Source organism: Halomonas sp. TA22, from assembly GCF_013009075.1.
Classification (GTDB): Bacteria; Pseudomonadota; Gammaproteobacteria; order Pseudomonadales; family Halomonadaceae; genus TA22.
In genome coordinates, this window is record NZ_CP053108.1 from 853,834 (window position 1) to 1,078,312 (window position 224,479).

General features: G+C 62.3%; 220 protein-coding genes, 6 tRNA genes, 2 pseudogenes and 1 riboswitch (2 of these 229 running past the window's edge). Of the genes and pseudogenes, 152 read left to right on the forward strand and 76 right to left on the reverse strand.

Translation table 11 applies throughout. From position 1 onward, the window contains the following. On the reverse strand, window positions 1-183 hold the 5' portion of the coding sequence (rpsP, locus tag HJD22_RS03910) for a 30S ribosomal protein S16 (RefSeq protein ID WP_208654336.1). It extends 66 nt beyond the left edge of the window; 183 of the gene's 249 nt are visible here — the first part of the coding sequence; the start codon lies at window positions 181-183; its stop codon lies beyond the left edge, outside the window. Window positions 184-327: 144 nt separating this feature from the next. Continuing rightward, the gene (gene ffh, locus HJD22_RS03915) at window positions 328-1,749 is read right to left on the reverse strand and encodes a signal recognition particle protein (protein ID WP_208654337.1); all 1,422 of its coding nucleotides are present in this window, start codon (window positions 1,747-1,749) and stop codon (window positions 328-330) included. A gap of 188 nt (window positions 1,750-1,937) precedes the next feature. Between ffh and ccsA the strand changes: the two genes are divergently transcribed. Both ccsA and HJD22_RS03925 read left to right on the forward strand, forming a co-directional pair. Continuing rightward, window positions 1,938-2,738, forward strand: coding sequence for an inner membrane protein YpjD (gene ccsA / locus HJD22_RS03920; protein ID WP_208654338.1), 801 nt, complete (start codon window positions 1,938-1,940; stop codon window positions 2,736-2,738). 81 nt (window positions 2,739-2,819) lie between these two features. Further along, complete coding sequence (locus tag HJD22_RS03925) at window positions 2,820-4,103, forward strand: HlyC/CorC family transporter (protein WP_208654339.1); 1,284 nt, start codon at window positions 2,820-2,822, stop codon at window positions 4,101-4,103. A gap of 29 nt (window positions 4,104-4,132) precedes the next feature. Here the strand turns inward: HJD22_RS03925 and HJD22_RS17680 are convergent, their stop codons facing one another. Both HJD22_RS17680 and HJD22_RS03935 read right to left on the reverse strand, forming a co-directional pair. Then, window positions 4,133-6,013: a 1-acyl-sn-glycerol-3-phosphate acyltransferase gene (locus tag HJD22_RS17680; protein ID WP_217267813.1), complete on the reverse strand. Its 1,881-nt coding sequence runs from the start codon at window positions 6,011-6,013 to the stop codon at window positions 4,133-4,135. Continuing rightward, window positions 6,010-6,624, reverse strand: a complete 615-nt coding sequence (locus HJD22_RS03935) for a TetR/AcrR family transcriptional regulator (protein WP_208654340.1) — start codon at window positions 6,622-6,624, stop codon at window positions 6,010-6,012. Before HJD22_RS03935 ends, HJD22_RS17680 begins: the two co-directional genes overlap by 4 nt. Window positions 6,625-6,807: 183 nt before the next feature. Between HJD22_RS03935 and HJD22_RS03940 the strand changes: the two genes are divergently transcribed. Beyond that, entirely contained in the window at window positions 6,808-7,494 is a 687-nt protein-coding gene (locus tag HJD22_RS03940; protein WP_208654341.1) for an SOS response-associated peptidase, read from the forward strand. Continuing rightward, entirely contained in the window at window positions 7,494-10,340 is a 2,847-nt protein-coding gene (locus HJD22_RS03945) for an insulinase family protein (protein WP_248730094.1), read from the forward strand. Before HJD22_RS03940 ends, HJD22_RS03945 begins: the two co-directional genes overlap by 1 nt. A gap of 70 nt (window positions 10,341-10,410) precedes the next feature. Here the strand turns inward: HJD22_RS03945 and sbcB are convergent, their stop codons facing one another. From sbcB to minC, 4 genes are all read right to left on the reverse strand, one after another. Then, on the reverse strand, window positions 10,411-11,871 hold the full coding sequence (gene sbcB, locus HJD22_RS03950) for an exodeoxyribonuclease I (RefSeq protein ID WP_208654343.1): 1,461 nt from the start codon (window positions 11,869-11,871) through the stop codon (window positions 10,411-10,413). Window positions 11,872-11,979: 108 nt separating this feature from the next. Next, window positions 11,980-12,231: a cell division topological specificity factor MinE gene (gene minE / locus HJD22_RS03955; protein ID WP_208654344.1), complete on the reverse strand. Its 252-nt coding sequence runs from the start codon at window positions 12,229-12,231 to the stop codon at window positions 11,980-11,982. After that, window positions 12,228-13,046, reverse strand: coding sequence for a septum site-determining protein MinD (minD, locus tag HJD22_RS03960; protein WP_208654345.1), 819 nt, complete (start codon window positions 13,044-13,046; stop codon window positions 12,228-12,230). Before minD ends, minE begins: the two co-directional genes overlap by 4 nt. Window positions 13,047-13,108: 62 nt before the next feature. Next, window positions 13,109-13,858 carry a septum site-determining protein MinC gene (minC, locus tag HJD22_RS03965; RefSeq protein WP_208654346.1) on the reverse strand — a complete coding sequence of 250 codons (750 nt, stop codon included), beginning with the start codon at window positions 13,856-13,858 and terminating at the stop codon, window positions 13,109-13,111. A gap of 204 nt (window positions 13,859-14,062) precedes the next feature. Between minC and HJD22_RS03970 the strand changes: the two genes are divergently transcribed. Beyond that, complete coding sequence (locus HJD22_RS03970; RefSeq protein WP_208654347.1) at window positions 14,063-16,888, forward strand: DUF349 domain-containing protein; 2,826 nt, start codon at window positions 14,063-14,065, stop codon at window positions 16,886-16,888. Window positions 16,889-16,924: 36 nt separating this feature from the next. Here the strand turns inward: HJD22_RS03970 and phbB are convergent, their stop codons facing one another. After that, window positions 16,925-17,671: an acetoacetyl-CoA reductase gene (gene phbB, locus HJD22_RS03975; RefSeq protein WP_208654348.1), complete on the reverse strand. Its 747-nt coding sequence runs from the start codon at window positions 17,669-17,671 to the stop codon at window positions 16,925-16,927. Window positions 17,672-17,875: 204 nt separating this feature from the next. Here phbB and HJD22_RS03980 point away from each other — a divergent pair. The 45 genes from HJD22_RS03980 to rplQ all read left to right on the forward strand — a co-directional run bounded on the left by HJD22_RS03980 (window position 17,876) and on the right by rplQ (window position 50,974). Continuing rightward, window positions 17,876-17,965 (forward strand) — tRNA-Met (locus HJD22_RS03980). Next, window positions 17,920-19,359, forward strand: coding sequence for a DUF637 domain-containing protein (locus tag HJD22_RS03985; RefSeq protein WP_302051032.1), 1,440 nt, complete (start codon window positions 17,920-17,922; stop codon window positions 19,357-19,359). The genes HJD22_RS03980 and HJD22_RS03985 overlap by 46 nt, the downstream gene beginning before the upstream one ends. A gap of 9 nt (window positions 19,360-19,368) precedes the next feature. Further along, window positions 19,369-19,800: an SMI1/KNR4 family protein gene (locus HJD22_RS03990; RefSeq protein WP_208655111.1), complete on the forward strand. Its 432-nt coding sequence runs from the start codon at window positions 19,369-19,371 to the stop codon at window positions 19,798-19,800. Between the two features lie 58 nt (window positions 19,801-19,858). After that, window positions 19,859-20,170 (forward strand): hemagglutinin repeat-containing protein, encoded by a 312-nt coding sequence (locus HJD22_RS03995; RefSeq protein WP_208657039.1) that lies wholly within the window; start codon window positions 19,859-19,861, stop codon window positions 20,168-20,170. A gap of 297 nt (window positions 20,171-20,467) precedes the next feature. Then, window positions 20,468-20,543: transfer RNA gene (locus HJD22_RS04000), tRNA-Trp, on the forward strand. Between the two features lie 72 nt (window positions 20,544-20,615). Next, a complete protein-coding gene (secE, locus tag HJD22_RS04005) occupies window positions 20,616-20,984 on the forward strand; it encodes a preprotein translocase subunit SecE (RefSeq protein WP_208654087.1) in 369 nt (122 codons plus the stop codon). A gap of 8 nt (window positions 20,985-20,992) precedes the next feature. After that, a complete protein-coding gene (gene nusG / locus HJD22_RS04010) occupies window positions 20,993-21,526 on the forward strand; it encodes a transcription termination/antitermination protein NusG (RefSeq protein ID WP_208654086.1) in 534 nt (177 codons plus the stop codon). 96 nt (window positions 21,527-21,622) lie between these two features. After that, on the forward strand, window positions 21,623-22,054 hold the full coding sequence (rplK, locus tag HJD22_RS04015) for a 50S ribosomal protein L11 (protein ID WP_043514686.1): 432 nt from the start codon (window positions 21,623-21,625) through the stop codon (window positions 22,052-22,054). Window positions 22,055-22,056: 2 nt separating this feature from the next. Continuing rightward, window positions 22,057-22,749: a 50S ribosomal protein L1 gene (rplA, locus tag HJD22_RS04020; RefSeq protein WP_208654085.1), complete on the forward strand. Its 693-nt coding sequence runs from the start codon at window positions 22,057-22,059 to the stop codon at window positions 22,747-22,749. A gap of 280 nt (window positions 22,750-23,029) precedes the next feature. Then, window positions 23,030-23,533: a 50S ribosomal protein L10 gene (rplJ, locus tag HJD22_RS04025; RefSeq protein ID WP_208654084.1), complete on the forward strand. Its 504-nt coding sequence runs from the start codon at window positions 23,030-23,032 to the stop codon at window positions 23,531-23,533. A gap of 92 nt (window positions 23,534-23,625) precedes the next feature. Then, window positions 23,626-23,994, forward strand: a complete 369-nt coding sequence (rplL, locus tag HJD22_RS04030; RefSeq protein WP_208654083.1) for a 50S ribosomal protein L7/L12 — start codon at window positions 23,626-23,628, stop codon at window positions 23,992-23,994. A gap of 235 nt (window positions 23,995-24,229) precedes the next feature. Further along, on the forward strand, window positions 24,230-28,306 hold the full coding sequence (gene rpoB / locus HJD22_RS04035) for a DNA-directed RNA polymerase subunit beta (RefSeq protein ID WP_208654082.1): 4,077 nt from the start codon (window positions 24,230-24,232) through the stop codon (window positions 28,304-28,306). Between the two features lie 10 nt (window positions 28,307-28,316). Next, on the forward strand, window positions 28,317-32,534 hold the full coding sequence (gene rpoC / locus HJD22_RS04040; RefSeq protein WP_208654081.1) for a DNA-directed RNA polymerase subunit beta': 4,218 nt from the start codon (window positions 28,317-28,319) through the stop codon (window positions 32,532-32,534). A 147-nt stretch (window positions 32,535-32,681) separates the two neighbouring features. Next, window positions 32,682-33,056: a 30S ribosomal protein S12 gene (rpsL, locus tag HJD22_RS04045; protein ID WP_076749620.1), complete on the forward strand. Its 375-nt coding sequence runs from the start codon at window positions 32,682-32,684 to the stop codon at window positions 33,054-33,056. A 140-nt stretch (window positions 33,057-33,196) separates the two neighbouring features. Further along, window positions 33,197-33,667, forward strand: coding sequence for a 30S ribosomal protein S7 (gene rpsG / locus HJD22_RS04050; RefSeq protein WP_208654080.1), 471 nt, complete (start codon window positions 33,197-33,199; stop codon window positions 33,665-33,667). An 81-nt stretch (window positions 33,668-33,748) separates the two neighbouring features. Then, on the forward strand, window positions 33,749-35,869 hold the full coding sequence (fusA, locus tag HJD22_RS04055) for an elongation factor G (protein ID WP_208654079.1): 2,121 nt from the start codon (window positions 33,749-33,751) through the stop codon (window positions 35,867-35,869). 29 nt (window positions 35,870-35,898) lie between these two features. Then, complete coding sequence (tuf, locus tag HJD22_RS04060; RefSeq protein WP_208654078.1) at window positions 35,899-37,092, forward strand: elongation factor Tu; 1,194 nt, start codon at window positions 35,899-35,901, stop codon at window positions 37,090-37,092. A gap of 165 nt (window positions 37,093-37,257) precedes the next feature. Beyond that, window positions 37,258-37,569, forward strand: coding sequence for a 30S ribosomal protein S10 (rpsJ, locus tag HJD22_RS04065; protein WP_016419080.1), 312 nt, complete (start codon window positions 37,258-37,260; stop codon window positions 37,567-37,569). A gap of 151 nt (window positions 37,570-37,720) precedes the next feature. Then, complete coding sequence (rplC, locus tag HJD22_RS04070) at window positions 37,721-38,359, forward strand: 50S ribosomal protein L3 (RefSeq protein ID WP_208654077.1); 639 nt, start codon at window positions 37,721-37,723, stop codon at window positions 38,357-38,359. A 14-nt stretch (window positions 38,360-38,373) separates the two neighbouring features. Then, window positions 38,374-38,982: a 50S ribosomal protein L4 gene (gene rplD / locus HJD22_RS04075; RefSeq protein WP_208654076.1), complete on the forward strand. Its 609-nt coding sequence runs from the start codon at window positions 38,374-38,376 to the stop codon at window positions 38,980-38,982. Continuing rightward, entirely contained in the window at window positions 38,979-39,275 is a 297-nt protein-coding gene (gene rplW, locus HJD22_RS04080) for a 50S ribosomal protein L23 (protein WP_208654075.1), read from the forward strand. The genes rplD and rplW overlap by 4 nt, the downstream gene beginning before the upstream one ends. Window positions 39,276-39,292: 17 nt before the next feature. Beyond that, complete coding sequence (rplB, locus tag HJD22_RS04085; RefSeq protein ID WP_208654074.1) at window positions 39,293-40,120, forward strand: 50S ribosomal protein L2; 828 nt, start codon at window positions 39,293-39,295, stop codon at window positions 40,118-40,120. 22 nt (window positions 40,121-40,142) lie between these two features. Continuing rightward, window positions 40,143-40,418, forward strand: coding sequence for a 30S ribosomal protein S19 (gene rpsS / locus HJD22_RS04090; RefSeq protein ID WP_009098993.1), 276 nt, complete (start codon window positions 40,143-40,145; stop codon window positions 40,416-40,418). Between the two features lie 18 nt (window positions 40,419-40,436). Beyond that, the gene (rplV, locus tag HJD22_RS04095; protein ID WP_018917732.1) at window positions 40,437-40,769 is read left to right on the forward strand and encodes a 50S ribosomal protein L22; all 333 of its coding nucleotides are present in this window, start codon (window positions 40,437-40,439) and stop codon (window positions 40,767-40,769) included. An 11-nt stretch (window positions 40,770-40,780) separates the two neighbouring features. Beyond that, complete coding sequence (rpsC, locus tag HJD22_RS04100; protein WP_208654073.1) at window positions 40,781-41,482, forward strand: 30S ribosomal protein S3; 702 nt, start codon at window positions 40,781-40,783, stop codon at window positions 41,480-41,482. A gap of 15 nt (window positions 41,483-41,497) precedes the next feature. Continuing rightward, complete coding sequence (gene rplP / locus HJD22_RS04105) at window positions 41,498-41,911, forward strand: 50S ribosomal protein L16 (protein WP_208654072.1); 414 nt, start codon at window positions 41,498-41,500, stop codon at window positions 41,909-41,911. Then, window positions 41,911-42,102 carry a 50S ribosomal protein L29 gene (rpmC, locus tag HJD22_RS04110; RefSeq protein WP_208654071.1) on the forward strand — a complete coding sequence of 64 codons (192 nt, stop codon included), beginning with the start codon at window positions 41,911-41,913 and terminating at the stop codon, window positions 42,100-42,102. Before rplP ends, rpmC begins: the two co-directional genes overlap by 1 nt. A 1-nt stretch (window position 42,103) precedes the next feature. Beyond that, window positions 42,104-42,364 carry a 30S ribosomal protein S17 gene (gene rpsQ / locus HJD22_RS04115; RefSeq protein ID WP_208654070.1) on the forward strand — a complete coding sequence of 87 codons (261 nt, stop codon included), beginning with the start codon at window positions 42,104-42,106 and terminating at the stop codon, window positions 42,362-42,364. Window positions 42,365-42,416: 52 nt separating this feature from the next. After that, the gene (rplN, locus tag HJD22_RS04120; RefSeq protein ID WP_008959163.1) at window positions 42,417-42,788 is read left to right on the forward strand and encodes a 50S ribosomal protein L14; all 372 of its coding nucleotides are present in this window, start codon (window positions 42,417-42,419) and stop codon (window positions 42,786-42,788) included. A 14-nt stretch (window positions 42,789-42,802) separates the two neighbouring features. Further along, on the forward strand, window positions 42,803-43,120 hold the full coding sequence (rplX, locus tag HJD22_RS04125) for a 50S ribosomal protein L24 (protein ID WP_208654069.1): 318 nt from the start codon (window positions 42,803-42,805) through the stop codon (window positions 43,118-43,120). Window positions 43,121-43,138: 18 nt separating this feature from the next. Beyond that, window positions 43,139-43,678, forward strand: a complete 540-nt coding sequence (gene rplE, locus HJD22_RS04130) for a 50S ribosomal protein L5 (protein WP_208654068.1) — start codon at window positions 43,139-43,141, stop codon at window positions 43,676-43,678. Between the two features lie 10 nt (window positions 43,679-43,688). Next, window positions 43,689-43,994, forward strand: a complete 306-nt coding sequence (rpsN, locus tag HJD22_RS04135; RefSeq protein WP_208654067.1) for a 30S ribosomal protein S14 — start codon at window positions 43,689-43,691, stop codon at window positions 43,992-43,994. 31 nt (window positions 43,995-44,025) lie between these two features. Next, window positions 44,026-44,418, forward strand: a complete 393-nt coding sequence (rpsH, locus tag HJD22_RS04140) for a 30S ribosomal protein S8 (RefSeq protein ID WP_208654066.1) — start codon at window positions 44,026-44,028, stop codon at window positions 44,416-44,418. Between the two features lie 9 nt (window positions 44,419-44,427). Continuing rightward, the gene (rplF, locus tag HJD22_RS04145; RefSeq protein ID WP_208654065.1) at window positions 44,428-44,958 is read left to right on the forward strand and encodes a 50S ribosomal protein L6; all 531 of its coding nucleotides are present in this window, start codon (window positions 44,428-44,430) and stop codon (window positions 44,956-44,958) included. A gap of 9 nt (window positions 44,959-44,967) precedes the next feature. Next, a complete protein-coding gene (gene rplR / locus HJD22_RS04150) occupies window positions 44,968-45,318 on the forward strand; it encodes a 50S ribosomal protein L18 (protein WP_208654064.1) in 351 nt (116 codons plus the stop codon). Between the two features lie 11 nt (window positions 45,319-45,329). Further along, on the forward strand, window positions 45,330-45,830 hold the full coding sequence (rpsE, locus tag HJD22_RS04155; RefSeq protein WP_089659638.1) for a 30S ribosomal protein S5: 501 nt from the start codon (window positions 45,330-45,332) through the stop codon (window positions 45,828-45,830). Between the two features lie 5 nt (window positions 45,831-45,835). Continuing rightward, complete coding sequence (gene rpmD, locus HJD22_RS04160) at window positions 45,836-46,018, forward strand: 50S ribosomal protein L30 (protein ID WP_208654063.1); 183 nt, start codon at window positions 45,836-45,838, stop codon at window positions 46,016-46,018. Window positions 46,019-46,021: 3 nt separating this feature from the next. After that, on the forward strand, window positions 46,022-46,456 hold the full coding sequence (gene rplO / locus HJD22_RS04165; RefSeq protein ID WP_208654062.1) for a 50S ribosomal protein L15: 435 nt from the start codon (window positions 46,022-46,024) through the stop codon (window positions 46,454-46,456). Beyond that, entirely contained in the window at window positions 46,457-47,788 is a 1,332-nt protein-coding gene (gene secY / locus HJD22_RS04170; RefSeq protein ID WP_208654061.1) for a preprotein translocase subunit SecY, read from the forward strand. A 30-nt stretch (window positions 47,789-47,818) separates the two neighbouring features. Beyond that, a complete protein-coding gene (rpmJ, locus tag HJD22_RS04175; RefSeq protein WP_009099023.1) occupies window positions 47,819-47,932 on the forward strand; it encodes a 50S ribosomal protein L36 in 114 nt (37 codons plus the stop codon). A gap of 124 nt (window positions 47,933-48,056) precedes the next feature. Then, window positions 48,057-48,413, forward strand: coding sequence for a 30S ribosomal protein S13 (gene rpsM / locus HJD22_RS04180; protein WP_208654060.1), 357 nt, complete (start codon window positions 48,057-48,059; stop codon window positions 48,411-48,413). 36 nt (window positions 48,414-48,449) lie between these two features. Continuing rightward, window positions 48,450-48,836: a 30S ribosomal protein S11 gene (rpsK, locus tag HJD22_RS04185; RefSeq protein ID WP_011505752.1), complete on the forward strand. Its 387-nt coding sequence runs from the start codon at window positions 48,450-48,452 to the stop codon at window positions 48,834-48,836. A gap of 12 nt (window positions 48,837-48,848) precedes the next feature. Then, entirely contained in the window at window positions 48,849-49,469 is a 621-nt protein-coding gene (gene rpsD / locus HJD22_RS04190) for a 30S ribosomal protein S4 (protein ID WP_208654059.1), read from the forward strand. Between the two features lie 80 nt (window positions 49,470-49,549). Further along, window positions 49,550-50,548, forward strand: coding sequence for a DNA-directed RNA polymerase subunit alpha (rpoA, locus tag HJD22_RS04195; protein WP_208654058.1), 999 nt, complete (start codon window positions 49,550-49,552; stop codon window positions 50,546-50,548). A gap of 39 nt (window positions 50,549-50,587) precedes the next feature. After that, window positions 50,588-50,974, forward strand: coding sequence for a 50S ribosomal protein L17 (gene rplQ, locus HJD22_RS04200; RefSeq protein ID WP_208654057.1), 387 nt, complete (start codon window positions 50,588-50,590; stop codon window positions 50,972-50,974). A gap of 93 nt (window positions 50,975-51,067) precedes the next feature. On the opposite strand, the gene uvrA is transcribed toward rplQ, so the two are convergent. Next, window positions 51,068-53,920: an excinuclease ABC subunit UvrA gene (gene uvrA / locus HJD22_RS04205; protein ID WP_208654056.1), complete on the reverse strand. Its 2,853-nt coding sequence runs from the start codon at window positions 53,918-53,920 to the stop codon at window positions 51,068-51,070. Between the two features lie 172 nt (window positions 53,921-54,092). Here uvrA and HJD22_RS04210 point away from each other — a divergent pair, with 172 nt between their 5' ends. The 4 genes from HJD22_RS04210 to HJD22_RS04225 all read left to right on the forward strand — a co-directional run bounded on the left by HJD22_RS04210 (window position 54,093) and on the right by HJD22_RS04225 (window position 57,826). Beyond that, window positions 54,093-55,478: an MFS transporter gene (locus HJD22_RS04210; protein WP_208656735.1), complete on the forward strand. Its 1,386-nt coding sequence runs from the start codon at window positions 54,093-54,095 to the stop codon at window positions 55,476-55,478. A gap of 51 nt (window positions 55,479-55,529) precedes the next feature. After that, on the forward strand, window positions 55,530-56,126 hold the full coding sequence (locus HJD22_RS04215) for a single-stranded DNA-binding protein (protein ID WP_208654055.1): 597 nt from the start codon (window positions 55,530-55,532) through the stop codon (window positions 56,124-56,126). Between the two features lie 69 nt (window positions 56,127-56,195). After that, the gene (locus tag HJD22_RS04220) at window positions 56,196-57,065 is read left to right on the forward strand and encodes a sugar nucleotide-binding protein (RefSeq protein WP_208654054.1); all 870 of its coding nucleotides are present in this window, start codon (window positions 56,196-56,198) and stop codon (window positions 57,063-57,065) included. Next, window positions 57,062-57,826 (forward strand): 1-acyl-sn-glycerol-3-phosphate acyltransferase, encoded by a 765-nt coding sequence (locus HJD22_RS04225; protein WP_208654053.1) that lies wholly within the window; start codon window positions 57,062-57,064, stop codon window positions 57,824-57,826. The genes HJD22_RS04220 and HJD22_RS04225 overlap by 4 nt, the downstream gene beginning before the upstream one ends. Window positions 57,827-57,913: 87 nt before the next feature. Here the strand turns inward: HJD22_RS04225 and ahpF are convergent, their stop codons facing one another. The 4 genes from ahpF to HJD22_RS04245 form a co-directional block, all read right to left on the reverse strand. Continuing rightward, on the reverse strand, window positions 57,914-59,470 hold the full coding sequence (gene ahpF, locus HJD22_RS04230) for an alkyl hydroperoxide reductase subunit F (protein ID WP_208654052.1): 1,557 nt from the start codon (window positions 59,468-59,470) through the stop codon (window positions 57,914-57,916). A gap of 160 nt (window positions 59,471-59,630) precedes the next feature. After that, window positions 59,631-60,194 (reverse strand): alkyl hydroperoxide reductase subunit C, encoded by a 564-nt coding sequence (gene ahpC / locus HJD22_RS04235; protein ID WP_208654051.1) that lies wholly within the window; start codon window positions 60,192-60,194, stop codon window positions 59,631-59,633. Window positions 60,195-60,418: 224 nt separating this feature from the next. Beyond that, a complete protein-coding gene (gene eutC, locus HJD22_RS04240; protein ID WP_208654050.1) occupies window positions 60,419-61,243 on the reverse strand; it encodes an ethanolamine ammonia-lyase subunit EutC in 825 nt (274 codons plus the stop codon). A gap of 14 nt (window positions 61,244-61,257) precedes the next feature. Continuing rightward, on the reverse strand, window positions 61,258-62,667 hold the full coding sequence (locus HJD22_RS04245; RefSeq protein ID WP_208654049.1) for an ethanolamine ammonia-lyase subunit EutB: 1,410 nt from the start codon (window positions 62,665-62,667) through the stop codon (window positions 61,258-61,260). Window positions 62,668-62,832: 165 nt separating this feature from the next. Here HJD22_RS04245 and HJD22_RS04250 point away from each other — a divergent pair, with 165 nt between their 5' ends. The 3 genes from HJD22_RS04250 (at window position 62,833) to HJD22_RS04260 (ending at window position 65,287) form a co-directional block, all read left to right on the forward strand. Beyond that, complete coding sequence (locus tag HJD22_RS04250) at window positions 62,833-64,023, forward strand: M20 family metallopeptidase (RefSeq protein ID WP_208654048.1); 1,191 nt, start codon at window positions 62,833-62,835, stop codon at window positions 64,021-64,023. Window positions 64,024-64,245: 222 nt separating this feature from the next. Beyond that, on the forward strand, window positions 64,246-64,908 hold the full coding sequence (locus tag HJD22_RS04255) for an SDR family oxidoreductase (RefSeq protein WP_208654047.1): 663 nt from the start codon (window positions 64,246-64,248) through the stop codon (window positions 64,906-64,908). A gap of 166 nt (window positions 64,909-65,074) precedes the next feature. After that, on the forward strand, window positions 65,075-65,287 hold the full coding sequence (locus tag HJD22_RS04260) for a hypothetical protein (RefSeq protein ID WP_248730099.1): 213 nt from the start codon (window positions 65,075-65,077) through the stop codon (window positions 65,285-65,287). 2 nt (window positions 65,288-65,289) lie between these two features. Here HJD22_RS04260 and phnE (HJD22_RS04265) read toward each other — a convergent pair whose 3' ends face one another. From phnE (HJD22_RS04265) to thiM, 7 genes are all read right to left on the reverse strand, one after another. Further along, window positions 65,290-66,105: a phosphonate ABC transporter, permease protein PhnE gene (gene phnE, locus HJD22_RS04265; protein ID WP_208654046.1), complete on the reverse strand. Its 816-nt coding sequence runs from the start codon at window positions 66,103-66,105 to the stop codon at window positions 65,290-65,292. 28 nt (window positions 66,106-66,133) lie between these two features. Further along, window positions 66,134-66,943, reverse strand: a complete 810-nt coding sequence (phnE, locus tag HJD22_RS04270) for a phosphonate ABC transporter, permease protein PhnE (protein WP_208654045.1) — start codon at window positions 66,941-66,943, stop codon at window positions 66,134-66,136. Further along, window positions 66,940-67,785, reverse strand: coding sequence for a phosphonate ABC transporter ATP-binding protein (gene phnC / locus HJD22_RS04275; RefSeq protein ID WP_208654044.1), 846 nt, complete (start codon window positions 67,783-67,785; stop codon window positions 66,940-66,942). Before phnC ends, phnE (HJD22_RS04270) begins: the two co-directional genes overlap by 4 nt. Before the next feature lie 38 nt (window positions 67,786-67,823). Beyond that, window positions 67,824-68,792 carry a phosphate/phosphite/phosphonate ABC transporter substrate-binding protein gene (phnD, locus tag HJD22_RS04280; protein ID WP_208654043.1) on the reverse strand — a complete coding sequence of 323 codons (969 nt, stop codon included), beginning with the start codon at window positions 68,790-68,792 and terminating at the stop codon, window positions 67,824-67,826. 67 nt (window positions 68,793-68,859) lie between these two features. Then, window positions 68,860-69,000 (reverse strand): hypothetical protein, encoded by a 141-nt coding sequence (locus tag HJD22_RS04285; RefSeq protein WP_208654042.1) that lies wholly within the window; start codon window positions 68,998-69,000, stop codon window positions 68,860-68,862. Window positions 69,001-69,104: 104 nt separating this feature from the next. Continuing rightward, the gene (thiE, locus tag HJD22_RS04290) at window positions 69,105-69,719 is read right to left on the reverse strand and encodes a thiamine phosphate synthase (protein WP_208654041.1); all 615 of its coding nucleotides are present in this window, start codon (window positions 69,717-69,719) and stop codon (window positions 69,105-69,107) included. Continuing rightward, complete coding sequence (gene thiM / locus HJD22_RS04295) at window positions 69,709-70,518, reverse strand: hydroxyethylthiazole kinase (RefSeq protein WP_208654040.1); 810 nt, start codon at window positions 70,516-70,518, stop codon at window positions 69,709-69,711. The genes thiE and thiM overlap by 11 nt, the downstream gene beginning before the upstream one ends. Window positions 70,519-70,542: 24 nt before the next feature. Continuing rightward, window positions 70,543-70,636, reverse strand: a riboswitch (TPP riboswitch). Between the two features lie 121 nt (window positions 70,637-70,757). Between thiM and mntR the strand changes: the two genes are divergently transcribed. The 5 genes from mntR (at window position 70,758) to HJD22_RS04320 (ending at window position 74,992) form a co-directional block, all read left to right on the forward strand. Then, on the forward strand, window positions 70,758-71,219 hold the full coding sequence (gene mntR / locus HJD22_RS04300) for a manganese-binding transcriptional regulator MntR (protein ID WP_208654039.1): 462 nt from the start codon (window positions 70,758-70,760) through the stop codon (window positions 71,217-71,219). Between the two features lie 116 nt (window positions 71,220-71,335). Then, the gene (locus HJD22_RS04305; protein WP_208654038.1) at window positions 71,336-72,322 is read left to right on the forward strand and encodes a metal ABC transporter solute-binding protein, Zn/Mn family; all 987 of its coding nucleotides are present in this window, start codon (window positions 71,336-71,338) and stop codon (window positions 72,320-72,322) included. A 5-nt stretch (window positions 72,323-72,327) separates the two neighbouring features. Then, window positions 72,328-73,131 (forward strand): metal ABC transporter ATP-binding protein, encoded by an 804-nt coding sequence (locus HJD22_RS04310; protein ID WP_208654037.1) that lies wholly within the window; start codon window positions 72,328-72,330, stop codon window positions 73,129-73,131. After that, window positions 73,131-74,048, forward strand: coding sequence for a metal ABC transporter permease (locus HJD22_RS04315; RefSeq protein ID WP_208654036.1), 918 nt, complete (start codon window positions 73,131-73,133; stop codon window positions 74,046-74,048). Before HJD22_RS04310 ends, HJD22_RS04315 begins: the two co-directional genes overlap by 1 nt. Continuing rightward, the gene (locus HJD22_RS04320) at window positions 74,048-74,992 is read left to right on the forward strand and encodes a metal ABC transporter permease (protein ID WP_208654035.1); all 945 of its coding nucleotides are present in this window, start codon (window positions 74,048-74,050) and stop codon (window positions 74,990-74,992) included. The genes HJD22_RS04315 and HJD22_RS04320 overlap by 1 nt, the downstream gene beginning before the upstream one ends. Here the strand turns inward: HJD22_RS04320 and HJD22_RS04325 are convergent. Then, window positions 74,958-75,299 (reverse strand): rhodanese-like domain-containing protein, encoded by a 342-nt coding sequence (locus HJD22_RS04325; protein WP_208654034.1) that lies wholly within the window; start codon window positions 75,297-75,299, stop codon window positions 74,958-74,960. The two genes, HJD22_RS04320 and HJD22_RS04325, sit on opposite strands and share 35 nt — an antisense overlap. 225 nt (window positions 75,300-75,524) lie before the next feature. Here HJD22_RS04325 and HJD22_RS04330 point away from each other — a divergent pair, with 225 nt between their 5' ends. After that, the gene (locus tag HJD22_RS04330) at window positions 75,525-76,925 is read left to right on the forward strand and encodes an amidase (protein WP_208654033.1); all 1,401 of its coding nucleotides are present in this window, start codon (window positions 75,525-75,527) and stop codon (window positions 76,923-76,925) included. A 26-nt stretch (window positions 76,926-76,951) separates the two neighbouring features. Here the strand turns inward: HJD22_RS04330 and HJD22_RS04335 are convergent, their stop codons facing one another. Then, a complete protein-coding gene (locus tag HJD22_RS04335) occupies window positions 76,952-77,161 on the reverse strand; it encodes a DUF3820 family protein (protein WP_208654032.1) in 210 nt (69 codons plus the stop codon). A 126-nt stretch (window positions 77,162-77,287) separates the two neighbouring features. On the opposite strand from HJD22_RS04335, the gene HJD22_RS04340 reads away from it, so the two are divergent. The 4 genes from HJD22_RS04340 to HJD22_RS04355 all read left to right on the forward strand — a co-directional run bounded on the left by HJD22_RS04340 (window position 77,288) and on the right by HJD22_RS04355 (window position 84,931). Beyond that, window positions 77,288-79,393 (forward strand): prolyl oligopeptidase family protein, encoded by a 2,106-nt coding sequence (locus HJD22_RS04340; protein ID WP_217267814.1) that lies wholly within the window; start codon window positions 77,288-77,290, stop codon window positions 79,391-79,393. A 272-nt stretch (window positions 79,394-79,665) separates the two neighbouring features. Further along, window positions 79,666-81,210 carry a glucan biosynthesis protein G gene (locus HJD22_RS04345; protein WP_208654030.1) on the forward strand — a complete coding sequence of 515 codons (1,545 nt, stop codon included), beginning with the start codon at window positions 79,666-79,668 and terminating at the stop codon, window positions 81,208-81,210. Next, complete coding sequence (gene mdoH, locus HJD22_RS04350; protein ID WP_248730100.1) at window positions 81,167-83,698, forward strand: glucans biosynthesis glucosyltransferase MdoH; 2,532 nt, start codon at window positions 81,167-81,169, stop codon at window positions 83,696-83,698. Before HJD22_RS04345 ends, mdoH begins: the two co-directional genes overlap by 44 nt. A 15-nt stretch (window positions 83,699-83,713) precedes the next feature. Further along, on the forward strand, window positions 83,714-84,931 hold the full coding sequence (locus tag HJD22_RS04355; RefSeq protein ID WP_208654029.1) for an acyltransferase: 1,218 nt from the start codon (window positions 83,714-83,716) through the stop codon (window positions 84,929-84,931). A gap of 90 nt (window positions 84,932-85,021) precedes the next feature. Here the strand turns inward: HJD22_RS04355 and HJD22_RS04360 are convergent. After that, window positions 85,022-85,098, reverse strand: a tRNA-Pro gene (locus HJD22_RS04360). 64 nt (window positions 85,099-85,162) lie between these two features. Next, window positions 85,163-86,134, reverse strand: a complete 972-nt coding sequence (gene ispB, locus HJD22_RS04365) for an octaprenyl diphosphate synthase (RefSeq protein ID WP_208654028.1) — start codon at window positions 86,132-86,134, stop codon at window positions 85,163-85,165. Window positions 86,135-86,417: 283 nt separating this feature from the next. On the opposite strand from ispB, the gene rplU reads away from it, so the two are divergent. The 18 genes from rplU (at window position 86,418) to HJD22_RS04455 (ending at window position 105,100) form a co-directional block, all read left to right on the forward strand. Continuing rightward, window positions 86,418-86,729 (forward strand): 50S ribosomal protein L21, encoded by a 312-nt coding sequence (gene rplU / locus HJD22_RS04370; protein ID WP_208654027.1) that lies wholly within the window; start codon window positions 86,418-86,420, stop codon window positions 86,727-86,729. A 35-nt stretch (window positions 86,730-86,764) separates the two neighbouring features. Then, the gene (rpmA, locus tag HJD22_RS04375) at window positions 86,765-87,022 is read left to right on the forward strand and encodes a 50S ribosomal protein L27 (protein WP_208654026.1); all 258 of its coding nucleotides are present in this window, start codon (window positions 86,765-86,767) and stop codon (window positions 87,020-87,022) included. A gap of 85 nt (window positions 87,023-87,107) precedes the next feature. Continuing rightward, the gene (cgtA, locus tag HJD22_RS04380; RefSeq protein WP_208654025.1) at window positions 87,108-88,298 is read left to right on the forward strand and encodes an Obg family GTPase CgtA; all 1,191 of its coding nucleotides are present in this window, start codon (window positions 87,108-87,110) and stop codon (window positions 88,296-88,298) included. Between the two features lie 11 nt (window positions 88,299-88,309). After that, a complete protein-coding gene (gene proB, locus HJD22_RS04385; RefSeq protein ID WP_208654024.1) occupies window positions 88,310-89,446 on the forward strand; it encodes a glutamate 5-kinase in 1,137 nt (378 codons plus the stop codon). A 205-nt stretch (window positions 89,447-89,651) separates the two neighbouring features. Beyond that, complete coding sequence (gene rpsT / locus HJD22_RS04390) at window positions 89,652-89,918, forward strand: 30S ribosomal protein S20 (protein WP_208654023.1); 267 nt, start codon at window positions 89,652-89,654, stop codon at window positions 89,916-89,918. A 231-nt stretch (window positions 89,919-90,149) separates the two neighbouring features. Continuing rightward, complete coding sequence (murJ, locus tag HJD22_RS04395) at window positions 90,150-91,673, forward strand: murein biosynthesis integral membrane protein MurJ (protein WP_208656732.1); 1,524 nt, start codon at window positions 90,150-90,152, stop codon at window positions 91,671-91,673. A gap of 98 nt (window positions 91,674-91,771) precedes the next feature. Continuing rightward, on the forward strand, window positions 91,772-92,815 hold the full coding sequence (ribF, locus tag HJD22_RS04400; protein ID WP_208654022.1) for a bifunctional riboflavin kinase/FAD synthetase: 1,044 nt from the start codon (window positions 91,772-91,774) through the stop codon (window positions 92,813-92,815). Next, the gene (gene ileS / locus HJD22_RS04405; RefSeq protein WP_208654021.1) at window positions 92,812-95,646 is read left to right on the forward strand and encodes an isoleucine--tRNA ligase; all 2,835 of its coding nucleotides are present in this window, start codon (window positions 92,812-92,814) and stop codon (window positions 95,644-95,646) included. The genes ribF and ileS overlap by 4 nt, the downstream gene beginning before the upstream one ends. An 8-nt stretch (window positions 95,647-95,654) precedes the next feature. Then, entirely contained in the window at window positions 95,655-96,194 is a 540-nt protein-coding gene (gene lspA / locus HJD22_RS04410; RefSeq protein ID WP_248730101.1) for a signal peptidase II, read from the forward strand. A gap of 40 nt (window positions 96,195-96,234) precedes the next feature. Continuing rightward, the gene (gene fkpB / locus HJD22_RS04415; protein WP_208654020.1) at window positions 96,235-96,681 is read left to right on the forward strand and encodes an FKBP-type peptidyl-prolyl cis-trans isomerase; all 447 of its coding nucleotides are present in this window, start codon (window positions 96,235-96,237) and stop codon (window positions 96,679-96,681) included. 40 nt (window positions 96,682-96,721) lie between these two features. Then, window positions 96,722-97,675 carry a 4-hydroxy-3-methylbut-2-enyl diphosphate reductase gene (ispH, locus tag HJD22_RS04420; RefSeq protein ID WP_208654019.1) on the forward strand — a complete coding sequence of 318 codons (954 nt, stop codon included), beginning with the start codon at window positions 96,722-96,724 and terminating at the stop codon, window positions 97,673-97,675. Between the two features lie 150 nt (window positions 97,676-97,825). Then, the gene (locus HJD22_RS04425; RefSeq protein WP_208656730.1) at window positions 97,826-98,329 is read left to right on the forward strand and encodes a GspH/FimT family pseudopilin; all 504 of its coding nucleotides are present in this window, start codon (window positions 97,826-97,828) and stop codon (window positions 98,327-98,329) included. Continuing rightward, a complete protein-coding gene (pilV, locus tag HJD22_RS04430; RefSeq protein ID WP_208654018.1) occupies window positions 98,329-98,748 on the forward strand; it encodes a type IV pilus modification protein PilV in 420 nt (139 codons plus the stop codon). Before HJD22_RS04425 ends, pilV begins: the two co-directional genes overlap by 1 nt. After that, a complete protein-coding gene (locus HJD22_RS04435; protein WP_208656729.1) occupies window positions 98,745-99,728 on the forward strand; it encodes a PilW family protein in 984 nt (327 codons plus the stop codon). The genes pilV and HJD22_RS04435 overlap by 4 nt, the downstream gene beginning before the upstream one ends. A gap of 76 nt (window positions 99,729-99,804) precedes the next feature. After that, a complete protein-coding gene (locus HJD22_RS04440) occupies window positions 99,805-100,224 on the forward strand; it encodes a PilX N-terminal domain-containing pilus assembly protein (protein ID WP_208654017.1) in 420 nt (139 codons plus the stop codon). A gap of 66 nt (window positions 100,225-100,290) precedes the next feature. After that, window positions 100,291-103,317 (forward strand): pilus assembly protein, encoded by a 3,027-nt coding sequence (locus tag HJD22_RS04445; protein ID WP_208654016.1) that lies wholly within the window; start codon window positions 100,291-100,293, stop codon window positions 103,315-103,317. A 23-nt stretch (window positions 103,318-103,340) separates the two neighbouring features. After that, entirely contained in the window at window positions 103,341-103,751 is a 411-nt protein-coding gene (locus HJD22_RS04450; protein WP_208654015.1) for a type IV pilin protein, read from the forward strand. Between the two features lie 59 nt (window positions 103,752-103,810). Continuing rightward, complete coding sequence (locus HJD22_RS04455; protein WP_208654014.1) at window positions 103,811-105,100, forward strand: HD-GYP domain-containing protein; 1,290 nt, start codon at window positions 103,811-103,813, stop codon at window positions 105,098-105,100. Window positions 105,101-105,103: 3 nt separating this feature from the next. On the opposite strand, the gene HJD22_RS04460 is transcribed toward HJD22_RS04455, so the two are convergent. After that, the gene (locus HJD22_RS04460; RefSeq protein WP_208654013.1) at window positions 105,104-105,652 is read right to left on the reverse strand and encodes a GspH/FimT family pseudopilin; all 549 of its coding nucleotides are present in this window, start codon (window positions 105,650-105,652) and stop codon (window positions 105,104-105,106) included. 85 nt (window positions 105,653-105,737) lie between these two features. Here HJD22_RS04460 and thiO point away from each other — a divergent pair, with 85 nt between their 5' ends. After that, entirely contained in the window at window positions 105,738-106,844 is a 1,107-nt protein-coding gene (gene thiO, locus HJD22_RS04465) for a glycine oxidase ThiO (RefSeq protein WP_208654012.1), read from the forward strand. A 12-nt stretch (window positions 106,845-106,856) separates the two neighbouring features. Here thiO and HJD22_RS04470 read toward each other — a convergent pair whose 3' ends face one another. After that, window positions 106,857-107,123 carry a PP0621 family protein gene (locus tag HJD22_RS04470; RefSeq protein ID WP_208654011.1) on the reverse strand — a complete coding sequence of 89 codons (267 nt, stop codon included), beginning with the start codon at window positions 107,121-107,123 and terminating at the stop codon, window positions 106,857-106,859. A gap of 107 nt (window positions 107,124-107,230) precedes the next feature. On the opposite strand from HJD22_RS04470, the gene HJD22_RS04475 reads away from it, so the two are divergent. Further along, window positions 107,231-108,862 carry an NAD+ synthase gene (locus HJD22_RS04475; RefSeq protein WP_208654010.1) on the forward strand — a complete coding sequence of 544 codons (1,632 nt, stop codon included), beginning with the start codon at window positions 107,231-107,233 and terminating at the stop codon, window positions 108,860-108,862. A 108-nt stretch (window positions 108,863-108,970) separates the two neighbouring features. Here the strand turns inward: HJD22_RS04475 and HJD22_RS04480 are convergent, their stop codons facing one another. Continuing rightward, a complete protein-coding gene (locus HJD22_RS04480) occupies window positions 108,971-109,807 on the reverse strand; it encodes an outer membrane protein assembly factor BamD (RefSeq protein ID WP_208656728.1) in 837 nt (278 codons plus the stop codon). Between the two features lie 165 nt (window positions 109,808-109,972). Between HJD22_RS04480 and rluD the strand changes: the two genes are divergently transcribed. From rluD to ilvN, 5 genes are all read left to right on the forward strand, one after another. Further along, the gene (gene rluD / locus HJD22_RS04485) at window positions 109,973-110,932 is read left to right on the forward strand and encodes a 23S rRNA pseudouridine(1911/1915/1917) synthase RluD (protein WP_208654009.1); all 960 of its coding nucleotides are present in this window, start codon (window positions 109,973-109,975) and stop codon (window positions 110,930-110,932) included. 24 nt (window positions 110,933-110,956) lie between these two features. Continuing rightward, a complete protein-coding gene (pgeF, locus tag HJD22_RS04490; protein WP_208654008.1) occupies window positions 110,957-111,727 on the forward strand; it encodes a peptidoglycan editing factor PgeF in 771 nt (256 codons plus the stop codon). 137 nt (window positions 111,728-111,864) lie between these two features. Continuing rightward, complete coding sequence (gene clpB / locus HJD22_RS04495) at window positions 111,865-114,462, forward strand: ATP-dependent chaperone ClpB (protein WP_208654007.1); 2,598 nt, start codon at window positions 111,865-111,867, stop codon at window positions 114,460-114,462. A 441-nt stretch (window positions 114,463-114,903) separates the two neighbouring features. Beyond that, the gene (locus HJD22_RS04500; RefSeq protein WP_208654006.1) at window positions 114,904-116,628 is read left to right on the forward strand and encodes an acetolactate synthase 3 large subunit; all 1,725 of its coding nucleotides are present in this window, start codon (window positions 114,904-114,906) and stop codon (window positions 116,626-116,628) included. Beyond that, entirely contained in the window at window positions 116,628-117,119 is a 492-nt protein-coding gene (gene ilvN, locus HJD22_RS04505; protein ID WP_208654005.1) for an acetolactate synthase small subunit, read from the forward strand. The genes HJD22_RS04500 and ilvN overlap by 1 nt, the downstream gene beginning before the upstream one ends. Before the next feature lie 65 nt (window positions 117,120-117,184). Here the strand turns inward: ilvN and ilvY are convergent, their stop codons facing one another. After that, window positions 117,185-118,063, reverse strand: coding sequence for an HTH-type transcriptional activator IlvY (ilvY, locus tag HJD22_RS04510; RefSeq protein ID WP_208654004.1), 879 nt, complete (start codon window positions 118,061-118,063; stop codon window positions 117,185-117,187). Window positions 118,064-118,215: 152 nt separating this feature from the next. On the opposite strand from ilvY, the gene ilvC reads away from it, so the two are divergent. The 3 genes from ilvC to HJD22_RS04525 all read left to right on the forward strand — a co-directional run bounded on the left by ilvC (window position 118,216) and on the right by HJD22_RS04525 (window position 120,435). After that, window positions 118,216-119,247, forward strand: a complete 1,032-nt coding sequence (gene ilvC / locus HJD22_RS04515) for a ketol-acid reductoisomerase (RefSeq protein ID WP_302051029.1) — start codon at window positions 118,216-118,218, stop codon at window positions 119,245-119,247. Between the two features lie 156 nt (window positions 119,248-119,403). Then, window positions 119,404-120,273 (forward strand): CDP-diacylglycerol--serine O-phosphatidyltransferase, encoded by an 870-nt coding sequence (gene pssA / locus HJD22_RS04520; RefSeq protein WP_208654002.1) that lies wholly within the window; start codon window positions 119,404-119,406, stop codon window positions 120,271-120,273. 89 nt (window positions 120,274-120,362) lie between these two features. Next, window positions 120,363-120,435, forward strand: a tRNA-Met gene (locus HJD22_RS04525). Between the two features lie 72 nt (window positions 120,436-120,507). Here the strand turns inward: HJD22_RS04525 and HJD22_RS04530 are convergent. Further along, window positions 120,508-121,806 (reverse strand): M18 family aminopeptidase, encoded by a 1,299-nt coding sequence (locus HJD22_RS04530; RefSeq protein WP_208656225.1) that lies wholly within the window; start codon window positions 121,804-121,806, stop codon window positions 120,508-120,510. Window positions 121,807-121,934: 128 nt separating this feature from the next. Here HJD22_RS04530 and HJD22_RS04535 point away from each other — a divergent pair, with 128 nt between their 5' ends. Beyond that, window positions 121,935-123,974 carry a carboxy terminal-processing peptidase gene (locus tag HJD22_RS04535; RefSeq protein ID WP_208656226.1) on the forward strand — a complete coding sequence of 680 codons (2,040 nt, stop codon included), beginning with the start codon at window positions 121,935-121,937 and terminating at the stop codon, window positions 123,972-123,974. A 55-nt stretch (window positions 123,975-124,029) separates the two neighbouring features. Here the strand turns inward: HJD22_RS04535 and HJD22_RS04540 are convergent, their stop codons facing one another. From HJD22_RS04540 to HJD22_RS04555, 4 genes are all read right to left on the reverse strand, one after another. Beyond that, the gene (locus HJD22_RS04540) at window positions 124,030-124,425 is read right to left on the reverse strand and encodes a hypothetical protein (RefSeq protein ID WP_208656227.1); all 396 of its coding nucleotides are present in this window, start codon (window positions 124,423-124,425) and stop codon (window positions 124,030-124,032) included. Between the two features lie 169 nt (window positions 124,426-124,594). Then, the gene (locus tag HJD22_RS04545; RefSeq protein ID WP_208656228.1) at window positions 124,595-126,652 is read right to left on the reverse strand and encodes a CocE/NonD family hydrolase; all 2,058 of its coding nucleotides are present in this window, start codon (window positions 126,650-126,652) and stop codon (window positions 124,595-124,597) included. A 51-nt stretch (window positions 126,653-126,703) separates the two neighbouring features. Next, window positions 126,704-127,987 carry an ATP-grasp domain-containing protein gene (locus HJD22_RS04550; protein WP_208656229.1) on the reverse strand — a complete coding sequence of 428 codons (1,284 nt, stop codon included), beginning with the start codon at window positions 127,985-127,987 and terminating at the stop codon, window positions 126,704-126,706. Between the two features lie 152 nt (window positions 127,988-128,139). Beyond that, on the reverse strand, window positions 128,140-128,490 hold the full coding sequence (locus HJD22_RS04555; RefSeq protein ID WP_208656230.1) for a hypothetical protein: 351 nt from the start codon (window positions 128,488-128,490) through the stop codon (window positions 128,140-128,142). A 247-nt stretch (window positions 128,491-128,737) separates the two neighbouring features. Here HJD22_RS04555 and glgP point away from each other — a divergent pair, with 247 nt between their 5' ends. The 6 genes from glgP (at window position 128,738) to nadB (ending at window position 133,846) form a co-directional block, all read left to right on the forward strand. Next, window positions 128,738-131,290, forward strand: a complete 2,553-nt coding sequence (gene glgP, locus HJD22_RS04560) for an alpha-glucan family phosphorylase (protein ID WP_208656231.1) — start codon at window positions 128,738-128,740, stop codon at window positions 131,288-131,290. Window positions 131,291-131,395: 105 nt separating this feature from the next. Further along, window positions 131,396-131,551, forward strand: a complete 156-nt coding sequence (locus HJD22_RS04565) for a hypothetical protein (RefSeq protein WP_208656232.1) — start codon at window positions 131,396-131,398, stop codon at window positions 131,549-131,551. Window positions 131,552-131,738: 187 nt separating this feature from the next. Continuing rightward, window positions 131,739-131,812, forward strand: a tRNA-Cys gene (locus tag HJD22_RS04570). Between the two features lie 29 nt (window positions 131,813-131,841). Next, window positions 131,842-131,928: transfer RNA gene (locus tag HJD22_RS04575), tRNA-Leu, on the forward strand. A gap of 75 nt (window positions 131,929-132,003) precedes the next feature. After that, window positions 132,004-132,192 carry a hypothetical protein gene (locus HJD22_RS04580; protein WP_208654349.1) on the forward strand — a complete coding sequence of 63 codons (189 nt, stop codon included), beginning with the start codon at window positions 132,004-132,006 and terminating at the stop codon, window positions 132,190-132,192. A gap of 73 nt (window positions 132,193-132,265) precedes the next feature. Next, entirely contained in the window at window positions 132,266-133,846 is a 1,581-nt protein-coding gene (gene nadB / locus HJD22_RS04585; RefSeq protein ID WP_208654350.1) for an L-aspartate oxidase, read from the forward strand. Here nadB and HJD22_RS04590 read toward each other — a convergent pair. Together HJD22_RS04590 and HJD22_RS04595 are read right to left on the reverse strand one after the other, a co-directional pair. Beyond that, window positions 133,839-134,267 (reverse strand): hypothetical protein, encoded by a 429-nt coding sequence (locus HJD22_RS04590; RefSeq protein ID WP_208654351.1) that lies wholly within the window; start codon window positions 134,265-134,267, stop codon window positions 133,839-133,841. The two genes, nadB and HJD22_RS04590, sit on opposite strands and share 8 nt — an antisense overlap. Then, on the reverse strand, window positions 134,227-134,520 hold the full coding sequence (locus tag HJD22_RS04595; protein WP_208654352.1) for a succinate dehydrogenase assembly factor 2: 294 nt from the start codon (window positions 134,518-134,520) through the stop codon (window positions 134,227-134,229). Before HJD22_RS04595 ends, HJD22_RS04590 begins: the two co-directional genes overlap by 41 nt. Window positions 134,521-134,725: 205 nt before the next feature. Between HJD22_RS04595 and HJD22_RS04600 the strand changes: the two genes are divergently transcribed. From HJD22_RS04600 to lapB, 3 genes are all read left to right on the forward strand, one after another. Continuing rightward, window positions 134,726-135,022 carry an integration host factor subunit beta gene (locus HJD22_RS04600; RefSeq protein ID WP_208654353.1) on the forward strand — a complete coding sequence of 99 codons (297 nt, stop codon included), beginning with the start codon at window positions 134,726-134,728 and terminating at the stop codon, window positions 135,020-135,022. Window positions 135,023-135,130: 108 nt separating this feature from the next. Then, window positions 135,131-135,436, forward strand: a complete 306-nt coding sequence (locus HJD22_RS04605) for a lipopolysaccharide assembly protein LapA domain-containing protein (protein WP_208654354.1) — start codon at window positions 135,131-135,133, stop codon at window positions 135,434-135,436. Then, the gene (gene lapB, locus HJD22_RS04610) at window positions 135,437-136,621 is read left to right on the forward strand and encodes a lipopolysaccharide assembly protein LapB (protein ID WP_208654355.1); all 1,185 of its coding nucleotides are present in this window, start codon (window positions 135,437-135,439) and stop codon (window positions 136,619-136,621) included. On the opposite strand, the gene pyrF is transcribed toward lapB, so the two are convergent. Continuing rightward, entirely contained in the window at window positions 136,608-137,321 is a 714-nt protein-coding gene (gene pyrF / locus HJD22_RS04615; RefSeq protein ID WP_208654356.1) for an orotidine-5'-phosphate decarboxylase, read from the reverse strand. The two genes, lapB and pyrF, sit on opposite strands and share 14 nt — an antisense overlap. A gap of 202 nt (window positions 137,322-137,523) precedes the next feature. Here pyrF and HJD22_RS04620 point away from each other — a divergent pair, with 202 nt between their 5' ends. Further along, window positions 137,524-137,790, forward strand: coding sequence for a ComEA family DNA-binding protein (locus HJD22_RS04620; protein WP_208654357.1), 267 nt, complete (start codon window positions 137,524-137,526; stop codon window positions 137,788-137,790). Window positions 137,791-137,824: 34 nt separating this feature from the next. On the opposite strand, the gene HJD22_RS04625 is transcribed toward HJD22_RS04620, so the two are convergent. After that, a complete protein-coding gene (locus HJD22_RS04625) occupies window positions 137,825-138,586 on the reverse strand; it encodes an SDR family oxidoreductase (protein ID WP_208654358.1) in 762 nt (253 codons plus the stop codon). A gap of 178 nt (window positions 138,587-138,764) precedes the next feature. Between HJD22_RS04625 and HJD22_RS04630 the strand changes: the two genes are divergently transcribed. From HJD22_RS04630 to HJD22_RS04645, 4 genes are all read left to right on the forward strand, one after another. After that, window positions 138,765-139,298: an FxsA family protein gene (locus tag HJD22_RS04630; RefSeq protein WP_208654359.1), complete on the forward strand. Its 534-nt coding sequence runs from the start codon at window positions 138,765-138,767 to the stop codon at window positions 139,296-139,298. A 198-nt stretch (window positions 139,299-139,496) separates the two neighbouring features. Further along, window positions 139,497-139,790: a co-chaperone GroES gene (locus HJD22_RS04635; protein WP_208654360.1), complete on the forward strand. Its 294-nt coding sequence runs from the start codon at window positions 139,497-139,499 to the stop codon at window positions 139,788-139,790. 61 nt (window positions 139,791-139,851) lie between these two features. Continuing rightward, complete coding sequence (gene groL, locus HJD22_RS04640) at window positions 139,852-141,495, forward strand: chaperonin GroEL (protein WP_208654361.1); 1,644 nt, start codon at window positions 139,852-139,854, stop codon at window positions 141,493-141,495. Window positions 141,496-141,625: 130 nt separating this feature from the next. After that, window positions 141,626-142,366 carry an RNA methyltransferase gene (locus tag HJD22_RS04645; RefSeq protein ID WP_208654362.1) on the forward strand — a complete coding sequence of 247 codons (741 nt, stop codon included), beginning with the start codon at window positions 141,626-141,628 and terminating at the stop codon, window positions 142,364-142,366. A 38-nt stretch (window positions 142,367-142,404) separates the two neighbouring features. Here the strand turns inward: HJD22_RS04645 and HJD22_RS04650 are convergent, their stop codons facing one another. Next, window positions 142,405-143,757, reverse strand: a complete 1,353-nt coding sequence (locus tag HJD22_RS04650; RefSeq protein WP_208654363.1) for a Na+/H+ antiporter family protein — start codon at window positions 143,755-143,757, stop codon at window positions 142,405-142,407. 396 nt (window positions 143,758-144,153) lie between these two features. Here HJD22_RS04650 and HJD22_RS04655 point away from each other — a divergent pair, with 396 nt between their 5' ends. Continuing rightward, window positions 144,154-145,548 (forward strand): GntP family permease, encoded by a 1,395-nt coding sequence (locus tag HJD22_RS04655; protein WP_208654364.1) that lies wholly within the window; start codon window positions 144,154-144,156, stop codon window positions 145,546-145,548. An 80-nt stretch (window positions 145,549-145,628) separates the two neighbouring features. Here the strand turns inward: HJD22_RS04655 and HJD22_RS04660 are convergent, their stop codons facing one another. The 6 genes from HJD22_RS04660 to HJD22_RS04685 form a co-directional block, all read right to left on the reverse strand. After that, window positions 145,629-146,603: a branched-chain amino acid transaminase gene (locus tag HJD22_RS04660; RefSeq protein WP_208654365.1), complete on the reverse strand. Its 975-nt coding sequence runs from the start codon at window positions 146,601-146,603 to the stop codon at window positions 145,629-145,631. A gap of 35 nt (window positions 146,604-146,638) precedes the next feature. Next, entirely contained in the window at window positions 146,639-147,736 is a 1,098-nt protein-coding gene (locus HJD22_RS04665; protein WP_208654366.1) for a class II histone deacetylase, read from the reverse strand. Then, window positions 147,733-148,674 (reverse strand): ornithine cyclodeaminase family protein, encoded by a 942-nt coding sequence (locus tag HJD22_RS04670; RefSeq protein ID WP_208654367.1) that lies wholly within the window; start codon window positions 148,672-148,674, stop codon window positions 147,733-147,735. Before HJD22_RS04670 ends, HJD22_RS04665 begins: the two co-directional genes overlap by 4 nt. 1 nt (window position 148,675) lies before the next feature. Continuing rightward, the gene (locus HJD22_RS04675) at window positions 148,676-149,032 is read right to left on the reverse strand and encodes a RidA family protein (protein WP_208654368.1); all 357 of its coding nucleotides are present in this window, start codon (window positions 149,030-149,032) and stop codon (window positions 148,676-148,678) included. Window positions 149,033-149,076: 44 nt separating this feature from the next. Then, window positions 149,077-150,135 carry a histone deacetylase family protein gene (locus tag HJD22_RS04680; RefSeq protein WP_208654369.1) on the reverse strand — a complete coding sequence of 353 codons (1,059 nt, stop codon included), beginning with the start codon at window positions 150,133-150,135 and terminating at the stop codon, window positions 149,077-149,079. 448 nt (window positions 150,136-150,583) lie between these two features. Then, window positions 150,584-151,111: an ankyrin repeat domain-containing protein gene (locus tag HJD22_RS04685; protein WP_208654370.1), complete on the reverse strand. Its 528-nt coding sequence runs from the start codon at window positions 151,109-151,111 to the stop codon at window positions 150,584-150,586. Between the two features lie 192 nt (window positions 151,112-151,303). Between HJD22_RS04685 and HJD22_RS04690 the strand changes: the two genes are divergently transcribed. The 4 genes from HJD22_RS04690 (at window position 151,304) to HJD22_RS04705 (ending at window position 155,123) form a co-directional block, all read left to right on the forward strand. Continuing rightward, window positions 151,304-152,008, forward strand: a complete 705-nt coding sequence (locus tag HJD22_RS04690) for an ABC transporter permease (protein WP_208654371.1) — start codon at window positions 151,304-151,306, stop codon at window positions 152,006-152,008. Further along, window positions 152,005-152,757 (forward strand): ATP-binding cassette domain-containing protein, encoded by a 753-nt coding sequence (locus HJD22_RS04695; RefSeq protein WP_208654372.1) that lies wholly within the window; start codon window positions 152,005-152,007, stop codon window positions 152,755-152,757. Before HJD22_RS04690 ends, HJD22_RS04695 begins: the two co-directional genes overlap by 4 nt. A gap of 26 nt (window positions 152,758-152,783) precedes the next feature. Beyond that, on the forward strand, window positions 152,784-153,629 hold the full coding sequence (locus tag HJD22_RS04700) for a substrate-binding domain-containing protein (RefSeq protein WP_340163035.1): 846 nt from the start codon (window positions 152,784-152,786) through the stop codon (window positions 153,627-153,629). Window positions 153,630-153,806: 177 nt separating this feature from the next. Then, a complete protein-coding gene (locus HJD22_RS04705) occupies window positions 153,807-155,123 on the forward strand; it encodes an esterase-like activity of phytase family protein (RefSeq protein WP_208654373.1) in 1,317 nt (438 codons plus the stop codon). 111 nt (window positions 155,124-155,234) lie between these two features. Here HJD22_RS04705 and HJD22_RS04710 read toward each other — a convergent pair whose 3' ends face one another. Next, window positions 155,235-156,200 (reverse strand): LysR family transcriptional regulator, encoded by a 966-nt coding sequence (locus HJD22_RS04710; protein ID WP_208654374.1) that lies wholly within the window; start codon window positions 156,198-156,200, stop codon window positions 155,235-155,237. Window positions 156,201-156,327: 127 nt separating this feature from the next. Between HJD22_RS04710 and HJD22_RS04715 the strand changes: the two genes are divergently transcribed. From HJD22_RS04715 to HJD22_RS04755, 9 genes and pseudogenes are all read left to right on the forward strand, one after another. Continuing rightward, on the forward strand, window positions 156,328-157,263 hold the full coding sequence (locus tag HJD22_RS04715; protein WP_208654375.1) for a sodium-dependent bicarbonate transport family permease: 936 nt from the start codon (window positions 156,328-156,330) through the stop codon (window positions 157,261-157,263). Between the two features lie 187 nt (window positions 157,264-157,450). After that, window positions 157,451-158,620, forward strand: a complete 1,170-nt coding sequence (locus tag HJD22_RS04720) for an isovaleryl-CoA dehydrogenase (protein WP_208654376.1) — start codon at window positions 157,451-157,453, stop codon at window positions 158,618-158,620. Window positions 158,621-158,634: 14 nt separating this feature from the next. Next, window positions 158,635-160,242 (forward strand): carboxyl transferase domain-containing protein, encoded by a 1,608-nt coding sequence (locus HJD22_RS04725; protein ID WP_208654377.1) that lies wholly within the window; start codon window positions 158,635-158,637, stop codon window positions 160,240-160,242. Between the two features lie 11 nt (window positions 160,243-160,253). Further along, entirely contained in the window at window positions 160,254-161,081 is an 828-nt protein-coding gene (locus tag HJD22_RS04730; RefSeq protein WP_208654378.1) for an enoyl-CoA hydratase-related protein, read from the forward strand. Continuing rightward, window positions 161,078-163,147 carry an acetyl/propionyl/methylcrotonyl-CoA carboxylase subunit alpha gene (locus HJD22_RS04735; RefSeq protein WP_208654379.1) on the forward strand — a complete coding sequence of 690 codons (2,070 nt, stop codon included), beginning with the start codon at window positions 161,078-161,080 and terminating at the stop codon, window positions 163,145-163,147. Before HJD22_RS04730 ends, HJD22_RS04735 begins: the two co-directional genes overlap by 4 nt. A gap of 13 nt (window positions 163,148-163,160) precedes the next feature. Next, window positions 163,161-163,988, forward strand: coding sequence for an alpha/beta fold hydrolase (locus HJD22_RS04740; protein WP_248730105.1), 828 nt, complete (start codon window positions 163,161-163,163; stop codon window positions 163,986-163,988). 2 nt (window positions 163,989-163,990) lie between these two features. Further along, complete coding sequence (locus HJD22_RS04745; RefSeq protein ID WP_208654381.1) at window positions 163,991-164,890, forward strand: hydroxymethylglutaryl-CoA lyase; 900 nt, start codon at window positions 163,991-163,993, stop codon at window positions 164,888-164,890. 72 nt (window positions 164,891-164,962) lie between these two features. Further along, on the forward strand, window positions 164,963-165,235 hold the full coding sequence (locus HJD22_RS04750; protein ID WP_208654382.1) for a type II toxin-antitoxin system Phd/YefM family antitoxin: 273 nt from the start codon (window positions 164,963-164,965) through the stop codon (window positions 165,233-165,235). Beyond that, window positions 165,216-165,470 (forward strand): annotated as a pseudogene (locus tag HJD22_RS04755) (Txe/YoeB family addiction module toxin); the annotation flags it as partial. The gene HJD22_RS04750 and the pseudogene HJD22_RS04755, both read left to right, overlap by 20 nt. Before the next feature lie 67 nt (window positions 165,471-165,537). Here the strand turns inward: HJD22_RS04755 and HJD22_RS04760 are convergent. Beyond that, the gene (locus tag HJD22_RS04760) at window positions 165,538-166,110 is read right to left on the reverse strand and encodes a hypothetical protein (protein WP_208654383.1); all 573 of its coding nucleotides are present in this window, start codon (window positions 166,108-166,110) and stop codon (window positions 165,538-165,540) included. 72 nt (window positions 166,111-166,182) lie between these two features. Beyond that, on the reverse strand, window positions 166,183-166,431 hold the full coding sequence (locus tag HJD22_RS04765) for a DUF1272 domain-containing protein (RefSeq protein WP_208654384.1): 249 nt from the start codon (window positions 166,429-166,431) through the stop codon (window positions 166,183-166,185). Between the two features lie 571 nt (window positions 166,432-167,002). On the opposite strand from HJD22_RS04765, the gene HJD22_RS04770 reads away from it, so the two are divergent. The 7 genes from HJD22_RS04770 (at window position 167,003) to HJD22_RS04800 (ending at window position 172,374) form a co-directional block, all read left to right on the forward strand. Further along, entirely contained in the window at window positions 167,003-167,254 is a 252-nt protein-coding gene (locus tag HJD22_RS04770) for a type II toxin-antitoxin system Phd/YefM family antitoxin (protein WP_012137510.1), read from the forward strand. After that, on the forward strand, window positions 167,251-167,505 hold the full coding sequence (locus HJD22_RS04775) for a Txe/YoeB family addiction module toxin (RefSeq protein ID WP_208654385.1): 255 nt from the start codon (window positions 167,251-167,253) through the stop codon (window positions 167,503-167,505). The genes HJD22_RS04770 and HJD22_RS04775 overlap by 4 nt, the downstream gene beginning before the upstream one ends. A gap of 145 nt (window positions 167,506-167,650) precedes the next feature. Continuing rightward, complete coding sequence (locus HJD22_RS04780) at window positions 167,651-168,532, forward strand: MurR/RpiR family transcriptional regulator (RefSeq protein ID WP_254280829.1); 882 nt, start codon at window positions 167,651-167,653, stop codon at window positions 168,530-168,532. A 222-nt stretch (window positions 168,533-168,754) separates the two neighbouring features. Continuing rightward, a complete protein-coding gene (locus HJD22_RS04785; protein ID WP_208654386.1) occupies window positions 168,755-169,792 on the forward strand; it encodes a TRAP transporter substrate-binding protein in 1,038 nt (345 codons plus the stop codon). A gap of 13 nt (window positions 169,793-169,805) precedes the next feature. Then, complete coding sequence (locus HJD22_RS04790; protein WP_248730106.1) at window positions 169,806-170,378, forward strand: TRAP transporter small permease subunit; 573 nt, start codon at window positions 169,806-169,808, stop codon at window positions 170,376-170,378. Beyond that, on the forward strand, window positions 170,375-171,679 hold the full coding sequence (locus tag HJD22_RS04795; RefSeq protein ID WP_208654388.1) for a TRAP transporter large permease: 1,305 nt from the start codon (window positions 170,375-170,377) through the stop codon (window positions 171,677-171,679). The genes HJD22_RS04790 and HJD22_RS04795 overlap by 4 nt, the downstream gene beginning before the upstream one ends. Continuing rightward, a complete protein-coding gene (locus HJD22_RS04800) occupies window positions 171,649-172,374 on the forward strand; it encodes an aspartate/glutamate racemase family protein (RefSeq protein WP_248730107.1) in 726 nt (241 codons plus the stop codon). The genes HJD22_RS04795 and HJD22_RS04800 overlap by 31 nt, the downstream gene beginning before the upstream one ends. A gap of 100 nt (window positions 172,375-172,474) precedes the next feature. On the opposite strand, the gene HJD22_RS04805 is transcribed toward HJD22_RS04800, so the two are convergent. Next, window positions 172,475-173,221 (reverse strand): SDR family oxidoreductase, encoded by a 747-nt coding sequence (locus HJD22_RS04805; RefSeq protein WP_208654389.1) that lies wholly within the window; start codon window positions 173,219-173,221, stop codon window positions 172,475-172,477. Between the two features lie 76 nt (window positions 173,222-173,297). Then, a complete protein-coding gene (locus HJD22_RS04810) occupies window positions 173,298-173,900 on the reverse strand; it encodes a LysE family translocator (RefSeq protein ID WP_208654390.1) in 603 nt (200 codons plus the stop codon). A 95-nt stretch (window positions 173,901-173,995) separates the two neighbouring features. Between HJD22_RS04810 and HJD22_RS04815 the strand changes: the two genes are divergently transcribed. Beyond that, window positions 173,996-175,393: a PLP-dependent aminotransferase family protein gene (locus HJD22_RS04815; RefSeq protein ID WP_208654391.1), complete on the forward strand. Its 1,398-nt coding sequence runs from the start codon at window positions 173,996-173,998 to the stop codon at window positions 175,391-175,393. A 22-nt stretch (window positions 175,394-175,415) separates the two neighbouring features. On the opposite strand, the gene HJD22_RS04820 is transcribed toward HJD22_RS04815, so the two are convergent. Then, on the reverse strand, window positions 175,416-176,027 hold the full coding sequence (locus HJD22_RS04820; RefSeq protein ID WP_208654392.1) for a bifunctional 2-polyprenyl-6-hydroxyphenol methylase/3-demethylubiquinol 3-O-methyltransferase UbiG: 612 nt from the start codon (window positions 176,025-176,027) through the stop codon (window positions 175,416-175,418). 152 nt (window positions 176,028-176,179) lie between these two features. Here HJD22_RS04820 and HJD22_RS04825 point away from each other — a divergent pair, with 152 nt between their 5' ends. Together HJD22_RS04825 and HJD22_RS04830 are read left to right on the forward strand one after the other, a co-directional pair. Beyond that, complete coding sequence (locus HJD22_RS04825; RefSeq protein WP_208654393.1) at window positions 176,180-176,755, forward strand: hemerythrin domain-containing protein; 576 nt, start codon at window positions 176,180-176,182, stop codon at window positions 176,753-176,755. Between the two features lie 106 nt (window positions 176,756-176,861). Continuing rightward, window positions 176,862-177,002: a hypothetical protein gene (locus HJD22_RS04830; RefSeq protein WP_208654394.1), complete on the forward strand. Its 141-nt coding sequence runs from the start codon at window positions 176,862-176,864 to the stop codon at window positions 177,000-177,002. A 101-nt stretch (window positions 177,003-177,103) separates the two neighbouring features. On the opposite strand, the gene HJD22_RS04835 is transcribed toward HJD22_RS04830, so the two are convergent. Beyond that, entirely contained in the window at window positions 177,104-178,801 is a 1,698-nt protein-coding gene (locus HJD22_RS04835; RefSeq protein WP_208654395.1) for a methyl-accepting chemotaxis protein, read from the reverse strand. A gap of 267 nt (window positions 178,802-179,068) precedes the next feature. Between HJD22_RS04835 and HJD22_RS04840 the strand changes: the two are divergent. Both HJD22_RS04840 and HJD22_RS04845 read left to right on the forward strand, forming a co-directional pair. Next, window positions 179,069-179,212 (forward strand): annotated as a pseudogene (locus HJD22_RS04840) (class C beta-lactamase); the annotation flags it as partial. Between the two features lie 101 nt (window positions 179,213-179,313). Then, entirely contained in the window at window positions 179,314-180,219 is a 906-nt protein-coding gene (locus HJD22_RS04845; protein WP_208654397.1) for a cation diffusion facilitator family transporter, read from the forward strand. 20 nt (window positions 180,220-180,239) lie between these two features. On the opposite strand, the gene HJD22_RS04850 is transcribed toward HJD22_RS04845, so the two are convergent. Then, window positions 180,240-180,995 carry a Crp/Fnr family transcriptional regulator gene (locus tag HJD22_RS04850; RefSeq protein ID WP_208654398.1) on the reverse strand — a complete coding sequence of 252 codons (756 nt, stop codon included), beginning with the start codon at window positions 180,993-180,995 and terminating at the stop codon, window positions 180,240-180,242. A 611-nt stretch (window positions 180,996-181,606) separates the two neighbouring features. After that, complete coding sequence (locus HJD22_RS04855; RefSeq protein ID WP_208654399.1) at window positions 181,607-182,971, reverse strand: cytochrome P450; 1,365 nt, start codon at window positions 182,969-182,971, stop codon at window positions 181,607-181,609. A 212-nt stretch (window positions 182,972-183,183) separates the two neighbouring features. Between HJD22_RS04855 and HJD22_RS04860 the strand changes: the two genes are divergently transcribed. Beyond that, window positions 183,184-184,185 carry a M20/M25/M40 family metallo-hydrolase gene (locus HJD22_RS04860; protein WP_217267815.1) on the forward strand — a complete coding sequence of 334 codons (1,002 nt, stop codon included), beginning with the start codon at window positions 183,184-183,186 and terminating at the stop codon, window positions 184,183-184,185. Between the two features lie 3 nt (window positions 184,186-184,188). On the opposite strand, the gene HJD22_RS04865 is transcribed toward HJD22_RS04860, so the two are convergent. The 4 genes from HJD22_RS04865 to HJD22_RS04880 all read right to left on the reverse strand — a co-directional run bounded on the left by HJD22_RS04865 (window position 184,189) and on the right by HJD22_RS04880 (window position 187,294). Next, window positions 184,189-185,433 (reverse strand): PHB depolymerase family esterase, encoded by a 1,245-nt coding sequence (locus HJD22_RS04865; RefSeq protein WP_208654400.1) that lies wholly within the window; start codon window positions 185,431-185,433, stop codon window positions 184,189-184,191. A gap of 26 nt (window positions 185,434-185,459) precedes the next feature. Continuing rightward, window positions 185,460-185,876, reverse strand: coding sequence for a CopG family transcriptional regulator (locus tag HJD22_RS04870; RefSeq protein ID WP_208654401.1), 417 nt, complete (start codon window positions 185,874-185,876; stop codon window positions 185,460-185,462). 243 nt (window positions 185,877-186,119) lie between these two features. After that, window positions 186,120-186,323 (reverse strand): cold-shock protein, encoded by a 204-nt coding sequence (locus HJD22_RS04875; RefSeq protein ID WP_208654402.1) that lies wholly within the window; start codon window positions 186,321-186,323, stop codon window positions 186,120-186,122. A 488-nt stretch (window positions 186,324-186,811) separates the two neighbouring features. Further along, complete coding sequence (locus HJD22_RS04880) at window positions 186,812-187,294, reverse strand: hypothetical protein (RefSeq protein ID WP_208654403.1); 483 nt, start codon at window positions 187,292-187,294, stop codon at window positions 186,812-186,814. 288 nt (window positions 187,295-187,582) lie between these two features. On the opposite strand from HJD22_RS04880, the gene HJD22_RS04885 reads away from it, so the two are divergent. Together HJD22_RS04885 and HJD22_RS04890 are read left to right on the forward strand one after the other, a co-directional pair. After that, window positions 187,583-187,849, forward strand: coding sequence for a hypothetical protein (locus HJD22_RS04885; protein ID WP_248730108.1), 267 nt, complete (start codon window positions 187,583-187,585; stop codon window positions 187,847-187,849). 171 nt (window positions 187,850-188,020) lie between these two features. Further along, window positions 188,021-188,362 (forward strand): hypothetical protein, encoded by a 342-nt coding sequence (locus tag HJD22_RS04890; protein ID WP_208654404.1) that lies wholly within the window; start codon window positions 188,021-188,023, stop codon window positions 188,360-188,362. Window positions 188,363-188,460: 98 nt separating this feature from the next. Here the strand turns inward: HJD22_RS04890 and HJD22_RS04895 are convergent, their stop codons facing one another. The 6 genes from HJD22_RS04895 to HJD22_RS04920 all read right to left on the reverse strand — a co-directional run bounded on the left by HJD22_RS04895 (window position 188,461) and on the right by HJD22_RS04920 (window position 194,748). Beyond that, window positions 188,461-189,090, reverse strand: a complete 630-nt coding sequence (locus HJD22_RS04895; RefSeq protein WP_208654405.1) for an NTP transferase domain-containing protein — start codon at window positions 189,088-189,090, stop codon at window positions 188,461-188,463. Continuing rightward, window positions 189,080-190,060, reverse strand: a complete 981-nt coding sequence (locus HJD22_RS04900) for an XdhC family protein (RefSeq protein WP_208654406.1) — start codon at window positions 190,058-190,060, stop codon at window positions 189,080-189,082. Before HJD22_RS04900 ends, HJD22_RS04895 begins: the two co-directional genes overlap by 11 nt. 15 nt (window positions 190,061-190,075) lie before the next feature. Then, window positions 190,076-191,608, reverse strand: a complete 1,533-nt coding sequence (locus tag HJD22_RS04905; protein WP_208654407.1) for a PH domain-containing protein — start codon at window positions 191,606-191,608, stop codon at window positions 190,076-190,078. Next, window positions 191,605-192,126 carry a PH domain-containing protein gene (locus HJD22_RS04910; RefSeq protein ID WP_208654408.1) on the reverse strand — a complete coding sequence of 174 codons (522 nt, stop codon included), beginning with the start codon at window positions 192,124-192,126 and terminating at the stop codon, window positions 191,605-191,607. The genes HJD22_RS04905 and HJD22_RS04910 overlap by 4 nt, the downstream gene beginning before the upstream one ends. Then, complete coding sequence (gene trxC / locus HJD22_RS04915) at window positions 192,123-192,560, reverse strand: thioredoxin TrxC (RefSeq protein WP_208654409.1); 438 nt, start codon at window positions 192,558-192,560, stop codon at window positions 192,123-192,125. Before trxC ends, HJD22_RS04910 begins: the two co-directional genes overlap by 4 nt. Window positions 192,561-192,771: 211 nt before the next feature. Then, on the reverse strand, window positions 192,772-194,748 hold the full coding sequence (locus tag HJD22_RS04920) for a methyl-accepting chemotaxis protein (protein ID WP_208654410.1): 1,977 nt from the start codon (window positions 194,746-194,748) through the stop codon (window positions 192,772-192,774). Between the two features lie 206 nt (window positions 194,749-194,954). On the opposite strand from HJD22_RS04920, the gene HJD22_RS04925 reads away from it, so the two are divergent. The 5 genes from HJD22_RS04925 to HJD22_RS04945 all read left to right on the forward strand — a co-directional run bounded on the left by HJD22_RS04925 (window position 194,955) and on the right by HJD22_RS04945 (window position 199,516). Next, window positions 194,955-195,800, forward strand: coding sequence for a MoxR family ATPase (locus HJD22_RS04925; protein WP_208654411.1), 846 nt, complete (start codon window positions 194,955-194,957; stop codon window positions 195,798-195,800). A 1-nt stretch (window position 195,801) separates the two neighbouring features. Continuing rightward, window positions 195,802-196,977 carry a VWA domain-containing protein gene (locus HJD22_RS04930; protein ID WP_208654412.1) on the forward strand — a complete coding sequence of 392 codons (1,176 nt, stop codon included), beginning with the start codon at window positions 195,802-195,804 and terminating at the stop codon, window positions 196,975-196,977. A gap of 235 nt (window positions 196,978-197,212) precedes the next feature. Then, entirely contained in the window at window positions 197,213-197,860 is a 648-nt protein-coding gene (locus tag HJD22_RS04935; protein ID WP_208654413.1) for a hypothetical protein, read from the forward strand. Next, window positions 197,857-198,618, forward strand: coding sequence for a DUF3307 domain-containing protein (locus HJD22_RS04940; RefSeq protein WP_208654414.1), 762 nt, complete (start codon window positions 197,857-197,859; stop codon window positions 198,616-198,618). The genes HJD22_RS04935 and HJD22_RS04940 overlap by 4 nt, the downstream gene beginning before the upstream one ends. Before the next feature lie 7 nt (window positions 198,619-198,625). Then, a complete protein-coding gene (locus HJD22_RS04945; RefSeq protein ID WP_208654415.1) occupies window positions 198,626-199,516 on the forward strand; it encodes an N-acetylmuramoyl-L-alanine amidase in 891 nt (296 codons plus the stop codon). Between the two features lie 9 nt (window positions 199,517-199,525). Here HJD22_RS04945 and HJD22_RS04950 read toward each other — a convergent pair whose 3' ends face one another. Then, window positions 199,526-200,542, reverse strand: a complete 1,017-nt coding sequence (locus HJD22_RS04950) for a 1-aminocyclopropane-1-carboxylate deaminase (RefSeq protein WP_208654416.1) — start codon at window positions 200,540-200,542, stop codon at window positions 199,526-199,528. 161 nt (window positions 200,543-200,703) lie between these two features. Between HJD22_RS04950 and HJD22_RS04955 the strand changes: the two genes are divergently transcribed. Then, a complete protein-coding gene (locus tag HJD22_RS04955; RefSeq protein ID WP_208654417.1) occupies window positions 200,704-201,210 on the forward strand; it encodes an Lrp/AsnC family transcriptional regulator in 507 nt (168 codons plus the stop codon). Between the two features lie 51 nt (window positions 201,211-201,261). Here the strand turns inward: HJD22_RS04955 and HJD22_RS04960 are convergent, their stop codons facing one another. From HJD22_RS04960 to HJD22_RS04970, 3 genes are all read right to left on the reverse strand, one after another. After that, window positions 201,262-202,182, reverse strand: coding sequence for a transglutaminase family protein (locus HJD22_RS04960; protein WP_208654418.1), 921 nt, complete (start codon window positions 202,180-202,182; stop codon window positions 201,262-201,264). Continuing rightward, the gene (locus tag HJD22_RS04965; protein ID WP_208654419.1) at window positions 202,179-204,725 is read right to left on the reverse strand and encodes a circularly permuted type 2 ATP-grasp protein; all 2,547 of its coding nucleotides are present in this window, start codon (window positions 204,723-204,725) and stop codon (window positions 202,179-202,181) included. The genes HJD22_RS04960 and HJD22_RS04965 overlap by 4 nt, the downstream gene beginning before the upstream one ends. A gap of 142 nt (window positions 204,726-204,867) precedes the next feature. Continuing rightward, window positions 204,868-208,197 carry a DUF2126 domain-containing protein gene (locus tag HJD22_RS04970; RefSeq protein ID WP_208654420.1) on the reverse strand — a complete coding sequence of 1,110 codons (3,330 nt, stop codon included), beginning with the start codon at window positions 208,195-208,197 and terminating at the stop codon, window positions 204,868-204,870. A 468-nt stretch (window positions 208,198-208,665) separates the two neighbouring features. Between HJD22_RS04970 and HJD22_RS04975 the strand changes: the two genes are divergently transcribed. Next, window positions 208,666-210,120: a circularly permuted type 2 ATP-grasp protein gene (locus tag HJD22_RS04975; RefSeq protein WP_208654421.1), complete on the forward strand. Its 1,455-nt coding sequence runs from the start codon at window positions 208,666-208,668 to the stop codon at window positions 210,118-210,120. 4 nt (window positions 210,121-210,124) lie between these two features. Beyond that, complete coding sequence (locus HJD22_RS04980) at window positions 210,125-211,120, forward strand: alpha-E domain-containing protein (protein ID WP_208654422.1); 996 nt, start codon at window positions 210,125-210,127, stop codon at window positions 211,118-211,120. A 9-nt stretch (window positions 211,121-211,129) separates the two neighbouring features. On the opposite strand, the gene HJD22_RS04985 is transcribed toward HJD22_RS04980, so the two are convergent. After that, entirely contained in the window at window positions 211,130-212,188 is a 1,059-nt protein-coding gene (locus HJD22_RS04985) for a putative zinc-binding metallopeptidase (protein WP_208654423.1), read from the reverse strand. A 161-nt stretch (window positions 212,189-212,349) separates the two neighbouring features. Here HJD22_RS04985 and HJD22_RS04990 point away from each other — a divergent pair, with 161 nt between their 5' ends. Together HJD22_RS04990 and HJD22_RS04995 are read left to right on the forward strand one after the other, a co-directional pair. After that, window positions 212,350-214,071 (forward strand): proline--tRNA ligase, encoded by a 1,722-nt coding sequence (locus HJD22_RS04990; RefSeq protein WP_208654424.1) that lies wholly within the window; start codon window positions 212,350-212,352, stop codon window positions 214,069-214,071. Window positions 214,072-214,177: 106 nt separating this feature from the next. Continuing rightward, a complete protein-coding gene (locus HJD22_RS04995) occupies window positions 214,178-214,663 on the forward strand; it encodes a lytic transglycosylase domain-containing protein (RefSeq protein ID WP_248730110.1) in 486 nt (161 codons plus the stop codon). Window positions 214,664-214,675: 12 nt separating this feature from the next. On the opposite strand, the gene HJD22_RS05000 is transcribed toward HJD22_RS04995, so the two are convergent. From HJD22_RS05000 to rfaH, 5 genes are all read right to left on the reverse strand, one after another. Further along, complete coding sequence (locus HJD22_RS05000) at window positions 214,676-215,104, reverse strand: hypothetical protein (RefSeq protein ID WP_208654425.1); 429 nt, start codon at window positions 215,102-215,104, stop codon at window positions 214,676-214,678. Then, on the reverse strand, window positions 215,101-215,991 hold the full coding sequence (locus HJD22_RS05005) for an alpha/beta fold hydrolase (protein ID WP_208654426.1): 891 nt from the start codon (window positions 215,989-215,991) through the stop codon (window positions 215,101-215,103). The genes HJD22_RS05000 and HJD22_RS05005 overlap by 4 nt, the downstream gene beginning before the upstream one ends. A 163-nt stretch (window positions 215,992-216,154) precedes the next feature. Beyond that, window positions 216,155-216,277 carry a cytochrome c oxidase subunit CcoM gene (gene ccoM, locus HJD22_RS17955; RefSeq protein ID WP_283101568.1) on the reverse strand — a complete coding sequence of 41 codons (123 nt, stop codon included), beginning with the start codon at window positions 216,275-216,277 and terminating at the stop codon, window positions 216,155-216,157. A 153-nt stretch (window positions 216,278-216,430) separates the two neighbouring features. Beyond that, window positions 216,431-216,937 (reverse strand): peptidylprolyl isomerase, encoded by a 507-nt coding sequence (locus HJD22_RS05010; RefSeq protein ID WP_208654427.1) that lies wholly within the window; start codon window positions 216,935-216,937, stop codon window positions 216,431-216,433. 90 nt (window positions 216,938-217,027) lie between these two features. Continuing rightward, on the reverse strand, window positions 217,028-217,582 hold the full coding sequence (rfaH, locus tag HJD22_RS05015) for a transcription/translation regulatory transformer protein RfaH (RefSeq protein WP_208654428.1): 555 nt from the start codon (window positions 217,580-217,582) through the stop codon (window positions 217,028-217,030). A 181-nt stretch (window positions 217,583-217,763) separates the two neighbouring features. On the opposite strand from rfaH, the gene HJD22_RS05020 reads away from it, so the two are divergent. Beyond that, complete coding sequence (locus tag HJD22_RS05020; protein WP_208654429.1) at window positions 217,764-219,131, forward strand: MFS transporter; 1,368 nt, start codon at window positions 217,764-217,766, stop codon at window positions 219,129-219,131. Window positions 219,132-219,156: 25 nt separating this feature from the next. On the opposite strand, the gene HJD22_RS05025 is transcribed toward HJD22_RS05020, so the two are convergent. After that, window positions 219,157-220,965 (reverse strand): SEC-C domain-containing protein, encoded by a 1,809-nt coding sequence (locus HJD22_RS05025; protein WP_208654430.1) that lies wholly within the window; start codon window positions 220,963-220,965, stop codon window positions 219,157-219,159. A gap of 74 nt (window positions 220,966-221,039) precedes the next feature. Continuing rightward, a complete protein-coding gene (locus tag HJD22_RS05030; RefSeq protein ID WP_208654431.1) occupies window positions 221,040-222,287 on the reverse strand; it encodes an AarF/ABC1/UbiB kinase family protein in 1,248 nt (415 codons plus the stop codon). 95 nt (window positions 222,288-222,382) lie between these two features. Here HJD22_RS05030 and HJD22_RS05035 point away from each other — a divergent pair, with 95 nt between their 5' ends. Both HJD22_RS05035 and HJD22_RS05040 read left to right on the forward strand, forming a co-directional pair. Continuing rightward, window positions 222,383-224,359 carry a DNA topoisomerase III gene (locus HJD22_RS05035; RefSeq protein ID WP_208654432.1) on the forward strand — a complete coding sequence of 659 codons (1,977 nt, stop codon included), beginning with the start codon at window positions 222,383-222,385 and terminating at the stop codon, window positions 224,357-224,359. After that, on the forward strand, window positions 224,359-224,479 hold the 5' portion of the coding sequence (locus tag HJD22_RS05040) for a ketopantoate reductase family protein (RefSeq protein ID WP_208654433.1). The gene runs 803 nt beyond the window's last position; only the first 121 of its 924 coding nucleotides appear in the window; its start codon is at window positions 224,359-224,361; the stop codon falls past the right edge of the window. The genes HJD22_RS05035 and HJD22_RS05040 overlap by 1 nt, the downstream gene beginning before the upstream one ends.

Sequence of the window (224,479 nt, forward strand, 5' to 3'; positions counted from 1 at the left end):
CTGCCAGTGAGTGACGCGATCCAGGTCGACGCGCAGACGCTCTTCCTGACCACGTGCTACCGGGTTGAAGAAGCCAATGCGCTCGATGAAACGGCCGTCACGAGACTTGCGTGAATCGCTAACAGTCAGGTGATAGAAGGGACGCTTCTTGGCGCCACCACGTGCCAGACGAATGGTAACCATTGCGTTAACAGTCCTTCGGTTGGAGTTGCTGAAATCAATTGAGTCGTTCGGGACACGCTTTTTCGCGCGACCCTGCCACGAAGACGCAGCATTCTACGGAAATCGAGACGACATGGAAACCTTTTTCCATATCGCCCCTTCGAGCTAGCGCCAGGGGAAGCCGCCGGGACCGCCCATGCCACCACCACCGCCCATGGGGCCGCCGGGCCCGCCTGGACCTCCGCCGCCCATCATCCCGGACATACCGCGCATCATCTTCTGCATGCCGCCCTTCTGACCGGCCTTCTTCATCATCTTCTGCATCTGCTTGTGCTGCTTGAGCAGACGATTGAGGTCGGGCACCTGCAGGCCGGCACCGGCCGCGATACGGCGCTTGCGCGAGCCATTGATGATCTCGGGCTTGCGGCGCTCCTTGGGCGTCATCGAGTTGATCAGCGCCTCGAGCTTGCCCAGCTCCTTCTCGGGGCCCGGCCCCTGGGCGAGTTCCGCCATCTGGCCCATGCCCGGCAGCTTGCCGAGCAGACCGCCCATCCCACCCATCTTCTTGAGCTGCTGGAGCTGGTCGCGGAAGTCCTCGAGATCGAACCCCTCGCCCTTCTTGACCTTCTTGGCCAGCTTCTCGGCCTTGCCCTTGTCGACGGTGCGCTCGGCCTCCTCGATCAGCGACAGCACGTCGCCCATGCCGAGAATCCGCGACGCCACGCGGTCGGGGTGGAAGGGCTCGAGCGCATCGACCTTCTCGCCCATGCCCATGAACTTGATCGGCTTGCCGGTGACGTGGCGCACCGAGAGCGCCGCACCGCCGCGGGCATCGCCGTCGGCCTTGGTCAGGATCACCCCGGTCAGCGGCAGCGCCTCATGGAAGGCCTTGGCGGTATTGGCGGCATCCTGGCCGGTCATGGCGTCGACCACGAACAGCGTCTCCTGCGGCGCGATCGCCTTATGCAGGGCCTGGATCTCGGCCATCATCGCCTCATCCACCGCCAGACGCCCGGCGGTATCGACGATCACCACATCATGGAACTGGATCTTGGCGTGACGGATCGCCGCCTCGGCGATGGCCACCGGCCGCTGATCGGAACTCGACGGGAAGAAATCGGCACCGACCTCGCGCGCCAGCGTCTCGAGCTGGGCGATGGCCGCCGGGCGATAGATGTCCGCCGACACCACCAGCACCTTCTTTTTCTCGCGTTCGCGCAGGTAGCGCGCCAGCTTGGCCACCGAGGTGGTCTTGCCCGCCCCTTGCAGGCCTGCCATCAGCACTACCGCCGGCGCGCCCTTGAGGGCTAGCCCTTCGTTGGCCTCGCCCATGATCGCCTCGAGTTCCTGCTGGACGATCTTGACGAACTGCTGGCCCGGCGACAGGCTGCGCGACACCTCCTGCCCCACCGCACGCTCGCGCACACGATCGATGAACGCCTTGACCACCGGCAGGGCCACGTCGGCCTCAAGCAGCGCACGACGCACCTCGCGCAGGGTATCCTTGATATTGTCCTCGGTCAGTTTGGCCTGACCGCTGATGGACTTGAGCGTCCGCGATAGACGCTCCGTGAGATTCTCGAACATGGGCCTCTCCGGCGGAGCTTGCTTTGGCCAAGGATTATACGCGTTAGCGACGGCACTCTCCATGCATGCGTATGCTCCCAGCAGAGCGGGCGAGCGGCTGTGCGCCATGCCATGGATTCGGTATAGTGACACCCGATGTGTTTCCTTCAGCCACATTGCCGTCATCGACGGCGCATGGATAGCTACCGATGCAGGCCATTCCCTTTGCACTTGTCGCCATGGTTCTTTATCTGGGCGCCGCCTCCTGGCAGGCCCTGGCGCTGACGCGTCGCGTGCCGCAGCGCCCACCCCTGGTGCGTGGCGTAGGTCTGCTGGCGCTGATCTGCCATGGTTTGGTGATCGTCGCCTTCATGCAGGCCGCGCAGGGGTTATGGCTCGGGCTTTCGTCCAGCGCCGTGGTGGTCAGTGCGCTGATCGTCGCGGTCCTGCTCGGCGGCAGCCTGGTCAAGCCGATTCTCAACGCCTCGGTGGCGCTCTACCCGCTGGCCGCCGCCAGTCTGCTGCTGGCCGTCGGGCTGCCCCGTTCGGGCCAGGAGAGCGGCATGCCTCCAGGCATCGCGCTGCATGCGATTAGCTCGGCGCTGGCCTTTGCGCTACTGGCCATCGCCGCCGCTCAGGCGGTCTTGCTGGCGCTTCAAAATCATGCGCTGCGCCATCACCATATCCGCGGCCTGGTACAGTCGCTGCCGCCATTGACCACCATGGAGCGCGTGCTGTTCGAGCTGATCTGGGCCGGCATGGCACTGCTGACGCTCTCCATCGCCAGCGGCTTCATGTTTCTCGATAACCTGTTCGCCCAGCACTTGGTCCATAAGACGCTGCTCTCGCTGGCGGCCTGGGTAATCTTCTCCATCCTGCTGGCCGGGCACCACTTTCTCGGCTGGCGCGGCCTCAAGGCGGTACGCTGGACGCTGGGGGGCTGCGCTCTGCTGCTGCTGGCTTACTTCGGCAGCAAGTTTGCGCTCGAAATCGTCTTCCAGCGCGGCTGACCCCTAGACCTCGGTCGCCTTGACACACTGCTGGGGAATCCCTACAAACGAGCCTGGTACGCCATTGAGGATCCATTACACTTGAGCGACGACTTCCCCCTGGGACTGCTGTTCGGCCTGTTGTTTCTGCTCGTCTGCCTGTCTGCCTTCTTCTCCAGCTCCGAGACCGGCATGATGTCGATCAACCGCTACCGCCTCAGCCACGAGGCGAACAGCGGGGATCGCTCCGCCAAGCGTGTGCTGCGCCTGCTGGCACGCCCCGATCGGCTGATCGGCGTGATCCTGATCGGCAACAACTTCGTCAACAACCTCGCAGCCTCCATCGCCACGATCATCGCGATCCACTATTTCGGCGAAGTGACCGGGCCTGCAGTGGCCACGGCGCTGCTGACCATCACCATCCTCATCTTCGCCGAGGTCACTCCCAAGACCTACGCCGCCATCAAGCCTGAGCGCGTCGCCTACCCCACCTCGGTGGCGCTTGAGCCGCTGCTCAAGCTGCTCTACCCGCTGGTATGGCTGGTCAACGTCATCTCCAATGGCTTGCTGAGGCTTATCGGGGTCAAGAGCATCAGCGGCGGCGCGGATAACCTGACTCGCGACGAGCTGCGCACCGTAGTGCATGAGGCAGGTACGCTGATCCCACGACGCCACCAGGCGATGCTGCTATCGATCCTCGATCTGGAGAACGTCACCGTCAATGACATCATGGTGCCGCGTCACGAGGTGGTCGGTATCGACCTCGAGGACGATCTGGAGGAGATCCTGGCGCAGATCCGCACCAGCCAGCATACGCGGGTACCGGTCTACAAGGGCGACATCAACAACATCATCGGTATGCTGCATCTGCGCAATGCAGCGCGCTTCCTGTCAAAGAGCGAGATCACCAAGGCCTCGATCGTTCAGGAGGCCCGCGAGCCCTATTTCATTCCCGAGTCCACCCCGCTGCACACCCAGTTGCTCAACTTTCAGCAGCAGAAGCGACGCATCGGCATCGTGGTCGATGAGTATGGTGACGTGGAGGGGCTGGTCACACTGGAGGACATTCTCGAGGAGATCGTCGGCGAGTTCACCACCGACGTGGCGGGCATGCATCAGGAGATCCACCTGCAGGAGGATGGCAGCTACGTGATCGAGGGTACCGCCAACATCCGCGAGATCAACAAGTCACTGGGTTGGCAGCTGCCCACCGATGGTCCCAAGACACTCAATGGATTGATCCTCGAGCACCTCGAATCCTTTCCCGATGGTCCCGCCTGCCTGCAGGTCGGCACCACTCGCATGGAGATCCTGCAGGTCAAGGACAAGCTGATCACCTCGGCGCGCTGCTGGCCGCATACCCGGCGAGCCACTCGACACTCCTGACAAGAGCTCACCTTCTGCTCTAATCGGCATCAGCGATCAGGGGCGTGCCCCCAGCCAGGACGCACTCTTGCCACACACTGATCGGCCCCGGCCTTCAATTCACGCACCCGCGCCTCGAGCACCCCGCGACGCGCCTGTTCGGGCGTCAGCGGTTCGCCGAAGAATAGCGCCACCCTGGCCCGGAAGCGGCGCGGGAACTTGGTCAGCGCTCGTCCACTGCAGTGCGAGGTCCACGAGCCCCACAGCCCGGCCAGCCCGGCCGGCACCACCGGCACGGGATCGCGCGCCAGAATGATATCCAGGCCTCGCCGGAAGCGGTGTATCTCGCCATCGGTGGTCAAGCGCCCCTCGGGAAACAGCATCACCACGTCGCCCTGGCGTAAGGCACGGCTCACTTCGTCCAGTGCGCGCCGTACGCTGCCGGGATCGTGTCGTTCGGAGTCCACCGGAATCGCGCCTACGATGCGAAACCACCAGTTCAGCCAGGGGGACTCATAGATGGGGCGATCCATCAAGAAACGCAGCGGTCTGGGGCTGGCGCCGCCGATCACCAGTGCATCCATGAAGCTCACGTGGTTGCAGATGACCAGCGCCGCGCCGCGTGCCGGAATGTGCTGACGCCCGCGAAAGCGCAGGCGATAGATGAGGTGCACCAGAGCAAATATCAACAGGCGCAGCACCGGGCGCGGATTGCGAATCATCAGCCCCACGCCGACCAGCAAAGCGATGAGCCCCAGGCCACCCATGAAAGGCTGCGGCCCCATGCCGAGCCAGACGCTCATGACGACACCGACGAGTAGCGCCATCGCCATCAGCAGCGCAGCGAGAATATTGTTGATGGCTATCATGCGGGCACGGCCCTCCTCTTGTGTCATCAGTTGTATCAGGGTCTGCAGCGGTACGATGAAGAGACCTCCCCCCACGCCCGTCATGCCCAGCGCCAGCAGCATCTTCCATAAATCGTACTGCGCGATCCGCTGGGCGAGGGATTGATCGTCCCCCGCAAGTACCGGTGTCGTCGAGAGGACAAGCCCACCGGCGCCCATCAATAGCGCGCCGATCACCACCAGCCCCAACTCCAGACGACCGGCGGAGAAGCGCGCGCAGAGCAGGGCGCCCAGAGCCGCGCCGATCGTCAGTACCGCCAGCAACAAAGAGAACAGCGTCGTCGCTCCTCCGACCACCCCATGGGCCCAGCCGGGAAGCTGGAGCAGATAGCTGGTGCCGAGAAACCAGAAGATGCCGAGCCCCAGCATGGCGAGCAGCAACGGACGGCTCGGCCCTGCGACGCTCAGGCGTGGCGCTGGGGTACGCGGGGGGACGATGCGCGCCTCTCGAGAGGGCAGAAAAGGTATCGCCAGGCTCGCCACCAGCCCCAGCAGGGCAGTCGCGATGATCACGAGCACAGCCGTCAGCCTCGACCACTCCGGCAACCCGGCGACCCAAGCCCCCAGCACGAGTCCCAACGAAAGAGCCAGAAAGGTCCCCAGGCTTATCCAGGCATTGCCGCTCACCCACTCGGTGGGCAGGAGATGCTGTGGCAGAATGGCGTACCTCACCGGGCCAAACAGTGCGGCCTGCCCCCCCAGCAGCAGCGGCAGGAGATAGAGCAGCGGCCCGCTGGCCAGCCAGATCAGCAGCGCCGCCAGCAGCGCGATGCCCAGCTCGAGCAGTTTCAACCGCCGAATCAGTCGCGACTTGTCGAGGCGGTCGCCAAGCACGCCTCCCCACAGCGAAAGGAGCAGAAGCGGAGCGATGAGGAGCCCTAACAGCAGCCCGGGAGCGATCCCCTCCTCGCCAGCGGCTGGCGTCGCTAGGTAACCGAACAGAAAGGCGGTGTTGCCGACTCCCAGCGCCTGGGTCCAGAACAGCGGAGCAAAATGTCGCTGCGTGATCAGTGCTGCACTCACGCCTGTGCCGGAATATGGTCAAGGCCAGCCAGGATGGTCACCAGCAGTTGATCGATCAATTCACCTACCTCCAGCTGCTGGCCCTGCCAATAGCCGAGTCGTTCGTTGAGCCCCAACTGGACCAACCCGTGGACGCTTCCCCACAGGGTACGACCCAGGCGCTGCGCCTCGAGATCATCCAGTGCCGGCTGGTACTCCCTGAGCGTGGCTTCGACGCGCAGGAACAGCACGCCGATCATTTCGCTCTGCCGCTGATCCAGCTCGCCCTCCTGGGCCAGCGGGTAGTCGAACAGCAACTGCCAGCGATAGGGATCCTGCCTGGCGAAGTGCCAATAGGCCCGCGCCAGGGCCTTGAGGCGCTGCTTGGGACTGGCGTCGGCCTGCTCCTCGATCGCCAGGTGCAGCTGGGCCAAGGTATCGATGTTGACGTGCTGTAGCAGGTTGCCGAAACTGCCATATAGCTTGAGCAGGGTACTCGGCGCACAGCCCACCTCACGTGCCAGCGCTCGAAGCGACAGGGTGTGCACGGGGTTCTCCCGCAGCCAGGCATCGCATGCCAACATGACGTGGGCATGCAGCGCCTCGGGCGCGTGCTGTCTGGGACGGGCCATCGATTTCCTCGCATGTTGACAGATCAAGCCGAGGAGTAGCTCAGCATTTGTCGAACACTGTTTTCGACCAGCATATCGATACCGCGCACAAACGCAAGCCCGGAACGAGAGGATCTTTGCAATTCGCTTTCCCGAGTGGCGTGAGTTGCGTACCCTGACGTCTCGCCCACGCCAGGAGATTGAATGGCCGGCCGACTCTATATCAGCCCGACTGCCCCCGACGCACTCCTGCTCGGGCTTCATGTCGACATGCCGCTGCTGTCCGGGGCCAACCGCGCGCCGAGGAACCCGGTGTCGATGATTCGTCAGCGCCAGCAGGGGTTCGGACTGACAACCGCCTTCTGGGGCCTGACACCGCCCTGGCTCAAGGTGCTCGATCATGCCCCGCACTGTGCCCGGGCGGAATCACTCGCCTCACGCGACATGTTTCGCGAGGCATTCGGTGCGCGCCGCTGTTTGATCCCGGCCAGCGGCGTCTACCTCTGGAAGCCGCAGCCACGTTTCAAGCAGCCCTTTCTCGTGACCCGCGCCGATCGCGGCCCGCTGTTGCTGGCGGGGCTCTGGTGCCGTTACCACACCACGCTGACCGCTCACCATGACTCGACCGCACTGATCACCGTGGCCACCAACACGCTGCTGGCCCCGTTAAGTGATCGCTTTCCGGCCGTGATTGCGCCCGCCGACGCCCCCGCCTGGCTCGATCCAGCGACTCCGATGGGCATGGTCGAGCGCATGCTCATGCCGGCTCCTTTGGAACTGTTGGGCGCTTTTCCGGTATCAAGACGAGTCAATGATCCGCTTGACCAGGATTGGGGCTGTGCTCACCCCACCGGCCCCATGCTTCGCTGGACCACCTCACAGGAGACATGATGCCTACTCTGTCCTTATCGAAGGCTGCCCTATGCCGCCTCGTCGCCATGGCGCTCGTTCTGGCACTGGGCACCAGCCTGATGCCGGTCCAGGCGGACGACGACGGTATTGCGGCCGTCAAGACGCCTCGCGTCAGTCCACACGACACCCGCGACTACCGCCTTCTGACCCTCGACAATGGGCTCCAGGTACTGCTGGTGAGCGATGGGGAGGCCGACAAGGCCGCCGCCTCGATGAATGTCAGCGTAGGCAGTGCTCATGACCCCGAGGATCTGGCCGGCCTTGCGCACTTTCTTGAGCACATGCTGTTCCTGGGCACCGAGGAGTTTCCTGAAGCGGATGCCTATCAGAGCTATATCAACCGTCACGGCGGGACTCACAACGCCTTCACCGCCCCCCAGGACACCAACTACTTCTTTGATATCGAGCCCGAGGCGTTGCCCGGAGCGTTGGAGCGTTTCAGCCGCTTCTTCGTCTCGCCCCTCTTCAATGCCGACCAGCTCAGCAGCGAGCGCAGCATCGTGCATTCCGAGTATCAGGCGCGCCGGCGAGACGAAGGGCGTCGCGAGCTCGACGTGATGAACCAGCTGCTCAATCCCGATAACCCCACCACTCAGTTCGCCGTGGGTAGCCGCGAGACCCTAGCGGATCGTCCCGAGGGCGAGCCAAGCCTGCGTGAGCGGGTGATCGAATTCTACGAGCGCTACTACGATACCAATCTCATGCAGCTGGCGATCGTCGCACCCCAGCCGCTCGATGAACTGGAAACGCTGGTACAGGAGCGCTTCACCGATATCGCCAGCGGCGACCGCTCTCGCCCGCAGATCGAGGCACCGCTGGTGCGTGAGGGAAGCCTGCCGATGGCGGTCGAGATCCAGTCGCTACGCGACAGCCGTCGTCTACGCTTTTTGTTCCCCATGCAGGACCCGCGCGACGACTACCGTACCAAGCCGGCCGATTACATCGCGCACCTACTGGGCCATGAGGGCGATGGCAGCCTGCTGGCGGTACTCCGCGATGCCGGACTTGCCGATGGTCTCTCCGCCGGTGTGAGCCGTAGCGACGGTAACCAGGCGCTGTTCTCGATCGATATCAGCCTGACGCCCCGCGGCGCCGAGCAGCAGGCCGTCATCCAGGCCACCCTGATGCAGGCCATCGAGCAGATTCGCGACGAGGGTCTCGATGAGTGGCGCTACACGGAGCAGACCAGTCTTGCCGAGCAGCAGTTCCGCTTTCAGCAGCATGGCGCCCCCATGCAGAGCGCCATGAGTCTGGCCATGAATTTGGCCTACTACCCGAGCGAGGACGTCAACTACGCCTCCTATCGCATGGATGGCTTCGATCGCGAGCAGATCGAGCGCTACCTCTCGGCACTGACCCCCGATAACATGACCAGGATCTACAGCGCCCCTGACATCGAGGGCGACCAGACCTCTCCCTGGTTCGATGCCGACTATCGTGTCGAGCAGCCCGAGGCCTGGGAGAGCGCCGAGGCTCTCGACGGCCTCGCCCTCCCCTCGCCCAATCCTTATGTCGCCGAGGATCTGACCCTTATCGAAGAGCAGGACAGCCTACCCGTGCAACTGGTCGATACCAACGGCTTCACGCTGTGGCATCAGACCCACTCGGGCTTCAATACCCCCACCGTCGAATGGCGCTTCAGTCTGCAGCATCCTCAGGTGGCCCAAAGCGCTCGTGACGCGGCCCTGACACGACTGCTGGCCGGCTGGCTCGACGACAGTCTCAACGAAACGTTCTACCCGGCGCGTCTGGCGGGTCATCGCTTCGAGTCCTACGCCCACTCGCGCGGCATCACGCTCTCCTTCTCGGGATGGCGGGATCGTCAGGATCTGCTGATGCGCCAGGCACTCTCCCAACTGATCGAGGGCACCATCGATGACGCCAGCGTCGACCGGGTCCGCTATCGCCTGGTGCGGGAGTGGCGTAATGCGCCCCAGGGCGCCCTGCACCAGCAGGCCAACCGCACCCTGGGCGAAGCCCTGGTACGGCCACAGTGGTCCACTCCCGCCCTGCTGAAGGCCATCTCCGAGCTCGACGCGGATGACCTGCGAGAGTTTCGACAGCAGTTCCTCGATGCGCTGCGCATCGAGGCCATGGCGGTAGGCAATCTGCGCTCGGAGCTCGCCGAGCGCGAAGCCAGCCTGGTAGCCAATGCGCTGCGCCCCCGACTCGGCGGCGATGCCATTACCTCGCTGACTCCCTTGCAAGGCAAGGGGCTGCCCGACCTGCACCCACAAACCACTCGCGAAGAGTCAATCGTGCTGCGCTATCTGCAGGGCCCCAACCGCTCTCTGGAGAGTCAGGCGAGACTGGCGATACTCGGTCAACTGATCGATACGCCGTTTTATACACGCCTACGTAGCGAGGAGCAGCTGGGCTATGTGGTCCACGCGGGCTATTCGCCTCTGCTCGATGCCCCCGGCCTGGCGCTTCTGGTGCAGTCGCCCGACACTACTCGCGAGGTGATTCAGGAGCGTATCGATCTCTTTCTCGACGATTTCGAAACCTACCTGGCCGAGCTGGATGACGACGCCCTTGCCCCCTACCGCCAGTCGGTGCGTGATAGCCTGCTGCGTCGCGACACCTCGCTGGGGGCTCTGGCCAACCGCCTGTGGATAGCGCTCTCCTATGGCGATACCGACTTCGACCGCCGTGAGCGTCTGGCGGCACAGGTCATGCAGACCGGTACCGATGAGTTGTGCGATACCTGGTCGGCCCTGCGCGAACGCGAAGCGATCAATGTCACCTTCGACCCGGGCGATACGCCGAGCGATATCACCTCGCTGACCGAAGGGCTACAACCGCTTCCCGACGGCGAGGACTGATTCCTCATCTCCAAACGCATCACGCCCGGACGAACTTGTCCGGGCGTGATGCGTTCTGACCGAGAAAACGCTAGCCGAAGGCCTGCGGCGGCATGATGGCCTCGACATGCATCACCAGCTCCTCCAGCACTTGCCGCTGGTCGTCATCCAGCGCTACCTGATTGAGGCGTTCGATCTCGCGAGCGAATCCCTGCAGGGTCAACCCCCCAAGCGTGCTGTCATTCATGCGTGCCCAGCGGTAGGCATCCCAGCGGGCATTTTCACTACTCGAGAGGGTGTCGGGATAACTGCGGGCGCGCAGACGGAACAGCATCTCCTCCAGGCGCGGATCCTGAAACGCGAAGGGGGTATCGCCCAGCGACCAGGGGTCGCTCTTCAGCGCACGCTGCATCTCCTTGCGGTCCGCCGGTGAAAAGAAGCCACCTGAGTAGAGCATCATGTCCGGGTCGTGCGGCCCCTCGGCCGGCGGCTCGGCAAACGCCTGCGCCGCCTTGCGCGCCGCTTCTGGGTGGGCGCAAAGCGTCTTCCAGTGCTGCTCACAGCGCGCCCGATCGAGGCAGAGGCGGGCCGCCACCGGTTCGGTGACCGCCTTGATCGGCATTACCACCGGGCTGCGGTTGATGTGGATCACCTTGAGCGGTATCCGCGTTTCCCCCTCGGCAAGCTCATCGGCGCTGACGAAGACGCGTGCGCGTATCTCCTCGACGGAGAGTTCGAACAAGGGAGTTGGGTCCTCCGAGAGATCGTAGACGATCACCCCGTTGGGATTGAGGGGGTGTTCGGCCAGCGGCACCACCAGGGCACCGCAGCCACGACTGGCGGGATAGCGGCGCGAGATATGCAGCATCGGCTTGCGCAGTGGGATATCCAGCAGCCGGGCGACCTCGCGCTTGCTGCGCAGCCGCAGTAGGAAGTCGAATAGCTGAGGATTGCGTGCCTTCAGCAGTCGCGCCAGGGCAATAGTGGCACGCACATCGGCCAGGGCGTCATGAGCCCCGGCATGTTCGATGCCGTTGGCAGCCGTCAGATGTTCGAGCTTGAAGCTCGGCGTGCCATCATCGCGCTTCGGCCATTCGATACCCTCGGGGCGCAGTGCATGAAAGGCCCTTACCACATCGATCAGATCCCAGCGCGAATTGCCATTCTGCCACTCACGGGCATAGGGATCGATCAGGTTGCGGTAGAAGAGATGGCGACTGACCTCATCGTCGAAGCGCAGGCTGTTGTAGCCCAGCACGCAGCTACCGGCTTCGCTCATCAAGGCGTTGATGCGCTGGGCGAACTCCACTTCGGGCATGCCGCGTCGACGCACCTGCTGGGGAGTGATGCCGGTGATCAGGCAGGCCTGGGGGTGCGGTAGGTAGTCATCGGCGAGCTTGCAGTACCACATGATCGGCTCGCCGATCTCGTTTAGGTCGGCATCGGTTCGAATGGCGGCAAACTGAGAGGGGCGATCACGGCGCGGGTCGGCGCCGAAAGTCTCGTAATCGTGCCACAGAAAACACTGTGGCGCGGCGTTGGGCTGCGCCATGGGCAATCTCTCTTCAGCGGGCCGGGAGCACAGCCTATCACAGCCCACACTCCCTGGCAGCGCTCAGGCCGCATTGCAGACGAGCGGCATGCACCGGGACTATCGCCACTAGCTGCGCGGCAGTGTCACATTCAGCTCGAGCACCGAGCAGTCATCGTCACGATCGAGACTGATGTTGATGGCGTCCTGATCCACCTTGACGTAGCGGCGAATCACTTCGAGCAGCTCACGCTCCAGCATCGGCATGTAGTCCGGCTGATCGCGCTGGCTGCGCTGGTGGGCCACGATGATCTGCAGCCTCTCCTTGGCGACAGAAGCGGTCTTCTTGCGTTCGCCTCTGAGAAAATCCAGTAGTTTCAACGGCGACCTCCCCCGAATACTCGGCTCAGCAGACTCTTCTTCTGGAACTCATGGAAGCGCAGCGGGACCTCTTCACCGAGCAGGCGCGAGACCGTATCGGTATAGGCTTGGCCCGCATCGCTCTTGATGTCGTGAGTGACGGGCACCCCCTGGTTGGAGGCTCTCAGTACCGCCTCGGACTCGGGGATCAGGCCAATCAGATCGATGGCCAGGATTTCACGGATGTCGTCGAGATTGAGCATGTCGCCGTCATCGACCCGTGCAGGGTTGTAGCGGGTGATCAGCAGATGCTCCTTGATCGGATCCTCGCCACGCTCGGCACGCCGAGTCTTGGAGGCCAGCAATCCCAGGATGCGGTCCGAGTCGCGTACCGACGAGACCTCCGGGTTGGTGACCACCACCGCTTCGTCGGCATAGTACATGGCCAACTGGGCGCCACGCTCGATGCCGGCTGGCGAGTCACAGATGATGTAATCGAAATCCTTCGCCAGCGTCTCGAGTATCTTCTCGACACCCTCGGTTGTCAGGGCATCCTTGTCGCGTGTCTGGGAGGCCGGAAGAATGTGCAGGTTGTCGACGCGCTTGTCGCGGATCAATGCCTGATTGAGTCCCGCCTCGCCCTGGATCACGTTCACCAGGTCATAGACCACGCGGCGCTCGCAACCCATGATCAAATCGAGGTTACGCAGCCCCACGTCAAAGTCGATCACTACCGTCTTGTTGCCACGCAGGGCGAGGCCGGTGGCAATCGCAGCCGCGCTGGTGGTTTTTCCGACCCCGCCTTTCCCGGAGGTCACTACGATGATCTTGGCCAAGATAAACGTCCTGTCGCTAGTCGCTATAAATGGTGTGGGGTGAGCCACTGGGGCTCATGAGCCTAGCTCAGCGAGGCGATGGCCAGTTGGTCGTCGTCGCTGAGACGGACCTGCACGGGAGTCCCGAGCAACCGTGGGTCGATATCTTCCAAACGCTTGTAATGACCCGCCACCGAGAGCAGCTCGGCATGCAGTTCCCGACAGAAGATGCCCGCCTGGCGATCACCATGAATTCCCGCCAGAGCCCGGCCGCGCAAGGCGCCGTAGACATGGACACTACCGCCGGCCAACACCTCGGCACCGGCATTCACCGCGCCGATCACCACCAGGTCGCCTGTCGGTGCCGTCACCTGCTGACCGGAACGCACGGTACCGCGATGAATGCGACCACCGCTTGCCACGGTCACCGGCAATTCGATTTCGGCGGCATCATCGGAGAGTGCCATCTCTTGGACGGGCGTGACACTCTCCAGCGTGCGCGGCTTGATGTCCTGCGGCGGAAACCAGCCCAGCCCCAGCGCCCAGGCCGACTGCTTGACTGGGTCGGAACCGCCGCGCACAGCGACCGGCAACAACTTGTGCGCCCGGCATACTGCACAGATCCGCTCGAGCGCCAGGTGGGGCTCATCGAGCTTTTCCACGCTGAGCACTACCGGGGTATGCTGAAAGAAGGCCGGCGACTGGCTGACCTTGCTGGCCAGTTGCGTGCGGATCTGCTCAGGGTCGGCACTGACCAGTTCCATGACCGTCATGGGGAGCATACCGCCTTTGAAAGTGAAGGCGATGCTTTCCCTGTCCATGTTCAGGCTCATAGCCGGACTCCACGCGTCGGTTGATGTGAGTAAAGCTAAGCGAGGGGAGTTCCCCCTGCAACTGATCATAAGACCAGCCGTGGCTCTTGTCAGCGCTTCGATACCCAGCGAGGGCGGTTTCAGGCTTTTACGCCACATCGACTCATGCTTAGATAAGTTTCGCAGACCACTACAGGAATGTGCGTCGTTATGTCAGGAAGGTTCATGTCAGGATGGTTTCGCCAGCTCTTTTCTCCCAGCTGGCAGCACCCGGACCCCAAGCGCCGGCGCTTGGCCTGCGAGGGGCTGGATGCCAGCAGTACCGATGACCGGGTAATCCTCGAACGTCTTGCCATCGACAGCGATGCCGGTGTACGTCAGAGCGCCCTGGCAAGACTCAACGACCCCGACCGCCTGCTGGAACTGAAAGGAAATGAGCAGGATAGCCCCGAGCTGCTGGGGCGCCTGACAGCGCTGCTGATCGGTGCCGACGGCGGCCTTCCCCTTGACCGGCGACTTGAGTGTGTCGAGCGTCTCGCCGATGCGGCGCTACTCGCCGAGGTCGCCCTGCATGGCGACAACCAGCAACTGCGCCTGGTGGCCCTGGCAAGCATTTGCGATGACGAAGAAGAGACGCTGATCCTGCAAGCCTGTGAGAACGGCATTGCCGCCGTGCGCCATGCCGCCGCCGGCCGTATCGCCAGCGAAGAGGGGTTGGCCCGACTGGTGCGCCAGGCACGACGCGACAAGCAGGTCGTGCGCCTTGCCCGCGAGAAGCTCAACCGGCTGCGTGCCGATGCCTCGCAGAGTGCCGCTCGCCGGGCCGAGCGCGAGCGCATCCTGCAGACCCTCGAGCGGCATGCCCAGCATACCTGGGAGCCACTCTATGGTGGCCATTACCGTCACCTGAAGCGCAAGTGGGAAGGGCTTGGCGACGTTCCCAGTCCTGAACAGGAGCAGCGTTATCAAGAAGCCTGCCTACTGTGCCGCAAGACGCTGGCCGACCATGAGGCCCAGCAACATGTCCATGAGGCCGCCGATCGCCGACGTGAGGATGCCGACCAGACACGAGAATCGCTGCTCGAGGCGTTTGAGGAAGCTATCACCGGATTACGCGAAGACAAGAGGCTCGCCGCTCAGGATATCGACAGCCTGCGTTCTCAGAAACAACTACTGACCAATCGCTGGCAGACGCTTTCCGACAAGCACCCCCCCGATGAGGCGCTGAGCCTACGCTATGACACGACGCTAGAGGCGTACGACTACATCGGCCATGCCTGGGAGCGCTTCCGGGCCCAGAGCACCGCTATGGAAGAGGCCCTTGGCGAGCATGATGTGGCCCGACTGAGAGAGCGCCTCCACGCCTGCGCCTGGCCTGATGATCTCCCCTTGCCATCGCTACTGGCCAAGGCCACTGCCGCCCTCACTCTCGACGCCGCCCTCCCGGCGGAAGTACACCGCGAGCCCTTCCTGCAGGAACTTCAGCAGGTGCAGTCGCTACTCGAGCGTGGCGCATTCAAGAGCGCCAGCCGTCTGCACCAACGCCTGCGTCAGCGCAGCGAGCTCCTCGCAGAGCAGGATCGCCAAGAGCTGCTGCCTATCCTCAAGCGGCTCGGGGCCCAGCTTGCCGAGTTGCGTGATTGGCGAGGCTTCGTTGCCGGGCCGAAACGTACCCAGCTCTGTCAGGCGATTACCGAATTGGCCGACGACACGATGCTGGCGGAGCCCGAGATCGACCGACGCCATCGTCAGCTGGTCAGGGAGTGGAAAGTACTGGGAGACGCCGCCGTCAATCGTGAGCTCGCCGCTCACTTCCGCAGCGCATCCGACCGCATCCATGCTCGCCTGGCCCCTTGGCAAGCACAGCGCGACGCCCAGCGCCAGCGTAATCTGGAGGCTCGGAAAGCACTCTGCGAGCAGCTCGAAGCGCTGCTCAACCAGCCCGACCCGGCCGCCAACCCCGACGTGCTCCGCGAAATTCGCGACAAGTCGCGCGAACAGTGGCAGCGCTACTCACCCGTGCCACGCAAGCAGTCCGATAGCATCGGGCGCCGCTTTGGCCGGGTGCGCCACGGCTTGCAGGCACTGATCGACCGCCGCGCTCAGGAGATCGCCACGGCCAAGCGTGAGCTGATCGAACAGGCCGCAGCACTGCTCGAGAGCGAGGCCCCAAGCCACCAGCGCGCCGAACGGGCCAAGGCGCTTCAGCAACGCTGGCGCGACCTGGGACGGGCGCCCAAGGGAGAAGAGCAAGCCTTGTGGCGTGAGTTTCGTGCCCTTTGCGACCGCATCTTTGCCGGCCGCGAAGCTGAGCGCAACGATCGCGTCCAGCGCGCCAAGGCTCAGCTCGATGTCATGCAAGCCTTGATAGACAGGCTGGATAGCTGGCACCCCACCCGCCGAGAGGATGCCGCTCAGCTCGACCAGGCGCTGGCTGAGGCGGAGCAGCTGGAGCCGCTGCCCGCGGGACGCCGTACCGAGGGCATGCGCAAGCGCTGGCAAGGTATCGTGCGCGCACGGCGAGAGCAGCTCGCTCGCGTGGACATCAGCGAAGAAGTGGCCCGCTGGAAAGCGCTGCAGCCACTACTCGGCGCGCACTTGTCAGCCGATGCTGCGACACTTGAGGGCGCCCCTGCCGAGCCGGTCGCTGCTGGTGAAGCCTTGGATGGTGACATGGTCCGGGCCCATCAGCGACGCAACGCCATACGCCAACACCCCCCCGAGCCGCTCGAGGTGGAGGAAGCACTGGCTCGCCTGCGCGTCCATCTGGCGCTGCTCGCCGGCGCCCGAGTCAGCCAACGTGACGACCCCCTGCGCCTGGCGATACAGGTCGAACGACTCAATGAAGGACTGGGGCGCGAGCGCAGCAAGGCCGAGGAGCTTCATGAAGTACTGTACGGTATCCTGGCCACCGGTCCGGTGTCAGCATCGCTCTGGGAACGCGAGGCACCTGAACTCGATGCCGCCCTTGCCCACCTGCTGCGCTTGTCGGTCTACTCAAGCGCTCCGACAACATCGCAAACCGAGCGACAAAAAAACGCGAGATCTTAATCTCGCGTCATTTCATAAAAGGGCTAGCCTGCTCGCTCAGCCCATGAACTGGCCACCGTTGATATCCAGGTTGGCCCCGGTGATGAACCCCGATTCGCTATCGGCCAGGAACACCACCGCTCGCGCAATCTCTTCTGGCGTGCCGAAACGCTTGACGGGGATTCCCTCTCGAATCGACTCGCGGACCTTCTCGGGAATCTTCATGATCATGTCGGTGGCGATATAGCCAGGCGACAGCGTATTGACGGTGATGCCCTTGGTGGCGGTCTCTTGGGCCAGCGACATGGTCAGGCCATGCATGCCCGCCTTGGCGGCGGCATAATTGACTTGCCCGAACTGCCCCTTGCGTCCGTTGATCGAGGAGATATTGATGATCCGACCATAGCCCGCCTCGAACATGTCCTCGATCACGCTACGGCAAGTATTGAAGACACTGTTGAGGTTGGTGTCGATCACCTCATGCCACTGGTCGGGGGTCATTTTCTTCATGGTGCCATCACGGGTGATACCCGCGCAGTTGACCAGCACACTGACCGGCCCATAGGTCTCGCGAATCTCGGTGACGCCCTTCACGCACGCCTCGTGATCCGTTAGATCCACCCCGGAAAGGGCAATATTGTCGAAACCTTCGGACTTCTGCGTCTCGAGCCAGTTCTTGGCTTTTTCAGGATTGTGGTATCCCGCAACCACTTGGTAACCCTCCTTGGCCAAGGCACGACAAATGGCGGAGCCGATACCCCCGGTACCACCGGTAACCCAGGCTACGGGTGCTGTCTTTGTCATTGCTAATCTCCTGATATCTATGCCATAGAACCACTGAATGTCAGAGTAGAACATTTATCAGTGGAGTGTTGTTGTTGGCGTATGTGAGCGGCTTCCTAGGCGTCCTTCTGCAGTATGAATGCTTTACCCGCCCTGTGCACGATTGACAGTCCTGCCCTTGACATAAGACAAATCATGTGTAGAATACGCTCCACGTTGATGCGGGGTGGAGCAGTCTGGTAGCTCGTCGGGCTCATAACCCGAAGGTCATCGGTTCAAACACCTTCTCCAGCGACAGCCTTCGCGGTGCCGCCACCGCCGCCTTGACGGCCGGTGCCACCCGTGGCATGACCGACCGCGTCTGGGGAACCCAGACCAATTCCACCACCGGCGCCACCACCAACCTTAACCTCAGCTTCGGCAATGGTAGCGACATCGCCCGCTTCGCCGGGCAACGCGCCACCCAGGCCGCCATCGATGCCGGCATCCGCACCGCCATCGCAGGCGGCAGCCTCGGCGATCATCTCGGCGACAGCCTCGAGAACGCCGTGGCACATGTGGTCAGCGGGGTGCTGTTCAATGCCGTGGGCGACGTCAGTCATGGTCGCTTCGCTAACGCCAGCCCCGAGAAAATCGCTCTACATGCCTTGGTGGGAGGCCTGACTGCCGAAGCCATGGGCGGCGACTTCAAGACCGGGGCGCTGGCGGCAGGCGCCAATGAAGCCCTGGTGGAGTACCTAGACAGCCACCTGGGCAGTGACCCCGAAACGCGAACCCACCTCCTGACCACCGCCTCGCAACTGGTGGGTATCGTCGCCGCCGAGCTGGTCAACGGCGATGTGAACGATGGAGCGTTTATTGCCGGGCAGGCAACGCGGTATAACTACCTGCGGCATGATCAACTCGCCATGGCGCGTGCCGAGCTGGTGGGCTGTGACGGCGACAGCGACTGCATGGCCGATGTGGTAGCTCGCTATCAGGCTATCAGCGAAGAGCAAAACAAAGCCGCTATCGAAGCCTGTAGCACCGATTTGGCTGCCTGTCAGGAACACTCGCTCGCCGCAGCGGATGGTGAATACGCCCGCTACGGGGATGACGCTCTGTGGGATCTGTCAAACGAAGCGTTGCCCTACATGCAAGCCTTGTTCGATGAGAACATCGGCGTGCAGAATAGCCTGGGTGAAGCGACCATTGCCCGTGCCTTGGAGGAAGGGGCGGGATTATCGCCGGAGGTCGCGGCTCTGCTGGCTGCAGCCCCGTGGGGGGTTAATAGGAAAGCAACCACCACGGGGTACTTTGGTGGGGCTAAGCCGCGTAACATTGAAGAAGCTCAATTCCTTGCCAATGCTCAGGCAACGTTTGAGAATAGTTCCACGTGGACTGGCGTCGTCAGGCACCGAGACGAGTTAGTCATTCAGCGCTCAGATATTGAGCTAAGTCCACAGAATGCTACTGCAATGAAGAATGGATATGCACCACGCGTAAAAAATTCTAATGGGGAGTGGGAGCAAGTTCAGCTGCACCACGTAGGGCGCGAAACTGGAAAAATGATAGAGGTAACAAAGTCACAAAATACATATAGCCCCACGACGGGTGGTCCGCTCCACATTCCTGGACCTGGAGCTCCTGTAAGGCAGCGTGACTATACGTCGACTTATTGGAAGGAAAGGTATCAAGAGTTTGTTCGTCAAGGCTTGATTATAGAGTAGGAGAAGCATATGTCCCCGAAGGAAAGATTTGAAAATAATGTAGAGTTAATTGCTGGTGGTGTTTCTCAGGAAAAGATAGAAGAGGCTGAGGATAAGCTTGGAGTCATATTTCCACATGAATACAAAGAATTTTTAAGTAGCTTCGGAGCGGGCGGAATATGTGGCCACTATATCTATGGCTTAGTTGATAGTGAAAAGAATGACCCGCCATTGTGGGAGGATGTGGTTGTAAATACACAGCGCTTGAGAAAGAGTGCTGGTTATTGGGAGGAGAATGCTCACTTTATTCCGATTTCTGATGATGGCATGGGGATGACGTTTTTTCTTGATGCCAGAAAATCACCCGAAACACATATTTGGGCGATAGGGCCGGGGGTTGAGAAGCTCGTTTCAGTAGGGTTTTATAAATTTTTTATCGATTTCTCTGAAGGCGAGCTATAATATTTTATAGCATCATTTTATCCTTGGTTGACGCGGCGAAAATTTTTCAGATTTGGCGATGAATCATGGGCGCACCCATCGAGCCCACACCATCGACAGTCAGACCCGGGTGCAATCCACCACCCTCGATGCCGGCGGCGACCTGCTCTTGCAAGCCGGCAATAATCTACGCCTCACCGCCAGCCAGCTGCAGGCCGGTGGCAGCGCCGCCCTGCTGGCCGGCAATCGGATCGACCTGCTCACCGCCCAGGAGGAGGACTACTCCCTCTACGAGTACCGCCGCAGCGGCTCGCCAGGCATCCATCGCAACGCCCCGTGCTCACCGCACGGGGCTTTTTTATGGCGGGGGGGGATAGGGCAGGGTTTTTAGGCGCCAGGGGCAGGGGTAATTCCTTGGGTGGTTTGTCTCTCTTTGTGATGTTCTCTATAGCGCTGAGCGCCTCTCCTGACGCGAAATGTAAGCGCTTAAGCTTGCGATTGGTCTTGTCAAGAGCTGCTGGCGGCTCTAAAGAGGATGAGAAGGCCTTGCGCAATGTGCGAGAGGCGGTAGTAAAGGACTTATTTGGCGGGAAAGGCGGCTAAGGGTTGTAAGGTGAAGAGCAATTCGCTATGATTACGCCCGCTGTCGCGTAGGCTGCCTGCAAAGGGCAAAAGCAACAGTAAATACAGGCCAGTAGCTCAATTGGCAGAGCAGCGGTCTCCAAAACCGCAGGTTGGGGGTTCGATTCCCTCCTGGCCTGCCAGTCTTCCCCAGGCTGGCGAGATCTCATATAATTTCATGTTTCGATTGCCGCGCCCTGAGGAGTCTCGTTTTCATGAAACATAACGCCGAGGTGCAGGAGTCGCGCCACGACGGGCTTAAATGGGCGGTTGTCGTCACACTGGTCGTTCTTGCCGTGGTCGGTAATACCTATTTCGCCGATCAGGCCATGCTCTACCGCGTGATTGGTGTGGTTCTGCTATGCGCGCTGGCTGCCGTGGTGGCATTCACCACCGCCAAGGGACGTGATTTGCTGGAGTTGGCTCGCAGTTCGCGCAAGGAAATACAGCGCGTCATTTGGCCGACTCGCCCGGAAACTGTGCAGACCACGGCCATCGTGCTGGTGGCCGTGCTGGTGGTGGGCCTGATGCTGTGGCTGATCGACACCCTTCTTGGCTGGGCAATGTCCGGCGTCATAGGTTAGGAGTTTCCATGTCCAAGCGTTGGTATGTCGTGCATGCTTATTCCGGCTTCGAAAAGCATGTCATGCGCTCGCTCATCGAACGCGTGAAGATGCATGGCATGGAAGATCGCTTCGGCGAGATTCTGGTGCCTACTGAAGAAGTCGTCGAGATGCGTGACGGCAAGCGCCGCAAGAGTGAGCGCAAGTTCTATCCCGGCTACGTGTTGGTCGAGATGGAGATGGAAGACGCTACCTGGCATCTGGTCAATGAGACACCGCGCGTCATGGGGTTCATTGGCGGGACCAAGGAGAAGCCGGCCCCGATCACCCAGAAGGAAGCGGACGCCATCTTGCGTCGCGTCCAGGATGGGACCGACAAGCCACGCCCCAAGACGATGTTCGAGCCAGGGCAGTCCGTGCGTGTCATCGACGGACCGTTCGCCGACTTCAACGGTGTGGTCGAAGAGGTCAACTACGACAAGAGCCGCCTACAGGTCAGCGTGCTGATCTTCGGGCGAGCTACGCCTGTCGAGCTCGAGTTCTCGCAGGTCGAGAAAGAGTAATCGGAAAGCGCAGCATTCGACACGATTTTTTCCGGGCCGTTCTCGGTCCGTTAACCCGGGGAGCCGCAAGGCGTTACTACCCAACTGGAGTTCATCATGGCCAAGAAAGTACAGGCTTATATCAAGCTGCAGGTTGCTGCCGGCAAGGCCAACCCGAGCCCCCCCGTGGGCCCCGCGCTGGGTCAGCACGGCGTCAATATCATGGAATTCTGCAAGGCGTTCAACGCCGCGACCCAGGAAATCGAGCCGGGTCTGCCGACACCCGTGGTGATCACGGTCTATTCCGACCGTAGTTTTACCTTCATCACCAAGACTCCGCCTGCTGCCGTTCTGCTGAAGAAGGCGGCCGGCATTAAGTCCGGCTCTGGCGAGCCGAACAAGAAGAAGGTCGGTACCGTGACTCGCGAGCAGCTCGAAGAGATCGCCAAGACCAAGGAGCCGGATCTGACGGCTGCCGATCTCGACGCCGCTGTGCGTACTATTGCCGGTAGCGCCCGTAGCATGGGCCTCAACGTGGAGGGCCTCTGATCATGGCTAAACTGACCAAGCGTGCAAAGCTGATTCAGGAGAAGATCGACTCCACCAAGGTGTACGGTCTTGAAGAAGCCGTGGCGCTGCTCAACGAGCTCTCCACCGTCAAGTTCAAGGAGTCGCTGGACGTCGCCATCAATCTGGGCGTCGATCCGCGCAAATCCGACCAGGTGGTGCGTGGCGCAACCGTCATGCCCAATGGTACCGGCAAGGACGTGCGTGTCGCCGTCTTTACCCAGGGTGCCAATGCCGAGGCGGCCAAGGAAGCCGGTGCCGATATCGTCGGCATGGACGACCTGGCCGAGCAGGTCAAGAAAGGCCAGCTCGACTTTGACGTGGTCATCGCCTCACCGGACGCCATGCGCGTCGTCGGTCAGCTGGGCCAGATCCTCGGTCCGCGTGGCCTGATGCCCAACCCCAAGGTTGGCACCGTGACTCCCGATGTCGTGACCGCGGTGAAGAATGCCAAGGCCGGTCAGGTGCGTTTCCGTACCGACAAGAATGGCATCATTCACACCACACTTGGCAAGGTCGATTTCGATACCGCTGCGATCCAGGGCAATCTGGAAGCGCTGGTTGCCGATCTCAAGCGCCTCAAGCCGAGCACCTCGAAGGGTGTGTACTTCAAGAAACTGACCCTGTCCACTACCATGGGCCCGGGTCTGACTGTCGATCATTCTGCGCTGGTGTGAACCTGACGGCCTGATCGGCGTCTACACAGGCAATAAACTTTGCGGTCCCTGCAGCCCTTTCTCAAGAGGACAGTGGGCACCGTCAAAGACCGCAGGCACCGCCCTTCGCTTACGTTGGGCGGTTTAATCTCCCGGAAGGGTGCCTGCGCAGATGGTGTGGCCGCCAGTGCGCTGGTGTGCACCATCACCCAAGGCCTCCTGGTCGCATGAGCAGGAGGGGATGGTAACCCCGGCACGTTCGCCGTTGTGAACGTGTTCCCGGAACGAAGGAGTGAACACAGTGGCACTAGCTCTCGAAGGCAAGAAGGCGATTGTTGCCGAGGTCAGTGAAGCCGCCAAGGACGCTCTCTCCGTCGTGGTCGCCGATTCTCGCGGTGTAACCGTTAGCGCAATGACCGATCTGCGCAAACAGGCCCGTGACAATGGCGTGCAGATTCGTGTTGTCCGCAACACGCTGGCACGTCGCGCCCTGTCAGGTACTCCTTGGGAGTGCTTGAACGAGACTTTCGTTGGTCCGACTCTGCTGGCCTTTTCCACCGAGCATCCGGGTGCTGCCGCCCGTCTGTTCAAGGAATTCGCCAAGACGCAGAAGGATTTCGAGGTCAAGGCGCTGGCCTACGAAGGTGAGCTGATCCCGGCTTCCGATCTGGACCGTCTGGCAACGCTGCCGACCTACGACGAGGCGATCGCCAAGCTGATGTCGGTCATGAAGGAAGCTTCAGCCGGCAAGCTGGTCCGTACCCTTGCAGCCCTGCGCGATCAGAAGCAGGAGCAGGCCGCCTGAGCGGACTGTTTTTTCGCGTCGTCTGATCGCATTGAAAGTACGAGTACTTGACCAATATTGGGCAAGGCTCCGCAAAGTTTAGGAAGATGAAAATGGCACTGACTCAAGAAGACATCATCAACGCCGTCGCCGACATGTCCGTGATGGAAGTCGCCGAGCTGGTTTCTGCGATGGAAGAGAAGTTCGGCGTGTCTGCCGCTGCCGCTGTCGTGGCTGGCCCGGCTGCTGCTGGCGAAGCTGCAGAAGAGCAGACCGAGTTCGATCTGGTCCTGACCGCTGCTGGCGATAAGAAAGTCAACGTGATCAAGGTGGTTCGCGAGATCACCGGTCTTGGCCTGAAGGAAGCCAAGGGCGCCGTCGACGGCGCTCCGGCGACCATCAAGGAAGCGATGTCCAAGGACGACGCCGAAGCGGCCAAGAAGAAGCTGGAAGAAGCTGGCGCGTCTGTGGAGCTCAAGTAATCCTTGTGCCCATGGCTTCACGCGCTGCGTAAGCTTCCACGGCTGGTGGCGGGACACCCGCTGCCGGCCTTTTTCTGTTGTTACTAGCTGGCCGCCATTACTGGCGTTGCTGCTAGCCGAATTCCGACGGCGAGCCCTCATTCGGGGGCTTGCCGTCAGCGCCTGACGGAGCCGCTCCCGTCGGGTGGCGCCGACACGCATCGGTCACCCATGGTGAACAAGCTGGGGAATACAGATGGCTTACTCATACACTGAGAAAAAACGCATCCGCAAGGATTTCGGCAAACTGCCCCAAGTGATGGATGTGCCCTACCTGCTGGCCATCCAGCTTGATTCCTACTACGACTTCCTCCAGCAGGATAGGGCGCCGGAAGAACGGCTTGAGATCGGCTTGAACGCCGCGTTCAAGTCCGTGTTTCCGATCGAGAGCTTCTCCGGTAACGCAGCGCTCGAGTATGTCAGCTACCGCTTTGGTACTCCGGCGTTCGACGTCAAGGAGTGTCAGCTGCGTGGCGTCACCTATTCTGCACCGCTGCGGGTCAAGGTTCGTCTGATCATCTATGATCGTGAGTCATCGAACAAGGCGATCAAGGATATCAAGGAGCAGGAAGTCTACATGGGGGAGATCCCCCTGATGACCGAGAACGGTACCTTCGTCATCAACGGTACCGAGCGCGTCATCGTCTCCCAGCTGCACCGCTCTCCGGGCGTGTTCTTCGACCATGACAAGGGCAAGAGCCACTCGTCAGGCAAGCTGCTCTACTCGGCCCGTGTGATTCCCTACCGCGGCTCCTGGCTGGACTTCGAGTTCGATCCGAAGGACAGCGTCTTCGTGCGTATCGACCGTCGCCGCAAGCTGCCGGCCACGGTGCTGCTGCGCGCGCTGGGCATGAGCGCCGAGGAGATCCTCGAGCAGTTCTTCGAGACCAGCACCTTTCACATCGAGAAGTCCGGCTTCTCCGTGGATCTGGTGCCGTCGCGCCTGCGCGGCGAGACCGCCACCTTCGACATCAAGGATGCCGATGGCAGCGTGATCGTCGAAGAGAGCCGTCGCATCACCCAGAAGCACATCCGTCAGATGGAAAAATCGGGCCTCGAGCGTCTCGAAGTGCCGATGGAGTACCTGTACGGCAAGACTCTGGCCCGCGACCAGGTCGATCCCAACTCCGGCGAACTGATCTGCGAATGCAACACCGAGATCACCCCGGAGCTGATGGAGAAGCTGGCCAAAGCCGGTATTGCGACCCTCGAGACGCTGTATACCAATGATCTCGACTGCGGTCCGTTCATCTCCGACACCTTGAAGCTCGACACCACGCGTTCGCAGCTCGAGGCGTTGGTCGAGATATACCGCATGATGCGTCCCGGCGAGCCGCCCACCAAGGAGGCCGCCGAGACCCTGTTCCGCAACCTGTTCTTCAGCGAGGACCGCTACGATCTGTCGGGCGTGGGGCGCATGAAGTTCAACCGTCGCCTGCGTCGCGAGTCCGATACCGGTTCCGGCGTGCTCGACAACGACGACATCCTTGACGTGCTCAAGGAGCTGATTGCCATCCGTAACGGTTTCGGCGACGTCGACGATATCGACCACCTGGGCAACCGTCGTATCCGCTGCGTCGGCGAGATGGCCGAGAACCAGTTCCGTGTCGGTCTGGTGCGCGTCGAGCGCGCGGTCAAGGAGCGTCTCTCGATGGCCGAGAGCGAGGGCCTGATGCCCCAAGACCTGATCAACGCCAAGCCGGTGGCCGCGGCGGTCAAGGAGTTCTTCGGCTCCAGTCAGCTCTCGCAGTTCATGGACCAGAACAACCCGCTCTCCGAGGTCACCCACAAGCGCCGCGTCTCCGCACTCGGCCCGGGCGGTCTGACCCGTGAGCGTGCGGGCTTCGAAGTGCGCGACGTACACGCTACGCACTACGGGCGGCTGTGTCCGATCGAGACGCCGGAAGGCCCGAACATCGGTCTAATCAACTCGCTGGCCACCTACAGCCACACCAACAGCTACGGCTTCCTCGAGACGCCGTACCGCAAGGTCGTGGATCGTCAGGTCACCGACGAGGTGGTACATCTCTCGGCGATCGAGGAGGGCGACTACATCATCGCCCAGGCCTCGGCCACCGTGGATGAGTCCAACAAGTTGGTCGACGATCTGGTCCAGGTGCGTCACCGCGGCGAAACCACCTTCATGGCACCCGACAAGGTGACTCTGATGGACGTCTCGCCGCGTCAGGTAGTCTCCGTGGCGGCCGCCCTAATCCCGTTCCTCGAGCACGATGACGCCAACCGCGCCCTGATGGGCTCGAACATGCAGCGTCAGGCGGTACCCACCCTGCGTGCTGACAAGCCGCTCGTCGGCACCGGCATGGAACGCTTCGTTGCCCGTGACTCAGGCGTCTGCGCCGTGGCACGCCGTGGCGGGGTGATCGACTCGGTGGATGCCAAGCGCATCGTGGTACGTATCAATGAGGACGAGATCATCGGCGGTGAAGCTGGCGTCGATATCTATAACCTCACCAAGTACGTGCGTTCCAACCAGAACACCTGCATGAATCAGCGCCCCATCGTGCGTCCCGGCGACGAGGTGGCGCGTGGCGACATTCTTGCCGACGGCCCCTCCGTCGATATGGGCGACCTGGCCCTTGGCCAGAACATGCGCATCGCCTTCATGCCCTGGAACGGCTACAACTTCGAGGACTCGATCCTGGTCTCGGAGCGCGTGGTGCAGGAGGACCGCTTCACCACCATCCATATTCAGGAACTCACCTGTGTATCTCGCGACACCAAGCTAGGTGCCGAGGAGATCACCTCCGATATTCCCAACGTCGGCGAGTCGGCGCTCTCCAAGCTCGACGAGGCCGGTGTGGTCTATATCGGTGCCGAAGTGGGCCCCGGCGACATCCTGGTCGGCAAGGTCACGCCCAAGGGCGAGACTCAGCTGACTCCGGAAGAGAAGCTGCTGCGCGCGATCTTCGGTGAGAAGGCCTCCGACGTTAAGGACACTTCGCTACGTGCGCCGACAGGCATGAAGGGAACCGTCATCGACGTGCAGGTCTTCACCCGTGACGGCGTCGAGAAGGACTCCCGGGCGCTTTCCATCGAGCAGATGCAACTCGACGAGGTACGCAAGGACCTTCAGGAGACCTACCGTATCGCCGAGGAAGCCACCTTCGAGCGTCTGCAGCGCACGCTCAGCGGCCAGGCGGTCAATGGCGGGCCCAAGCTCAAGAAGGGCGACGTGCTCTCCGACGAGTATCTCGACGAGCTGCCGCGTCAGCAGTGGTTCAAGCTGCGTCTGCAGGACGAGTCGCTCAACGAGCTGCTCGCTCAGGCCGACGAACAGCTCGAGAATCGCCGCAAGGAGATGGATGAGCGTTTCGAAGACAAGAAGCGCAAGCTCACCCAGGGCGATGACCTCGCGCCGGGCGTGCTCAAGATCGTCAAGGTCTACATGGCGGTCAAGCGCCGCATCCAGCCGGGTGACAAGATGGCCGGACGTCACGGTAACAAGGGTGTCATCTCGGCGATCATGCCGATCGAGGACATGCCCTTCGATGCCAATGGCGAGCCCGTCGACGTGGTCCTCAACCCGCTGGGCGTGCCGTCACGCATGAACGTGGGCCAGGTACTGGAGACCCACCTCGGCATGGCGGCGCGTGGGCTTGGCATGAAGATCGAGCGTATGTTACGTGATGCACGCGAACAGCAGGTCGCCGAGATCCGCAGCTTCCTGAGTGAGATATACAACTCGCCGGGCACCCGTGTCGAGGATCTCGACTCGCTCTCCGACGATGAGATCATCGCCCTGGCCAAGAACCTGCAGGGCGGCGTGCCGATGGCTTCGCCGGTGTTCGACGGCGCCAAGGAGCACGAGATCAAGCATCTGCTGAAGCTTGCCGATCTGCCGGAGTCCGGCCAGATGACGCTGTTCGATGGACGTACTGGCGAATCCTTCGACCGGCCGGTGACCGTGGGCTATATGTACATGCTCAAGCTCAACCACCTGGTCGACGACAAGATGCACGCGCGCTCCACCGGGTCTTACTCGCTGGTCACTCAGCAGCCGCTGGGCGGCAAGGCGCAGTTCGGTGGCCAGCGCTTCGGGGAGATGGAGGTCTGGGCGTTGGAAGCCTACGGCGCGGCCTACACCCTCCAGGAGATGCTCACGGTCAAGTCCGATGACGTGGAGGGTCGTACCAAGATGTACAAGAGCATCGTCGACGGCGACCACACCATGCAGGCAGGCATGCCGGAATCCTTTAATGTACTGGTGAAGGAAATCCGCTCGCTGGGCATCGATATCGAGTTAGAGAGCTAGGAGCCCCTCAATGAAAGATTTGGTGAAAGTACTCAAATCGCAGGCTCAGACCGAAGAGTTCGACGCGATCAAGATCACGCTCGCGTCACCGGACATGATCCGCTCCTGGTCCTATGGCGAAGTCAAGAAGCCCGAGACCATCAACTACCGGACCTTCAAGCCGGAGCGTGATGGCCTGTTCTGCGCCAAGATCTTCGGTCCGGTGAAGGACTACGAGTGCCTGTGCGGCAAGTACAAGCGCATGAAGCACCGTGGCATCATCTGCGAGAAGTGCGGCGTCGAAGTGACCAAGGCCGCCGTGCGCCGCGAACGCATGGGCCATATCGAACTGGCCTCGCCGGTCGCGCATATCTGGTTCCTCAAATCGCTGCCGTCACGCATCGGCATGTTCCTCGACATGACTCTGCGCGATATCGAGCGAGTGCTCTATTTCGAGAGCTTCGTGGTCATCGATCCCGGCATGACCACGCTGGAGCGTGGTCAGCTGCTCAACGACGAGCAGTACTTCGAGGCCCTCGAGGAGTTCGGTGACGACTTCGACGCCCGCATGGGTGCCGAAGCCGTCCAGGCGCTGCTCAAGGATATCGACCTGGCCGAGGAGATCGACCGCCTGCGTGAGGAGATTCCGCAGACCAACTCCGAGACCAAGATCAAGAAGCTCTCCAAGCGCCTGAAGCTTCTCGAGGCTTTCTACAAGTCCGGCAACGCGCCGGCGTGGATGGTCATGGAGGTGCTGCCGGTGCTGCCGCCGGACCTGCGTCCGTTGGTACCGCTGGATGGTGGCCGCTTCGCGACCTCGGATCTCAACGATCTCTATCGCCGCGTGATCAACCGCAACAACCGCTTGAAGCGACTGCTCGATCTCAACGCACCGGATATCATCGTGCGCAACGAGAAGCGCATGCTGCAGGAGTCGGTGGATGCGCTGCTCGACAACGGCCGTCGCGGTCGTGCCATCACTGGCTCGAACAAGCGTCCGCTGAAGTCGCTGGCCGACATGATCAAGGGCAAGCAGGGGCGTTTCCGCCAGAACCTGCTGGGCAAGCGCGTCGACTACTCGGGCCGTTCGGTCATTACCGTCGGTCCGACCTTGCGTCTGCACCAGTGCGGTCTGCCGAAGAAGATGGCGCTTGAGTTGTTCAAGCCGTTCATCTACTCCAAGCTGCAGTCCCAGGGGTACGCCTCGACCATCAAGGCGGCCAAGAAGATGGTCGAGCGCGAACTGCCCGAGGTGTGGGATATTCTCGCCGATGTCATTCGTGAACACCCGGTGCTGCTCAACCGTGCGCCGACGCTGCACCGTCTCGGCATCCAGGCCTTCGAGCCGCTGCTGATCGAGGGCAAGGCGATCCAGCTGCACCCGCTGGTGTGTGCTGCCTACAACGCCGACTTCGACGGTGACCAGATGGCGGTTCACGTACCGCTGACGCTGGAAGCCCAGCTCGAGGCGCGGGCGCTGATGATGGCCACCAACAACGTGCTGTCACCGGCCAACGGTGAACCGATCATCGTCCCGTCCCAGGACGTGGTGTTGGGTCTGTACTACATGACCCGTGAGAAGATCAATGCCAAGGGCGAGGGCATGGTGTTCGCCAACCTCATGGAAGTCGAGCGTGCCTTCGGTACCCAGAGCGTCTCCATGCACGCTCGAGTCAAGGTGCGTCTGACCGAGTACCTGGCGGAGGAAGAGGACGGCGAGAAGGTCGAACAGACCTCGCTCTTCGACACCACTGTGGGTCGTGCGCTGCTGTTTCGCATTCTGCCCAAGGGGGCGCCCTTCGAGCTGGTCAACCAGCCGATGAAGAAGAAGTCGATCTCGCGGCTGATCAACGAAGTCTACCGCCGCGCGGGCCTCAAGCAGGCGGTCATCTTCGCCGACCAGCTGATGTATACCGGTTTCCGGATGGCGACCTGGTCAGGCGCCTCCATCGGCGTCAACGACTTCGTCATTCCCGATGCCAAGAAGGGCATCGTGGACGCCGCCGAGGATGAAGTGAAAGAGATCGAGGACCAGTTCTCCTCGGGCCTCGTCACCGCCGGCGAGAAGTACAACAAGGTCATCGATATCTGGTCCAAGGCCAACGACAAGGTGGCCAAGGCGATGATGGCGGGGATCTCCAAGGAGACCGTGGTCGATCGCGACGGCAACGAGGTGGAGCAGGACTCGTTCAACAGCGTATTCATCATGGCCGACTCCGGCGCCCGTGGTAGTGCTGCCCAGATCCGCCAGCTGGCGGGGATGCGTGGTCTAATGGCCAAGCCGGATGGCTCGATCATCGAGACGCCGATCATCGCCAACTTCCGCGAAGGTCTGAATGTACTGCAGTACTTCATCTCGACCCACGGCGCACGTAAGGGTCTGGCAGACACGGCACTCAAGACCGCCAACTCCGGTTACCTGACCCGCCGTCTGGTCGATGTGGCTCAGGATCTGGTCATCACCGAGCCGGACTGCGGCACCGAGGAGGGTCTGACCCTGCACCCGGTGATCGAGGGCGGCGACATCATCGTCTCGCTGGCTCAGCGTGTACTGGGTCGCGTGGTGGCGCAGGATGTCGTCGATCCGGCGACCGACGAGGTGTTGATTCCTCGCGGTACCCTGCTCGACGAAGCTTGGTGCGCCCAGCTCGACACCATGGGTGTCGATGAGATCGTGGTGCGCAGCACCATCGCCTGTGAAACCGCACACGGCGTATGTTCATCCTGCTACGGTCGCGACCTGGCGCGTGGCCATCAGGTCAACATCGGTGAGGCGGTGGGTGTCATCGCGGCCCAGTCGATCGGTGAGCCGGGTACCCAGCTGACCATGCGGACCTTCCACATCGGGGGCGCGGCATCACGAGCCTCCGCCGTGGACAGCGTCCAGGTCAAGCACGGCGGCCGCGTGCGTCTGCACAACATCAAGTCGGTCGAGCGTGCCGATGGCAAGCTGGTGGTGGTATCGCGCTCCAGCGCCCTGGCCGTCGCCGACGACCACGGTCGTGAGCGCGAGTACTACAAGCTGCCCTACGGTGCCGAGCTGTCGGTGAAGGATGGCGATCAGGTCGACGCTGGTGCGCTGGTGGCCAAGTGGGATCCGCACACCCATCCGATCGTCGCCGAGGTCGAGGGTAAGGTTCAGTACACCGATATGGATGAAGGCATCTCCATCCACCGCACGGTGGATGAGATGACCGGGCTTTCGTCGATCGAGGTGATCGAGTCCGCGGCGCGTCCGGCCTCCGGTCGCGACAAGCGCCCGATGATCATGCTCACCAACGATGCAGGCGAGCATATCGCGCTGCCGGGCTCCAATACGCCCGTCCAGTACCTGCTGCCGGGCAAGGCGATCGTCTCGGCGGAGAACGGCGCGCGTATCGGCGTCGGTGAGGTGGTGGCGCGTATCCCGGTGGAGGCGTCGGGTAACAAGGACATCACCGGGGGTCTGCCGCGCGTCGCCGACCTGTTCGAGGCGCGCAAGCCGAAAGAACCTGCCATCCTCGCCGAAATCGGCGGCGTGATCAGCTTCGGCAAGGAGACCAAGGGCAAGCGTCGTCTGACGATTACCCCGGAATCCGGCGATCCGTTCGAGATGCTGATTCCCAAGTGGCGTCAGATCGCGGTGTTCGAGGGCGAGAGCGTCGAGCGTGGCGAGGTGATCTCCGACGGCCCCAGCAGCCCGCACGACATCCTACGTCTACTGGGTGTCGCTGAGCTGGCCAAGTACATCACCGCCGAGGTGCAGGAGGTTTACCGCTTGCAGGGCGTGGGCATCAACGACAAGCACATCGAAGTGATCGTGCGTCAGATGCTGCGCAAGGTCGAGATCACCGATGCCGGCGACTCGAGCTTTATCACCGGCGATCAGGTCGAGCTGGTGCGGGTGCTCGAGGAGAATGTGCGCCTGGCCACGGAAGACAAGTTCCCGGCCAAGTACGACCGCTTGCTGCTGGGTATCACCAAGGCTAGCCTGGCCACCGAGTCGTTCATATCCGCGGCCTCCTTCCAGGAGACCACACGGGTGCTGACCGAAGCGGCGGTGACTGGCAAGCGCGACTACCTGCGCGGCTTGAAGGAGAACGTGGTGGTGGGACGTCTAATCCCGGCCGGTACCGGTCTGACTCACCACGCCGAGCGCAAGCGCAAGCGTGAAGACGCCGAGCGTACGCTCCACCCGTCGGCCTACGATGTCGAAGCGGAACTGGGCGCTCAGCTCACCGCGCTCGATGCCGATGACGACGAAATCTAGTCGATGTCACCTCAAGCCGGCGTCCTCGGGGCGCCGGTCTTGACTAACATCCAATCAAGACAGTAGAATGCGCAGCCTTCAATAGTGGGGTGGGTACGCCCGCGCCCGCTGCAAGGCCAAGGCAACCATTGGAGTCAGCGACAGACCATGGCAACTATCAATCAGCTCGTGCGCAAGCCGCGCAAGCGTCCCGTCGCCAAGAGCGACGTGCCGGCGCTGCAGGCCTGCCCGCAAAAGCGCGGCGTTTGCACCCGCGTCTACACCACCACCCCGAAGAAGCCGAACTCGGCCCTGCGTAAGGTATGCCGTGTGCGCCTGACCAACGGTTTCGAGGTCTCCTCGTATATCGGCGGTGAAGGTCACAACCTGCAGGAGCACTCCGTTGTTCTGATTCGCGGCGGCCGCGTCAAGGACTTGCCGGGTGTGCGTTATCACACCGTGCGCGGGGCGCTAGATACCTCGGGCGTGCAGAATCGTAAGCAGGGTCGTTCCAAGTACGGCACCAAGCGTCCGAAGGCCTGATAGGCGATTGCCTGTTGGCTGAATGTGACATCTAGAATTTCAACGGTCAGATAAGAGTAAGGTCGAGCGCCGCTGCGTCACCATGACAACAGTCGGGAGTCTTGAGTTTACCTGAAGGACCCTTTACCTGAGGGCTTATCATGCCTAGAAGAAGAGTTGCCGCGAAGCGCGAAATCCTGCCGGATCCCAAGTTCGGAAGTGAGCGCCTGGCGAAGTTCATGAACCATCTGATGTTCAGTGGCAAGAAGTCTGTCGCTGAAAAGATCGTCTATGGTGCGCTGGACAAGGTTGCCGAGCGTAGCAAAGAAGAGCCGCTGGACATCTTCGATAAGGCGCTCGAGACCATCCAGCCGATGGTCGAGGTCAAGTCACGCCGTGTCGGTGGTGCCACTTACCAAGTGCCCGTGGAAGTTCGTCCCTCGCGTCGCCAAGCGCTGGCCATGCGTTGGTTGGTCGATGCGGCGCGTAATCGTGGCGAGAAGACCATGGTGCTGCGTCTGGCCGGTGAAATGCTCGATGCCGCCGAAGGCAAAGGCGCGGCTGTCAAGAAGCGTGAAGACGTGCACCGTATGGCTGAGGCCAACAAGGCATTCTCGCACTACCGTTTCTAAAGACGGCATTTCCAACGCCGACTTCCATACACGAGGCTCCGCCCGGCTGGGCGGTTCCTCCAAGCAATGGGGAATTCCATCGTGGCACGCAAGACTCCGCTCAAGCGTTACCGCAACATTGGTATTTGTGCCCACGTCGACGCCGGTAAGACCACCACTACCGAGCGCGTGCTGTTCTATACCGGCCTGTCTCACAAGCTGGGTGAAGTTCATGAGGGTGCTGCCACCACAGACTGGATGGAACAGGAGCAGGAGCGTGGTATCACTATCACCTCCGCTGCTGTTACCACTTTCTGGAAGGGCATGAATCAGCAGTTCGATGAGCACCGCATCAACATCATCGACACCCCGGGGCACGTCGACTTCACCATCGAAGTCGAGCGCTCCCTACGTGTGCTCGACGGTGCCGTGGTCGTGCTGTGTGGCTCCTCCGGCGTGCAGCCGCAGACCGAGACCGTATGGCGTCAGGCCAATAAGTACGAAGTGCCGCGCATGGTGTTCGTCAACAAGATGGACCGTGCCGGTGCCGACTTCTTCATGGTCGTCGAGCAGCTCAAGCAGCGTCTGGGCGCTAATGCGGTGCCGATCCAGATCAACTGGGGCGCCGAAGATGAATTCAAGGGCGTCGTCGATCTGCTCGAGATGAAGGCGATCTTGTGGAACGAAGCCGACCAGGGCATGAGCTATGAGCTGGTTGACATTCCTGCTGAGCTGCAGGAGACCGCCGAGAAGTTCCGCGATGAGATGATCGAGGCTGCTGCCGAAGGCTCCGAAGAGCTGATGGACAAGTATCTCGAGGGCGGCGAGCTTTCCAAGGAAGAGATCAAGGCTGGCCTGCGCGCGCGCACCCTGGCCAACGAGATCGTTCTGGTCGCCTGTGGCTCCGCGTTCAAGAACAAGGGCGTGCAGGCGGTGCTGGATGCTGTCATCGAATACATGCCGTCACCCACCGAGGTCAAGGCCATCGAGGGTGAGCTGGATGACAAGGACGGCACCATCGCCACCCGCGAAGCGGATGACGATGCACCGTTCGCGGCACTGGCGTTCAAGATCGCTACCGACCCGTTCGTGGGTACGCTGACCTTCATTCGCGTCTACTCGGGGGTGTTGAAGTCCGGTGACAGCGTCTACAACTCCGTCAAGGAGAAGAAGGAGCGCATCGGTCGTATCGTTCAGATGCACGCCAACTCGCGTGAAGAGATCAAGGAAGTGCTGGCGGGCGACATCGCGGCCTGTATCGGCCTGAAGGATGTCACCACAGGCGATACCCTGTGTGACCTGAATGACAAGATCGTTCTCGAGCGCATGGAGTTTCCGGATCCGGTTATCTCGGTGGCGGTTGAGCCGAAATCGAAAGCCGACCAGGAGAAGATGGGTGTGGCGCTGGGCAAGCTGGCCCAGGAAGATCCCTCATTCCGCGTCAAGACTGACGAGGAAACGGGTCAGACCATCATCTCTGGTATGGGTGAGTTGCACCTCGATATCATCGTCGACCGCATGCGTCGCGAGTTCAAGGTCGAGGCCAACATTGGTAAGCCGCAGGTCGCCTATCGCGAGACCATTCGTGGCAAGGTCGAGCAGGAAGGCAAGTTCGTGCGTCAGTCGGGTGGTCGTGGCCAGTTCGGTCATGTCTGGCTGCGTATCGAGCCGCTGACCGAGGCGGACAAGGGCGACGACGAAGAGATGCACTTCAAGTTCGTGTCCGAAATCGTCGGTGGTGTGGTTCCCAAGGAATACGTGCCCGCCGTCGAGAAAGGGGCCTATGAGCAGCTGCAGAACGGTGTCATCGCGGGTTACCCGATGATCGACGTCAAGGTCACGCTGTACGATGGTTCCTACCATGATGTGGACTCCAACGAGACCGCGTTCAAGATCGCCTCTTCGATGGCGGTCAAGGAAGGGGCCAGAAAGGCCAAGGCCGTGCTGCTGGAGCCGATGATGAAGGTCGAAGTCGTGACCCCCGAGGAGTTCATGGGTGACGTCATGGGTGACCTGAACCGTCGTCGCGGTCTGGTGCAGGGCATGGATGACTCGTCTTCGGGCAAGATCATCCGCGCAATGGTGCCGTTGGGCGAGATGTTTGGTTATGCAACCGACCTGCGTTCTCAGTCCCAAGGCCGCGCAAGCTACTCCATGGAGTTTGCTAAGTACGACGAGGCGCCCTCCAGCGTCGTTGAAGCCGTCATCAACCAGAACGGATAACCGTTAGCTAACGTAAAGAGGTTATAGCAGTGGCTAAGGAAAAATTTGAACGTTCCAAACCGCACGTCAACGTCGGCACCATCGGTCACGTCGACCACGGCAAGACCACGCTGACTGCGGCCCTGACTCGCGTTTCCGCCGAAGTATTCGGTGGCGAATGGCGCCAGTTCGACACTATCGACAATGCTCCGGAAGAGCGTGAGCGCGGTATCACCATCGCGACTGCACACGTGGAGTATCAGTCCGAAGAGCGTCACTACGCTCACGTCGACTGCCCGGGACACGCCGACTACGTCAAGAACATGATCACCGGTGCCGCTCAGATGGACGGTGCCATCCTGGTCTGTTCCGCTGCCGACGGCCCGATGCCGCAGACTCGCGAGCACATCCTGCTGTCTCGCCAGGTTGGCGTTCCTTACATCGTCGTGTTCCTGAACAAGGCTGACATGGTCGATGACGAAGAGCTGCTCGAGCTGGTAGAGATGGAGGTTCGCGAACTTCTGTCCGAGTATGACTTCCCGGGTGACGACACGCCGATCATCATCGGTTCTGCACTGATGGCACTCGAAGGCAAGGATGACAACGGCATGGGTACCACCGCCGTTACCAACCTGATCAAGGCCCTGGATGACTACATCCCCGAGCCTGAGCGCGCCATCGACCAGCCGTTCCTGATGCCGATCGAAGACGTCTTCTCGATTTCCGGCCGCGGCACCGTGGTGACCGGTCGTATCGAGCGTGGTATCGTCAAGTCTGGTGAGGAAGTGGAAATCGTTGGTATCCGCGACACCACCAAGACTACCGTTACCGGTGTCGAGATGTTCCGCAAGCTGCTCGACGAAGGTCGTGCCGGCGAGAACGTTGGCGCCCTGCTGCGCGGCACCAAGCGTGATGACGTCGAGCGTGGCCAGGTTCTGGCCAAGCCAGGCACCATCAATCCGCACACTGTCTTCGAAGCCGAAGTCTATGTGCTGTCCAAGGAAGAGGGGGGTCGTCACACGCCGTTCTTCAAGGGCTACCGTCCGCAGTTCTACTTCCGTACCACCGACGTGACCGGTACCTGTGAACTGCCGGAAGGCATCGAGATGGTCATGCCGGGCGACAACGTCAAGATGGTCGTCACCCTGATCGCCCCGATCGCCATGGAAGACGGCCTGCGCTTCGCTATCCGCGAAGGCGGTCGTACCGTCGGCGCCGGCGTCGTCGCCAAGATTATCCAGTAAGCCTTTGGCTGATTGGTGATCGAAGGGGGCTCCTGCGGGAGCCCCCTTTCTGCGCATGTTTCTATACGATGTTTGACTCGTGTGGATTGCATGCCTATAATGCGCATCCTTTGAATGCGTGGGTAGGCGGCTCGCGCCGTCGACATCCATTGGAGTTTAGGGCTAATGCAGAACCAGAAGATTCGCATTCGGTTGAAGGCTTTTGACCACCGCCTGATCGACCAGTCCGCTGCGGAGATCGTTGAAACCGCCAAGCGTACCGGTGCTCAGGTTCGTGGGCCGATTCCGCTGCCGACCAATCGTGAGCGCTATACCATCCTGATCTCTCCGCACGTCAACAAGGACGCGCGCGATCAGTATGAGATTCGCACTCACAAGCGTGTGCTCGACATCGTCGAACCCACCGAAAAGACCGTTGATGCACTGATGAAGCTCGACCTCGCCGCTGGCGTTGACGTGCAGATCAAACTCGACTGATACCACACTAGACACTTGCGGCCCAGCGCCTGGCAATCGTGCCACGCAGCAGCCGCCACGCCGGGATGGCGTCACACAATGTGCTAGTGGAATGCTCTGGAAAGGGCAGCCATAGCGGGTGATAGCCCCGTACACTACTAGGAGACTGAACATGACTATCGGTTTGGTCGGTAAGAAGGCGGGCATGACCCGTATCTTCACCGAAGATGGCGCATCCGTGCCTGTAACCGTTATCGAGGTTGAGCCCAACCGCGTGACTCGCGTCAAGACTGTCGAAGGTGACGGTTACAGCGCGGTTCAGGTGACAACCGGCTCCCGCAAGGCCAAGCATCTGACCAAGGCGCAGGCAGGACAATACGCCAAGGCAGGTGTCGAGGCCGGTCGTTCACTGATGGAGTTTCGTCTTGAAGAAGGCGTTGATGCTCCTGAAGTGGGTGGCGAGCTCACCGTATCCCTCTTTGAAACTGGTCAGCTGATCGATGTGACTGGTACCTCCAAGGGCAAGGGTTTCCAGGGCGCCGTCAAGCGCTGGAACTTTCGCACCCAGGACATGACTCACGGTAACTCCCTGTCGCATCGTGCGCCGGGCTCCATCGGCATGTGTCAAACGCCGGGCCGCGTCTTCAAAGGCAAGAAGATGGCAGGTCAGATGGGCAACGTTCGCTGCACCGTGCAGAGCCTGGAAGTCGTCCGCGTCGACACTGAGCGCAATCTGCTGCTCATCAAGGGTGCTGTCCCTGGTGCGCCGGGTAGCGATGTCGTCGTGCGCTCTGCCGTCAAAGCTCGCTGAGGGGGTTGGAACCGATGAATCTGAATCTTGCAGGTGCAAGCGCCGGAACTGTTGAAGTTTCCGATGCAACCTTTGGCAAAGAATTCAACGAAGCGCTGGTGCACCAAGTCGTCACCGCCTATCTGGCTGGTGGTCGTCAGGGTACCCGCGCCCAGAAGACCCGTTCCGACGTGCGTGGCGGTGGCAAGAAGCCGTGGCGTCAGAAGGGCACCGGTCGCGCGCGTGCCGGCACCATTCGCTCACCGCTGTGGCGTAGCGGCGGCGTGACCTTTGCGGCACGCCCCCAGGACTACACCCAGAAGGTCAACCGCAAGATGTACCGTGCGGCGATGCGTTCGATTCTCTCCGAGTTGGTGCGTCAGGAGCGTCTGGTGGCGATCGACGAGATCACCGTCGAGGCGCCGCGTACCAAGGAGCTGGTCGCCAAGCTCAAGGAGCTCAATCTTGAGAAGGTGCTGATCGTCACTGAAGAAGTCGACGAGAAGCTCTACCTTGCCGCTCGCAACATTCCCAACGTGGATGTCGTGGACGTCGCTGCTGCCGACCCGGTCAGCCTGGTCGCCTTCGACAAGGTGTTGGTCACCGTCTCTGCTCTGCGCAAATTCGAGGAGAAGCTGGCATGAACCAGGAACGTTTATTCAAGGTTCTGCTTGGTCCGCACATGACCGAGAAGGCCGCTTTCGCCGCCGAACGCAACCAGTACGTGTTCAAGGTGGCCGATGATGCGACCAAGCCGGAAATCAAGAAGGCCGTTCAGGCACTCTTCGGCAAGAAGGTCGATCGCGTTCAGGTCCTGAACACCAAGGGCAAGACCAAGCGTACCGCACACGGCATCGGCCAGCGTAAGGGTAGCCGCAAGGCGTATGTGACCCTGGCTGCGGGCGAGACGCTCGAAGACTTCTCTGGCGCCGAATAAGGGCAGGAGTACGGATCATGGCAGTAGTAAAGACCAAACCCACATCCGCCGGTCGTCGTCACGTCGTCAAGATCGTCAACGACGAGATCTACAAGGGCCGGCCGCACGCCGCGCTGCTTGAGAAGAAGTCCAAGTCCGGTGGGCGTAACAACAACGGCCGTATCACCACCCGCCACGTGGGCGGTGGTCACCGTCAGCACTATCGTCTGGTCGATTTCAAGCGCACCAAGGATGGCGTTCCCGCCGTCGTCGAGCGCATCGAATACGACCCGAACCGCAGCGCGCATATCGCACTGCTCAAGTATCTGGATGGCGAGCGTCGCTACATCATTGCGCCCAAGGGCGTGAGTGCTGGCGATACGCTCGAGTCCGGTGTCAATGCGGCGATCAAGCGGGGCAACACCCTGCCGCTGCGTAATATCCCGGTGGGCTCCACCGTGCACTGTATCGAGCTGAAGCCCGGCAAGGGTGCTCAGATCGCTCGCAGCGCCGGCACCAGTGCTCAGTTGGTCGCACGCGAAGGCAACTACGCCTCTCTGCGTCTGCGCTCCGGCGAGATGCGCAAGGTCCTGGCCGAGTGCCGTGCGACCCTGGGTGAAGTGAGCAACTCCGAGCACAGCCTGCGTCAACTTGGCAAGGCCGGTGCGAAGCGCTGGAGAGGTGTGCGTCCGACTGTTCGCGGCGTGGCCATGAACCCGGTGGATCACCCACACGGTGGCGGTGAAGGCCGCACTAGTGGTGGTCGTCACCCGGTGACTCCGTGGGGCGTCCCCACGAAGGGCCACAAGACCCGCAAGAACAAGCGCACCGACAAGCTGATCGTTCGTCGCCGCAAGGCCAAGTAACACACATTAAGGGGTAACGGCTGTGCCACGTTCACTGAAGAAAGGTCCCTTTATCGACCTTCATCTGTTGAAGAAGGTTGAGGCTGCAGTGGAAAAGAACGACCGCAAACCGATCAAGACCTGGTCGCGTCGTTCCATGATCCTGCCGAACATGGTGGGCCTCACCATTGCAGTCCATAACGGTCGCCAACACGTCCCGGTGCACGTCTCCGAGGAAATGGTTGGCCACAAGCTGGGCGAATTCGCTGCCACCCGCACCTATCGCGGGCATGCGGCGGACAAGAAAGCCAAACGGTAAGCCAGAGAGGATTGAGAGATGGAAGTCACAGCTAAGCTGCGTGGCGCTCGTTTATCCGCCCAGAAGGCCCGTTTGGTGGCTGACCAGGTGCGCGGTAAACCGGTCGCCGAAGCGATTGACCTGCTGACCTTCTCCCCGAAGAAGGCTGCCAAGCTGGTCAAGAAGGTGCTTCAGTCCGCCATCGCGAATGCGGAAGAAAATAACGGCATGGACATCGACGAGCTGCGTGTCTCGACCATCTGCGTCGATGAGGGCATGACGCTCAAGCGTATCAAGCCGCGCGCCAAAGGCCGCGCGGACCGTATCTTGAAGCGCACCTGCCACATCACCGTCAAGGTAGCCGAGAAGTAGGAGTCGACCAGATGGGTCAGAAAGTAAATCCGACAGGTATTCGGCTAGGTATCGTCAAGGATCACACCTCGGTGTGGTACGCCGAGCGCGGTGCTTATGCCGACAAGCTGAACAACGATCTCGAAGTGCGTCGCTTCCTCGAGGAGCGTCTGAAGAATGCGTCCGTGAGTCGCATCCACATCGAGCGTCCAGCGAACAATGCACGCATTACCATTCACACTGCTCGTCCGGGCATCGTGATTGGCAAGAAGGGTGAGGACGTCGACAAGCTGCGTCGCGACATCACCCAGATGATGGGCGTGCCGGTGCATGTGAACATCGAAGAGGTCCGCAAGCCGGAGCTCGACGCCAAGCTCGTCGCGCAGAACATCGCCGGTCAGCTCGAGCGTCGCGTGATGTTCCGCCGCGCCATGAAGCGCTCCGTGCAGAATGCCATGCGTCTTGGCGCCGGCGGTATCAAGGTGATGCTCGCAGGTCGTCTGGGTGGGGCGGAAATCGCCCGTACCGAGTGGTATCGCGAAGGCCGTGTGCCGCTTCATACGCTGCGCGCGGACATCGACTACGCCACCTACGAAGCTCACACCACTTATGGCGTCATCGGCGTCAAGGTGTGGATCTTCAAGGGTGAAATCCTCGGGGGCATCGAAGAGGTCCGCGCCAAGGCTAAGCAACAGCCTCAGGCCGCGCCCTCCAAGAAGAAAGGTTCCAGGTAAGGGGAGAGCGATTCGATGTTACAACCTAAGCGTATGAAGTTCCGCAAGATGATGAAAGGCCGCAACCGTGGCCTGGCGCATCGCGGAAGCAAGGTGAGTTTCGGTGAGTATGCACTGAAAGCTACCGGTCGTGGTCGTGTTACCGCACGTCAGATCGAAGCTGGTCGTCGTGCCATCACTCGCCACGTCAAGCGTGGCGGCAAGATCTGGATTCGTGTGTTTCCGGACAAGCCGATCACCAAGAAGCCCCTGGAAGTCCGTATGGGTAAGGGGAAGGGTCCGGTCGAGTATTGGGTCGCACAGATTCAGCCCGGTCGTATCCTGTTCGAGATTGAAGGCGTCTCCGAGGAGCTGGCCCGCGAAGCGTTCGGCCTAGCCTCCCAGAAGTTTCCGATCTCCACCACCTTTGTCAAGCGGACGGTGATGTGATGAAAGCCCAGGAAATTCGTGAAAAGACAGTAGAAGATCTGCGCGAGCAGCTCTTTGAACTCCTCCGCGAGCAGTTCAACCTGCGCATGCAGAAGGCCACCGGCCAATTGAGCCAGACTCATCTGCTCAAGCAGGTCCGTCGGGACATTGCCCGGGTGAAGACTGTGCTCAACGAGAAGGCAGGTGACTGAAATGGCCGAAGAGAAGAAAACCCGTACGCTCACTGGCAAGGTGGTGAGCGACAAGATGGACAAGTCCATCGTCGTGATGATCGAACGCCGCGAGCGGCATCCGATCTACGGCAAATACATGAAGCGCTCCACCAAGCTGCACGCCCATGACGAGGCGAACCAGGCTAAGGCCGGCGATACCGTTTCCATTCAGGAATCGCGTCCGCTGTCCAAGAAAAAAGCCTGGAGCCTGGTCGAGGTGGTCGAGCAGGCCAAGGGCTGATCGGCCCACGGCTTAGAAACCAGTGCAGTCAGATTAGGTTTGGAGAAAACCGATGATTCAGACTCAGACAATGCTGGATGTCGCCGACAACAGCGGAGCGCGCCGGGTGCAGTGCATCAAGGTGCTTGGCGGTTCACACCGTCGATACGCTCGCGTGGGTGACATCATCAAGGTCACGGTCAAGGAAGCCATTCCGCGAGGCAAGGTCAAGAAGGGCCAGGTCCTCAAGGCAGTGGTCGTCCGTACCCGTAGTGGCGTCCGTCGTCCCGACGGTTCGCTGATCCGCTTCGATGGAAATGCGGCCGTTTTGTTGAATAACACCAACGAGCAGCCGATCGGTACCCGTATTTTTGGGCCGGTCACTCGTGAACTTCGTAATGAAAAGTTCATGAAGATCATTTCCTTGGCGCCTGAAGTGCTGTAAGGAGCGAGGCGGATATGCAAAAGATCAAACGTGACGATGAAGTCATCGTCATCGCCGGCAAGGATAAGGGCAAGCGTGGCACCATCAAGCGCGTCCTCAAGGACGGTCGCTACGTGGTGTCCGGTGTGAACATGATCAAGCGTCACACCAAGCCCAATCCCATGGCGGGTAATCAAGGCGGTATCGTCGAGCGCGAGGCTCCGATTCACGCGTCCAACGTAGCCATCTTCAATCAGGAGACCGGTAAGGCGGATCGCGTCGGCATCCAGGTGAAGGAAGACGGTACCAAGGTCCGTATCTACAAGTCGACGCAGACGCAGATCGACGCCTAACGCGAGTCGGATGGCAAAATGGCGAACTTGAAAGAACGTTATCAGAACGAGGTGGTGGCTCAACTCAAAGAGCAGTTCAGCTACGCCAACGTGATGCAGGTACCCCGGATCACCAAGGTGACCCTGAACATGGGTATCGGCGAAGCGACCAGCGATAAAAAGCTGATCGAGAATGCCATCGGTGACCTGGAGAAGCTCTCCGGTCAGAAGCCGCTGGTCACCAAGGCACGCAAGTCCATCGCGGGCTTCAAGGTGCGTGAAGGCTGGCCCATCGGGATCAAGGTCACGCTGCGCAGTGCGCGTATGTGGGAGTTCCTGGACCGCCTGGTGAACATCGCGATCCCCCGCGTTCGTGACTTTCGGGGCCTTAACCCGAAGTCCTTCGACGGTCGTGGCAACTATTCCATGGGGGTGCGTGAGCAGATCATCTTCCCGGAGATCGAATATGATAAGATCGACCGGATTCGTGGTCTTGATGTCACTATCACCACCACTGCCAACACCGATGAAGAAGGACGTGCGCTGCTGAGCGCGCTGAACTTCCCGTTCAAGAAATAAGGGTGGGATCATGGCAAAGAAGAGCATGATAGAGCGCGAACTCAAGCGCACAAAGCTGGTGGCAAAGTACGCTGCAAAGCGTGCTTCGCTGAAGGCGATCATCGATGACGTTAACGCTTCCGATGAAGAGCGCTTCGACGCGCAGCTTAAGTTGCAGCAGTTGCCGCGCGACTCAAGTCCGGTGCGTCAGCGTAACCGCTGCCGCATCACCGGTCGTCCGCACGGCTACTACAACAAGTTCGGCCTGGCCCGCAACATGCTGCGCGAAGCCGCCATGCGAGGCGATGTCCCTGGACTGAAGAAGTCCAGCTGGTAACGCCACGTAGAATTATCAGGAGCGCAACGTAATGAGCATGCAAGACACGCTGGCGGATATGATCACTCGTATCCGCAATGCGCAGATGGCCACCAAGGAGACGGTCACCATGCCGTCTTCGAAGTTGAAGGTCGAAGTGGCCCGCGTACTGAAGGAAGAGGGCTACATCAACGACTTCGCCGTCGCTGAAGGCACCAAGCCCGAACTGACCGTGACCCTCAAGTACTTCGAGGGCAAGGCGGTTATCGAACACATCCAGCGGGTTTCCAAGCCGTCCCTTCGCTCTTACAAGGGCAAGGACGCGCTGCCGAAAGTCGCCGATGGTATGGGTGTCGCGATCGTTTCCACCTCCAAGGGCGTGATGACCGATCGTGCGGCTCGTCATGCTGGTGTCGGTGGCGAAGTCATCTGCACCGTATTCTAGGAGTTTGGAATGTCCCGCATAGCCAAATATCCGGTTAAATTGCCCAGCGGCGTCGATGTCAAACTCGACGGCAACCAGCTGACTGTCAAGGGCGGCCAGGGTTCGCTCACCATGACTGTGCATTCAGACGTGGTGATCGGCCAGGAGGAGGGTACGTTGACCTTCGCTCCGAGCGAGTCTGCCAAGAGCTGGGCAATGGCCGGCACTACCCGTGCACTGGTACAGAACATGGTTACCGGTGTGAGCGAGGGCTTCACCAAGTCCCTCGAGATCAATGGCGTCGGCTATCGTGCCCAGGCAAATGGCAAGACGCTCAACCTGACACTGGGCTTCTCCCACCCGGTCGAGTACACCCTGCCTGAAGGTGTTGTGGCGGAAACGCCCAAGAACACCCAGATCGTGCTGAAGAGCGCGGACAAGCAGGCCCTCGGCCAGGTCGCCGCGGAAATCCGCGCCTTCCGTCCGCCCGAGCCCTACAAGGGCAAGGGTATCCGGTACGGCGACGAGCAGGTCCGCCGCAAAGAAGCCAAGAAGAAGTAAGGCAGGGTTATGAACGCGAAGAAAGAATCTCGTCTCCGTCGTGCCCGCCGCGCTCGCGCCAAGATTCGCGAGCTGGGCGTGTATCGCCTGTGCGTCAACCGTACCCCGCGTCACATCTACGCGCAGATTATCTCGCCGGATGGTGGCAAGGTGCTGGCCAGCGCTTCCACGCTGGACAAGGACCTGCGCGAGGGTGCGACCGGTAACTCCGACGCCGCCTCCAAGGTCGGCGCGCTGATTGCCGAACGCGCCAAGCAAGCAGGCATCACTCAGGTTGCCTTCGATCGTGCCGGTTTCAAGTACCACGGTCGTGTCAAGGCCCTGGCCGACGCCGCTCGTGAAGGCGGCCTGGAATTCTAAAGGGTTTTACGATGGCGAAGAACGAACAGAACAACGGCGATCTGCAAGAGAAGCTTGTGCAGGTCAACCGTGTCGCCAAGGTGGTCAAGGGTGGCCGTATCTTCGGTTTCACCGCGCTGACCGTCGTTGGCGATGGCAATGGCCGGGTCGGCTTCGGTCGTGGCAAGGCGCGTGAAGTGCCGGTCGCGATCCAGAAGGCCATGGACCAGGCGCGCCGCAACATGATCAAGGTCAGCCTCAGCGGCCACACGCTGCAGTATCCGGTAAAGGCCCGTCACGGCGCCTCCAAGGTGTACATGCAGCCGGCCTCCGAAGGTACCGGGATCATTGCTGGTGGTGCCATGCGCTCCGTGCTCGAACTGGCAGGCGTCCATGACGTACTGGCCAAGTGCTACGGTTCCACCAACCCGGTGAATGTGGTGCGCGCGACCATCAATGGTCTCGCCTCCATGCAGTCTCCGGACGACATCGCCGCCAAGCGCGGTCTGTCTGTCGAAGCGATCACGGGGTAGACACCATGGCAGCAACGATCAAGGTTACCCAGACCCGCAGCACCATCGGCATCCTGCCCAAGCACAAGGCTACGATGAAAGGCCTGGGCCTGCGCCGCATCGGTCATTCGGTCGAACTGGAAGACACCCCTGCCGTTCGCGGTATGGTCAACAAGGTTAACTACCTTGTACGTGTCGAGGGAGAGTAATCCATGAAACTCAATAGCCTGAGCCCGGCACCGGGCTCCAAGCACGCTGAGAAGCGCGTCGGTCGTGGCATGGGCTCCGGTCTGGGCAAGACCGGCGGCCGTGGCCACAAAGGCCAGAAGTCGCGCAGCGGCGGCACCGTGAAGCCCGGTTTCGAGGGCGGTCAGATGCCGTTGCAGCGTCGTCTGCCGAAGTTTGGCTTCACCTCCATGAAGTCGCTGGTGTCTGAAGAAGTGCGTTTGGCTGAGCTTGCCAAGGTCGAGGGAGACGAAGTCACCCTGGAGACCCTGAAGAAGGCCAACGTGCTCAAGGACGCCACGCTGCATGCGAAAGTGATGCTCTCCGGCGAACTGAACAAGGCGGTTACCGTCCGCGGCATCAAGGTCACCAAGGGTGCCCGTGCTGCGATCGAAGCCGCCGGCGGCAAGGTAGAGGACTAAATGGCTAAGTCAGGAAACATGCCGGCGATGGGCAGCGGACTGGGTGAACTCTGGGCGCGTCTGCGCTTCGTGCTCCTCGCCATCGTGGTGTATCGCATCGGTGCCCACATTCCCGTGCCCGGTATCAATCCTGACCAGCTTGCTGCCTTGTTCAGGGAGCAGCAGGGTACCATCCTGGGACTGTTCAACATGTTCTCGGGTGGCGCCCTGGAGCGCATGAGCATCTTCGCGCTGGGCATCATGCCCTATATCTCCGCGTCGATCATCATGCAACTGCTGACCGCGGTTTCGCCCCACCTCGAGCAGTTGAAGAAGGAGGGCGAGGCCGGGCGTCGCAAGATCAGCCAGTACACGAGGTACGGCACGGTCGTTCTGGCCTTTGTGCAGGCGGTCGGTATGTCCGTCGGTCTGGCGGGTCAGGGGATCGCCTACACAGCTGACTTCAGCTTCTATTTCACCGCTGTGGTCACATTCGTGTCCGGTGCGGTGTTCATGATGTGGCTGGGTGAGCAGATCACCGAGAAGGGCATTGGCAACGGCATTTCGCTGCTGATCTTCGCCGGTATCGTGGCGGGCCTGCCGGGTGCCGTGGGCCAAGCGTTCGAGCTGGCACGCAACGAAGGCGCCTGGAACGTATTGCCGCTGCTGGCACTCTCCGTACTGGGTATCGCCACCGTGGCGTTCGTGGTGTTCATCGAGCGTGGCCAACGCCGCATCACGGTGAACTATCCGCGTCGTCAGGTAGGCAACAAGATGTATGCCGGCCAGAGCAGCTATCTGCCACTGAAGGTCAACATGGCGGGTGTCATCCCGGCCATCTTCGCGTCCAGTATCCTGCTGTTTCCCGCGTCGCTCGGCCAGTGGGTCGGTGCCGGCGAGGGCATGGAGTGGCTGCAGCGTGCTTCTCAGGCTCTCGGGCCCGGTCAGCCGCTGTACATCTTGCTTTTCGGCGCGGCGGTGATATTCTTCTGCTTCTTTTACACAGCGCTGGTCTTCAACCCCAAGGATGTTGCCGACAACCTCAAGAAGTCGGGGGCGTTCCTGCCGGGCATTCGGCCTGGCGAGCAGACCGCTCGCTATATCGATAAGGTCATGACCCGTTTGACCTTGTTCGGTGCCTTGTACATCACCGCGGTTTCTCTGATGCCCCAGTTCCTGATCGTAGCCTGGAACGTGCCGTTCTTCTTCGGCGGTACCTCGCTTCTGATCGTGGTCGTGGTCATCATGGACTTCATGGCTCAGGTGCAATCGCATCTCATGTCGAACCAGTACGAATCGGTGATGAAGAAGTCCAACCTGAAAGGCTACGGTAGTGGCGGCATCATGCGCTAAGACGCGTGCCGCTGCGATTTGGAGAGAACGATGAAAGTTCGAGCTTCCGTAAAGAAAATGTGCCGTAACTGCAAGATCATTCGACGCAATGGCGCTGTCCGCGTCATCTGCATCGAGCCACGGCACAAGCAGCGTCAGGGCTGAGCCCCGATCTGCAACTGAACCGGGTGCCGGCATGCCTCTTGCCCTCTCGTAGGGAAAGGGGTATGCTGTTGCGCCTTTTGTAGATGAATAATCGAGCAAGCCGCTCAAATTTCGGAGTAAGCTGATGGCCCGTATTGCAGGCGTCAATATCCCGGACAACAAGCATGCGGCGATCTCGCTGACCTATATCTTCGGGATTGGCCGCACTCGCGCGCAAGCGGTATGTGCCGCGGCCGGTATTGCACCGACTACCCGTATTCAGGCGCTGTCCACTGAAGAGCTGGACAGCCTGCGTGCAGAAGTTGGCAAGTACACCGTTGAAGGTGACCTTCGTCGTGATGTGACGCTCAATATCAAGCGTCTCATGGACTTGGGTTGCTATCGTGGTCTGCGTCATCGTCGTGGTCTTCCGCTGCGTGGTCAGCGTACCAAGACCAACGCGCGTACCCGTAAGGGCCCGCGTAAGCCGATTCGCAAATAACACGCATGTGGCGTTAAGACAGGAATAGACATCAACATGGCTAACCCGCGTAGTAACCGTAAAAAGGTTAAAAAGCAGGTAGTGGATGCGGTCGCTCACATCCACGCCTCTTTTAACAATACGATCGTGACGATCACAGACCGCCAGGGCAATGCTCTCTCTTGGGCAACTGCCGGTGGTTCGGGTTTTCGTGGTTCTCGCAAGAGCACCCCGTTCGCTGCTCAAGTAGCAAGCGAACGTGCAGCGACTGCTGCAGCCGAGTATGGTGTGAAAAACGTCGACGTGCTGGTCAAGGGCCCCGGTCCCGGCCGTGAATCCGCCGTGCGTGCACTCAATGCCGCCGGTTTCCGCGTGCAGAGCATCACCGACGCGACGCCCGTTCCCCACAACGGCTGCCGTCCGCCGAAGAAACGCCGCGTTTAAGGAGACAGATTCATGGCTCGTTATATTGGACCGAAGTGCAAACTGTCTCGTCGTGAGGGTACCGACCTCTTCCTGAAGAGCGGTGTCACCCCCTTCGAGAAAAAGTGTAAATCCGAGCAGATCCCGGGTGTACACGGCCAGCGCCGTCAGCGTCTTTCAGACTACGGCTTGCAGCTTCGCGAGAAGCAAAAAGTACGTCGCATGTATGGCGTACTCGAGAAGCAGTTCCGCAACTACTACAAGGAAGCGGCCCGCCTGAAGGGCGCGACTGGCGAGTCGTTGCTGCAGCTTCTCGAATCCCGACTGGACAACGTCGTCTATCGCATGGGCTTTGGCTCGACTCGCTCCGAAGCGCGTCAGCTGGTCAGCCACAAAGCGATCTCCGTGAATGGCCGCACCGTCAACGTGGCGTCCTACATGGTCAAGCCCGGTGACGTGGTGGCTATTCGCGAGAAGGCCAAGAACCAGTCTCGTATTCAATCCGCGCTGTCGATTGCCGCCAACCGTGGTGACGTCGCCTGGATCGAAGTCGACGCCAAGAAGATGGAAGGCACTTTCAAGGCTCTGCCTGAACGTGGCGACTTGTCTGCCGACATCAACGAAAACCTGATCGTCGAGCTGTACTCTAAGTAATCATCCAGGTGATGTCGGGCCCGCTTGGCGGGCCCGATAAGAGTACCGAGTATCCGTTTGGCAGCCTGAAAGGTGTTCATATGCAGCGTTCAGTGACAGAGTTTCTCCGTCCTCGCGATATCAAGGTCGAAGAGATCAGCGCGCACCACGCGAAGATCGTGCTCGAGCCGTTCGAGCGCGGGTTTGGTCACACCCTGGGGAATGCTCTGCGTCGTATCCTGTTGTCCTCGATGCCCGGCTGTGCCGTGGTCGAGGTCGAGATCTCCGGCGTGGATCATGAGTACAGTGCGATCGAAGGGGTGCAGGAGGATGTCATCGAAATCCTCCTGAACCTCAAGGACGTGGCGATCAAGATGCACAGTCGCGACGAAGCGGTTCTCTCGCTGAACAAGCAGGGCCCTGCCGTCGTGACTGCGGGTGACATCGCGCTCGACCATGATGTCGAGATCGTCAATCCCGAGCACATCATTGCCCACGTCAATGAAGGTGCTGAGCTCAAGATGCAGCTCAAGGTTGCCCGCGGCCGTGGTTACGAGCCGGCGGATGCCCGCGATGGCGCGGACGACGAGTCCCGAGCCATCGGCCGACTGCAGCTGGATGCAACCTTCAGCCCCGTACGTCGTGTTTCCTATGCCGTGGAGGCTGCGCGTGTCGAGCAGCGCACCGACCTCGACAAGCTGGTCATCGACCTGGAAACCGACGGTACCCTGGATCCGGAAGAGGCGATCCGTCGTAGCGCGACCATCCTGCAGGAGCAGCTGGGTGCGTTCGTCGATCTGGAAGCCGAGAAGGAGCAGGAGACGGAGGTGGAAGAGGATCACATCGATCCCATCCTGCTGCGTCCCGTAGACGATCTCGAGTTGACCGTTCGCAGTGCCAACTGCCTGAAGGCCGAGAACATCTACTACATTGGCGATCTGATCCAGCGCACTGAAGTCGAGCTGTTGAAGACGCCGAATCTCGGCAAGAAGTCCCTGAATGAAATCAAGGACGTGTTGGCTGCGCGCGGCCTGTCCCTGGGCATGCGGCTGGAAAACTGGCCGCCCTCTAGCCTGAAGGACGACAAGGCCTCCGCGTGAGTGTCGACTCGAGTCCCAGTTTGGTAAGGAATTGCAACCATGCGTCATCGTAAGAGTGGTCGTCATCTGAATCGCACCAGCTCGCACCGCGAAGCCATGTTCAAGAACATGTGCATCTCGCTGGTCGAGCATGAAGTGATCAAGACAACCCTGCCCAAGGCCAAGGAGCTGCGTCGTCACGTCGAGCCGCTGATTACCTTGGCCAAGCAGGATAGTGTCGCCAATCGCCGTCTGGCCTTCAACCGTACCCGCTCCAAGGAGACGGTTGGCAAGCTCTTCAATGAGCTGGGTCCGCGTTACGTCGAGCGTCCGGGCGGTTACGTCCGTATTCTCAAGTGCGGTTTCCGCACCGGCGACAACGCTCCCATGGCCTTCGTCGAACTGGTCGATCGTCCGGTCGTCGAGGAAGCCGCCGCCGAGGAGTGATCCCGGCCACAGGCTTTTCGACACGGAAACAAACCGGCTCCCTAGGGAGCCGGTTTTTTATGTCCGTCACTGTGCTTCTACGGGTACGGGGCATCAGCCCTTCTTGGTCTCCCGCTTGGCCTGACGCTGCAGCAGCGGTGCCAGGAAATGGCCGGTATGAGAGGCCTCCATCTTCGCCACCTGCTCGGGGGTGCCCTCGGCGATGATGCGTCCACCCCCTGAGCCACCCTCGGGACCGAGATCGACCAGCCAATCGGCTGTCTTGATCACGTCGAGGTTATGCTCGATCACCACGATGGTGTTGCCGTGGTCGCGCAAGCGGTGAAGGACGGTGAGCAGCTGACGAATATCCTCGAAATGCAACCCGGTGGTGGGTTCGTCGAGGATATAAAGGGTCTTGCCGGTATCGCGCTTGGCCAGCTCCCGGGCCAGCTTGACGCGCTGCGCCTCGCCGCCGGAGAGGGTGGTGGCGCTCTGACCCAGGCGAATGTAGGAGAGTCCGACATCCATCAGTGTCTGCAGGCGACGGGCGATGGCGGGCACCGGGCTGAAGTACTCCAGGGCCTCCTCCACGGTCATCTCCAGCACTTCATGGATGCTCTTGCCTTTATAGTGGATATCCAGAGTCTCGCGGTTGTAGCGTTTACCCTTGCAGACGTCGCAGGGTACGTAGATGTCAGGCAGGAAGTGCATCTCGACCTTGATCATCCCCTCGCCCTGGCACGCCTCGCAGCGTCCCCCCTTGACGTTGAAGCTAAAGCGACCGGGCTTGTAGCCCCGGGAGCGCGCCTCCTGAGTGCCGGCGAAGAGCTCGCGGATCGGCGTGAAGATGCCGGTGTAGGTGGCCGGGTTGGAGCGCGGCGTCCTGCCGATCGGACTCTGGTCGATATCGATCACTTTGTCGAGCTGATCGAGACCCTGGATATTGTCGTAGGGCGCCGGCGTGAGCGTGGTCGCCTTGTTGAGCTCGCGGGCGGCGATTGGCATCAGGGTGCCGTTGATCAGCGTCGACTTGCCGGAGCCGGAAACGCCGGTAATGCAGATCAGCAGGCCGAGGGGCAGCGTCAGCGTGACGTTGCGCAGGTTGTTGCCGGTGGCGCCGGTCAGGCGCAGCACCTTCTCGGGATTGCCGGGGATACGATAGGGCGGAACCTCGATGCGCCGCGTGCCGGAGAGATACTGCCCGGTGAGCGAGGCGGGGTTGTCCATGATCTGCTGAGGGGTGCCCTGGGCGACCACCTCGCCACCGTGCACGCCGGCGCCCGGACCGATGTCGAGCACGTGATCGGCGGCAAGAATGGCATCCTCGTCATGCTCGACGACGATCACCGTGTTGCCCAGGTCACGCAGGTGAACGAGGGTCTTGAGCAGCCGGTCGTTGTCGCGCTGATGCAGGCCGATGGAGGGTTCGTCGAGGATGTACATGACACCCACCAGGCCGGCGCCGATCTGGCTGGCCAGGCGAATGCGCTGAGCCTCGCCCCCGGAGAGCGTCTCGGCGCTGCGCTCCAGGTTGAGGTAGTCGAGCCCCACATTGACCAGGAATTCCAGGCGGGCATGGATCTCGTTGACGATCTTGAGGGCGATCTCGCCCTTGCGGCCGGGCAGCGCGAGGGCCTTGAAGTAGCTCCACGCCTCGCCGATCGGCAGATGGACGATCTCCGGCAGGGTACGTTCGTCGATATAGACATGCCGCGACTCCTTGCGCAGCCGCGACCCCTGGCACGTGGGGCAGGGCTGCACCGCCAGGTACTTGGCGAGATCGTCGCGTACCATGTTCGACTCGGTCTCGCGGTAACGGCGCTGCATGTTGGGCAGCACCCCCTCGAAGGGGTGAGCACGGGTCACCTTGCGGCCGCGATCGTTGACGTACTGGAAGGCAATGTCGTCATGGCCGCTGCCGTTGAGCACGATGTCGCGCTCATGGCGTGCCAGCTCCTGCCAGGGCGTCTCGAGCTTGAAACGGTAATGGGTGGCGACCGCCTGGAGCTGGTTGAAGTAGTAGACGCTGCGCCGGTCCCATCCCTTGATGACTCCCTCGGCAAGCGACAGGCCGGGATGGCTGATCAGCTTGTCGGGATCGAAGAACTGCTGCACACCGAGGCCGTCGCAGGTCGGACAGGCACCGGCGGGGTTGTTGAAGGAGAACATCCGCGGCTCGAGCTCGGCGATGGAGTAGCCGCATACCGGGCAGGCGAAACGGGCCGAGAAGGTGATGTCCTCGGCATCACCGTCCATGAAGTGAACGATGGCGATGCCGTCGGCAAGCCCCAGCGCGGTCTCGAAGGACTCGGCGAGGCGCTGCTGCAGACCATCGCGAACCTTGATGCGATCCACCACCACGCTGATGTCATGCTTCTTGTTCTTGTCCAGCGGGGCGATGTCGTCGAGCTCGAGAATCTGGCCATCGATCATGGCGCGCACGAAGCCCTGGGCACGAAGCTCCGAGATCAGCTGCAGGTGCTCCCCCTTGCGGCCGCTGATCACTGGGGCGAGCAGCATCAGCTTGCTACCCTCGGGCAGGGCGATCACCTGATCGACCATCTGCGAGATGGTCTGGGCCTCGAGATCCTCGCCGTGCTGGGGGCAGCGTGGCGTGCCGGCGCGGGCGAACAGCAGGCGCAGATAGTCGTAGATCTCGGTGATGGTGCCGACCGTGGAGCGCGGGTTGTGCGAGGTGGATTTCTGCTCGATGGAGATCGCCGGCGAGAGGCCTTCGATATGATCGACGTCGGGCTTCTCCATCATCGACAGGAACTGCCGGGCATAGGTGGAGAGCGATTCCACGTAGCGCCGCTGTCCCTCGGCATAGAGCGTATCGAACGCCAGCGACGATTTTCCCGAGCCCGAGAGCCCGGTCACCACTATCAGCTTGTCACGCGGCAGATCCACATCGATTTGCTTGAGGTTGTGGGTGCGGGCACCCCTGACCAGAATCCTGTCCATTCCCACCTCGTGCAGTGCGCAAAAGCTCAATTATACGGCTTCGCTGGAAGGGGCAGCAAAGTAAGGATGCTTTTCTCTTCCAGCCCGCTCATTCCCTGCATGGCGTCGAGTGGGTAGAATGTCGTGTTCGTTACCGGGCGTGGCTCGCCCACTACATGAGTTCACCTTTTCTGTGCGCATGCTTTCACGTCTGCTACTTGCTACCGAACGTCGTGCCATCATCGGCCTTGCCAGCCTGTATGCCTCGCGCATGCTGGGGCTGTTCATGGTATTGCCGGTACTGGCGCTCTACGCCGATGAGCTGGCCGGTGCCACGCCGCTGCTGATCGGCGTGGCGCTGGGCGGTTACGGTCTGACCCAGGCGATCCTGCAGATCCCCTTCGGGCTGCTTTCGGACCGGATCGGACGCAAGAAGGTCATTGCCGCCGGCCTGCTGCTGTTCCTGCTGGGCAGCGTGGTGGCCGCCCAGGCCGAGACGATCACGGGCATCATCATCGGGCGTTGCTTGCAGGGCAGTGGCGCGGTGGCGGCGGCAATCATGGCGCTACTGGCCGACCAAACCCGCGAGCAGGTGCGGACCGCTGCCATGGCCACCATCGGCCTGTCGATCGGGGTGGCCTTCGCCGTGGCGATGGTGTTGGGCCCATGGCTTGCCAGTGCGTTCGGGTTATCCAGCGTGTTCTGGTTCACCGCCGGGCTTGCCGTGATGGGGCTGCTGGTCCTCTGGCGACTGGTGCCGCAGGCTCCCAAGCGGCGGCGCCATCGCGATGTGCTGCTCGATCGGGCACAGCTCAAGGCGACGCTCGGACGTGTCGACCTGCTGCGGCTGGATTTTTCGATATTCGCGTTGCACCTGGTGTTGATGGCCATCTTCATTGCCGTGCCGTTCCGGCTGATCGAGGTGGGAATCTCCCAGCAGCAGCATGGCTTGATCTACCTGAGCGTCATGGGGCTTGCGTTCATCGGCATGGTGCCGCTGATCATTCTGGCCGAGAAGAAGCAGTGCATGAAGGCGGTCTTCCTGGGGGCAGTGGCGGTGCTGGCGTTGAGCGTGCTGCTGCTGGGCATGCTGTCGGTCTCGCTGTGGTTGCTGCTGTTGCCGCTGCTGGGCTTCTTCACGGCATTCAATCTGCTCGAGGCGACGCTACCCTCGCTGCTCAGCAAGATGGCGCCGGTCGGGGCCAAGGGAACGGCAATGGGCGTCTATTCGACCAGCCAGTTCCTGGGGGCTTTTCTTGGTGGCGTGCTGGGCGGTGGCCTGGCGCAGCAGTGGGGGTACGATGCGGTTTTCTATGGCTGTGCGCTGGTGGGGCTGGCATGGCTGGCGGTAGTCTGGGGGATGCAGCCACCCCGCTACCTGAGCAGTGAAGTGATCGAGCTCGATGACCAGGCTCATGGCGATGCGCTGGAGACCCTGATGGAGCGCTTCGCCGAGGTGGCAGGGGTGGAGGACGTACTAGTGGTGCCCGAGGAGCGACTCGCCTATCTGAAGGTCGATCGGCGACGGCTGGACAGTGACGCGCTGGCACGGGCGGCCGGCGTCAAACGAGAACATTAACCCGACAATCGCGGGGCGCCGTGATGGTACCCGACAATCGAGGAGCGAGACATGGCACGTGGAGTCAACAAGGTCATCTTGATCGGCAACCTGGGTCAGGACCCGGAGATGCGCTTTCTGCCCTCCGGTAATCCGGTGGCCAATCTGCGCATTGCCACCACCGACAGCTGGACGGACAAGCAGAGTGGCCAGCGCCAGGAGCGCACCGAGTGGCACACCGTGGTGCTGTTCAACAAGCTGGCGGAAATCGCCCAGCAGTACGTCAAGAAGGGATCGCGTATCTACATCGAGGGGCGCCTGCAGACGCGCAAGTGGCAGGGCCAGGATGGGCAGGATCGCTACAGCACCGAGATCGTCGCCAACGATATGCAGATGCTCGATTCGCGCAGTGGGCAAGGGGGAGGCGACTACCAGCAGGGGCAGTACGGTGCGCCTCAGGGTGGTGGCGCTCCCCAGGGGCAGTATGGAGGCGCGCCTCAGCAAGGCGGTGGACAGTACGGGCAACCGCAGGGAGGCCAGCAGCGTCCGCCACAGCGGCCCTCTCAGCCGCCAGCCCAGCAGCCGCCAGCCCAGGGGGGGCAGCAGGGCAATTATGGGGCACCGGCGCCCGGCAGTTTCGATGATTTCGACGATGAGATCCCGTTCTGAGGCCTTTTTTTTCGGTTGATACCTACCCTGGCACCGGCGTCTTCGAAGTCGCGATGGCAAGGAGAGCTCGTGAAACTGTTGATTCTTGATGCAGGGCATTGCCTTAGCCTGGCGCTGGCCCGCGAGGCGAGCCGCAGGAGCGATACGGACCTGTTCATCGTGCCCGGCCTTGAGATATCGCCCGCGCAACTTGCTGACATCGCCCCCGATGCGTTGGTGATTCCGCCGCTGGCGCAGCCTATCGAGGCGGAGCCAGCGGCGGTAGTGGCGCATGCCGAAGCGGTGGAGACGTGCCTGAGCGCCTGTGAGATCGCTGGTGTACCGCTGGTGTGGTGCGTCTCCGACCAGCTGTATGAGGATGGACTGGACGAACCCATCGACGAGCACGTCATTCCCGCTCCGCGGGACGAGAGTCTGCGCCGCCTGATACGTACCGGCGATCGCATTCGCGACGAGTGGGAGCAGCATTTGATCGTGCGCCTAGGACCGCTCTTCGCGCTCGAGGGGGCCAGCGCCTGGTTGAACGAGCTGCTCGATACGCTGATGACCGGCGACGAGGTGCGTGCCGCCGAGGATGTGATCTTCTGCCCGACCTCGGCGGATGCCGCGGCCATGGCATTGGTGGGCATGCTTCAGCAGCAGCAGTGCGGTGCCAACGCCTGGGGGGCGTACCATCTGGCCGGTACTGAACCGGTCAGCGGCTACACGTTCGCCTCGATGGTACGCACGCAACTGGCGACGCGGCTCGAGGGCATGGGCGAGGAGGTCGAACTGGGCATGCTACGGGGGCTAAAGCACCACCATGACCAGCCGCTGCGCCGTGTGCTCAATTGTCGGCGCGTACTGGAAGTGTTCGGAGTGCATCAGAAACCCTGGCGGCTTGAAGTGGGACGCATGCTCGATACCTGGTGCCTGGCGCGCCGTGAGGACCTTGCATGAACGTCTTGAGAAGCTTGCTGTTCTATTTCGGCTACTTCCTGGCCATGCTGATATGTGGCGTGCTCTTCCTGCCCTTGGCGCCGCTACTGCCTCTGCGCGAGCGCTACCGGCTGCTCAATCTCTACAACCACTTCATCCTGGTCTGGTTCCGGCTCTGTTGTGGTGTGCATTACGAAATCAGAGGCAAGGAGAACGTGCCCGAGGGGCCCTGCGTGATCCTGGCCAATCACCAGTGCGAGTGGGAGACGATCTATCTGCAGCTGCTCAAGTCGCCGGTCTGTACGGTACTCAAGCGCGAGCTGCTCAACTTTCCGCTGTTCGGCTGGGGGTTGAGGCTGCTCAAACCCATCGCGCTGGATCGTTCTCGGCCGGCACGGGCGATGCGTCAGGTACTGACGCAGGGCAAGGAGCGGCTCGAGTCGGGCCTTTCGGTGCTGATCTTTCCCGAAGGCACTCGGGTCGCGCCAGGCAGTCGCAAGCGCTACAACAAGAGTGGAGCGGTGATTGCCTGTCGAGCGGGCGTGCCGGTGCTGCCGGTGGCGCACAATGCCGGCGAGCGCTGGCCTGGCCGCCACTGGGTGAAGAACCCCGGACGCTTGAGCGTTGTCGTGGGGCCACCCATCGAGACAGCGGGTCGAACTCCTGAGGCAGTACTGGCCGATGCCGAAGCCTGGATCGAGGCGCGACTCGAGGAGATCTCCGGGGTGCCGCGCCCATCCAAAGAAGAGGCCAAGGCGCCGGCCGAGCTGCTGCCTGAGTAGCCATTCGTCATTACGCGTCAACGCCTGCAACGAGAACGCCCCCACCGGCCTGACCGGTGGGGGCGTGCGATTTACCTGCTCGATCCGTCAGTGACGAATGAGGTGGTCGAAGGCGCCGAGGGCCGCTCTGGCTCCTTCGCCGACGGCGATGACGATCTGCTTGTAGGGCACGGTGGTCACGTCGCCGGCGGCGAAGATGCCGGGTACCGAGGTCATGCCGTGGGCATCGGTGACGATCTCGCCGCGCTCGGAGAGCTCTATCGAGGAGTCGGTCAGCCATTCGGTATTGGGTACCAGACCGATCTGCACGAAGATCCCTTCCAGCTCGACACTCTTCAGCTCGCCGCTTGAACGCACTTCATAGGTGAGGCCGTTGACGCGCGTGCCGTCGCCGTTGACCTGGGTGGTCCGCGCTCCGGTAATCACCTCGACGTTGGGCAGGCTGTTGAGCTTCTTTTGCAGCACGGCATCGGCACGCAGCTCGTCCATGAATTCGAACAGCGTGACATGTGCGACCAGACCGGCCAGGTCGATGGCCGCCTCGACGCCGGAGTTGCCCCCGCCGATGACCGCGACGCGCTTGCCCTTGAATAGCGGCCCATCGCAGTGTGGGCAGTAGGCCACGCCCTTGTTGCGGTACTCCTGCTCGCCAGGCACGTTCATCTCGCGCCAGCGGGCACCGGTGGCCAGGATCACGGTCCTGCTCTTGAGGCTGGCGCCGGACTCGAAACGCACTTCATGCTCGCCGCCGGTTTGAGTGGCAGGCACCAGCGCCACCGCCCGCTGCAGGTTCATGATATCCACATCGTACTGCTTGACGTGCTCCTCGAGCGCAGTGGCAAGCTTGGGACCCTCGGTTTCCGGCACGGAAATGAAGTTCTCGATCGCCATGGTGTCGAGCACTTGACCGCCGAATCGCTCAGCGGCGATGCCGGTACGAATACCCTTGCGCGCGGCATAGATGGCCGAGGCGGCCCCGGCAGGGCCACCGCCCACCACCAGTACGTCGAAGGCCTCCTTGGCATTGAGCTTCTCGGCGTCGCGCTTGGCCGCACCGGTATCGATCTTGGCCAGGATCTGCTCGAGATTCATGCGACCCTGATCGAACGGCTCGCCGTTGAGGTAGATGCTCGGCACCGACATGATCTGGCGCTCTTCCACTTCACCCTGGAACAGCGCGCCGTCGATGGCGACGTGGCGGACACCGGGGTTGAAGATCGCTATCAGGTTGAGCGCCTGCACTACATCGGGGCAGTTCTGGCAGGAGAGCGAATAGTAGGTCTCGAAGCGGAACTCGCCCTCAAGGCCCTTGATCTGCTCGAGCACCTCGTCGGAGGCCTTGGGCGGATGGCCACCGACCTGCAGTAGCGCCAGGACCAGTGAGGTGAACTCGTGACCCATGGGAATACCGGCGAATACCACGCCGGTCTCTTCGCCAGGGCGATTGAGAGCGAACGAGGGGCGACGGGCATCCTCACCGTCGCTACGCAGGGTGATCTTGTCGCTCAGCGCGGCGATGTCCTGCAGGAGGCCAAAGAGTTCTTGAGATTTGGCGCCGTCATCGAGGGATGCGACGATCTCGAACGGTTGAGTGACCCTTTCCAGATAGGCTTTCAGCTGGCTTTTTAAATTGTCGTCCAACATGACAGCTTCCTTCATGTTCGGTGATAGAGGCACGACGAAACGAACGACGCCTTTGTCGGGTCGCGTCTGTCTTGATTCGGTGCGGTGTTGCATCCGCCCGGGCAATGGACAGCCCGGGCGAGAGCGAGGCGGGAGAGCCTCTTGGCAGGCTAGGTGCGGCTTAGATCTTACCGACCAGATCCAGTGACGGTGCTAGCGTCTCTTCGCCTTCCTTCCACTTGGCCGGACACACTTCGTTCGGGTGAGCGGCCACGTACTGGGCAGCCTTGAGCTTGCGCAGGGTCTCGGTGACGTCACGCGCGATGGCGTTGTCGTGGATCTCCAGCGTCTTGATCACGCCTTCCGGGTTGATGACGAAGGTGCCGCGCAGGGCCAGGCCCTCGTCGTCCAGATGCACGCCGAAGGCGCGGGTCAGCTGGTGGGTCGGGTCGCCGACCAGCGGGAATTGGGCCTTGCCAACCGCGGCGGATGTCTCGTGCCACACCTTGTGGGAGAAATGAGTATCGGTGGTGACGATGTACACTTCAGCGCCGATCTTCTGGAACTCGGCGTAGTTGTCAGCAGCGTCTTCGACTTCGGTGGGGCAGTTGAAGGTGAAGGCGGCCGGCATGAAGATAAGCACGGACCACTTGCCTTTCAGGTCCGCGTCGGTGACTTCGATGAACTCACCGTTGTGATAGGCGTTGGCCTTGAACGGCTTGACTTCGGTATTGATCAGTGACATCGCAGGGATACTCCTTGGGATTATAGGTAACGAATCGAGATAGGAAACGTGGTCAATGGTAACGTCTTTAGACCAATGTCCTAAATAGAAACAGCACATGAGGCCGATTAGCAAAGGCTATAATCGGATAAGGTGGTATATTCAATAGACTGGAGCGCGATAGCCCAGGAGTTACTGTCCCTTCATCATGTCTTCGACACGCCACAATGACAATCCTGCTGTCGCTATCGAGGCAATAGAAAATTCCCTTGGATGCCACCGCCGCCACCGAGTTGCGATTCGGCTTCACTATTGTCCTTGAGCGCGACGCCAGACACCCCGAGCGTCGAGGCTTCGCGCATCAAATAAACGAGTAGCCTGGCTGCGGCATCGTACGACTGGCCACGTGGGCGAACATTGGAGATGCAGTTGCGCTCGCTGTCGCGCCGTCCCGTGCACGGCGCCCAGGTGAAGTAGATGCCCAGACTATCGGGGGAGCTCAAGCCGGGCCGTTCACCGATCAGTACCACGCCCATGCGTGCATTCAAGGCCTCGCCAATGGGGTCGCCGATCGCCACCCGCCCCTGCTCCACCAGCGCCAGCGGTCCCGTCAACCAGCCCTCCTCCTCGATCAGCGGCAGCAGCGCATCGAGAAACGGCAGCGCATTTTCGTGAATAGCTCGCGATGAGAGGCCGTCGACGACACACAGCGCGACGTCGCAGGGCGGCGTGTTCAGCTCGCTTAGCTGACGCGCGGAAGCCTCGTCGAGACGGCGGCCGAGATCGGGGCGGCGCAGATATTCACTGCGCTCATGCGCGGCGCTATGCAGGCGCAGTACCAAGTCGAAATGCTCGGAAAGCTTGGTCACCATGCGCTCGGTGTCGAGCGCCAGGTGCACCGCATCGCGTGCCTGGGCGTGGGCGAGCTGGAACTCGAGCTGCGCGGCGGTGGGCAGGCTGCCTCCGGCGCGACCAAGGCCGATGCGCGCATCGGTGTACTCGCGCAGCCGGCGCCAGGGGTTGTCAGTCACGCTGGCGGGCCGCTCGGGATTAGGGGTTTTGCTGCTCATGCGCTGCCTCCTTGTCATTCGTCGAGGGCATCGATATCCGCGTTCAGCAGGGCATGGCGAAAGCGCTTCGGCAACGCTTCCTTCAAGAGAATGCCCCGCTGCGGCTCGTAGATCTGCGTCTCGGCCAGCCACTGCTCGAACTCGGGGGCGGGGCGCAGGCCGAGCACCTGACGCGCATAGAGGGCATCGTGAAACGAGGTGGTCTGGTAGTTGAGCATGATATCGTCGGAGCCGGGAATGCCCATGATGAAGTTGCAGCCGGCCGCGCCAAGCAGTGTCAGCAACGTATCCATGTCGTCCTGGTCGGCTTCGGCGTGGTTGGTGTAGCAGATGTCGCAGCCCATGGGCACGCCGAGCAGCTTGCCGCAGAGGTGATCCTCGAGCCCGGCGCGGATGATCTGCTTGCCATCGAAGAGATACTCCGGGCCGATGAAGCCGACCACGGTATTGACCAGCAGCGGCGAAAACTCGCGGGCCACGGCGTAGGTGCGCGCCTCCAGCGTCTGCTGATCGATGCCATGGTGGGCATCTGCCGAGAGCGCGCTGCCCTGGCCGGTCTCGAAGTACATGACGTTGTCGCCAAGCGTGCCGCGCCCCTGTGACAGCGCCGCCTCGCGCCCCTCCTTCAATAGCGCGAGATCGATGCCGAAGCCGCGGTTGGCGGCCTCGGTGCCGGCGATCGATTGGAACACCAGGTCGGTGGGAGCACCGCGCTCGATCGCTTCGATGGCAGTGGTGACATGGGTCAGCACGCAACTCTGAGTGGGAATCTCGTAGCGCTGGATGATTTCGTCGAGCATCTTGAGCAGGGTGACCACCGTGGCGGTATTGTCGGTGGCCGGGTTGATACCGATCACCGCATCGCCACTGGCGTAGAGCAGGCCATCGAGAATGCTGGCAGCGATGCCGGTGGGGTTGTCGGTCGGGTGATTGGGTTGCAGTCGCGTGGAGAGCCGACCTTCGAGACCGATGGTATTGCGAAAACGCGTCACCACGCGGCACTTGCGCCCCACCAGTACCAGATCCTGCAGGCGCATGAGCTTCGACACCGCGGCGACCATTTCCGGTGTCAGGCCAGGAGCGAGTGCGGCGAGCTGCTCGCCCCCGACCTCGGTCGACAGCAGCCAGTTGCGAAATTCGCCGACGCTGAGTCCCGCCACTGGCGCGAAGGCCGCCTTGTCATGACGATCGAGGATCAACCGGGTGATCTCATCCTCCTCGTAGGGGATCAGCGGCTCCTCGAGGAAGAGTGAGAGAGGAAGGTCGGCCAGCCGGAGCTGAGCGGCGACGCGCTCCTCGGCGCTGCGCGCCCCGATGCCGGCGAGCTCGTCGCCTGAACGCCTTGGGCTTGCCGCGGCCATCAGCGCGCCGAGGCTGTCGAAGTGGTAGCGCCGTCCGGCGATGTCGATGTAGTAGGCGCTCATTGTTTTTCTCCCTGCCTCTCGATCAGTGCATTGTAGCCCTTCATGAATTACCCGTGCGGCTGACGAGTGTGGAGGCCGGAAAGTGGTCGCTGCACTCGCGTTTATGGGTATCCTCTTGGTTGGCTAAGTGTGAGCCGCAATTGAACAACAACAAGGAGCAAATTCATGGATGCGCTGACACGCGAGGTGTGTGACTGGCTGACCGGGCAGCGGGCGGCGATGACCGAGTGTCTGAAAACATTGGTGAACATCGATTCCAACAGCCACGACAAGGCCGGCAACGATGCCGTGGCGGATACCATCACAGGCTGGCTCGAAGCGGATGGCATTGCGATAAAGCGCCATGTGCGGCCGGAGTCCGGGAATATCCTCGAAGCCCGGGTGGAGGGGGCGCCAGGAGAGCATGTATTGCTGATGGGTCATCGCGACACGGTCTTTCCCACCGGTACCGTGGCGAGGCGAGGATACCGGCAGCAGGGCGAGCTGGCCTTCGGCCCGGGTGTGGCCGACATGAAGGCGGGACTGGTGCTCAACTGTTTCGTACTGCGCGCACTCAAGCGGTTACCCAATCTCCCCTTCTCCGTGTGCGCCTTGTTTACCGCCGACGAGGAGATCGGTTCGCCGGATGGGCGCGCCTTCATTCAGGCAGCGGCCAAGGGCGCGCGGGCGGTATTCAATGCCGAGCCCGGGCGAATCAGCGGTAACGTGGTTACCGCACGCAAGGGCGGGGCGGGATTTCTCATCGAGGTGACCGGCAAGGCGGCTCACTCCGGCGTCAGCCATGGCGATGGCGCCAGTGCCATCGAGGCGCTGGCGCGCAAGATCGTCAAGCTGCATGCCTTGACCGACTATGCCGAAGGGGTGACCGCCAACGTGGGGGTGATCGAGGGTGGCGTTTCGCGCAATACCGTGGCCCCAAGTGCCATGGCGCAGCTGGACGTGCGCTTCGTGACCAATCCCCAGCGTGAGCGGCTGTTCGCCGCGATCGAGGAGATCGTCAATGAGGTCGAGGTGCCCGGCACCTCGGCCCGCCTCACTCAGAGTTCCGGCTTCCTGCCGATGGAGGAGGCGATGAGCCGAGAGCTCTTCGGCCGCTATCGCCGTCAGGCCGAACGCCTCGGCTTTGCGGTCGAAGGCGAGTTCACCGGCGGCTGCTCGGATGCCGGCTTCACCGCAAGCCTGGGTGTTGCCACGCTATGCGGCACCGGCCCGGTGGGCGGCAAGATGCATACCGACGAGGAGTTCTGCCAGCTCGACACCCTGGTGCCCCGTGCCCAGGCGCTCGCCGCGACACTGCTCGAGCTGGGCGAGGCACCGCGGCCGTTCGAGGAAAATCGCGATCATGCTGTTAGCTAGATCCTTCTTGTTCACTCACTCAGCTGTTCGGCTGCCCGGAGGGGCCCGCCTGTACTGATCGTTCCCGGTCCGTTGGGCTGGCGGATCGAGCAACTCTCCGTGCGTTTGAGTTGCAAAACGCTATCTTCATAGACTCGGGTGGCGTTGCTCTGATTACGCAACGCTTTGCCCTCAGATGGGTGAGCGAACGCTTCTCCCGACTCCCGATTGCTAGGAGGTGACATGTCTACGGTTCTGATTACCGGCGCCAACCGCGGCGTCGGCCTGGCGCTGGCGCAGCACTATCATCAGGCGGGCTGGAAGGTGATCGGCGTATGCCGCTCCCCCTCAAGCGAGCTTGCCGACATTGCTGAGAGGGTGATCGACGATATCGATATCACTCAAGAGGCACAGGTGGCGCGATTGGCCGCCGAGCTCGATGGCTCTGCACTGGACCTGCTGATCAATAACGCCGGCCTGCTGCGTGACGAATCCCTGGGTGAGTTGAACTTCGACTCCATCCGCGAGCAGATGGAGATCAACGCCTATGGGCCACTGCGGGTGACGGAGGCGCTGCTACCCTTGGTCGCCAAAGGCGGCAAGATTGCCAACATCACCAGCCGCATGGGCTCGATTGCCGACAACGACTCTGGGGGACGCTATGGCTATCGCGCCTCCAAGGCTGCGCTCAATGCCTTCGGCAGATCGCTTGCGATGGATCTCAAGCCGCGCGGTATCGCCGTGGCCCAGTTGCACCCCGGCTTCGTCAAGACACGCATGGTCAACTTTGGTGGCCAGATCAGCCCTGAAGAGGCCGCTGCAGGTATCGCCGCACGCATCGAGGAGCTGACCCTCGAGAACAGTGGCAGCTTCTGGCATAGCAACGGCGAGACATTGCCCTGGTAACACCATTTTCAAGCGCCTGGTTCATCGTCGCCAACGCCACGTGATTGGGTAACGAAAGACATCGTATGAAATATCCCGAACGCCGGATGGCCGTTATTTCGTCGCTAAGCAGCGGTTGTGGCGCAAGAGTGACCCATCGCTCGACGATGCCAGGCGTCAAGCCTTGGTGAACGAGCTGATGAAGGCGCGCCGCGATGTGAAGCGCGCCAAGCGTGAACAGGACGAGACGGCCTTGCGCGAGGCGCGTCTAGCCGTGGATGCCGCCAAGGTAGACTTAGGCGAGCGCGGGCCGGTGTGGTGGGACGATGATGCACCGGACGAGACTGGCAAGCATCCTCGCAACAGCCGCTATGCAGCGTGGTGGCAAGGGCTCCTCTGATGTCAGATGATCGCGTGACGTACCCGGGCCGAGATCCACTCCGACACCAGCACGGTGACGAAGATCATCAGGAAGATCACGCTGACCTGGTTCCACGCCAGGCTGTTGATGGCGGCATTGAGCTGCAGGCCGATGCCGCCGGCCCCCACCAGTCCCAGTACCGTGGATTCGCGGATATTGATATCCCAGCGGTAGACGCTGATGCCGGCGAAGGCGGGTAGAATCTGCGGCAGCACGGCGTAGCTCATCACCTGCATCCTGCCGGCGCCGGTCGCGCTGATCGCCTCCACCGGGGTGGGATGGATCTCCTCGATCGCTTCATAAAGTAGCTTGCCGACGAAGCCGATCGAGCGCAGGGCGATGGCGATGATGCCGGCCAGCACCCCGGGGCCGAGGATGGTCACCAGCAGCATCGCCCAGATCAACGAGTTGATCGAGCGCGACGAGACGATGATCATCAGCGCCACACTTCTGACCAGCGGATGCGGCGAGGTGTTGCGCGCGGCCAGGAACGCCACCGGAAAAGCCATCAGGATGCCCAGCGCCGTGCCCAGGGTGGCGATGTTGAGGGTGTCCCACATCGGCTTCCACAGGCGGTGGGCATAGCGCCACTGCGGCGGCAGCATTCGGCTGATCAGGTCGCCGCCCTGGCGCCCGGCGTCCTCGACGAACACCCACATGGTATTGTCGGAGATCACCTTCCAGCACAGCAGAAACAGGCTGATGCCGGCTAGCCAGGCGAGATAGCCGAGCCACTGGGAGCGGGTGGTACGCAGACGCCAGAGCGGCTGGCCCTGCGTAGTGGTGGAAACGGGCATGGTTCATGTCCTCTTACGTAACGCGCGCTTACTGAGTCCAGCGGCGCACATGGCTGGATGAGTATTCGCAGAGCAGCACGATGGCGATGATGATCAGCAGGATCGCCGCCGAGGTGTCGTACTCGTAGCGGCTGATCGAGGTGTTGAGCGTGGCGCCGATGCCGCCCGCGCCGACGATGCCGATCACCGCCGACTCGCGAAAGTTGATATCCAGCCGGTACATGGACAGCCCGATCAGGCGTGGCATCACCTGAGGTTGTACGGCATGGTTCATGGTCTGCCACCAGCTCGCGCCGGTGGCGCGGATCGCCTCCACCTGCCGCCAGTCGATATCCTCGATATCCTCGGCCAGCAGCTTGGCCATGAAGCCGATGGTGGCGAAGGCCAGGGTGATCATGCCGGCCAGCGGGCCGAAGCCGAACATCACCACGAACAGGATCGCGATGATCACCTCTTGGAAGGTGCGCGAGACGCTGATGATGCCGCGACACACGAAGTAGATCGGCAGCGGCGCGATATTGCGTGCCGCCCCCAGCCCCACGGGAATCGCCAGTGCCACTCCGATCACCGTGGAGGTCAGCGTCATGGTCAGGCTCTCGAGTAGGCCGTTGAGGATGTCGCCCCGGCGGCTGACGAAGTCTGGCTGGGTGAAGGCGGCCAGGAAGTTGAGCCCACGGCTGGCGCCCTCGGTGAAGCGTGCCCAGTTGACCTGCACGCTGGCCAGCGCCAGCACCAGATAGAGCATCAGGCCGATGACCAGGGCCCAGCGCAGGCGGGGGTCGGCGATAAACGGCCGGCGCCGCCACTCTCCCCGGCTTGCCAATGCCATGCGACTCATCTCGCGCCTCCACTGGCCAGCGCTGGCGCGAGCGTCGTCACCTTGCGCTCTAGGCCGTCAGTCGTGTTGCGCTCCGGGGCGGTCGGCTCGGCCTGGGTATCCCACTCCTCCTCGCCGTAGATGGTGGTGAGCGTGTCGGCGTCTAGCGCGTCGGGGCGACCATCGAAGACGATCTCACCGGCACGCAGACCGACGATGCGGTCGGCGAACTGGCGGGCCAGTGCCACGTCGTGGATATTGATGATCGCCGCCAGGTCGCGCTCGGCGCACAGCTCGCGAATCAGACGCATGATCTGGCGAGAGGTCTTGGGGTCGAGGCTCGCGGTGGGCTCGTCGACCAGCAGCAGCTTGGGGCTCTGCAGCAGGGCACGGGCGATGCCGACCCGCTGGCGCTGGCCACCGGAGAGCGCATCGGCCCGCTTGTCGAGTGCATGGGGCAGGCCCACACGCTCCAGCAGGCGGAAGGCCTCGGCCACGTCATCGGCAGGATAGCGCCGCAGGAAGCTGCGCCAGAAGCCCACGTAACCGAGCCGCCCGGAGAGCACGTTCTCCATCACGCTCAGGCGATCGACCAGCGCATACTCCTGGAAGATCATGCCCATGCCACGGCGTGCCTCGCGCAGCCGCCGCCCGGAGAGGGCGGTCAGCTCGGTCTCCTCCAGACGGATGCTGCCCGAGGTGGGCTCCACCAGGCGGTTGACGCAGCGGATCAGGGTGCTCTTGCCGGCCCCGGAGGGGCCGATCAATGCCATGACCTGGCCGCGCGGCAGGGTCAGCTCGATATTGCTAAGTGCGCTATCCCCGGTGGGGTAACGCTTGCAGACGCCGGACAGGGTCAGCATGGTGGTTCTCCCTCAGATGCTTCCTACCAGTGCTACGTTCATTCGCAGTCGTAGGTCACGCCGTTGGCTTCGTCGATGGTGCGGATCACTTCCCAGTGCTCCTGATAGGTGATGGGAATGAACTGCGACTCCCCGGAGTTGGCGAACTCCGCCTGCAGGGCACCGCCTTCCCAGTCGTAGGAGAAGAAGGCGTCACGTACCTTTTCGGCGAGTTCCGGGTGGAGGTTGTAGACGTGGCCATAGCCGGTGGTGGGGAAGGTCTGTGAGGTGTAGAGCACCTCATAGTCGCCCTCGTTGACCACGCCCCGGGAGACCATGCGATGGGCCACCGAGTTGGCGATGGCGGCGGCATCGTAGTCGCGGTTGACCACGCCGAGGATCGAGTTGTCATGTGAGCCGGAGAAGGCGGTCTCGAAATCCTCGTCCGGTACCAGGCCGAACTCGCTAGTGAGCAGGGCGGAGGGGGCTTTGAAGCCGGAGTTGGAGGTCGGCGAGGTGAAGGCCATGTTGCGTCCGGCCAGTGCTTCCATTGAATCGATGCCGCTGCCCGGATAGGTGATGATCTCCATCTCGTAGCCGAAGCTGCCATCGTCGCTTGCCATCATGGCGAAGGGCACGAAGCCCACGCAGTTGACCGCCATCGGGTTGGAGCCGGTATTGAAGCCCGCCACGTGCAGACGCCCTGCGCGCATCGCCTCGAGCTGGGCGGCGTTGGACTGCACCGGGAAGAACTGCACGCGCTTGCCGGTTGCCTCTTCCATATGCGCCAGGAAATCGGCCCACACCTCGGCATAGACTGCCGGATCCTCCACCGGGGTGTAGGCGAACACCAGGGTGCTGGGATCGAGCCACTGCGACTCGTCTTCGGGGACGTCGGCGACCATGTCGCCATTGGCATCGGTGAAACGTGACGCCAGCTCGGCATGGGCCTGAAGGGCGCCAACGGCGAAGGTGCCAACGAGGGTGGCACCCAGCAGCTTGGTGGAAAGGGAGGAAGTGCGGGACATGAGATGGACCTCGTCACATAGGTTGCGGGACGAGGCCATACTGAGCGCCTAGGATGACACTCCCATGTCAGGAAGATGTCGGTTGAATGTCAATGCGTCGGTAGCACAGACGCTGGATCAGTGCCGAATCGTGGCTGACGATCATCACGCCGCAGCGCCGCTCGTCGAGGCCCAGGCGCGTCATCAACGGGGCGATGGCCAGCAGCACGCTATGTGCGGTAGGCCATGTCGCCAGACAGGGGCACGTGGGCTGAGCTGCCCGATTCCTTTCCTGTCTGGCCATGAGGTGCGGGAGCGAGCGCTGCTAGAAGCCTAGCGCGACAGGAAGGCGCGCGCCGCCGCCTCGGGATCGTCCTGTCCACAGATCGCCGAGACCACAGCGGCACCCTGTACCCCGGCATCGCGTAGCTGAGCCATATGGTTGGCCTGAAGGCCACCGATGGCTACCGCCGGCAGTGGGCTGGCGGCGGCCAGCGTGGCGAGGCCATCGAAGCCCAGGGGCTCGGCATGATCGCGCTTGGTGCGTGTGGCGAAGACCGGGCCCAGCCCGAGGTAGTCGAGGGCAGCGGAGTCGAGGCGTGCCATTTGGGCGAGTGTCTGTGCCGAGAGGCCGAGTATCGCCTGGGGGCCGAGGGCATCGCGCGCGGCCGCCACGTCACCGTCACCTTGGCCGATATGCAGGCCATCGGCGCCGCTGGCCAGCGCCACCGCGAGACGATCGTTGATGATCAGCGGTACGCCGCTTCCCGCCAATACTGCCTTGAGCCGGCGGGCCTGGTCGGTCAGCTCGGCGTCGCTGGCCTGCTTGTCGCGCAGCTGTACCAGCGTCACGCCACCGCGTACGGCAGCGAGTACCGTCTCCTCCAGGCCGCGTTGGGCGCACAGCTGGGGGTCGGTGACGAGGTAAAGGGTCAGGTCAGGTCGCATCGTCGAACTCCAGCTGCAGGCGATCGTTCAGGGTGGCGGGGTCGAGCTCGTAAAGCGTATCGAGGAACAGGGGCATGAAGCTGCCCGGCCCGCGAGCGTGGCGGCCGGCCGACTCGCCGGCAATGGCGTAGCTTGCCAGCGCTGCCACGCAGGCCTCGAAGGGTTCCTCGGCATTTGCCAGGAAGGCCGCCACCACGCCGGTCAAAGCGCAGCCCAGCGTGGTGACGCGCGGCATCAGTGCATGACCGCCGCGGATGCGCGCCAGGCGTCGGCCGTCGCTGATCAGGTCGGTCTCGCCGGTCACCGCCACCACACCGCCGATGCGCCGGGCGAGCCGGTGGGCGGCCTGCTTCGCGGCGTCGGCCGGGTCGCTGCTGTCGACGCCGCGACCCGCCGTGGTGTGGGCTTCCAGGGCCAGGATCTCCGATGCGTTACCGCGTACCACGCTGGGTTTCAACGCGAGCAGGCGAGCGGCAATGTCGCGGCGGTAACCGGTGGCGCCCACCGCCACCGGGTCGAATACCCAGGGCTTGCCGGCAGCCCGCGCCGCCTCGGCGGCCTCCGCCATGGCCGCGACCCACGGCGGCGAAGGGGTGCCGATGTTGATCGTCAACGCATCGGCCCGGGCGGCGAACTCGGCAGCCTCCTCGCGGGCGTGCATCATCGCCGGCGAGGCGCCGATGGCCAGCAGCACATTGGCCATGCTGTTCATGGCCACCAGGTTGGTAATGTTGTGGATTAGCGGAGCGGTGGCGCGCAGGCGAGCAAGGTGCGCGCCGGCATCGAGCGTGGCGGTCATGGAGCCTCCCCGGCGTGAGTCGCACGGGAGGCCCGTGCGACTCCCTACGCCGGCATTATCCGGGTCAGGTTCGAAGGGTGCTTCTCAGCCGCTTTCGTCGGCGCCCCTGTCGCAAGAGCGTCGATCATACCCAGCCGATGGCCATGACGAAAGGCACCACGGCCCGTCGATAAGGTTGCATTGGCCTAGGCGATAGGCATGATGATGACACCTACATAGCCTGTAGATAGCGCCGAACAATGAGTGAGACACCTTCCAGCCCCCCGGGCCAAGAGCCGTTGATCGAAGCGGAAAGCCATGTGCAGGGGTTTCGCAAGGCCCGCGACGCACGCCGTACCGAGCTCGTCGAGGATTATGTGGAGCTGATCGCCGACCTGATCGGCGATACCGGCGAGGCGCGGCAGACCGATATCGCCCGCCGGCTGGGAGTGGCGCAGCCCACCGTGGCCAAGATGCTCACACGCCTGGCCGAGGGGGGATACATCATCAAGCGTCCCTACCGTGGCGTCTTCCTGACCGATGCGGGGGAGCGGCTTGCCGCGATGAGCCGGCGACGCCACCAGATCGTCGAGGAGTTCCTGTGCAGGCTGGGTGTTCATCCCGACACGGCCCGGCTCGATGCAGAGGGAATCGAGCACCATGTCAGTGCCGAGACGCTCGAGGCCTTCGAGCGTTATCTCAACACGTCTGATCGCCAATAGAAAATTTCTTGCCACACGATAGATTCTCCCTTCTTGTTTCTTCGGTCTTGCGTGCTATTTTATAGCTTATGCTATAAATCATAGTGTATTGCACTTTTTATAGGAGAGGCCAGCTAATGAGGTCCTGGACATTGACACTGGGTGCGCTGGCGCCCCTGGCGCTCACAGTAGGCACCGCCACTGCAGCCCAACCCCCGCTCAACGCCGTGACGACGATCGGCATGATCGGCGATGTGATCGAAAAGGTGGGCGGCGAGTGCGTGGCAGTGGAGGCGATCATGGGGCCGGGCGTCGACCCGCATCTCTATCAGGCCAGTGCCGGCGATGTGAACACCTTCCAACGCGCCGATGTCATCTTCTATTCCGGATACGCCCTGGAGGGCCAGCTGGGCGACGTGCTGGAGCGCTTCGGCGAGACCAAGCCGACTCTGGCCGTATCGCCCGCCGCGATCGCCACGGCGGACCTGATCACGGTGCAGGACCTGTACGGCATCGATCCCCATGTATGGATGGATGTGAGCCTGTGGGCGCAGATCGTCCCGGTGATCGCCGAGACGCTTGGCGAGCAGCGTCCAGAGTGTGCCGAACGGATGGTCGAGAACGCCGAGCATTACGCGGTGCAGCTGCAGGCGCTGCACGAGTGGGTCGGCGAGTCCATCGCGACGATTCCCGACGCGCAGCGCATTCTGGTCACCGCCCACGACGCCTTCGGCTACTACGGCCGCGCCTACGACATTGAGGTCGCCGGAATCCAGGGCATTAGTACCGAAACCGAGACCGGCATCGCCGATATCCGCGAGATGGCGGCGATCGTCGCCGAGCGCGAGGTGCCCGCTGTGTTCGTCGAGAGCACCATCAATCCGCGCACCGTGCAGGCAGTGATCGATGCAGCCGCCGAGCGTGGCCAGCAGACCGAGATCGGCGGCGAACTCTTTTCCGATGCGATGGGCGAAGCGGGCACTGCCGAGGGAACCTATATCGGCATGATCCATGCCAATACCCGGCATATCGTCGAGGCCTTGGGTGGCGAACTTCCGACCCTGCCCGAGGTTATTGGGAGCTGGGCCGAGCAGTGGGATCTCGATACCGGTTCGGACGGTTGAGCACAATGACTCAACCCTTGCACGAGCGGGATCTGGCCCTGCATGTCGAGGACCTGACCGTCAGCTACCACAGCAAGCCGGTGTTGTGGGATATCGACTTCGATGTCCCGCCTGGGGTGATGGCCGGCATCGTCGGTCCCAATGGTGCGGGCAAGAGCACATTGATCAAGAGCGTGCTGGGGCTGGTGCCCAGCGTGGCGGGACGTGTCACGCTGTTCGGCCGCCCCTATCGGGCCCAGCGCCGTCGGGTGGGGTATGTCCCGCAACGCTCAAGCGTCGACTGGGACTTCCCCACCACCGCACTGGATGTGGTGACCATGGGGCTTTATGGCCGCCTGGGCTGGTTTAGGCGCCCCGGCAGGCGCGAGCGTCGCGAGGCGATGCAGGCACTCGAGCTTGTGGGCATGCAGGACTTCGCCCAGCGGCAGATAAGCCAGCTCTCCGGCGGTCAGCAGCAGCGGGTGTTCCTGGCTCGGGCCTTGGTACAGCAGGCCGACATCTACTTCCTCGACGAACCGATGGCCGGCGTCGATGCCACCACCGAACGTGCGATCGTCGAGATACTGCGCCGCCTGCGCGATGCCGGCAAGACGGTGATCGTGGTCCACCATGACCTGCATACGGTGCGCAGCTACTTCGACTGGCTGCTGCTGCTCAACGTGAGTGTGATCGCCCAGGGTCGGGTGGAGACGGTGTACACCGCCGATAACCTGCGCAAGACCTATGGCGGGCAGATTGCGCTGCTCGAAGGCGCAGCCTTTCTCTCCCAGTCGAGTACCGCCTTCCCCCACGGCGAGGGGGGGATGTGATGGCGCTCATGGAGCTGTTGCGCGACTACACCCTGCAGAACGTGGTGATCGGGGCGGGACTGCTGGGCCTGATCAGTGGCGTGTTGGGTAGCTTCGCGGTACTGCGCAAGCAGAGCCTGCTCGGCGAGACGCTCTCACACGCAGCGCTTCCGGGCGTGTGCCTGGGTTTCATCGTGTCCGGCGGTCGACAGATGGGCAGCCTGCTGCTCGGTGCGCTGCTGACCGGTGCCCTGGCGGCCTTGACCATGCTGTTGTTGACGCGATTCAGCCGACTCAAGACCGATGCCGGCCTCGGCATCACGCTGAGTGTGTTCTTCGCCGTGGGCGTGGTGCTGCTGACTCACCTCCAGGGCATGCAGAACGCCTCCCAGGGGGGGCTCGAATCGTTCCTGTTCGGTCAGGCGGCGGCGACATTGCGCAGCGACCTGTGGATGATGGGCGCGATCACCCTGGCGGCGCTGAGCTTGGTGGCGCTGCTGTGGAAGGAGTTCAAGCTGGTCTCCTTCGATCCGCAATTCGCCGGCTCGCTGGGGTTGCCGGTGGTGTGGCTGGAGATCGGCCTGACGGTGATGATCGCACTCGCCGTGGTGGTGGGGCTGCAGATGGTCGGCGTTGTATTGATGGCCTCGATGATCATTGCGCCTGCGGTCGCCGCCCGGCAGTGGAGTCGTCGCCTGGAGGGGATGGTGACGATCGCGGCGCTGATCGGCATCGTAGCTGGCATAAGCGGAGCGCTGCTGAGCGCCCTGGCCCGGGGCCTGGCCACGGGGCCGCTGATCGTGCTGAGCGTCTCGGCCATCGCCCTCGTGTCGCTGCTGCTGGCACCGGGACGTGGCCTGTTGTGGGAAATGTTGCAGCGCTGGCGCAACCGGCGCCAGCTGCAGCGGCGTCTGCTCGACATGCGCAGGGAGAAGTGATGCTGGCCGCCTTGTTCGATAACGTGCCGTTGATGATCATGCTGGTCGGCGCCCTGGTGGGAACGGCCTCGACGCTGGTCGGCACCTTCCTTGTGCTGCGTGGCAGCAGCATGCTTTCGGATGCCATCAGCCATTCGATCGTGTTCGGCATCGTCATCGTCTGGCTGCTGACGCATCAGCAGAGCGGGCCGGTTCAGATCGTTGGCGCGGCGCTGGCCGGGATCCTGACGGTGTTTCTCACCGAAGTGCTGATCAACTCGCAGCGGGTCAAGAAGGATGCCGCCATCGGCCTGGTCTTTCCGGCGCTGTTCTCGGCCGGGGTGCTGCTGATCAATCTCTACGCCCGCGACGTGCATATCGATGCTCACACGGTGCTGCTTGGCGAGATCGGCTTCGTATGGCTCGATACGCTCACCCTTGGCGATTACCGCGTGCCGCGTTCGCTGGTGTCGATGGGTGTCATGACTCTGCTCAACGCCCTCTTCGTCATCCTCTTCTACAAGGAGCTCAAGCTCGCCACTTTCGACGCCGCGCTGGCCAAGGCGCTCGGTTTTGCTCCTGGCGTGCTGTTCTATGCGCTGCTGCTGCTCACCAGCGGTACGGCGGTGGCAGCGTTCGATGCCGTCGGTGCGGTGCTGTTCGTCGCCTTCGTCATCGTGCCCGCCTCGGCGGCCTATCTGCTCACCGACCGACTATGGCTGATGTTCGTCTACGGCACACTGATCTCGATTGCCTCGAGCGTCACTGGCTACTACCTGGCGGTGGCCTGGAACGTCTCCATCGGCGGCATGATGGCGGTGATGACCGGCGTGTTTCTGGCGCTGGCGTTTGTCGCCGGGCCACGCTACGGGCTGTTCGCCCAGCTTGTGCGACGCCGCAGGCAACGACGCGCAGTCATTACTCATCCGCCTAGCGGAAGGCCTTCAACCCCCCGGCGATATTGACCACGTTGCGGTAGCCCATCCGCTGCAGGGTATCGGTGGCCAGGGCGCCGCGATTGCCCCCGGCGCAGTGGCAGACGATCGCTGCATCCTTGTCCGGCGCGACCTCGCCGATGCGCATCTCAAGCGTGCCGCGGCTGATATTGGCGGCATTGTCGATATGTCCCTGCTCGAACTCCTCGCGGTCGCGAACGTCCAGCACTAACGCTCCGGAGTCGATCAGCGCTCTCGCCTCCTCGGGAGAGACCTCCGTGATGTTACGGCGTGCCTGATCGGCAAGGCGCAGGAAATCTTCGGAATGATTGGCCATGACGTGCTCCTGTGTTAAAGCTTTCTGACGTGCACGTTATCACAGTCGCTCAGGCTTCAAGCTAGGGAAAGGATCGATGTCATCAACGGGGGCGAGGGGGCGGGTTCGTGAGGTGTTCACGGCATTTCTACTGCTCGGACTGTCCTCCTTTGGCTGGGCACGGCGTCTATCAACCGGTAATGGCTGAACTCGAGCCCATCTTCGCGAGCCAATGAGGAGCTTTGCATGCACGACTCCCCTCTCTTTCTGCCGCTGCGCGAGCAGCATGCCAGGTTGCGCGACGGCCGCCTGAGTGCCAGTGAGCTGGCCGAAGCGGCTGTGGACAACTTTGCTTTTCGTGGTGCCCACGATCACGCCTACCTCACCTGGAACGGCGAGGCCGCACGCCGCAGTGCCGCGGCAATCGACCAGGTGCTGGCCGCCGGAGGAGATGCCGGTGCCTTGATGGGCATTCCAGTTGCCGTCAAGGATCTCTACGGGGTGCCCGGCATGCCGACCTATGCTGGCTCCGCGAAACCGTTGCCCAATCGCTGGGAACAGCCTGGGCCGGTGATCCAGGCGCTGCTCAGGCAGTTGCCCAGCGTGATGGGCAAGACCCATAGCGTGGAGTTCGCCTTCGGTGGCCTGGGAACCAATGCCCACTGGGGCACGCCACGCAATCCCTGGGACGTGGCTTCTCATCGCACCCCCGGCGGCTCCAGCTCGGGAGCCGGCGTGGCGCTGGTCAGCGGCACCGCCAGTCTGTCGCTTGGTACCGATACCGCCGGCTCGGTGCGCATTCCCGCCTCGATGACCGGTGTGGCGGGGCTCAAGACCACCGCCGGACGTTGGCCGATCGAGCGAATCGTACCGCTCTCCACCACCTTGGATACGTCAGGACTGCTGGCGCGTAGCGTCGACGACCTGGCCTTTGCCTTTGCCGCGCTCGATCCGCAATTGAGTGGCGAGCGCAACGCGACACTCCCGGTGCCGGAGCTCGCCGGGCTGACGTTCGGCGTGCCGGAGCGCTACTTCTGGGACGATTGCAGCCCCGGCATTGCCGAAACGCTGCGTGAGGCGATCCGCCAGCTCGAGGCGGCGGGTGCGCGCATCGTGACGCTGGAGCTGCCCGGTGTCGATGAAGGCTTTCGGTTGTTCCAGGCGGGGGGGCTTGCGGCGGCCGAACTCGCCGCCTTCCTCGAGAGCGAACTGCCGGAGATGATCGCCACGCTCGATCCCAATGTCGCGGCACGCGTCAAGGCCGCCGATGAGATCAGTGCTGCGGAGTATGTCCGTCGTAGAGGTGTCATCGAGGCGCTCTCCGCCCGGGCCGCCCAGTGCCTTGCCGGCATCGATGCACTGCTGACGCCAACGGTGGCGATCACGCCGCCCACGCTCGAGAGTCTCGAACCCGATGGCGCCTATGCCAAGGCGAACATGCATGCCCTGCGCAATACGGTGATGGGCAATTTCATGGGCCTGTGCGGGCTGACCTTGCCGGTTGGCAGGGATGCGGCCGGCATGCCGGTTGGCCTGCAGCTGCTGGCGGCTCCCTGGCAGGAGGCGCGCCTGCTGGCGGTGGGGTGCGCCATCGAGGAGAGGCTGGGGCGGGGAGGCGATATCCTGGGTTGGCCGCCTGCGCCCTAGCTTGGCTTCGCCTGATCGATCCCTGACTAGCGACGCAGCGGATCGAGCAGCTCGCTCAGGCCGTTGTGATCGATCTCGTGCATCAGCTGCAGCAATTGACCTATCTCGCCGGGCGGAAAGCCCTTCCGCGCGAACCAGTTGAGGTAGGGGCCGGGCAGGTCGGCGATCAGCCGGCCTTCGTATTTGCCGAACGGCATTCTGCGGGTGACCAGTATTTCCAGGTCCTCGGGTTTCACTCGTGGCTCCTGTGCCGTCATGCTCGCGGCTTGCCACTGTACGGTGTGGCCGAATCTCTTGCCAGCTACTGACAGCATGGCGACTCTGCTAATGTTGGGTAATCAGCCATGGAGAGGAGCGGCGGCATGCACAAGGCAGCTGGCAGCGCAGAGACGGCAGGTGATCAGGCGGATCGCGAGGATCCCTATCTCTGGCTCGAGGAGGTCGAGAGCGAGCAGGCACTCGACTGGGTACGCGAGCGCAATGGCGAGGCGCAACAGGTGCTGGAGTCAGCGCCGGGCTTTGCCGAGCTGCGTGATGACCTTCAGGCGATTCTCGAGGCGGACGATCGTATCCCTTTCGTCGTCAAGCGTGGCGAGCACTACTACAATTTCTGGCAGGATCGTGCCCACCCTCGCGGGGTGTGGCGTCGCACGTCTCCCGAGGAGTATCGCAAGGTGCAGCCCGAGTGGGAGGTGCTGATCGATCTCGACGCGCTGAATGCCGCTGAAGGCGAGAATTGGGTATGGCATGGCGCAGACTGTCTCAAGCCCGAGCGGGAGGGGGAGGCCTATCGCCACTGCCTGATTGCGCTCTCCCGCGGTGGCGCCGACGCCGACGTGACCCGCGAGTTCGATCTGGTCGAGAAGCGCTGGGTGGAGGAGGGCTTCCAGCGCGAGGAGGCCAAGGGGGCACTCTCCTGGATCGACCGCGACAATGTCTACGTCTACAGCGACTTCGGCGCCGGTTCGCTCACCGCCTCGGGCTATCCACGCATCGTCAAGCGCTGGCGGCGCGGCACACCCCTCGCCGACGCCACGACGCTCTTCGAGGGCGAGGCGGATGACATGTACATCGCCGCCGGCCGGGATCATACCCACGGCTTCGTGCGCGACTTCGTCAGCCGCTCGCGGGCCTTCTACGACAATGAGCTTTATCTGTGCAACGCCGACGGCACGCTGCGCAAGATCGAGGTGCCCGATTCGGCCCACAAGCGGATCCATCGCGACTGGCTGACACTCGAGCTGCGCGAACCCTGGACGCTGGCCGGACAGACCCATCCCGCCGGAGCGCTGTTGATCACCGGCCTCGATGCCTTCATGCAGGGGGAGAGCGAGTGGCGGGCGCTGTTCACTCCCACCGAGACGACCTCCCTCGAGGCGGCGACCTGGACGCGCCATCATCTGATCCTCACCGTGCTGGACGACGTCAAGCATCGCCTCGACGTGCTCACGCAGCGTGATGGCGAGTGGTACTGCGAACCGCTAGCCGGGGTACCTGAGATCGGTACCCTGAGCGTGGCGGCGGTGGATGAGGAGGCCAGTGACGACTACTTCATGACCGCCACCGGCTACCTCACGCCGACCACGCTCTATATCGGACGTATCGGCGAGATGCCGCAGCGGCTCAAGCAGGCGCCAGCGCTGTTCGACGCCACGGGGCTGCGTGTCAGCCAGCACTTCGCCACCAGTGCGGACGGCACCCGGATTCCCTATTTCATGATCGCCTCGAAGCCGCTGGCGACCAATGGCAACAATCCCACGCTGCTTTACGGCTACGGCGGCTTCGAGATCTCGCTGACACCGGGCTATCAGCCGGGAGTGGCGCGCGGTTGGCTGCTGGCGGGGGGCGTCTATGTGGTGGCCAATATCCGCGGTGGTGGCGAGTATGGCCCGCGCTGGCACCAGGCCGCACTCAAGGCGGCGCGGCACAAGGCCTTCGAAGATTTTGCCGCGATCGCCGAGGATCTCGTTGCCCGGGGCGTCACCTCTTCGGGCAAGCTCGGCATCCAGGGCGGCTCCAATGGCGGGCTGCTGGTGGGCAACATGCTGGTGAAGTATCCCGAGCTGTTCGGGGCGGTGGTCTGCCAGGTGCCGCTGCTCGACATGCGCCGCTACCACCGCCTGCTGGCCGGTGCTTCTTGGATGGCCGAGTATGGCGACCCCGATGGCGAGGAGTGGGCATTTCTGCGCGGCTATTCGCCCTATCACAACCTCGAGACCGGCAAGCGCTACCCTCCGCTGTTGCTGATGACCAGCACCCGCGACGACCGCGTGCATCCCGGTCATGCGCGCAAGATGATGGCGCGGATGCGCGAGCAGGGCCATGAGGCGCTCTACTACGAGAACATCGAAGGCGGGCATGGCGGGGCTGCCGACAATGCTCAGCGGGCGCACATGCAGGCGCTGGCCTTCAGCTTTCTCAAGCAGAGGCTTTTTAATGATATTTCTATCAATACTCTATTAGTATAAGAGCGATAACGATAACCGACACACGCCAGTCCGGCCGCCTTACGCTTGCGCAGTGCCGCAACGTGATGGTTCGGAGGGGATGCTGTCGGCTGCGTTTCGTCGTAATGGTCAAGCTGTCATGATCAATGCCTTCCGGACTCGATGATTCGGTCAGGTGGCATCTTGGATGCGCGCACCGCTCAGGAGCATGCATGCCGCATGTTCCAGGCCTGTCCCGTGAATTGTTAAAGGAGTAACGCAAGGTGAATTCATCGAGCCGACGACTTGTGTCGATGCCTAGCTGGCGTCGGGTGGCGGCCAAGCCCCTGGCGGCTATCGTAGGGCTTTGTGTGAGTGTCGTTGCGCCGTTCAGCATGGCATTCGACTTCGACGATGTGGTGCAGCGAGCAGAGCAGCTTGCCCAGCAGGGCTACAAGGCTCCCGCACGCGACCTGCCCGACGCACTGCGCGGTCTGGAATATGCCGAATATGCCCAGATCCAGTACAAGCCCGAGCGCTCCTTGTGGCGCAACGAGGATTTGCCCTTCGATCTGAGCTTCTTCCACGAGGGCATGCATTACGATACGCCCGTGGCACTGCATAGTATCGATGGGGAGTCGGTAGAGGAGATTACCTTCAATCCCGACGATTTCGACTACGGCGATCTGGATATCCCGTCCGAGGCGCTCGAGAATCTGGGGATGGCCGGCTTCAGGGTCAACTACCCGATCAACTCCGACACCAAGCAGGAGATCATGGTGTTCCTGGGCGCGAGCTATTTCCGCGTGGTGGGACGCAACCAGATCTATGGGCTCTCCGGGCGGGGACTGGCCGTGGACACGGCACTCTCCTCGGGAGAGGAGTTCCCTCGCTTCAGTGAGTTCTGGATCGTCAAGCCCAGTCCCGATAGCCAATACCTGACGATATTCGCCCTGCTCGATTCACCGAGCGTCACCGGGGCTTATCGCTATGTACTGCGCCCGGGCGAGGACAGCATCGTCGATGTCCAGTCGCGCCTATTCATGCGCCAGCCGGTGGAGAAGCTGGGCATCGCCCCGCTCACCAGCATGTTCCTCTATGGTCCCAACCAACCTTCGCCGACGCCCAACTTCCGACCGGCGATCCACGACTCCAATGGTCTGCTGGTGCACGGCGAGCAGGAAGGCTGGAGATGGCGGCCGCTGGTCAACCCGGCGCGCCTGATGGTGGATACCCAGGCGGTCGAGACGCTGCGTGGCTACGGCTTGCTGCAGCGCAGCCATCACTTCCACGACTACGAGGATCTCGAGGATCGCTACGAACTGCGGCCCAGCGCCTGGATCGAGCCGCAGAGCGCCTGGGGCGCGGGACGCGTGGAGCTGGTGCAGATTCCCACGCCCGACGAGACCAACGACAACATCGTCTCCTTCTGGACGCCGGATCGGGCGCTGGAGCGCGGCACCGTCCTTGACTACGACTATCGCATCTACTGGACCATGAACGAGCCCAAGTTCTACGATCCCAACCTGGCCTGGGTGGATCAGACGCGGCGCTCGCCTGGCGAGGTGCGCCAGAACAACCTAATTCGCGAGCTGGATGGCACGCTGGCGTTCGTCATCGATTTCAAGGGGCCGGTGCTGGAGTCGGATGCCGAGCTCTCCCTGGAGGCGGGTATCGGAGACAATGGTGAGCTGGTCGACAGTCGCATCGTGCGCAATACCGCGGAGGGTGGCTGGCGCGCCTTCGTGCGCGTGAAGCGCAGCGAGAACAACCAACCGCTCGATATCCAGGCGTTTCTCAAGGACGGTGATCGTCGTGTCTCTGAAACTTGGTTCTATCGGCTTCCCGCCGACGCATGAAATGCCGGATGCCAGCCAGAGCAGTGCCTATCTCGAGCGCCTGGCGCATGAGACGGCCTCGCGTGAGGCGAGGCGTGCCCTGTATGGCAGCGATATCGACCTCGATGGCATGGCGGCACTGCATGCCACCCTCGGGGGGCGCCCGGCGCCCCTCGATGACCCCGCCGCCGTCTCAGTCGGCAGGCGCCTGACGCTTGCCTATGGCGAACAGCCGCCGCTGGCGCCCGCCGAGGTGCTCACTACCGACGAGCAGGGCATCACCCGGCTGAGAACCGCACCCCCTCTGGCGCGAACGCCCCTGGCGCCCGAGGCCTGGTCGACCAACCCCTTCGTGCGCTTCGGGCAGTGGACGAGGCGATGGGCTGCCCGCGGCTATCGGCGCCGGCGCAAGGCGCACGCGGACGCACAGCGCAAGCTCCGCTGGCAGAAGGCCGCTTCGCTGCGGCGCTGGGTTCTGCTGGTGCTGGTATTCGGGCAGAGCCTGTTGGCCGCTCACTACATGAGCACCGTACTGCCTTATGGCGGCCAAGGCGCGCTCGAAATCTCTCTGCTGGGGCTGTTCGTACTGCTGTTCTGCTGGGTTTCGGCGGGGTTCTGGACGGCGCTGATGGGATTCTTCCAGCTATTGCTCGGTCGCGACCGCTATGCCATCGACTCCAGCGATATTGCCGATGCGCCGATCTCCCCGGCGGCGCGCACCGCCCTGCTGGTACCCATCAGCAACGAGGATGTACCGCGGGTCTTCGCCGGGATTCAGGCGACCCTCGAGTCGCTGCGTGATACCGGCCAGGCCGAGCATTTCGACCTGTTCATCCTCAGTGACAGTGCCGACCCCGACGTGGCCATCGCCGAGACGCACGCCTGGTTGACACTGTGCCGAAAGCTCGATGCCTTCGGCCAGGTCTACTATCGACGGCGCCAGCGCCGAGTGAAGCGCAAGAGCGGCAATCTCGATGATTTCTGCCGACGCTGGGGCTCGCAGTATCGCTACATGGTGGTGCTGGATGCGGACAGCGTGATGAGCGGCGATTGCCTGACCCGTCTGGTACGCCTGATGGAGGCCAACAGTGAGGCGGGAATCATCCAGACGGCGCCGCGCGCCTCCGGGCGGCTCAATCTGTATGCCCGCATGCAGCAATTTGCCACCCGTGTCTATGGGCCGCTGTTCACTGCGGGGCTGCACTTCTGGCAACTCGGGGAATCCCACTACTGGGGGCATAATGCGATCATTCGCGTTGCCCCCTTCATGCGTCACTGCATGCTGGCGCCACTGCCCGGCAAAGGCGCGATGTCCGGCGAGATCCTCTCCCACGACTTTGTCGAGGCGGCGCTGATGCGGCGTGCCGGCTGGGGCGTCTGGATTGCCTACAACCTGCCCGGTAGCTACGAGGAGATGCCGCCCAACCTGCTCGACGAGCTCAATCGTGATCGACGCTGGTGTCATGGCAACCTGATGAACTTCCGGCTGTTCCTAGCCAAGGGCTTTCATCCGGTGCACCGGGCGGTGTTTCTCACCGGGGTGATGTCCTATCTCTCGGCGCCGCTGTGGTGCCTGTTTTTGATCCTGTCGACGGCGCTGCTCGCCGTGCATACCTTGAGCACGCCGGAGTACTTCCCGGAGCCGGGCATGCTGTTCCCGGTCTGGCCGCAGTGGCGGCCGGGGTTGGCGGTGGGGCTGTTCTCGGCTACCGCGACGCTGCTGTTCCTGCCCAAGTTTCTCAGTGTGCTGCTGGTCATCATCCAGGGCGCCCGCGACTTCGGCGGGGGGCTGCGGCTATTCGTGAGCATGGTGCTCGAATCGCTGTTCTCGATGCTGCTGGCCCCGGTGCGCATGCTGTTCCATACCCGCTTCGTGCTCACGGCGCTGCTGGGGGGAACGATCCAGTGGCGCTCGCCCTCCCGCGACAACACCGCGACAACCTGGGGCGATGCACTGCGCAACCATGGCGCCCAGACGCTGCTGGGAGCCGCCTGGGCGACTGGTGTCTACCTCATGGAGCCCACCTTCCTGTGGTGGATGTCGCCCATCGTGGTGGCATTGATGCTGTCGATACCGGTATCGGTATTCTCGAGCCGGGTATCGCTGGGGCGGCGCTGTCAGCATGCCAGGCTGTTCCGCATTCCCGAGGAGACGCATCCTCCCCGCGTGCTGCGGCGCATGGTGCGCCATCTGCATCGCATGCGTCGCCAGACCTCGCCGACCTTCGTGCAGATGGTCACGGATCCCGTCGCCAATGCCCTGGGGTGTGCGCTTGCGACTTCCCGCCATGGCGTTTCCGAGCTGCTGGCCCGGCGGCGGCGTGAGCAGGTAATGGCGGCATCGCGCCTGGGTCCCGACGCGCTCGATGACAAGGCGCGGCTGAAGTTTCTCGATGATCCGGTGCTGCTCTCCAAGCTGCACTATCAGGTCTGGGCGAATTGCGAGGCGCATCCGGCATGGCGTGAGCAAGGCATTCCCAGGGTCGCGTCGCTGCGACTACCGACCTGAAGAGGAAATACGCAAATGAACGCAAGCAAGGAGCGCTTCGTCGGGCTGGAGTGGCTGAGATTCCTGCTCGGCCTCTACATCGTCATTTTCCATACCCTGCACGCCTATCCATCGATCAGGTCGTGGTCGCACTACATCACCGATGTGGGCTTCTTCTCGACCAGCGCCTTCTTCGTGCTGTCGGGCTTTCTCTTGGCGCATGTCTACCTGGATGACCAGCGGCGCATGCGCGAGCCGCCCCGCAGCTTCTGGATCAAGCGCTTCTCCAACCTCTATCCGATCCATATCGGCGCCCTGGTGCTGGCGATGTCGCTGGCGACGTTGATCGGTTACCTGCAGATCACTCCTGAGGATGCCGATGCCTCGATCCGCTTCGTGCTGTATGACGTCAACAAGGACATGGGGGAGAATGGCCACCTGTTGCGTCATGTGATGGGCGACACCGAGCTTGCCATCAACCTGCTGCTCAACGTCACGCTGCTGCATGCCTGGAACCCGTTTTACCTGACGTTCAACCCGCCATCGTGGTCGATCTCGGTGCTGTTCTTCTTCTACCTGCTGTTTCCCTGGCTCGCGCCCCGGCTGTTTCGCGTGCAGCATCGCGTGCGGGCGCTGGCATTGACCATGGCCTGCTACCTGGTCCCGACTCTGGTGGTGATTGTCACCACCGACTACGGCATGCCGGAAACGGGGATTTTGCACCGCAACCCGCTGATCCGCCTGCCGGAGTTCATTGCCGGCATCCTGCTCTGCTCGTTGTACGCTCATTACAGGCGCCAGGGACATTCACTGGACCGGCGCATGGGCTGGGGCCTGGCGGGCTTCGTCGCCCTGTCGGTGATCGCGGCGGTACAACTGCTGCAGCTTGGTCGCACCTGGTACTACCTGCTGCACAATGGGCTGCTGCTGCCGGCTCAGCTGGCGCTGATCTTCCTGGCGGCGCACTGGCGTGCGCCGCGGCGCGACAGCCTCAAGCGCCTGGCGAGCCGGCTGGGCGGGGCCTCGCTGCCGATGTTTGCCCTGCACGTGCCGCTCTACGTGATCTTCACGCGCATCGAGATGGTACTGACCGGGGAGACCTCTCTTGCCCGCTACCCGCTGTTTCTGCTGCTCACGGTGCTCTTCTGCATCTTCTTCCAGGAAGCCTTCGTGCAGCGCATCAAGCTGCTGTTGCAGCGGTTGCTGCTCTCGCGCAAGCCGGTGGCGCATGTCGACAAGATTGCGCCGCATTGACCGCGCGCTCGACTGACGAAAAATGACTGGCAACTAAACGCAAAACCGCCACCCGGTATGATCCGTAGGTGGCGGTTTGGCAATGTTCTCTGGTCGGAATAGCAGGATTCGAACCTGCGACCTCTGCCTCCCGAAGGCAGCGCTCTACCAAGCTGAGCTATATTCCGACGCGCGTGGGCTCTCGCCTCAACGGTGGGGAATTATACGTATTCCCGGTGAATTTGCAACTACTCAGGCGGTGCGATCGACGGCCAGCCGGGCCAGTTCGGCCATGCTGTCGCGGTAGCGGCTGGCCGGCAGATGCTCGAGCTGCTCGAGGGCCTTGGAGGCCATCTCCTCGGCACGCTGGCGCGTGTAGACGAGGGCTCCGGTATCGCGCACGATGGCAAGGACCTCGTCAAGACGCTCGAGGCCACCCTTGCGGATTGCCTGGCGGATCAGCTCGCTCTGTTCGGGGCTGCCGGCGATCATGGCCCGGATCAGCGGCAGGGTGGGCTTGCCTTCGGCAAGGTCGTCGCCGACGTTCTTGCCCATCGCCTTGGCATCGCCCTGGTAGTCGAGCAGGTCGTCGACCAGCTGGAAGGCGAGGCCCAGGTAACGGCCATAGAGTTGCAGCGCGGTCTCCTGCTGCGGGTCGGCCTCGGCGAGGATCGCACCGCTGTGCGAGGCGGCTTCGAACAGCATCGCCGTCTTGCCCTGGATGGTGTCGAAGTAGGCGGCCTCGTCGATATCGGGGTTGCCCACGTTGGTCAGCTGCAATACCTCGCCCTCGGCGATGGTGCAGGTCGCGGCGGAGAGCGTCGCCATGATGCGCATCGAGCCGACGTCGACCATCATCTGAAACGAGCGCGAGTAGAGGAAGTCGCCGACCAGCACGGAGGGCGCATTGCCCCAAGCGTCGTTGGCGGTGGCCTTGCCGCGGCGCATGTGCGACTCGTCGACCACGTCGTCATGCAGCAGTGTCGAGGTGTGCATGAACTCGATCAGCGTGGCCAGGATGATGTGCTTGTCGCCTTGGTAGCCAAGCGAGCGGGCCGCCAGCAGCACCAGTAGCGGGCGCAGGCGCTTGCCGCCACTTTCGATGATGTACTGGGCGATGGACTGGACGAGCGGCACCCGAGAAGCCAATTGCGTGACGATGGTGCGATCGACGGCGGCGAAATCCTCGGCTACCGCGGCATGAATGGGAGATGCTGTAGGCATGGATGCGCTGCTTGTCTGTGTGGGGCCGAGGTCGACGGCCGACCTTTGGGTTGCCGCTTATGCTATGGGTGCCCCCTAGAGGCGTCAAGCAAAGGGGGCGGGAGGCTTGCAAAGGTGGTCCCGCCACCATGGGCTGGGTGCCGGGGCTTGTATCGGCCTCAAGGCATCGTTATAATCCGCGACCCGACTCATCACGCTCCCTGTCAGATGGCTCCAGAAGGGGCGCCACTCGCCGCAGGTCGATGAAGAGCACAACCCGATGAGTGTTTGGAGAACGTCTACTATGTACGCAGTTATCAAGAGCGGTGGCAAACAGTACCGTGTTCAGGAAGGCCAGACCCTGAAGCTCGAGAAGCTGGAAGTGGCTACCGGCGATGCGCTGGAGTTCGATCAGGTGCTACTGGTTGCCGATGGCGACGACATCAAGGTCGGCGCCCCGCTGGTCTCTGGTGCCAAGGTTGCCGCCGAGGTCATCTCTCACGGCCGTGGCGACAAGGTGACCATCATCAAGTTCCGTCGCCGCAAGCATCACATGAAGCGTCAGGGCCACCGTCAGTGGTTCACTGAAGTCAAGATCACTGGGATCTCCGCGTAAGCGGATACACCCCCTGAAAGAGCGAGGACTTTGCAATGGCTCATAAGAAGGCAGCCGGTAGTACACGTAACGGTCGCGATTCCGAATCCAAACGCCTTGGCGTCAAGCTGTTCGGCGGCCAGGCAGCTACTGCTGGCAACATCATCGTGCGTCAGCGCGGCACCAAGTTCCACGCCGGTACTGGCGTTGGCCTCGGTCGCGATCATACGCTGTTCGCCCTGAGCGATGGCGTGATCAAATTCGAGACCAAGGGTCCGAAAAACCGCAAGTTCGTGAGTGTCGTCTCCGCCTGAGAGCGTCGCGAGCCTGTAGCAAAAGGCCCCGCCTAGGCGGGGCCTTTTGCGTATTATGACGGTGTGTACCGTCAGGAGATAACAGATGCAGTTCGTCGACGAAGCCTCGATCATCGCCGAAGCCGGCAACGGTGGCAGTGGTTGCCTGAGTTTCCGCCGCGAGAAGTACGTGCCCAGGGGCGGTCCCGATGGCGGCGATGGCGGCCATGGTGGGAGCGTCTACCTGATTGGTGACGACGCCCTCAATACCTTGATCGATTTCAAGTATCAGCGCTTCTACAAGGCCCAGAACGGCCAGCCGGGAATGGGTCGCCAGATGAGCGGCAAGGCCGGCGAGGATCTGCACATCAAGGTGCCGGTGGGAACCACGGTGATCGACGAGGATACTCTCGAGGTAATCGCCGATGTCACCGAGATCAATCAGGTCGTGCTGGTGGCGCAGGGCGGTCGTCGCGGGCTTGGCAACATTCATTTCAAGTCCTCCACCAATCGCGCGCCGCGCAAGACCACTACCGGGACCGAGGGCGAGCGGCGCAACCTGCGCCTGGAGATGAAGGTCATGGCCGATGTCGGCCTGCTGGGCATGCCCAACGCCGGCAAGTCGACATTGATCCGCGCCGTCTCCGCGGCCAAGCCCAAGGTTGCCAACTACCCCTTCACCACGCTGGTGCCCAATCTGGGCGTGGTGAAGCTGGGCATGCACGAGCACTTCGTGATGGCCGATGTGCCGGGGCTGATCGAGGGCGCTTCGGAGGGGGCGGGGCTCGGGCTGCGCTTCCTCAAGCACCTGACCCGCACGCGGCTACTGCTGCACGTGGTCGATGTCGCGCCGTTCGACGAGTCCGACCCGGTCGAGGTTGCCGAGGCGATCGTCAACGAGCTTGAGCAGTTCTCACAGGCGCTCTCCGAGCGGCCACGCTGGCTGGTGCTCAACAAGTTCGACCTGCTGCCCGAAGAGCAGCGCGAAGCGCGCGCCACTGAGATTGTCGAGCGGCTGGGCTGGGAGGGGCCGGTGTTCCGTATCTCGGCGATCTCCGGCGAAGGCACCGATGCCCTGGTGCAGGCTGCCTACCGCTGGCTCACCGAGCAGCGCCGGCTCGAGAACGAGGACGAGGAGGCTGCCGAACGCGAGCGTGAGATGCGTGAACGCATGGAGGCCGAGTCGGTGGCGCGCACCGAGGCGCGGCTGGGCCGCAAGCGCAAGCGTACCGCAGAGGATGACGACGATGACTTCGACGATGACGATTATGATGTCGAGGTCGAGTATGTGCAGTAGAGGCGCATGAGATGGTGAACGAGCAGGCGCTGGGCCGCGAAGCGCTGAGCGGTGCGCGGCGGGTGGTGGTGAAGATCGGCAGTGCACTGTTGACCAATGATGGCCGTGGGCTCGACGAGGCGGCGATCGGTGGCTGGGTCGACCAGATCGTCGCGCTGCACCGTCGCGGTATCGAGGTGGTGCTGGTCTCCTCGGGGGCGGTGGCCGCCGGCATGGTGCGCCTGGGCTGGCAGGCGCGCCCCAGCGCCGTGCATGAACTGCAGGCTGCCGCAGCGGTTGGGCAGAACGGCCTGACCCAGTGCTACGACCATCACTTCGGTCGCCACGGCCTGCTCACCGCGCAGGTCTTGCTGACCCACGACGATCTCTCCAACCGCAAGCGCTATCTCAACGCGCGCTCGGCGCTGCGTACGCTGGTCGATCTGCGCGTGGTGCCGGTGATCAACGAGAACGACACCGTGGTTACCGACGAGATCCGCTTCGGTGACAACGATACCTTGGGCGCCCTGGTGGCCAACCTGCTCGAGGCCGATGCGCTGGTGATCCTCACCGACCAGGAGGGGCTCTTTGATGCCGACCCGCGCCACCATCCCGAGGCGAGTCTGATTCACGAGGGGCGTGCCGGCGACCCATCGCTTGCCGCCATGGCCGGTGATGGCGGGGCGCTTGGGCGTGGCGGGATGACCACCAAGGTGCTGGCGGCTAGGCTCGCGGCGCGCTCCGGGGCGGTCACCGCCATCGCCAGTGGCCGTCAGCCCGGCGTGCTGACGCGACTGATCGACGGCGAGCGGCTCGGCACGCTGCTGAGCCCCGAGCAGGCGACGATCGCGGCTCGCAAGCGCTGGCTAGCCGGCCAGTTGCAGGTACGCGGTAGCCTGACGCTGGACGCGGGAGCGGTGAAGGTGCTGCGTGGGCAGGGCTCGAGCCTGCTGCCGGTGGGCGTGAAGGCGCTTTCGGGCGAGTTCGTGCGCGGCGACATGGTGGTATGTGTCGACGAGCAGGGTGAGCGGATCGCCAAGGGGCTGGTCAATTACGGTGCCGAGGATGCCGCGCGCATCCTTGGTAAGCCGAGCCACCAGATCGAGGCGATTCTGGGCTACATGGAGGCCCCGGAGCTGATCCATCGCGATAACCTGGTGGTGATCTGAGTCGTCAGGCCGACGGAAAGGCAGGCTTGGTGCGGGGTGCGACAGTAGCAAGGGGCTGGGCTGCATGATAGAATGCGCCATCCTCTCAGACACGGCCCGGTGGTTGATCCCGCCAGAACAGGGCAAACCGGTTGGGGGTTTGGAATTTCCCCAGTCTGGTCAAACATTTACCGAACACGGTTAGAATTTCTCCAAGGAGATAGTAGTGGCTAACAGCAAGCAGGCCCGCAAGCGCGCTCGTCAGGCGGAAAACCGTCGCGTACTGAAGGCAAGTCAACGCAGCATGGTGCGTACCTACATCAAGCGTGTCATCAAGGCGATCAACGGCGGCGACCACAGCCAGGCCATGACCGAGTTCAGGGCCGCACAGCCGGTCATCGACCGCATCGCCGACAAGGACGTGCTGTCCAAGAAGAAGGCCGCTCGCCTGAAGAGCCGCCTGAACAAGCGAATTAAGGCGCTGGCTGCGTAAGCCGGACGCTTCGAGGAGACGGCGAACGCTCACGCGCCTGGCGCCAGCGTTTCGCGATCTCCCGCAAAAACCGGCTTCGGCCGGTTTTTTTGTGGCCGCTCTCTTATGAACCGGCAAGTTGAAACGACAGGGTAGACAACGCGCTTGGCCAACGAAGACTCCTCGACATCGCCGATAGCCGCCGACGCCGCTGCCGAACCGGCGTCCCAGCCGCCGGTGCGCTCCGGTTTGATGCGCTCCGGGCTGGTGGTCAGCGTCATGACCATGCTGTCGCGGGTGATGGGGCTTGCCCGCGATGTGGTGGTAGCGGCGCTGTTCGGCTCGGGCAATGGCGCCGACGCCTTCTTCGTGGCGTTCAAGATTCCCAATTTCATGCGCCGGCTGTTCGCCGAAGGGGCCTTCAACCAGGCCTTCATCCCGGTGCTGTCGGAGTACGCCACGCGTCGCAGCCGCGCCGAGGTGCGCGAGCTGCTCGATGCCGTGGCGGGTAGTCTTGCGGTGGTGCTGGCGCTGATCACGGCACTGGCGATGTTCGCCTCGCCGTGGCTGGTGTGGCTGTTTGCGCCCGGCTTCGGCCGCGATCCGGACAAGCTGGCGCTCACCGCCGACATGCTGCGCCTGACATTTCCCTACCTGCTGCTGATCTCGCTCACGGCATTTTCCGGCAGCGTGCTCAATACCTGGAATCGCTTTGCGGTGCCGGCCCTGACGCCGATCCTGCTCAACCTGTCGCTGATCGGAGCAGCGCTGCTGCTCACGCCGTTGATGAGCGAGCCGGCCATGGCGCTGGCCTGGGGGGTGCTGATCGCCGGCGCCGCGCAGCTCGCCTTCCAGGTGCCGTTCCTGGTGCGCCTGGGGCTGATGCCGCGGCCATGGCCCAACTTCGCCCATAGTGGCGTCAGGCGCATTCTGGTGCTGATGGCACCGGCGCTGTTCGGGGTGTCGGTGTCGCAGATCAACTTGCTGCTGGATACCGTGCTGGCATCGTTCCTAACACCGGGCAGTGTCTCCTGGCTCTACTACTCCGACCGCCTGGTGGAGCTGCCGCTGGGGATCTTCGGTATCGCCATCGCCACGGTGATATTGCCGGCACTCTCCAAACGTCACGCCGAGCAGTCGCCCGAGCACTTCGCGCGCATGCTCGACTGGGCAGTGCGCGCGGTGCTGCTGCTGGGACTTCCCGCCGCGTTGGCACTGGCGCTGCTCGCCGAGCCGCTGCTGATCTCGCTGTTCCATTATGGGGCGATGACCGAGCTCGACATCAGCATGGCGGCGCTGAGCCTGCGAGCCTACTCGCTGGGGCTTGTCGCCTTCATGTTGATCAAGGTGCTGGCGCCGGGCTTCTTCGCCCGCCAGAACACCAAGACACCGGTGAAGGTCGGCATCATCGCGATGGTCGCCAACATGATCTTCAATTTGATCCTGATCTGGCCCCTGGCGCATGCCGGCCTGGCCCTGGCGACCTCGCTCTCGGCGTTCATGAACGCCCTGCTGCTGGGCTGGCTGCTGAAGCGCGAAGGGGCGCTGGTGTTCCAGCCCGGCTGGGGCCGCTATGCCGTGCAGCTCGTCGGCGGCTGCCTGGTGATGGGGCTGGGGTTGTGGTGGCTGTCGCCGGAGTGGCAGGCATGGCTCGAGTGGGGCGTGATGCAGCGGGTCGCGACACTGGGCGGGCTGGTGATCGGCGGTGCTCTGCTCTACTTCGTGTGGCTGACGGCATGGGGCGTGAGGTTGCGACACTTCCGCCTCAATGGCTAGGTGCCAGGAGCGCGCCTGCCGATGGAAGGCGGGACACGGATAGGCGGGCGCCGGGCTGAACGTTATAATCGAACATTTTATAGGCGCGCGAGCGACACATGGAATTGATCCGGGGACTGCACAATCTGCGCGAGAGGCATCGCGGCTGCGTGGCGACCATCGGCAACTTCGATGGCGTGCACCGCGGCCATCAGGCGATCCTCGATCAGCTGCGCGAGCAGGCCAGGGCGCTGTCGCTGCCGCTGACGGTAGTGGTGTTCGAGCCGCAGCCTCGCGAGTTCTTTGCCGGCGACCAGGCCCCGCCGCGCCTCACACGGCTGCGCGACAAGGCCAGGCTGCTGGCGGAATGCGGCGCCGAGCGCGTGCTCTGCCTGCCCTTCAACGAGGCGCTGCGCAGCCTGACGGCGTGTGAGTTCATCGACCGCGTGCTGATCGCGGGGCTCGGGGTGCGTCACCTGGTGGTGGGCGACGACTTCCGCTTCGGCTGCGAGCGCGACGGCGACTTCGCGCTGCTGGCCGAGGTGGGCGCGCAGCAGGGGTTCGGTGTCGAGCATACCCGCACCTTCGCCATTGATGGCGAGCGCGTCTCGAGTACCCGGGTGCGCACGCTGCTGGCCAGCGGCAACTTCTCCCAGGCCGAGTGCATGCTGGGACGCCCTTACTGGCTGGCCGGGCGGGTGGTGGCCGACCAGAAGCTCGGACGCACGATTGGCGTGCCCACCGCCAACCTGCCGCTGCTGCCGTTGCCGCTGACGTTGCGCGGCGTCTACGCGGTAATGACCGAACTGGCCGATGGCCGCTGCCTGCCGGGTGTGGCGAACATCGGCTGGCGACCCACGGTGGGCAGTAAGCGCCCGGTGCTCGAGGTCCACCTGTTCGACTTCGACGAGGACCTCTATGGCCAGCGGTTGACGGTGTTCCCCTGCGCCAGGCTGCGTGGCGAGATCACTTTCGATGGCATCGACGAACTCAAGCGTCAGATCACGCGGGACCAGGCTCGGGCACGGCAGTTCTTCGCCTCCCGCGATGCAAGCCTGACATCTCTTCCTCTGGCATCGGCGCCGTTGGCGCGCGAAGCTGCGATAAACGACTCCTCGGCGGACCATGCGGATGCCGGGCGCGACGATGACGGACACTCATGAGCGATTACAAGCACACCCTGAATCTACCGGAAACCGACTTTCCGATGCGTGGCAACCTGCCCAAGCGCGAGCCCGATCGCGTGGCGCGCTGGCAGGAGATGGACATCTATCGTCGCCTGCGCGAGGCGGGGCGTGGCCGTGAGACCTTCGTGCTCCACGATGGCCCCCCCTATGCCAACGGCAGCATCCACATCGGTCATGCGGTCAACAAGATCCTCAAGGACATCATCGTCAAGTCCAAGAGCCTGGCGGGCTTCGATGCCCCCTATGTGCCGGGCTGGGACTGCCATGGCCTGCCCATCGAGCACAAGGTCGAGACCACCCACGGCAAGCACCTGGAGGCGGACAAGGCGCGGGGGCTGTGCCGCGAGTACGCCGGCGAGCAGATCCAGGGGCAGCTCAAGGACTTCGTGCGCCTGGGCGTGGTCGGTGACTGGGACAAGCCCTATCGCACCATGGACTTCACCAACGAGGCGGGCGAGATCCGTGCGCTGGCCGAGATGGTCAAGGGCGGTTATGTCTTCAAGGGGCTCAAGCCGGTCAACTGGTGCTTCGACTGCGGCTCGGCGCTGGCCGAGGCGGAAGTGGAGTACGCCGACAAGAAGTCAGAGGCCATCGACGTGGCCTTCCCGGTGGAGGAGGCTGACAAGCTTGCTGCCGCATTTGGCCTGAGCGAGCTGCCCAAGCCCGCCGCCATCGTGATCTGGACCACCACGCCCTGGACCATTCCGGCCAACCAGGCGCTCAACGTCCACCCCGACTTCACCTACGCGCTGGTCGATACCGGCGAGCGGCTGCTGGTGCTCGCCGAGGAACTGGTCGCCTCGTGCCTGGAGCGCTTCGGCCTCGAGGGCGAGATCGTCGCCACCGCCCAGGGGTCACGTCTCGATCTGATCGAGTTCCGCCACCCGTTCTACGATCGGCTGTCGCCGGTCTATCTTGCCGACTACGTGGAGAGCGAGGTCGGCAGCACCGGCATCGTGCACTCGGCGCCGGCCTACGGCATGGACGACTTCGTCACTTGCCGGGCCCATGGCATGAGCTTCGATGAGATCGAGAGCCCTGTTCAGGGCAATGGCGTCTATGCCGAAAGCCTGCCGTTCTTCGGTGGGCAGATGATCTGGAAGGCCAACCCGGCCATCGTCGCCAAGCTCGAGGAGGTCGGCGCGCTGATGGCGCATCAGACCATCACCCACAGCTACATGCACTGCTGGCGCCACAAGACGCCGGTCATCTATCGGGCCACGGCGCAGTGGTTCGTTGGCATGGATATTCAGGACAGCGACGGCCGCACGCTTCGCGAACGTGCGCTGGAGGGGATCGAGGCGACCGAGTTCGTGCCCGCCTGGGGCAAGGCGCGGCTGCACTCGATGATCGCCAACCGCCCGGACTGGTGCATCTCGCGCCAGCGCAACTGGGGCGTGCCGATTCCGTTCTTTCTGCACAAGACCAGCGGCGAGCTGCACCCGCGCACCGTCGAGCTGATGGAGGAGGTAGCCAGGCGTGTCGAGGGCGAGGGCATCGATGCCTGGTTCCGTCTCGAGGCAGCGGAGCTGCTTGGCGACGAGGCCGCTGACTACGACAAGGTCACCGATACCCTGGACGTGTGGTTCGACTCCGGCACCACCCACTGGCACGTGCTGCGCGGCTCACACCCGCTTGGCCACAGCGAGGGGCCGCGAGCCGATCTCTACCTGGAGGGTTCCGACCAGCACCGCGGCTGGTTCCACTCCTCGCTGCTGACCGGCTGCGCCATCGACGGTCACCCGCCCTACAAGGGCCTGCTCACCCACGGCTTCACCGTCGATGCCCAGGGGCGCAAGATGTCCAAGTCGGTGGGTAACGTGGTCGCGCCGCAGGAGGTGATGGACAAGCTTGGCGCCGACATCCTGCGCCTGTGGGTCGCCTCCACCGACTACTCTGGCGAGATGGCGGTCTCCGACGAGATCCTCAAGCGCACCGCCGACGTCTATCGACGTATCCGCAACACGGCGCGCTTTCTGCTCGCCAACCTCAACGGCTTTGCGCCGGAGCGGGATGTGGTGGCGTTCGACGAGATGCTGGCGCTGGATCAGTGGGTGGTCGATCGTGCCGCCCAGCTGCAAGCGCGCATCGACAAGGCCTATGCCGAATACCGCTTCCTCGATGTCTATCAGCAGGTGCACACCTTTTGTGCCCGGGAGCTTGGTGGTTTCTACCTCGACGTGATCAAGGACCGCCAGTACACCACCCAGCGCGACTCGCTGGCGCGCAAGAGTTGCCAGACCGCGCTCTATCATGTGGTGGAGGCGCTCAGCCGCTGGGTGGCACCGATCCTGTCGTTCACGGCCGAGGAGATCTACGAACACATCCCCGGCGAGCGACTCGAGAGCGTGCTGCTCGAGACCTACTATCCCGGCCTTGGTACCCTGGAGGTGCAGGCCGAATTCGGTCGCGACTTCTGGGAGCAGGTCCTCGAGGTCAAACAGGCGGTCAACAAGTGCCTGGAGGATGCGCGCAACGACAAGCGCATCAAGAGCGGACTCGCCGCCGAGGTGACGCTGCATGTCGACGGCGCCCTGCGCACCACCCTGGAGAAGCTCGGCGAGGAGCTGCGCTTCGTACTGCTGACCAGCGATGTGCATCTGCAGCCGCTGAGCGCAGGAAGCGAGGCGGAGCCCACCGAGCTCGAGGGGCTCAAGGTCGCCGTCATGGCCAGCCCACATGACAAGTGCGAGCGCTGCTGGCACCACCGCGAGGAGGTGGGTACCCTTGCCGAGCACCCCGACCTGTGCCAGCGCTGCGTCTCCAACCTGCCGGAGGGGCCGGGTGAAACCCGCCGCTACGCGTGAGAGAGCCAATGTCCAACGTCGATCGCCTCAAGCACCATGACCAAGTGAACGAGCCGGCCGAGACTCGCCCGATGCACAAGCCGCTGCGCTGGTTGTGGCTGGTGGTCCTGGTGATTGTGCTCGACCTGGCGACCAAGGCACTGGCCACGCAACTGCTAGACTATGCGCAGCCGGTGTCGGTCTTGCCGATCTTCGATCTGACGCTGCTGCACAATACCGGTGCCGCCTTCAGTTTTCTGGCGGGCCATGCCGGCTGGCAGCGCTGGTTCTTCGCGCTGGTGGCGGTGGGCGCCAGTGTCGGCCTGTCGATCTGGATGAGCCGCCTGAAGGCCAGCGAGAAGCTGCTGGCGGCATCGCTTGCACTGATCATCGGCGGCGCGCTGGGCAATCTCTACGACCGGCTGATCCATGGCTACGTCATTGATTTTCTGTCGTTCTACTGGGGGCAGTACTATTTCCCGGCCTTCAACGTGGCGGATATCGCGATTACGCTTGGCGCGGCGGGGCTGATCTGGGAATCGATTCGCGACGCCCGGCGCGGCAAATGAGGCGGCGCCGAGCTAGCATCAACGTTAACGAGAGGCTGCCATGAGCGACTACCGTATTGGTGAAGGCATGGAAGTGACGCTGCACTTCGCCCTGAAACTTGAAGATGGCACCGTTGTCGACACCACCCGCGACAAGGCCCCGGCTACCTTCCAGCTCGGCGACGGCAATCTGCCGCCGGGCTTCGAGTCGCCGCTGAAGGGGCTTGGCGATGGCGAGAGTGGAAGCTTTCAGATCACGCCGGAGCACGCCTTTGGTCAACACAATCCGCAAAACGTCCAGTTGCTGAAGCTCGACGACTTTACCGAGGTGGTACCCGAGGTCGGTACCCTGATGTCATTCGCCGACCCCTCCGGGGGCGAGCTGCCTGGCCTAGTCGTCAGCATCGACGGCAATCAGGTGGAGGTTGACTTCAATCATCCTCTCGCCGGGCGTACCCTGACCTTCGAGGTGGATATCATTACCGTCCGCCCCGCCACCACGCACTGAGCGGCTTTCCCTTTTCCGAGTCCAGGCAAGTGAGGCAACGATGCTAATCAAGCTGGCCAATCCCCGTGGTTTCTGCGCCGGGGTCGATCGCGCCATCGAGATCGTCAACCGGGCGCTTGACGTCTTCGGTCCGCCGATCTACGTGCGCCACGAGGTGGTTCACAATCGCTTCGTGGTCGAGACCCTGCGCGAGCGTGGTGCGGTATTCGTCGAGGAGCTGCACGAAGTGCCCGACGACGTGATCGTGATCTTCTCCGCCCATGGCGTTTCCCGGGCGGTGCAGGAGGAAGCCAATCGGCGTGGGCTTCGCGTCTTCGATGCCACCTGTCCGCTGGTCACCAAGGTGCATCTCGAGGTGCTGCGCTACGCACGGCGCGGCCAGGAGTGCATCCTGATCGGTCATGCTGGCCATCCGGAGGTCGAGGGTACCATGGGGCGTTACGATACCTCCCATGGTGGCGCCATCTATCTGGTGGAGGACGAGGCCGATGTCGAGTCGCTGGAGGTCAGGGATCCGAGCCAGTTGGCTTTCGTGACCCAGACCACGCTTTCGATGGACGATACCGCCCGGGTCATCGATGCGCTGCGCGCCAAGTTCCCGGAGATCGAAGGGCCGCGCAAGGATGACATCTGCTACGCCACCCAGAACCGTCAGGATGCCGTGCGCGGCTTGGCCTCGGAGAGCGATTTGGTGCTGGTGGTGGGAAGCCCCAACAGTTCCAACTCCAACCGCTTGCGCGAACTCTCCGAGCGTGTCGGCACGCCCGCCTATCTGATCGACGATGCCGAGCAGATCGACCCCCAGTGGCTTCAGAAAGTTTCCTCGATCGGTATCACCGCCGGTGCCAGTGCTCCGGAGGTGCTGGTGGAAGGGGTGATTAAGCGTCTTCAGGCACTAGGCGCGACGGCTCCCCAGGAGTTGTCGGGGCGTGAGGAGACCATTACTTTCTCGATGCCGCGTGAATTGAGAGAGCGGATTATCGCCAGCGAGTGAGATTAGATTTTTCGGCGATGCCGATTGCATTAACCATGAAAAGCCGGGCTAAGCCCGGCTTTTTTTTGCCTTTAGTTTATTAGAAACATGGTGTAATGCAGTATTAGGTTTTAAAATGTAACAATTTGAAAACAGATGGGTGTCATAGAGATGTCAGCAGGGCAAGCCATAGCAAGCCAGGGTCGGTCAAGCGGACAGGCCGGCTTTACCTTGATCGAGTTGCTCACTGCCCTGGCCGTGCTAGCCATCCTATCCACCCTAGCCCTGCCTGGGTTCTCCACCCTCATGTGGGACAACCGGGCTGCGAACTTGAGCAACGAATTGGTGACCGCGCTCAATGTGGCGCGCAGCGAGGCGATCAAGCGCGGGGAGAGCGTCACCCTCTGTGCCATGGCGGGCTGCGCGACGACCGACTGGTCGAAAGGCTGGCAGTTGCTGGATGACGGTCATAATAAGTTGCGCGAATGGCAACCCAATGTGCCGGGAATGGCGGTGACCGCCGAGGTGGCCCAGCTGGTGTTCGATGGCATGGGGCGCCCCGCGGCGAGTCTGGACATTCTTCTCGAGACAGGCCATCGGACACGGGAGATCAGCGTAAGCCGCAGTGGTCTGGTACGTGTCTCGAGCGACACCTCGCAGGGAGATAGTCGTTGATGCAGCCTCCTTCTTGCCAGCGTGGTGTCACCCTGATCGAAGTGCTGGTAGCCGTGCTGATTCTCTCGCTCGGGTTGCTGGGCGTGGCGGCGATGCAGACCAAATCGCTAAGCATGAATCACAGCGCCTATATGCGCAGCCAGGCCAACAGCATGGCTTATGACGTCATCGATCGAATGCGCGCCAACCGTGGCGCCGCGCTGAGCGGTGCCTACAACCATCAGCGCAAGGCCGCCGCGCCGGCGGGCGGCAGCGTCGCGGCCACGGACGTGCGCGACTGGCTGAGCGATCTTGAGGTCACGCTGCCCGATGGACTGGGCGAAATATTGCTCAGCAATGGCAACCGGGTGAGCGTGACTGTGGAGTGGCGCGACCGTGATGGTGAGACTCAGGCATTCGTCACGGTGACCGACCTATGATCCCCCACGATGCGCCTCGTCGGCGCTCCACCCAGCGGGGCGTGACTCTGGTGGAGCTGATGATCTCACTGGTGCTGGGACTGCTGGTGACGGCCGCCGTCTACCAGGTATTTCTCTCCAACCAGCAGTCATACCGCATGCAACGCTCGCTTGCCCATATCCAGGAAAATGGACGTTTTGCGCTGGATATGCTGGCACGCGATATTCGCCCTGCCGGTTATCGTGGCGGCTGTGCCAGCGGGGATCAGGTCAATATTCATCTAAGCGGCAGTGATCTCTCACGCTTCTCCCTCGAAGAGAGTATCGAGGGCTGGAATGGTACGGCAGGCGAATACGCCTCGAGAATCACCGGCTATGTACCAGGAACCGACGTGCTGCTGGTCAGTCAGGTGACCGAAACGGGAGTTGGAATCGACTCGGTTTCCGGCAATAGCGTGAAATACAGCACCTTGGGAAATTTGAGTATCAAGCCAAATGACATCGTCATTATTTCTGACGGGGTGGAGTGTGACGTATTCAAAGTAAGAAATATCAACGATAAAAATAATCTAGTTGCCGACGGTGTTCAGGGTGGTGAATCACCGGGATGGAGAAGCGATTATTCAAATGGCGCAGAGATAGTCGTGCAGGAGAAATCGCTCTACTTCATTGGCCTCGATGTGGACGACAGACCTGCGCTGCGTCGCATGAGCCTGACCGATTCCACAGGAGTCGAGACCCTGGTCGATGGCGTGGAAGATATGCAGATCACCTACGGCATAGGCACCGACAAGGTCGATGCCTATGTCGATAGTCCCGATAATTGGGAGAGGGTGGTTGCGGTGCGTATCAGTCTGCGTCTGAGTGGCGAAGAGGGCAATGTCATGCCGAATCCAGTATCGCTGCAGATGGGCAATATCGATTTCGTCGCTCAGGGAAGTGACCTTCGGATGCATCAGGTATTCACCACCACCATTGCGCTGCGCAATCGCCTGCCATGATAGGGGACGTCTCCAAGTGATTGAAATTTCGGGAGCGTTGACTTGTCTTCACCCTTTACCGTCACGCCAGCGGGGAATGGCGCTGATCATCGCCATGGTGTTCATGCTATTACTGACCATGCTGGGGCTTTCCGCCATGCAGAACACCACGTTACAGGAGCGTATGGCAGGCAATCAGCGCGATCATGGTATGGCCTTTCAGGCGGCTGAAGCGGGACTGAGAGAAGCGGAGCGATTGATCGAGATCGGTATTATCGAACCGGAAGAGGGTGAAAGCCTTCAGGGAAAGTATGCCTTCTCCAGTGTCGCCAATCTGTCAAGAGACCCCGAATACACGATAGAGAGTACGGGGGTGGCGGGCTATTACAACGCCGATGGGTGCGAACGTATCTATCACGCCTACCTCATTACATCGATAGGCTACGGTGGCTCGGCGAACAGCCAGGTCGAGTTGGAATCCCGCTACATAAGAAGCAGCAATGATGACTGTGAGTGAGGCTTGGTTATGCCTGTAAGCAAATCGTTGCAAAGAATAGGTGCAAATACCGCCATCGGTAGTGCGATGCTTTTGACAGGTGTCATGGCGGCCCAGGCCAACGTCAATATCGCCCCTAGTCCACTCACCGTCACGCCCTATGTGACGCCCAATATCCTGCTGATCCTGGATAACTCCAACACCATGGTCGAGGATGTCGCCGGTGCCGTGGCTGCCGAGTGTGATCCTGGCCCGATGGCCAATTGTGTTGCCGGGGCGGCCAGTCCTCTCAGTAAATCCGAGATCATTCGTGGCGTAGGTCGGCGTCTTCTCGACGACTATCGCGGCCAGATCAACCTCGGTCTAATGGCCTATCAGCAGTATCCCGCATCGGCAACTAGCACCTGGACCGACAACGTGATACTTGCCGATATCGTGGACCGGATCTATGACGTCAGCTATAGCTCGAGCAATTACGACCCCGCCTTTTCGGGTAATCCCTGGGACTCCGCCAGGAAGCGCTTCGCTATTCCCAACCCTTTGGATACCCGCAACAGCATCTATTTCAATATCCGGGTTCCGGGCTATACCACGGGTAGCGGACAGCTGAATTACTACACGACCCGGGAGTCGAACTCCAACTGGCGAAATGAGCCGTTCAGTTTCAACTGCTACCGGACCAAGACGGGCACGTCGGATTCATTGACCACTGGTTACAGCAGCGGCTGCGGCACGACAAGCGGCAACCTGAACGATAGCGCCCGGGCCCGGGGCGTGACGCACTGGGGGCAGCGCATGGTGGCGCTACCCTTCAACCGTAAGGAGTGGGTGAGTACCAATTCGCCCGGTCTTGGTTACCTGCATACCCCCATCGCGCTGCTCGATGAGGCGCACAGGGCCAGAATCGCCAAGAAGATCGCCCCTCAGCATCATCGATTCTCAAGCGGACTGCTGACCAACCCTAATGAGCCGATCATTGCGGCGGGATTGACTCCCCTTGAAGGCACGCTCTACACGGCAAGGGACTATTTTCTCAACCAGAACACCTATTTCACGACGGCCCAGGGGAGGGGAAACGCGCAGTACCCGCTGCCCGAGAGTTGTGACGTCAATACCGCGATCTGGCTCACCGATGGCATGCCCTCGGTCACCCGTACGGGGGTGCCCCTTGGGGCGGATGTCTCGAAGGCACTGGCAGACGCCGTGACCGCGACCCGCTCGCTTCACGAAGCGGCGGGTGTCGATGTCTATGTCGTCGGTTTCGCCATGCCGCCGACGGTCAGCGAGGATCAGCTCGAACAGCTGGCCCAGGCCGGCGGTACCCGGCGCGCCTACCTGGCCGATGACGAGGACTCGCTTGACGAAGCGATGACGCGCATCTTCGACAATATCATCGCTTCACCACGCGAATCGGCGACCTCCGCTGTCATCAATACCACCCGCCTCGAGTCGGGGACCCGGCTGTACTCGGCGGGCTACCGCAGCGAGGACTGGTCCGGCAGGCTCGAGGCCTACACCCTCGATGCCAGCGGTAACCGCAATGTGCTGTGGAACGCCGAGGAGGTGCTCCGCCAACAGCAGGGGCGGGCCATCTACACGGCCGCTGGCCCTCTACGTGCTGACAACACCGCGCTGAGTGCTGCCCAGGTCGACTGGCTTAAGGGCCGCGATGGCAACCTGCGTTCGCGCACCACGAGCAACGGTACACGGCGACTGCTGGGCGATGTCGTCAATGCCAATCCGGTCTTGATGCGTGCCACGGAGAACACTCGGGACGTGCTGTTCGTGGCTGCCAACGACGGCATGCTGCACGCCTTCGATGGCGATAATGGCCGCGAGTTGTTTGCCTTTTTGCCAAGCGAGCTGGTGATGGGGCAGGCCCCCATCACCGAGGTGATGCAGGTCGACTACAGCCACCGCTACTTCATGGACGGCACCCCGGCGGTGCGCAACATCGGCACCGATGGCGCCCCACGGCAGATACTGGTCGGGACGATGGGCGCAGGTGGGCGCTCGGTATTCGCGCTGGATGTCACCTCTCCCGCCTCCTTCACCTCAAGCCAGGTGCTGTGGGAGTTCACCCATGCGGAGCTTGGCTTGGGGGCCACCGAGCCTGCCATCGTCAAGCTCGCGGATGGTACCTGGGCGGCGGTGTTCGGCAACGGTTACAACAGTGCCAGCCGGCGCGCCAGCCTGTTCGTGGTCGACCTGCACAGCGGCACGCTGATTCGCAGAATCGATGTCGGCAACCCTGGCGGCAACGCCAGTAATGGTCTCGCCCCACCGATGGTGACCCAGTGGCCCGATTTCGATGGCACCTCCCGTTTTGCGTATGCCGGCGACCTGCTCGGCAACATGTGGCGCTTTGACATCAATTCTGGCGACGTGAAGCGACTGCTTTCCGGTGATGCCGCCCGACCCATCACCTCCGCCCCGGCCCTGGCGACGGCTTCAGGGAATCGCAGCACGCTGGTGGTGCTGTTCGGCACCGGCAGCTATTTCCAGGTGGGCGATGCGGCGACGCTGGATAGACAGCGCCTCTATGGCCTGCACGATAGCGTGGGCGCCAGTCAGGGGTCGGGTTCGCTCAGACAGCAGAGGATCGTTCAAGATATTGTCTCTACGGTCGATAACGCAGAGGGGGACAGTACCCGTTATCGGCTGCGGGTCACCTCCAACGAGACGCTTGGCAATCGGCAGGGATGGTTTCTTGAACTGCCCCCTGGAGAGCGGGTGATCTCCACGCCGGCATTGACGCTGGGGTACGGTCGCAACCGGGTGCGTTTCTCGACCCTGATTCCGCTCAATGACCCTTGCCGAGGGGGGAGCGAAGGCTATTTGTTGGATTTGCGTATCGATGATGGCGGCAGCGGCAACCAGGCGATCTTCGACCTCAACCAGGATGGCGTCGTGGATGCAGATGACATGATCGATGGCGCCGTCGTGAGTGGAATCAAGTTCGGTACCGGTGAGCAGGTCGCCACGGTACGTGACGCCGCCACCGGCCTTGACGTGCTCTACGTGGGGGATCCGGAGGGAGCCGCCCTGTCCAGAATCGAGGCCCTCTCGGGCAACTCACGTGACGGTCGTCAATCCTGGCGCCAACTCCGCTGAGCGATCGCCGAAAGAGGAAGCAGATGAAGAAATATCGATTGGCGCGGGGCTTTACCCTGCTCGAACTGATGATCGTCGTGGCGATCGTGGCGATCCTGGCATCGATCGCTTACCCCAACTATCAGCGCCATGTCACCTCCACCTGGCGGACCAAGGCGGTGACGTGCCTGAGCGAGCTCGCCCAGACGATGGAGCGCCGTTATACCGCCGCCATGAGCTATGCCGGAGAGAGGCCCAATGCCGCATGCGCAAGCGAGATCGAGGCAGAAAATCGTTACGTCTTCTCCTTCGATGGCGAACCGGATGACATCTCCTTTGCCATTCAAGCCGTACCTCGTGGTATCCAGGCCACACGTGATAGCCAGTGCGGCACGCTCACCATAGATCAGACCGGGGCGCGCCGCGCCAGTGGTGGAGAGCCCCGCTGTTTTTGAGTAGCGCCTCGGCCAAGTGGAGTGGTAATGGCGGTTACACAGCAGGATAGGAGCACTCCATGTGGTTCTTTAGGAAACGAGAAGCGCAGGCGAAGGGCGCCGAGACGAAGAGGCCCCGTGACCGCCGTCTCAAGGAGGCGCGCCTGCCGGTCAGCCTGCTACAGCCCGGCATGCGCTTGACCGGGCTAGACCGGCCCTGGGAGGAGGTTCCGGTCCTGTTTCAGGGGTTCGTCATTCGCAAGGCGGAGGACATTCGCACTTTGAGGCAACACTGCCGCTGGGTGCTGGTCGAGGGGGAGTCCGAGCTGGTGGACCAGGCGCTCAGGAGTCTTGAAAGCGCCAACCACGACACGGATAACCGCTTCGTGGAGCACCACTCCATCGCCAAGGAGCTGCCGCGGGCGCAAGCCACCTTCGAGGAGTCGCGGCGTTTCATCAACGAGGTGTTTCAGGATATCCGAACCGGCAAGGATCCCGATCTCGATGCCGCCAAGCCCCTGGTAAGGAATTTCGTCCAGAGCGTCAACGCCAACGCCTATGCGCTGTTCTGGCTGAGTCGCGTCAAGGAACGCGATGCCTATACGGCCGAGCACTGCCTACGGGTATCGGTCTTTGCCATCTCCTTTGCGCACTTCCTCGGCATGAGCGAAGAGGAGCAGGAGCTCATTGGACTGTGCGGTCTGCTTCACGATATCGGCAAGATCAGAACCCCCGATGAAGTGCTCAACAAGCCGGGCCGCCTCACGCCGGAAGAGTTCGCGATCATGAAAGAACACCCCGTCGAGGGCTACCGCATGCTGTGCGAGCGGGAGGATTCGCATCCCGTGGTCAAGGATGTGACCCTCTATCACCACGAACGCCTCGATGGTACGGGCTACCCTGAGGGGCTGACGGCCGAGCGCATCAGCCGTCATACCCGGCTGATCTCGATCATCGACGTCTACGACGCCATCACCAGCAGTCGGGTCTACAAGGAGGGCAAGCCGGCCAACTTCGCCACCAATATTCTCTACGAGGGGCGCGGCACCCAGTTCGATGCCGAGATGGTGGAGGCGTTCATCCGCATGGTGGGGGTCTACCCGGTGGGCAGTGTGGTGAAGCTGACTACAGGCGATATTGCACTGGTTTCCGGTTCGCACCCCAACCGCCGGTTGCAGCCCCAGGTCGAGGTGGTGTTGGATCGGGAGCGCCGCGAAATCCCGTCATTCATCCTCGACCTTGCCGACGAGCCGGTGACTGCCGAGGGTCAGCCGATAGGGATCGCGCGGCCGCTGCCGGATCACGAATGCAGCGAGCAGCTGGTCAAGCGTATCGAGACCCTGGTGCGCATGCAGGGTCGAGTCGCCTGAGGCTCAGCACGAGCCCGAATTGTTCACTTCGCTTCTGGCACGGCCGGTATTGTTGAGGATGATCCTGGCGCCCTGGCCATGCTTGCCGCAGACGAGAAAAGTGCCGTTGTGGCCGCGTGTCCAGCCGCTGGCCTGGTGGCGGATCGGCAGCCGGCGGTTGAAGGTCACCGCTGGGCCGCTACCCGGGTCGATGACCCTGAGCCGCTGGGTGCCGGCAAGTGAGCCTCCGGCGGCCTGCCCCTCGACGATCACCAGCATCTGCGACCAGTCGTCGAAGGCACAGTGGGTCGCTTCGAGCGAGGCGACCGGACACAGCGATATGACCGCTCCCCGCGTAATCGCGCTACTCCTCGCCATGGCCAGTGCGCTCTTCAGACGCAACACCTCAGCGGCAACCTGCTGGCGCTCGATGAAGTGGCTGTAGCCAGGAACCGCCCAGGTCGCCATGATGACGATGACGGCAATCACCACGAGAAGCTCGATCAGGGTGAAGCCGCCTGGTGCCGCCTTTGTCGTATACGCTCTTGTGCGGTGAGATATCATCATCGGCATGGTCTGCCCCTGCGGGTGTGCTTTGTTTTACGACTGTTATCGCTATAACCTGCTCAATCTTCTGTAAGTTTTGTCGGAATCTGCCGTGAGTGATTTCTTAATCGTGGGCGGTGGCGTCATTGGTATGATGACGGCGCTGCAGCTGGCCGATGCGGGCCATGAGGTGACGATCGTCGAGCGTGGCGAATGTGGTCGCGAATCCTCCTGGGCGGGGGGCGGCATCGTCTCGCCGCTCTATCCATGGCGCTACAGCGCGCCGATATCGCGGCTCTCGCGCTGGTCGGAGGGCTACTATCCGGAGTTGGCGCTGCGCCTGCTGGAGGAGACCGGGGTCGACGCCGAGTATCGCCAGAAGGGATTGCTCTACCTGCGTGTCGAGGATGAACCGGCCGCACTGGCCTGGGCGCGTGGGGAGGGCAAGCCGCTCGAGCGGGTTGATCGAGACTTTCTCTATCGCAAGGAGCCCAATGCGGCTCCAGGCTGCGATGGTGCCTTGTGGATGCCGACCCTGGGCAGCCTCCGCAATCCGCGGCTGGTCAAGGCACTGCGCACCCGGTTGCGCCAGATGGACAAGGTGCAGCTACGTGAAGGGGCGGCGGTGACCGCTCTGCTACGTCGCGGCCATCGTGTGCTTGGGGTGGAGACGGACCAGGGGCAGATCGCCGGCGATCACACGATCATCTGTGGTGGCGCCTGGGCCGGTGATTTGCTGTCGCCGCTCGGGGTAACGCTGCCGGTGCGTCCGGTCAAGGGCCAGATGATCCTGTTCAAGGCGCCGGTCGGCCTGGTCTCGCGGGTGGTGCTGATGGACGGGCGCTATGTGATACCGCGTGGCGATGGCCGGGTACTGGCCGGCTCGACTCTGGAGGAGGTGGGCTTCGACAAGACGCCGACCGACGAGGCGAAGCGTTCGCTATGGGAAAGCGCCACGCGCATCATGCCGGCCCTGGCCGACTGCGAGGTGGAACATCACTGGGCGGGGCTGCGGCCGGGCTCGCCGGAGGGGATACCCGTCATCGGCTTGCTGCCCGGCTTCGACAACCTGCACGTCAACGCCGGGCACTACCGCAATGGGTTGGTACTGGCGCCGGCCTCGACACGGCTGCTCGCCGATCAACTGCTCGGCCGGTTGCCGATCGTCGATCCCGCCCCCTATCGGCCGGAGGCAAGAGGCGTCGCAGGTCAGCGCTGAATTACTCCTGAGTCAGCTCTGGGGCTCCTGCTCCTCGAGATACTTGTCGCGGTGGGCACTCGAGCAGAACCACTCGCCGCGCTCGCGCAGGGCGTCGCTCTCGGGAAGGTGCACATTGCAGTAAGTGCAGCGCACCATGTGGTTGTTGCTCAGGGGGCGGGTATCTCGCGCTAGCAGCTCCTCGCGTTCGAGCTTCCATTCGCGATACATGCGGTAGAGCTTCAGGCCGGCAAAGAACAGCACGGCGAATATGATCAGTCTGATGAGCAACAGGTTCATCCTTATCTCTCTCCCAGGTAGGGCCGTGGCGTTGCCACTGTTTTGCTACTGAGGCGGCCATGCGGGACAATGGTGTTAACCGAGAGTTTCGAGAGATTTACGCGACCATGCAAGACTTGACGCTGGTAATGGCCCAACTTGACCCGTTGGTCGGCGATATTCCGGGCAACACGGCACGCACCATCGAGACGGTACGCGAGGCGCGCATTGAGCATCGCGCCGATGTCGTGGTACTGCCCGAGCTGTTCCTGACCGGCTATCCGCCCGAGGATCTGCTGCTGCGCAGCTCGATGGAGGCGCGCCTGAGCGAGGCGCGCGAGCGTATGGCCAGCAAGATGGCCCGCGATGTACTGGTGATCGTCGGCTACCCCGGCCTGCGCGACGGCAAGCGCTACAATCTGGCCGGTGTGCTCTACAACGGCGAGTGGCTAGCCGAGTACGCCAAGCAGGCACTGCCGAATTATCAGGTCTTCGACGAGCAGCGCTACTTCCAGGCAGGCGATACGCCGCTAGTGGTGGAACACAAGGGCGCCAGGCTCGGCATCCTGATCTGCGAGGACCTCTGGACCCCCGAGCCGGCCCGCCTGGCCCGCGAGGCGGGGGCCGAAATCCTGCTCACGCTCAATGCCTCTCCCTACCATCAGGACAAACCCTCCGAGCGCCTCACCCTGCTTGGCGAGCGTGCCGCGCAGGTGCAGCTGCCGCTAGTCTATGTCAACCAGATCGGTGGCCAGGACGAGCTGGTCTTCGATGGCGGTTCGGCCTGCGTGGATGCGCGTGGCGAGCTCAAGGTGCGGGCGCCGCACTGGCAGGTCGGATTGATGCCGGTGAGATTCGTCAAGGCGGAGGAGCGCTGGGAGCCCCAGGTCGGTGAATGCGAGCCCGAGCCCGCCTCCGAGGAGAGCCTCTACTGCGCGCTGGTCACCGGCGTGCGCGACTACGTCAACAAGAGCGGCTTCAAGGGCGTCGTGCTGGGCCTCTCGGGAGGGATCGACTCGGCGCTTTCGCTTACCATCGCGGTGGATGCGCTGGGTCCCGAGCGGGTGCAGGCGATGATGATGCCCTACCATTACACTGCTGAAATATCGCAGCAGGATGCCGCCGAACAGGCCCGAATGCTGGGCGTGCACTATGAAGTGTTGCCGATCGCCCCGATGGTCGAAGCCTTCGGCGAGACGCTGGCGGAAAGCTTTGCCGGTACCCAGCGCGATACCACCGAGGAGAATCTGCAGTCGCGGGTTCGCGGCGTGCTGCTGATGGCGATCTCCAACAAGAAGGGCTTGATGGTGCTGACCACCGGCAACAAGAGCGAGATGGCGGTGGGCTACGCCACGCTCTACGGCGATATGGTCGGCGGTTACAACGCGCTGAAGGATGTCTACAAGACCTGGGTCTACCGACTTGCCCGGTGGCGCAATGCACAGGAACCAGCGATTCCCGAGCGGATCATCACGCGTCCCCCATCGGCCGAGCTGGCACCGGACCAACAGGATAGCGACTCGCTGCCGGACTACGACGTGCTGGACGCGATCCTGTCGCGCTATATCGAGGAGGACATGAGCGCCGAGGCGATCATCGAGGCGGGATTTGCGCGCGATGACGTCTATCAGGTGGTCAAGCTGGTCGATCGCGTCGAGTACAAACGCCGCCAGGCCCCGGTTGGGGTCAGGGTCACGCCGAGAGGCTTCGGGCGCGATCGGCGCTACCCCATCGTCAATGGCTGGGAGCCGGGGGTGTGATAGTGCCTGAAGCGGGGGCTACTTGAATAGGTCAGCCTAAACGAGTCGGTCCTAACGAAGAGAGCCTCGCCATTGGCGAGGCTCTCCTGTTTCTAGCTTGTCCCGAACTTACACCGAGAGCGGCGAGGCGTCGACATGCAGCGGCTGGAAGGTGCGGCCTCTCAACCGGTCGTTGCCTGGGTCGTTCTCAAGCAGCGTGACCAGCACTTCGCGGGCGCGGTCGCGCATCTCCAACCCCAGGTAGCCCTCGACCATCACCGCCAGTGCATCACGGGTGGCAGTGGATTCGGGATAGTTCTCGATCACCCAGCGGCCGCGCTGCACGGCGGCTAGATAGGCGCCTTTGCGCAGATAGAAGTCGGCGACATGCAGCTCGGAGGTGGCCAGCACGTTGCGCAGGTAGACGATACGCTGGCGCGCGTCCGGGGCGTATGAGCTGTCGGGGTAGCGCTGCACCAGCTCACTGAAGTCCGCATAGGCGTCACGCGACGCTCCCAGGTCGCGCCGGGAGATATCGATCAGCTTGAGACGTTCAAGACTGAAGCGTCCGGCCTGATAAGCGGCCAGACCACGCATGTAGTAGGCGTAGTCGACCTGAGGATGGTCCGGCTGCAGACGAATGAAGCGGCTCGCCGCTGCCCGCGTGGCTTCCCAATTGTCGATCTGGTAGTAGGCGTAGATCAGCTCCAGCTGAGCCTGCTCGGCGTTTTCACCGAATGGAAAGCGGGTATCCACGGCCTCGAGCTGTTCGACCGCGGTGACGTAACGCCCCGCCTCGAGCGAAGCACGCGCCTGACGGTAGAGTTCACCCTCGGCGAGCTGTGGAACGCTTTCTTCTTCCTGGGACTCATCGTCGTCGCCACCACCGAACATGGCACAGCCGGTCAATAAGGTCGCGACCAGGGCGAGGGCACCGAGCCGGGTGCCGGTAAGCAAAACGCGCATCATGATCCTCGTATCAAACAACCCGGATTGGCCATGCTAGAATCGATCGCAATCAGCCATAACCGGCACACTATAACGCACCCGCTTTAAAACACACAGGCCCAGCCGGGAAAACCCGGGCCACACGGCACCCGCTGTGGCCGAGCTTACAGGCGTCATTTATCCATGCCAGAGAAACTTCATCGCGAGGCGCGTGTGCCCGATGCCATGGGCGGCCAGCGTCTCGATCAGGCGGCGGCGGAACTCTTCGCCGACTTCTCCCGAGAACGCCTCAAGAGCTGGATTCAGCAGGGGGCGCTGACCGTCGATGGCACTCAGGGCCGCCCCCGCGACAAGCTCTACGGCGGTGAACGGCTAACGCTCGATGCCGAACTGGAAGAGGAGACCCGCTTCGAGCCCCAGGCCATTGCGCTGGACATCCGCTTCGAGGATGACGATGTGCTGGTAATCAACAAGCCAGCGGGGCTGGTCGTGCATCCGGCGGCCGGCAATCCCGACGGCACCCTGCTCAATGCCTTGCTGCATCACTGCAAGACGTTGGCCAGCGTGCCGCGGGCGGGGATAGTGCATCGCCTGGACAAGGACACCACGGGCCTGATGGTCGTGGCCAAGCACCTGACCGCCCAGGCCGCACTGGTCGAGCAGCTCCAGGCACGCAGTGTCGCGCGCGAGTATGATGCCGTGGTGACCGGCGTGATGACCTCCGGTGGTACCGTGGATGCCCCCATTGGCCGCCATCTCAAGGACCGCAAGCGCCAGGCGGTCACCGCCGGCGGCAAGCCCGCCATCACGCACTATCGTGTCGTCGAACGTTTCCGGGCGCATACCCATGTGCGCTGTCGCCTGGAAACCGGGCGCACCCACCAGATCCGCGTGCACATGGCGCACAAACGCTTTCCGCTGATCGGCGATGCGCTCTATGGTGGACGACTGAAGCTGCCGGCCGGTGCCGATGATGCGCTCAAGGCCCTGCTGCGCGGATTCAACCGTCAGGCTCTGCATGCCCGGCGGCTGGCCTTCCTTCACCCGGGCTCCGGCAAGCAGGTCGAATTTCGCGCCGAGCTTCCCGACGACATGCTGATGCTGCTCGATTACCTTCGCGACGACCACGCCACCATGCGTTGAGCGCCATTATTGAGGAGTCTGGCGATGACGAACGAACCCGCAGATTCGCCGCAATACCCCGAGCCGACCTTGATTCTCCCCGACTGGCCGGCGCCCAGCACGATAGGGGCTTTCGTGACCACGCGAGAGACCGGTCCCAGCCAGGGGGCGTTCGCCGCCTTCAACCCCGCCATGCATGTGGGGGACGATCCGGCGATGGTCGAGCAGTGTCGCGAATTGCTAAGGGCCCAGCTCGATGACGACCGGCCGCTGTTGTGGCTCGACCAGGTGCATGGTGCCAAGGTGCAGCGGGACTTCGCCGCAGATGCGCCCCAGGCCGATGCCTCGGTGGCCTTCGACAAGCGCTACGCCTGCGTGATCCAAACCGCCGACTGCCTGCCCGTGTTCTTCTGCGACCGGCTCGGCACACGGGTGGGGCTTGCCCACGCTGGCTGGCGAGGGTTGGCCGGAGGCGTGTTGGAGGCAAGCATCGCCGCGCTCGGTGTCGAGCCCGATCAGTTGATGGTATGGCTGGGGCCGGCAGTCTCCAATGCCCAGTTCGAGGTCGGTCGCGAGGTCTACGAAGCCTTCGTTGCCGTACAGCCGGAGGCGGTCAGCGCCTTCGAACCGAGCCCCTATCGGCTCGGGCACTACATGGCCGACCTCTATCGACTGGCGCGGCTGCGCCTGGCACGCCTTGGCGTGTCGCATGTCAGCGGCGGGCACTTCTGCACCGCCTGCGAGCGCCGCTTCTACTCCTATCGCCGGGACAATGGCGTGACCGGCCGCATGGCCAGCGTCATCTGGCTGCGCTAGCCCAGCTCCCGCCCTTGTTGCATATCAAGGGCGGGTGACTTGAAAGCGACCTACCTGACCTCCATTGATACGTCAATACGCAATGACAGGGCCAAGCGGTGCGTCCGAACGCGCCGCCACCCCATGGAGGAGAACGAATGCGACCCGATAAATTCACCGGCAAGCTGCAAAACGCGGTGGCAGATGCTCAATCGCTGGCGGTAGGACGCGGCCACAACCAGCTCGACCCCGGTCATCTGCTACTGGCCCTGCTGGAAACCCGCGACAGCGGCATCACGGGACTGGTGCAGAAGGCTGGCGGCGATATCGCCAGGCTGCGCAGCGGCCTTGCCCAGTATCTGGACAACCTGCCCGAAGTGGGCCAGTTCGATGGCGAAGTGCAGCCGTCGCGGGACTTCCTACGGCTGTTCAACCTGGTCGACCGTGAAGCGCAGAAGCGCGGCGATCAGTTCATCGCAAGCGAGCTGGTGCTGCTCGCCGCGCTCGAGATGAATCACGCCGTCTCCAAGGTGCTGACCCAGGCCGGCCTCACCCGCAAGTCGGTCGAGGCTGCTATCGATAGCCTGCGTGGCGGCCACAACGTCGACGATGCCAACGCCGAGGAGAATCGCGAGGCGCTTAAGAAATACACCCTCGACCTTACGGCACGTGCCGCCGAAGGCAAACTCGACCCGGTGATCGGCCGTGACGACGAGATCCGGCGCACCATCCAGGTGCTGCAGCGGCGCACCAAGAACAACCCGGTATTGATCGGCGAGCCCGGCGTGGGCAAGACTGCTATCGTCGAGGGGCTGGCCAACCGCATCGTCGACGGTGAAGTGCCGGAAGGCCTCAAGGACAAGCGCGTGCTGTCGCTGGACATGGGCGCGCTGCTCGCTGGCGCCAAGTTCCGCGGCGAGTTCGAGGAGCGCTTGAAGGCGGTGCTCAACGAGCTCGCCCAGGAAGAGGGGCGAGTGATCCTGTTCATCGACGAGCTGCACACCATGGTCGGTGCCGGCAAGGCCGAGGGTGCCATGGATGCCGGCAACATGCTCAAGCCGGCGCTGGCCCGGGGCGAGCTGCACTGCGTGGGCGCCACCACCCTCGATGAGTACCGCAAGTATATCGAGAAGGACGCCGCACTCGAGCGCCGCTTCCAGAAGGTGCTGGTCGACGAGCCCACCGAGGAGGACACCATCGCCATCCTGCGTGGCCTCAAGGAGCGCTATGAGGTGCACCATCGCCTCACCATCACCGATTCGGCGATCATCGCCGCGGCCAAGCTCTCGGCACGCTACATCACCGATCGCCAGCTGCCCGACAAGGCCATCGACCTGATCGACGAGGCCTCGTCGCGGATTCGCATGGAGCTCGACTCCAAGCCCGAGGAGATGGATCGCCTCGACCGTCGCCTGATCCAGCTCAAGATGGAGCGCGAGCACCTCAAGAAGGAGATCGACGAGGCTTCCAAGAAGCGCCTCGAGACCCTTGAGGCACAGATCGACGAGCTGGCTCGCGAGTATGCCGACCTTGAGGAGGTGTGGAAGGCCGAGAAGGCCAGCATCGAAGGGGCGGCTCAGTACAAGGACGAGCTCGACAAGGCGCGGGTCGAGCTGGATGCCGCCAAGCGCCAGGGCGACCTGGGGCGGATGTCGGAGCTGCAGTACGGGGTGATTCCCGAGCTCGATCGCAAGATCGCCGAGAGTGAGGCGAGCGGGACGGATACCTCGACCCATACGCTGCTGCGCTCCAACGTCACCGAGGAGGAGGTCGCCGAGGTGGTGTCGCGCTGGACCGGTATCCCGGTGGCCAAGATGCTCGAGGGCGAGCGCGACAAGCTATTGCGCATGGAGGAGGCGCTGCATCAGCGCGTCATCGGCCAGGAAGAGGCGGTCGAGGCTGTTGCCAACGCCGTGCGGCGTTCGCGTGCCGGGCTTGCCGACCCTAATCGCCCCAACGGTTCGTTCCTGTTCCTCGGCCCCACCGGGGTCGGTAAGACCGAGCTTTGCAAGTCGCTGGCCAACTTCCTCTTCGATACCGAGGAGGCGATGGTGCGCATCGACATGTCGGAGTTCATGGAGAAGCACTCCGTGGCGCGGCTGATCGGCGCACCCCCGGGCTATGTCGGCTACGAGGAGGGCGGCTACCTGACCGAGGCGGTGCGCCGCAAGCCCTACTCGGTATTGCTGCTCGACGAGGTCGAGAAGGCGCATGCCGATGTCTTCAACATCCTGCTGCAGGTGCTCGAGGATGGGCGACTGACGGATGGCCAGGGCCGCACGGTGGACTTTCGCAACACGGTGATCGTGATGACCTCCAACATGGGGTCGGACATCATCCAGCGCATGAGCAGCACCGATGCAAGCGACGCCGACGCCAACTACGCGCAGATGAAGGAAATGGTGATGGCGGTGGTCGCCGACCACTTCCGCCCGGAGCTGATCAACCGTATCGATGAAGTGGTGGTGTTTCACGCGCTCGGGCAGGAGCAGATCCAGGCGATTGCCAGCATCCAGCTCGATCGCTTGCGTGAACGGCTCGCCGAGCACGATCTCAAGCTTGAGGTCAGCGACGATGCCATGGCGCAGCTGGCGGTGGTCGGTTTCGACCCGGTATATGGCGCGCGGCCACTCAAGCGCGCCATCCAGAGCCGCATCGAGAACCCGCTGGCCCAGGATCTGCTGGCCGGCAGGTTCGTGGCCGACGATACCATCCGCGTCACCGCCGAGGAGGGCCGCCTCAACTTCGGCAAGTAAGCTTCAAACCGGTCGCGTCCAACGACCTTTTTGCCCGCCCCTGCTGGGGCGGGTTTTTTTATGTCACACGCTTGTCGTTTGGTCGAATGCGCTACACAAGGCGGGTTTCGCGGTTGACAGCCTTGCCATGCTATTGGAATCTTGTCGGTTCCTGATTACGGACGCGGGCTCAACGGGCAATCCCCAGCACACCGCGTGAAGGGTAGGCCTCATGGCCTCTACCCGCCGAAGGACTTTTCCGGGTCCGGGCTAACCGCCTGGCCTGGCCAACCCCCCCGACGCGGCAAACCGCCGTGATGAGAGTGCAGGCCCCAACCGGGCCATATGCCAGGGTTTGGCATCAGGTGCCGGCATGTGGCCGGCAGCGGCATACCGTCGCACTCGAACGCCGTCGCACTCAGCGCACGGCATGGCACTCGAGACCTCCAGGGGAGATACACTGTGGAACTGCTTTCCGGCGCCGACATGATCGCCCGCTTCCTTCAGGATGAGGGCGTCGAATACATCTATGGCTATCCCGGTGGAGCGGCGCTTCATATCTATGACGCGCTGTTCCGACAGGACAAGGTCAAGCACATTCTCGTGCGACACGAACAGGCTGCGACCCACGCCGCCGACGGTTATGCTCGGGCCTCCGGCAAGCCGGGCACCGTGCTGGTGACCTCCGGGCCCGGCGCGACCAATGCCGTCACCGGTATCGCCACCGCCTATATGGACTCGATTCCGATGGTGGTGCTATGCGGTCAGGTCATGAGTCACCTGATCGGTGACGATGCCTTCCAGGAGACCGATATCATCGGCGTGACCCGCCCGATCGTGAAGCACAGCTTCTCGATCCGGCACCCCTCCGAGATTCCGGAAGTGCTCAAGAAGGCCTACTACCTGGCAGCGACAGGTCGGCCGGGCCCGGTGGTGGTGGATATCCCGAAGGATATGACCGCGCCCACCGAGCGCTACGAATACGTCTATCCGAAGAAGGTCAAGCTGCGCTCCTACAATCCCGTTACCCGTGGCCATACCGGCCAGATCAAGAAGGCCGTGGAGCTGATGCTCAAGGCCAAGCGTCCGGTGTTCTATACCGGCGGCGGCGTGGTGACCGGGCGTGCCAGCGAAGGGCTGACCGACCTGGTGCAGTGGCTGGGCTTCCCGATCACCACCACCTTGATGGGGATCGGCGCCTATCCGCAGAGCGACCCGCTGTGCCTGGGGTGGCTTGGCATGCACGGTTCCTATGAGTCGAACATGGCCATGCACCATGCCGACCTGGTGATCGCCATCGGGGCTCGCTTCGACGACCGGGTGACCAATAACACCTCCAAGTTCTGCCCCACCGCCAAGATCATTCACGTCGACATCGATCCAAGTTCGGTCTCCAAGACGGTGCGTGCCGACGTGCCCATCGTCGGCCCGGCAGCCAGCGTGATCGACGAGATGATCAGCCTGGTCCAGGGCAAGGAGATTGCTCATCCCGATGCGCTCGCCGAGTGGCGCCAGAAAATCGATGGCTGGCGCGAGGAGCGACGCGGCAAGCTCTACGAGGCGTCTCAGCCCGGCGAGGCGCTCAAGCCGCAGGAGGTGATCGAGGCGGTCTGCAAGATCACCCGCGGCGAAGCGTTCGTCACTACCGATGTGGGCCAGCACCAGATGTTCGCGGCCCAGTACTACAAGTTCGACAAGCCCAACCGCTTCATCACCTCCGGCGGGCTTGGCACCATGGGCTTCGGTTTCCCGGCGGCCATGGGCGTCAAGAAGAGCTACCCCGACGACGAGGTGGTGTGCATCACCGGGGAGGGCAGCTTCCAGATGATGATGCAGGAACTCTCGACCTGTAAGCAGTACGCGGTGGGCGTGAAGATCGTCAATCTCAACAACGGCTCGCTGGGCATGGTGCGCCAGTGGCAGGATCTAAACTACAAGTCCCGTCACGCCCACTCCTACATGGAGTCGCTGCCGGATTTCCAGAAGCTGATCGAGGCGTACGGTTTCACCGCCATCAAGGTAGAGCGTCACGAGGATATCGAACCCGCCCTCGAGCGGGCCTTCGCCGACAAGAACGAGCTGGTGTTCCTCGACATCTATGTCGACCCGCGCGAGCACGTCTATCCGATGCAGGTGCCCCTGGGCTCCATGCGTGACATGCTGCTTTCGAAGACGGAGCGGACCTGATGCGCCATATCATTTCGATTCTTCTGGAAAACGAGCCGGGCGCCCTGTCACGCGTGGTGGGGCTATTTTCTCAGCGCAACTACAACATCGAGACGCTCAACGTGGCACCCACCGAGGATCCGACGCTGTCGCGCCTCACGGTGACCACGATCGGCGACGATCGGGTGGTCGAGCAGATCACCAAGCACCTCAACAAGCTGATCGACGTGGTCAAGCTGGTCGATCTCACCGAGGGCAACCACATCGAGCGCGAGCTGATGCTGGTCAAGGTCAAGGCGCTGGGCGCTGCCCGCGACGAGGTCAAGCGTACGGCGGACATCTTCCGCGCCCAGATCGTCGATGTCTCGCCGAGTCTCTATACGGTGCAGATCACTGGCGATGCAGGCAAGCTCGATGCCTTCCTGCAGGCCATGGCACCGGTGGGCATCCTCGAGGTGGCACGTACCGGGGTGTCGGGCATTGCCCGAGGCGACAAGGTGTTGACGCTCTAGATCGGCCTGTCTCGCTGCTCTCTACAGCCGCTCTTCGGAGCGGCTTTTTCGTAGCTGCCCGGTGGTTAGGCCTCTTCCCACAGGGCCCTGATCAAGGGGCTCTTGAGGCGTCGTCGAGCGACGCACAGCCCGACATCGTAGTGCGGGAGTTCAGGCTTCACCGGCAGGATTGTCACGCGATCGAGCAGAGGGCTGTTGTCGAGCACGATCCTGGGCACCACACCTACCCCGAAGCCCAGTCCCACCATGCTGACGATCGCTTCATTGCCGGCCACCTGGGCATAGATGCGTGGCGTGACGCCCAGCGCCTTGAACCAGGTGTCGCTATGCTCGCGGGCGAGTCCCGACTCGGAGAGGATCATGGGCACGCCCGTCCATTGCTCAGGGCTTGGTATCTCGGGGCGGGTCGGAATCCATTCGGCGCCATCGCGTGGCGCGATGAATACCAGTGGCGAGGTGGTCATCGGCTTGAAGGCCAGCGCCTCGGGCAGCGTGCGCGGCCGCGGGGTGATCGCCATGTCCTCGTCGCCGGCCAGGACCCGGGCCATGGAGTCGGCGGGGTCGCCGGTGTGCAGCTTGAACTCGATGCGCGGATGGCACAGACGAAACTCGCTGAGCAGAGCGTAGAGGAAGCTGTAGCTCGCGGTGACCGAGCAGTAGATGCTGATCTCACCTGAAAGCTCGCGGGTCTCCTCCATCAAGGCGTGCCGGATCATCTCCCACTGCTCCAGTGTGTCGCGGGCATAGTCTTGGAACAGGCGCCCTTGCTGGGTCAACGTCACATGACGATTGTCGCGCTCGAACAGCGGCGCACCCAGACTCTCCTCGAGTTGGCGGATCGAGCGACTCAGCGTCGAGGGGCTGACGTGGCAGGCATCGCTGGCACGGCCGAAGTGCAGGCTTTCGGCCAGAGCCAGGAAGTGGCCGAGCAGGCGTAGATCCATGGCTACCTTTCAAATTATGAAATACGGCATTGCAAATATAGCGTTTTACGCAACGTTCTGTCTGCCTTATGGTGTCTTCCATCGTTTCGACGAACCCAGCGCCGCGATAGACGGCGCGGGTGGCCATCAACGCTGACATCTTTCACCATTCGATCCGGAGACATCACATGCGCGTTTATTACGACAAGGATTGCGATCTTTCGCTGATTCAGGGCAAGAAAGTCACCATCGTGGGTTATGGCTCGCAGGGCCATGCGCATGCCAACAACCTCAAGGAGTCCGGCGTCGATGTCACCGTCGCCCTGCGTAAAGGATCTTCATCCGCTGCAAAAGCTGAAGCGGCTGGTCTGAAGGTGGCAAGCGTGCCGGAAGCGTGTAAAACCGCTGATGTCGTCATGATCCTGGCGCCGGACGAAAACCAAAAGGCGATCTACGAGCAGGAAGTTGAGCCGAACCTGAAAGAGGGTGCTACCTTGGCCTTCGCTCATGGATTCAACATTCACTACAACCAGATCGAGCCGCGCAAGGATCTGGACGTGATCATGATCGCGCCCAAGGCGCCGGGCCATACCGTGCGCTCGGAGTTCGTCAAGGGCGGCGGCATTCCCGACCTGATCGCCATCCATCAGGACGCTTCGGGCTCTGCCAAGGAGCTGGCGCTCTCCTATGCCGCCGGCGTCGGCGGCGGTCGCAGCGGCATCATCGAGACCACCTTCAAGGACGAGACCGAGACCGACCTGTTCGGCGAACAGGCGGTGCTGTGCGGCGGTGCCGTGGAGCTGGTCAAGGCCGGCTTCGAGACGCTGACCGAAGCGGGCTATGCCCCGGAAATGGCCTACTTCGAGTGTCTGCACGAGCTCAAGCTGATCGTCGATCTGATGTACGAAGGCGGCATCGCCAACATGAACTACTCCATCTCCAACAATGCGGAGTATGGCGAGTACGTCACCGGCCCCGAGATCATCAACGATCAGTCGCGTGCTGCCATGCGCAATGCACTCAAGCGCATCCAGACCGGCGAGTACGCCAAGATGTTCATCAACGAGGGCAATAGCAACTATCCGTCGATGACCGCGCGTCGCCGTCTGAACGCCGAGCACGATATCGAGCAGGTTGGCGCCAAGCTGCGCTCGATGATGCCATGGATCGCCGCCAATCAGCTGGTCGACAAGTCGAAGAACTGAGTCGGCTGGTAAGCGGTTACCCGAAGGGCGCGACTATCGCGCCCTTCCTTTTTTACGGGAAATCCAGTTGGGAAAGGGCGCTCCTGTCGTTAATGGAGGGAGAGTGTAGAATGAGGAAAGCGCCCAGCCATCCTGTACGGCAACGGAATGAGAGACATGAGCCAGGAACCCAGCAACACCGAACTCCCCCGTCGCGAGCCGGAAACACCCGAGTTCGAACAGACACCCCGGGCCGATGAGGATATCGCTTCCGCCTTCGTGCGCGAGACCGAGGTGGTCGAGGAAGCACTTGAGGGCGGCAAGAAGGTGAGGCGGCGTGGCGTCTACCTGCTGCCCAACCTGTTCACCACCTCTGCGCTGTTCTCCGGCTTCTTCGCCATCGTGGCGGGTATCAACGGCGACTTCACCGCGGCGGGTATCGCGGTCTTCATTGCCATGGTACTCGATGGGCTGGATGGTCGGGTGGCCAGGCTGACCAATACCCAGAGTGCCTTTGGTGCCGAGTACGACAGTCTGGCCGATATGGTCTCCTTCGGCGCCGCGCCCGCTCTGGTCGCCTTTACTTGGATACTTCAGGATATCGGCAAGACCGGCTGGGTGGTGGCGTTTCTCTATGTCGCCTGCGCTGCCTTGCGCCTGGCTCGTTTCAATGTCCAGATCGGAAGTACCGACAAGAAGTGGTTCATCGGCTTGCCCAGCCCCTCGGCGGCAGCGCTGGTCGCGGCCTTCGTCTGGACCTTTCACACCTTTGACGCCGATGCACTGGTCTTCAAGCTTTTCATGACTTTGGTCGTGGCAGCAGCAGGCATCCTGATGGTCAGCAATATCCGCTACTACAGCTTCAAGGATGTGGACCTCAAGGGACCGGTTCCCTTCGTCGTATTGCTGGCGATCGTGCTTGGCTTCGTGGTGATCTCCATCGAACCCTCATTGATGCTGTTGATTCTCTTCGGCGCCTATGTCGCCTCGGGCCCGGTGCTTGCCACCATGCGGGTAATGAAAAGCCGCAAGGCGGTAGATAAGTAGGCATTGGGGCCGCTCGGCATTTTTTTACGAGGCGATAAAAAACCGCTTGCGTGGCCCGGGGTAAATCCGTAAAGTACGCATCCGCTGCTGGCGACGAGCACTGGTTAGAGCACATCACTCATAATGATGGGGTCCCCTGTTCGAATCAGGGCGTAGCCACCAGAATAGAAAACAAAAACCCGCCGAGCTCGCTCCGCGGGTTTTTTGTGGTCGCACGGCGTATACGCGAACGCGTCAGCTCAGCGCGGCCCGATTGACGAAGCCGGTCAGTACTCGAATCATCTGTTCGATATCCTGGCTGCCGGCGGTTTCCCGGATCGAGTGCATGCCCCACTGGGCCACCCCGACATCGAGTGTCGGTACGCCAAGCTCGGTAGCAGTGATCGGCCCGATGGTGCTGCCGCAGCCCATGTCGGCGCGGGTGACGAAGGTCTGTACCGGCACCGCTGCCTCGCGGCACAGATCTCGGAACATCGCTGCGGTGGCGCTGTTGGTCGCATAGCGCTGATTGGCGTTGACCTTGATCACCGGTCCGCCGTTGATCGCCGGACCATGGGCGGCATCGTGCTTGTCGGGGAAGTTGGGATGCAGGGCGTGAGCGTTGTCGCAGGAGATCATCCGCGAAGCCTGGATCAGGCGGATGAAGCCCTCATCGCCCGGCTCGCCCAGCTTGGCATTGACGCGTCTGAGCACGTCGCCGAGGAATGGCCCCTGGGCGCCGCAGGCGCTGGCACTGCCCACCTCTTCGTGGTCGGTGGCAACCAGCACGGCGCCCTGTTCGCCATCGCTTGCCAACAGCGCTTCCAGTCCGACGAAGCATGACAGCAGGTTATCCAGGCGAGCGCTGGCGATCAGCTCACCATTGACCCCGACACGCGATGGCGGCTGAGTATCGTAGAGCGCCAGCTCGAAATCGAGAATCTCGACCTGCTCCAGATCATGCTGTTCATAGAGCCAGCGCTGCAGCAACGTGGTCAAGTCAGCCTTGTCGCCGCCCTGCAGAATGACGGGCGCCATCTGGGTCTGGGCATTGAGGGCGCGACCGTTGTTGGCCTCACGGTCCAGATGGATGGCCAGGCTTGGCACAATCGCCACCGGACGATCGACATTGAGCAGTACGCCCTGCAACCGGCCATCCTCGCGCCGCACATGCAGGCGTCCAGCGATGCCCAGGTCGCGATCGAACCAAGGAGCGAGCAGCGCACCGCCATAGACTTCAATCCCCAATTGCAGCCAGCCCTGGTTGACCTGCGCCGCGTTGGGCTTGAGCCGCAGCCCGGGGCTGTCGGTATGTGCACCGATCATGCGCAGCGCCGTGAGCGGTGAACGCGGCACCTGCATGGCCACCAGAGAGGAGTCGTTGCGTGTCACATAGAAACGTTCGCCGGGGGCAATCTGCCAGGGCTGGCTCTCATCCAGGCGCCGATATCCCATCTGCTCGAGCCGACGCGCCATGTTAGAGACGGCATGCCAGGGAGTAGGAGACGCTTGCAGAAAGCCTAACATTCGCTCCAATGTAATATTGTGGGGCATGGTCATCCTCATCGAAGGTCTGTGTCCGAGGGCACAGACTGATACAATGACATTTCGGCTAAGACAAAAACGGATGCCGAATGCTGGTCTAGGGAAGAAGTGTACATGAAACCGGGAGTGCTTCATTGATGAGCCTGATTGCAGCCATTCGGCAAGGAAGCGTAATAGCACTACTGCTGGTACTGAGTAGCATGGCGATGGCCCAGCCGGAGCCCTCCGACGCTCAGCGCCAGGCAGCGACAGAAGTCGCCGAGTCGCTGCGCTATGGCCACTATGCCGATGTCAGTCTGAGCAAGGCGTGGTCGCGGCAGGCGTTCCAGCAGTATCTAGATACCTTGGATGGCCAACGCGCCTATCTGTTGCAGAGCGACGTCGATGAGTTTCGCGACCTGTCCAACGCCATCGATGACGTGCTCTACGATGGAGGCCTCGAGCGCATCTTCGCCCTGCACATGCGCCACCAACAACGCATGGAGAGCCGCCTCGAATGGATTCTCGCACGGATAGACGAAGGATTCGGCTACACCTACGACACCGACGAGCGCATGACCCTCGATCGCTCGGACGAACCCTGGGCCTCACGGGAGGAAGAGCTCGACTATATCTGGCACAAACGACTCAAGAATGCCGCCCTCTCCCTGTCACTGAGCGGTCAGGACGAGGAGCAGATCGTCGACAACCTGCGCCAGCGTTATCAGGGACAGCTGTCGCGGGTTCGCCAGACCAACAGCGAGGATATCTTTGGCCTGTTCATGAGCGCGGTGACGACCACCATCGACCCGCATACCGAATACATGTCGCCTCGCCAGGGGGAGTCCTTCGATATCCAGATGCGCCTTTCGTTGGAGGGCATCGGCGCGCTGCTGCAGTCCGAGGGCGACTACGTCAAGGTCTCGAGCCTGGTGCCAGGCGGCCCCGCCGAGCGAGCCGGCGTACTTGAGCCCGCCGATCGCATCATCGCCGTCGGCCAGCAGGGCGAGGAGGAGATGGTCAATGTGGTAGGGATGCGTCTCGATGACGTCGTTGACCTGATTCGCGGCCCCAAGGGCTCGGTGGTGCTGCTCGATGTGGTGCCGGCACAGGCCATCGACATGACCCGCTCGCGCACCGTCGAGATCACGCGCGACACCGTCAACCTCGAGGACCAAGCCGCCAGCAGCGAAGTGATCGAGCTCGAGCGAGACGGCCGGAGCCAGCGCATCGGCGTGGTCAAGATCCCGACCTTCTATGTCGACTTCGATGCCTGGCAGGCCGGCGAGGAGGAGTATCGCAGCACGACCCGCGACGTGGCGCGCGAGATCGAGCGTCTCAAGGCGCAGAACGTCCAAGGTATCGTGCTCGACCTGCGCAACAACGGCGGTGGTGCCCTGCAGGAGGCCAATTCGCTGATCGGCCTGTTCATCGATCGCGGCCCCACCGTGCAGGTACGCGACGCCCGGGGGCGCATCAGCCTGTATGGCGATACCGAGAGCGGCATGCTATACGATGGCCCGCTCGGCGTACTGATCAATCGCCTGTCGGCATCGGCCTCGGAAATCTTCGCCGGTGCCATCCAGGATTACGGTCGCGGCGTGGTGGTGGGCAACCGCACCTTCGGCAAGGGCACCGTCCAGACACTCAACGATCTCAGCCATGGCCAGATCAAGTTAACCCGGGCCAAGTTCTACCGCATCTCCGGGGAGAGCACACAGCACCGCGGCGTCGAGCCGGATATCCTGTTCCCAAGTCTGATCGACCCTGAGATCATCGGCGAGAGCAGCTTCGACAATGCCCTGCCTTGGGATACCGTGCGTGCCGTGCAGTATCGCCTCTACGGCTCACCTTGGCGGTTCCTCGAGTCACTCAGCGCGCAACACCATGAGCGTGTCGCCACCCACCCCAACTTCGTCTACCTGGAGCGACAGGCCGAACTCGCGCGCCGACTGCGCGAGGAGCAGACCAGCATCAGCCTGAACCGCGAGCAGCGTCAGCGCGAGATGGAGGAGCAGGAGCGCGAGCAGCTGGATCTCGAGAATCGTCGGCGTCACGCACTGGGCCTCGATGAATTGGACGATTGGGTCGATGCTCGTGGCGAGGATAGCGAAGAGAGCGAGCCCGCCGAACGCGCCCAGGTGATCGAGAGTGCCGAGATTCTGCTCGATTACGCTTACCACATCGGCCGGCTCTGATGACGAGCTGAGCCGCACGTCCACCTCGCCCCGCCTGATGCGGGGCGAGGTCGTGTCACGCCTCTGCCGGTTCGAGGCTGGGGCTTGCCGGGCGCCCTACCCAGCGGGCAAGGCCGATCACCGCCACGGCATGATCGTTCGGGGGTAGCTCGGCATTATGCCGCAGTCGCTGGGCGATCTGCAGTAGTCCCGCCCGTGAGCGCGCTTCATGGATCATCAGCGAGCCACCGAAGAGCTCCTCTGCCGCCTTCTCGATGGCCTGGGCTGCAAGTTCCGCCTGCCACTGGGCGCGTCCCGTCGACAGCGTCACCTCCAGCGCAGCATTAGCCTGCTCAAGCGCCTTTGAATGCTGTCGGAGTGTCTCGACCTCCTGTGTCAGCGCGGCGACACGCTGCCGCAGCACCTCGTCACTCTCCTGCGAGTCAGGAACACCATTCGTCATTATCGTCATCGCTCCCCTGATCAGCGGTCAGCTCAGCCCGCCATGCTATGACTGACTATCGGCAGCAAGGCCAGAGAATTGAATGAGCCACGCAAACGCTCGGCCGGCAGGCGTTAAGCAATAAAGCGCCGGGGAGTACCGGCGCATGTAAGGAGTCGGTTGATACTCGCTGAGAGGCCTAGATATGATCTCGGGGGATGGTGTACTCCCAGTTCTGAGAGTAGATGCGATAACCCTCCTCGTAAGCATCCAGCTGCGCATGCACCTGGAAGTCCGTGGTCGTGCAGGTGAGTACCGTGCGGGTATAGACTTCCACGTCCCAGTCATCACGCTTGAAGCCGCGAGAGGTGTAGGTTTCCCCGCGTACCGAGGTGAAGTCGTCATCCTTGAACGTATACCACTCATGAGTATTGCGACGAATCTCGGTATCGGTCTCGTCGAGACGAAACCCACCCTGGTCGTTGATGACCTCGAGCACCGACTGCTTCTGCGCAAGATCCCGATGCAACAGCCAATTGTGGCTGCCAGGCACCAGGCGCGTCATCTCCACGGAGGGACCCTGCTCGGGTTCGGGAAGATCGGGTAGCGAGACATCCTCGGTACGCGGAGGACGCACCGGCAGCAGCAAGGCGCTATTGCGCGGGTAGACCGTCAACTGTACCGGCTCGGGCGGCACCCAGGCCAAGGGCCAATAAGAGGTCGAGATCGATATCCTGAGCTGATGACCTTCGGGAAAACGCTGAGCAATGCCATTGAGCGGTACCTTGACGCGATAGCGACGATGCGGTTCAAGCGGCTCAGGTTGGGAATCGCCGTCACGATGGGTGAGGTTGAGCAAGCCATAGGTGACCCGTGTCGACTTACCATCCGGCGCCACGTCGGAGAGTCGCACGGCCACCATGGCGACCGGTTTGTCGGCGGAGAGCTCCAATTCCACGCTGGGCATGCCGGCGATCTCGAGAGCCTCATCCAGCACGCGGCTGCGAAACACCAGCGAGCCACCATCCTCCTCACGCTGATCGCCGGGAAGGTCCGGCGTCGCGGAATAGGAGCACCACTTGCCGGCCGATAGACCCACGCTCAATGGCGACTGCACGGTCAACGGATGAGGATCGATCTCCTCCTCGGGCAAGCGCTCGCTGCTGCTCTCATCCCTCGTCTCGGGATCGTTGATCGTGTAGGTCCCAAGCGGGTAGCGACGCATCTCGATAGATGGCGATGGCCAGCTCGCCTCGCCGATCCAGCGCCCCGGACGATCCTTGTAGGCATTATCCGGCGGCACGCTGTCCTGCAGCCATGCCCTGAGCATGGGCTCGTCCATAACGCCGGTTTCCTTGCCCTTGAGCCAGTAGTCCCACCAACGCAAGGCCTCTTGCAGAAAACCGATCGCGGGTCCTGGAATCCCCTGGTGAGGGTACTTGTGCCCCCAAGGCCCGATCAGCCCCTTGCGTGGCGCGTCCAGATGCTCGAGCAGGCGAAATACGGTATTGGTATAGCCATCGGCCCAGCCACCCACGGCAAATACCGGACACTGAATGGCCGAATAGTCGCGGTATACCGAGCTTGCGGTCCAGTATTCGCTACGCCGCTGATGCCTTAGCCACGGCTCCAGCCACAGTCCGCTCCCCTTGAGCCGTTCGAACCACATGTCGCGCCAACGGTCGCCGACGATCTTCGGGTCCGGTGGCAGGCTATTGAAGGCGAACATCACCGTCGCCTCCGAGAGATTGTCGCCGAGCAGGCAACCGCCCATGTAGTGCATGTTGTCGGCGTAGAGATCGTCGCTGGAGCTGAGGCTGATGATCGCCTTCAGAGCGGGAGGGCGGCGTGCCGCCACCTGTAGGCTATTGAAGCCTCCCCACGAGATGCCCATCATGCCGACGTTACCGTCGCACCAGGGCTGCTTGGCAATCCAGGCAATGGCGTCGACGCCGTCCTGCTGCTCCTGCTGGGTATATTCATCGGTGATTACGCCATCCGAGTCGCCACTGCCCCGCATGTCCACCCGCACGCAGACATAGCCGTGCCCGGCCAGATAGGAGTGATTGTTGGCATCACGCCCGCGGGTAAGGTCCCGCTTGCGATAGGGGATGTACTCCATGATGGCCGGCAAGGGCTCCTGCTCGGCGCCTTTGGGCAGCCAGATGCGGGCTGCCAGACGGGCGCCGTCACGCATGGTGATGTAAGTGTTTTCGATCACCTGGACATCATGAGGAAATGAAGTGACCGTCTGCATCGCACCTCCTTCTTCTTTCGATGAGTTCGGTGTGAACTGTCGGTTACTGACTCAAACGGAGTCGAATTCGAAGTTCAGCTCGGCGAGACACGCCTGATAGCGCTCTCGTATCTGCTCGTGGGTATCCCCGCCCACATAGACCGTGCCGAGACGGTAGGCGAACTTGTCCTGATTGGGCAGCTTGCTCAACTGCTCTCCCTGCTTCACGTCGAGCCTGATCTTGATGCCCGGTATCTGCTCGCTAAGCGCGGCGATCTCCCGATCGCTTGGCACACGCCTGATGATGCCATCCTTTCTCTTACAGGGGATGAGGCACTTGGCGGCGATGGGATAAGCCCCCAACCGGTTGGAGAGCGAGGGACGCTGGCCAAGCGAGATATCAAGGGCGACCTCATGGTTGGACATGCCATCGACCATAATGAACATCTCGCTATGGGACTGAGAAATACGGGTATTGAACTCGACCAGCCATAGCTTATCGTTCGCCTCATCCCACATGAACTCGGCGTTGAAGCAGCCATTATCATAGCCGATATGCTCGAGGAACTGCTTGCAGGCGCCGATCATCTGCCGCTGTATTCGCTCCGGCATCGCCGATGGATACTCCATACGATCGTAGGTGTCGGCGATTTCATCCTTGGGCTGGTCGACCACGCCGTGGATATTGAATTCGCCTTGAAACACCGTCCCCTCCGGCGCGCCTTGAACACCGGAAATCAACTGCTCGGCAATACAGGTATTACCGTTGGCCTGCTGAATCTCGGGCGGCAGCTGAGCATGTGCCAAGGCTTCATTGAAGGGCTCACCAAAATGACGAATCTCCTGGCGCATCTCCTTGATCGCCTCGTTGAACTGCTCTTCGTCCTCGATCTTGAAGCCCAACTGGGAGGAGAACGCCTTGACTGGTTTGAGCCAGAAGGGGTATTTAAGCGTCAATTGCTCGATAGGGTTGTCGGCGAATGGATCGATGCTGCAGAACTCGGGCACCAGCTCGGGAAAGACCTTCTGCTGCTCGAGACGACTCCAGTACTTGTGCTCGCACTTGAGCACACTTTCAAGCGGCGGCGAGGGGATACCGTGGTCGCGACACAGAAGCGGCACCAGTACGCTGGTCGGGAAATCCCAGTGGGCGATGATCGCGTCGACCGAGCCCGAGAACTGCTCCAATTCCTTACGGGCCTGATCCAATAACTGATCGAAGGAAAAGTGCTCGGATTCGACCAGTGTCTCGACATCCATCAATCCATGGAAGGCGCACTCATTGGCATGACGAAGTGTCGCAAGCTCTTTACGCTGCTCATCCTCTAGTGCCAGTATAAAAACATTACGGATCATCCTGCCTCTCCGTGGCAACATTAAAAAAGAAGCGCCTGGCTTCACTCGCATTCCCTGCGTTTGTCGCCTCATTCTTGATAAGCCATTCTCATCATGTGGGCTTATCTTATATAGGTATAGGGCACCGCTTATGTTCAATTAGGTCAAGGGTATCAACCGTTGCGCCGATCTGAACTGGCATCATCGGCTTTATCGTTGATGTTGCGCTTCTCCTCCTCTGTCTGCCCTTTTGAGAAGGTCTTGCCGGAATAGGGCGCTTCGTCGATCGACGTATTGTGCCCCGTGTTTTTGGTTCCCCCCGATGAGGCTTTCTGGTTATCCACATTTTCCGAAGGCTTGTAGACCTTGTCCTTGTCGTCGCCGCTATGAGTTGAATGACCTTGCTTGGACGGGTTTTCTCCTGCCGCAGGATTATCGCGCTCCACCAGCTCGCGAGCCTTCGCTTTCTCTTGTTGATCCTGACCCTTCTTCCCTGATGCATTGCCACTATCTGATGTAACCATTTTCCTTACTCCGATGGTTGCTTCCCTGAATATGGCTTAACCAGAGCCTAGTTTTTCCCTCTTTGGACCGCAAGGACGAATCCCGACGCAAGCAAGATCGCCCGCCAGTGGACACTGCACCTCACAAGAAAGCATGTGCCATGCTAAGTCATGGTTGCCAAGCAATCTCATCTACTCCAACGTAAGGAAGCCGATGCGCTAGCAAATCCATGACACTGCGGTTGAACCATACAATCCAGGGGCAACGATGAGCGAACAGAGCCAAGACCGTCACTCAAGCGACTTTTCCTCCTATGCGGAGATGGCGGGGTTCAGCGCATTGAAAGCGTTAGCGCTTGATCTTCGCTCATCCTGGAATCACGCCACCGACCAGATATGGCGGCAACTCTCGCCATCGCTTTGGGAGCTTACACACAACCCTTGGGTCGTGCTGCAGACGGTATCGCACGAAAGGCTCGAGCTCACATTGGCCGACCCGCTCTTTCGCGAGAGGCTGGAAGCGCTGGTGAAGGCCCGAAGCGATGCGCAGAAGACAGCCTCTTGGTTCAATCAGACCCACCAGAAGAGCTCGCTTGAGGGAGTCGCCTACTTCTGCATGGAGTACATGTTGAGCGATGCGCTGCCCATCTATTCAGGCGGGCTTGGCAACGTCGCCGGCGATCAGCTCAAGGCCGCAAGCGACCTCGGGGTACCGGTGACCGGCGTCGGGCTGCTCTATCAACAGGGCTATTTCCGCCAGGTCATCGGCGAAGATGGTACTCAGCAGGCCCTCTATCCCTACAACGATCCCGGGCAACTCCCTATCGTGCCGCTGCGCCAGCCGAATGGCGAGTGGCTGCGACTGGAGGTCGCCCTGCCCGGCTATTCGGTATGGCTGCGCACCTGGCAGGTCCAGGTCGGCAACGTGAAGCTCTATCTGCTCGACAGCAATGACGCCGCCAACTTTCCCGCCCACCGAGGGATCACCAGCGAGCTGTATGGTGGCGGGCCTGAGTTGCGCCTGCAGCAGGAACTGCTGCTCGGTATCGGAGGGTGGCGTCTACTCGAGGCCCTTGGCATCGAGCCCGAAGTCTGCCATCTGAATGAAGGACATGCCGCCTTCGCGGTACTCGAGCGCGCCTATCGCTACATGCAGCAGACGGCCCAGCCCTTCGATGTCGCCCTTGCCGTGACCCGGGCAGGCAACCTGTTCACGACCCATACCGCGGTGGCCGCCGGGTTCGACCGCTTCGACCCCGCGCTCATCGAACGCTATCTCGCCACTTACGCCGAACAGCGGCTGGGCATCTCCATTCACGACCTGCTCGCGCTTGGACGGCACGACCCCAACGATACGTCGGAACCCTTCAACATGGCCTACCTGGCGATTCACGGCAGCGGTGCCGTCAATGGTGTCAGCCATCTTCACGGCAGGGTGAGCCGCCATCTCTTCGCCCCGCTGTTTCCACGCTGGCCGATCGAGGAGGTACCTGTCGGGCATGTGACCAATGGCGTCCATATGCCCAGCTGGGACTCCGCGCAGGCCGATGAGCTTTGGACGGAGGCGTGCGGCAAGGAGCGTTGGCTGGGGTCTGAGGAGTCGCTGGGCAAGGGCATTCGAGCCATTTCCGATGCACGGCTCTGGCACTTTCGCAGCAACGCCAGCACGGCGCTCATCGAGTACACGCGCGAGCGCCTCGCCAGGCAACACGCCGTTACAGCGGCTCCCGCCAGTGATATCGACGAGGCACGTCACCTGCTCGACCCCCGGGCCTTGACGCTGGGGTTCGCGCGCCGTTTTGCCACCTACAAAAGGCCCAACCTGCTGCTGCATGATCCAGAGCGCCTGTTGCGGCTGCTCAATGATCCTGACCGGCCGGTGCAGTTGATCATCGCCGGCAAGGCGCACCCGGCAGACCAGGCCGGACAGCGAATGATCCAGGAGTGGATCCATTTCCTGCAGCGTCCTGAAGCGCGACAGAGCGTGATCTTTCTGAGCGACTATGACATGCAGCTCGCCGGACACCTCGTGCAAGGCGTGGACGTCTGGCTGAATACTCCCCGCCGCCCTTGGGAGGCCAGCGGCACCAGCGGCATGAAGGTGCTGGTCAATGGAGGCATCAATCTGTCGGAGCTGGATGGCTGGTGGGCGGAAGCGTATACCCCGGAAGTTGGTTGGGCACTGGGCGACGGCATGGAGCATGGCGACGACCCAGCCTGGGATGAGACCGAGGCCGAAGCATTATACGACCTGCTCGAGCACCAAGTAATTCCGGAGTTCTACACCCGCGACGAATCGGGTATTCCTACCGCCTGGGTGGCGCGCATGCGCGAGAGCATGGCGCGCCTGTCGCCACGTTTTTCCACCAATCGCACGCTGCGTGAGTATACCGAGCATTACTACCTGCCGGCGGCTGCCGCCTACCGCAAGCGGGTGGAGGAGAATCGGGAGGGTGCCATTCGCGGACAGGCCTTTCACTGGCGCCACCCTAGCGAGCAGCGCTGGACCGGCCCCCACTTTGGGGAAATGCACGTCAACAGCGACGACAGGCAGCATGACGTCGAGATAGCGCTTTTTCTCGACGATCTCGCGCCCGACATGGTGCGGGTCGAACTCTATGCCGCTGGCCTCGAGAGTGGCGCACCGGAGCGAGTCGCAATGCGCCGAGGAGAGCAGCTGGCCAATGCCGCCAATGGCTACACCTATCACGCCACGCTACCGGCCAAGCGCCCGATCGATGACTACACCGCGCGGATGATGCCTCACCGCGACGGGGTGGCCGTACCGTTGGAAGATGCCCATATCCTTTGGCAGCGATGAGATGATGAGCGACACGGTTAATAGTGCAAAAATAGAGAGCCGCGGTAGGTAACGAATCGATAACGGCTTCTACTCCTCACTTCTTTAAGAAAGAAGGAAGAGCTCATGGCGCTGTTCCAAGGTATGGCTTGCAAGAAAGCATTGTCTACTGGCTGGTATCTTAACCAGAAAAGCGGCATGGCAGGGCTGCCATATCCAGTACAAGAGGCTGCAACTGATTGGCTCCTCGAGCAGGACTCGAACCTGCGACCCAATGATTAACAGTCATTTGCTCTACCAACTGAGCTATCGTGGTAGAGCACAACCTTGCCAAGGTTGGGGTCGCGAGTTCGAATCTCGTTTCCCGCTCCAAACCCGATGGATGAGAGCAGAGCAACGGGGCGCAAGCTGGTACGCCAGCCCGGTCGAATCTCGTTTCCCGCTCCAGTGCCTAGGCACGATCCCCAGAGGCTGGATGGCAGAGTGGTTATGCAGCGGACTGCAACTCCGTGTACGCCGGTTCGATTCCGACTCCAGCCTCCATTTTTCGATTGATCCCCTCGCGTTATCCCGCCCGGATGGCGAAATTGGTAGACGCAAGAGACTTAAAATCTCTCGGTGGCAACACCGTGCCGGTTCGACCCCGGCTCCGGGCACCAGCGCCTTCCTGCGACCTCCCCCTGAACTTCACCTGCTTCATCCCCTTTTTTCTTTCGAGTCTCTCAAGACATTTAATGACAGGAAAAAAACGGGCAGCCACGCTGATTGATTGCCATCTCGATCCGGACCCCATCCGCCTTATCATGGAAGATACTCCGGGGCTTTTCCGCTGGGTGGATGTCCTACTGGTGATCGTCATGAGCGCCGTGGTCTTTGGCCTCAAGAAACGCTACGTGCATCGTCGTATCCATGCGTTGAGCTGAATCGCGTCCTTATCCCGCTTGGCAGCAAATACGTATAGAATCGCTCTGCTGAATGACGTCAGAGTCGAGGACGATGCACCAGAGCGAACATGATGTAGTGATCATTGGCGGCGGCGTGGCCGGGCTGACGCTTGCGCTGGAAGTCGCTGGCGCCCGGCGCGTCACGCTGCTGCGCCCCGACGCGGATGACCACGGCGCCAGCCAGTGGGCCCAGGGAGGCATCGCCGCGGTGCTTTCCCCACAGGATGATATCGAAGCGCATGTCCATGACACCCTGGTGGCAGGGGATGGGCTATGCGATGAGGCCGCCGTTCGCTTTACCGTGACCCAAGGCCCCGGCGCCATCGATTGGCTGCTGGCCAAGGGCATGGCATTCACCCGGGACGAGAGCGCCAATCCGTCCTACCCTTACCACCTCACCCGGGAAGGCGGCCATGGGGCAAGGCGTGTGATCCACGCCGCCGATGCCACTGGCCGAGCGCTGATCGATACCCTGCTCGCCCACGCCGAGGGTCACCCCGGCATCACCCTTCGCCGTGACATCAGCGCCAGCGCCCTGCTCTCCGATGTCGCCGGTCACTGCCGGGGCATCCAGGGCATCGATGCCCAAGGCGCCATGCGTCTTCTTTATGCCAGTGATGTCGTGCTAGCCACCGGTGGCGCCAGCGGCCTCTACCGGCACACCACCAGCCCGCTACCGGCCTGCGGTGAAGGCATGCTGATGGCCGCCGAACTTGGGGCGGAGCTTGCCAATCTCGAATTTCAGCAATTCCATCCCACCTGCCTGTTCGATCCTGATGGTCCTCCCTTCCTGATCAGTGAGGCGATACGTGGCGAAGGAGGGATACTGCGCAATCTGCAAGGCCAGCGCTTCATGCCCGACATCGATGAGCGCGGCGAGCTTGCTCCACGCGATATCGTCGCGCGCGCGATAGATGCACAGATGCAGCGGGCCGGGGATGAACATGTATGGCTGGATATCTCTCACCTGCCTGCGGCGACGATCCAGCGCCTCTTCCCAACCATACACGCCCACTGTCAGTCACGCGGATTGGACATCACCAGACAGCCGATTCCCGTCGTACCCGCCGCCCACTACAGCTGCGGTGGCATCGTGACCGACCTCAGTGGTGCAAGCCAGGTACCGCACCTCTATGCGATCGGCGAAGTCGCCTGCACGGGGCTGCACGGCGCCAACCGAATGGCCAGCAACTCCCTGCTCGAGTGCCTGGTATTCGCGCGAGCCGCAGCGCGGGCACTACGCAAGCCACGCCCGACCTCCGACGCGACGATAACGCCGCGCCGAATCGTCCAGGGCGGGGCTGCCGCCCCGGAGTATGTCGATGCATTGATGAACGAGGTCAGGCAACTGATGAGTCAGAAGGTAGGTATCGTGCGCCATGACGCGGGGATCGCCGAGGCGTTAAGAGAATTGACGCGCCTGGCCATCGAGTGCCGTCATCTCTATCGGCATCACCAGCCCACGCTTCAATTGACCAGCCTGCATCACGCGGTGCGCCTCGCCATCATGAGCGTGAGGACAGCAAGCGAGCGTCGCGAATCTCGCGGTCTGCACTACAATCTCGACTGTCCTGAAAGGCTGCAAAGCGAGCGCCACGTATCACGGGCCTCGCTCGCGCCCGAGCTCAGCTGAGCGAGGTGTCATGAGTTTGGAAAAGCAGCTCGCGGCGCAGCTCCCACAACGCCACACCATTACCGCTATCCGGCCATAGCCAGTAGAGACGTCCATTGAGCTTCAGGCCTATCAGCCAAGGACCCAGGTAGATCACCTGAAGCTGGGCACGCTGCCAGGTCTTCTCTTCGCCCTGCGAAGCAGTCTCACGCCACTCCCACTGTGACGCACCGACACCCCCTCCCAACCGACGCAACTGCCAAGTTGGTTGGCTCCACCGCCACCTTATCATGACCGCACCCAGCAACAGTGTCGCCCCGGCGGCATGCCAGAGCGGGGCGACCATCAGCAGCAGCAGGACGATCGCTCCGGCTAGCCCTGCCTGGCTCACCAGTGCCCAGTTAGAGGGTACGATACTGATCGTTATCGGTGGTTTCAGCATACTCGACGATCATCTGCACGAGCCGGCGGCGCACCGGGTCCTCCGGCCAGTCGCGGCGCATCAGCCACACGAAAAGATCCTGATCCTCCTCCTGAATCAACGACTCGTAGGCGGCCTTATCTGCGTCGTCCAGCGCATCGTAGCGATGCTCGAGAAACGGAATCAGCAGCAGATCGAGCTCCCACATGCCCCGTCGAGAGTGCCAGTAAAGACGCTTGCGGTTTATTTCGCTGAAGGTTGGTTCTTCGCTCAACGTCGGCCTCAATGAGTCAATGGATATGACAGCCAGTATACCCGAGCCCGGGTGACACCACACAGCCAGTCAGACGCTTGGCGGCACGCAAGCCAACCTCGGCCGCCTAGTCCGTTGTTTTGTCACGGTTTGCACAGTATGCTGGGGAAAAGAACAACGTCGGCCAAGCCATAAACCGAATGGCGCCGCCGCATGGAGAGAAACAATGACCAAATCCGAGTTGATCGAGCAAATCTCAATGCGACAACCCGAGCTGTCGATCAAGGAAGTCGAAGCTGCCGTGCGTATCATTCTTGATGACATTACCGATGCGCTGGCCGATGGGGGCAGAGTGGAGATCCGTGGCTTTGGCAGTTTCTCGTTGCACTATCGCGAACCTCGCGTCGGCCGTAACCCAAAGACCGGCGATGCAGTGGAGCTCGATGGCAAGTTCGTACCCCACTTCAAGCCGGGGAAGGAGTTGCGAGAACAGGTCAATGCCAGTCGGGCGCTCGGTTACTGAAGATGCTTGTATCAGTGACGCAAGCCCGGCACGATTGGCGGGAAGGGAGCTGTACGGTTGCAGGCGCCCCGCGCCAGCAACCGTCATCGATAGATAAAGGAAACCACCATGCGTTGGCTAAAAGGCGTGATTCTGGCGATTATTCTTCTTGCCGTGCTGCTGATCGGCATTCTGTTCGCCGTCAACAACCAACAGCCGCTTCCGCTCAACCTGATATGGCTCGAACTGCCTGCGGCATCGCTCTCGGTGTGGCTGCTGGCCGCGCTTACCTGCGGCGTCCTGCTCGGCATGCTGGCCATGACCGGGGTATATCTGCGCCTACGTACGCTGCTGACCCGTGCCCAGCGGCACAATCAACAGCAGCGCAAGGAGCTCGACCGCCTGCGCATTCAGGAGCTAAAGGAACTGCCTTAAATGCCCGACCTGATGCTGCTGGCTCTGTTGCTGTCGGCGGTAGCCATCGGCTGGTGGCTAGGCCGGCGGGACTCGGGGCGCCATCTTCCCGAGTCCCGGCAGCCCGCCCTGTCGCGGGACTACTTCGTTGGCCTCAACTACCTGCTCAATGAGCAGCCCGATCGCGCCATCGAAACGTTCGTAGCAGCACTCGAGGTCAACAGCGACACCATCGAAACCCATATCGCGCTAGGCAATCTCTTCCGCAGCCGAGGCGAGGCGGATCGCGCCGTCAAGATCCATCAGAACCTGCTCGCCCGCCCCACCCTGACCACCCTCCAGAGCCATACCGTGCAGCTTGAGCTGTCGCGGGATTTTCTGCACCTGGGGTTGCTCGATCGTGCCGAGCGGCTACTCCATGCACTGGTACGCGATGCTCTGGACGACAGCATTCGCCAGTCGGCCAAGCGCCTGCTGATCGGACTGCTCGAACGCGAGAAGGAGTGGCAGGCCGCCCTGGAGGTGGCGCAACCCGTGATGGTGCGTCAGCATGAGGACATTCGACGCGCCGCTGCCCACTGGCTGTGCGAGCTGGCCGAGCTGGACAGAAGCTCTTCAAGCCCCGCCATGGCACGCAAGCGTCTGCGTCAGGCGCTCTCGATCGACGCTAGCTGCGTACGTGCCAACTGGCTTCTCTCGCGCCTGGAGCATGATACCGGCCACTACAAGGCGGAAATTCGCCTACTCAAGCGCGTGCCCGATCAAGACCAGGCATTCACACCCATGGTGCTTGAGCCGATGCGCGATGCCTATCGCATGCTCCAGGATCCCGAAGGGTTGGAGAAGACGCTTCGGCAACTGGTTGAACGCACTCCCTCGATCAGCGCCGTGATCATGCTTGCCGAGTGCATCCAGCAACGCGAAGGCAGCCGCGCCGCCGCCACCTTCGTGAGCGAACAGCTCAACCGGGAACCCAGTCTGCGCGGTATCGACTACCTGATGGACCTCTACCAGAGCGAGCTTGGGCGAGGCGATGACGGCAGACACATGGTACTGCTCAAGCGCCACACCCAGGCGCTGCTTGAAACCACGCCACGCTACTGCTGCCAGCGCTGCGGCTTCGATGGCCAGCAACTGCACTGGCAGTGCCCGCGTTGCCAGACCTGGGGGTCGACTCGACCGATCACCGGCATCAAGGGCGACTAGAGCTCTCCGCCAGTTCGGCGAGTATCGCTTCGAGCGCCATCATCGGATCCTCAGCCTGGGTCACCGGGCGCCCCACCACCAGATGCGTGCTACCCGCCGTCATGGCCTGGCTCGGTGTCAGTATGCGGCGTTGATCATCGGCAACGGCCGAGGCCGGGCGAATGCCCGGTGTCACCTTGAGAAACGTTTCGCCGCAGCGTTCTCGAAGCCGTGCGGACTCCTGGGCCGAGCACACCACACCATCCAAGCCACTATCCCGTGCCAGCAGTGCCAGGTGTTCGACATGCGTCTCGAGCGACGCCGTCACGCCGATCTCGGCCAGATCCCTGGCACTCATGCTGGTGAGCACCGTCACCGCAATCAAGTGCGTTTTCAGCGCATGGCGCTCGAGCCGCTCGCGAGCAGCCTCCATCATCCGCCGCCCCCCCGAGGCGTGGACATTGACCATCCACACCCCCTGCTCGGCCGCCGCCTGCACGGCGCTCGCCACGGTGTTGGGAATGTCGTGGTACTTGAGATCGAGGAACACCTCGAAGCCGCGCCCATGCAGAGCTTCGAGTATCGCCGGACCACTTCGGGTGAAGAGCTCCTTGCCCACCTTGACCCGGCAGCGCGATGGATCGAGGCGATCGGCCATGCACAGGGCCGCGTCCTGGGAGGCGTAATCGAGGGCAATGATCAGGGGGGAAAGGGTCGGCATCGTGAGGACTCTCTGACGGTCGGATCTGACGCCAGTATACCAGCTGTTCCCTCAACGTTTTTAACGCCGATGTCGCGCATCGCATGTTCTATTTGGCTTACAACACATGTCATCAATGGCGACGCAAAAAAAGCCGATAAGACTTTTATTGTGACAGCGCAGGGTAACGCCACATCAAAAAGAACGCATAATAGGAGTTAAGATGAAAAAGCAACTCAAAGCCTTGGCATTCAGCCTACTGCTTGCCGCTTCCCCGTTGAGCTTCGCCCAAGAGATCGCCCCGATCAACGTCAACACCGCGAATGCAGAGCTGCTTGCCGAATTGCCGGGCATCGGTGCCGCCAAGGCCAGAGCGATCATTGAAGAGCGCGAGGCGAACGGCAACTTCGAAAACGCGGAGGACCTGACTCGCGTTAGCGGTATCGGCAACGCGACCGTAGAGAAGATGCGCGACCAGATCGAATTCTGAGCTGACGGGCGGTCGTCAGACCGCCCAGTCCCGTTCAGATGCGCAGACCGCCGTCGCACTCGATGATGCGCCCCGAGAAATAGTCATTCTCGAAGATATACGCCACGCTCTGCGCGATATCCTCCGGCTGTCCCAACCGCCCCAACGGAACGCCCTTGGTGATCTTCTCGAGCATCTCGGGGCGAATGGCGGAAGTCATCTCGGTTTCGATAAAGCCCGGCGCCACGCCTCCCACACGAATATTGTATCGAGCAAGTTCCTTGGCCCAGGTCACGGTCAGCGCGGCCACACCAGCCTTGGCTGCGGCATAGTTGCTCTGCCCCATGTTACCGGCGCGGGAGATACTCGAGATATTGACGATCACCCCGCCCTGCCCGGCTGCGGCCATCTGTGCCGCGGCGGCGCGGCCGCACAGAAACACCCCGGTCAGGTTGACGTCGATCACCTGCTGCCAATGGGCCAGCGACATGGTCGACTCCACCTTGCCATCGCGAACCTTGATCAGCAGCCCATCGCGGGTGATGCCGGCATTGTTGACCAGCCCCTGCACCGGCCCGAGCTTGGCCGCGATATCGGCAAATGCCAGCTCGACCGAGTGCTCGTCGGCCACATCGACCGCAAACACACTGGCATCGACACCCTTGTCGAGCAGGTGATTGGCTGCCGTATCGAGCGCTTCGTGCTCCAGATCCAGCAAGGCGATGCGCGCGCCCTTTTGGCCCAGCAGCGTCGCCATGGCAAACCCAAGCCCACGCGCGCCTCCTGTAATTGCGATTACCGCGTCATTCAATTGCATGCCTTTCTCTTCTCAGCCGGACCTTATTGTGCACCGCAACATATCTTGCTCTAGCACGGCCGAAAAATAACGCTCAACCAAGGCCGTATCGATACAAACTATCGACCCTGTCAGCGTAGACTTGAAATAAAAGTGCCGAAGACCCATCTAGAAGCGTAACGACGCCCATGGAGCTGCCATGCCCTTCCTTCTACTTTTTACCGTTTTCGCTCTCCTCGATTTTGTCATCCTGTTCTCCGTCGGTAGTAAGATAGGGCTGCTGACGACACTCGTCATGGTGCTGGGAACCGGCTTCATCGGCCTGCACCTGGTCCGGCGCGAAGGGGTCGCAACGCTGCAACGCGCCCAGCAGCGTCTGGCCAACGGTGAGCTCCCTTCGTCGGAACTGATGACGGGCGCGGCAATGATCTTCGGCGGTGCGCTACTCATGGCCCCGGGCTTTCTCTCCGACGCACTGGGCTTCATGTGCCTGCTACCGCGTGCGCGCCGTGTGCTGGGCCTGCTGCTGGCAAGGCTAGGGCCGCGCGTCCAGCGCTTTCATTACCGCAGCGGCACTTCGTCGCAGAGGCCAACCCATTCAGGCGACGAATGGCATCAGTCCGATGAGCGAGCTTTCCGCGACGCCTCCCATGACACTTCGTCACAGGAGGGCAAACCGCTGGAGGGCGACTTCATCGCCCATGACGAGCCACGCCCGCGTACTCGCAGGTAATTTTTTTTATCGGCGACACTTGAAAGGTATCGCCCAGCCCCCACTGTTGGGGCAGAGACAAGCTTCGGCCGGCAGACAAGCGTCTGTCGCCATTGACAAGGAAGGCATCCGCCTTCGCTCCGGAAGCCCGCTTCCGGCAGTGCTATGGACCCGTCATGGTTCGCCATGACACAGCAAACCATCAGGAGAACGTAAGCAATGAACATCCGTCCCTTGCACGATCGTGTGGTCGTCCGTCGCGTGGAAGAAGAACAGAAGACAGCTGGCGGCATCGTGCTTCCGGGCAATGCCCAGGAAAAACCGACTCGCGGAGAGATCCTGGCAGTCGGCAATGGCCGGATCCTCGAAAACGGTGAAGTACGCCCGCTGGACGTCAAGGTTGGCGACACCGTGATCTTCAAGGATGGTTTCGGCGTCGAGAAGCAAAAGATCGACGGCGAAGAAGTCCTGATCATGAGCGAGAGCGATATCCTCGCGGTAGTGGAAGGCTAAGACTTTTCTCCTTGCAGTGACTGTTCAAGTTTTCTCGAATTAACAGTAGGAAGATCGAAAAATGGCAGCGAAACAGATCAAGTTCTCCGACGATGCTCGTAAGCGCATGGCCCGTGGCGTCGACGTTCTCGCCAATGCCGTGAAGGCCACCCTAGGTCCCAAGGGCCGCAACGTGGTCATCGACAAGTCCTTCGGCTCCCCGACCGTGACCAAGGATGGCGTCTCCGTCGCCAAGGAGATCGAACTCAAGGACAAGTTCGAGAACATGGGCGCTCAAATGGTCAAGGAAGTCGCTTCCAAGACCTCCGATGTCGCCGGTGACGGTACCACCACCGCGACAGTGCTGGCCCAGTCCATCGTCAACGAGGGCATGAAGGGCGTGACCGCCGGCATGAACCCGATGGACCTCAAGCGCGGCATCGATCAGGCCGTGATCGCAGCGGTGAAAGAGATTCAGGCTCTGGCCGTGCCCTGCACCGACTCCAAGGCGATCGCCCAGGTCGGTACCATCTCCGCCAACGGCGATTCACGCATCGGTGAGATCATTGCCGAAGCGATGGAAAAGGTCGGCAAGGAAGGCGTCATCACCGTCGACGAAGGCCGTGGCTTCGAAGACGAACTGGAAGTCGTCGAGGGCATGCAGTTCGATCGCGGCTACCTGTCGCCCTACTTCGTGACCAACCAGGACACCATGGCGGTGGAACTGGAAGACCCGTACCTGCTGCTGGTCGACAAGAAGATCTCCAATATCCGCGAGCTGCTGCCGGTGCTGGAAGCCGTCGCCAAGGCCGGCAAGCCGCTGGCGATCATCGCCGAAGACATCGAAGGCGAAGCGCTGGCCACCCTGGTGGTCAATACCATGCGCGGCATCGTCAAGGTCGCGGCCGCCAAGGCGCCCGGCTTCGGTGATCGTCGCAAGGCCATGCTGCAGGATATCGCCATCCTGACCAACGGCACCGTGATCTCTGAAGAGGTCGGTCTCTCTCTCGAGCAGGCCAACCTGGATCACCTGGGCAGCGCCAAGCGCATCACCATGTCCAAAGAGAACACCACCATCATCGATGGTGCCGGTAACGAAGGCGACATCGAAGCACGCGTCAACCAGATCCGTGCCCAGATCGAGGATACCTCCTCCGATTACGATCGCGAGAAGCTGCAGGAGCGCGTCGCCAAGCTGGCCGGCGGTGTTGCCGTGATCCGCGTCGGTGCCGCCACCGAAGTGGAAATGAAGGAGAAGAAGGCACGCGTCGAAGACGCCCTGCACTCCACTCGCGCCGCCGTCGAAGAGGGCGTGGTACCTGGTGGCGGTACTGCCCTGGTACGTGTCCTGACCAAGATCAAGGAGCTCAAGGGCGATAACGAAGACCAGACCCACGGTATCGCCATCGCGCTGCGCGCCATGGAAGCACCGCTGCGTCAGATCGTGACCAACGCCGGTCAGGAAGCGTCCGTGATCCTCAACAAGGTCAAGGATGGCGAAGGCAACTTCGGCTACAACGCTCAGACCGGCGAATATGGCGACATGTTCGAGATGGGCGTTCTCGACCCGGCCAAGGTGACTCGCAGCGCGCTGCAGTCCGCCGGCTCAGTGGCGGGTCTGATGATCACCACCGAAGCCATGATCGCCGACGACCCGGAAGAGAAGGAAGCCGGTGGCGGTATGCCTGACATGGGCGGCATGGGTGGCATGGGTGGCATGATGTAACACGCCCTTCCAATGGTCTGACACCTTTGAGCAGGCCGACCGGAAGCACCACCCCGCCAGCACATGCTGGCGGGGTTTTTCGTTTGCGGTACACTCACGACCCAACCTACATACCGGCTCGATAGTGAACATGCTCGCCAATATCCGCATCGTCCTCGTCCAAACCTTTCATCCCGGCAATATCGGCCAGGCAGCCCGCGCCATGAAAACCATGGGACTGAGCGAACTGGTGCTGGTCAATCCTCGCTGCTTTCCCGATCAGGAAGCCACTCGCCTGGCGGCCGGAGCCGAGGACATCGTCGATGCCGCACGCGTGGTGGGAAGCCTCGAGGAGGCGGTGAGCGATTGTGTGCAGGTGGTCGGTGCCAGTGCTCGGTTACGCAGCCTACCACTGCCGCATTATGACGAGCCACACGAGATGGCCCAGGCAGTGGTGAGCCACGCCAGCGCGGGGCCAGTAGCGCTGGTATTCGGTCGCGAGCGCTCGGGCCTGACCAATGACGAGATTGGCCATTGCACCCATCAGGTGAGCATTCCCGCCAACCCCGAATATGGCATTCTCAATCTCTCCCAGGCGGTCCAGGTGCTCGCCTACGAGGTGTTCCGTGCCTGGCGCGAGACGCCACAGAGCAATTATGCCTATCAGCGTCCGAGCGAAGAGCTACCGCCGACTCGTGAACAGATGCAGCACTTCCACGAGCACCTCTCGCGGGTCATGCAGGCCAGTGGTTTTCTGACCCAACCCCATGCCCGCACCGAGGCACAGCTCCAGGCGCTATTCGCCCGCGCGCAGCCAAGCCGTAAGGAGCTTTCACTACTGCGTGGTTTTCTCGGCTCGCTGGAGGCAAGTGGCAAGAAGTCGCTGGAGTAACACCACCCAAGCGACTCAGCCACGCTTGCGATTGCGCTTCAAAGTATCATCGTCGCTAGCCAGCCGAAGCCGATCAACGGAATGTTATAGTGCAGGAAGGTCGGCACCACACTATCCCAGATGTGGTCATGCTGACGATCCACATTGAGCCCCGAGGTGGGCCCAAGCGTGGAGTCCGAGGCCGGCGAGCCGGCATCGCCAAGCGCCGCCGCCGTACCGATCAGCGCTACCGTGGCCAGCGACGAGAAGCCGAACTGCACCGCCAGCGGCACGAAGATCGCGGCAATGATCGGAATCGTCGAGAACGACGAACCGATCCCCAGCGTGATGAACAACCCCACCAGCAGCATCGTCAGCGCCGCCAGACCACGATTGTCGCCGATGAGCGCAAAGGCTCCCTCGACCAGCTGCTCGATCTCGCCGGTGGCGTTCATCACCGCCGCAAAGCCGGAGGCGGAGATCATGATGAAGCCGATCAGGGCCATCATGCGCATGCCGCTGGTGAACAGATCATCGGCTTCGCGCCACTTGAAGATCCCGCCAACCGAGAGCAGTGCGAAACCGACCAGTCCGCCCAGCACCATCGAACCGCTGTAGAGCTGTATGCCCAGGGCGGCAACGATCGCCGCCACTGCCATGATCAGGCTGACAGGGCGTATCTCGCGCAGCGTTTCGCCGTTCGCTGTCTTCTGGGGGGCCGCGCCTGCATCGAGCGCGACATAGTCGCGCGGCTTGCGGTAGCTCAGCAGCAGCGCCACCAGAAGCCCCAGCGCCATGCCCGCCACCGGTATGCCCATGGCCAGCGGCACCATGCCCCGACTGATCTCCAGACCCAGCGACTCTCCGGCACCATTGATATTGGCCAGCAGAATGTCGTTGAGGAATATCGCCCCGAAGCCCACCGGCAACAGCATATAGGGGGCGGTGAGGCCAAAGGTTAGCGCACAGGCTACCGCCCGGCGGTCCAGGCGCAGCTGATTCATCATCTTGAGCAGGGGCGGTATCAGGATCGGAATGAAAGCGATATGCACCGGGATCAGATTCTGGGAGGAGATCGCGACCAGCAGCACGGCGCCCAGCAGCAGATACTTGACGATGGATTGGTGTTGCTGGGTGGCATTCTGCCCAAGCAGACGTATGAGCTTCACGGCAAGCAGGTCCGGCAGACCCGAGCGCGAGATCGCAACGGCGAAAGCGCCTAGCGTGGCGTAGGCCAACGCCACCTGGGCCCCGCCTCCGACACCATCGTTGAAAGCCGATAGCGTATCTTCAAGTGACAGGCCACCGACCAGGCCACCGACCAGCGCTCCGATAATGAGCGCAAATACCACCGACACCCGTGCCAGCGATAATCCCACCATCACCAACACGGCTAGAATCACTGCATTCATTTGTTCGTTCCAAGGAAATTGATGCGTGGGGGCTCGAAAGCCGGCGATTCTATCAGAAAGCGGGGAACGTCGGGGATGGATGGAGAAGCGATAAGCGCTGTGATCTAAATGTCACGCAACGGTTATCCCGCTGTCATGCGAGGGGGTGATGATGACGCTGTTCGCATGCAATCAGGCAAGGGATACTGCCACCTCACAGCCACGGATGCAGCGGTGCTGGAAGCGCCGTCAAGGAATGGCCCACGGGCCAAGGCACAGGAAGAAGCCCAGGGAGTCATGCCACGCCACGGACACTTGCCGTGGCGTTCTTGTATCGGCAGTTCTCCCTGATCGCCTTATTCAACTCGTCAAGCCAAGCTGCCATACTCACCCGTTTCCCTTGTCCAAGGATGCGACATGAGTACGATTGCAATCGTTATCTCCCTATTTTTGCTAATGTTTCTCGCCTATCGCGGGATATCAGTACTGATCCTCGCCCCACTGATGGCGGCGCTGGCGGTACTGCTATCAGGCGAGGCGGCCTACCTGCTGCCCTTCTATACCGATACATTCATGAATGCGCTGGGCAATTACGCCATTCAGTTCTTCCCGCTGTTCCTTCTCGGCGCGCTGTTCGGCCAGTTGATGGCCGACTCCGGTGCCGCGCAGGCCATTGCCAGAGGAATCGTCGATAAGCTCGGCACACACCATGTGGTACTGACTGTAGTGATGGCCTGCGCCATACTCACCTATGGCGGCGTTTCGCTGTTCGTGGTGGCATTCGCGATCTACCCGATCAGCCGTGAGCTGTTTCGCAGCGCCGAGATTCCCAAGCGGCTGATTCCCGCCTCTATCGCGCTGGGCTCGTTCACCTTCACCATGACCGCGCTTCCCGGTACACCGGCCATCCAAAACGCCATTCCCATCCCCTACTACGAGACCAACAGCTTCGCAGCGCCGGGGCTTGGAATCATTGCCGCCCTGATCATTCTTGGGCTTGGCATCTACTACCTGCAGACTCGCGTCAAGCGTGCCCATGCCAACGGCGAAGGGTATGGCCATCATACCGAGCGCGAGAAGCAGGAGGGGGACGAGGCCAATGAACCACCGAGCATGCCGCTCGCCCTGGCGCTGATTCCCTTGGTGATGGTGATTGCGCTCAACGGCATCTTCACCTATGGCGTCTTCCCGGCCCTCGAGCTTGGCTACATGACCGAGCGTTTCGACAATGTCTCGCCCTCCGGTCAAAGTGGCCTTTGGGCGATTCTGATCGCCCTGCTGAGCGCCTCGACCTGGCTGATCGTCACACGCTGGCGTCACTGGGTAGATCTCAAGAGCACCATCAACCAGGGCTGCTTCGGCTCTCTGCTGCCGGTATTCAATACCGCCTCCGAAGTGGGTTACGGCGCAGTGGTCGCAAGCCTTGCCGGCTTCGCCATCATTCGCGACGCGGTGCTCAATGTTTCACCCAACAACGCCTTGGTTTCGGAAGCATTGGCGATGAGCGTTCTCTCGGGCATCACCGGCTCCTCTTCCGGCGGGCTCTCGATCGCCCTGGAGACGCTAGGCGAAGAGTTCATGCAGATGGCCCTGGTTCAGGGGATCGACCCTGAACTGATGCACCGTGTAGCGACCCTCGCTTCTGGCGGCATGGATACCCTGCCCCATGGAGGAGCGGTCATCACGCTGCTGACCATTTGCGGCCTGACCCACCGTCAGTCCTATCTGAATCTCGCCGTCGTCACCATGCTGGTGCCGATAGCGGCACTCATCACGGTCATCACGCTCGGCACCCTGTTCGGCAGCTTCTGAACATCCGTCTTAGAGCGGCGCCGGTGCAACAAGCGACAAGGCCCAGCGCATGCGCTGGGCCTTGTTCTATTCATCGAGAGTCAACCGGCGGCAGTCAGCCAGCCTTCATACGCCGTCAGATCGTCGCCAAGATCGCCGCGCACCACACGACGATAGAGGCGCTGCAAGCGCGCCGTCACCGACGCGTCGCCGATGGGCTCATCGACGCGAGGAGCGCCAGCTATGCGCCCTCCGACATGACGACCGTCGAGCTCACGCAGCGGCAGGATCTCGGCGGCGGTGCCGGTCAGGAACGCTTCGTCGGCAGTGTAGAGTTCATCGCGGGTGATGCGACGTTCGCTCACCTCGACACCCAGCACCTCGCGCGCCAGACGAATGACGCTGTCGCGAGTGATGCCCTGCAGGCAGGAGGTGATCTCCGGGGTATGCAGTACGCCATCGCGCAGCATGAAGACGTTGGCCGCCGAGGCCTCGGCGACATAGCCTTCGGGATCGAGCATCAAGGTATCATCGAAACCGGCCTTGATCGCGGTATTCAAGGCCAGGATGGAGTTGACGTAGTGTCCGTTGGTCTTGGCGCGGCACAGGCTGATATTGACGTGGTGACGCGCCCAGGAGGAGGTCAGCAGCCGCAGCCCGATCTTGGCCTTCTCGGCAGTGAGATAGTCGCCGAGATCCCATCCCGCCACCATCACGTTGGTGGTCAGGCCGGTCGCGCGCAACCCCATCCCCTCAGCGCCGAAGTAAACGGTAGGCTTGAGATAGGCATTCGTCAGGCCATTGCGCCTGATGCATTCACGCTGCGTCTCGATCAGCTGTTCGGCCGTCCACTCAAGCGGCATGTCCAGGCTGTGCGTGCTGTCAAGCAATCGCCGGGTGTGTTCGGCGACGCGAAACAGATGGGTGCCTCGCGGACCGTGATAGGCCCGCACACCCTCGAAGCAGCCCAGCCCGTAATGCAGGGTATGGGTGAGCAGATGCACCTGCGCTTCCCGCCAGGGCAGCCACTCGCCGTTGTGCCAGATATGGCCATCGCGATCGTATAGCGGCGTCATCGAGTTGTTTCCCTGTTATTGAATTATCTCGGCCTTCACCCGGCCAGGGCCACTCGAGCCCAACCGTCGATCAACTCGCGCTGGTGGGGTTGCAGCGCCTGATAGCCCCAGGCGGCGATCTCCTCGTTTTGCGGGTCGGGCACCTCGATCGCGCTGCTGGCGAGGGCGGCGATCACCGCATGGCCGCACAGCGGTACGTAACCCTCCGAGTAGCCCCCCTCGTGCACCATCACCAGCCGCCCGTCACAGAGGCGCTGCGCCAGCGCCATCACCTCGCGGGTCATGTCGCTGAACGCCTGGCTATTGAGCAGCATCTTGCCAAGCGGATCCTTGGCACAGGCGTCAAAGCCACAGGCCACCACGATCAGCTCCGGCGCGAACGCCTCGATGGCCGGCAGCACGAGGCGCTGCATCGCATATGCGTAGGCGCCGATCCCGCAGCCCGGCGGCAACGGCAGGTTGAGATTGGCCCCCACCCCCGCCCCTTCGCCGCGCTCCTCGAACAGGCCGCTCTCCAAGGGATAATTGGCGGCCTGATGCAGCGATACGGTCAACACCTCGGGATCGGCATAGAATGCTGTCTGCTGGCCGTTGCCGTGGTGCACGTCCCAGTCGAGTATCGCCACTCGTCTGACCTGCCCCAGGGCACGTGTCCGCATCACCGCGACCGGAACGTTGCCTAGCAGGCAGAAGCCGCGCCCCCGGTCGGCCTCGGCGTGGTGCCCCGGCGGGCGACAGAGCGCATAGGCGTTGCGCTGCTGCCCGCTGGCCACGGCCTCGACGGCAGCGATGGCAAGCCCCGCCGAGTGACGTGCTGCCGCCAGGCTGCCGGGCAGGTAGGGTGCGCATTCACCGGCATTGCCACCGCCAGCGCGCTCGCCCGCCTCCAGCGCATCGAGGTAGCGTGCGGTGTGGAATCGCTCGAGATCCTCGCGGCTGGCGGGCGCGGGCTTGATCACCTCCAGCGTATCGATCAAACCCGAGACTTCGAGCAGATTCTTCAGTCGCCGCTTGCTCTCCGGGCTCTCCGAGGCGGGCTGCGGCTGCAGGAACTCACCCGGCGCCGAGAACACGCCGATGGCGCCCAGGTCATGCCAGAAGCAGCGCTCGTGCCAATAGAAGCCGGTGCTCACGCAGCACCCTCAAGCCGCTCCCATACTTCGATGGCGGCGGCAAGATCCTCGAGCGACGCGCCCACCGACTTGAACACGGTAATCGCCGAATCGCTCTCGCGCCCCGACTTGTCACCGCGCATCAATTCGGTAAGCTCACCCTGGATCTGCTCGAAGCGAAAGGCACCCTCGTCGATGGCCTGGAGAATGTCCCCCGCCTCGCCTCTGGCCCCGGCATAGGTGTCGACGAAGACCTGCCCGCGCTGCAGGCAGACGCTGTCGCACTCGCGCATGCTCGGCCTGAACGCCCCGACCAGGTCGAGATGTGCGCCGGGCTTAAGCCACTCCCCGTGGATCAGCGCCTCGCTCGAGAGCGTGGCACAGCTGACGATATCCGCCTCGCGCGTGGCCGCGGCAAGATCCTCCACCGCCGCGCAGTCGAAGCGCCCCGCATACTCGGCGGCCAGCGCCCGCGTCTTGTCCGGATTGCGCCCCCAGATACGCACACGTTTGATGGGGCGTACCGCCGCATGCGCCTCGATCAACATCGGCGCCAGCTTGCCGGTACCGACGATCAGCAGGCTTTCGGCATCGCGCCTCGCCAGTTCACGAGCGGCCAGCGCCGAGGCCGCCGCCGTGCGTCGCCGGGTCAGCTCGCTGCCCTCGATACAGGCCAGCGGCCGGCCATGCTCGCCTTCGCTGAGCAGGTAGACGCCGGCGATCGCCGGCAGCCCATGGTCGGCATTCTGCGGAAAGACATTGACCATCTTGACGCCGATATAGCCGCGCGCCTCCCAGGCCGGCATCAGCAGCATGGTCGCCTCGCCATCGTGGCGGTGCATGGCATGGTGATGCCGCGGCGGCGACTCGACCCCCTCGCGGAAGGTGCGACCAAGACGCTCGACCAGAGCCGGCCAGGCAAGCGAAGCCGCCACTTCCGGCGCCGTGATCATTCGCATGTCAGGCCTCCGGCAGCGCCGCGATCACCATGATCTCGACTTTCCACTCGGGCTTGGCCAGCTTGGCTTCCAGCGCCGCGCGTGCCGGCGGACGTCCCGGTGCGACCCAGGCATCCCAGGCGGCGTTCATCTCGTCGAACTCGGCCATGTCGGTGACCCAGATCTGCGCCGAGAGCAGGTTCTCCTTCGAGGTACCCGCATCGGCCAGCAGCTGGTCGATCTTGGCCAGCACCTGCTCGGTCTGCACACGCATGCCGACATCGCCATCCTGGGGCACCTGGCCCGCCAGGTAGACGGTATTGTTGTGGACCACGGACTGGCTCATGCGGGCATTGGAACCGCTATAGGTAATCGACATGTTCAGAGGTTTCCTTTGAATGATGTTGCATTGCGACGCGCCACTCAGGCCTCGTCGTGGGTAATGAAGAAGGTACGGCGAAAGCCGTCGAGAAACGCCGCCAGGTTGGCGCCCAGGCTCTCGGTGGGATATCCTCCCTCCTGGACCAGTACGATTGGCGTACTCAGGCGTCCAAGCCGCTCGCCGACACGCACGAAATCCTCGGTTTCAAGCGCAAACCCTGCCAGCGGATCGTCCTTGTGCGCATCCAGCCCCAGCGCCACCACTACCGCTCCGGGGCGATACGCCTCCATGCCCTCGATCAGCGCCTCAAGCGTCTGCATGAAGCGGTGACCGTCGCTGCCCAGCGGCAGCGGCATGTTGACGTTCGCGTCACGCCCCTGGCCCACGCCATGCTCGTCGGCGCCACCCCAGAAGAAGGGATAGAACGCCGACGGATCGGCGTGCAGCGAGCCGGTCCAGACATCTCCCCGTGCGTAGAAGATATCCTGGGTGCCATTGCCATGATGCAGGTCGACGTCGAGAATCGCCACCCGCTCATGCACCTCGCGCAGCACCAAGGCGGCCAGTGCCGAATTGTTGAGAAAACAGAACCCTCCGGCACGATCGGGCCCGGCATGGTGACCAGGCGGGCGGCACAGCGCATAGGCACAGCGCTCGCCGCCCACCACCGCCTCGGCCGCCGCCTGGGCGGTGGCGGCGCTGGCAAGGATACCGGCGAAACTGGTAGCGCCTATCGGGCAGGCCATGTCGTGCAGATGCCAGCCGGCCTGTCCCACCGGATGGTCGGGATAGTGGTGCCCGCCACCGCAGGCATGCACGTTGGGCGAGACCAGCTCGGCAGCGCCGGGTAGCGCCTGCCAACGTCCATGAATGGTTTCGAGAAAGGTCAGATAGCGCGGCGTGTGGATCTGCTCCAGCCGCTGGCGAAGACGTGGCGAGTCGAGGTCAGATGGCGCCGTCACTGCAAGCCCCATCCCCTCGATCGCCCTGACCAGCCGGAGCGCCCGTTCGGGGCGCTCCGGCGAGGGGGCGGGCTTGCCGCGCAACAGAAAGGTGGGCGGGGCATGCTCGCTCTGTTGTTCGGCATAAAAGAGTTTCAACGCTTGTCTCTCCATCAGGACCGGTCGCGATGGCAGCCGTTCCATCCACCATACGATAGCGCCGGTGGCTTGGAAAGTGCTTACAGCGCCTCTTCTTGGCCTGCCCCTGCGGGCGGAAACTCGCCTTGCGATCATGGCTGGAGCGGTGGCGGGATCCGTGATGATCGCGGTCATCGATCATCACCAGGGCTCGGACTTGATGCGTGCCGGGCTGTCGCTGCAGCCCGTCAGCAACAGGTGGAGGCAAGAAGGGTCAGTATTACGATACGCATGGTGTTTCCTCATGAGGGTAATGTCATAACGTTATCCCCTCCGCTCCCAAGTCGGAATGCTGTGCGATCCAGGATCGTGTCTCTGCAGGCGGCATTATCGAACAGCGCTCGATAATAAATATACGCAACGCAAGCATCAGAAGCGTCAATTGAGGAAACAGTGCACACCGTCTTCGCTAGACGGTGCCGATCAGCTTGGCCACGCTCTGCTCAGCGCCCATCGCCTGGGCCAGCGACAGCGGGGTCATGCCCTTAGCATCCTGCGCCTGGGGGTCGGCACCCTTGGCGATCAGCAGATCCATGATCTCGGTGCGGTTGAACATGGCCGCCAGCATCAGTGCGGTCTTGCCGTCGGGAGAGGCCCCCTCGACATCCGCCCCATGCTCGAGCAGCACCTTGACGATTTCCAGGTCGCCCTTGAAGGCGGCACCGGCAATAGGCGTCTGGCCGTTGTCGTTGCGAAGCTCGGGGTCGGCGCCATGGCTAAGCAGCACGCGCACCGTTTCCAAATGGCCGTGGTAGCAGGCCAGCATCAGCATGCTGTTCAACTTGTGGTCGCACAGGTTGGGCGGCAGGCCCTTGGCGAGCATCTCTTCGAGCACGTCCGACTCGCCACGCCGTGCATTGTCGAGTACGGCATTGATGAAATCGATCGTTTCATCGTCAAGTTCAGGCTTTTGCTGATTGCTAGGTTCAGTCGACATCACATTGTCCCTCAATTCGCGAAATTGCTCCTTCACTTACCATGGCATAATTGCTTTTGCGCGTCAGCTTCCGCCTTCCAATCGGCCTGATAGCAAAAGCGGTGTTGCCACGATACCTCTAACGCGGTAGAAACGCGCCGGCATACATGACAACCACAACACAGCGTAAGCAGAGGGCGCAGAGGAGCCTCGATGCCATCGAACGAAAACGCCTTCCACACGGCACTCGAACTGGTGCTGAGCCTCGACCCGACGCTGATGGCTATCATCCTGCTATCGCTGCAGGTATCGCTGAGCGCCGTGCTGATTGCCGCGTTGATTGCCCTGCCGCTGGGGGCGGCGCTCGCGCTGTGGCGCTTTCCCTGTCGCGGCACCCTGATCGTGATCCTCAACGCCTTCATGGGTCTGCCGCCGGTGGTCGCCGGGCTTGCGGTCTACCTGATGCTCTCCCGCGCCGGCCCCCTGGGTAGCCTTGGGCTGCTCTTCACCCCCTCCGCCATGGTCATCGCCCAGGTGCTGCTGGTGCTGCCGATCATTGCCGCGCTCTCGCGGCAGATGGTCGAAGAGCTGCTGGGCGAGTATCGCGAGCAGTTGCACTCCTTCGGCCTGTCACGGCTGCGCATGATGCCAACGCTGCTGTGGGATGCCCGCTTCGGACTGACCACCGTGGTGCTGGCCGGCTTCGGTCGCGCCAGCGCCGAGGTCGGCGCGGTACTTATCGTAGGCGGCAACATCGATGGCGTGACGCGGGTGATGACCACCGCCATCGCGCTCGAGACCAATCGCGGCAACCTGCCGTTGGCCCTCGGCCTGGGGCTGGTGCTGCTGTGCCTGGTGGCGATGGTGAATGGCGCTGCCTACCTGCTCGGCGAAAGCGCCAAGAGGCGGCTGGGATGAGTGCCATACCGCCTATCGCCGAACGCGGCACCTCCCCGGTGCTGAGCCTGGAGGGCGTCGGCTTCACGCATCGCGGCCAGGCACTGTTGTCGGATATCTCCCTCACGCTCGAACCCGGCCAGGGCAAGACCCTGGTGATGGGCCCCAATGGCGCCGGCAAGAGCCTGCTGATGCGCCTCTGCCACGGCTTGCTGATACCGACGAGCGGTGCCATCTGCTGGCGCGGTGTCAGTGGCAGCGGTGCGCTGACAGCGCCTCACCAGGCGATGGTCTTCCAGCGTCCGGTACTGCTCAGGCGCACGGCGCTGGCCAACCTGACCTATGTATTGGCCGTCAGGGGCACGCCCCTGCGCCAGCGCAAGCCGTTGGCCTATGCCGTCCTCGCGCGCTTCGGCCTGAGCGGCCTGGCACTGCGTCCGGCGCGGGTCCTTTCCGGTGGCGAGCAGCAGCGCCTGGCTCTTGCGCGGGCCTGGCTCCTCGAACCCCAGGTGCTGTTTCTCGACGAGCCCACCTCGGCGCTCGACCCCGCCTCGACCCGGGCCGTGGAAAGTGCGGTCGAGGCGTTCCATCGTGCCGGCACGCATATCGTGATGAGCAGTCACGACCTGCACCAGGCGCGCCGCCTGGCCGATCAAGTACTCTTTCTCTCCAATGGCCGCCTGGTCGAACAAGGCTCCGCCGAACGATTCTTTTCACGCCCCGCAAGCCGTGAAGCCGAAGCCTACCTGAATGGCCAACTGCTCTGGTAAGCCGAATACCTCTATAGGAGAACGCCATGCCCCTGTTTTGCCCCATGCCACATTCACGCTCCATGCGCCTGCTCGGCCGCGCGCACGTCCTGGCCGGTGCCGCGTGGCTGCTGTCGGCAACTGCCCAGGCCGAGGAGCAGTACATCGTGCTGGCCTCGACCACCTCCACCGAGCAGTCGGGACTATTCGCCAGCATCCTGCCGGCGTTTCGCGAAGCCACGGGCATCGAGGTGCGCGTCGTCGCGGTGGGCACCGGGCAGGCATTCGAGATCGCCCGGCGCGGCGATGCCGATGCGCTGCTCGTCCACGACACCCGCGCCGAGGAGCAGTTCGTCAGCGACGGTGATGCCAGCGAGCGCCTCGATGTGATGTACAACGACTTCGTGCTCATCGGCCCGAGCGACGACCCCGCCGAGGTGCGCCACGTCGACAGCGCCAGCGACGCCTTCGCGCGCATCGCGACTGCCGAGGCGCCCTTCGCCTCGCGCGGCGACGACAGCGGCACCCACCGCGCCGAGCAGCGCTTCTGGGAAGCGGGCGGCATCGAGTCCAGCGGCAGCTGGTATCGCGAACTCGGCAGCGGCATGGGCGCGACCCTAAATACTGCCGCCGCCATGGATGCCTATGTCTTCTCCGATCGCGCCACCTGGATCGCCTTCGACAATCGCCAGGACCTCGAGATCATCTTCGAGGGCGACGAGGCGATGTTCAACCAGTACGGCAGCCTGCTGCTGAGCCGAGAACGCCACCCGCATCTGAAGCACGAGCTGGCGGACCAATGGCATCGCTGGCTGGTCTCCGACGAGGGGCAGCAGGCAATCGCCGGTTTCCGCCTCAACGAACAGCAGCTGTTCTTCCCCAACGCCGACTGAATCCCGTCTTCGTGCGTCGAGCGGCCAGCAAGACTCGACGCCCCCCACCCCGCCCTATCTCCCGATCGCTTCATCATGATGGCGTCGCAAAACCGTCATTCAGACGACGTTTAATTAGACGTCGCGCCGGGCGGCTTGAATCCCCCGCGTTCCATCCATCACTTGTCAGGAGGCATCATGATCAGGCAAAGCCTGCTCTCATTCATTTCTGTCGTGGCGCTGGGCACCGCAGCCCAGGCTCACGAAACGCGGGAATTTCCCGCACGCCTTGCCGGACACGCCGAACTTCCTGCCCAGACCTTCGTGGCGCCGCCCACCGACGCGCCGGTGAGCCTCAACGTGTCGGGTCGCTTCACCGACGGCGAACGCAGCGAGGCGCTCTATGCCATCCGCAATGCCGATACAGGACTTGGCATGCCGTTCCCCGGTCAGCCCCTGCAAGGCTTCTCCGGCATCCGCTCGCTGGGAGATGGCCGCTTTCTGGTCATGATCGACAATGGCTTCGGCAATTCGCGGAACTCATCGGACGCCATGCTTATGTTCGGCATCGTCGAGGCGGACTGGACCACCGGACAGGTGGCGATCGAGGAGACGATATTCCTCTCCGATCCCAACCGCGCCGTTCCCTTCCCCATCGTCAACGAGCATACCGAAGGTCGCTACCTCACTGGCGCTGACTTCGACCCCGAGTCCATCCAGCCGCTGGGCGACCACTACTGGATCGGCGATGAGTTCGGCCCCTGGTTGATCGAGGTGGACGCCAAAGGCGTGGTGCAGCGAGTCTTCGCCTCCGATGCTGGCGGCGAGCTGCTACAGTCTCCTGACAACTTCTTCGTGAACACCCCCAATCCCGGCGACTCGCTGCCCGATAGCGTGCGCGTCTTCCGCTCCGGCGGCTATGAGGGCATGGCGCTGGACGAGGACGGCACCACGCTCTATCCATTGCTCGAAAAACCCCTCTGGATGCCCGAGGAAGGAACAGTCGAAACCCTCGATGGCATACCGGTGCTGCGCATGTTCGAGTTCGACACGGTGTCCGGCGAGTGGGGCGACACTCTGCGCTACTACCCGCTTGAAGATGCCTCCCACGCCATCGGCGACTTCAACCTCATCGAAGGAACCCGCGCGCTGATCATCGAGCGCGATGCCCGCCAGGGCGATCCCCGTATCGCTGAATTCACCGACCCGGTGCAGTTCAAGCGACTCTACCTGGTCGACCTGGAGCGGACGGATGAAAACGGCGTACTCGAAAAGATCGCCCATATCGACCTCATGAAGATCGAGGACCCCGATGGCGTGGCGCCACGCGGCACCGTCAACGGCGTGTTCACCTTCCCCTTCGTCACCATCGAGAACGTCGACCGGGTGGACGAAACCACCATCGTCGTGGCTAACGACAACAACTATCCTTTCTCGGTGGGCCGCGAACCGGGCCGGGTCGATGACAACGAGTTCATTCTGCTCGATGTCGCCGATTTCTTGAATGCCCGATAGACGCCCCGGGCCGTCGTCGTACTCCAGGTGCGCCGGCGGTCCGGGACGCTGCTTTCGCCGGCGAAATCCCAGCCCCCTCCTCCGCGCCGGCCTGAGCACCCGGAAGGCGCATCACGCCTCGAGCGATGCCAGCAGCCCCGCGATCTCGTTGCACACCCAGCGCGGCTCGACGCACTCGTCGATATGGCCTTCGGCGAAGCGCAGGAAGCCGAGTGCGGCATGCGGCAGGCGCCGGCCACGCCAGACGATGAACTGCCAGTGGCTTTCGATCGGCAACCCGGCGACGTCGAGCGTGGCGATGCCGGGCTGCCCCGCCGGCAGCACATGTTCCGAGAGCAGCGCCAGCCCCATGCCCGAGGCGACGCCGACGCGAATCGCCTCGTTGCTCGCCATCTGCAGCGTCGGCCCAAGGTTCAATCCCTGCGCCTGCAGCCAGCTGTCGAACAGCATGCGCGTCGCCGAGCCGGGCTCGCGCAGCAGGAAGCGCTCGTCACGCCCCGCCGCGATCAGCTTGCCCATGGCGATGCCGCGCGCTCCGACGGCGGGATGATCGTGGCCGGCCACCAGCACCAGCGGGTTGCGCATGAAGCGCGCCGCCAGGGCGTGCTCCAGCGAGGGCGGATGGCTGAAGACATAGATGTCATCCTCCTGGTGCTCGAAGCGCGTCAGCATCTGCTGCCGGTTGCCGATGTGCACGGTGACATCGACATGCGGGAAGGCGCGGCTGTAGGGCCCGAGCAGACGCGGCAGCACGTACTGGGCGGTATTGACCAGGGCGATGCTGAAGCGCCCGCGGCTGCCGCCGCGCAGCCCCGTGAGGTAGTCGTCGAAGTCATCGAAGCGCCCCAGCACCTCCTGGCAGGCGCGATAAAGCTCTGCCCCCGCCTCGGTGGGCACCAGGCGTGAATGGCGCGTCTCGAGCAGTGGTTCGCCGACGGTGTCGCGCAGCCGCTTCAACTGCTGCGATACCGTCGGCTGGGTGAGATGCAGGCGCCGTGCCGCCTCGCCGATGGCGCCACTGCGCACGACTTCCACATAGACCTGCAACAGGCGAAACGTGAGGTGACGAACGTTCATGCCGCCCTCCGAGGGCAAATCCATAGAGTATCATCTATAGAGAAGGCCTGAATCTTTTACTAGTCTCGATGGGTGAGCTTGCGCACAATCCGCGCGTCCGACCGCCTCCTGACCAAACGAGACTCCTATGCCCGATATCGTGGTGATGTTCTTCCTGCTCGGCCTCGTCGCCGGGGTGGTGAAGTCCGATCTCAACATACCCAAGGCTGCCTACGACACCTTGAGCCTGCTGCTGATGCTGACCATCGGTCTCAAGGGCGGCATGGCGCTGTATGGCAACCTGGGCTGGTCGCTGGTACCCGAGCTGCTCGCGGTGGCCGCACTGGGCGCAGTGATTCCACTGGTGCTGATGCCGATCCTGCGCCGCCTGGTCAGGCTCTCCCCCGCCGACAGCGCCAGCATCGCTGCCCACTACGGCTCGGTGAGCGCCGGCACCTTCGCGGTGGCGCTGGCCTTCGCCGAGAGCCGTGCCCTGCCCATCGGCGCCGAGGTGACCCTCTATCTGGTAATGATGGAGCTGCCGGCGATCATGGTCAGCATCGCCCTCTACCGCCGCTATCGCGGCAGTGACTCGAGCGAAGCGATGCAGGGCATCTGGCACGAGACACTCACCAACCGCGGGGTGATCCTGCTCGCCGGCGGTGCGGTGATCGGCGCCTTGTACGGCCCGCTGGAGGGGGCCAACGTCACCGAGCTGTTCATGGGCGCCTTCCATGCCGTACTGGCTCTCTTCCTGCTGCAGATGGGCCTGACCGCGGCGGAGACGCTGCGCCCGATCCCCTGGCACCATTGGCGGCTGCTCAGCTTCGCCCTGATCGCCCCGCCCATCCTGGCCCTGGCCGGCCTGTTCACCGGCCTGGCACTCGGCCTGCCGGAGGGCTCGCTGTTGATCCTCACCGCCCTTGCCGCCAGCGCCTCCTATATCGCCGCGCCGGCCGCCATGCGAGCCGCCATCCCGGAAGCCAACATTGGCTTGGCGATGCTTGCCGCACTGGGCTTCACCTTCCCGCTCAACGTGATCGTCGGCATTCCGCTCTACCATCAGGTGATCGGCTGGCTGTAGCACCACTCGCCCCCTTTTCTCTGCCGCCCCGTGAGCCCGCCACGGGGCGGTTTCGTTAGCGCCCTATCTAGACATTAGTCAAAGCCACACCATCCGCACTTTACGTTAACGTAAAGCAAGCTTACGCTGGAGGCATACTCATAAGGACAGAGCGACTCCGCTCATTGAAACGACCGGGAGCCACGCCATGCATACCCCTTTTCAGCCCCTCGACTTCGGCCTCGATGAGACCCTGACCATGCTGCGCGAGCAGGTCAACGCCTTCGCCCGCGACGAGATCGCCCCGCGCGCCGCCGAGATCGACGAAAAGAATGAATTCCCCAACGAGCTGTGGCAGAAGTTCGGCGACATGGGCCTGCTCGGCATCACCGTGCCGGAAGAGGATGGCGGCAGCGGCATGGGCTACCTCGCCCACTGCATCGCCATGGAGGAGATCTCCCGGGCCAGTGCCTCGGTGGGGCTCTCCTACGGCGCCCACTCCAACCTGTGCGTCAATCAGCTCAAGATCAACGCCAGTGCCGAGCAGAAGGCCAAGTATTTGCCCAGGCTGATCAGCGGCGAGCATGTCGGTGCCCTGGCGATGTCCGAGCCGGGTGCGGGGTCGGACGTGGTGTCGATGAAGCTGCGCGCCCGCCGTGACGGAGATCACTACATCCTCAACGGCAACAAAATGTGGATCACCAACGGCCCCGACGCCAGCGTGCTGGTGGTCTACGCCAAGACCGACCCGGATGCCGGCTCCAAGGGCATCACCGCCTTCATCATCGAGAAGGGCATGCCCGGCTTCTCCACCGCCCAGAAGCTCGACAAGCTCGGCATGCGCGGCTCCAACACCTGCGAGCTGGTGTTCCAGGACTGCAAGGTGCCGGTCGAGAACATCTTGGGCGAAGAAGGCAAAGGTGTGCGCGTACTGATGAGCGGGCTCGATTACGAGCGTACCGTGCTCGCCGCCGGTCCCATCGGCATCATGCAGGCGGCGATGGACGTGGTGGTGCCCTACATCCACGAGCGCAGGCAATTCGACCAGGCGATAGGCGAGTTCCAGCTGGTGCAGGGCAAGATCGCTGACATGTACACCACCCTGAACGCCTGCCGCGCCTACCTCTATACCGTGGCCGCCGCCTGCGACCGAGGCCGCGCCTCGCGCAAGGACGCCGCCGGCGTAATTCTCTACTGCGCCGAGAAGGCCACTCAGGTAGCGCTGGACGCCATTCAGCTGCTCGGCGGCAATGGCTACATCAACGAGTACCCCACCGGGCGGCTGCTGCGCGACGCCAAGCTCTACGAGATCGGCGCCGGCACCAGCGAGATTCGCCGCATGCTGATCGGTCGCGAGATATTCAACGAATCCAGATAACCAAGGGCGGCGCCATGAGCATCCTCACTACCCAGATCAACCCGCGCAGCGAGGTCTTCCAGGCCAATGACGCCGCCATGCGAGGCGAAGTCGCCAAGCTGCGCGAGCTCTCCGCCGCGATTGCCCAGGGCGGCGGCGAGAAGGCGCGGGCGCGTCACGAGTCGCGAGGCAAGCTGTTCGTGCGCGACCGCATCGATCACCTGCTCGACGAGGGCTCGCCGTTTCTCGAGCTCTCGGCGCTGGCGGCCCATGAGGTCTACGACGGCCCGATACCGGCAGCCGGCGTGGTCACCGGGATTGGCCGCGTCTCGGGGGTGGAGTGCGTGATCGTCGCCAACGACGCCACCGTCAAGGGCGGCACCTACTTCCCGCTCACGGTGAAGAAGCACCTGCGGGCCCAGGAAGTGGCGCGCAAGCACCGCCTGCCGTGCCTCTACCTGGTCGACTCCGGCGGCGCCCACCTGCCCCACCAGGACGAGGTGTTCCCCGATCGCGACCACTTCGGGCGCATCTTCTACCACCAGGCCATGCTGTCGTCCGAAGGCATCCCGCAGATCGCCGTGGTGATGGGCTCGTGTACCGCTGGCGGCGCCTACGTGCCGGCGATGGCCGACGAGTCGATCATCGTGCGCGAGCAGGGCACCATCTTCCTGGGTGGCCCGCCGCTGGTGAAGGCCGCCACCGGCGAGGCCATTAGCGCCGAGGACCTGGGCGGCGCCGACGTGCACTGCAAGATCAGCGGCGTGGCCGACCACTACGCCGAGAACGATGCCCACGCCCTGCAACTGGCGCGGCGTGCGGTGTCGCGCCTCAACTGGCAGAAGCGCGGCCAGCTGCGGATGCAGCCAAGCAAGCCGCCGCGCCTCGACCCTGCCGAGCTCTACGGCATCGTCGGCACCGATCTCAAGAAGCCCTACGACGTGCGCGAGGTGATCGGCCGGCTGGTCGACGACTCCGACTTCGACGAGTTCAAGCGCTACTACGGCGACACCCTGGTGACCGGCTTTGCCCACCTGCACGGCCACCCGGTGGGCATCGTCGCCAACAACGGCGTGCTGTTCTCGGAGAGCGCCGTGAAGGGCGCGCACTTCATCCAACTCTGTGCACAGAGAAAAGTGCCGTTGGTGTTCCTGCAGAACATCACCGGTTTCATGGTCGGTTCCAAGTACGAGCAGGAGGGCATCGCCAAGCATGGCGCCAAGCTGGTCACCGCCGTCTCCTGCGCCAAGGTGCCCAAGTTCACCGTGCTGATCGGCGGCAGCTTCGGCGCCGGCAACTACGGCATGTGCGGCCGCGCCTTCGAACCCAACCTGCTGTTCATGTGGCCCAACGCGCGCATCTCGGTGATGGGCGGCGAGCAGGCCGCCAACGTGCTGGCCCAGGTCAAGCGCGAGCAGCATGAGCGTAACGGCAGCGCGTGGAGCGCCGAGGACGAGGAAGCCTTCAAGAAGCCGACCCGCGACCAGTACGAGCACCAGGGCCACCCCTACTATGCCAGCGCCCGGCTGTGGGACGACGGCGTGATCGACCCGCTGCAGACCCGCGACGTGCTGGGCCTGGCGCTCTCCGCCGCGATGAATGCCGAGATCGAAGAGACGCGCTTCGGCGTGTTCCGGATGTGAGGGAGACCGCAATGGCAACCACCGACAACTATTCCCGCCTGGAGATCGACGCGCGCGGCATCGCCCGGCTCACCCTGGACAAGCCCGCCCTTCACAACGCCTTCGATGATGGCATGATCGCCGAGCTCAATGCCCATCTCGAACACCTGCATGCCGCCGCCGAGCGCGGCGAGGTGCGCGTGGCGGTGCTGGGCTCCGAAGGCAAGAGCTTCTCCGCCGGCGCCGATCTCAACTGGATGAAGCGCATGGTCGACTACTCGCTGGACGACAATCTCGCCGACTCCCGCGAGCTCTCCACGCTGATGCACCGCCTCGACAGCCTGCCCTGCCCTACGCTGTGCCGGGTGCAGGGAGCCGCCTATGGTGGCGCCGTGGGTCTGGCGGCCTGCTGCGATATCGTGATTGCCGCCGATCAGGCCAAGTTCTGCCTCTCCGAGGTCAGGATCGGCCTGGCGCCTGCCGTGATCAGCCCCTACGTGCAGCGCGCCATCGGCAGCCGCCAGATGCGCCGCTACGCGCTCACCGCCGAGGTGATCCCCGCGCCCTTGGCGCTGGAGCTGGGCCTGGTGCATCGCGTGGAGGAGAACGAGAGCCTCGACAAGGCGATCGACAAGATGATCGACACGCTGCTTGCCGCCTCGCCCCAGGCCCAGCGCGCCACCAAGGCGCTGCTGGCCGAGGTCGCCCGGGCGCCGGATGCTGAAGCGACCCGCGAGCGCTGCTGCCAGGCGATCAGCGAGCTGCGCGTGAGTGACGAGGGCCAGGAGGGGCTTGCCGCCTTCCTCGACAAGCGCTCCCCCGCCTGGCATGGCGACTCGGACAAGGACCTCCGCTCATGACTACCCTCGCAGCGACACATCCGTTCGATACCCTGCTGGTCGCCAACCGCGGCGAGATCGCCTGCCGGGTGATGCGCACCGCCCGCGCCATGGGCCTGCGTACCGTGGCCGTCTACTCCGACGCCGACGCCACGGCACGCCATGTGCGCGAGGCCGACGAGGCGATTCGCCTGGGTCCGGCCCCGGCCCGCGAAAGCTATCTTGATGTGCAGGCGGTGCTGGACGCGGCTCGCCGCACCGGCGCCGGCGCCATCCACCCCGGCTACGGCTTTCTCTCCGAGAACGCCGCCTTTGTCGAGGCATGTGCCGCGGCCGGCATCGTCTTCGTCGGCCCGCCCGCCTCGGCGATTGCCGCGATGGGCGACAAGTCCGCCGCCAAGGCACGCATGGCCGATGCCGGCGTGCCGCTGGTGCCCGGCTACCATGGCGACGACCAGGACGACGCCCTGCTGTGCCGCGAGGCCGACAAGATCGGCTACCCGGTGCTGCTCAAGGCGAGTGCCGGCGGCGGTGGCAAGGGCATGCGCGTGGTCGAGTCGGGCGACGGCTTCCAGGCCGCGCTCGACGGCTGCCGGCGCGAATCCCAGGCCGCCTTCGGCGACCAGCGCATGCTGATCGAGAAGTACCTGACCCAGCCGCGCCACGTCGAAGTGCAGGTGTTCTGCGATGGCCACGGCAACGGCGTCTACCTGTTCGAGCGCGATTGCTCCGTGCAGCGCCGCCACCAGAAGGTGTTGGAAGAGGCCCCGGCACCGGGCATGAGCGAAGCGTTGCGCCGCGAGATGGGCGAGGCCGCGGTGCGCGCCGCCAGGGAGATCGGCTACGTGGGCGCCGGCACCGTGGAGTTCCTGCTGGACGCCACGCCCGGCCAGGATGGCGCCTTCTACTTCATGGAGATGAACACCCGCCTGCAGGTGGAGCACCCCGTCACCGAGATGATCACCGGGCAGGACCTGGTCGAGTGGCAACTGCGGGTGGCGATGGGCGAGGCGCTGCCCTGCACCCAGAGCGATCTGACCATCACTGGCCACAGCTTCGAGGCGCGCCTCTACGCCGAAGACCCGGAGCAGGAGTTCCTGCCCGCCACCGGCAAGCTCGAGCGCTTCGCCATGGACCTGAAGGGCGCCGGACTCGATCCGCGCCACGTGCGCCTGGACAGCGGCGTGGAGAGCGGCGACACCGTATCCATGCATTACGACCCGATGCTCGCCAAGCTGATCGTGCACGGCAGCGACCGCACCCAGGCGCTGGCCACGCTCAACCGGGCGCTGGCCGCGCTGGACGTGCGTGGCGTGGTCACCAACCGCGCCTTCCTGCAGCGCCTGGCGAGCCACCCCGCCTTCCAGGCGAGCGAGCTCGACACACGCTTCATCGAACGCCACGAAGCCACCCTGTTCGCTTCGCGCACGCACGCCGCCCAGGATTACGCCAGCGCCGCCCTGGTGGCGCTGGCCCAGTTGGGCCACGAGTGCGAAAGCGACTCGCCGTGGGACCGCCACGACGGCTTTCGCCTCAACGCCTCGCGCCGCATTCGCGTCTCGCTGTGCGAGCCGGCCAATGCCGCCAAGACAGCCGGCGACGAGGGCTTCGCGGAGGCGGTGGTGGTGATCGATGGCCGGCGCGAGGCGGGAGACAGCCAGTGGCAGCTCAGCGTGCGCGGCGAGACGCTCGTTGCATCGCTTCAGCCGCTGGCGGGCGACGCCGTGGCGATCACCTTGGATGGCCACCGCCGCCGCCTGCAGGCACGCTGCGACGGCGACGTGATCGTGCTGGTCGATGCGCGTGGCGAGACGCGCCTGCACTGGCGCCGGCTGGATGGCGTGGATCACGGCCAGCACGAATCCGCGGCCACCCTCACCGCGCCGATGCACGGCACCGTGGTCGCACTGCTGGTGGAACCCGGCCAGGCGGTGGAGAAAGGCATGCCACTGATGGTGATGGAAGCCATGAAGATGGAGCACACCCTGAACGCCCCGACCAATGGCCAGGTCGCGAGCTTCCACTTCGCCACGGGCGACACCGTGGGCCAGGGCGACGTGCTGCTCGACTTCACTGCGGATGAGTGACAGGAGCCCCGCCATGCAGGAGCACTGGATCGAGACGCCCCAGGGCCGGGTGCATGCCGCGCAGTGGGGGGCGGCTGGCCACCACGGCGAGCCGGCGCCGATCGTGCTGTTGCATGACTCGCTTGGCTGCATCGCGCTATGGCGAAGCTTTCCGGCGAAGCTGGCCGAGGCCACCGGTCGGCAGGTAATCGCCTACGACCGGCTGGGATACGGCCGCTCCGATCCCTACCCCGGCACGCTCCCGCTCAGTTTCATCGACGACGAAGCGCACGGCACCTTCCGATGCGTGCGCGATGCGCTGGGGTTCGAGCGCTTCACCCTGCTTGGGCACAGCGTAGGCGGCAGCATGGCCGTCGTGGCGGCAGGCCATTATCCGCAGGCCTGCGATGCGCTGATCACCCAGGCCGCCCAGGCCTTTGCCGAGGCGCGCACGCGAGACGGCATCCACCACACCCGGCAGCAATTCAACGAGGCCGGACAGATGGCGCGCCTGAGCAAATATCATGGCGAGAAGGCGCAGTGGGTGCTGGAAGCCTGGGCCGATACCTGGCTCTCCGACGCGTTTCACCACTGGAACCTGGAGGCCGCGCTGCCCAGGGTCACGTGCCCTTCCCTGGTCATCCACGGCGAGCTTGACGAGTATGGCTCGCTGCGCCAGCCCGAGCGCATCGCCGAACTCACCGCCGGCGTTGCCAGCATGGAGATCCTGGCGAACTGTGGGCACGTTCCCCATCGCGAGTGCGAGAATGTGGTGGTGTCCACCATCGACGCGTTCCTTGCGAGCCAGGCGGATGCGCCAGCCCACGCCCCACCCCTCTCTTCCCCTGTGAGCGGAGACTGAACATGGCATTTCCCACGCAGGTTCGCCTGGTCGAGGTCGGCCCCCGGGACGGGCTGCAGAACGAACCCAACCCGATCGGAACCAACACCAAGCTTGACCTGATCGAGCGCCTGGGTGCGGCCGGCCTCACCTACATCGAAGCGGCCAGCTTCGTCTCGCCCAAGTGGGTGCCGCAGATGGCCGATCACCGCGAGGTGATGACCGGCCTTAAGCGCCGCCAAGGCGTAACCTACGCGGCGCTGACCCCTAACCTCAAGGGGCTGGAAGCGGCTCTTGAGTGCGGCGTGGAGGAAGTGGCGGTATTCGGTGCTGCAAGCGAGGCCTTCTCGCAGAAGAACATCAACTGCTCGGTAGCGGAATCTCTTGACCGTTTTGCCCCGGTACTCGAGCGCGCCAGAGAGGCCAAGGTGCGCGTGCGGGGTTATGTTTCCTGCGTGCTCGGCTGCCCGTATGAGGGCGAGATCGCCCCGGCTAAAGTCGCCGAGGTTTCAAAAGCACTCTATGACATGGGCTGCTACGAGGTATCGCTTGGCGATACCATCGGCACCGGCACCCCGCTCGCCGCCAAACGCATGATCGACGCTGTGAGCCGCGACATCCCCATGGAGAAGCTCGCCGCCCACTTCCACGACACCTACGGCCAGGCGCTTGCCAACCTCTACGCCGTGCTGGAAGAAGGCATCGGCGTGGTGGACAGCTCCGTCGCCGGCCTCGGCGGCTGCCCCTACGCCAAAGGGGCATCGGGCAACGTCGCAAGTGAAGACGTTGTCTATCTGCTCAATGGTCTTGGCATCGAGACCGGCATCGACCTGAACAAGCTCGCCGACACCGGCACCTGGATCACCCAGGCCATCGGTCGGCCGAACCGCTCGAAGGTGGGGGTGGCGCTGGCGGCGAAGTAAGTGCGTGTGCTTGGCCTTGTTAAGACAATTGCGCCATAGTCGTACGGAGTTTCCGTACTCAATGGTGGAATTATGGATATCATCAGTGTCAACAAATTCAGAGACAACCTGAAAAGCATCGTAGAACACGTCATTAGCCGACACGAGCCCCTCAAGGTGACACATCGTGCCGGGGAGGCTTTCGTGATTATGAGTGCTGAGGACTGGGAAAGAGAGCAAGAAACCCTGCATGTTCTTCAGAACCGAGACCTGATGCAGCAGATTGCGGCCTCGCTCGATACTCATAACCGCGGCCAAGGATACACACCTGACGATGAGCAGATGAATGCGGTCACTGGTATTTGAGGGGGGTAGCTGGGAAGCCTATGAAAAGATGCACGAGAAAGACAAAAAACTGCACAAAGCCCTCTGCAAACTGCTGAAAGAGATGATCCGCTCTGAGGACCCTTCAACAGGCATCGGCAAGCCTGAGCCACTCAAGCACACCTTATCAGGCTTGTGGTCAAGGCGTATCTCTCAGAAGGACAGGCTCATTTACCGGTTCGACGACAAGTCCATTTATATTTTCGCGCTTGGGGGCACTACGATCAGCCCTGACGTTCACAACAATGGCATAGCTTTGCTGGTCCAAGCCCTATGGACTCAATTTATTGCGCTTGTGAGGTGTTAACTATGGGCGGAATGTCCCAAAGCTGCACCTCGATATAAAGTTCAAAATCACTTTCCCAATAGCGCTCGTAAGGAACCTCGGGTTCCTTTCCAAGAATACTGAACCGTGTAAAGAGCTCACTCACCTCGCTAAGCAGAAACACTTGATTGTAATAGGGCTTGTCATCACGGGTTAGCGCAATAAAGCTATCCGGGAAGGTCAAGGACGTCACTTCAGGGTCGAGCTGCGAGAGAGGAATCCTCAGCTCACTGTGGCTAGCATTCAAATCACGAAACCAGGGGGATTCCCCAAGCACCAGATAAAAGGGATGGTGGAGGCGCGGCTTACCCCCTCGCGCAATGAAGCGTTCACGCAGCCGGGCTTCAACCTTACGTCGGACCCCAATGTAATTCCTGCCATAGCGCCGTCGATAACCGGGATCACGCTGATGACGCGTCAGAAGATCAAGGAAGACGGGATCTTCAGAGCCGGCCGGAAGTTCGGAGAGGCTTCGAAATGGGCCAGCCTCGCGTAAATAGTAGTGGGTAGCGAATTTTGGAAGTTTCATCATGGTGTTGCCCAACGCCGCGCTCTGCGGCAAATTTGGAGCGTAGCGGAAAATTTGTCCGACAGTAGCGCCTTGTTATGAATTGGCAACACAGCCTCCAGGCTTTTGAACGCGCTTCGTTGAAGCCGGATATTTGCCAAGCAACTGAGCAGGACGGATAGCCCGGGGGACGAAATTACCACCGCAGTTTGGGCATTGGTTGTTCAATGCCTCGTCGGCACAAGAAGTGCAAAAGGTGCATTCGAACGTACAGATCACTGCCTCGGAGGATTCCGACGGTAGGTCTTTGTCGCAGCACTCACAGTTGGGCCTTAACTCAAGCATCGCACTCTCCGTACTGATTCATAATGATTAAGCTAAGAGATCGGCCTTAGCTGGTCCCAGCGAATTAAGTGAGCGATTCAAGCGCATTGTTAGAGGCTACTGCACCTAATGTCGCTTCCGTTGGGTCCGCCCCTTACTCGAGAAGCCAAACCTCGACGACGCCATATGCGATAGCGCATGGAACTTGCGACACCATCCTTATCGCCTCTTCGCCGGTTTCGGAGTGCCCTCGGAGAAGCTGTTCGGGTTCAAGCTATTATTGATGCCTGCTGCCCACCACTTGGCTACAAGCCCTCTACCCCACTCGAACACCGGGCGGAAGAAGCTTCGCTCATTGCTCAGAATGCAGCGCGTCTCTTCCACGTACCTGAGCGTCCTCCGACGGCAGGAAGTAGCCGTAGTATTTTCCGCCGAACTTCTCAACCAACGAATCCAGAGCTTCCCGTAGTGCTCTAATTACTTCAGCTTGAACGGATCGATGATGTTTAGAAGATGAACGTCGTATGGCGATTGTCAAACCTCTATCTGTACAGTATTCTGAACAGTACAACATCCCGTACAGGAGAAGCCAATGGATGCCATTAGCTACACAGCCGCTAGAACCAACCTAGCAAAAACCATGGAGCAGGTCTGTGAGGACCATTCTCCTGTCATCATCACCCGGAGCAAGTCGCAATCCGTGGTGATGATCTCGCTTGAAGACTATGAGGCATTGCAAGAGACCGCATATCTCCTACGCGCACCAAAGAATGCCCGTCGTTTGCTGGAGTCCGTTGCCGAGCTGGAGCAAGGCGGTGGTCAGGAAAAGGAACTTCTTGAATGAAACTCATCTTTTCCCAAAACGCTTGGGAAGACTATTTGCACTGGCAGAAAACCGATAAAAAGACCCTGAACCGAATCAACAAGCTGATCAACGAAACCAAGCGACAACCATTCGAGGGCGTCGGCAAACCGGAACCCCTCAAGCACAGCCTCGCTGGTTATTGGTCCCGGCGAATTAACGAAGAACACCGCATCGTTTACAAAGTCACGGATGACGCTTTGCTTATCGCTCAACTTCGGTACCACTACTGATATTGTTACGACGACCAGATATCCATCGATGACACGCCATAGGCAGTGGCGCGGCTGTATTCTCACTGATGCCCTGGACGAGCCGCTACTCTGCAGCGCCACGCTCAGGTAGGCCGTGTTATTGCGAATAGTCCTGAGAGCAGACATGATTCATGAAACTACAGTTTCAAGGCTCATCATGTCCAAGATATCCAAAGAGCGCTCTTTTCTCGCCCGCGTGCGCAGCGCGCTGCCGTCACTCCATCCTGCTGAGCGGCGCCTGGGCGAATTTGTGTGCGACTTTCCTGGTGAGCTGGCCAGCTATGACGCTCAGGAACTGGCCAAGTTTGCGAGCGTCTCCAAGGCCACCGTATCGCGCTTCGTTCGCCGCTTGGGCTATGAAAGCTACGAGGCTGCCCGCAAGCATGCCCGTGAAGAGCAAAGCACTGGCTCACGACTGTTCTTATCCTCTTCCGAGTTGAGCCAGGCCGAGCATTCGCTCGCCAGCAATCTTGATCAGAGCAAAGCGAATCTGGATCACACCTTTTCGTCCATTACTCAAGCGGAGGTGGACGAGGTGGCCAATGCCATCCTTGGCGCTCGCAAAACCTGGATCATTGGCTTTCGTGCCAGCCATCCGTTTGCCGATTACTTGCGCTGGCAGCTCACCCAGGTGGTTGAGGCGGTCGTTAGCCTGCCCGGTGGCGGCGAGACGCTTGGCGAGCATCTGGTCAATTTCAGTGAAGAGGACTGCGTCATCGTGTTCGGCTTGCGCCGTCGGATTGCGGCGACCGAGCAGATCCTGTCCCACGCCAAAGAGTGTCGCGCGCGCCTGCTCTATATCACTGATGAAGGCCTGGCGCCTGAACCGGTGTCCAACTGGCACTTCCGCTGCCATACCCTGGCAGCAGGCCCGCTTTTCAACCACACCGCAGTGATGGCGCTTTGCCATATGCTTGCCATGCGCACCATCGAGATGGCGGGCGATGCCTCGCGTACCCGCTTGCGCAAGATCGAAACCCTGAACGACAGGTTCCAGGAGCTGTAGCGCCATCAACACCGTATTGGTGCAACATTTCTCCCAGCCGCACCCCTAGCGTGCACTAGTCCCGGCTTGGTTTCTTTATGACACTCTCTTCAAAAAGCTCAATCTACTGTTTTCATTATGAAACTACAGTTTCTTATCGAGCATGGCATGAAACTTGGATCACCATAAACAAGATATGCCACATCACCTCTACTACATAATGCCTCCACACAGGAGAGAACCATGTTGAAGCGTACCGCCCTTGCCACCGTCATCTCGGCCACTCTGATGGCCTCTACCGTGCAAGCTGCCCCCTTCACCCTCAAGGTATTGGGCCAGCCCGCCGGTTCAGGCCTGATTGCACAACAGAAAGAGCAGCCCTTCTTCGAAGCGCTTGCGGAACACACCGAACTTGATGTTGCGGTCCAGTACATCCCTGTCGATGTGGCGGGCATTCCCGATACCGATGGCCTGCGTGTGTTGCGCTCCGGGCTCTTCGATATCGTTTCGCTGCGTGGCCCACAGGTCAGCCGGGACGAGCCCTCCATTCTCGGGCTGGACCTGATCGGCTTGAACACCAGCTTCGCCACAGGCCGCGAGAATGTTTCCGCCTTTTATGACTATGTGGACTCTCGCCTGCAGGAGCGCTTCAATGCCAAGCTCTTGGGCACATGGCCCGCAGGCCCTCAGGTGATTTTCTGCCGTCAGGAGATCGGCGGCCTGAGCGATCTGCAAGGCAAGCGCGTCCGGGTAGGCGATCAGAGTGCCGCCAACTTTGTCGGTGAGCTGGGCGCAACCGGGATTTCGATGCCGTTCGGCGATGTCCAGCAGGCGCTTTCGCGCGGCGTGGTCGACTGCGCCATTACCGGCCCTGCTTCGGCTAACTCAGGCGGCTGGCCCGAAGCCACCACCACGGTACTGCCCATTGCGCTACAGCTCGCCATCAACGGCTATGCCATCAATCTCGATACGTGGAACCGCCTCTCTAGTGAACAGCAGGAGCAGCTGGAAAGTGCCATCGCTAATCTGAGCGACGATATCTGGGAATACTCCGAAGCCCTTTATGAAGATGCCATGCGCTGCAACGCTGGCGAATCGCCCTGTGAATTCGGCACCTCCTATTCACTCACTGAAGCCCCCGTCTCCGACGAGGACTTAGCGAAAGTCACTGCCGCAGTGGAAGAGGTCTCCCTGCCGATATGGGCACGTCAATGCAATGCCGTTGCTGCCGATTGTGAAGCCGCCTGGCGCGAGACCGTTGGCCAGCAGCTGGGCCTGTAAACAGCGGGAGTCGATGATGAAGACCTACGCCCGCTTTCTTGGGACTCTGTTCGGCACGATGATGATCCTGCTCGCGCTGTTGATCACGGTGGAGACCATCATTCGCAAGGTCTTTTCACTGTCGCTCGGCGGCGTTGACGAGCTGGGTGGCTATGCCATCGCTATCGCAGCGCCGCTGGCGTTCTGCGTCGCCATGGTCGAGCAGTCGCATATCCGCATCAACCTGCTCCATATGCGTCTACCCAGCCCCGTTCAGGCTGTGCTCAATGCCATGGCAGCCCTCTCGTTGGGGCTGCTGGCGATCTACTTGCTCTACTTCACCGTGCAGACCGTGCTGGATACGCACATGTACCGCTCCATCGCTCAAACCCCCTGGGCCACACCGCTGATCTATCCGCAGTCGGTCTGGCTGGTGGCGATGTCCGCCTTTGCCCTGGCGGCTTTCATCCTTTCCGTCAAAGCGCTGCTGTTGCTGGTGAAGCGCGACTGGAAGGCCCTCAACCGGCAGTTCGGACCCAGCTCGACCCAGGATGAGCTGGAAATGGAACTGGCTGATCTGGAAAAACGCGACGGAGGCCAGCCATGAGCATTCCACTGATTGGAGCCGCATTTCTGGTCATGCTAGGGCTGATGCTGCTTGGCCTGCCCGTGGCGGTGGCGATTCTCTTTGTCGGCGTACTGGGCGGTTACCTGATGTACGGCGCCCCGCTGGTCGATATGATGGGTGGCGTCATCTGGAGTAGCCTGAATAGCCCCTCCATGCTTGCCATACCGCTCTTCATGCTGCTGGGCGAGCTGCTGCTTCGCGGCGGCATTGCCGATCGCATGTACGCCGCGCTTTCGGTGTGGTTCAACAAGCTGCCCGGCGGCCTGCTGCATACCAATATCGCCACCTGCACGCTGTTCTCTGCCACTTCGGGTTCTTCGGTCGCCACCGCTGCCACAGTGGGCACCATTGCATTGCCGGCGCTGCAAAAGTACCGCTATCCGGTGCGTCCTTCGCTCGGCTCGTTGGCCGCCGGCGGCACGCTGGGGATTTTGATTCCACCCAGCATCAATCTGCTGGTCTATGGGCAACTGGCCAACACTTCGGTCAGCCAGCTGTTTGCGGCAGGACTGGTGCCAGGTATCACCCTCGCCCTGCTCTTCTCCGTTTACCTGTTTATTGCCCACGGCAAGGCGGGAAGGGAAGCGATGGTCGAGGTGAACCTGCCGCTTAAGGAAAAGCTGGCCATGTCCAAGCACCTCTTACCACCGATGGTCATTTTCGGCGTGGTGATGGGCAGTATCTATGGTGGACTGGCGACACCTACCGAATCCGCCGCCATAGGCGTGGTCATTGCCCTGGCCTTCATCGTTTTCGGCGGGAAGCTGAGTACCGATCTGTTGATCCACTGCTCGCTGCACGCGGCCAAGACCACAGGCATGGTGATCATCGTACTGATGTGTGCCCTGCTGCTTAACGTGACCATTTCCATGCTGGGGGTGACCCAGGCACTGACCCAGTGGGTCGCTTCCTTTGGCCTCACGCATGTCGGCCTGCTTCTGCTATTGCTGGTCTTCTACGTGATCCTGGGCACCTTCATGGATGCCATGTCGATGCTGGTTCTGACAGTGCCGATCACTGTACCCATGGTCATGGCCGTGGGCGTGGACCCCATCTGGTTCGGCATCTTCATCGTGCTGATGTGCGAGATCGCGCTGATTACCCCCCCGGTGGGCATGAACCTGTTCGTGGTGCAAGGGGTGCGCAAGGATGGCGGCAGCTTCAACGATGTGATCTGGGGCTCCATGCCGTTCGTGATCATCATGGCGCTGTTCACTCTCGCGATCATGGTCTGGCCCGGGATCGTCATGTGGCTACCCGACCTGCTGGCGGGACGCTGATGAACGACACCGACAAGAAACGCCAAGCCGCCATCACCCAACGCTTCCTGGCGATCAACCCCAATACCAACGACAACGTGACAGGCCGCATACGCGAAGTGCTGCAGGCCTTGGCTCCACCGGGCGTCGTCATTGATACGCTCAACCCCAGGGAAGGCCCCTACGCGGTGGAAAGCGAACGGGACAAGCGCTGTGCCACACGGCATGTGCTTGCGTTGATCGAGGAGCAGATGAACGAAGGCTACGATGGCTACATCCTCGCCTGCTTCGATGATATCGCCATTGCCGAGGCTCGCACGTTGACGCAGAGGCCGGTGATCAGCCTGGCGGAAGCAGGTATCCGCTACGCCCATGCCACTGGCGGGCCCTTCTCGGTGATCACCACCTTCGAGGAAGCCGTGGCAACGATTGCCGCCTTGTGTGAAGCCTATGGTATGAACGCGCGCTGCACGGTAAGGGCCACCGGCATTGGCGTGACCGACACCGCCGCACAAACCGATCTGGCAGAGGCCCGTCTTCACGGGTTGGTTGAGCGAGCCATCGCGGAGCGCGCCACCGCCATCGTGCTCGGATCCGGCGCCTTCGCCGGAAGGGCCGCTCCCCTCAAAGCGCGCTATGGAATCGACGTCATGGATGGTTTCTCGCAGGCGCTGCACTACGTTATATGTCACGCCAAAGCCAGACGCTGCGCCTAGGCCTGGCCTGAAATCAACTGGCCGGAGATAGCTCCGGCCAGTTTCGGCTTCTGTAAGCCGGCCCTACAGCGACTGTACTGAACTCCATACGCCAGGTTTCCTATCTTCCCCCGGTCACATCCAGCAGCGCACCGGTCGAGTAGGAGGCATCCTCGGAGAGCAGCCAGAGGATGGCGCGGGCGACCTCCTCGGCCTGGCCACCGCGCTGCATGGGTACGGAACCCTTGAGGCGATCGACCCGACCGGGCTCGCCGCCGCTGGCATGTATCTCGGTATAGATCACCCCCGGGCGCACGGCGTTGACACGTATGCCCTGCGTCGCGACCTCCTTGGCCAGGCCAATGGTGAACGAATCGATGGCGCCCTTGGCGGCGGCGTAGTCGACGTACTCGTCGGGCGCGCCGAGGCGGGAGGCGATGGAGGAGACATTGACGATCGCCCCGCCCTGGCCACCGTGCTGCGTCGACATGCGCCGAATCGCCTCGCGGGCACAGAGGAAGCTGCCGATCACGTTGGTCGTCAGCACCCGGCTCAGGCGTGCGGCATCCATCTGCTCGACGCGCATCTGCCCTTCCAGGATGCCAGCGTTGTTGACCAGCGCCGTGACCGGGCCGAGCTTCTCGTCGGCCTGCTCAAATAGGCGCACCACATCGGCCTCTGAACCGACATTGCCTCCCACGGCAATCGCTTCGCCGCCGCCGCGGGTGATCTCATCGACCACGGCAAGGGCGGCTGCTTCGTTGTGGCGGTAGTTGATGCATACGGCGTAGCCGCTGGCGGCGCCCAGCCGGGCAGTGGCCGCGCCGATGCCTCGGCTGCCGCCGGTGATCACCAGGACGTTTTTCATACGATTTCCCCCGCTATTGTATTGTGCATTTAGCGCTCGATGCGCCCTGCCATGTCCCGCAACAAACGAGCTTGCGCTAGCCCAGGATAAAGATCACGCAGGCGGCAGTGAGTGCTCCCATGATCACGTTGAAAATTCGCCAGGCTCGCGGGGTGTTGAGCCAGTGCCCGATTCCCACGCCGAAGCCTGCCCATAGGGCGATGCAAGGCAAGGCGACAAGCTCGGCGAAGGCCGCCAATATCAGCGCGTTGACCAGGGTGTCGCCGCCCTGGGGCAGAAAGCCCGCCATCAGCGCCAGCCCCATGACCCACGCCTTGGGGTTGGCAAACTGGAAGCCTGCCGCCTGCCAGAAGCTGAGCGGTCGCCCCTCGCCCCTTAAGCGCAGGTCGGGCGGTGGAGCGGTGGCGATCTTCCAGGCCAGGAACAGCAGGTAGGCGCTACCGACCAGACGCAGGATCATCTGTACCGCAGGATAGCGTTCGAACACCAGGCCAAGCCCGAGTGCAATGCCGGCGAAGAGCAGAAAGCAGCCGCCCAGGATGCCGAATATGTGAGGCAGGGTGCGCAGGAAGCCGTAATTGGCCCCCGACGCGGTGAGCATGACGTTATTGGGCCCGGGGGTGATGGTCATCGAGATCATGTAGAGGGCCGCAGGCCCGAGAAACGCCAAAGCTTCCATTATTGAATCCATACAATTAGGCAATTTGATTGGATAGCGCACACAATTGTCAGCATAATTAGCCCATACTTTTAGTCAAAGGTTTTATTGTCACCATGACAATTTGGATACCCCACCTTTCCGAGCATGGCGCACGCTATCGCGGTATCGCCGATGCTATCGCCGAGGCGGTTCGCCAAGGCGAGCTCGTGCCCGGCCAGAAGCTGCCTCCGCAGCGGCAGCTGGCCGACGGGCTGGACGTCACGGTAGGCACGGTGACCCGCGCCTATGCCGAAGCGGAGCGCCAGGGCTGGGTAGTGGCGCGAGTCGGCAGCGGCACATACGTGCGCGGCGAGGAAACCTCCGCGCACGTCTCCTTCCTCGCTAACCGCGCTGGCGGTCACGCCGAGACCATCGATCTCAGCCTGAGCCTGCCGCCACCGCACCCGCTGCGCGCCGAACTTCTGGGCCGAGTGCTTGCCGACATCGCCCAGGACGTCGACATGCTTAAGCGCGCCGTGGAGTACCAGTCGGAGCGCGGCGTTCCCGCCCACCGCGAAGCCTTGGCCGCCTGGATGACTGGCCTGGGCATGCCCACCCAGGGCGAATCGCTGCTGGTCACCCAAGGCGGACAGCACGGCATCAGCCTGGCGCTGCAGACATTGACCCGGCCCGGCGAGCGCATCGCCGCCGACGTGCTTACCTACCCCGGACTGATCGGCGCCGCGCGCCAGGCGCACTTGAAGGTGCTGGGCGTGCCGATGGACGAACACGGCATGGATATGGTGGCACTGGCTCGCCTCTGCGCGCAGCAGCCGCCGCGCCTGGTCTATGTCACGCCGGACCAGAACAACCCCACCGGCACTCTGCTGAGCGAAACCCGACGCGAGCAACTGGCGGCCCTGGCGCGGCGCCATGACTTCTGGATCGTGGAGGATGGCGTGCAGTACCTGCCGGAAGCGGAGCGTGGCACGCTGCTCTACCGGCTCGCGCCGGAGCGGACACTGTTCATCTTCAGCACGGCCAAGGTACTGGCCGGCGGGCTGCGTATCGGCGCCCTTGCCGCCCCGCCCGAGCCGCGCGAGCGAATCGGCGCTGCCCTGCGCGCCCAGAGCTGGATGGTGCCGCCGCTGATGGTGGAAGCGGTGTGTCGTTGGGTGGCAAGCGAGGAAAGCCGCACGCTGCTCGACTGGCAGACCAAGGAGCTGGGCGCCCGGCAGCGCCTGGCACGGGAGAGGCTGGCCAGGTATACCCTCGGTGGGCGATCCCATGGCGCCAATCTGTGGCTGCCCCTGCCTGAAGGGCAACGCAGTGCGATGATGGTGGAAGCCCTCGCCAGTCGCGACGTGCTGGTGACCAGTGCCGAACCCTTCTGCGTTGGCAGCGAGCCGGCGCCCCAGGCGCTGCGGCTGTGCCTCAGCGCCGCTGCCTCGCGCGAGGCGCTGTCTCGCGCGCTCGATACGCTGGTGGAGTTGCTCGCCGAGCCGCCGATCGCCCCATGGCGGACGCTGTAGCGTGGCTCACTGTGTTTTCGGCCTACCCCTCACCAGCGGGCCGTGCCACGGCAAGGCAAGATGCCCGCTTGCCGTGGTTCGCCAGAACGGTGAATTCCTCGAGCTCCAGGCCGGCAGCATGGATCTGCGCCTTGAAAGCGTCCTCGTAGGTCACGCGGCCGAAGTCGATGCTCGTCAGCCGCTTCAGCAGCGGCTTGAGCCTCTCCATCCAGCGGTCAGGCTGCGTTTGGACCGTCTGCGTGAAATAGAGGCGCCCACCCGGGCGCAACAGTGCCAGACAATGTCGCAGCGCCCGCTCAGGCTCGGGCAGGAGCATGAAACTCGCCGAGAAATACACGGCGTCGTAAGACCCGCCTCGATGATCGTAGACGGACTCGAGACGCGCCTCGGCACAATCGGCTAGCCGAGACGCCTGGAGCCTTCGCCTGGCACGCTCGATGTAATCGGCGTCGATATCGATGCCGGTGATGCCCAGGCGCTTGTGCCTGACCGTATCGGCATTGGCCAGCAGCGCGCCGGCGGTGCCGATACCGACATCCAGCAGCGCGGCACCCTCGGGCACGCGCCTCAGTACCTCGGCGTACCAGCGGGTGGTGAGCCTGAGAATGAGGGTGTCGTAAATGAAGCTTCGCATCGTACGCTCCGATAGGGGTGGGGCTTCGCAACAACCGGATAAATAACATGGACCTGCCGACATTACCCAGCTCTTTGCTTGGCTCATTTGCTGGCCACTGCTAGGTTGAGTAGGCGAGCTCACGCTCGTCATAACTCAAAGGAGGAGAACTCATGGCAGAGTACAACGGAAGTCAGCACGGGCGGGATGTGATCGACATCCTCACCACCGACCATCAGGAGATGCTGGAGCTGATCACCCAGATCGAGCGCGCAACCGACCCCGCCCAGCGCAGGGAGCTAGCCGATACGGTGATTGCCGAGATCATGCGCCACTCCGTCGCCGAGGAGATGTATGTCTACCCAGTGATGGAAAAGCACATTCCCAATGGCGCCGATGAGGTGGAGCACGACAAGGAGGAGCACGACGAGATCGTGCAGGTAATGAAGAAGCTGGAGGATGCCGATGCGTCCGATGCGGTATTCATGGAGTATGTGCAGGAGCTGAAGCAGCAACTGGATCACCATGCGAACGATGAGGAGTCCGACCAGTTTCCGAAGCTGCGTACGCACATCTCTGCCGACGATCTTGTCGACATGGGCGAGAAGGTCGAGAACGCCAAGAAGCTGGCACCGACGCGGCCGCACCCCAGCGCACCGCACTCCGAACTCTTCCACAAGAGCGTCGGGGCTGGCGTGGGCATGATCGACCGGCTTCGCGACAAGCTCTCCGGGCGCAGCACCGGCTAGCGCGAGAGTTAAACGTCAAGCCTGGGCAAGTCAGGTAAGGCACATGATGACCGGCAAGCGCCAAGCTGCGCTTGCCGGCTTGACAAGACCCGGCTAGGAGGACGCCTTGATCAAGGGCGGCGCCCACTACTCCAAGGCCGATGTCTTCACCCCCTGGACCCGTCAGAATGTCCTGCTGATCACGGGGCAGAACCCACCCTCCTCCGAGCCGACTGCCACGCTGCTGCTGGAGGCGCCGGGTAAGTAGACCTATGCATATGTGTCATCGGCCTGTACCAGCTCGGTGACCCTTGCTGCCTCAATTTCACCAGGCCAAAACCCAGCGCGCTTGCCCATACAACGCTAGCGTCAGAACTCGCTCCACTCCTCGGTTGCTGCCGTTTTACGCGGGCGCGAGCTGGACGGCGTCGAGATAAGCTTGGAGAGCGGCTCCTCCAGGGCGCTCTGCTGCTCCTTGTGTTCGCCTCGGGTGACAACGTGGACCTGGTGCGAGTGCGGCGCCTGGTCGTCGACGCGGAAGGTGGCGATCAATGCAGCCAGGCGTTTAGCCTGCTCCTCCAGTGAGGCCGCAGCGGCGCTGGTCTGCTGCACCAGGGAGGCGTTCTGCTGGGTCACTGAATCCATCTCGGTCAGGGCGGTATTGATCTGCTCGATGCCGCTGTTCTGCTCCAACGTGGCGGTGGAGATCTCGCCCATCAAGGCGCTGACCTGGCGGATCGAGTCGACGGTTTCGTCAATCGTCTGACCACTTCGCTCGGCCTGCTCGGCACCGCTGTCGATCTGGCTGGTGGTCGCTTCGATCAGTCCGCGGATCTGCTTGGCCGATTCCGCGCTGCGGCTGGCCAGGGAACGCACTTCGCTTGCCACTACGGCAAAACCGCGCCCCTGCTCCCCTGCCCGCGCCGCTTCGACCGAGGCGTTGAGTGCCAGGATGTTGGTCTGGAAGGCGATGGAGTCGATCACGCCGATGATGTCATTGATACGACGTGCGCTGTCGGCGATCTCGCGCATCAGCTTGACGGTCCGCTCGACCTCCTGTCCGCCGGCCTCGGCGGTTTGCGAGGCCGAGGCCGAGAGCCGGGCGGCCTCGATAGCCGTGTCGGTATTCTTGCTCACGGTGGCGGCCATCTGCTCCATGCTGGAGGCGGTTTGCTGCAGAGCGGAGGCTTGCTGTTCGGTTCGCGAGAAGAGGTCCTGGCTGCCTGAGGCGATTTCACCAGCGCCGAGGAACACACTGTCGCTGCTGTCGCGCAGTGAGATCACCAACGTCCTGAGCTTCTCCTGCATGCGCCAGAGTGCTGCGTAGAGCTGGCCAATCTCGTTGCGACCATGCTCTTCGATACGGGCGGTCAGATCGCCTTCGGCGATGCGCTCGAAGTGTGCTACCGCACTGCGTAACGGCGTCACCACCACGCGTATCATCACCAGGCGAATGAGCAGTGCGGCGATCAGCGCTGCAATCAATAGGCCGGTGGCGATGGCCGCTACGCTGCGCCCAAGGCTGTCGACCTGAGCGATGGCGGCATCCCCCCGCTGTTCGCTATAGGTGATGAATGCAATCATGGCTTGATCCAGCTGTGCGCCCAGTTCGGCCAGGCGATCCTGGCTGCGCTGCACTTGGAACGGCGCGGCATCCAGAAGCGGTACCAGGCCTTCGGTCGCGAACGCCTGGTACGCCTCGGTGATGGCCGCGATGTACGGGGCGCGGGGATCGTCCGGTTCGATGGCGACCTGCTGAAATTCGCTAAAGCGCTGCTGCGCCATATTCATGGCCTCGGTCGCCATCTGCTGATTCTCAAGGCCCTTGTCGGGGTTGCCCATGGTGCTGTAGCTGGCGAAGCGATCCAGGAAGGTCTGCCCGCGAAGCACGTTGACCTGGGTACGGTTGGCCAGATTGGAGAGCTTGACGTTGGTTTCGGTAAGTTCGCGCAAGGCCGCTTCACTTGCCGAATTGGAGTAGAACCCCAACCCACTGATCAACCCGATCACCAACACCAGCGCTGCCAACGCCGCCGTCAGGCTCCACTTTATGGAGATATGCTTCATCGAACCACTCCCATGCGATAACTCCCCCAGAATGGAGGCTCTCCAGTACGCATCGGCGGCTGACTTTAAGAGTTGAGCAGAATGAACAGAATTGCGACTAATGGATAATATGGCTTGCCCAAAGATTTCTAATACCTGATACGAGATATTATCGTTTGCCGCCCCTCTCCGCCTGAAATAGATTGGCCAATCCCGACGCCGTGCACCGATGGCCTTCGAACCCATGAGATCACCCTATTGGAGACTGCCTTGCCGCCCCAGGACGACATGCTGCTCAACAAGACGGGATCGACTTATGTGGTCTTGGTGCCGGCCCGGCGCTTGGGCATCGTGATGCTGGCCAACAAGCGTTATCCCAACGAGGCGCGGGTACACGCCGCCCATGAAATCCTGACGGCTCTGGAGGAGTAAGAAGCCGTGCGTTGAGCAGGCGATGACAACGATAAGCCCTCCTACGTCGAGGGCTGCTCGGTTAGACTATAAGGTTTCACGATTCTAAGAGATACCGACACATGGCTGCCGCGCTCGAACAACGTACCTTGAAGCTCTCCATCACGACGACGCTGCTGGTATCGGCCCTTGGGGTGACGTTTGGTCTGTTGGCGGGCTCACGCTCGATTCTCTTCGATGGCGTCTTTTCCACGATCGATGCGGCGATGTCAGGCTTGGCACTACTGGTGGTGCGGCTCGCGGTGCGCGAAGCTAGCCAGCGCTTCCAGCATGGATTCTGGCATCTGGAGCCAATGGTGGCGGCGTTGAACGGCAGCATTCTAATTCTGCTGTGTTTCTATGCGTTCTTGAATGCCGTGCAGGGGTTGATGGAGGGAGGACGCGAGCTCGCCTTCGGTCTGGCCATCGTCTATGCCGTGGTGGTGACCTGCGCCTGCTTCGCCATGTACGCCTATGAGAGAAGTGTCGTTCAGCGAGTGGATTCGGAGCTGTTGCGAATCGATATGCAGGGCTGGCTGATGGCCGGTCTGATCACCGCGGCACTGCTAGCAGCCTTCGTCATCGCCATGGTGTTGGAGCAAACGGCATATGCTCACCTTACCGCCTACGTGGACTCGCTACTGCTGGCGATCATTACCCTTTGCTTCATGCCGGTACCGGTCGGCATCGTACGTCGCGCCCTGGGCGAGATATTCCTGATCGCTCCCAGCGCCCTGGATCGCGAGGTACACGCCGCCATGGTGCCGGTGATGGAGCGCGATGGTCTTTTGGAGTACCACAGCTACGTGGCCAAGAGCGGACGCGGCCACTTTATCGAGATCCATATCGTCACCACCCCCATCTTTGCCGCCGACAAGGGGATAAAAGTGCTCGACGAGATTCGTGAAGAGATCAGCGCTGGACTCACGATCCCCCACGAGCGGCGCTGGTTCACGGTATCGTTCACGGCCAATCCGCGTTGGCTGTAGCGGCCGATGCGCCGGGTGCCTTACCCGGCCTGCATCATCAGGCGTTCTCTCAGGTCGCACATTTCGTCACCAAGATAATCGCTATTGAATTCCGCTTCCTGAAACAGGCGATCCGTGTCCATTACTTCAACGTAATAGCGATGCTTCTTCACAATATTTTCCCGCTCAAGTGCCATCAATGATCTATTGACATGCACGGTACTCACTCCAAGAATTTCGCCGAGCATCTGTTGCGAAATAGGCAGATAAAAGCGTCTGATATCCGTCTCCTTGACACGGTTCAATCGAGAGTACATCTCGACGAAAAAGTGTGCGATCCTGGATCTCGCGCTACGATTGACGGTAATCAGCATACGCTCGGTGAGTATCGACTCCTGCCTGGCGATGGCGGCAATCAAGGCAACCGCAAGCGGCGTCGAGGTATTGATGATGTCCAGAATATTCTGGAGCGGGAACGGACAAACCGTACCCTTGGTGATCATTCTTGCCTCCGCCATGTGCTTGGCAAAGGTCAGGTCGCGCAGCCCAACGATGTCTCCAGGAATAAGGACATCGACGATCTGGCGAACCCCATCGAGGTTGTCACGATAGGTGCAAGCCCAGCCGCTTTTCAGGGTATACAGATTGTGGATTCTTGCATTGGCGGACCAAAGCAATTCCTTTTCAGAGGCATCGTAGGGCGATTTTTCGAGTGCCAGCAAGGCCTTCTTATCTGCTTCGCCCAGGGGAAAATAGCGACCCAGATTCGTCAGGATGCAACTCTCTTCACGATCCATTTAAATGCCTCAAACAGGCTCATCTAAAGCACTGCGCCAATAAGCGACAAAGCCGGCCAATTACCTCTTCATAGAAAGAGGCAAATATAAAGCAGCATACTATTGTGGAAAAATGCTAGGTTTTCTTTTTTCTGAATTATGAGAAACCGCCACCAAAAAAAGATCGCCTTTCATCTTTCTCCAAGTATCATTCATGACGTTTTAGCTTCTTCCAATATTCGCAATGTCACAAAAATATCACTTGCCAAGCAACAACAAAAACAACCTATGTTAATGAATAAGCTTATTTTTTAAGCAATAACAGGAAAATAACCGCCCAACCATGCGGTTTAGGCCGGTAGCGAACTTACCTCCGAGGCCTCCATAAGGAGCTAGTATTCATACTACAGCGGCATTGCCGCGAAATAATTAAAGACAGTATCTTGAGCAAGAATTGCAATCTAACTTCAGCATAAACCATAATAATTGCAGCAAAATACATAGCCAACCTTTATTCATTGACCAATATCACCTTTACCATACAACAAAAATAACGCAGAGACGTTTATCCATTTCAATCAGATAAACGCCTCTAGTTGCAGTAGCGTTCACATCAGGGATTAGCGACCTTTTCAATCGCTTGTATTTGCAGATAGCTCATCGAACCAGAAACGCAGCGAATAGTTATCCAATAAGGCAGGCATAGGCTGGCTTTCGTGTAAAGGAGCGGGAGGTGGCTGACGCACTTCATGACCTTCCACCAGCCTGGCCAACATATGACTGGTCAGCATCAGCACCAGATGACGCCCTGGACAAATACCAGGCCCGCCGCTGAAGGGCATCAGCGGCCACTGCTCCGGTCCCTGTGCATCTTCCCACAGTTCCGATGCAAAGCGATTGGCATAGGAGAGCCGCCTGTCGTCACGGTGGAAATAGGGAGCGAAGATCAAGATGGAGGTATTGGCCGGCATTTCCCCCGCCTGCCACTCGGTCGGCTCGGTATTCTCGCGCAGGATCATCGGTGTCGTGGGCCAGAGTCGAAGCGACTCGAGCACCGCGGCGCGCAAGCTTCTCAGCTCGGAATGCGGATTCTCCTTAAGCTCCCCTATCTCGGTGCGAGCCTGCTTGGCAAAGTCATGATGGGAAGCGAACAGCGCCAGGGCACGAAAGGTCGCCATCCCGGCCGGGTCGAAGGCAAACAACCACTGTGGCACTTGGTTGGCCGGCTCGGTCTTGTCGTTCTTGGAAATATTCGCCATGGCTGCCGCCAGGCTACCCGGCTCGGCACGGTCGAGATGCTGTCGAAGGCGCTCGAGAAACTGCTCGCTCAGCTGCGTGCGCTTGGGCTTGAGGAAACCCCAGTTGCCATCACTTCGCAGCGCGGCAAGCATCTCGGTCAACTCATGGTCGTCGCGCGCCGAATCCCCTAGTACCACCCGGCGTACCACCCGGTACCAGGCAACGATGAACATGTCCCAATCCAGCTCGCCTCCGTTGCGCTGTACTTGCCCGAGAAGCGCGCTTGTCTCCTCCTCGACCACCGGTAGGAGACTATCGGCCATATGATGTATGGGGCAGCCGTTATCCAGCGCCTTCTCATTGAAGCGGCGGCGCTCCTCGCGTTCGCTGCCATGCGAGATCAGCGCCACCTTGGGTTCGAAATGCCTCAGTGCACTGCGCTTGGCATATTCGGCGGTGGCAAACGGCTCGGGCGTCTCTTCGAGTATCCGCTGGACATCGTCGGGATCCAGCACGATCGCCATGGAACGTATCGGCGTACGCAGCAGCAGCGGTCCGGCGCCATATTTGTCGTGGAGCTTTTGCAGACGGCGCACGGCGCGTCGATCCAGCCCCATGCGCGCCGCCATTCCCACCACGGCGGGTCGGCGAATGATCGCCCCCTTGGCGAGGGTGGGTATGAGCACCTCATTGAATATTGCCGTCGTCTCGGCAAGAGTCGCTTTTGGCAGTGAGCCATGGCTGGCTGTCTTGAACATCTAACTCTCCTTGTCGTCGCCATTCGCCTATCAGTCTAAGTCGTAATTCAGGCCCCTGCTCACTTGCATTGCGGGATCGCGTGACGCGTTTGTGAAGTGATTTTCATTACGCCACTGATAGCACCAAAGACTACAATCATCGGCGCTTATGGACACGCTAGACTACTTAGGCAATTGCCTGAATACGGCTCATGGACGATAGGGAGATCACCATGCGAAGGCGTCTCGTCATCGCGCTGCTCGGTGTCATGTTGGCCGCTTCCATGGCGGCAATCGCCTGGGCGTATCTGGTCGTGATCTACATACCTGGGCACTCCTTCAGGGCCGTGCCGTCGGCTCTGACCGAGGAGCAGGCACTCCTGCGTGATCGGCTCGAGCATCACGTTCTCGTACTTTCAGGAGAGATTGGCGAGCGCCACTACTGGCGGCCCGAAGCGATGCATGAAGCGGCGGCTTATATCGAGCAAGTCTTTCGTGAAGCGGGCTATCAGCCAATGAGGCAGCAAATTGAGACCCGCGAGGAGACCTTTGTCAATATCGAAGTGCGCCTGCCGGGAAGCGGCAACACCGATGAGTCCCTGGTCATCGGTGCACATTACGATACCGTGCGTGGAAGCCCGGGGGCCGATGACAACGCCTCCGGCGTTGCGGTACTGCTGGAGTTGGCCAGATTGCTACGCGATACCCGGACGGAACGGAGCATACGCCTGGTCGCCTTTGCCAACGAGGAAGCTCCATTCTTCGGTAGCCAAGCGATGGGCAGTCTCAACTATGCGCGCCAAGCCCGCGATGATGGCGACAGCATCGTCGGCATGATGTCACTGGAGATGCTGGGCTATTTCTCCGACGAACCCGACAGCCAGTTCTTTCCTCCCTTGCTGGACCGTTTCTACCCCGACCAAGGCAACTTCGTTGCGTTCGTTGGCAGCATAGAGTTTCGCCAACTTGTCCGAGATGCGATCAGCGCCTTCCGAAACCACGCCGAAGTACCCTCGGAGGGCCTGGCTGCGCCACCACAGCTCAGGGACATTTACCGCTCAGATCACTGGTCGTTCAGGCAGATGGGCTATCCGGCGATCATGATCACCGATACCGCTAACTTCCGTAACCCACACTACCATGGGCCGCACGATGTTGCCGAAACGCTCGACTACGACACCATGGCCAGGCTAACCAGCGCCCTGGCCAGAAGCGTGACGGACATGGCGCATTGATTGCTACTCCCGCTTCGGGTGAGCCAGGAAAAAGCGCAGCATCTCCTTGCTGGCATCCGGCCCCTTGGGATCTGTGTATGACCCACGAGCACTTCCCCCGGCCCAGGCGTGACCGGCGCCGTGGATCGTCCACTGCTCCATCAAGACGTGATCGCTCGCGTCATGATGAAGGGTACGGGTATAGCCATGGCCATTGGCCACCTGGCCACGTTCCTCGCGTGTTTGCGAGACTGCGTCAGGATCGACATACTGAGCCGCCACGCGCTGGCCGTTACAGGGGTGCACGGTGCTGTCGCGATCGCCATGGAATATCACAGCAGGAATTTTTCCCTTGGATGCCGAGCCACTGCCTTGCTGGCCGAAGTTGCTCCGCCGAGTCCCCGCTTCCTGCGAGTTGATACCGGAGCCAGCCATCCCCGACCTGTGCATGCCCGACATTTTCATGCCTGGTACATTCACATGAGACCGAGTGCCAGCACCGCCCTGCATCGCCGCAAGTGCCGAGGGCAGATCATGCGCCGCCGCGTGCGGAAGGCCGGAGTGGATACCCACCGCCGCGTAGAGATCCGGATAGGTCATGGCCAGCGTGGTGGCCATGGCACCACCCGCCGATAGGCCCGCCACGTAGATGCGCCGTTCGTCCAGCTGATGCGACTCGACGATATGACGAGTCATGCCGGCGAGAATTGCCGGCTCACCATGATCACGCTGCTGGTCGCTCGCCTTGAACCAGTTCCAGCACTTCGAGCTATTGGCGGAAGCGGGCTGGGCAGGATAGAGCACGAAACAGGGCTGAGCTTCGGCAAGCGTGTTCATCCCGGTGCCAAGTGCGAAATCATCGGGATTCTGGGTACAGCCATGCAGCATGACGACAAGCGGTAGCGACTGTCCATGATAGGCACTGGGGATGTAGAGCTTGTAGTCGCGTGAGCCGGCATGGTTTTTGAACGATCCAGAGAGAAACTCACCGCTGCCTCGTGACGCCCCTGCTGTCGATTTAGATGAGCGAGAAGGCGTGTCATTGACTACCCGGTAGTCCCCTTCAAGCACCACGCCTTGACGAGTACGGTCTGCCTTTCCCCATGCCGAATGGGCGCCACGCTCCGGGGTCGAGGCGGATTCGACCCCATCGGGGTTCGATACGCCTCCCAGGGCGCGCTGCAACATGGCGGTGGCCTCCTGCAATTGCCCCGCCTGGGTCAGCCGGGTTGCTTCCTGCAAGTCGGCCATCAACGTCCTGTTCATCATTGCAATTTCCTTGGCGCCAAGCGCCGTTAGTGTATTCGATCCGCCAGGGCGGCTTTTACCGCCGCACTGGCATGCAAGGCACCCAGCACGACGACCGAATCGATAGTGGCAAGCGCAAGCTCGGGCGAGACATCGTCGGCGATACTGGCAAGTCCCAGCACCTGAATCTGAAGCATCTCCCCCGCCGCCTGTAGTGCCTCGAGATCGCTGCAGCTGTAATGCTGCATACCAAGCACGAAGGTCTTGCGAGCGGCCGTCTCGCGGACGACTTGCGCATGTGTCGCCAGCTGAGTGCGAATCGCCGTACGAATCAGGTCGGTGCGATTGGAGTAGAAGCCCTCCTGCACCAGCAGGTCTATCTGGCCCAGATCGACCACCCCAAGGTTGATTGTGATCTTCTCGGTGGTGTCACCCGCCTTGCGCCTGAACTCACGAACGCTCATCGCTGATCCTCGAAGATGAATATCATTGAAGGATGCCATATGCCATCCACATGGATGGTATACAGCGTATAAGAAGAGTTAGCAAGCAATGCTGGAAGCACAGCGAGGCGGCACAGCATGTGGCGAGCTTCAATCTCAAGAAGTGAGCGGCGGAAAAAGCATCAACCACAAACAAGAAAGGCCCGCATAAGCGGGCCTTTCTGCTCGAAGCCTGACGGCTCGAGAAGTCGATGCTAATTTACATTAGGCGACTTTGATGTTAGAAGCCTGGAGGCCTTTCTTGCCTTGGGTCACGTCAAACGTGACGCTCTGGCCTTCCTGCAATGACTTGAAACCATCGGATTGAATTTCAGAGAAGTGGGCGAACAAATCATCACCGCCATCGGCAGGAGAAATGAAGCCAAAACCCTTGGTGTCGTTGAACCACTTGACTGTGCCAGTTGCCATGTTCGATATCCTTTGCGCTGAGCGCTGTATTCAATTACCGGGTAAATCCCGAAGTATTAGTAAGTAAAACAAGGGAAATACAACCAGGCCATCGAATAATTCGACCACAACTGACGATATGCGCTTGCTAACTAACTGACCTTAGTTTCCCACACAGTTGCACTGCCGTCAAACTTATTTGTCGAGCATGAAAAAGCCCGACCTGCTACGGGCGGGCTTTTCATGACAGCATCCTGTGCTCGCCACCACGGACCTCCTGTCCGCACATCCTTGGATCGCTTGCCATCCTTGGCAAGTCTTCCCTGACTGACTTCCCTTCTTGACGCATAGTGACAGAGAACAAAGGCAAAGTTATTAACCTAAATTTACTTTACTGTAAGAGATGTAGGGCAAGTTGAATGCAGACTTTTTAAAACATATCCCAATGCAATGATACCTCATGCTTTCTCTTATTGATTACTAAGCAAAAGGGATTATTAGCGATTTCATTATTCTCGAATTAATATTGCCTCAACCCAAAAACGCGCCGGCAGTGGCCGGCGCGCTTCTGATACGCTTTTGCGAGAATGTGGTTTAACCGCCAGCACCTGCACCGCCGCCAGCACCTGCACCGCCGCCAGCACCTGCACCGCCGCCGCCAGTACCACCAACGCCTGCGCCGCCGCCAGCGCCTCCATCGGCACCACCGCCAGTAGCGTCACCGCCACCAGTACCGCCAGCTGCACCACCGGTACCACCGACGCCCCCAGCTGCACCCTCACCAGCGCCGACATCGCCATTAGTGTCGGTACCCATATCATCAACGGTACCCGTACCGCCTGCGCCGGTACCTGTGCCGACAGCACCGCCTGCACCAGTACCCATGTCAGTACCACCAGTCGCACCAGCGCCGGCACCTGTGCCGGTACCGGCATCACCTGGCGGAGCTTCTTGAGGAATTTGCGGTTCTGTGGGAGTTTGCTCAGTGGCAAAAGCCATCGGGCTTGCGATTAAGCCAAGCGACACCCCGAGAATACCTATTTTCTTGAGGAATTCCTTGGACATCATATGTGCATCTCCTTTTGTCACAGCCAATTGGTGCAGGACCTGCTGAAAATGCACCAAATTGGTCAACGGCTCAATTGCCGTCTTGTCATTCTCAAGGTAGAAGCCTGAGGCATTATTGCAAGTTCAGCCAATTCACAAAACCACATAAAAACAAAATCTTATATACAACCTCAAGCAATGAGCGGCACGGCCTTCTTGGCGCCATTATTATCATGGCAGGATCGGAGCTGCTGGCCGGTGAAGAGAACAGCGGCATTCAGCTCACCCAGACTGCGCTTTCGATCCACGTCGGCGAGTGGGGCAGCATGTTCATTGCGGTGGCGATCTTCCTGCTCTCCCCCGTGGCCTTTGCCCTGTTCCGCGATTACGACCGCCAGCTCAAGGCGGGTCTGGACTCGATATTCGATCCCTTTCAGTTCCCCAAGCTCGTCAACAAGGCGGATCCCAGCGCCTGGCCTAAACGCTCGCTCAAGAAGTAACCTGCCAAGCGCCACCGCAACGCCACGCTTAGCCGTGGCGTTTTACCGTGCGTGTACAGTGCTTGACCAATGCTGGTGAACAGTAAGCGTTCTTCTATAGTGAAAAGGTCGATCGAAAAGGCGCCAGCGCTATTTCGATAAAACAAGACGCAATCGAAGGAGGTACACGCCATGGGCCACAAGGAACGTCTGAAGAAGCTTGCCTTCATTGGGGTCTGCTTCGGCCTGGTCGCAAGTCCCGTCACCTTTGCCGATGACGAGCGTAACGATCGGGATGCCGAGATTCGAAGTGAAGAGGCTGCAGGTGGCGTTTCCGCCACGGGGGGAGCCGAAGCGGAAGGTGAACTGCCCGGCGGCACTGGAACGGGTGGTACCGGCACTTCCGGCACCGATGCCGGCGCGACAGCCTCAGGGGGTGCCGGTGCAGGCGCCGGCGGCCCGGTCGGTGAGGAGGACATGCAAGAGGATGACGAATGGGAGGAAATCGACGATAACGATGACAACAACACCTGACCGATGACCTGACGCCTCAAGACACCACGGTCCGCGCGTGGTGTCTTGTCATTGGTACTGCTAGTCCTTCATCGCAAGGCGAGTCTTAAATAGCGCTATCAGCCTCCGAGTCTCGATAGCCCCTCTTGGGTATCGATATCGAAATGGATGCCGGCATCGTCGACAGCGAGTTCGCGGCAGGCACTGCAGTGGTCGCGAATGACGCTCCTGCCCCCCTCATCCCCGCCAAGCCCAGCCAATGCCTGCCAGAAGCGGCGCCCGAAGATCACCGGATGCCCCGAAGCCCCCTCATGCGAAGGGCGCAGAATGCCCCCCCGCGCGGCCATCGCCTTGAGTGCCTGAAGCGTCTCGCTGCGCAGTGCGGGCATGTCGGCCAGCATTACCGCCGCCGCGACGCAGTCATCCAGCGACGCGTCCCGTTCGAGGGCGGTGAAGGCCGCCGACAGGCTGTTTCCCAACCCCTCTTGCATGTCGCACTGCATCGCGACGCGAATCACCCCGATGGAGGTCGGCAACGACAGGCTTGCAACCTCGTCATCGTCGCGCAGGACCACGCGCACCTCGTCAAAGGCTTCAGCGGCCAGTGTCTGCACGGCAGCCAGCATGGGACGACCGTCGGGCAGACGAGCCATGCGCTTGTCGGCAGTGCCGAAACGTCGCGAACGCCCCGCCGCCATGATCACCGCCACGACACGCGCTACGTCTCGCTCATCTACCTTACAGGACATCGCGTGGCCTACCCCGCTGCACACGAACGATATCGGCCATGATCGCCAGGGCGATTTCGGCAGGAGTCTTGCTGCCAAGCGCCAGGCCGATCGGCATATGCAGGCGAGCGATCTCCTCGTCGCTCAGTCCGCCGGAGCGCTTGAGGCGTTCGGCGCGCTGCTCGGAGGAGCGGTGCGACCCCATGACGCCGATATAGAATGCCGGCGTGCGTACCGCCTCGATCATCGCCAGGTCGTCGATACGCGGATCATGGGTCACTGCAACGACGGCCGTGGCAGCATGACAGGCGCCTGAGGCGATGAACGCAGAAGGCATCACCGCTTGCACCTCCACCCCCTCCACGTGAAAGTCCTGGCGCGCCTGTTGGCGGGGATCGCAGACGATCACCTCGAACCCCAGGGTGCGGGCGAATTCGGCACAGGTTGTCGCCACTGGCGAGATACCGGCAACGATCAGCCGCGCTGCCGGACCGACACGGACCCGCACTGCCCTGCCCCCAGCCTCCCTCTCCACGCGAGGGCCGAGGGAATCGCCTTCGACGAAGCGCGCCCGTGCCGAGTCGAGCTCGATGCGCCGAATCAACGGACGACGCCCCAGCAGGGTCGCCTGCAAGACTTCCAGATGCACGAGATTGGCCGGCTCGGGCGCCAGGCGCTCGATCAACACATCGAGGATGCCGCCGCAGGGCAGCTGGACGCCCGCCGCATCGGGCCGTTCGGGGTCGCCGTAGCGCAGGGTGGTGAGCGGCGCATCAAACTCACCGTCGCGCAGGCGAGCCAGGAAATCCTCCTCGACACAGCCGCCGGAAAGCGAACCCACATGGCGCCCATCGCGACGCGCCACCAGCAGTGAGCCGGGTTCGCGCGGGGAGGAACCGAACGTCTCCAGCACCGTGCATAGCCAGATATCCTCACCCGCGCGCGCCCAGTCCAGCGCTCGCTCGATGACCTCTAGATCCAGATGCTGCATGTTCAACTCCCTTGATCACCGTTCACGCTCGGCTGGCGACGATTCTACACGCGCCAGGAGCAGGTTGGAGAGCGTCAGGGCCTCGCTCTGCTCTAGAAACGGCAGCGTCTGCCGACCATTGGCCAGGAAGAGATGCAGGGTGACCAGGCCGCGCCGTCGCTGTAGCCAACTCTGCTGCACTTCGAGCGAAATCACGTTACCCACCGGGAAGATCGCAGTACGCCGTCCGACGAGCCCCCTCGTGACCCACAGATACTCCCCTTGCCAATACCACCCCAGGGCCCTCCAGCGTAACTGCGCGAATGAGGCGGCGACGATGATCACGGCCGCGATCACCAGGCCACCCTCGCTCCAGATCGAACGGGACCAGCCGGCACCGCCAAGCCAGGCAATGCACAGCGCAGCAATGCACAGCGCAAGCATCGTGCGCAGGAACAGTACCCGCCGGTAGAGGGGTGATACGCGCATGACCGGCATAGGCGCGCTCAAGTCCGGCCACAGCGAACGCGCCAGTTCGTGCCCGTTGGCCGGGGTCAGGCCAGGTATCAGAAACTGGCTCGCCTCCTCGGCACCCGTATTTTTTAGTGCACCGAACTGACGACATACCAGGTAGCCACGCCCCAGTAGTCGACCCAGTCCCGTCTGGACCCACTCGACCACCTGCAGCCGCCGTAACGAGAGCGCCTGCTCCTGACGCTGCAGCAGGCCGCTGACCTGAATGTAGCGCTCTCCCTCTTCACGCAAGCGATAACCATGAAACCGCCACCACGACGCCGCGATGGCCAACGTCATCAGCACCGTGACAAGCACGACGACACCGGCGCCAAAGGCCAGCATTGGCGAGGCCAGCAGCCACTGCATGGACTCGGTGCGGGGTAAATAGTCGTGAGCCCAGCGCTCCAAGGGGCGCACCAGGGGAGCAAGCATAGCCGCCGTCACATAGATCGAGCGGCTGGCCAGCCCATGCAGCGTCACGCCCCAGGGAGTGATGGCATAACGTAGTTGCGCCTGCCTTTCAGGCGGTTGAGCAGCGCCGGTCTCGGCCTCCCCGATAGGTGTCGGGTGCCCCACGCCAGTGGAAAGATGCGTGCCCAGGGCATCCGCCACACTGCGATGCAGACCTGGCAGCTCGATGCCCGAGGATTCGCCGGCGGTCGTTTCCAGACGCCAGAGCACCACTCCGAAGGGACGCATGTAGGGCGGCTGACGGATCGAAATATTCTGAATATGGCTGGCGGCCACCTTGAACTCCCGATGCTCGAACAACCCCTTCTGCACCACCAGCACATCGCCATCCAGGCGAAAGCGAAACCGTCGGTAATAGAACAGGCTGACCAGCGCGGCAACCGCCAGCAACACCAGGCTCCCCAGCATAAGCTCCCGCGATCCGATGCGCTCGGCATAGGCGATGCCGGCCCCAGCCCCCAGCAGCAGCGGAATATGTTGCCTGGCCTGCGTCGCCACCCCACTGATCAGCAGCAGAATGACCGCCCAGGGCGACAATCTCTGCCAAGCTTCCTCGGCCAGGGTGCGTAGTTGGCGGCTCATGAGCGCGGCGCGGCCTCCAGCCGCGACAGCAGATAGCTCTTGACCGCCTCCGCCTCCTGCCGGGACACCCCCTCCATCAGCAGGTCCGCCCCACGCCCGCCAGCGGTATAGCAGCTCAACCTCACCAGACCGAAGAGGCGCTCCAGGGGATTGCTCAAGGTCTCGACATGTTGCAGGCGTACCAGTGGCAACACCTGGGTACGCCGAACCAGCAACCCGCGACGGTAGATCAGGTCATGCTCGCGCAGTGCATAAGCGCGCCTGCGTGCTTCGCAGAAGCCAAGCATCAACATGGTAAGTCCCACCACCGCGATGGCCGCTGCCGCCCACGGTTGCCAAGCGCTCAGCTCCGTGTCGATCGGCACCCACAGTACGAAAGCGATCAGCAGCAGCCAACGCAGCAGCCGCTGCAGCAGCAGGCAGGGAGCCAAGCGTCGCGACACCGGCACCAATGGCGCTTCTTCCATCCGCGGCAGTTGTTGCACATCGAGGGTGGTATTGCTGACAACGCTCCTCATGCCAGGTGGGGCGTCAGCCACTGCAAGAGTTGCGGCCCCTGCAGCATGCCGGCATGCCGCTCCACCTCCTTGCCATGGCGAAAGACGATCAGCGTCGGGATGCTGCGGATGGTGAACAGCTTGGCCAGCGTCGGCTGGGTTTCGGTATTCAGCTTGGCAAAGCGCATGCGCGGTTCGAGCTTGGCGGCAGTCTCTGAAAATATCGGCGCCATCACCTTGCATGGTCCGCACCAACTAGCCCAGAAGTCCACCACCACTGGTAGATCGCTGCGTCCGACCAACGCATTGAAATTCTCGCTGGTCAGTTCGACCGGCGCACCGGTGAACAGCATGCTCTTACACTTTCCACACGTCGGATGATCATCGAGACGCCTCCACATCACCCGGTTGACGGCGTGACAGTAGGGGCAACCCAGTTGCAGAGAATCGGACATCGCTCGCTCCCATTCGCGGGTAGATAATGAAGCACCTCTCATGAAGGATTCGAATAGTATCGGTCATAACTTTGGTTCGGTCGTCAGGTCCAGCGTCTCTCCCGCTCCAGCCCGGACCGGGTAGCCGAACTGGGGCGCCATGCCGAACTGCTCGAGCGCAGCCCGCTCTACCGACATCTCGCCGAGCTGCAGTTCGGCACTCAGCGGAACATCAGTGCTGACGCTGAACTGACTCGTGCGCCCCGCCACCCCACTCGTTCAAGGTAAGGTATCGCGTGCCTCCTGCTTGCTCGGTCACCTTGTAACGACCTACCAGTGTGGACATTGCCTGCGCCTGATCACCGAGGGAGCGACTGGCCGCCGCAGCCTGCTCGACCAGCGTGGCATTCTGCTGGGTGACCTTTTCGAGCTGTGACATCGCCGCGTGGATCTGCTCGATACCGCCCGACTGCTCAGTGGCGGCCTGGGCGATGTCGCTGACGTAAGTCGCCATCTCTTTCATTCCCTCGCCTATGGCCAGCAACTGTTGGCTAGATGTATCGACCAGGCGCGCGCCCTCATCGATTTTTTCGACATTGGTGGCAACGAGCGTACGGATTTCGCTGGCTTCGCTGGCACAGCGCTGTGCCAGGTTTCGAACCTCTTGCGCCACCACGCTAAAGCCTCGGCCATGTTCACCGGCACGCGCCGCTTCCACCGAGGCATTCAATGCCAGCAGATTGGTCTGGAAGGCGATATCATCGATGGCCCCCACGATGGTCGTCACCTTGTGGTTGGCGTTCTTGATAGCCCCCATCGCCTCACTCGCCTGCTCAGCAACCGTGCCCGCCTCACGAGCCTGTCGATCCAGATCGCTGGCCAGGACCCGGGCCTGCTGGGCATTGTCGGCCGTCTGCTTCACCGTGGCGGTAATCTCCTCGAGACTCGATGAGGTTTGCACCAGCGAGCTTGATTGCTCCTCGGTACGCTGCGCCAGATCCTGATTGCCTAACGCGATCTCGCTACTGGCGATCTGGATCGTCTGAGCATTGCCCTTGATCGAGAGCACCATCTGCTCGGTTCCGTTACTGACGTCGTTGTACGCCCGATAGAGTTGTGACAGCTCATCGGAGCCGGGGACATCGAGACGCTTGGTCAAGTCGTTCTCGGCGGTTGCAATCGTTGCCAACGAGCTTCTGAGTGGTCCAATGATGCTACGGGTGATCCACCAGGTCAGTAGTGCCACCACAGAGAAGATAATGGCCATCGTGAACAGATAGCCCAGCAGCGCCTGGTGTGCGGAGCGGCGCAGTGACTGGCTGGTAGCGATCAAATGTTGCGCCAGGCTGCCCTCGATCTCGTTGAGCATTTCGAGGCGCTGGGTCTGCAACGCAAACCACGCCTCGGGGTCCATGTCAAAGCCGCCCTCGAGGGAGCGCTCGATGGCGCGCTGTCGAAGGCCATGTGCCTCGCTTACCACGGGACTTTCCAGATAGCGGGAGTACGCCTGACGTTGCTGCGCAGTCGTGAAGGCCAGAAACGCGTCCACATGGGCCTGCTGGGACCCTACCAGGCGGTGCAATAACGGCAGCTGTATGGCATCGAATCGGTCGGCGGCAAATACGCTGATTAGCACACCACCCTCGATACTCACCAAGTCCTTCGCCTTGAGCAGGTTGTAGTAACTCGCCACCTGCTCGACGAGTTCGCCCTGGTGAGTCAGGGTCGACATGAGCGCCACCAGCTCCATCAACTGGTTGTTGAGCGCGGTATACGCCTGAAAGGCACCGAAGGCCGGTATCGCGCGACTATCCACCTGCTGACGAATCTGATCAAGGCTATGTATTGCAGTGTCCAGCTTGGTCACTGCCTCCTGGTCCAGGCCGACTTGGGTCAACACATCGTTGTTGGCCTGGAACCGCTGCCGAGCCTCGTCGACGCTGCCTCGCTGGGCTACCAGCTCGTGCGGCGTGGAACGCTCCTGGGTGTTGAGGAAGGTTGTCGTCAGCGCTCGCTCCCGCTGGATGACGTGCAGCAAGTCGCCTGCTTCCTGCGCCACCAGGGTGAGAGACTCTACCTGACGCATTTCGCGAGCCAGCTGCCAACGCTCGAAAGCGCCGTTCCCAGCGAAGAGCAGGACGGCGAGCAGCGGCAATAACAGAACCAGGAGGAACTTTGCCCTCATGGGGAGGCGGTGCAGTAGGGGCATGCGATAGGACTCTTGGCGCGTTTTCCTGACACAAGAACGAACGCGATTAACAATGTCGAATAAAGGTGAGTTTATTCGCCTCACCAGCCCTATCGGCGCTTGGCGACAACACTTGAGCTGCCAGTGCTGCGCAGCGCGATATTGTCGTGACCACCAAGCTTCCCTACACTCGTTTGAATTCTTTTGCTGCAACGAGGCAACTCCTGATGGCTTTTCATGGCACCTCTTCCTACGTCGCCACCGATGCACTGAGACAGGCGGTCAACGCCGCCGTCACGCTGGAGCGCCCCCTGCTGATCAAGGGCGAACCGGGCACCGGCAAGACGCTGCTCGCCGAAGAGCTGGCCGCCTCGCTGGGCACCCGTCTGATCACCTGGCACATCAAGTCCACCACCAAGGCGGCCCAGGGCCTCTACGAGTACGACGCCGTCAGCCGCCTGCGCGACTCCCAGCTTGGGGTGGAGGGCGTGCACGAGGTTCGCAACTACATCAAGCCCGGCAAGCTGTGGGAGGCATTCACCGCCGAGGAGCGCGTGGTGCTGCTGATCGACGAGATCGACAAGGCCGACATCGAATTCCCCAACGACCTGCTCCAGGAGCTGGATCGCATGGAGTTCCATGTCTACGAGACAGACGAGACGGTCCGCGCGCGGCACCGGCCGATCATCGTGATCACCTCCAATAACGAGAAGGAACTGCCCGACGCCTTCCTGCGCCGCTGCTTCTTCCACTACATCGAGTTTCCCGATCGCCAGACGATGGAGCAGATCGTCGAGGTGCACTTCCTCGATATCGAGGCGCGCCTGGTCAGCCAGGCACTGGAGGTCTTCTTCGATCTCAGGCAGGCGCCGGGGCTCAAGAAGAAGCCCTCCACCTCGGAGCTGGTCGACTGGCTGAAGCTGCTGATGGCCGATGAGCTGGCCCGCGAGGCGCTCTATCAGCGCGATCCGGCCAAGAGCATACCGCCGCTGGCCGGCGCACTGGTCAAGAACGAGCAGGATACCCAGCTGCTCCAGCGCCTGGCCTTCATGATCCGCCGCCAGGGGCGTTGAGATGTTTCTCTCGCTGTTCGAGACCCTCAAGCGCGCCGGGGTACCGGTCACGCTGCGTGAACTGCTCGACCTGCATGCCGTGGTCGAGCGAGGCGTGGTGTTCGCCGACATGCAGGCGTTCTACCAGGTGGCCAAGGTGGTCATGGTCAAGGATGAGCGCTTCTACGACCGCTTCGATCGCGCCTTCTCCGCCTGGTTCGAGGGGATCGAGAACCTCGATGCCGCCATCGAAGCGATGATTCCCGACGACTGGCTGCGTCGCGAGTTCGAGAAATCGCTCTCCGAGGAGGAGAAGGCCCGCATCGAGTCGCTTGGGGGACTGGAAAAGCTCATCGAGACCTTCAAGCAGCGCCTTGAAGAGCAGCAGGAGCGCCACGCGGGGGGCAACAAGTGGATCGGTACCGGCGGCACCAGTCCCTTCGGCGCCTATGGCTACAATCCCGAGGGGATTCGCATCGGCCAGGAGGGCTCCCGGCATCGCCGCGCAGTCAAGGTGTGGGACGAACGGCGCTTTCGCGACTACGACGACTCGCTGGAGCTTGGCACACGCAACATCAAGATGGCACTGCGCCGGCTCAGGAAATTCGCTCGCCAGGGGGCTGCGGAGGAGTTCGACATCGACGCGACGATTCGCGAGACCGCTCGCGATGCCGGCCTGCTCAACGTACGCATGCGCCCGGAGCGACACAACGCGGTGAAGGTGCTGTTGCTGCTCGACATCGGCGGCTCCATGGACGATCACGTACGCACCTGCGAGGAGCTCTTCTCGGCGGCGCGCAGCGAGTTCAAGCATCTCGAGCACTACTACTTCCATAACTGTATCTATGAAGGGCTGTGGCGCGACAACGGCCGGCGCAGTCAGCGAATTCCCACCATGGAGGTGCTGCACACCTATGGTAGCGACTACCAGGTGGTGATGGTCGGCGATGCCGCCATGGCCCCCTATGAGGTGACCCACCGCGGCGGTAGCGTGGAGCACTTCAATGACGAGTCGGGCGCCGAATGGCTTGGCCGCTTCACCGAGAAGTTTCCGCATCTGGTATGGCTCAACCCCACCCTCGAACGCGCCTGGGACTATACCCACTCCAACCAGCTGATTCGTCAGCTGATTGATGGACGCATGTACCCCATGACACTGGCGGGGCTCGAAGAAGCGATGCGTGAGTTGGCACGCTAGTTATTACCTCTCAAAGCTATAATCCTATTTATAGCCCCTATTGGTTATTAATGCGTCTACATAATCGACTTGCCAGTCCCCCACCTCCCCCTATACTGTATATAGATACAGTATAAATCTGCCTCATCGGCACACCGATGATGTGCTCCCTATTGATAACCAAAAAAGGTAATTACATTGAATAATAACCTTAAAGGGCTATTATTTGACGACACCTCGTCACAAGCGAATCGCCATGTCACAACTCATCGCCGTATTGACCGGTGACGTCATCGCGTCCCGCAAGATCGCCGATCCGGGAAGCCTCTCCTCGGTGCTCGATGCCACCCTCGAGCGTCTCTGTGAGCGCTTCGACGGGGAAGCGGAGCGCTATCGGGGCGACGCCTTCCAGCTCGCCCTGCCCCATGCGGAACATGCCATGACGGCGGCGGTGATGCTGCGCGCCGACCTGATTCAGCACTCCGAGGAGCGTCAGCGCTGGGATGCTCGTATTGCCGTGGCGGTGGGGCACGACCAATGGCGGCCACGCCAGCGCATCGACGCGGCCGGCGGAGCGCCTTTCGTACGCTCGGGCCAGGCCCTGGATGGCATGGACAAGACATCGGACCACCTTCGGCTGGAGCTGCTGAACGACGATGATCATGCCTGCCTTGCCCTGCTCACGCGCTTCGCCGACAACATCATCGATGGCTGGTCGCGCTACTCCGCGGAAGCGGTCGGGCTGCAGCTTGAGCACGGTGAATCGCAGCAGGCCCTCGCCAAACGCCTGGAGATCAGCCAGCCTGGCGTACACAAGCGGCTGAGAACGGCGCGCTGGGCACTGATCGACGACTACCTACAGCACATGCACCGTCACATCAGCGGTGAAGTGAGTCGCTCATGAATTCTCTCGAACACTCTCTGTTGCTGGGGCTGGTCCTGGTGCACCTGATCGGCGATTTTCTACTACAGCCGAGCCATTGGGTGGCGGAGCGCTACCGCCTCAAGACCCGCTCGCCCTGCCTTTATTGGCATGCACTGCTGCATGGCGCCCTAGCGACGTTGGTATTGCTGATTGCCGCGCGCAGCGAGGCGCTGCCGGGAAGCATGGCGGGTGCCCTGGCCGGTGGTCTGGCGGTAACGCTGAGCCACGCCGCGATCGACCTGGTCAAGTCCCACCTCGAGCCCCGGCGGCTGCTATGGTTCCTGGCCGACCAACTGCTGCACTTTAGCGTGATCGTGGCGATATGGCTGGTGTGGATCGACAGCTGGCAGCCGCTGGCGCTGTTCACGAGCTGGCTGGCGCGCCCGCAGACATTGGGACTGATTGCCGCCTACCTACTGGTGAGCCGGCCGATGTCGGTCGCCATCGCCCTGATCATGCAGCGTTGGAGCCGTGAGCTCGAGGAGACCGGCACCCTGGCCGATGCCGGCGCACGCATCGGCATCCTCGAGCGCTTCTTGGTGCTGACGCTCGCCCTGCTCGAACAGATGACCGCGGTGGGTTTTCTGCTCGCGGCGAAGTCGGTGCTGCGTTTCGGCGACCTGCGCGAATCGCAGGACCGCAAACTGACCGAGTATGTCTTGCTCGGCACCCTACTCAGCGTATCCTCGACCCTAATACTGGGGCTGATCATCCGTACCTGGCTGCTGGGGAACTGAGGAAGCGATGAAAAGGCGACACATCACACGGCGGTTGTCGTTGGCACTGGTTGGCATGGTCACCTTGCTGCTGACCGCCTGCGCCGGACAGTTCGAGCCTCGCGGCGGCTATGTGGTGGACCATCGTCACCAGGCGTCGTCGCATAACAGCCGCATCCGTCATCTGGTGATTCACTACACCTCGAGCGACGAGGCCGTCTCGCTACGTGCGCTGACCGGCCCCAGCGTCAGCTCCCACTATCTGGTGCCGCTGCCGCCCCGGCAATTGCGCGGCGACCCGCTGGTCTACCAGCTCGTCGACGAGTCGCGGCGCGCCTGGCATGCCGGCGCCAGCGCCTGGAAGCAGCGCACCAATATCAATGACACATCGATCGGTATCGAGATCGTCAACCTCGGCCCGCTAGGCACCCGCGAGGAGATTCCCGGCGACCAACTGCAGGTCTGGGCCAGCTATCCGCCACGCCAGATCGATGCCGTGATCGCCCTGGCCGGCGATATCGTCGAGCGCTACGACATCCATCCCACCAATGTCGTCGCCCACTCCGATATCGCCCCGACGCGCAAGGTCGACCCGGGCCCACGCTTCCCCTGGCAGCAGCTATACGAAGCAGGCATCGGCGCCTGGCCACAGGCCGATACGATAGAGCGCTATCATCAGCGCTTTACCGCACAACCGCCCACACTTGATGAATTTCAGCGGGCGCTCAAGGCTTATGGCTACCCCATCGAAACGAGCGGCGAGTACGATCGCCAGACCCATGCCGTACTGCGCGCCTTCCAGCTCCACTTCCGTCCCGCCGACTATCGTGGCCTGCCCGATGCCGAGAGTGCCGCAATCCTCTGGTCACTGCTCGAGCGCTACCATCCCGAGCTGCTGCCAATCCGGGAGTCGCGCTGACGAGGGCACTCAACCATTGCGAAACAGGAAGCTGTAGGCGTTGAGCGCGGGTACGCCACCCAGGTGGGCGTAGAGCACCCGAGATCCTGCAGGGAACTCGCCGTTACGCACCATGTCGATCATGCCATGCATCGACTTGCCCTCGTAGACCGGGTCGGTCAGCACACCCTCGAGACGCGCGCAGAGCCGAATGGCCTCCAGGGTACCCTCGTTGGGCAGCCCATATTCGGGATAGGCGTAGCGGGTATCGAGCACCACGTCGTCATCCTCGATGGCACATTCGAGATCGACCAGGTCCGCCGTATGGCGCGCTATGCGCAGGATCTGCTCGCGCGTCTGCTCGGGTTTCGCGGAGGCGTCGATACCGATCACCCGTTGCGCCCTGCCCTCCTCGGCGAAACCGACCACCATGCCCGCCTGGGTGCTGCCCGTCACCGAACAGACCACGATATAGTCAAACGTGAAGCCCAGCTCCGCCTCCTGCTGGCGCACCTCCTCGGCAAATCCGACGAACCCGAGGCCACCGTAGCGGTGCTCGGAGCAGCCCGCCGGAATCGGAAATGGTTTGCCGCCCCGCGCGCGCACGTCGGCAAGCGCCTTCTCCCAGCTTGGACGAATGCCGATGTCGAAGCCCGCCGCGTCGAGGCGCACGTCGGCACCCATGATTCGAGACATCTCGATATTGCCGACCCGGTCGTAGACGGCATCGGCGTAGTTCACCCAGTTCTCTTGAACCAGCACGCACTGCATGCCGAGATGCGCCGCCACGGCGGCTACCTGACGCGTCTGGTTGGACTGGATGCCGCCGATCGACACCAGTGTGTCGCAGCCCTGCTCCAGTGCCTCGGGAATCAGGTACTCGAGCTTGCGCGTCTTGTTGCCACCGAAGGCCAGGCCGCTGTTGCAATCCTCGCGCTTGGCGTAGAGCTCCACCTGACCACCGAGATGCTCGCTGAGCCGCTTGAGAGGGGTGATCGGTGACGGGCCGAAAGTCAGTGGATAGCGTTTGAAGCGTTGCAGGTTCATCGATGACTCCTTATGACATTGTTCTTGGCTGCGCCGAGAGCGGCACTCAAGTCAAATGATAAAGCATCGATATGAAATATAAATTGTGTTATTTATGCCTTTAAATACATTTAAAATAGTTAAAAACATCAATAAAGATCTTATGTTCGGAAATAATCGTAATGAGCAAAATAAAATTAGACAGTCATCACACCTCATCTTTCCTGGCGAGGGAGCTCGATCGTACCGACCGTGCCATCCTGCGTGAGCTGCAGCAGGATGCTTCCATCTCCAACGTGGCGCTGGCCGAAAGGGTGAGCCTCAGTCCGCCGGCCTGTCTGCGACGCGTCGAGCGCCTCAAGCAGGCGGGACTGATCAAGGGAATCGTGGCACTGCTCGATGGGGAGGCGCTGGAGGTAGGCATGGTGGTGCTGATCGGTGTGGTGCTCGACCGTTCTACCCCGCAATCCTTCGCCGACTTCGAGGCGGCGGCTCAGAAGGTCTCGGGGTGCATGGAGTGCCATGTGGTCACCGGTGAGTTCGACTACTTCATGCTGGTGCGCACCCGCGACAACCAGAGCTTCAACCGTCTGCATGCAGAACAGCTGCTCTACTTGCCTGGGGTTCGGCAGATTCGCTCCTTCATGGGGCTGCGCCAGGTGGTGTCGACGACCTGCATTCCGCTGTGATGGTTCGAAACAGGGCGTCACGCTTGCAAGAGGGCTTGGCCATATCACGCGCTAGTACTCACTGCCCGCCGTGCCGGCCGCGGGGCGGGTGGCGAGCCGCTCCGATTCGGGTATCACATCCACCTCGACCTGCAGGGAGTGCTCACCGCCGCCATTCATGACCCCCTTGAGCGGTGCCACGTCGGCATAGTCGCGGCCCCAGCCGATCACCAGATGACGCTCGCCGGGAAGATTGCCATTGGTCGGGTCGATATCCAGCCACCCCCATCCGGGCAGGAAGACCGAGCACCAGGCGTGAGAGGCATCGGCACCGATCAGTCGCGGTTGTCCCGCCGGCGGCTGGGTTTCGAGATAACCGCTGACATAGCGGGCCGCCAGGCCAATCGAGCGCAGGCAGCCGATTGCCAGGTGGGCGAAGTCCTGACATACCCCGCGCCGCTCGGCGAGCACCTCGGTCAATGGCGTGGCCAGAGTGGTGAACGCTGGATCGTAGACGAACTCTTCGAAGATGCGCCGATTGAGTTCCTGCACTGCCTCGAGCAGCGACCTGCCCGGCGTGAAGCTCTCGGCGGCATAAGCGGCGAGTTCGGCATTGCGCTTGACGAACGGCGAGTCGAGCCGGAACTGCCTCGCTTCAAGCGCTTCGGCGTAGCAGCGCTTGTCCAGCGCCTTATGGCATATCTCCCACGTAGGCATCTTGCCCGGCAGTGCCGGGCGCGGCAGTGACTGGAACCGGGTGCGTACGGTGACCTCGAATTCGCGATGGATCTCCTGAATGGCGAAGTAGAGCACCCGATTGCCGAAAAAGTCACGGTGCTCGGCCTGTACCGCCGGCGCCGGGTTGATCGCGAGTTGCGACGCCTCGCAGCACTGCCAGTCCAGCTGGCGCGGCAACAGCCGCGCCTCGCTGTGGCACAGGGTGACCGGCGCGCTGTAGCGATAACGGGTCGTATGGCGGACGTCGTAGATCACGGTTGCACCTGCATCTTGAGCAGTTGGTGCGGACTCTCGGAATGACTCAGGTGGCTATGACTGATCGCATCCGAAAGCGTCGAGAGCGGTACGATCAAGGCATCGATCAGCGCCTCGAGCGCCTGGTGGGCCTGCTCGGAGCGATCCAGCTCGCTGAGACTGGCGATATCGGCCAGGTGCAACGTCGAGGTGGCACGGATGATCAGGCGCGTCTCCACGCTACGGTAGGGCGTTCCTTCCGGCTGCGGCAGACGCTCGATCTGCCGACCCAGACGCTTGAGCATGTAGCCCACCGAGCGCGGATTGCCCTCGTCGAACAGCAGCAGGTCGAGGATCGCCGTGGGGTGCAGCTCGCCGCGGTAACGGCGCCGGTAGGCAGTGAAGTTGTCGGTGGTCGCCAGCACCACCTCCCACAGCGGCACTCCTGGGGTGCGCGCCGTGATCAAGGCCAGTCTGAGCAGCGCCAGCAGCGACAGGATGCGCTCGATGAAGCGGCCGATATCCATGAAGCGCCAGCCGTAGTGGTGCGGCATGGTCTCGTTGCACAGCCCGAAGAAGGCGGCGAGCTGTGAAATGACATCCTCGCTGGCGCGCCGCCCGGCACCCACGGCGGGCATCTGCTCGAAACTGGCGATGCGCTGGCGAAGCTGGTTCAGAGTTCGCCAGGAGTCATCGCCCAGGTGATCGCGTACCGCGCGGGCATTACGCAGCATGTGCTGGAAGATCGTCGGCAGACCCAGTGTCGACTCCACGTCGAAGAGACTAAGCAGATGGGCGCGCTGCGTGGCGAAGCGCTCCCGCGGAGAGCCCTCCGCAGCAGGCGGCTGCATCTCGAGGACTACGAACAGATCAGCCAGGATGCTATCGGTCAGTCCCTCCTGGTCGTACTCGAGCAGGTGCAACAGCGCCTCGCGCAGCAACCGCGTCCGGGCATCCAGCCGCTCACCATAGCGGCCTACCCAGAATAGGCTGTCGGCCACCCGGCTCGGCATGTCATCGCCATCACGGGTGGTCACGATCGGCCCGGTGGCCTGGCGCAACTGGCTGATGTGCGGCTGCGGCGCGCTGGCCATCACCCACACGTCCTTGACCACCTCGCTCTGCAGCGACGGCGTGCCCGGCGCGCCGACCCAGGCAAGCCCGCCAGGCATCACACGATAGGGGGCACGACCGGCGGGCTCCTCGCCTTCAGGATCGAGGGTGGTGAAACAGCGCAGATTGAGTGGCTGCGGCACGAGGCGGCGCAACTCCGCGTCGAACACCGGCGTCGTCGAGGGCGTCACTGGACGTTCAGCAACAAAACGTGAAGGGGTGGCTTGAATGCGCTGGCGCAGCGCAGCGGCTTGCGCCGATGCCAGCTCACGCGGCGAGATGGCCAGGGCGCCAGGCTCGGTCTCGCGAAAATCGAGTTCGTCGAAATCTGCAAGGGCCCACTCGAGAGCGCTCGGCTCGCCACACCAGCCGCTTTCCGGTCCGGCCAGGCGTAGCGGCTCGTCAAGCAGGTGCTGGCAGAGGGTGGACAGGTAAGGCGCAAGGCCGGGATGTTCGAGAACGCCGACCCCCAGGGCATTGGACATCGCCACCCCACCGCTGCGCACCGCCTGCAACAGCCCCGGCACGCCCAGGCTGGAGTCGCCTCGCAACTCCAGCGGGTCGCACCAGCGGTCGTCGAGCTGGCGCAGGATCACGTCCACCGGTTTGAGGCCGCCCAGGGTGCGAATCCATACCTGGGCGTCGCGCACCACCAGATCGAGCCCCTCGACCAGCGAGACATTGAGGTAGTTGGCGAGGTAGGCGTGCTCGAAATAGCGCGGGCTGCCGGGGCCCGGTGTCAGCAGCACCAGCGTTGGGTGCTCTCGATGATGCCGGGCCTGAGCGACCAAGGTACGGTGATCAGCCTCGTGGAAGCCGGCCAGGCGCCGCAACGGAGCATCGCGATACACCTCGGGCATGGCCCGCGCCAACAGGATACGGTTTTCCAGGGCGAAGCCGGTACCCGACGGTGCCTGCAGACGATCCGTCATTACCCGCCACTCGCCCTTGGCGTCGCGCACCAGATCGATACCGTGAAAGATCAGCCCCGCACGTCCATTGGCCAGCGTCTGATCGCAGGCGAGCAGAAAGCCACTGTGCTCGAGAATCAGCTCGGGCGGCAACAGGCCCTCCTCCAGCAGCCGCCGCGGCCCGTAGAGATCGGTCAGGATCGCCGACAGCAATCGGCTACGCTGCTCAAGCCCGGCTTCTAGGCGCTGCCACTCCTCCATGCCCACCACCAGCGGCAGCGGGTCGATCCGCCAGCCACGTCCCAGGGTGTCGCCATGCATGTTGAAGGTAACGCCATTGTCGTAGAGCAGCCGCTGCACCTCCTCGGCGCGAGCGATCAGGCCGTCGCGGCCAAGATTGCCAAGCGACGCCAGCACCGACTCCCAGCCCGGCCGCAAGCGGCCATCGGCGGCGAGCATGGCATCGAAGCCCGCTCCGCCGCCGTAGCCTTGCAGCAGCACGCGTACTTCAGGCGTAAGTAGGGAGTCGTGTGTCAGCATGGGCAACGTCTTGTCAGCATTGGCCGCAGGTAGGCGTGGTGCTCTGCATTATCGGCCATCGGGCCGTATCATATCATCTGATTAACGCCACCCGGCGGGGCCTATTCTCGATGCAGCCCCCTCTGGCTGGCGTGACTGACGCTCAGGGCTGCCAGCGCAGGTCGAGGGTAGCCGGCAGCTCGAGACTCGGCTCCTCGGGCGGCGCCTCTCGCGGCCCCTGAGAGTGGCCTGCGGTCCAGAAGCGTGCCAGGCGTCGCGCTTCCGCCTCGTTGGCATTGACCGGAAAACTCTCATAGTTGCGCCCCGCCGGGTGCGACACATGATAGGTGCAGCCCCCCACCGAGCGGCCATTCCAGGTATCGATCACATCGAAGACCAGCGGGGCATGGACCGGGATGCGCGGGTGCAGCGCCGAGGGTGGCTGCCAGGCCCGGTAGCGTACGCCCGCGACCCCCTCGCCGGCGCGCCCGCCGGTAACCTTGAGCGGCACGCGGCGGCCATTGCAGGCCACCACGAAGCGATCGCCATGCAGACCCTCGACCTTGACCTGCAGGCGCTCAACCGACGAGTCGACGTAGCGCGCCGTACCGCTGCCGGTGGCCTCCTCGCCAAGAACATGCCACGGCTCGATGGCCTGACGCAGCTCCAGACGCAGCTGCGGCGTCTCGAGGCGACCTTGCACCGGGAAGCGGAACTCCAGAAACGGTGCGAACCACTGCAGGTCGAAGTCGAAGCCGTGAGCCTTCAGATCCTCGATCACCTCGCCCAGGTCGCTCCACAGATAGTGAGGCAGCATCCAGCGGTCGTGCAACGTGGTGCCCCAGCGCACCGGACGCTTGCGGTATGGCGCCTGCCAGCAGCGCGCCACCAGGGCACGGATCAGCAGCATCTGGATCAGGCTCATGCGCGGGTGCGGCGGCATCTCGAAACCGCGCAACTCGAGCAGTCCCAGCCGCCCGCTTTCGCTGTCCGGCGAGTAGAGCTTGTCGATGCAGAATTCGGCACGATGGGTATTGCCGGTGATGTCGGTAAGCAGATGACGCAGCAGCCGATCGACCAGCCACGGCTGGGCGACCTCTCCGTGCGGCATCTGCTGCAGGGCGATCTCGAGCTCGTAGAGCGACTCGTGACGCGCCTCATCGACCCGCGGCGCCTGGCTGGTGGGACCGATGAACATGCCCGAAAAAAGATACGACAGGCTCGGGTGGTGCTGCCAGAACGTGACCAGGCTGGCGAGCAGGTCGGGGCGACGCAGGAAGGGGGAGTCCTCGGGGGTGGCGCCGCCCAGGGTGACGTGGTTGCCGCCGCCGGTTCCGGTATGACGGCCATCGAGCATGAACTTTTCCGTCCCCAGGCGCGTCTGCCGCGCCTCCTCGTAGAGGATGGTGGTGTTCTCGACCAGCGCCGGCCAATCTGCCGCCGGCATGATGTTGACCTCGATCACCCCGGGGTCGGGAGTGATCAGGAACTTCTCGAGGCGAGGATCGGCGGGCGGTGGATAACCTTCGATGGCCACCGGCATGCGCAGTTGCGACGCGGTGTTCTCGATGGTCGCAATGAGATCCATGTAGTGCGAAAGCCGCGTCAGCGGCGGCAGGAACACGAATAGCCGCCCTTCGCGCGCCTCGACGCACAGGCTGGTGTGGATTACCTCGTCATGGCTGTCCTGCTCGGCGTTCGGCTGCTCCTGCACGTTCTGCCCGGGCGAGAGATGGTGCAGGCCATGGGCCTCCTCGCCAAGGGCGGTCTGCATTTCGCTGTAGCGTCGCGCCACCTCGCCATGCACATCGCCCAACGCCGCACGAGGCGCGAACAGCGATTCGGGGATCACCGGCTCGGACCGCTCGATCCAGGGCAGCGCCGCCAGCGGCAGGCGCAGCCCCATCGGCGAGTCACCGGGAACCAGATAGAGATGTTCACGCTTGAGCGGCCAGGCCCCGCTCTCCCAGCGGTGCTCGCGACCTCTGGCATGTCGTAGCGGCAGCGCATAGCCCACCACCGCGCCTAGGCCGCGCTCCAGCAGCTGCGCCAGGCGGCGCCGCTCGGCATCGTCGTTCAGATCGGCCTTACGCGGGTCGACGTTGGCCGGCAGAGTGCCCTCGCGCCACAGGTAGTAGTAGGCATCCTCGTAGGCCGGCACCAGATGGCCGGCATCGACACCGAGGCGCCTAACCAACGCCTCGGAGAACTGCAGCGCCTCACGCTCGCCATGGCCGGGGGCGTTGCGATCGTCGGCGAGCCAGCGTCCCTCGCGCCACAGCGGCACGCCATCCTTGCGCCAGTAGCAGGCCAGTGCCCAGCGCGGTAGCGGCTCGCCGGGATACCATTTGCCCTGCTGATACTGCAGCACCCCGCCTGGCGCGAAGTGGCCGCGCAAGCGCTCAAGCAATTCTCCGGCCAGCTTGCGCTTGGTGGAGCCGAGGGCTGCAACCGTCCATTCGGCACCATCCATGTCGTCGATGGAGACGAAGGTCGGCTCGCCGCCCAGCGTCAAGCGCACATCTCCTGCCGCCAGCACTTGATCGACCTGGAGGCCGAGGACGTCGATCGCGGCCCATTGGGCGTCGCTATAGGGTTGCGTGACACGGGGCGTCTCGTGAATGCGCGTCACCTGCATCTCGACATCGAACTGCACCTCGCACTTCTCTGACGTGCCCGTGATCGGCGCGGCACTTCCCGGCGACGGCGTGGCTGCCAGCGGGATATGCCCTTCGCCGGCCAGCATGCCGGAGGTCGGATCAAGGCCGATCCAACCGGCACCCGGCAGGTAGACTTCGGTCCAGGCGTGCAGATCGGTGAAGTCATTTTCCGGCCCCGAGGGGCCATCCAGTGCCTTCACATCCGGTGCCAGCTGAATCAGATAGCCGGAGACGAAGCGCGAGGCCAGCCCCAGGTGGCGCAGGATCTGCACCAGCAGCCAGGCACTGTCGCGGCACGAGCCTCTGGCGTTGGCAAGCGTCTCCTCGCAGCTCTGCACGCCGGCCTCCATGCGTACCAGGTAGGCGATGTCTCGCTGCAGCCGCTGATTTAACTCAACCAGAAAACTCACCGTCGGGACGGGGTCGCGCGTTACCTCGGCAAGCCAGCCCTGCAGCAGCGCCCCCTGTTCGTGTACCTCGAGGTAGGGCTGCAGCTCCTTGCGCAGCGAATCCGAATAGACAAATGGGAACTGCTCCGCCTCCTCCTCGATGAAGAAATCGAAGGGGTTGATCACCGTCATCGGCGCGATGACCTCGACCTCGACCTCGAGCTGGGAGAGCTTTTCCGGGAACACCACCCGGGCGATGAAGTTGCCGAACGGGTCCTGCTGCCAGTTGAGGAAGTGCGGCCCACCCGACACCTTGAGCGAGTAGGCGTCGATGGTGGTGCGGCTGTGCGGCGCCGGGCGCAGCCGTATCATGTGCGGCGACAGGCCGACGGGGCGGTCGAAGCGATAGGAGGTACGGTGCTTCAAGGCGACGCGTATGGTCATAGGGGCCTCGGTGGCATGCTTTGATCACCGGCAAGCCTTGCCGGCACCCGATTCTCGTGGCAACCCGATCGCACCAGTCGCGCAAGGAGACTCATCACGAGGCAAGTATCGTTCCATTTTCGTCAGCCGACAGTCTTTTTTACCGGCTTGGACGCTCAGGGCTCACTCGCGCCGCTCGTCTATCGCGCCGATTTGCACCATACCATCTCGCTACTTCTTGCCATCTCAGCGGCATGCACCACGCAGGGGCAGGCGATAGCGAATCAGTGCCGTGTCAAGGTGAGCTTGCCTGGCAATTTGTGTCCAGTGAGTGGCAAGCGCGCCCTATCGCGGGGTTCTGGTACAGCGCTTGCACAGTAGATGGTTGCAAATCGAAAACTTTGGTTACCGACGGTGAGCAGCCACGCTCCATCCTGACTATGCTCAATCAAGACGAGTCCGGCCCGAGCCGGTCACAGGGAGACGCCGATGCGCCAGGTGGATTGGAAGCAGTATCGCTGCGATGACTTTTACGACGAGCTGATGGTGTCACCTGGCATACCGCGGGATGCCGCCAGGATGTTGTGCGAAGTGCTGGCGGGATTCGACTCGGAGGAGCTCGCCGAGCGCAAGACGGCGGCAGAGATCGCTATCCGCACCATGGGCATTACCTTCACTGTCTACTCCGAGGGCAGCATGATCGACCGCGCCTGGCCCTTCGATATCGTGCCGAGGATCATTCCCGCCAGCGAGTGGCGGCGAACCGAGGCAGGGCTCAAGCAGCGCGTCGAGGCACTCAATCTGTTCATCGACGACCTCTACCACGATCAGAAGGTGGTGAAGGATGGCGTGCTGCCCGCCGAGGTATTGGCGCAGTCGGTCAATTTCCGCCCCCAGTGCGTGGGTATTTCTCCTCCCCACCGCATATGGGCGCATGTCTGCGGCTCCGACCTGGTGCGCGACAAGGATGGCACCCTCTATGTGCTCGAGGACAACCTGCGCATTCCCTCCGGCGTCTCCTACATGCTCGAGAATCGCAACGTCACCAAGCGCGTGCTGCCCGAGCTGTTCGCCACCGGACGCATCCTGCCGGTGGACGACTACGTGCCGCACCTCTACGACATGCTAGCCAGCATGTCGCCACGCTCCGGTGACGAGCCCAGGGTGGTATTGCTCACTCCCGGCATCTATAACTCCGCCTACTACGAGCATGCCTACCTCGCCCAGCAGATGGGTATCGAGCTGGTGCAGGGTCCCGACCTGATGGTGGACGACGACGATATCGTCTACATGCGCACCGTCGAGGGGCTGAGTCGTGTCGATGTCATCTACCGGCGCGTCGACGACCTGTTTCTCGACCCTGAAGCGTTCAACAAGGATTCGGTGCTCGGTGTTCCCGGCCTGATGCGCGCCTGGCGCAACGGCAAGGTGGCACTGGCCAATGCACCGGGCGCCGGAGTCGCCGACGACAAGGTGGTCTACGCCTTCGTCCCGGCACTGATCCGCTACTACCTCGACCAGGAGCCGCTGCTGCCCAACGTCCCCAGCCATCTGTGCATGTTCGAGGAGGACCGGCGTTACGTGCTCGATCACCTCGATGAGCTGGTGGTCAAGCCGGCCAACGAATCCGGCGGTTACGGCATGCTGATCGGACCACGCGCCACCCCCGCCGAGCGCGAGGAGTTTGCCGAACGCATCAAGGCGGACCCGCGCAACTACATGGCCCAACCCACCCTGGCGCTCTCCACTACGCCGACGCTCTGCGATGGAAGCCCCGAGCCACGGCATATCGATCTGCGCCCCTTCATTCTTTCCGGACCGGAGCCCCATGTGACCATGGGCGGGTTGACACGAGTGGCGCTGGTCAAGGGCTCGCTGGTGGTCAACTCCTCCCAGGGGGGAGGTAGCAAGGATACCTGGATCGTCGAGACCGAGGGGGAGTAAGGCCATGCTGTCGAGAGTCGCCGAGAACCTGTACTGGATGGCGCGCTATATCGAGCGCGCCGAGGATACCGCCCGCCTGATCAGCGTCAGCAGCCACCTACTGCTCGATCTGCCCCGCGAGGTATCGCTGGGCTGGTCGACGCTCATCGACATCACCGGCAGCGCCGAGATATACGACGGGCTGCACACCACCCGCGACGAACGCAACGTGCTGCACTTCCTATGTGCCGAGCGCAGCTACGGCGGTTCGATCCTCTCCGCGCTGGGCAATGCCCGCGAGAACCTGCGCACTACCCGCGACGTGGTGCCCCGCGAGATCTGGGAACAGATCAATCAGCTCTACATGACAATCAGCGAGCAAGCCGAGAGTGGGCTCAAGCCAAGGCGACGCGACGCCTTTCTCAAGAATGTGATCCGTGGTTGCCAGACGCTGACCGGTCTTATCGAGGGCACCATGAGCCACGATCTGGCGCGTACCTTCATCGAGATGGGCCGGCACCTGGAGCGCGCCGACATGACCACGCGCATTCTCGATGTACGCTCGGCCAACCTGCTGCCGAAGAATCCCGATGACCTGCTGCCCTTCGAGAATCTGCAGTGGATGAGCGTGCTCAAGTCGCTGACGGCCTATCAGATGTATCGCCAGAACGTTCGCGTACGGGTGCGCGGGCCCGACGTCCTGCGCTTTCTGCTGCAGGACCGCTACTTGCCGCGTTCGGTCTCCCGCGGCCTGCAGGAGCTCGCCTGGGAGCTGGAAACCCTGCCCCACCACGACCGCGCCCTGGCCACCGCCACCCTGGTGCGCGCCGAGGTCGCCGAGGCCGATATACAAGCCCTGGCCAACTCTCCGGATGAGCTGCACCGCTTCATCGACGAACTGCAGATCGGTTTCAGTCGCTTGCACGATGTCATTGCGGCAAGCTACTTCCCCCATCTGGAGGAGTCGCCATTGCCGCACCAGATCCAGGCACACCAGAACGAGAATGAGGAGGATGACTGAGCCAAGGCCTCAAGAACGGCGTGACGAACGCTGGCGCGTCACCAGCGTGTCGATATAGGCAAGCTTGTCGCGGATTGGCGGCGTGATCACTTCGGGCACCAGGTCGAGCAGCCCCATCTCACGGTTCATCTCGTTCATGGCAAGCCCCACCTGCTGGAACGCGAACAGCATGCCGTCGAGGCTGGTGTCGTAGCGAATGCGTGCAAGCCCCATGTCGCGGGCGGTATCGAGTACGGCGACGATATCGAGGTAGAAGGCGAAGGTCTCGGCGAAATCCTCCCAAGGGTGCATGGTGGCGTAGGCGGAGACATGCCGCTCAGCCCAGTCCTCGGGCGCTCCCTGCGCATAGTAGTGCTCGATGGCCTCGGCATAGCTCGGGTTGTCATGATCGCCGAACACCTTGAGGCAAGCCGCTTCATCGCGCCCCTTGACCAGCACATCCCAGTAGTAGTGGCCGATCTCATGGCGGAAATGGCCGATCAACGTGCGGTGCGACTCGTTCATGTCGACGCGCAGGCGCTCCCGCTCGGCGTCGTCGGCCTCCTTGAGGTTGATCGTGATATGCCCGTTGGCATGGCCAGTATAGACCGTGTTCCGGCCCACCGGTCGCCATAGCCCGGCATCGGGGAGCGAATCGGCCATGAACGAGAAGTAGAGTGGCGGCTCGACCCCCTCCCCCTCGATACCGCGAGGAAGCTCAATCAGGTCGAGCAGATAGATCAAGCGACGCTTGGCGCTCTCCAGCACCGCCCAGCGCTCGCGGTGCCCCTCGATGGAGAGGTCGGGAATCACCTTGTTGTGGCGACAGCAGTCGCACAGCAGATCGGCTTCGTGCTTACCGTTCATCTCCACCATGCGATTGCATACGTCTTCCACCGCATAGTTATGGCACTTCAGAAGTTCCGCGCCGCATGTCTTCTCGGCGCAGCGGTAGCCCCCCTTGGGCAGGGGTATCAGTGCCACGATGCGCTTGCAGGCCGGACACCAGCCCACTTCGGACTCACAGGCCAGGCACAGCGTATTGTCGAAGAAAAGCAGATTGTCGCAACGACACTGATAGGTATGCATACTATGCCCTCCTGGCAATCACCCAGCTTCTGCGCTCCTAGCATGGCCGAAACCGCCTTGCGTGGCGAGCATCCGAAGCAGCCCTTTTGCCGCTGGCCAGGCTTGACCGTACAATGCCGAGCTAGTCAACACTTTCATCATTCGAAGGAACCGCCGGTCCCATGCGTGCCAGCCAACTACTGCTCTCCACCCTCAAGGAAACGCCCGCCGATGCCGAGGTGATCAGCCATCAGCTGATGCTGCGCGCGGGGATGATTCGCCGCCTGACGTCGGGCCTCTACACCTGGCTGCCGATCGGCCTGCGTACATTGCGCAAGGTAGAGCGCATCGTGCGCGAGGAGATGGATCGCGCCGGCGCCCAGGAGGTGTTGATGCCGGCAGTGCAGCCTGCCGAGCTGTGGCAGGAGTCGGGCCGCTGGGAGCAGTATGGCCCGGAGCTGCTGCGCATCAAGGATCGCCATACGCGAGACTACTGCGTTGGCCCGACTCATGAGGAGGTGATCACCGACCTGGTCCGCCGCGAGATCGCAAGCTACAAGCAGTTACCGGCCAACTTCTATCAGATTCAGACCAAATTCCGCGATGAGATCCGTCCGCGTTTCGGGGTGATGCGCTCGCGCGAGTTCATCATGAAGGATGCCTACTCGTTCCATATCGACGAAGCGTCGCTGCTCGACACCTACCAGGCGGTGTATGACGCCTACGTGCGCATCTTCACCCGATTGGGGCTCGACTTCCGCCCGGTGCTGGCCGACAACGGCTCGATCGGCGGCACCGGCTCGCACGAGTTCCACGTGCTGGCCGACTCCGGCGAGGACGATATCGTCTTCTCCACCGAGTCCGACTACGCCGCCAACATCGAGAAGGCCGAAGCGCTGCCGGCGCCGCTCGGCACGAACCCCGAACGTGCCGCTCCGAGCGAGGAGCTGCGCCTGGTCGACACCCCCGATGCCAAGACCATCGCCGCACTGGTCGAACAGCATGGCCTACCCATCGAGAAGACCATCAAGACGCTGATGGTGCATGCCGCCCAGGGTGGGTTGGTCGCCCTGCTGATCCGTGGCGACCACGAGCTCAACGGGATCAAGGCCGAGAACCTGCCCGAAGTGGCGGCACCGCTGACCATGGCAAGCGAGGAGGAGATCCGCGCGGCAGTGGGTGCCGGCCCAGGCTCGCTGGGACCAGTGAATCTCGATATGCCAATCGTCGTCGATCGCAGCGTGGCACTGATGAGCGACTTCGGCGCCGGTGCCAACATTGACGGCAAGCACTACTTCGGTATCAACTGGGAGCGCGACGTCGCCCTGCCCCAGGTCGCCGACCTGCGCAACGTGGTCGAGGGCGATCCCTCACCGGACGGCAAGGGCACGCTTGCGATCAAGCGCGGCATCGAGGTGGGTCATGTGTTCCAACTCGGCCGCAAGTACTCCGAGTCGATGAACGCCACCGTACTCGACGAGAACGGCAAGACAACCCACCCGTGGATGGGCTGCTACGGTATCGGCGTGACCCGCGTGGTCGCCTCGGCCATCGAGCAGAATCACGATGACGCTGGGATCATCTGGCCGGATGCCATCGCCCCCTTCGAGGTGATGCTGGTGCCGATGAATGCCCACAAGTCCGTGCGCGTGCGCGAGACTAGCGAGCGCCTCTATGCCGAGCTGAGCGCCGCGGGGCTCGATGTGCTGCTCGACGACCGTGACACCCGCCCGGGCGTCAAGTTCGCCGACCAGGAGCTGATCGGCATTCCGCACCGCCTGGTGATCGGCGATCGCAGCCTCGACAACGGCGAACTCGAGTACAAGGGGCGGCGCGACAGCGAGGCGACCATGGTCCCTGCCGACAGCATTGTCGACTTCCTACTTGAGAAGGTCGCCCGCTAAGCGCCTGGCGGCCCCCTGCTTGGTGGCCGTCCTGCTCGGTGGCGCTCTGCTTGGGGGATGGCATGGCCCGGCGCTGGCCGAGAGTCGCCATTCGGTCACTCCAGCGCTGCGCAACACCTTGGAGAGCGTGCTCTCCGAGGCGCCCAGCCCGGAGCAGATCTGGGCCTCGCGGCAGTGGATCGACAGCATGGAGCCGCGCCTGGCGCGCTTCGTCTCCGATCCCGAGCTGCGCCTGCTGCTAGTGCAGCGCATCTATCAGGAAGCGCGGCTTGCCGGGCTGGCGCCGGAGATCGTGCTGGCGGTGATTCAAGTGGAGAGCGCCTTCAAGCCCGAGGCGATCTCCTCCGCCGGAGCGGTGGGGCTGATGCAGATCATGCCGTTCTGGATCGCCGAACTGGGGCGCTCCGCCGATGATCTGCGCGACCCGCTGCTCAACCTGCGCTATGGCTGCACCATCCTTGCCCATTACCTGGAGGTCGAGCGAGGCGATCTGACCCGGGCGCTGGCGCGCTACAATGGCAGTCGCGGCCAGACCTGGTATCCGGAGCGGGTAATGCGTGCCTGGCGCCAGCACTGGTGGTTTGCGCATTGAGTGAGGCAAGCCTTACCGAGCCTTGCGACGGCCATGCAGGAGATGTCCGGCGAGCGGTGCAAGAAGCAACGCCGGAGCCAACAGCGTGAAGCCGATACGCTCCTCATAGCGTGTCGAGAAGAGACTCTGCTCGATTGCCACGAGGGTACTTGCCAAGCCAATAGCCACCGCCACGATCAGCAGCACGAACCAGAGAGAGTGGCACTTTCTTAGCCCCTCGCCTCCTTGGCGCAGATACGCCAATGCCAAGCGCCAGGCCGCCGCGATACCGATGAGCTTGAACAGCATGCCAATGTCGAAAACGATGAGTATCGGCCGTGGGTCGGGTATCGGATAAGCCACATACGTGAGCGGCACCAGCAGCCCCATGAGCAGCGTCAAGGGCAGCAACAGCAGCAGAATTTCGGCGATCATTATCCACCTTGCGCGTGCTTTGCTCATCCCGCCTCCCCCTGTGCCAGAAACGCGCGAGTCGCATCGGCCAGTTGCCTCGGTGCAGTAAAGACCAGAGTATGCGCCACGTCGGGGATGACCAGCAGCTCGCCGCGAGGCAGCCGGCTTGCCATCATTTCGCTGAAGGCCTGATGTGTGATTGGATCGAACTCGCCGCGTATCACTAGAGCAGGAGCCTCTATCGTCGGCAGTTTTTCCTCGATGGGGTCGGTCACCTGAAAGATATAGGAGCGAATCATGCGCCACAGCCCTGCCTTGCGATAATCATCGATGGTGACGTCGCCAAGCATCTCCGGGTTGTAGGGTTCGTTTTGGCGCCAGCGGACGAACTGCCAGAAAGTGGAGCGTTCGTCGGGCGGCGTGGTCGGCCCCTGAAGCAGCAAGCGGTCGACGAACTGCGGATAGCGCGAAGCGATCTCGATGATGACCTGGCAACCAAACGAGTTGCCCAGAAACGAGGCGCGTGGAAGGTCGATCGCCTCCATCCAGGCCACTATCCAGTCGGCCATCTGGGCAATATCGAGCACTTCACCGGGGTCGTCGCTATCGCCGTAGCCGGGGATGTCGGGTACGAAGACATGGAAATCATTCGTCAACTCGCGGGCGGTGGGGATCATGTACTGGCTCGAGAGCCCCGATCCGTGCATGAGGATGAGGGGGGCGGCTTCGTCCGGCGCCGTATCGACCGACACCAATGCATGCATTGTGATGCCATCGACCTGAGTAAAAAGCGACTGCAACGGCCCGCGGTCCATCCACTCCGATTGGGGCGGAAGTTCCGGGGCCAGTGCCTCGCCATTGTCGTCATTACACCCCGTCAGCAGTAGTGCCGTGCCGCCAAGGCCGGCCAGGCGAAGAAATTCACGACGATTCATATGTCCCCGCTATGCATGGCTCTCGCTTCCTTCCTGGATCGTATGAGTTCCTCTTCATAGTAGGTAGCATACCCTGCGCTTCGCCAATGTTCAGGCATAAAAAAGCCGGCCCAATTGGGCCGGCGACAGGGGGCACAGCCCCCTCCCCTGACGACGCGTTTCGCTAGTCCTGCCGCTCTCCGTGACGCTTGTGATCGAGCATGACGAAGCCGATCCAGCCGCCCATGAAAGCGAGCATGAGACCAACGGTGACCAACCCGAAGATGACGGCAGTATCCCAGTACATGTTGTGTCCTCCCGTTGCGTTGCGATGAGGCCACTGTAGCGGTAATGGAGGAATAAAATCTGACCTGGGTCAACTTGGCACTCGGCCAGGTGCCGCCTCTCGGCCGAACTTGATCTGGGTCAGATTAACGCTGCAATTGCGCCGTTCACCGCCTCACAGGAGCTTGCGATCCTCGACCTGGGTGTGGTCGACATCGGCCGGCAACGGGTGCCCCTTGGCAAGCTCGGCCCGGGTAGCGTCGCGGATACTCAATACCTCGAGCTGGTAGCTGAGACACTCCCCCGCCAGAGGATGGTTGGTATCGATCTTGACCTGCTCTACGCCGACCTCGAGCACGGTGACGATCTGCGGGCCATCATCGCCCTGGGTCTGAAAGCGCATGCCGGCACTCAAATCGTCGATGGGGAAGGCGCTGCGGGAGACCTCCTGCACCAGCGCTTCGTCGCGCAGGCCATAGGCCTCGACGGGCATCAGCGTCACATTGAGCCTGGCCCCTTCGCCCTGCCCCTCCAGGGCACGTTCGAGCCCGGCAACGATATTGTGATGGCCATGCAGGTACTCCAGGGGCGTCTGACGAGTGCGCGAATCGTCAAGCACGGTCCCTGAGGCATCGCGCAGTACATAGTGTAGGCGGACCACCCGTTGCGGCGTTATGGTCATGGGAGTCGACTCCGTGACAGTGCGCCCATCCTGACGGCGGGCGTTATAAGTAAAGGATAGGGACGCTGCGGCCGCAGAAGGCTGCGGGCATCATGAGTGTCGGCGCAGCTGGGAGATGGGCATCTCCAGACGCTGCTGCTTGTGCAGCATGTTGAGCAGCACGATGGCGCGCTCCTCGCCCTTCTGCGCCTCGAAGACCGCCTGCAGATCGCGAAAGGGCCCTTCGACGATCTCGACGGGCTCGCCGGTGCGGAAGTAGACGTTGGCGACCGGCTCGTCGTCTCGTGCCGCCCGGGCATGTTGGCGCAGCGTCTCGATCAGCGAGTCGTCGACCGCCAGCGGTTCACCACCGAAGCCGACCAGCTTGAGTACGCCACGCGTCGAGCGAATTGGCCCCCAGTTGCTGGCCACGCGATCTAGGCGAATGAACATGTAGTAGGGAAACAGTGGCTCGGCGACCCAGACCAGCCGGTTGCGTCGCTTCTTCTGGACCTCCAGCAGGGGATGAAAGACCTCATAGCCCTGATTGGAGAGATGCTCGGTGGCGCGAAAGGACTCCCCCCCCTTGCACTGGATCGCATACCAGCGCGGCAGAGCGTCGGATGTCTCGTCATTCAGAAGGTCGTTTGGCTCTCCCTCGCTCATGGTACTCCCCGAATAGTGACGACGTTTGTCTGGCGCCCAATAAACGGCTCTGCAACAATCCCACGTGCTACGAGCCATAATAGCAAGGGACTGATTTCGCTAGCACGCTGATGACGCGAAACGGCTAGTCTATCATCTTGCCAAGCTGCTTCCGCCACATTCCTTTTCATGGAGTTCACCGATGTCCTTGCCCCATGCGCAGCGCAGCTGGCGTTCAGCCCTGGCAATCTACTTACGCGCGCCGGTCATCACCATGTTGCTGCTGGGCTTTTCCGCCGGTCTGCCATTCCTGCTGGTCTTCTCCACGCTCTCGGCCTGGCTACGTAGCGATGGCGTCGAGGTGGCGGCCATTGGCTTCTTCTCGTGGATTGGCATTCTCTACTCGATCAAGTTCTTCTGGGCACCGGTAGTGGACCGGCTGGCCCTGCCACTGTTGACCCGGACGCTGGGTCAGCGGCGCGGCTGGATGCTGTTTGCCCAGGCGATGATCGCCGCCGGCCTCATCGGGCTGGCAAGCCTCGACCCGCTACACAATCTGCCGTGGGTGGCGGCCTTCGCTCTGCTGGTCGCCTTCGGCTCCGCCACCCAGGACATCGCCATCGACGCCTTTCGCATCGAATCGGCGGACGACGACATCCAAGCGGCCATGGCCTCCACCTACATCATCGGCTATCGTGGCGGGTTGCTGGCCGCCGGGGCCGGTGCGCTCTATGTCGCCTCGATGGTCTCCTGGCAAGTGGCCTACCTGAGCATGGCGGCGCTGGTCGGCATCGGTGTGGTGACCGTACTGGTGCGTCCGGAACCCAAGCGCTCGTCGCTCACGGTGCAACTGATTCACGAACCCAGGGTGCGCGCCTTTCTTCGCGTCAGCCGTGGCAAGCCGCGAAACCTGAGGCGACTGGGGGCCTGGCTGATCGGTGCCATCGTCTGCCCGTTCACCGACTTCTTCAGTCGCCACCGGGCCAAGGCGCTGTGGCTGCTGTTGTTCATCGCGGTGTTCCGGATCAGCGACCTTGCGATGGCCTCGATGGCCAACCCACTCTATATCGACCTGGGCTTTTCGCTGGCCACCATCGCCAACGTGACCAACGTCTTCGGCATTGCGATGAGCATCAGTGGCGGGATACTTGGCGGCCTGCTAGTCGCGCGCTACGGCATCGGACCCATTCTGGTACTGGGGGCCGCTGCCGCCACGCTGACCAACCTGCTGTTCGCTGCCCTCGCCATGGCTGGCGCCAACTTGCCGATGCTGGTAATGGCCATCGTCGGCGACAACCTGGCCAACGGCCTGGCCAGCGCCGTATTCATCGCCTTCCTCTCGAGTCTGACCTCACGCGCCTACACCGCGACTCAGTACGCGCTGTTCTCTTCACTGATGACGCTGCCGGGCAAGTTCCTCAGCGGTTTCGGAGGGCTGGTGGTAGCGGGACAGGGGTATGCGACGTTCTTCGTGATCGCCACCGCGCTGGGACTGCCGGCGATACTGCTGGCACTGTGGATCAGTCGCGACCGCGAGCTGGTGCCACCGCCGCTTGCACGCGCCGCCTGAGTGTTGGAAATGAGCTTGCCGCCTATCAGCGATGAATGGCAAGCCACTCAAGGGCACCGCGGCTCTTGGCCCACTGATCGCGCATCAGCGTACGATACTGCCAGGCTTCGGCCCGGCTGCCCGTCTCCGGCAGTGTTTCGGCGGGAAGCGTGACCGGACGCGGATTGGCATCGCAGAGCATGGCGATGGCATGGACATTGAGCGCGGCCGCCTCGTTGAGTGCCGCAAGTGCCTCGTCATGCCGCTCCATGCGATAGAGTGCCAGCGCCTGACCCATCAGTACCCCCAGCAGGGGCGTCTCGGCAGCCTGGCGGCTCACCTCCAGCGCCCGCTCGTCCTGTCCCTCGCGCAGCAGCTGGTCGAGCACCAGTTCACGCAGTCCCAGGCTGTCCTGCTCATCCAGCACCAGTAGCCGTTCGGCAAGCTCCCGCGAGCGTTCGCGGGCGCCCCGCTCCATGCCCACCACCAAGGCAAGGCCGGTGCGCAGCAGCACGGCGTTGTCGGCGGCGTCCCAGGCGAAGGTGCCCTTGCCCATGCCGTCGAGTTGCGTCAGCCAGCGCTCCAGGCGTGCCGCCAGCGGCTCGAACAGGCTCGGGGCCATCCACGGCAGGCTGCCGAAGCGGCTAGTGAGGGCCAGCGTCAGCGCCTGCACCACCTTGGCGGAGTCGAGCCACTCGGGATGCGCGCAGAGCGCCACCAGCCATTCGCCGGCATGAGGCCAGGGGTCGGCCTCGAAGCCGAGCGCCGCCTCTTCGTCGACCAGCACCTGAAACTGCGCCTGCCAGCCGGCAAACAGCGTATCCTCGCGAGCGGTGGCATGATACTCGCGGCTGCCATCCTCGGCACGCCGGAAGTCGAGCAGCGGCGCGGTGGGCAGCGCCTCGAGCAGCGCCTGCAGTGCTGCCAGCGGTTCGGCGAGATCCTCCTCGGAGTGGACCATCTGCTCGGCCAGGGTCGCACCGGGATTGTCGGCGAGATCGGCCAGGAACTGCAGCTGCTCGGGTTCGAGATCGCCCTGACGTGTGAGCCTGCGAAACCAGAAACGAGCACGCTCTCCGGCCTCCTCGATATTACCCTCGTGGAGCAGCAACATCGCCTCGATATAAGCCAGCGTCGGTGAGTCGGGCAACGCCTGCTGGGCACGCACGAAGGTCTCGCGCGCGCTTGCCAGGTCATCGTTGTCCAGATGCATCAGGCACAGCCGCTCGAGCGCCAGGCCTCGCAGGAACAGTGGGCCATGCTCGAGAACGTCGTCGAGCAGCGCGGTGCGCTTGCGGTGGAAGCCACGCTCCTGATACAGATCGATCAGCAGTTCGAATGCCGGTTCGGCCTGCTCGGGGAGCTTCGACCAGTCGCCTGCGTCGAACAGCGCCTCGAGAATCTGCTGGGCACGGCCGCGCTGACCGCTCTCGGCGGCGATCAGCCCCGCCTCGAGCAGGGCTTGGGCGGGTGCCTGGCCACTGAGCAGCGCCGCCTTGAGGGTGTCGCCCTTCCACTCGCGCAGCGAGAGCATCCACATCAGATGCGCGGGTACCGCACCTGGCAAGCTGATCGCGCCGCAACACTGCTTGGTCTTGCGTCCCGAGTCACACCAGCAGGGCTCGTTGCGCCCTGGCCTAGCGAGCGGTTCGCAGGCGAACCCTGCACGCTCGAGCGGGGTTTGCGACCAAATTTCGGGGGCCAGGGCCTGGGCCATGGCCAGGTTGCCTCCCATGTGCGCCACGCCATGTCGGCGTGCCCAGGCCATGAACGACGGATAATGCTCATTGTCACGAATCGCCACCAAGGCTCCGGAAGCAAAGCCCAGCAGCTGTTCCACCCATACTGCCAGCATCGCAATCTCCGCCAGAAAATCGCGTCAGTCTAGCATGAGGGCATTGTCGGACTCACGAATCATTGCCCTGATCCTCAGCGCTGACGGGCCCACTCGAGCAGCGGCTGGCTTCTGGCGTGCATGTCGAGACGCGCCTCGAGGCGTACCAGATTCCAGTAGTGGCCATTGAGCGCCCGCGACAGCAACAGCGTATCGGCGGGGGGCTGCAAGCGGTCCATGGCCGACCAGACTCGAGGACTCAGCTCGCGCAGGCGGTGATGGACCCGCACGTCACCGAAATTCTGAGGCCCCGGCATGAACAGCGGTGCAATGGCCTGGGCAGATTCGCGATAGAGCGCCAGCGGTGCGCCCTCCCCCTGGCGTCCCCCCATCTTCAGCAGCGCCTCGTCCATGGCCATGGCATCCTGAGCCAGGGTCGCCTCGAGCAGAGTGAGCATCTGGACCAGACGCGCCTCGGGCACGGCGATCACCGCCCCCAGGTCGTAGATCACCAGCCGGCCCTGCTCATCGCAGGCGAAGTTGCCGGCGTGCGGGTCGGCGTGCAGCTCGCCATGGGTGAAAAGCTCCTCGGTCAGCCAGTCGGCGAGGTGCTCCGCCAGTGCTTGGCGCCGCTCCGGTGAGGCGGACTCCATGTCGCGCAGCGGCGTGCCGGGCTGATAGCGCATGGCGAGCACTCGCTCGCCGCTCAGTGCCGGCAGCGGTTCGGGTATCCTCAACCAGTCACAACCGCTATAGCGCTCGCGGTAACGCGTAAGCGCCGCGGCTTCGGCACGGTAGTCGAGCTCCCCCCTCAGGCTTTCGGCCAACTCCTCGAATAGCGCGTCCAGGCGCGCCTGGGGCAGCTTGAGCCAGCGCCCCAGACGCATGAGGCGCCGCACCTGAACCAGGTCGCTCTCCAGCACTTCGGCAAGCCCGGGATACTGCACCTTGAGCACCACGCGCTCCCCTTCAAGCGTCGTGGCACGGTGCACCTGGCCCATCGAGGCGCTGGCGAAGGGTGTCTGCTCGATGTCGGCGAAATGCCGGTCGAGCCGATCATACTCCTCCTCGAGCGTGGCACGGATACGCGGCCACGGCATCGGCTCGGCCTGACGCTGCAGACGCGCAAGCTCGCCTGCAAGCTCGGGCGGCAACAAGTCGTCCCATTGCGACATCATCTGTGCCAGCTTCATCGCCGGCCCCTTGAGCTCGGAGAGGCCATCGAAGAGCGCCATGCCCAGCGCCTGCCAGTCCGACTGGCCTCCCAGGCGGCTGCGCAGTACCGCACCCCCGGTTCGAGCACCCAGACCCAGCAGTCTTCGCGTTCTGCCCCGCTCACGCATGAGGTGACACTCCTGGTCAGATGAAATGTCAGATTACTATGGCAGCCGAGCGACGATACTGGAAGAATATCCATACCTGATAGCCCGAGGCTGCCATGCGCCTGATCATCGCCGAAAAACCCAGCCTGGCCCGCGCCATTGCCGATGCCTTGCCAGGCTCTCCAAAAAAAAGCGACGGCGCCATCACCGTCGGCGACACCACCGTGAGCTGGTGCATAGGCCATCTGCTTGAGCAGGCGCCACCGGACGCCTACGACCCACGCTACAAGCAGTGGCGCCTGGACCACCTGCCGATCCTGCCGGACCCGTGGCAACTGACGCCGCGTCCCAAGGCGCGTGGTCAGCTGGCGGTGATTCGCAAGCTGCTCAAGCAGGCAAGCCTGGTCGTGCATGCCGGCGACCCGGACCGCGAGGGGCAACTGCTGGTCCAGGAGACCATCGACTACCTGCGCTGGAAGGGCCCGGTCGCGCGGCTGCTGGTCAACGACATGAACCGTTCGGCGGTCGCCAAGGCGCTGGAGCGGCTGGAGGACAATGCGCGCTACCAGGGGCTCTTTCGTGCCGCCGAAACGCGCTCCCGGGCCGACTGGCTGTATGGCATCAACCTCTCCCGCGCCTGGACGCTGATCGGCCGTCAGGCCGGCCACGACGGTGTGCTCTCGGTGGGTCGTGTGCAGACCCCGGTGCTCGGCCTGGTGGTGCGCCGCGACCTCGACATCGCCCGCTTCGAGCCACGCCCCTTTTATGTAGTGTGGGGCGATCTGCAGGTCGCCCAAGGTCGATTGCGCGCCTGGTGGCAACCCGGCGAAGCCCACCGCCTCGACGAGCAGGGGCGCTTGCTGGATCGCCTGCCTGCCGAGCAGCTCGCCGCGCGCCTTCCCGGTGCCAGCGGTCATCTTGCCAAGCTCGACAGTCGCGACCAGCGCCAAGCCGCGCCACTCCCCTATTCACTCTCGGCGCTGCAGGTGGATGCCGCACGCCGCTACAAGCTATCGGCCAAGAGCGTGCTTGACGCCTGTCAGAGCCTCTACGAGCGCCACAAGCTGATCACCTATCCCCGCTCGGACTGCCGCTACCTGCCCAAGGGTCATCACGCGCCGCTGGGCAGAGCGCTGCCTCAGATCTGCCGAGCCGATGCCACCCTAGCGCCATGGCTCGAAGGCGCCGACTTCAGCCGCCGTTCGCGGGCCTGGAACGATGCCAAGGTGAGCGCCCACCATGCACTTGCACCGACCGGAGCCGTGCCCGACATGGCGCGCCTGTCGGCAGTCGAAGCCAATGTGTTCCGACTGGTGGTACGCAACGTGCTGGCCCAGTTCCATGCCGCACTGGAGAGCCGTGAGGTCAAGGCCGAGTTCGAAATTCTCGGCGAGACGTTCAAGGCTCAGGGTCGCGTGATTCTGGTTGCCGGATGGAAGCCGCTGTTCACTACCCGCGACGAGGCACCTCCGCTACCGCCACTGACCCAGGGCGAGACCGCAAGCGTCGTCGACCAGGCGGTGGAGGACCGCGAGACGCGCCCGCCCGAGCCTTTCAACGACGCCAGCCTGATCAAGGCGATGATGAACATCGCCCGCTACGTCGAGGACCCGGAAGTCAAGCGTACCCTGCGCGATACCGATGGCCTGGGCACCGAGGCGACCCGTGCCGGCATCATCGAGACCTTGCTCGAGCGCGGCTATCTGGTGCGCCAGCAGGGCGCAGTGCGTGCCACGCGAACCGGTCATGCGCTGATCGAGTCGCTGCCGACGGCGGCCTCGCGCCCTGAGCGCACCGCGCTTTGGGAACAACGCCTTTCGCTGATTGCCGAGGAGAACGCCTCGACGAGCGACTTTCTCGACCTGCTCGTGAGCGATCTTCGCGGGCTGCTCGGAACTGCCGATGCCGGACGCATGCGTGCGGCACTCACTTCCGCCCAAGGGATCGAGGCCCCAAGCCAGGCCGCCCCGCGGCAGCGTCGCGGCGTAGCCGGCACACACGGCAAATCCACGACCACCAGAGGTGGCACGGGGAGTGGCAAGCGCAGGGGCATGAATCCGGCACGCCGCCGCAAGAAGGCCGAGTCGTCGTGATGCCTGCCCCGCACGTGGCGTTCGAGCGTCATCTGGTCGTCGGCCCCGGGGCTCTGGGTCGGCTGCTGGCCATTCGCCTGGCCCTGTCTGATCGAGCCCCTAAGGTCGCCCTGCTCGGGC

Excerpts from the sequence above, each read along its gene's own strand:
- ffh (WP_208654337.1), bottom strand. The coding sequence starts at position 1,749 with ATGTTCGAGAATCTCACGGAGCGTCTATCGCGGACGCTCAAGTCCATC.
- ccsA (WP_208654338.1), top strand. The coding sequence starts at position 1,938 with ATGCAGGCCATTCCCTTTGCACTTGTCGCCATGGTTCTTTATCTGGGC.
- HJD22_RS03935 (WP_208654340.1), bottom strand. The coding sequence starts at position 6,624 with ATGGCCCGTCCCAGACAGCACGCGCCCGAGGCGCTGCATGCCCACGTC.
- HJD22_RS03940 (WP_208654341.1), top strand. The coding sequence starts at position 6,808 with ATGGCCGGCCGACTCTATATCAGCCCGACTGCCCCCGACGCACTCCTG.
- HJD22_RS03945 (WP_248730094.1), top strand. The coding sequence starts at position 7,494 with ATGCCTACTCTGTCCTTATCGAAGGCTGCCCTATGCCGCCTCGTCGCC.
- sbcB (WP_208654343.1), bottom strand. The coding sequence starts at position 11,871 with ATGGCGCAGCCCAACGCCGCGCCACAGTGTTTTCTGTGGCACGATTAC.
- minC (WP_208654346.1), bottom strand. The coding sequence starts at position 13,858 with ATGAGCCTGAACATGGACAGGGAAAGCATCGCCTTCACTTTCAAAGGC.
- HJD22_RS03970 (WP_208654347.1), top strand. The coding sequence starts at position 14,063 with ATGTCAGGATGGTTTCGCCAGCTCTTTTCTCCCAGCTGGCAGCACCCG.
- phbB (WP_208654348.1), bottom strand. The coding sequence starts at position 17,671 with ATGACAAAGACAGCACCCGTAGCCTGGGTTACCGGTGGTACCGGGGGT.
- HJD22_RS03990 (WP_208655111.1), top strand. The coding sequence starts at position 19,369 with ATGTCCCCGAAGGAAAGATTTGAAAATAATGTAGAGTTAATTGCTGGT.
- HJD22_RS03995 (WP_208657039.1), top strand. The coding sequence starts at position 19,859 with ATGAATCATGGGCGCACCCATCGAGCCCACACCATCGACAGTCAGACC.
- secE (WP_208654087.1), top strand. The coding sequence starts at position 20,616 with ATGAAACATAACGCCGAGGTGCAGGAGTCGCGCCACGACGGGCTTAAA.
- nusG (WP_208654086.1), top strand. The coding sequence starts at position 20,993 with ATGTCCAAGCGTTGGTATGTCGTGCATGCTTATTCCGGCTTCGAAAAG.
- rplK (WP_043514686.1), top strand. The coding sequence starts at position 21,623 with ATGGCCAAGAAAGTACAGGCTTATATCAAGCTGCAGGTTGCTGCCGGC.
- rplA (WP_208654085.1), top strand. The coding sequence starts at position 22,057 with ATGGCTAAACTGACCAAGCGTGCAAAGCTGATTCAGGAGAAGATCGAC.
- rplL (WP_208654083.1), top strand. The coding sequence starts at position 23,626 with ATGGCACTGACTCAAGAAGACATCATCAACGCCGTCGCCGACATGTCC.
- rpoB (WP_208654082.1), top strand. The coding sequence starts at position 24,230 with ATGGCTTACTCATACACTGAGAAAAAACGCATCCGCAAGGATTTCGGC.
- rpoC (WP_208654081.1), top strand. The coding sequence starts at position 28,317 with ATGAAAGATTTGGTGAAAGTACTCAAATCGCAGGCTCAGACCGAAGAG.
- rpsL (WP_076749620.1), top strand. The coding sequence starts at position 32,682 with ATGGCAACTATCAATCAGCTCGTGCGCAAGCCGCGCAAGCGTCCCGTC.
- rpsG (WP_208654080.1), top strand. The coding sequence starts at position 33,197 with ATGCCTAGAAGAAGAGTTGCCGCGAAGCGCGAAATCCTGCCGGATCCC.
- rpsJ (WP_016419080.1), top strand. The coding sequence starts at position 37,258 with ATGCAGAACCAGAAGATTCGCATTCGGTTGAAGGCTTTTGACCACCGC.
- rplC (WP_208654077.1), top strand. The coding sequence starts at position 37,721 with ATGACTATCGGTTTGGTCGGTAAGAAGGCGGGCATGACCCGTATCTTC.
- rplD (WP_208654076.1), top strand. The coding sequence starts at position 38,374 with ATGAATCTGAATCTTGCAGGTGCAAGCGCCGGAACTGTTGAAGTTTCC.
- rplW (WP_208654075.1), top strand. The coding sequence starts at position 38,979 with ATGAACCAGGAACGTTTATTCAAGGTTCTGCTTGGTCCGCACATGACC.
- rplB (WP_208654074.1), top strand. The coding sequence starts at position 39,293 with ATGGCAGTAGTAAAGACCAAACCCACATCCGCCGGTCGTCGTCACGTC.
- rplV (WP_018917732.1), top strand. The coding sequence starts at position 40,437 with ATGGAAGTCACAGCTAAGCTGCGTGGCGCTCGTTTATCCGCCCAGAAG.
- rpsC (WP_208654073.1), top strand. The coding sequence starts at position 40,781 with ATGGGTCAGAAAGTAAATCCGACAGGTATTCGGCTAGGTATCGTCAAG.
- rplP (WP_208654072.1), top strand. The coding sequence starts at position 41,498 with ATGTTACAACCTAAGCGTATGAAGTTCCGCAAGATGATGAAAGGCCGC.
- rpmC (WP_208654071.1), top strand. The coding sequence starts at position 41,911 with ATGAAAGCCCAGGAAATTCGTGAAAAGACAGTAGAAGATCTGCGCGAG.
- rpsQ (WP_208654070.1), top strand. The coding sequence starts at position 42,104 with ATGGCCGAAGAGAAGAAAACCCGTACGCTCACTGGCAAGGTGGTGAGC.
- rplN (WP_008959163.1), top strand. The coding sequence starts at position 42,417 with ATGATTCAGACTCAGACAATGCTGGATGTCGCCGACAACAGCGGAGCG.
- rplX (WP_208654069.1), top strand. The coding sequence starts at position 42,803 with ATGCAAAAGATCAAACGTGACGATGAAGTCATCGTCATCGCCGGCAAG.
- rplE (WP_208654068.1), top strand. The coding sequence starts at position 43,139 with ATGGCGAACTTGAAAGAACGTTATCAGAACGAGGTGGTGGCTCAACTC.
- rpsN (WP_208654067.1), top strand. The coding sequence starts at position 43,689 with ATGGCAAAGAAGAGCATGATAGAGCGCGAACTCAAGCGCACAAAGCTG.
- rpsH (WP_208654066.1), top strand. The coding sequence starts at position 44,026 with ATGAGCATGCAAGACACGCTGGCGGATATGATCACTCGTATCCGCAAT.
- rplF (WP_208654065.1), top strand. The coding sequence starts at position 44,428 with ATGTCCCGCATAGCCAAATATCCGGTTAAATTGCCCAGCGGCGTCGAT.
- rplR (WP_208654064.1), top strand. The coding sequence starts at position 44,968 with ATGAACGCGAAGAAAGAATCTCGTCTCCGTCGTGCCCGCCGCGCTCGC.
- rpsE (WP_089659638.1), top strand. The coding sequence starts at position 45,330 with ATGGCGAAGAACGAACAGAACAACGGCGATCTGCAAGAGAAGCTTGTG.
- rpmD (WP_208654063.1), top strand. The coding sequence starts at position 45,836 with ATGGCAGCAACGATCAAGGTTACCCAGACCCGCAGCACCATCGGCATC.
- rplO (WP_208654062.1), top strand. The coding sequence starts at position 46,022 with ATGAAACTCAATAGCCTGAGCCCGGCACCGGGCTCCAAGCACGCTGAG.
- secY (WP_208654061.1), top strand. The coding sequence starts at position 46,457 with ATGGCTAAGTCAGGAAACATGCCGGCGATGGGCAGCGGACTGGGTGAA.
- rpmJ (WP_009099023.1), top strand. The coding sequence starts at position 47,819 with ATGAAAGTTCGAGCTTCCGTAAAGAAAATGTGCCGTAACTGCAAGATC.
- rpsM (WP_208654060.1), top strand. The coding sequence starts at position 48,057 with ATGGCCCGTATTGCAGGCGTCAATATCCCGGACAACAAGCATGCGGCG.
- rpsK (WP_011505752.1), top strand. The coding sequence starts at position 48,450 with ATGGCTAACCCGCGTAGTAACCGTAAAAAGGTTAAAAAGCAGGTAGTG.
- rpsD (WP_208654059.1), top strand. The coding sequence starts at position 48,849 with ATGGCTCGTTATATTGGACCGAAGTGCAAACTGTCTCGTCGTGAGGGT.
- rpoA (WP_208654058.1), top strand. The coding sequence starts at position 49,550 with ATGCAGCGTTCAGTGACAGAGTTTCTCCGTCCTCGCGATATCAAGGTC.
- rplQ (WP_208654057.1), top strand. The coding sequence starts at position 50,588 with ATGCGTCATCGTAAGAGTGGTCGTCATCTGAATCGCACCAGCTCGCAC.
- uvrA (WP_208654056.1), bottom strand. The coding sequence starts at position 53,920 with ATGGACAGGATTCTGGTCAGGGGTGCCCGCACCCACAACCTCAAGCAA.
- HJD22_RS04215 (WP_208654055.1), top strand. The coding sequence starts at position 55,530 with ATGGCACGTGGAGTCAACAAGGTCATCTTGATCGGCAACCTGGGTCAG.
- HJD22_RS04225 (WP_208654053.1), top strand. The coding sequence starts at position 57,062 with ATGAACGTCTTGAGAAGCTTGCTGTTCTATTTCGGCTACTTCCTGGCC.
- ahpF (WP_208654052.1), bottom strand. The coding sequence starts at position 59,470 with ATGTTGGACGACAATTTAAAAAGCCAGCTGAAAGCCTATCTGGAAAGG.
- ahpC (WP_208654051.1), bottom strand. The coding sequence starts at position 60,194 with ATGTCACTGATCAATACCGAAGTCAAGCCGTTCAAGGCCAACGCCTAT.
- eutC (WP_208654050.1), bottom strand. The coding sequence starts at position 61,243 with ATGAGCAGCAAAACCCCTAATCCCGAGCGGCCCGCCAGCGTGACTGAC.
- HJD22_RS04245 (WP_208654049.1), bottom strand. The coding sequence starts at position 62,667 with ATGAGCGCCTACTACATCGACATCGCCGGACGGCGCTACCACTTCGAC.
- HJD22_RS04250 (WP_208654048.1), top strand. The coding sequence starts at position 62,833 with ATGGATGCGCTGACACGCGAGGTGTGTGACTGGCTGACCGGGCAGCGG.
- HJD22_RS04255 (WP_208654047.1), top strand. The coding sequence starts at position 64,246 with ATGTCTACGGTTCTGATTACCGGCGCCAACCGCGGCGTCGGCCTGGCG.
- phnE (WP_208654046.1), bottom strand. The coding sequence starts at position 66,105 with ATGCCCGTTTCCACCACTACGCAGGGCCAGCCGCTCTGGCGTCTGCGT.
- phnE (WP_208654045.1), bottom strand. The coding sequence starts at position 66,943 with ATGAGTCGCATGGCATTGGCAAGCCGGGGAGAGTGGCGGCGCCGGCCG.
- phnC (WP_208654044.1), bottom strand. The coding sequence starts at position 67,785 with ATGCTGACCCTGTCCGGCGTCTGCAAGCGTTACCCCACCGGGGATAGC.
- phnD (WP_208654043.1), bottom strand. The coding sequence starts at position 68,792 with ATGTCCCGCACTTCCTCCCTTTCCACCAAGCTGCTGGGTGCCACCCTC.
- thiE (WP_208654041.1), bottom strand. The coding sequence starts at position 69,719 with ATGCGACCTGACCTGACCCTTTACCTCGTCACCGACCCCCAGCTGTGC.
- thiM (WP_208654040.1), bottom strand. The coding sequence starts at position 70,518 with ATGACCGCCACGCTCGATGCCGGCGCGCACCTTGCTCGCCTGCGCGCC.
- mntR (WP_208654039.1), top strand. The coding sequence starts at position 70,758 with ATGAGTGAGACACCTTCCAGCCCCCCGGGCCAAGAGCCGTTGATCGAA.
- HJD22_RS04305 (WP_208654038.1), top strand. The coding sequence starts at position 71,336 with ATGAGGTCCTGGACATTGACACTGGGTGCGCTGGCGCCCCTGGCGCTC.
- HJD22_RS04310 (WP_208654037.1), top strand. The coding sequence starts at position 72,328 with ATGACTCAACCCTTGCACGAGCGGGATCTGGCCCTGCATGTCGAGGAC.
- HJD22_RS04315 (WP_208654036.1), top strand. The coding sequence starts at position 73,131 with ATGGCGCTCATGGAGCTGTTGCGCGACTACACCCTGCAGAACGTGGTG.
- HJD22_RS04320 (WP_208654035.1), top strand. The coding sequence starts at position 74,048 with ATGCTGGCCGCCTTGTTCGATAACGTGCCGTTGATGATCATGCTGGTC.
- HJD22_RS04325 (WP_208654034.1), bottom strand. The coding sequence starts at position 75,299 with ATGGCCAATCATTCCGAAGATTTCCTGCGCCTTGCCGATCAGGCACGC.
- HJD22_RS04330 (WP_208654033.1), top strand. The coding sequence starts at position 75,525 with ATGCACGACTCCCCTCTCTTTCTGCCGCTGCGCGAGCAGCATGCCAGG.
- HJD22_RS04340 (WP_217267814.1), top strand. The coding sequence starts at position 77,288 with ATGCACAAGGCAGCTGGCAGCGCAGAGACGGCAGGTGATCAGGCGGAT.
- HJD22_RS04345 (WP_208654030.1), top strand. The coding sequence starts at position 79,666 with ATGCCTAGCTGGCGTCGGGTGGCGGCCAAGCCCCTGGCGGCTATCGTA.
- HJD22_RS04355 (WP_208654029.1), top strand. The coding sequence starts at position 83,714 with ATGAACGCAAGCAAGGAGCGCTTCGTCGGGCTGGAGTGGCTGAGATTC.
- ispB (WP_208654028.1), bottom strand. The coding sequence starts at position 86,134 with ATGCCTACAGCATCTCCCATTCATGCCGCGGTAGCCGAGGATTTCGCC.
- rplU (WP_208654027.1), top strand. The coding sequence starts at position 86,418 with ATGTACGCAGTTATCAAGAGCGGTGGCAAACAGTACCGTGTTCAGGAA.
- rpmA (WP_208654026.1), top strand. The coding sequence starts at position 86,765 with ATGGCTCATAAGAAGGCAGCCGGTAGTACACGTAACGGTCGCGATTCC.
- cgtA (WP_208654025.1), top strand. The coding sequence starts at position 87,108 with ATGCAGTTCGTCGACGAAGCCTCGATCATCGCCGAAGCCGGCAACGGT.
- proB (WP_208654024.1), top strand. The coding sequence starts at position 88,310 with ATGGTGAACGAGCAGGCGCTGGGCCGCGAAGCGCTGAGCGGTGCGCGG.
- murJ (WP_208656732.1), top strand. The coding sequence starts at position 90,150 with ATGCGCTCCGGGCTGGTGGTCAGCGTCATGACCATGCTGTCGCGGGTG.
- ribF (WP_208654022.1), top strand. The coding sequence starts at position 91,772 with ATGGAATTGATCCGGGGACTGCACAATCTGCGCGAGAGGCATCGCGGC.
- ileS (WP_208654021.1), top strand. The coding sequence starts at position 92,812 with ATGAGCGATTACAAGCACACCCTGAATCTACCGGAAACCGACTTTCCG.
- lspA (WP_248730101.1), top strand. The coding sequence starts at position 95,655 with ATGTCCAACGTCGATCGCCTCAAGCACCATGACCAAGTGAACGAGCCG.
- fkpB (WP_208654020.1), top strand. The coding sequence starts at position 96,235 with ATGAGCGACTACCGTATTGGTGAAGGCATGGAAGTGACGCTGCACTTC.
- ispH (WP_208654019.1), top strand. The coding sequence starts at position 96,722 with ATGCTAATCAAGCTGGCCAATCCCCGTGGTTTCTGCGCCGGGGTCGAT.
- HJD22_RS04425 (WP_208656730.1), top strand. The coding sequence starts at position 97,826 with ATGTCAGCAGGGCAAGCCATAGCAAGCCAGGGTCGGTCAAGCGGACAG.
- pilV (WP_208654018.1), top strand. The coding sequence starts at position 98,329 with ATGCAGCCTCCTTCTTGCCAGCGTGGTGTCACCCTGATCGAAGTGCTG.
- HJD22_RS04435 (WP_208656729.1), top strand. The coding sequence starts at position 98,745 with ATGATCCCCCACGATGCGCCTCGTCGGCGCTCCACCCAGCGGGGCGTG.
- HJD22_RS04440 (WP_208654017.1), top strand. The coding sequence starts at position 99,805 with ATGGCGCTGATCATCGCCATGGTGTTCATGCTATTACTGACCATGCTG.
- HJD22_RS04445 (WP_208654016.1), top strand. The coding sequence starts at position 100,291 with ATGCTTTTGACAGGTGTCATGGCGGCCCAGGCCAACGTCAATATCGCC.
- HJD22_RS04450 (WP_208654015.1), top strand. The coding sequence starts at position 103,341 with ATGAAGAAATATCGATTGGCGCGGGGCTTTACCCTGCTCGAACTGATG.
- HJD22_RS04455 (WP_208654014.1), top strand. The coding sequence starts at position 103,811 with ATGTGGTTCTTTAGGAAACGAGAAGCGCAGGCGAAGGGCGCCGAGACG.
- HJD22_RS04460 (WP_208654013.1), bottom strand. The coding sequence starts at position 105,652 with ATGCCGATGATGATATCTCACCGCACAAGAGCGTATACGACAAAGGCG.
- HJD22_RS04470 (WP_208654011.1), bottom strand. The coding sequence starts at position 107,123 with ATGAACCTGTTGCTCATCAGACTGATCATATTCGCCGTGCTGTTCTTT.
- HJD22_RS04475 (WP_208654010.1), top strand. The coding sequence starts at position 107,231 with ATGCAAGACTTGACGCTGGTAATGGCCCAACTTGACCCGTTGGTCGGC.
- HJD22_RS04480 (WP_208656728.1), bottom strand. The coding sequence starts at position 109,807 with ATGCGCGTTTTGCTTACCGGCACCCGGCTCGGTGCCCTCGCCCTGGTC.
- rluD (WP_208654009.1), top strand. The coding sequence starts at position 109,973 with ATGCCAGAGAAACTTCATCGCGAGGCGCGTGTGCCCGATGCCATGGGC.
- pgeF (WP_208654008.1), top strand. The coding sequence starts at position 110,957 with ATGACGAACGAACCCGCAGATTCGCCGCAATACCCCGAGCCGACCTTG.
- clpB (WP_208654007.1), top strand. The coding sequence starts at position 111,865 with ATGCGACCCGATAAATTCACCGGCAAGCTGCAAAACGCGGTGGCAGAT.
- ilvN (WP_208654005.1), top strand. The coding sequence starts at position 116,628 with ATGCGCCATATCATTTCGATTCTTCTGGAAAACGAGCCGGGCGCCCTG.
- ilvY (WP_208654004.1), bottom strand. The coding sequence starts at position 118,063 with ATGGATCTACGCCTGCTCGGCCACTTCCTGGCTCTGGCCGAAAGCCTG.
- pssA (WP_208654002.1), top strand. The coding sequence starts at position 119,404 with ATGAGCCAGGAACCCAGCAACACCGAACTCCCCCGTCGCGAGCCGGAA.
- HJD22_RS04530 (WP_208656225.1), bottom strand. The coding sequence starts at position 121,806 with ATGCCCCACAATATTACATTGGAGCGAATGTTAGGCTTTCTGCAAGCG.
- HJD22_RS04535 (WP_208656226.1), top strand. The coding sequence starts at position 121,935 with ATGAGCCTGATTGCAGCCATTCGGCAAGGAAGCGTAATAGCACTACTG.
- HJD22_RS04540 (WP_208656227.1), bottom strand. The coding sequence starts at position 124,425 with ATGACGATAATGACGAATGGTGTTCCTGACTCGCAGGAGAGTGACGAG.
- HJD22_RS04545 (WP_208656228.1), bottom strand. The coding sequence starts at position 126,652 with ATGCAGACGGTCACTTCATTTCCTCATGATGTCCAGGTGATCGAAAAC.
- HJD22_RS04550 (WP_208656229.1), bottom strand. The coding sequence starts at position 127,987 with ATGATCCGTAATGTTTTTATACTGGCACTAGAGGATGAGCAGCGTAAA.
- HJD22_RS04555 (WP_208656230.1), bottom strand. The coding sequence starts at position 128,490 with ATGGTTACATCAGATAGTGGCAATGCATCAGGGAAGAAGGGTCAGGAT.
- glgP (WP_208656231.1), top strand. The coding sequence starts at position 128,738 with ATGAGCGAACAGAGCCAAGACCGTCACTCAAGCGACTTTTCCTCCTAT.
- HJD22_RS04565 (WP_208656232.1), top strand. The coding sequence starts at position 131,396 with ATGGCGCTGTTCCAAGGTATGGCTTGCAAGAAAGCATTGTCTACTGGC.
- HJD22_RS04580 (WP_208654349.1), top strand. The coding sequence starts at position 132,004 with ATGACAGGAAAAAAACGGGCAGCCACGCTGATTGATTGCCATCTCGAT.
- nadB (WP_208654350.1), top strand. The coding sequence starts at position 132,266 with ATGCACCAGAGCGAACATGATGTAGTGATCATTGGCGGCGGCGTGGCC.
- HJD22_RS04590 (WP_208654351.1), bottom strand. The coding sequence starts at position 134,267 with ATGCTGAAACCACCGATAACGATCAGTATCGTACCCTCTAACTGGGCA.
- HJD22_RS04600 (WP_208654353.1), top strand. The coding sequence starts at position 134,726 with ATGACCAAATCCGAGTTGATCGAGCAAATCTCAATGCGACAACCCGAG.
- HJD22_RS04605 (WP_208654354.1), top strand. The coding sequence starts at position 135,131 with ATGCGTTGGCTAAAAGGCGTGATTCTGGCGATTATTCTTCTTGCCGTG.
- lapB (WP_208654355.1), top strand. The coding sequence starts at position 135,437 with ATGCCCGACCTGATGCTGCTGGCTCTGTTGCTGTCGGCGGTAGCCATC.
- pyrF (WP_208654356.1), bottom strand. The coding sequence starts at position 137,321 with ATGCCGACCCTTTCCCCCCTGATCATTGCCCTCGATTACGCCTCCCAG.
- HJD22_RS04620 (WP_208654357.1), top strand. The coding sequence starts at position 137,524 with ATGAAAAAGCAACTCAAAGCCTTGGCATTCAGCCTACTGCTTGCCGCT.
- HJD22_RS04625 (WP_208654358.1), bottom strand. The coding sequence starts at position 138,586 with ATGCAATTGAATGACGCGGTAATCGCAATTACAGGAGGCGCGCGTGGG.
- HJD22_RS04630 (WP_208654359.1), top strand. The coding sequence starts at position 138,765 with ATGCCCTTCCTTCTACTTTTTACCGTTTTCGCTCTCCTCGATTTTGTC.
- HJD22_RS04635 (WP_208654360.1), top strand. The coding sequence starts at position 139,497 with ATGAACATCCGTCCCTTGCACGATCGTGTGGTCGTCCGTCGCGTGGAA.
- groL (WP_208654361.1), top strand. The coding sequence starts at position 139,852 with ATGGCAGCGAAACAGATCAAGTTCTCCGACGATGCTCGTAAGCGCATG.
- HJD22_RS04645 (WP_208654362.1), top strand. The coding sequence starts at position 141,626 with ATGCTCGCCAATATCCGCATCGTCCTCGTCCAAACCTTTCATCCCGGC.
- HJD22_RS04650 (WP_208654363.1), bottom strand. The coding sequence starts at position 143,757 with ATGAATGCAGTGATTCTAGCCGTGTTGGTGATGGTGGGATTATCGCTG.
- HJD22_RS04655 (WP_208654364.1), top strand. The coding sequence starts at position 144,154 with ATGAGTACGATTGCAATCGTTATCTCCCTATTTTTGCTAATGTTTCTC.
- HJD22_RS04660 (WP_208654365.1), bottom strand. The coding sequence starts at position 146,603 with ATGACGCCGCTATACGATCGCGATGGCCATATCTGGCACAACGGCGAG.
- HJD22_RS04670 (WP_208654367.1), bottom strand. The coding sequence starts at position 148,674 with ATGCGAATGATCACGGCGCCGGAAGTGGCGGCTTCGCTTGCCTGGCCG.
- HJD22_RS04675 (WP_208654368.1), bottom strand. The coding sequence starts at position 149,032 with ATGTCGATTACCTATAGCGGTTCCAATGCCCGCATGAGCCAGTCCGTG.
- HJD22_RS04685 (WP_208654370.1), bottom strand. The coding sequence starts at position 151,111 with ATGTCGACTGAACCTAGCAATCAGCAAAAGCCTGAACTTGACGATGAA.
- HJD22_RS04690 (WP_208654371.1), top strand. The coding sequence starts at position 151,304 with ATGCCATCGAACGAAAACGCCTTCCACACGGCACTCGAACTGGTGCTG.
- HJD22_RS04695 (WP_208654372.1), top strand. The coding sequence starts at position 152,005 with ATGAGTGCCATACCGCCTATCGCCGAACGCGGCACCTCCCCGGTGCTG.
- HJD22_RS04700 (WP_340163035.1), top strand. The coding sequence starts at position 152,784 with ATGCCCCTGTTTTGCCCCATGCCACATTCACGCTCCATGCGCCTGCTC.
- HJD22_RS04705 (WP_208654373.1), top strand. The coding sequence starts at position 153,807 with ATGATCAGGCAAAGCCTGCTCTCATTCATTTCTGTCGTGGCGCTGGGC.
- HJD22_RS04710 (WP_208654374.1), bottom strand. The coding sequence starts at position 156,200 with ATGAACGTTCGTCACCTCACGTTTCGCCTGTTGCAGGTCTATGTGGAA.
- HJD22_RS04715 (WP_208654375.1), top strand. The coding sequence starts at position 156,328 with ATGCCCGATATCGTGGTGATGTTCTTCCTGCTCGGCCTCGTCGCCGGG.
- HJD22_RS04720 (WP_208654376.1), top strand. The coding sequence starts at position 157,451 with ATGCATACCCCTTTTCAGCCCCTCGACTTCGGCCTCGATGAGACCCTG.
- HJD22_RS04725 (WP_208654377.1), top strand. The coding sequence starts at position 158,635 with ATGAGCATCCTCACTACCCAGATCAACCCGCGCAGCGAGGTCTTCCAG.
- HJD22_RS04730 (WP_208654378.1), top strand. The coding sequence starts at position 160,254 with ATGGCAACCACCGACAACTATTCCCGCCTGGAGATCGACGCGCGCGGC.
- HJD22_RS04735 (WP_208654379.1), top strand. The coding sequence starts at position 161,078 with ATGACTACCCTCGCAGCGACACATCCGTTCGATACCCTGCTGGTCGCC.
- HJD22_RS04740 (WP_248730105.1), top strand. The coding sequence starts at position 163,161 with ATGCAGGAGCACTGGATCGAGACGCCCCAGGGCCGGGTGCATGCCGCG.
- HJD22_RS04745 (WP_208654381.1), top strand. The coding sequence starts at position 163,991 with ATGGCATTTCCCACGCAGGTTCGCCTGGTCGAGGTCGGCCCCCGGGAC.
- HJD22_RS04750 (WP_208654382.1), top strand. The coding sequence starts at position 164,963 with ATGGATATCATCAGTGTCAACAAATTCAGAGACAACCTGAAAAGCATC.
- HJD22_RS04760 (WP_208654383.1), bottom strand. The coding sequence starts at position 166,110 with ATGATGAAACTTCCAAAATTCGCTACCCACTACTATTTACGCGAGGCT.
- HJD22_RS04765 (WP_208654384.1), bottom strand. The coding sequence starts at position 166,431 with ATGCTTGAGTTAAGGCCCAACTGTGAGTGCTGCGACAAAGACCTACCG.
- HJD22_RS04770 (WP_012137510.1), top strand. The coding sequence starts at position 167,003 with ATGGATGCCATTAGCTACACAGCCGCTAGAACCAACCTAGCAAAAACC.
- HJD22_RS04775 (WP_208654385.1), top strand. The coding sequence starts at position 167,251 with ATGAAACTCATCTTTTCCCAAAACGCTTGGGAAGACTATTTGCACTGG.
- HJD22_RS04780 (WP_254280829.1), top strand. The coding sequence starts at position 167,651 with ATGATTCATGAAACTACAGTTTCAAGGCTCATCATGTCCAAGATATCC.
- HJD22_RS04785 (WP_208654386.1), top strand. The coding sequence starts at position 168,755 with ATGTTGAAGCGTACCGCCCTTGCCACCGTCATCTCGGCCACTCTGATG.
- HJD22_RS04790 (WP_248730106.1), top strand. The coding sequence starts at position 169,806 with ATGATGAAGACCTACGCCCGCTTTCTTGGGACTCTGTTCGGCACGATG.
- HJD22_RS04795 (WP_208654388.1), top strand. The coding sequence starts at position 170,375 with ATGAGCATTCCACTGATTGGAGCCGCATTTCTGGTCATGCTAGGGCTG.
- HJD22_RS04805 (WP_208654389.1), bottom strand. The coding sequence starts at position 173,221 with ATGAAAAACGTCCTGGTGATCACCGGCGGCAGCCGAGGCATCGGCGCG.
- HJD22_RS04810 (WP_208654390.1), bottom strand. The coding sequence starts at position 173,900 with ATGGAAGCTTTGGCGTTTCTCGGGCCTGCGGCCCTCTACATGATCTCG.
- HJD22_RS04815 (WP_208654391.1), top strand. The coding sequence starts at position 173,996 with ATGACAATTTGGATACCCCACCTTTCCGAGCATGGCGCACGCTATCGC.
- HJD22_RS04820 (WP_208654392.1), bottom strand. The coding sequence starts at position 176,027 with ATGCGAAGCTTCATTTACGACACCCTCATTCTCAGGCTCACCACCCGC.
- HJD22_RS04825 (WP_208654393.1), top strand. The coding sequence starts at position 176,180 with ATGGCAGAGTACAACGGAAGTCAGCACGGGCGGGATGTGATCGACATC.
- HJD22_RS04835 (WP_208654395.1), bottom strand. The coding sequence starts at position 178,801 with ATGAAGCATATCTCCATAAAGTGGAGCCTGACGGCGGCGTTGGCAGCG.
- HJD22_RS04845 (WP_208654397.1), top strand. The coding sequence starts at position 179,314 with ATGGCTGCCGCGCTCGAACAACGTACCTTGAAGCTCTCCATCACGACG.
- HJD22_RS04850 (WP_208654398.1), bottom strand. The coding sequence starts at position 180,995 with ATGGATCGTGAAGAGAGTTGCATCCTGACGAATCTGGGTCGCTATTTT.
- HJD22_RS04855 (WP_208654399.1), bottom strand. The coding sequence starts at position 182,971 with ATGTTCAAGACAGCCAGCCATGGCTCACTGCCAAAAGCGACTCTTGCC.
- HJD22_RS04860 (WP_217267815.1), top strand. The coding sequence starts at position 183,184 with ATGCGAAGGCGTCTCGTCATCGCGCTGCTCGGTGTCATGTTGGCCGCT.
- HJD22_RS04865 (WP_208654400.1), bottom strand. The coding sequence starts at position 185,433 with ATGATGAACAGGACGTTGATGGCCGACTTGCAGGAAGCAACCCGGCTG.
- HJD22_RS04870 (WP_208654401.1), bottom strand. The coding sequence starts at position 185,876 with ATGAGCGTTCGTGAGTTCAGGCGCAAGGCGGGTGACACCACCGAGAAG.
- HJD22_RS04875 (WP_208654402.1), bottom strand. The coding sequence starts at position 186,323 with ATGGCAACTGGCACAGTCAAGTGGTTCAACGACACCAAGGGTTTTGGC.
- HJD22_RS04885 (WP_248730108.1), top strand. The coding sequence starts at position 187,583 with ATGGCAGGATCGGAGCTGCTGGCCGGTGAAGAGAACAGCGGCATTCAG.
- HJD22_RS04890 (WP_208654404.1), top strand. The coding sequence starts at position 188,021 with ATGGGCCACAAGGAACGTCTGAAGAAGCTTGCCTTCATTGGGGTCTGC.
- HJD22_RS04895 (WP_208654405.1), bottom strand. The coding sequence starts at position 189,090 with ATGTCCTGTAAGGTAGATGAGCGAGACGTAGCGCGTGTCGTGGCGGTG.
- HJD22_RS04900 (WP_208654406.1), bottom strand. The coding sequence starts at position 190,060 with ATGCAGCATCTGGATCTAGAGGTCATCGAGCGAGCGCTGGACTGGGCG.
- HJD22_RS04905 (WP_208654407.1), bottom strand. The coding sequence starts at position 191,608 with ATGAGCCGCCAACTACGCACCCTGGCCGAGGAAGCTTGGCAGAGATTG.
- HJD22_RS04910 (WP_208654408.1), bottom strand. The coding sequence starts at position 192,126 with ATGAGGAGCGTTGTCAGCAATACCACCCTCGATGTGCAACAACTGCCG.
- trxC (WP_208654409.1), bottom strand. The coding sequence starts at position 192,560 with ATGTCCGATTCTCTGCAACTGGGTTGCCCCTACTGTCACGCCGTCAAC.
- HJD22_RS04920 (WP_208654410.1), bottom strand. The coding sequence starts at position 194,748 with ATGCCCCTACTGCACCGCCTCCCCATGAGGGCAAAGTTCCTCCTGGTT.
- HJD22_RS04925 (WP_208654411.1), top strand. The coding sequence starts at position 194,955 with ATGGCTTTTCATGGCACCTCTTCCTACGTCGCCACCGATGCACTGAGA.
- HJD22_RS04930 (WP_208654412.1), top strand. The coding sequence starts at position 195,802 with ATGTTTCTCTCGCTGTTCGAGACCCTCAAGCGCGCCGGGGTACCGGTC.
- HJD22_RS04935 (WP_208654413.1), top strand. The coding sequence starts at position 197,213 with ATGTCACAACTCATCGCCGTATTGACCGGTGACGTCATCGCGTCCCGC.
- HJD22_RS04940 (WP_208654414.1), top strand. The coding sequence starts at position 197,857 with ATGAATTCTCTCGAACACTCTCTGTTGCTGGGGCTGGTCCTGGTGCAC.
- HJD22_RS04945 (WP_208654415.1), top strand. The coding sequence starts at position 198,626 with ATGAAAAGGCGACACATCACACGGCGGTTGTCGTTGGCACTGGTTGGC.
- HJD22_RS04950 (WP_208654416.1), bottom strand. The coding sequence starts at position 200,542 with ATGAACCTGCAACGCTTCAAACGCTATCCACTGACTTTCGGCCCGTCA.
- HJD22_RS04955 (WP_208654417.1), top strand. The coding sequence starts at position 200,704 with ATGAGCAAAATAAAATTAGACAGTCATCACACCTCATCTTTCCTGGCG.
- HJD22_RS04965 (WP_208654419.1), bottom strand. The coding sequence starts at position 204,725 with ATGCTGACACACGACTCCCTACTTACGCCTGAAGTACGCGTGCTGCTG.
- HJD22_RS04970 (WP_208654420.1), bottom strand. The coding sequence starts at position 208,197 with ATGACCATACGCGTCGCCTTGAAGCACCGTACCTCCTATCGCTTCGAC.
- HJD22_RS04975 (WP_208654421.1), top strand. The coding sequence starts at position 208,666 with ATGCGCCAGGTGGATTGGAAGCAGTATCGCTGCGATGACTTTTACGAC.
- HJD22_RS04980 (WP_208654422.1), top strand. The coding sequence starts at position 210,125 with ATGCTGTCGAGAGTCGCCGAGAACCTGTACTGGATGGCGCGCTATATC.
- HJD22_RS04985 (WP_208654423.1), bottom strand. The coding sequence starts at position 212,188 with ATGCATACCTATCAGTGTCGTTGCGACAATCTGCTTTTCTTCGACAAT.
- HJD22_RS04990 (WP_208654424.1), top strand. The coding sequence starts at position 212,350 with ATGCGTGCCAGCCAACTACTGCTCTCCACCCTCAAGGAAACGCCCGCC.
- HJD22_RS05000 (WP_208654425.1), bottom strand. The coding sequence starts at position 215,104 with ATGAGCAAAGCACGCGCAAGGTGGATAATGATCGCCGAAATTCTGCTG.
- HJD22_RS05005 (WP_208654426.1), bottom strand. The coding sequence starts at position 215,991 with ATGAATCGTCGTGAATTTCTTCGCCTGGCCGGCCTTGGCGGCACGGCA.
- ccoM (WP_283101568.1), bottom strand. The coding sequence starts at position 216,277 with ATGTACTGGGATACTGCCGTCATCTTCGGGTTGGTCACCGTTGGTCTC.
- HJD22_RS05010 (WP_208654427.1), bottom strand. The coding sequence starts at position 216,937 with ATGACCATAACGCCGCAACGGGTGGTCCGCCTACACTATGTACTGCGC.
- rfaH (WP_208654428.1), bottom strand. The coding sequence starts at position 217,582 with ATGAGCGAGGGAGAGCCAAACGACCTTCTGAATGACGAGACATCCGAC.
- HJD22_RS05020 (WP_208654429.1), top strand. The coding sequence starts at position 217,764 with ATGTCCTTGCCCCATGCGCAGCGCAGCTGGCGTTCAGCCCTGGCAATC.
- HJD22_RS05025 (WP_208654430.1), bottom strand. The coding sequence starts at position 220,965 with ATGCTGGCAGTATGGGTGGAACAGCTGCTGGGCTTTGCTTCCGGAGCC.
- HJD22_RS05030 (WP_208654431.1), bottom strand. The coding sequence starts at position 222,287 with ATGCGTGAGCGGGGCAGAACGCGAAGACTGCTGGGTCTGGGTGCTCGA.
- HJD22_RS05035 (WP_208654432.1), top strand. The coding sequence starts at position 222,383 with ATGCGCCTGATCATCGCCGAAAAACCCAGCCTGGCCCGCGCCATTGCC.